Below are 178,008 nucleotides of genomic sequence, written 5' to 3'. Positions count from 1 at the left end.
AAACCCGCACATTCCCGCGCTGGACTGGCAAGTAGGGCTGGATCAGCGCGTATTGATTTTCTGTTATCTCATTCATAACAGATACTTAGCATCAAACAGCACTACGTAATAGTGTTAACAGGCCCTAGCTGGAATGGGCACGACTATCTGGATGCCGTACGTGATCCTGGTATCTGGAGCAAAACTACGACTGCAGTCAAAGAAACGGGTGGCAGCGCCGCATTGGAGATTGTGAAAGCTTTGGCAGTCGGTTTCGCCAAAAAGAAACTGAAAGATCATACGGGCGTTGACCTTTAATCCAGCCGAAGGATGCGTGCTCGCATGTACCATCGGTCAACATTAAACATTCTCATTGGCACTACGCCCGGCACCGCCGGGCAGCGCCCGACCGCCCCCATGGGCGGGCGCTTTGCACCCACCCGCGGTCGGGCGTTGCCCTCAATCTCGTGCGTATGGCTTTCAAATGACTGTAGGTGTGACCTCACTCGCCCTACATATCCTCTCAAAAAATCCAACCAACCTGCGCCACTCTGCCGCCAACGTACCGAGTAAAAGGAGCCGTCCAATGAGTACCAAAACCACCATCCTTATGGTGGCTGCCGTTGCAAGCGCAGGAGCGCTTTTTGCCACCAAGCCGGGCCCGGCTGCGATTGAGGAGAAGATTGCGGAGATGATCGTGGGCGATATCCAGACCACGGGTAGTTCCGATCTGGCCTCGGGCATCCTGTTGATGACCTGCAAGGCCAATATCAACGACTGCGCGAAACTGCTCCGCACCACGATGGATGTGCAATCCGAGGATAAAATCCTGTGGCAGAAAGTGACGATCTCGCAAGGAGAGAAATCACTAAGCTGTTTGGGTATCCTGAATCAACTTCGCTGCAATTAGATAGGCCACTGAATGCCGGTGCGTTCTGACACCCTTGTGACGTGACATTCCGGTTCCGCGCGGTACATTTCCGATAAGCGAAAGTTGAAAGGAATGTAATGCGGGTTGTCTTGGGTTTGTTGTTGATCGCTTGGGCCAACGCGGCGCTGGCGGTTGGAGCGCAGGACTCCGGTTGCCACGCTGAAATTTCCTGTCAGCTGGGCGATCGCTCTTATCACGTCAAGGAACCCGATGATTGGGATGGCGTGACCCCCTTGCCGGTGCTGCTGCATTTTCACGGCTGGATGCGGCAGGGCACGCTGATTGTCAAACATAGCCGTATCTCGGGCGCGACGCGCAGGCGGGGTGTGCTGCTCTTGGCGCCGAATGGGCGCGGCAAGACGTGGGATTTCTGGGATCATGATACCGATGACGTGGCCTTCGCGGCCAAGGTGATCGAGGACGCCGCCAAACGTTATCCCATCGACCGTAGCCGCATCTATGTCTCGGGGTATTCCTATGGCTCGGCCATGGCGTGGCGCTATGTCTGCGAGCATGGCAACGGGGTGGCGGCCTTGCTGGCGGTCTCGGGCACGCTGCGCCAGTCCGAGGATTGCCCTGAGGCCCCGCAAGAGGTGCGCCATGTGCACGGCACCCGCGATAACGTGATGGATTTCCCCTTTGGTCCCGGCGGCGATACGACATATCCCGTGGCGCTGTGGCGCGAGAAATTCGGCTGTGGCGACGGGAAAAACATGGGCGAATGGCGGATCACCCGGGAAGACCTGTTTGACCGTACCGAATGGGAGGATTGCGATTCAGGCCGTGTGGTGCTGGACGTGCACGCGCGCGGGCATTTTATCCCCCGGGGCTGGATTGCACGGCAGTTGGATCAGCTGCTGGGGCGCGACCCCAGCTACCCCTGAAGCTGGCGTAAACCTGCCTTTCCATGTCGCACTTTTGCGGCTGTTTTCCTCATGTTTCTGACAGGTTCAACCCGACCCGTTCAAAGGAAATGCGCCGATGAGTACCCTGCTGATCGTCGAAGGAAGCCCGCCCGAGATTATGGCCGCCGGCCATTTCGAGGCGGATGCTTTTCTTGCCACGATTAAAATCCTGGCGCCAGGCACGGCCTGTCGCCCTGTTGCCCCTGAAGACGTGGTTCCGGGGGAAATTTTCACAGGCGTCGACGGTGTGATCTTTACCGGGTCGGGCGGCCCATGGCCAGCAGATGCGCCCGAGGTGGCCCCCTGGCGTGATGCCATGAAAGTGGCGATGGATACCGGTTTGCCGATCTGGGGATCGTGCAATGGCATGCAACTGGCCGCGTTGGTGCTGGGCGGTGCTGTTGGGCCCTCGCCCAACGGGATCGAAATTGGCGTCACCCGCGGGATGAAGATTACCGAAGCCGGCCAGACCCATCCTTTGATGGCGGGCCGCAGCGATGGCTACGCGGTGGCTTGCATGCACCGCGATGAGGTGCAGCGCCTGCCCGAAGGCGCGATCTTGATCGCTTCGAATGCGCATTGCCCGATTCAGGCGTTTGTCTATGAAAAGGACGGGGTTGATTTCTGGGGTGCGCAATATCACCCTGAACTGGAACCCAAAGGCGTGGCCGGGCATATCCGCCGCGCCAGCATTTATTCAAGCTTTGCCGATCTGGCGGCGGATCTTGAACAGGGTGACACTGCTGCCGCCGCAGCAGCCCGCCTTGGCACCACGCCGCAGGCATTTGCTCCGCAGAACCGTGCACGCGAGTTGGTTAACTGGCTGGCACATGTCGCCGCCCGCAAGGCGGAACGTGTCACGGTCGCTTGACTTGAGCTTGAATCGCGGTGACGGTTGACGCCGATCAGAATAAAGGGGCCAGCCATGAACGACCAATCCACCGGGTTTTCCCTGCGCGTGCGGCGCGGCGGTGGCGGTACGCCGACCCTCAACAACTGGGGCGCCAATTCGGATTACGGCACGCTGCGGTCCGTCCTTCTGGGACCGATCGAGAATTACCGCTGGCTGCAGACCAGCTCGGTGTCGAAAAAGACCCTGCGCCGGGGCGTGCCGTTTAGTCTGGATGTGGCCCGCGCCCAGCATGCCGAGATGGTGGATGCTTATCAAAGCGCGGGTGTCGAGGTGCATGAACATATTGCTGATCCCGAACTGCCCTATCAGGTCTATGCGCGCGACAGCAGTGTCATGACGCCTTTTGGCGCCATCATCACCCATATGTCCCAATGGTGGCGGCGTGGCGAAAACTTTCGCGCGATTGAAACCTACCAGAAGCTGGGCATCCCGATTTACGACTATGTCACTGCCGGCACCTTTGAGGGCGGGGATTTCAACGTGATCGAGCCAGGCTGCGTTCTGATAGGCTGGGAGGGTGACGAGGGCCGCACACAGGAGCAGGGGGCGAAACAGGTGGCCCGCTGGATGGAAGCCGAAGGCTGGGAGGTAAAGCTGGCCGATCTTGACCCGTTTTATGTGCATATTGACCTTATGGTGGTGATGCTGGCCCCCAAGCTGGCAGCGGTCTGTCTGGATTGTACCGACCCCGAAATTGTGTACTGGCTGAAGGCAAAGGGTATTGAGATTGTTTCGGTCCCGTTCTCCGAGACGGTGGCGCTTGGCTGTAACGTAGTGGCTTTGGGCGACGACCGGGTATTGCTGCCCGCAGGCTCGAAAACCCTTAAAGAAAAGCTCAAGGCACTGGGGTTCACCATTTATGACCCCGACCTTTCCATGATCACTCAGGGCGGAGGCGGCGTGCACTGCATGTGTCAAAGCCTGATCCGTGATCCGGTTTAGAGGCTTTATGCCTCCGCGCGAAAAATTCGGTCTGGCGGCCCTACGGTTTTGCAGATTGTGCAGCCATATGCCCTTGCAGCACGTTGATTGTGTTTATACCCACCTCGTCCACCGCATAACCGCCTTCCATCACATAAACCGTTGGCAGGCCCATATTACCCAGCAGTTGACCATAATCTGTAAAATCATCCGAGGTCAGTTTGAAAAAGCTGATCGGATCGTTCTGAAAGGTATCAACACCCAAAGATATAATAAGAAGGTCAGGTTTATAGGCGTGAATTCTGGCAATAGCGTCCTCCAACGCAGCTTTCCAGGCGGCATATCCGGTGCCGGGGCGCATCGGATAATTAGCGGTCAGCCCCGCGCCTGCACCAATGCCCGTTTCTTCGGCATGGCCCAAAAAATGTGGAAACGCATCCATCGGGTCGCCGTGCAGTGAGAGAAAGAACACATCATCGCGCGTATAGAAGATATTCTGGGTACCATTACCGTGGTGGAAATCAACATCCAGCAGCGCAACTTTTGAAAGTCCCTGGTCTAAAGCGTTTTGCGCAGCGATCGCGGCATTATTCAGAAAACAATACCCGCCAAACTGATCAATCGCTGCGTGATGCCCCGGTGGACGGCAAAGTGCAAAGGCGGCACCCTTGGTTTTCAGAACGTGATCGGTAGCGGTAAGGGCCACGTCTTTGGACGCAAGGGCGGCCTCCCAGGTGCCGCCCGAAATCGCGGTTTCGGCGGCCAGTGCATAATATCCCAGCTTGCCCTCGATATCGCGTGGTATCTGTGGCGCATTCATTGTCCGTGTGGGCCAACAAAGGGCGATCGCTTCACCGCCGAACCCCTTGGCTTTCCATTCTGAATAACAAGTTTCCAGAAAGCTGACATAGCCTGCATCATGCACGGCCAGAACCGGATCAAGGCCATAGTCATTTGGCGAAATGATCGGCCCCAGCTTCTGTGTCTTCACACGCTCAAGGATAATCTCGGCTCTTCTTGGGCATTCAAATGGTGGCACCAATTCGCCGCCAAAAATTTCAGCCTTGGAATCGCGCAGTTTGTGTTTCTCTGAATACACAGTCAGCATGAAATGTCCCCTTTAGAATGTAGAAGCTGTCGGCACATTTGCCGGGAACGCAAAGTTTTTCCAATCAAATCGACATCCACAACTGTCAGAGGCTTAGAAATGCGGGCTTTTATTCCCTGCGTTGGCTTGCAGGCTTCCCCCTCTCCGCCATATCCGCTAAAGCGCGTATGACCCATTTTTTACCGGCGGAATGACGCAATGAAGTTCACACTTTCCTGGCTGAAAGATCACCTTGAAACCAATGCCTCGGTTGATGAGATCGCCGAGGCCCTGACCGACCTCGGGCTTGAGGTCGAAGAGATTTCAAATCCGGCGGAACGGTTGGGCGATTTTACCATCGGCAAGGTCATCAAAGCCGAAAAACATCCTGAGGCTGACCGCCTGCGCGTTTGTCAGGTCATGACTGACGCAGGCGAAACCCAGATTATCTGCGGCGCGCCCAACGCCCGGGAAGGAATCACCGTGGTTATCGCCAAGCCGGGCATTTATGTGCCCGGCATCGACACCACCATCGGCGTCGGCAAGATTCGCGGCATCGAAAGCTACGGCATGATGTGTTCCGAACGCGAGATGGAACTCAGCGAAGAACACGACGGCATCATTGAATTGCCATCAGGTGAGGTTGGACAGAAATTCACCGACTGGCTGGCCGAAAATGATCCGGCCAAGGTGGACCCTGTGATCGACATTGCCATCACCCCGAACCGCCCCGATGCACTGGGCGTGCGAGGCATTGCACTGGATCTGGCAGCGCGCGGTCTGGGTACGATGAAACCGGCCTCCGAGGCGCATGTCGAGGGGCAGTTCACCTGCCCGATTACCGTGACCATCGACGAGGATACCCGCGAAAATGGCTGTGAGGTCTTCGCCGGCCGCCTGATCCGTGGTGTCACCAACGGGCCTAGCCCCGAATGGCTGCAAGACCGGTTGCGCGCCATCGGTCTGCGCCCGATTTCGGCACTTGTGGATATCACCAATTTTTTCACCTTTGACCGTAATCGTCCATTGCATGTGTTTGATGCTGACAAGGTGCAGGGCAACCTGCGCATTCACCGCGCAAAGGGCGGCGAAACTCTGGTCGGTCTGGATGAAAAAGAATACACGTTCAGCGCCGGGCAGGTGGTGATCTCGGATGACAACGGGATTGAATCCATCGGCGGTATCATGGGCGGGCTGGCTACCGGCTGTACGCCCGAGACCACCAATGTGTTTCTTGAGGCTGCGGTGTGGGATCACGTGCAGATCGCCAGCACGGGCCGCGCTTTGAAAATCAACTCCGATGCGCGTTATCGCAACGAACGCGGCATTGATCCGGCCTTTAACATGCCTGCGATTGATCTGGCCACGCAGATGATACTTGATCTCTGCGGTGGCGAACCATCGAACCGTGTCACTGCCGGCGAAGTGCCCAATGTGGCCCGCGCTTACAAGCTGGATACGGCGCGGGTGCAGTCACTGGTGGGCATGGATATCCCTGAATCCGAGCAACGCCAGACGCTCACGGCCCTTGGGTTCCGGCTGGAAGGCAACATGGCTCATGTGCCCAGCTGGCGCCCCGACGTTATGGGCGAGGCCGATCTGGTGGAAGAGGTGGCGCGCATCGCCTCGCTGACCAAACTTGTCGGCAAGCCCTTGCCGCGTGCCCATACCGGTATTCCTGCACCGATCCTCAGTCCGATGCAGCAGCGCGAACAGATTGCGCGGCGCACCACCGCGGCTTTGGGATATAACGAGTGCGTCACCTACAGCTTCATTGATCAGGCTAGTGCCGCGCTCTTTGGTGGCGGCAAGGACGCCACCATGCTGGCCAATCCGATCAGCAGCGAGATGAGCCATATGCGCCCCGATCTGCTGCCTGGTCTGTTGCAGGCCGCCGCACGCAATCAGGCACGCGGTCTGATGGATGTGGCGCTTTTCGAAGTGGGCCATGCCTTTGACGGCGGCGAGCCCGAGCAACAACATGTGCAGGTGGCGGGCCTTCTGGTGGGGCGCACCGGCCCCAAGGATGTGCATGGCGCCTCGCGCAGTGTGGATGTCTATGACACCAAGGCGGACGCCGAGGCGGTTTTGTCCGCCATCGGCGCACCGGCAAAGGTGCAGATCCTGCGCGGCGGGGCTGGGTGGTGGCATCCGGGCCGCCATGGCCGCATCTGCCTGGGCCCGAAAAAAGTGCTGGGCGTCTTTGGTGAGCTGCACCCCCGTGTGCTAAGCGCTATGGATGTCAAAGGCCCCGCCGTGGCCTTTACGCTTTTCCCTCAGGAAATCCCGCTGCCGCGCAACTCCGGTGCCAACCGAGGCGCGCTGGAACTGCGCGACCTGCAGGCGGTCGAGCGTGACTTTGCCTTTGTTGTCGATGCCGATGTCGAGGCGCTGACACTGGTCAATGCCGCTGCCGGGGTCGACAAGGCTTTGATCGAAGACGTGCGCGTGTTTGATGAATTTATCGGCGGCAGCCTTGGTGAAGGTAAGAAATCTCTGGCCATCACTGTGCGCCTGCAACCTACCAAGGCAACCCTCAAAGAGGCCGATATCGAGGCTGTATCGGCCAAGATTGTCGAAAAAGTTGCCAAGGCCACCGGCGGCACGCTGCGCGGGTAAATTCAGCCGGATTGCCCCAACCAAATGATGTGACTAAGCTTTCCCCTGTCTGAAGTGGCAGGGGAATTAGGATGTACAGGGACAGAACCGAGGCAGGGCAGACTCTGGCGGATAGGTTGCAGGAACTGGATCTGACCCGCCCGGTCGTTCTGGCCCTGCCGCGTGGCGGGTTGCCTGTGGCCGTGCCCGTGGCGCAAGCACTTGATGCGCCACTTGATCTTGTTCTTGTGCGCAAGATCGGCCTGCCCGGGCAGCCTGAACTGGCTGCGGGGGCCATCGTTGACGGGCCGCCGGAACATATCTTTTTTAACGATCATATCCTCGCCATGGCGGGGCTGACCCCTGATGATCTGGAGGGGACGATCAGCACCAAACGCACCGAACTGGCAGCGCGGCGCAAGATGTATCTGGCAGACCGCGCGCCTGTTGATGTAACCGGCTGCACGGCGATCCTAGTGGATGACGGTATTGCGACCGGTGCGACGGTGCACGCGGCCTTGCTGGCGCTGCGCGAACGTGGCCCGGCGCAGGTCATTCTGGCGGTGCCGGTCGCCGCACGTGACACGCTAGACGCGCTGAGGCCATTGGTTGACCGGGTTGTCTGTCCGCTTGTGCCGCGTTACTTCCGGGCGGTAGGCCTGCACTATCAGATCTTCAATCAGGTCGCGGACGAGACAGTGGCCGAGATCATGAAAGAAGCTGCGACTGGCCCGGCCCGTAAAGACTGACAGGAGAGAACACCCATGACCCTTAAAATCTACCTTTCCGGCGAAATCCACACCGATTGGCGCGAACAGATCACCCAAGGGGCCGAGGGGCTGGATGTCACCTTTGACAGTCCCGTAACCGATCACGCAGCCAGCGACGATTGCGGCGTGATCATTCTGGGCGCCGAGGACAACAAATACTGGCACGACCACAAGGGCGCGATGGTGAATGCCATCCGTACCCGCAAAGGGATTGCCGATGCCGATGTGGTGGTGGTGCGGTTTGGTGAGAAATACAAGCAATGGAACGCGGCCTTTGATGCTGGCTATGCTGCCGCCCTTGGCAAGTCGCTGATCATCCTGCAACAGCCCGAGCATGACCATGCCCTGAAAGAAGTGGATGCTGCCGCCCTTGCGGTGGCGCGCGATCCGGCTCAGGTGGTTGATATCCTGCGCTATGTGCTTGAAGGCACACTTCCGGCGTGAACCAGAGTATCAGCCTGTGGCATACGAATTGCGCATCGCACGGAACCACGACAGCCCGGCGCTGATTGCGGTCATTGATGCGGAATATGCCAGATACCGCGAAGCTGGCATTGCTCTGCCTCCGGTTTCGGAAGGAATCCCCGATGACATCCGGAACAACTGGGTTTGCGTGGCCTGCGACGGCGATGACCTGATTGGAGGGGTCATCGTATCATTGGCCGGTGAAAAGCCCTGGCTGATGAACCTTGCTGTGCACCCAAGGCGCGCTGGTCGCGGTGTCGGCAAAGCGCTGATCCATGCCGCCATTGGCACGGCACGGCAGGCAGGCCACCATGAATTGCGGCTTTCCACCCATGTCGACATGCCCGAAAACGTGGCCCTTTATCGCCATCTTGGTTGGGTTTTTACCGGGCTGGATCGCAACAAGGTAACGATGGCGTTTGACCTTACAAATATTGATCCTCATGGTTCGACACCTTAGCAGGGTCGCGTTTCCCTAGGGTTGTGCTATACTGTGGTTGTGTGGCTAACCATGGGTACGTGTTATGCCGGAAAATCAATTTGTTGAAATTACGTATGGCGACCTTGTTTTAACCGCCCCCGCCGAACCCCGGAAAAACCGTCGGCAGCAGTTTGTCGATTGGCTTGTTTTTCTAAGGTCAACCATCATAAATTCGGTTGTAATCGGGTCGATCGTTGCCGTGCTTGCTGTGACGGCAATCGAACTGCTGCGACGCCCGGTGATCATCGAGGAAATCGGTCTGCCCAGAAAGCTGTCGGACATGGGCTATTCCGGGTCAGTTGCGGCGCATCGGCTATGGGATGCGGTCCAGACCATACAGGACAATTCAGGCACACTAAAACCCCAGACCTCACTCATGACAGCATCACGACAACTGGATGTGGTCGAGCCGGGCACAGGAATTTCCCTGCAGGGCCTGACCCAGATGCTACGCGAACTTCTGGGCCTCAAGCAGACCCGAATCGCTGGCGAAATTATCTGCCTTGATTCCGATTGCGCGTCGCGCTCACTGGCATTGCGTTTGCGTGTCATCACCGATCAGGGGATGCAGATCGTAAGTGCGGGTGAAATTGGCGGCCAGAGTGTTGATGAATATTTTATAGCTTCCGCACTGAAACTACTTGAAAAAATCGACCCCTATGTTGTGGCGGCTTATTACTATGACAATCCCGCCGATCGCGAAAAATCGCTACAAATTGCGCGGCAGCTGGTTGACATCGACCACAAGCATGCGGCCTGGGGTGCGAACATGATTGCCAATATGGAGTATCGCAACGGCAACATAGACGCCTCGGTCAGATGGTATGAAACGTCCACCGCACTGGCCAATTCCCACGGGATGCATGGGTTCGCCCTGCCGTGGTACGGCTGGGGGGTTAGCCTGGGGCGGCTCGAACGCCACAAAGAGGCAATCGAGAAATTCGAACGGGCAGCAACTGAAAATCCCGAACTTGCCTCGGTTTGGCTGGGCTGGGGGGCAAGCCTTGCCAAACTTGGGCAGCACGAGCAGGCCATTGGAAAATACGAAAAAGCAACGCAGCTGGATTCGGGCCTTGCTTCGGCCTGGTTGGGGTGGGGGGTCAGCCTTGCACGTCTGGGTCAGTTGGAAGATGCAAAAGGCAAGTACCAGCATTGGACAGAGATTGTTAGCGGCGGCAACATTCCCAGCAAGACAGAAGGGTTGGAACTGGGGCGCAAAATGCTGTTCCGCGATATTCTTTGATCAGAACACCAGCCCCGGCAGCCATGTTGCCAGCCCCGGCACCAGCCAGATCACCGCAATGCACAGCACCTGCAACACGATGAATGGCGCCACGCCTGCATAGATTTGCCCGGTGGAAATCTCGGGTGGGGCGGCCCCGCGAAGATAAAACAACGAAAAGCCGAAAGGCGGGGTCAGAAACGAGGTTTGCAGGTTGATTGCAATCAGAATGGCCAGCCAGACCGGATCATGTCCCATAAGGATCAGCACGGGCGCCACCAGTGGTAGCAGGATCACCGTGATCTCGACGAAATCGAGGAAAAACCCCAGCACGAATATCAGCACCATGGCAAAGATCAGCGCCCCCGTGGCGCCCCCTGGCATGGCCTGTAAAATCTGCTCTACCCGGGCGTCGCCGCCAAGGCCGACAAAGACCAGCGAAAACACCGATGCCATCAGGATGGTGGCAAAGATCATGGCGGTCACGGTCATCGTCGTTGTTACGGCACCTGGCAGCACATCGCGTTGCGCCAGCTTGCGCAGCGACGCCAGCACCGCCGCCATGCCCAGCAGGGCCAGCACACCGTAAACCGCGCCAAGGGTCCATGCGCCCATTCCCGCATCGCTACGCTGCAACCTGACCGGCGCAACGCCTGCAGCCACCGCCAGTATCAGCAGCGCCGCAACGCCTGCCAGGATCAGCCGTCGGCTGACCCCCTGACGCGCCCCGGCCATCAGAATGGCGCCGACAGCCCCAACTGATGCTGCTTCGGTAGGCGTCGCAATCCCGCTTAGGATTGCACCCAGAACGGCGATTATCAGCACCACCGGCGGTGCCACGGCGCCTGCCAGCTCGGTCAGGCCGGGCCGCCCTTCGGGTGTGGGGGCAGGCGGCATATCTTGCGGGCGGATCACGCCCAGAACCAACAGGTAAAGGATGTAGATCGCCACCAACGTCAGCCCCGGTATCAGCGCCCCGGCAAATATCTGGCCGACCGAGATTGTCTCGACCGAAAACTTGCCCTGCTCGTATTGCGCCTGCTGATAGGCGCTCGACATCACGTCGCTCAGGATGATCAGCAGGGTCGAGGGCGGAATGATCTGCCCCAGCGTACCGGCGGTGCAGACCAACCCCGAGGCAAGCCTTGGGTCATACCCGGTGCGCAGCATCGTCGGCAGGGCGATCATGCCCATGGCAATTACCGTGGCCCCCACAATGCCGGTCGAGGCCGCCAGCAGCGCACCGACCAGAACCACCGAAATGCCAAGGCCCCCACGCAACTGCCCAAACAGCCGCCCCATCGTATCCAGTAGATCCTCGGCGATATGCGACCGTTCAAGGATCACCCCCATGGTCACAAACAGTGGGATGGCAATCAGCACGTCATTGGTGATCACCCCGAACACCCGTTGGCCCAGGGCACCCAGCAGGCTTAGGTTCATCACGCCTGCGGCATAACCCAGATAGGCAAAGCCGATGGCGACACCGGCGATGGCGAATGAAACCGGAAAGCCCAGCAGGATCGCGCCCATCAGCGCGGCAAACATCAAAAGATCCAGATATTCGGTGATCATGCTCTGCCACCGGCAAGCACGGCCAACTTGCTTAGCAAACAGGCCAGCGACTGGATCAGCAGTAGCACGCAAAACGCCGGGATCAGGGATTTCAGCAGAAACACCGCCGGGATGCCGCCCACAGATAACGGCCCTTCATAAATTGCCCATGCATTACGGACCGACGGCCACGACCAGTACAGCAGCGCCAGCATCGACGGGAACAGCAGCACGATGTGGCCAAAAACATCAATCCGCGCCTTGCCTCGGTCCGATGCCTTGGCCTGAAAAATATCCACGCGCACATGGTCATCAACCAGCAGGGTATACCCTGCCCCCAGCATGAACAGGGCGCTATGCATATATAGCACACTTTCATTCAGTGCGATCGAGCTGAAGCCGTAGACATAGCGCAGCAGCACCACGACAAACTGCACCAGCACCATGATCAGCGCCAGCCAGCGCACCAAACGGCCCACTGAGTGATTGATCAGGTTCAGTCTGCCCGCCAGTCGTTCCATGCCCCGCCCCAATTAGAAAACGCAGCCCCTGCGCCGGGGCTGCGCAATTGCTTTCTAGTAGCCCAGCACCATCGCGCGGGCGTTCATCTGACCGTTGTCGGCATAGGTCATGTAAGAGCCAACCGAGTCGCGGTAGGCAAGGAAGCTTTCGGTGATACGTACCACAAGTTCATCCTCGTCGGCGCGCAACCCTTCCATGACTTTGCCAGCGGCCTTGCCCATTTCCATCACAACTGAATCCGGCAGCTTGCGGGGAATAACACCCTCGGTCTCGACCAGCTTTTTAAGCGCCCGTGCGTGCTTGGTCTCATACTCGGTCCAGACATCGTTATAGAGACTGGCACACGCGGTCGCGACAACGCCCTTCAGATCATCCGGCAGCGCATCATAGGCCGCCTGATTGACCCCGCATTCCTCGGCCGAGGACGGCTCGCCGATGCCGGGCCAATAGTAATTTTTTGCTACCTGATGATAGCCAAGCGCGCTGTCGGTCCAGGGGCCGATGAACTCACCCGCGTCCAGCGCCCCCGATTGCAGCGCCTGGAACATCGCCGGGCCAGACATGGCCTGCACCGCCATGCCGATCTCGGCGCACATTTCGGATGCCAGACCGGTGGTGCGGTATTTCACGCCCTTCAGGTCGTCGACCGAATTGATCTCGTTGCGGAACCAGCCAAACCATTGCGGGCCTGAATTTCCACACAGGAACGGTTTGATACCGAAACGACCGTACATCTCGTCATACAGCGCCTGGCCGCCACCATGCACCATCCAGCCCACCTGTTCATCGGCGCGCAGGCCAAAGGGTTGCGAGCCAAACAGCAGGATGCCCTTGGATTTCGAGCCCCAATAGGCGGGCACTGCGTGATACAGTTGCGCCGTGCCCTCGGCCACGGCATCAAACACGCCGCGACCGGGCACAATTTCGCCGGCGGCATGCAATGTCACTTCCAGGCGCCCGCCCGACAGGGTGGTGATCCGGTCCGCCAGCGTTTGCGCCGCCACACCCGGCCCGGGCAGGTTTTTCGGCCACGCGGTGACCATGCTCCATTGTGTGACACCCTGCGCTACGGCAGGGGCTGCCAGTGTCGTTGCCGCCGCGCCAAGTGCACCGGTGGTCAGAAATTCACGTCGTTTCATCTTGAAGTCCTCCTTGTTGATAAGTTTTATGCTTTGCCTTCCAGGCCGTCTTCCGCGACCCCCGAGGCATTTGGAATGCGCATTTCAAATACGTCGCGCACGCAGGTGTAATCATAATATCCCATGCGCGCGATCGGCTCGATCTTGGCGATATCCAGTCTGCCATCGGGCCGGATAACGCTGTCGTCCACATGGATCTGCTCAACCCGGCCAAAAACCACATCAACCCAGCCGACATTGCTGTCACCGGGCAGGCGGTGCGTGCTCAGATAACGGCATTCAAAATGGCAGGGGCTTTCGGCCACCCTTGCGCCTGGTGCCTGCAGGCAGGCTGCTTTGGTCACGCCAGCGGTGTCAAACTCATCTTCTTCCGGGCCCACCGCCATGGCCGATAGATTGACCGCCTCGCGCAAGGCATAGGTCGCCATGTTCCACACGAACCAACCCGTCGTTTCGGCATTTATCACCGTGTCCTTGCGCCGCCCGTCGGGGTATTGATTGGCGGCAAACATCACCATCGGCGGATCGAATGTCAGGTTCTGCCACTGGCTGTAGGGCGCCAGATTATGCAGACCATCCGCGCTGACCGTCGACAACCAGCCGATGGGCCGCGGCACGGTGCAGGATTTGAATGGCGAATAGGGCAGGGGACAGGCCTCGTGCCCCGGGGCATAGTGCATGGCTCAGCTCTTTCCCAGAATTTTCAGCGTCTGCGGACAGGGCTGGTTGAGGTAAAATTTAGATAGTATCTGGCCAAAAATCTCGCCCCCGCCAGCCGCTTGAAACAGCGTCGCACAGGACTGCAGTTTCAGCGCATCAATACTGCCCAGAACGTTTACGGCAGTCTTGCCATCCACCGACATCATCGCCTCGCATACCTCGATCAATCGCGGTCCCAGAACCGGATGCGCCAGATAAGCCTGCGCCTCATCCAGATCCGCAATCGCGTATGTCATGGCAAATTTCGTGCGGCCCAGCCCCGCGATCTGCGGAAAGACATACCACATCCAGTGGCCCAGTTTCCGGCCGTTGCGCAACTCTAGAACGGGCGAGGGCCAATCCTGATCCTGTGCTTCAACAAAACGATCCAGGCTCATTGCATATTCCTTTTTTCATATGGGTTTCACTTCAATATTCCTGGCAAGTTCAATCCATGCTCGCGGGCGCAGTCAATGGCGATGTCGTATCCTGCATCGGCATGGCGCATCACGCCGGTGGCCGGATCGTTCCACAACACGTTGGCCAGCCGCCGGTCGGCATCGTCGGTGCCATCACAACATACCACCATTCCAGAATGCTGGCTGAATCCCATGCCAACCCCGCCGCCGTGGTGCAGGCTGACCCAGGTCGCCCCGCTGGCACAGTTCAAGAGCGCATTGAGCAGCGGCCAGTCCGATACTGCGTCCGAGCCATCTTTCATTGCCTCGGTTTCGCGGTTGGGTGAAGCAACCGAGCCTGAATCCAGGTGATCCCGCCCGATCACGACTGGCGCCTTCAACTCGCCCGTGCGAACCATTTCGTTGAACGCCAGCCCCGCCTTGTGACGATCTCCCAGACCAATCCAGCAGATCCGCGCTGGCAGCCCCTGAAACGCAATACGTTCACGCGCCATGTCCAGCCATTGATGCAGATGGGTGTTGTCGGGGAACAGCTCTTTCATCTTGGCATCGGTTTTGTAAATGTCCTCGGGGTCACCGGACAGGGCACACCAGCGGAACGGGCCGATACCCTTACAGAATAAAGGACGGATATAGGCCGGCACAAAACCGGGGAAGGCAAAGGCGTTTTCCAGCCCCTCATCCAACGCCACCTGCCGGATGTTGTTGCCGTAATCCAGCGTCGGCACGCCCGCATTCCAGAAATCCACCATCGCCTGAACGTGCACGCGCATGCTGGCGCGCGCGGCTTTCTCAACTGCTTTGGGGTCGCTTTCCTGTTTGGCGCGCCATTCGCCCACACTCCAGCCCTGTGGCAGGTAGCCATGCACCGGGTCATGCGCACTGGTCTGGTCGGTCACGATATCCGGGCGCACGCCGCGTTTGACCAATTCGGGGAATACATCCGCAGCGTTGCCAATCAGCGCGACAGATTTCGCCTCGCCCGCCTTGGTCCAACGGTCGATCATAGACAGCGCATCATCCAGAGAATGGGTAATCTCATCGACATAACGGGTGCGCTTGCGGAATTCGGCGCGGGTTTCGTCGCACTCCACAGCCAGACAGCAGGCCCCGGCAAAGACGGCTGCCAGCGGCTGCGCCCCGCCCATGCCACCAAGGCCCCCGGTCAGAATCCACCGACCTTTCAGATTGCCGTCGTAATGCTGCCGCCCGGCTTCGGCAAAGGTCTCATAGGTGCCCTGCACAATCCCCTGTGTACCAATGTAAATCCATGATCCGGCAGTCATCTGCCCGTACATCATAAGGCCCTTTTTATCGAGCTCACTAAAGTGGTCCCAGGTGGCCCAGTGCGGTACAAGGTTGCTGTTGGCGATCAACACACGCGGCGCATCCTTGTGGGTGCGGAACACACCCACCGGCTTGCCGGACTGCACCAGTAGGGTTTCGTCCTGTTCCAGAGTCTTCAGCTCGGCTACGATCCTGTCAAAATCTTCCCATGTGCGCGCCGCCCGGCCAATGCCGCCATAGACCACCAACTCGTGCGGGTTTTCGGCGACATCGGGATGCAGGTTGTTCATCAGCATTCGCATCGGCGCTTCGGTCAGCCAGCTTTTGGCGCTTATCTCGGTGCCGGTGTCGGGATAGATATCGCGTGTGTTGTGGCGTGGGTTGGTCATTGTCATGCTCCTTCAGGCCAGCAGATGGCCGGCGATGATATTGCGTTGAATTTCGGATGAACCTTCGTAAATGCGCATGATCCGCAGGTCGCGGGTGATACGCTCGATCGGGAAATCGCGGGTATAGCCATAGCCACCGTGGATTTGCAGCGCGGTATCAGCCACCTTATCGGCGACTTCCGATGCCTTGAGTTTTGCCATGGCGGCAGCCTCGGAAAACCGTTTCCCCGCCTGGCGTTGTCGTGCCGCCTCCAACGCCATCAGCCGCGCGGCGCGCAATTCCAGCGCCGCATCGGCCAGCATCCATCGAATGCCCTGTTTGGCGCTTAATGCCTCGCCACCAATCACGCGGTCCTTTGCATAGGCCTTTGCTGCATCCAGCGCCGCCTGCGCCATGCCAAGGCATTGCGCGGCCACTTCCACCCGACCATTATCTAGCACCTGCATCGCGGTCTTGAACCCTTGGCCCTCGGCCTCGCCCAGCAGGGCATCCTCGGGAAGGTGACAATCAAGGTTCAGCGTAAACACATGCCCGCCTTTCAGACCCATGGTTTTTTCAGGCTTGCCAGCCTCAAACCCCGGCGTGCCTTTGGGCAGGATAAATGCCGAAACCCCCCGGTGCCGCGCCGCCGGATCGGTGACCGCATAGACCACCACAAAATCCGCCACGCCGCCGTTCGAGATGAAACACTTGGTGCCCTTCAGGTACCAGCCCTCCCCGGACCTTACAGCTCGTGTCCGCATATCCGCCGGGTCGCTGCCAGCGGTGGGCTCGGTCAGGGCAAAGGCGCCCAGCCTTTCGCCGGTTGCCGCCTCGGGCAACAAATCGGCTTTCTGTGCCTCGGTCCCGCCAATCAAAATCGAATCCGTTGCCAGATAATGCGCCGTCAGCGCCGATGCGGTCGAGCCACAGCCCCCTGCCACAATCTCGACCGCGCGCAACAGCGCCTGCGCCGAGATATCCGCGCCGCCATGAACTTCGGGCAGGTTCGCCCCCAACATCCCGGCCCCGGACAGAACCTTTAGCTGATCATGCACAAAGGCGGATGTCTCGTCGGTTCGCTGAGCAAGCGGCGCAATCCGTTCATCCACGACCCGCTCCAGCAGATCGCAGAACAGCCGCTCGTCGTCACTCAGCATGTGCCACAGATCGCTCATGCCACCACCCCGGCCTTTTTCAGGTCTTCAAACCGTGCCGCATCGACGCTGCAGAATGCCTGCAAGATCTCTGCTGCATCTGCGCCAAGTCCGGGCGCCGGGCTGTATGTCATCAGTTTCACGCCGTCAAACTGCACCGGCTGCGGAACCACCGGCGCCTGCCCCAGAACGCCATGCGGCAACATCTGCACCAGCCCACGCGCCCTGGCGTGCGCGCTGTCGCTGGCCTGCGCAATGCCCCAGATCGGGGCGCTTGGCAGTTGCGCCTCGGCCAGGGCAACCATGGCCGCCTCGGTGTTCAATCCCTTGCTCCAGTCTTCAATCAGACTGCGCAACTCGGGTTCGTTTTCCGTGCGTGCCTCATCGGTGGCAAAACGCGTTTCGTCGGGCAGGCCTGGTTGACCGATAAGCGTGGATAAACGGGCAAATTGCGCCGGTGTCAGAACCGCAATCACCACCTGCCCGTCAGCGGTTTCAAAGCAGCCAAAAGGTGTCGACAGCGGATGCCGGTTTCCCACCCGTTCGGGCGTCTTATCCGCGTAGAAGTGCAAGGCATGGCTGGTGGTCAGCATCGAATAAAGTGCGTCATACATCGCCACGTCCAGAGTCGCCCCTTGCCCGGTGCGCGCCTTTTGAACCAGCGCTGCCATGATCGCCCAGGACCCGAAAAGCCCACCCACCAGATCCGCCACCGACTCGCCGGTTTTCAGCGGCGCGCCACCGGCCTCGCCCGTCGCGGCCATCAGCCCCGACATCGCCTGCACCACAAGATCATAGGCCGGCAGGTCGCGAAACGGCCCGGTCTGGCCAAAGCCCGAAACGCTGCAATAGATCAGCCCTGGTTTGGCTTTGCGCAACACATCCGCGCCCAGCCCGATCTTTTCAGCCACTCCGGGGCGGAAGTTTTCAACCACCACATCACATCCGGCGGCAATCTCTTGCGCCAACGCCAGCCCTTCGGGTGATTTCAGGTTCAGGGAAATGCTTTTCTTGCCGCGATTGTTCAGTGTGAACAATGCACTTTCACCCTGCTGAAAAGGCCCGATATGGCGGTAATCATCACCCCTGGGTGGCTCCAGCTTGATCACGTCGGCCCCCAGATCGGCCAGCAGCGCCGTGCAATACGGCCCAGCCAGAACGCGGGTCAGGTCCAGCACCTTGATGCCTGCAAGTGGCGTCATCCCAACACTCCTTCGCGCGCCAGTCGGTCGATCCGACCCAGCAAATCGGCCAGAGGCACGCGGGTTTCATCGGCGCGCTCGTGCAGATAAGGCCAGGGCGCGCTTTCCTGCATATAGGTGGATTGCGCCAGTTCCATCTGGATGGCGTGAAAGCCTTTTTCGGGTATTCCATAGTGCCGCGTGGTCCAGCCGCCCTTGAAACGGCCATTGCTGATAGAGGTATAGCCCCTGGCTGCGCCACACACGTCCTCAACCGTCTGTGCAATCACCGGCGCACAGGTCGTGCCTTCATTTGTCCCGATATTGAAATCGGGCAGGGTGCCGTCAAACAGAAACGGAATACGCGACCGTATGGAGTGGCAGTCATAAAGAACGACCACCCCGTGCAATGCGTGCACGCGTTCCAGCTCGGCCTTTAGCGCGGCGTGATAGGGCGCATGCCATGTTTCGCGCCGGTGCTCGATTTCCACGCCCGAGGGCGGTTGATCCCAGATGTCATTGCCATCAAAATCGGTCAACGGTACAAGGCCGGTGGTGTTCTGCCCGGGGTACAGGCTGGCCCCTGACGGGTCGCGGTTGGCGTCGATCACATAGCGATGAAATTTGGCGCGCACCACCGTGGCACCGGGCAACAGCCCATCATACAGCTTGTGAATGTTCCAGTCAGTATCGTCCAGCCCACGCCCGCGCTCGTTCAATTTCGCGCGAACATCCTGTGGAACATACGTTCCCGTATGCGGCATACCCAATACGACGGGGCCACCGCCCTTGATCACTTCGACCGCGTCCATCATGCCTCTCCCAGTATCATGTTCAGCCCGGTGGCACTTACAAGCGCCCCGTCACGGATCAACTCTGTTGCTGCCTGAAGATCCGGTGCCAGATACCGGTCGGCTTCCAGCGCCGATACCGCCTGACGCAACCGCTCCACGGCCGCTTGCAACGCCGCGCTGGTCTGTAGCGGAGCGCGAAAGCCGATGCCCTGTGCGCCGCAAATCGCCTCGACCCCCAGAATGGAATTCAGGTTGGCATTCATCCGCGCCAGCCGCCGGGCCGCGTGGGCGGCCATGCTCACGTGGTCCTCCTGGTTGGCACTGGTCGGGGTGGAATCCGTGGAGCAGGGATTGGCCAGATGCTTGTTTTCGCTCATCAGCGCGGCTGTGGTCACCTCGGCAATCATCAGGCCCGAATTCAACCCCGGTTCGGGCGTCAGAAAAGGCGGCAGATCAAAGCTCAGCGTTGGGTCTACCATCAGCGCCACGCGTCGTTGGGCAATCGCGCCCAATTCAGCAATTGCTATTGCAATCTGATCCGCGGCAAAACCCACCGGTTCGGCATGGAAATTGCCGCCCGACACGATCCTGCCCCCGGAAGGGTCGTCCTTGTCTACCAGAACCAAAGGGTTGTCCGTGACCGCATTCGCCTCGACCTGCAACACCTCACCGGCGCGGCGCAGCAGATCAATCGCAGCGCCTGAAACCTGCGCCTGGCAGCGGATGCAATAGGGGTCCTGAACGCGGGTATCGCCGTCGCGATGGCTTTCGCGGATCTCAGAGCCGTCCATAAGGGCGCGCTGTGCGCGGGCGGCCTCGATCTGGCCGCGATGGCCGCGCAACGTATGAATTTCATCGATCAAGGGGGCGGTTGATCCCATGATCGCATCTGTTGAAAGTGAAGAGGTCACGATGCAGCTTTGTGCATTGCGCCACGCGCCCCACAGACCCACCAGCGCGCAGGCGGTGGAAAACTGTGTGCCGTTAATCAGCGCCAGCCCTTCTTTTGGGCCGAGAACGATTGGCTTCAGCCCGGCCTGGCTTAGGGCCTGACTGCCCGACAGGCGCTGACCGCTAAAAATCGCCTCGCCTTCACCTAGCATCACGGCGGCCATATGGGCCAGCGGCGCCAGATCGCCCGAGGCACCGACCGACCCCTGATCCGGGACCACCGGTGTCACACCTTTCGCCAACATACGTTCGATCAGGTCAATCGTGGCCCATTTCACACCCGAGGCCCCGCGCCCCAGCGACATCAGTTTCAGCACCATCATCAACCGGGTGGTAGCCACATCCATAGGCTCGCCCACACCGCAGCAATGCGACAGGATCAGGTTGCGCTGTAATGTCTCGGTCTGCTCGGCGGGGATCTTGACGCTGGCCAGTTTGCCAAAGCCGGTATTGACGCCATACACCGCCACGTCACCTTCTGCCGCACGGCGCACCAGCGCCTCGGCATCCTCAACCGCTGGTCGGACCGAGGGGTCCAGAGACACGGACAGACCCTGCCGCCAGATCGTCTCTAGCTCGGTCAGCGTCACCGCACCGGGTGTCAGTACCTTACTCATCCCTCACCTCCGAAAATCCGTCGATACAGCGGGTTAAACCCAATGCGATAGGCCAGTTCGGCAGGCCGCCCCACATCCCACACCGCCAGGTCGGCGCGCTTGCCGGGGGCGATAACGCCCGTGTCATCCAGCCCCAACGCCTGTGCCGCATGGCGCGTCACCCCGGCCAGCGCCTCTTCCGGTGTAAGGCGAAACAGGGTGCAGCCCATGTTCATCACCAGCAAAAGCGACGCCAGCGGTGACGAACCCGGATTGCAGTCGGTCGCCAGCGCCATCGGCACGCCGTGTTTGCGGAAGGCCGCCACCGGCGGCACCTGCGTTTCGTGCAGAGTGTAAAACGCTCCGGGCAGCAGAACCGCCACGCTGCCGGATTTTGCCAGCGCCATGGCATCGGACTCATCGGCATATTCAACGTGATCCGCCGACAAAGCACCAAATTCCGCGGCCAGCTGTGTGCCGCCGATATTGCTTAGCTGCTCGGCATGCAGCTTCACCGGAAGGCCTAGGGTGTGCGCCTTTTCAAACACTGGCCGCATTTCTTCGACCGAAAATGCAATCCCTTCACAAAACCCGTCAACCGCGTCGACCAGCCCCTCGGCGTTGGCCTGCTCCAACGCGGGCAGGCAGACCTGGGCGATATAATCCGCCGCGCGGCCCTGATACTCGACCGGCAGTGCATGGGCGCCAAGAAACGAGGTTTTTACCCGCACTCTGCGCTGCCCTTCAATCGCCCGCGCCACCCGCAGCATCTTCAGCTCGGTTTCAACCTCCAGCCCATAACCTGACTTAACCTCGATCACCGAAACGCCTTCGGCCAGCAACGCATCGACAAATCGCAGCGCCCCTGACAGCAACTCAGCCTCGGATGTTTCGCGCGTTGCGCGCACGGTCGAAACAATCCCGCCACCGGCGCGCGCAACTTCTTCATAGCTTGCCCCGTTCAGTCGCATCTCAAATTCACCGGCACGGTTGCCGCCGTGCACAATATGAGTGTGGCAATCAATCAGTGCGGGCGTAATCAGTCGGCCCGCCATATCTTCGCCGGGTATATCATGGTCTGTGGGCAGATCGGTTTCGGGTCCCACCCAGCAGACAACTCCGCCCTCAACTGCAACAGCGGCGTTCTCGATCAACCCGTAAGCCGGGCCGTTCGTCATTGTGGCAACTGTCGCATTTCTCAGCAGCATAGCAAGGAACCGTCTTGATTTGGAAAGTTGTTGGCGATATTATGTATAGACATAATAATCTGTCAAGACGGGAAAATGGGCATGACAACACTTTGGGCTTCACAGGCTTTGCTGCCGTCGGGCTGGAAGCACGACGTGGCGGTAGACATTGACGCGACGGGCCATATCGCCAGCGTTACGCCCAATCAGCCCGCCTGCGGATACCGCACCGGCATCCTGTTGCCCGCGCCCGTCAATGCCCATTCCCATGCGTTCCAGCGCGCCATGGCCGGCCTGACCGAGGGCCGCGGCCCCGACCCAAGCGACAGCTTCTGGACGTGGCGCAAACTGATGTACCGCTTCCTTGACCTGCTCACCCCTGATCAGGTGCAGGCCATCGCTGCCTTGGTTCAGATGGAAATGCTTGAAGCCGGGTATGCCACCAACGTCGAATTCCACTACCTGCACCATCAGCCCGGCGGGGTGCCCTATGCCGACCTGTCGGAAATGGCTCAACGCATCATCGCCGCCTCAGATCAGACAGGCATCGGCCTGACCTTGCTGCCGGTGCAGTACCAGTATGGCGGCGTCGACAAGCGTGACCTGACCAGCGGTCAGATCCGTTTTGGCAACGATCCTGATCGCTTTGCCAAACTTGTACAGGATTGCCGCGGGGCGCTGAAATCCCTGCCTGGCGACGCCCGTCTAGGTGTGGCCCCGCACAGCTTGCGCGCCGTCGCACCCGAGGCCGTAAGACTTGCCCCGCAACTGGCCGCCGGTGGTCCGGTGCATATGCATCTGGCAGAACAGGTGGCCGAGGTCGATGAAATCATTGCCGCATATGGCCAGCGCCCGGTTGAATGGCTGCTGGAAAATGCCCCGGTTAACAACCAGTGGTGCCTGATCCATTGCACCCAGATGCAACCGCATGAAACTATCGCTCTCGCGCAGACCGGCGCAGTTGCAGGCCTGTGTCCTATCACCGAAAGCAGCCTGGGCGACGGCATTTTTGACGGTGTCCGCTGGCTGGAGGCGGGCGGGCGCATTGCCCTTGGATCAGATTCCAACATCCGCATCGCCCTGTCGGAAGAGATGCGCACACTGGATTATTCGCAGCGCCTGCGCGACCGTTCTCGTGCCGCCCTGGCCACGCCAAATCACACAACAGGCCGCCGTATCTTCAGCGCAATCTGCGCCGGTGGTGCGCAGGCGGCGGGGCGCAATTCGGGTCAGATCGCAGCCGGTCAACTTGCCGATCTCACAGCACTGGATGACCGCCATATCGACCTGACGGGCCAGACCGGTGACAAGTTGCTGGATTGCTGGTGCTTTGCCGGGGACGACCGGATGGTACGCGATGTCTGGGCCGCCGGGCGGCACATGGTCGAAAACGGCCGCCACAAGGTGCGCGATGAAATCACCGCCGCCTATACCCGCGCCATGGAACCCCTCAGGGGCGCGATATGAGCCAGCCGCGATTTCGCAACTGGCAGGCCATTCAGGACGAGGTTTTGCGCCGCATCCACGCCCGCGACTGGCCCCCTGGCCATGTCATCCCCAATGAAGTCGATCTTGCGGCTGAATTCGGCTGTGCTCGCGCCACCGTCAACCGCGCGCTGCGGGCCCTGGCCGAGGCCGGAATGCTTGAACGCCGACGCAAGGCAGGCACGCGCGTGGCGCTGCACCCGGTCAGCCGCGCCACAGTTGATATTCCCGTGATCCGGCAAGAAATTGAGGACCGCGGCCAAAGTTATACCTACCGCATGTTCAGCCGTAAAATTGCCCGCCCTCCGGTTTCGATACAGGCCAGGCTTTGCCCCGATTCCCCGGTCGATTGCCTGCATGTCACCGCCCTGCATCTCGCGTCTGGTGTGGCCTATGTGTTCGAGGATCGCTGGATCAACCTTGCTACCGTACCCGCCGCCGCGAACCAAAACTTTGATACCATCAGTGCCAACGAATGGTTGCTGGCCACGGTGCCCTACACCCACGGGGATATCAGCTTTACCGCCGAGGCCGCCGCCGGGGCCGAGGCCGATCTGCTGGGCACCGCACGCGGCGCACCGGTTTTCGTGATTGACCGCACCACATGGGACCATGACCGCGCCATCACCACGGTACGCCTGTCCTACGCACCGGGTTACCGGATTCGCACCTCTGTCGGCACACCCGTCTCTGTCTGAAATGCAGGATGGGCTTAACCCACGATACGGTACTTTTCAAAGTCAGCATGAAGCCGGTAATCTTCGCGTTTGTTACAAAGCGTGCAAATCTCAGTCATCGTTGGCCAATAGCGCCTGCAAGCCCGCGCGATAATCGGGATAGATCAGAGTTACACCGAGTTCATCCTTGATCCGCGCATTGCTGACCCGTTTAGACTCGGCATAGAAACTGCGCGCCATCGGGGTCATCTCTGCGTCCTCAAAGGATATTTCGGGCGGTATTGGCAGGCCCAGCAACTCTGCGGCATAGCCAATCACATCCTGCGGCGGGGCAGGGTCATTATCACACAGGTTATAGGCCTGCCCTGGATTCGGTCGTCTGATCGACGCCTCAAGCACCTGCGCGATATCTTCAACGTGAATCCTGCTAAAAACCTGATTTTCTTTTATAATCCGTCGCGCCGTGCCCTGCCGCACCTTTTCAAACGGCCCGCGACCGGGGCCGTAAATGCCGGCCAGCCGAAAAATATGCAGGGGAAGTGAAGCTATTGATTTCCATTGATTTTCTGCATCCACCCGCATCTGTCCGCGCCGGGTTGAGGGTGCCAGTGGCGTATCTTCATTGACCCACCCCCCCTGATGGTCGCCATAAACCCCGGTCGTCGAAAGGTACCCAGCCCATTCCAGATTTGGTGCTATAGATTTGATTTCACTAGAGTATTTGTTCAAGATTGGATCGCCTTCGGCATCCGGCCCCGCAGAAATCAGCAGATGTGTTGCAGTATCAAAGGCCTTGCCCAAATCCCCGTCGGGCCAAATCACCGGGATAACGCCCTCATCCTCCAAAGCACTGGATTTGCCGGGGTTTCTGGTTGTGCCATAGATCGTCCAGCCCTGAAGCACCAACCGTTTCGCCAGTGCCCGCGCCGAATACCCGTGCCCGAATGAAAGAAGTGTTTTGCTCATGGCCCCTTAATGTAATGGCCGTGACGATTTGACAAGGGCAGCTTCAACAGATTGAAAACAAGTCAGAAAATCAGGAATACATCCGCTTTTTCCGCGCGCGCGTTTCGGAGGTTCCTTCGTCTGATCCATCATGGAACGTCCCGAACCAACGGTCCCAGGGCATCTCTTGATTGCCGTAATTACACTCGTAATACCTGTGATGCAGCTGGTGATAAAACGTCCCCAAGGCCAGCCTGCGTTTGTCGCGGATCAGCAGATCTTCGTATCCCGTATGGGTCATCGCCGCCCCCGGCCCCTGATAAAGAACGTGAAAAATCAAATGGATGGGATGACTGGCCACAACCCAATGAATGCACAGGGTGGTCAGATAGATCAGATGCTCGACCGGATGCATCGAAAAGCCTGACCATGGCCCGATATTGACATTGCGATGATGCAGCGAGTGCACGTGCTTATAAAGAACCGGCACATGCAGCAACCGGTGCACCCAATAGAAGTGAAACGCACTCCAGATCGGGATCAGCACCAATGCCAGAACGAACCATACCGGGTTCGAGCTAAAGCTGATAACCGGTGCAAAACCGTTCGCCATCAACCACATGGTCACCACCTGAAACGCCGTCAGCTGTGCCACACCCGACCCCAGCGACCAGAAAACGTTATCATGCACCTGGTTCGAAAAATTCCATAAACGGTTGCCTTTGGCCTGATCGCGTTTGTCGAACTTCAGGGTTTTGCCCTGGCCCCTGCGCATATAAAAATACCAGTGTAGCCCGCCTGCGATGACAACCATTAGCCCCATGTTCACGGCCCAGGTCTGGAATATCCACCCGAAAGCAAAGGTTTGCGCGGCCTCAAGCGACGGGTACAACAGCCACCAACTCAGCACTGCCAGAATGACCAGCATCACGCGCTCGCTCAGTGTCAGCCAGTTGCGGACAAACCAACGGGCGACAAAGCCCGGGTTAGGTGGCCACTTGAAAATCGACGGATCTGCGAGCGGCAGGTCGGGGTGATAGTTCCACTCGCGCGATTGGTTGCCTGTGTTGTCAGACATTTTTTAGCTCCAAGATCAAGGCATTGAACTGAACTAGCTTGCGTAGTTCGAGCCTTCCTCGTCCAGAATTGCCTTGAGTTCCGACAAATGCTTCTCGGCTTGGCCAGGGTAATTTTCAATATCAACTGCCGTCTGCTCGGCAATCTCATCTGACAACAGCCGCAGGGGCTGCCCTGTCCAAAGCGCCTTGATATAGGTCTCGCAGGCGCGTTCAAAATAATACATCCGGTTAAAGGTTTCAGCCACCGTCTGTCCGATCACCATGATGCCGTGATTACCCATCACCAACACGGTTTGTTTCGGATCTTGCAGGTTGGAACAGCACCGTTCGGCCTCTTCTTCAAACGCTAACCCGCCGAAATGGTCATCCACAGCGACACGGTTAAAAAAGGTCGCTGTATTCTGATCGATCGGCGGCAGGGTGCTATCCGCCAGTGACGCCAACACAGTGGCATAGATTGAGTGCACATGCAGCGCGCAGCGGGCATGCGGGCACATCCGGTGCAGCGCCCCGTGCAGACCCCAAGCCGTGGGGTCAGGCGCGTTGGGCCCTTCCAGCGTTTCAGGGTCATTGGCATCCAGCAGCAACAGGTCGCTGGCCTTGATCCGGCTGAAATGCATCTGATTGGGGTTCATCAGGAACTGCGTGCCGTCGTCATTCACCGCAAGTGAAAAATGGTTTGCCACGGCTTCGTGCAGGTTCAGCCGTTCGGTCCAGCGAAAGGCGGCAGCCAGATCGACGCGCGCTGGCCAATGGTCAAGGTTGGGGCGAAGTTCGGTAACGGACATGGTTAAGTGCTCCTTGAAAGGTTGGCTGAAATCGTGCCTCTGAACGCGCCACTTTACCAACGAAAAAAACGCAGGCATGCTATAAGTCTGACTAATGGATGGATTATGCCAGTGCGCCAAACCCTGCCTCCGCTGAATTGGCTACGTGCGTTCGAGGCCTCCGCGCGCCATCTGTCTTTTACCGCCGCGGCGGGCGAATTGAACATGACCCAAAGCGCCGTCAGCCAGCAAATCAAAGCCCTTGAAGGGCACATGGGCCGAGCCCTGTTCCATCGCCGCCCCCGCGCCCTGGAACTGACCGAAACCGGGTCAAGCTATCTTCCTATCGTGAGGGATGCCTTTCGCACCCTGTCGCGTGGCACTCTGGCCGTGACCGGCGGGCGCGAAACCGTGGTGCAGGTGCATACCAACATGAGCTTTGGCACCTTCTGGCTGGCCCCACGATTGGGCCGGTTTTACGCCCGTCACCCCGACGTACGCTTGAACATTATCGCCGAACTGTGGGAACAGGCCGAGGGTATCGCACCCGGCGCAGATGTGGAAATCCGCTATTCCGTGCGCCCCTCCGAAGGGGTTGCAGCACAAAAGCTGGTGCAGGATTTCTCTTATCCCGTAGCCGCGCCTGGCTGGTCAGGCACGTTGCAGGACATACCCAACACAACACTGTTTGACTGCGCCAACCTTATGGCCACATGGGCGGCTTGGGGTGAAGAACAGGGGCTGGACTGGTCCGAGTTAAAAGTGACCTATGCCACCACCTATGCCATTGCCCTGTCGGCCGCTGTGTCCGGCGCAGGGCTGTGCATGGCGCATGACACCATCGCCGGGCACCTGATTGAAACCGGGCGGTTAGTGCGGCTTTTCGATCACCGGGCAAAGATGCAGGAGGCCTATTATTTGATCACCGCACCACACATGGCCGACATCCCCGGCGCACAGGCTTTTGTAAGTTGGCTGACCGATGAGATGGCGCAGGATCAAAGAGATCGCAATGCCGAACCTACATAACACGGACAAAGTTGCCGTTGAATGCTAGACCATGCCGGACCGCAGGTGGCCTTGATTCCGGGCTATGGGGCCAAGTCTGAAAAGGCTTCAAAGCGGCCGTGAGGCCACCCAAGCATACCCGTTGTCGCACAGTATGTATGTCTCGCGCAGGCCGTGGGGTTTGTCTGTGGGGGCTTGCAGGATATGTGCACCATGCGCTGTGGCTCGTTTGGCGGCCTCGTCGGGATCGGTTTGATACAGTCGGAATTCGGCACCTGCCCCGCGTGCACCGGCCTCGGGCAGCAGCCCTAAAAGCGGATTGGTTGAATAGGTGGGATCGGCATGCAGCTGCATCACCTGACCATGATAGGTCATGATCGCGAAATCGCGGGTCACCCGGTGGCCCTGCATGTCAAACACCGCTTCAAGAAACGCAACCTCGGCCGGGACATCGCGCACCAGAATATTCAATCCGACCCCTGTCAGGGAGGCCCCGAAATCCTCGGGACTGACGGTTTCATAGTCCATGCCGACCTCCTGTATCATCAAGCCGACAGGTAGCTTGAACACCCCCTCTGCCCGTGTCAACCTGTGGCACGTGAACAGAACCCCCAGAGGAATGACATGACGTTGATCGACCAGACCACCGGGGTGAAAACGCCCAAGGTTCCCGGAGCTGAAAACTTTACACAGGCTGGGGCCGCGGTGGACCGGTTGATCGAGCTTTATGACACAGCATCAAAGTTTCTCTGTGCCGAGTTTGCCGGGGTCATGCAGGGCACTGTTCCGCTTCAGCGTATCCGTGCTTTTTATCCTGAAATCCGCATCACCACGACAAGCTTTGCCAAGATCGACAGTCGGCTCAGTTTTGGCCATGTGCCCGAACCGGGCACGCATGCCACAACAGTCACCCGGCCTGACCTGTTTCGAAAATATCTGGAGCAGCAGATTGATTTGCTGCTGTGCAATCATGGTGTACCGGTCTGCATTCGCGTGTCGGACACGCCTATGCCAGTACATTTTGCGGTGGCCAATGATACCTCGATTTCCGTTCCGCAAGAAGGCGCTGCCGATTTTATCCTCCGGGACGTGTTCGACGTGCCGGACCTCAGCACCACCAATGATGAAATCGTCAACGGAACCAACAAACCCGCCACCGACGGTGCGGAGCCGCTGGCGCCTTTTACCGCGCAACGTGTAGATTATTCACTGGCGCGCCTGTCGCATTACACAGACACGGACCCCAAACATTTTCAGAACCACGTTCTGTTCACCAACTACCAGTTCTATGTCTCCGAGTTTGAGGGCTATGCCCGCAAGATGCTGGCCGATCCCGAGAGCGGCTATACCGCTTTTGTCAGCACCGGAAACACCGTAATCACCACGCCAGATGGTCATCTGGAAACGCCCGACAAGCTGCCGCAGATGCCATCCTATCATCTGAAGCGGTCCGATGGGTCTGGCATTACGCTGGTCAACATCGGGGTTGGGCCGTCGAATGCCAAAACCGCGACCGACCATATCGCCGTGCTGCGCCCTCATGCCTGGATCATGGTTGGCCATTGCGCGGGTCTGCGCAATTCTCAGTCGCTTGGAGACTTTGTTCTGGCCCATGCCTACCTGCGCGAAGACCGCGTGCTTGATGCCGATCTGCCGGCCTGGGTTCCCATCCCGGCGTTGGCTGAAATCCAGATCGCGCTTGAACAGGCAGTGGCGGCCGAGACCAAACTGGAAGGGTATGACCTGAAACGCATCATGCGAACAGGAACCGTGGCCAGCCTGGACAACCGGAACTGGGAATTGCGTGATCAGTCCGGCCCGGTACAGCGCCTCAGCCAAAGCCGCGCCATCGCTCTGGATATGGAAAGTGCCACAATTGCCGCCAACGGGTTCAGGTTTCGGGTTCCCTATGGCACGCTTTTATGTGTCAGCGACAAGCCCCTGCATGGCGAATTGAAACTACCAGGAATGGCCAGCGATTTCTATAATAAGCAGGTTTCGCGCCATCTTATGATCGGGATTCGCGCCATGGAAACCCTCAGCAAAATGCCGCTGGAACGTATCCATAGCCGAAAGTTACGCAGTTTTAGTGAAACGGCCTTCCTCTGACCTGGCGTAAATCGGCACAAAATGCACGAATTTCCCTTGCTTTTGCCCACTATTCATTGTGTTTGTTCGCTACATACAGTTAAATCACGCGCATGAGGCCCATATACAGGGCAGTTGAAGGAGACTATAAAATGGCAAAACCAATGACCAAAACACAACTTGTTGCCGCCCTGGCCGAAGAAATGGGCAGCGATAAGAAATCTGCAGGCAATGCACTGGATTCAGTAATCGCAATTATCACCCGCGAAGTTTCGGGTGGCGGTGCGGTAACCCTGCCGGGCGTTGGCAAAATTTATTGCCGCGAACGCCCCGAGCGTATGGTGCGCAACCCTGCCACCGGCGAGCAGATCAAGAAAGAAGCAGACAAGGTCGTCAAGATGACCATCGCCAAAGCGCTCAAAGACAGCGTCAACGGCTAAGCCTGCATCTTGCTGAGTTTTGGAAAAGGGTCGCCCGATGGGGCGGCCTTTTTCTGTTTGGTCAGTATTAACCGTTTCGTAAAACGCACAAAGTATCCGTATTTCGCCCGAAATTTCGACGTATCCCTGATAAAGAAAGCAACCGCGGCTTTCTGGTTCGAAGCGCGTTGCGTGGTCCGGGCGGCGGCAGAGCAAGAGGTAAAATACTGATCCAGAGCAATCTGGATGCGGGCCCCTGCAAAAACCTATGGACTGGCGGCGGGGACATCATCCCGCCTCGCCCCTTCCAGAACAGTATCGTGTGCAACGCCAAAGGCTGTTCTGAAATCACGATGCTTACGCAGCGCCTGATCAAAAATCGGCCTGACCCGCCTTCTGAATTGTGAAACCAGCCTACCTTTTCTTTCCCCTTTCCCTGTGGCAAGGCTGTCGCGAGCAGCATCAGAGGCAACTGGCAGCATGGACATTCGTGCAATCATCATGGGGCTGGCCTTTGCGGTCATGTGGTCCAGCGCTTTCACGTCGGCCCGCATCATCGTGGCTGCCGCGCCGCCCCTGACCGCCCTTTGCCTGCGTTTTCTGATCTCGGGCCTGCTGGGCGTTCTGATTGCCAGAATGCTGGGCCAAACCTGGAAACTCACACGTAATCAATGGCGCGCGACAATCGTTTTCGGCATCTGCCAGAACGCTCTGTACCTCGGCCTGAATTTCGTTGCGATGCAATCGATCGAGGCGTCCCTGGCGGCCATTATCGCGTCGACCATGCCCTTGCTGGTGGGGTTGGCAGGTTGGTTGATCTTTGGGGAACGCATCGGGTTCCTGGGAATTCTGGGCCTTCTTGCAGGGGTTGTGGGCGTTGCAATCATCATGGGATCACGCCTTGAAGGTGGCGTTGACATGTATGGGCTCACACTCTGCGTTCTTGGGGTGATCGCGCTTACCTTTGCAACGCTGCTGGTGCGAGGTGCCACTTCGGGCGGCAATTTCCTGATGGTTGTCGGGCTGCAAATGCTGGTGGGCAGTGCAGTGTTGGGGGCCGTGGCCGTGACTACAGAAACCATCGAAATCAACTGGAGCTGGCAGCTGATCGCCGCGTTTGCCTATACCACCCTTGTCCCTGGGCTTGCAGCCACGCTGGTTTGGTTCCTACTGGTCAACAGAATTGGTGCGGTCAGGGCCGCAACCTTCCACTTTCTCAACCCGTTTCTGGGGGTGGCGATCGCCGCGCTGATCCTCAGCGAGCAGCTGGGCACGCGTGACATCATCGGCGTGGCGGTTATCGCTGCGGGCATTCTGGCGGTTCAGCTGTCAAAGCAGCGGCGCCTGACAAACTAAAGCGTCACGCCGTTAGTCCGAAATAGCAAAAAAGGCGAGGCGCTTTGGGCTATGTGTTCTGCCGGTAAAAAAACCCCGCCATGAAGGCGGGGCATAGGTGTAGTGCCTTACGTCAGGCCGCAGGCACCGGCGGTATTTTATTGGATGACAGATCAGTTCGGCCGATCGGCCATTTCGGCGCGGATTTGCTGCCTTAACAGATCAATCGGCACCGTCTTGCCGTCGCGTTTGAAGCACCAGTAGGTCCAGCCATTGCAGCTTGGCGCACCTTCCAGATGGGCCCCGACCTGATGGATGCTGCCCTTGATCGCGTCGCCAATCAGCGTGCCATCGGCGCGCACCTTTGCCTTGTGTCGCTTGTTCATCGAGTACAGCTCTTCGCCGGGGCGTAGCATGCCACGCTCAACCAGTTGGCCAAAAGGCACACGTGGCTCGGCTCGTTTGCTGACCGATACCTGCAGCGCTTCGCGGTCCAGCTTGCGGGTGTTTGCCAGCCGTTTCTCGGCCACCTTGCGATAAGCCTCTTCGCGTTCGATGCCGATGTAATCGCGGCCCAGCATCTTGGCGACAGCACCCGTCGTGCCCGTGCCAAAGAACGGGTCCAGCACCACATCGCCCGGATTGGTCGATCCCACCAGCACCCGGTGCAGCAGGCTTTGGGGTTTTTGCGTCGGGTGGGCCTTGTCACCCTCCTCGTTTTTCAGGCGCTCATGCCCGGTGCACAGCGGCAGCACCCAGTCGCTGCGCATCTGCACGCCTTCATTCAGCGATTTAAGTGCCTCATAGTTGAAGGTGTATTTGCCGCCTTCTTCCTTGCTGGCCCAGATCATCGTTTCATGCGCATTGGTAAACCGTTTGCCGCGAAAATTCGGCATTGGGTTCGATTTGCGCCAGATCACATCATTCAGGATCCAGAAGCCTTCGTTCTGCAACGCCGCTCCTACCCGAAAGATGTTGTGATAAGAGCCGATCACCCAAATAGCCCCATCGGGTTTGAGCAATCGGCGCGCCGCCTTGAGCCAGTCTTGGGTGAATCTGTCATAGGCGGCGAATGAGGAAAATTGATCCCAGGCGTCGTCAACCGCGTCCACCTGGCTATTGTCGGGGCGATGCAGGTCGCCTTTCAATTGAAGATTATAGGGCGGATCTGCAAAAATAAGGTCAATCGACGCTTCGGGCAGACTGTTCATCACCTCGAGGCAATCGCCACTGAGAATCGTATTAAGAGGAAGCGCAGATGCGCCCTTTGTTTTGGTCATAGTCTTCATTTCTGCCTCTGGTCCCGGCGCGTTACTGCGCTCTGGTTGTTGAGGTCAAAGATGAGTCAAAGCTGATTCGCCGTCAATTTCTTTTTTGAATCAAATGCTTAGTTATTTTTCTTGATACAAGATGTTGTGGACTGGCTTGAATGAACGTCTATGGTGTGGGGTCACCCCAAGATTTTGCAACGCCTCTCTGTGGCTTTTTGACGGGTATCCGGCATTAGTTTCCCATCCGTAGCCGGGAAACTGTTGCGCCAAAGCCCACATGATCCGGTCGCGCGTGATTTTTGCCACAATCGAAGCTGCCGAAATCGACAACGATGCAGCATCCCCCTTGATGATCGCACGCGCCGGTACGCTCAGGCCCTTCGGGATCATGTTGCCGTCAATCAGCGCCAGATCGGGCCTTTGGCGCAGCCCGGCCACGGCGCGTTCCATTGCCAGATGCGAGGCGCGCAGAATATTCAGCGCGTCGATTTCCTCAACCGATGCATGGGCAATCGACACATCGGCACGGGCCATCAGCAGGTCATGCAATGCCTCTCGCCGCTTTGGCGACAGCTTTTTGGAATCGTTCAGCCCCTGAGGGATGTCGGCAGGATCCAGAATGACGGCTGCCGCCGTCACCGGCCCGGCCAACGGCCCGCGCCCCACTTCGTCCACCCCGGCCACGCAGCGCGCGCCTTGGGCAAAGGCAGTCTCTTCGTAGGAAAAATCAGGTCCGGTCATGCCGCCAGAAAACACAGATGGCCCCGCAATGCAAAAAGGAAGGGTATCTACCCCTCCCTTTATCTGCTCAAACAGGTTCCGGCCTTTAGCGGCGACCGGGAAAAGTTTGCATTCCGTTACGGCTCAGACAACGCTGACTGTAAAAGGTTTGCCCGTTGCTACCCTGCCGCAAACACTTGGCTGGCAAGGCGCGGCGCTCGGCCCGGCGCTGGCCGTTGTGCCCAAAGACCTGACCGTTCCGACGGCCATTGTTCTGGCCCCAGACATCATGGTGGTGTCCCTTTCTATGACGCTGGTCACGGTGATGTTTTTTATGGTGATGGTCATGGTCGTTGTAGCGATGCGCTTTTCGGCTCCGGTCGTACCGGTACTGCTCGTGCGAGTAGTAATTATTGTTGCGTGCAGCGGCATCTCTGTCCCGCCTGCGTTTATCTTTTTTGTTGTCGGCAATGGCCGCCCCGATAATGGCCAGGGCCGCAACGCCGGCGATGATCTTTGTCGTGTCGTTAATTTCGGCGCGTGCGGGGGCTGCTGTCAGTCCGGTCACGGCCACCGAAGCCGCCACTACAATGCTGATGAACTTGCGATACATGGTCAGGTTTCCTTTCAGGTATCTTGGCAGAGTCTCCATGGTGCCAGACCTTGCATGGCCGGGCTTGATGACCTGAGAATGGGGTCTGCCTGCTCAGACAGACAATAACGGCCCGATGTTATCAGATAGCAGGAAATATCAGGGTCATTTCCTGTCACAGGTTATTGAATAGCTGTGTGGTTCTGCGCATCTTGTCCGCATGAAACACATCGTATGCACATTCACTCTCATATTTGGCGTCGCCGCCGCAGCTACTACGGCCCAAGCGGGCTGTACGGCTGAGTATAAAGCCAAGCGCGACAATCCTCTGGAACTTTTCTACGATGTCGCCACGATAGACGGCCCCTGCACGGTGGCCAATGCCACTGCTCAGTTGAAGGCGCAGTTGGCAGGCCGGGGCCTGAAATTGCTAAAGGTTATGTCAGTGCGCGAACAATAGAAACTTTTTGAAAAGGGGATGCCCTTGCGGGGATTAACCAGCACGGCCGCAGACGCACGCCGCTCGGGTAACCGGGTGGTACATCTTGGTATTATTGCCATTGTTCTGATCCTGACGCTTGCAGCGATTTTCCTGTTTCTCAGCCTGCCGGATGCCAACGCCTTTAATGCGCGGGTTGAACGGATATTTGTCGAAAACGATGCGCTGACTGCCAAGGGTGATATCAAGCTTCTGGAAATCCTGGCGCTGTCGGGCACAGCGTTTGCTGAAACGCTGACCAGCTACCGCATGGTTATATTTGTGCTGCTGGTTTTTGCCACGGCCCTTTTGGTGGCGGCGCTGGTCTTTCTGGTCATGCTGATCACCCTGAACCGCCGCATCGCCCAGATTGAACGCTCGGGTATTCAGGTCAGTTCCCTTCTGATCAGTCGCGAAGAGAAAACCGTCTACCTCAACAACATGGGTTTCAAACTGACCGATGCTGCAATGGAGACGCTATCAGTTCTGGCCGAGGCACGCATGGATGACGATGTGATGTCCGGCGCCGAGATCGAGGCGGTCATCTCGGGCCGCAGTGCCATAGATTGCGAAGAGGCCGCCGGCGCTACCCGCATCAAACGCCTGCGCGATACACTGGGCAACCAACTGGTCAGTGAATTGCTGGTCAAGAACATCGCAAGGCGTGGCTACATGTTGGCTATCGACAAGGACGTCATCAAGGTGATCTGAGTAGGAGCCCACCCACCTCCCTCTTCGACTGGCCTGCGGCCAGCCTGTGACCAAAGGCAGGCGCGGCTGACGCCGCGCTGGACAGTCTGCGGCGCCTGGTACTTACGAAATCCGCGTACAAGCGTAACAGACCTTACATAGGTCAGCTTTAGATGGATTGGTGACCCCGGCAGGATTCGAACCTGCAACCTGCCCCTTAGGAGGGGGCTGCTCTATCCAGTTGAGCCACGGGGCCACGCGGCCTTCCATACCCGGACAAAAACTGTTTGTCATCGCCCGATTTGACGGTTTTTCATCGCTCTGGTTCGGTCTAGGCGCTTGATCCCGCTTTACTGTTCGCGGTAACACTTGGGAAACCCTTTCAGGACGATGCCCTTGACACGCCATGACAAACGCCCCCTGACGCTTCGTGATGTATCTGAGGCATCCGGCGTTTCCGAAATGACCGTCAGCCGTGTCTTGCGCAGCAAAGGGGATGTGTCGGATGCCACCCGCAAACGGGTTCTTGAGGCCGCCAAGCAGCTTGGCTATGTTCCCAACAAGATTGCTGGTGCCCTGGCCAGCCAGCGGGTTAACCTTGTGGCGGTGATCATTCCGTCAATGTCCAACCTGGTTTTCCCCGAGGTGATGACCGGTATTACTCAGGTTCTGGAAGAAACGGGGCTTCAGCCGGTTGTGGGCTTGACCGGATATTTGCCTGAAAAAGAAGAGAAAGTTCTATATGAGATGCTCTCGTGGCGTCCATCTGGCGTTATTATTGCTGGACTCGAGCATTCCGACGCCAGCCGCGCCATGCTGCGGGCGTCCGGCATCCCGGTGGTCGAGATCATGGATGTGGACGGTACGCCGGTCGACTCGGTTGTGGGTATTTCGCATCGTCGCGCGGGACAGAAGATGGCGCAGGCGATCCTCAAGGCCGGGTACGAACATATAGGTTTTCTGGGTACCAAAATGCCACTGGATCACCGCGCCCGTAAACGCTTTGAAGGTTTTACCGAAGCGTTGGCCAAAGCTGGTGTGGAAATCGCCGATCAGGAGTTTTATTCAGGCGGATCAGCGCTTGCCAAGGGCCGCGAGATGACTGCGGCCATGCTCAAACGTACGCCAGAACTGGATTTCCTTTATTACTCAAACGACATGATAGGGGCCGGCGGGTTGTTGTACCTGTTGGAGCAGGGCGTCGAAATCCCCGGGCAAATCGGACTGGCCGGGTTTAATGGCGTGGATCTGTTGCAGGGCCTGCCACGGCAACTGGCCACAATGGACGCCTGCCGTCTTGAGATTGGCAGGAAAGCCGCTGAAATCATTGCTACCCGTGCCGAGGGAAACGACGACGGTGACCCTGTCCGCATCGCATTGGAACCGAAAATCAGTTACGGGGATACGCTTCGCCGTCGCTGAACCGTTTACGCAGCCAATCGGTAAAAGCTGAAATCTCAGGCCTGGGCGGCCCATGGTCGGCTTTTTCAACCAGGTAATGTGACTGCCCGAACGGCACTGGCTGCCCCACCTTTGCGATGGGTCTTCCTGCCGCGATTGCCGCATCCGCATAGCGTGTCATTATCGCAGCAATGCCATTTCCGGCGGCAACCATTTCAAGCGCGGCAATCGTGGTGTCGACGCACACCTCGAACTGCTGCGGAGGGGCAATCCCATGCTGATCGAAATAGCGGCTCCAGGTGTCTTCCAGCCCCAGAATGTGAATAAGCGACTGATCCGGCAGGTCGGCAGGCCCGGTGATTGCCTTGGCCCGATCTGCGCTGCACACCGGTGTGATACTTTCCTCTGACAGTTTCTCCACCTTCAGCCCGGGCCAATTGCCGTGTCCACTACGAATATCGACATCTACATCGTCATCAGCAATCGAGTCGGCCCAGATAGTTGATACCAGCCGCACTGCCACTCCGGGGTGCAATGCCTGAAATACGCCCAGTTGCGGTGCCAGCCACAAAACAGCGGTTGAAATTGGTACCCGTACGGTGATCGCCCGGGTCATTTCCGGACCGAACAGGCCCAATGTTGAAAGACTGAGATCCTCCAGCGCCTTGCGTACGGGAGGCAGATAGGCGTTACCCAGCTCGGTCAGTTTCAGGTTGCGGGGCCGTCGTACAAACAGATCGCAGCCCAGTTTTGTTTCGAGCGCCTTGATATGAAGGCTGACCGCAGTCTGCGTCAGGCCCAGCTCGTGCCCCGCCGCGGTAAAGTTCAACAGCCTTGCCGCAGCCTCGAATGTGCGTAGCCAGCTAAGGTTCGGTACTTGGGTGCCCATTTTTTTCCATAAATATTTTATGGCAATAGCCCATTAAATACTCATTTTTCTTTTCCAAAACAATCACCAAAACTATCCCTCAAGCAACACCCCCAAAGGGGAAACAACATGGGAGAACGGCAATGAAGATCGGATTCATCGGACTTGGGAACGTGGGCGGTAAACTTGCAGGTTCAATCCTGCGCAACGGGTTTGACCTGACAGTCCGCGACCTCAACGAAGACCTTGTTCAGGGGTTTGTGGCGCGTGGGGCAAAGCGTGCCGATAGCCCAAAAGAACTTGCCGAAATCTGTGATGTGGTCATTACCTGCCTGCCGTCGCCGGCTGCCTGTTCAGCAGTGATGGAGGCTGAAGATGGGATTCTGGCTGGCATCAGTAAAGGTAAGATCTGGGCCGAGATGTCGACCACGGATGAATCCGAGGTCAAACGTATCGCCGATCTGGTTCGTGCCAAAGGGGCCTCGCCCATCGAATGCCCGGTCTCGGGCGGTTGTCACCGGGCGGCCACCGGAAATATCTCGATCTTTGCAGGCTGTGATCGCGAAACCTTTGACCGTATGCTGCCCATGCTGACAACCCTTGGCCGGCGCGTGCTGCACACAGGCGATATCGGCAGCGCGTCAGTGCTGAAGGTCATGACCAACTATCTGGCGACCGCCAATCTTTTGACGCTTTGCGAAGCGCTTGTAACCATGAAGGCTGCGGGCATGGATCTGGCCACCACTTACGAGGCGATCACGATATCATCCGGTACGTCTTTTGTGGCTGAAACCGAAGGGCAGGTCATCTTGAATGGAAGTCGCGACATTTCGTTTACGATGGATCTTGTACTTAAGGATATCGGACTTTTCCACAAACTGGCGGAACAGCATGATGTTCCTTTGGAAATCAGCCCGCTGATGATCGATATCTTCAAAGATGGGCAAAAACGCTATGGTGAACGCGCCCAATCCGACGACATTATTCGCCGTTTGGAGGATGCGACGGGCCTGTCGATCCTTGCCGACGGTTTCCCTGCGGAAATGCTGGATGTTGAACCGGAAGAACCGGGGTACGAAGTTATACCCCGGGGGGCGCGGCACGCGGCCGAGTAAGCACAGGCGAAAATAGCGCCAGCATCAAGACAGGCTGTGACAGAGACCGCCCGCCTCTTGGGCGGTCTTATCTTTGTGTAAACCTTCTACAAGTATTTGGTTTGACCTGAAGGGGGCAGCCATGGCTGACTCTGCCCGGGTATTTTTGGATAGTTGTTATGTTTCTGCTAGCGGGTCTTTTAGGGGTGATGGCAGTCGGCGCATCTGCCTTCATCGGGCTGGATATGATGCCCGGAGACGATGACGATCAGGAAGAAAATCAAGATACTGCCACTAAAGGCGCTGGCGTTCATACTATGCCGGTTACTGATCTTCTGAACGATGCCTCTGAAGATCCGGGTGAAAGCGATGAAACCCCACATGAAACAGCCGGTTCCGACGACAACCCCGTTATGGGGCAGATTTCCAGTGGCGGTGCCGGGAACGATCTTATCGAAGGGACTTCAGGCATCGACATGCTGAACGGATATGCCGGTGACGACACGGTTTTGGGGTCCGAGGGCGATGATCATATCTATGGCGATGTCGGAAATGACGTGCTGGACGGCGATGCGGGTGATGACAATCTGCATGGTGGCGATGGCAACGACACTCTGATCGGGGGTGACGGTGCTGATACTCTGTATGGCCACAACGATGACGATAGCCTCTCAGGGGGAACGGGCGACGACAGCCTTGTTGGGAGCGCAGGCAATGATCTGCTTCTGGGCGGCGACGGCGATGATGCCCTGCATGGCGATCTGGGCGACGACACGCTTCATGGCGGGCAGGGGTCTGACACGCTTTTCGGCGGGTGGGGCAATGACGTTATCGACGGAAGGTCAGACGAACCGTCAGATTCGGTGACCAGCGACACCGACACCCACGATTTTCTTAACGGTGGTGGCGGTGACGATTTTATCATTGCGGGTCAGGGTGATGTCGTCACCGGTGGCCGCGGTTCGGACACAATAGCCCTGTCCGATTGGCTGGACCAGCCTCATCAGGCTGAAATCTTGGATTTCAACGTGGATGAGGATGGCTTGATGGTGATTTATGATCATGAAACGGATCCCGACCCCGAGGTTTCTTTGGAGAGGGACGAAATCGATGAAAGCCGTCAGCATCTGCTCTTGAACGGTGTTCGTATTGCCACGATCGCCAATGCGCAGAACCTGGGGCTTGAACACATCACCCTGATGACAGAAAATGATCTGAAAGCGTCAACGTTAACCTGACGCATTTGGCGATTTCTTCTTTTCTTCCGCTCGGATTTCCCCTATACGCGCTCATCTCCCGGGCTTTCGTCTGGGGGCATATCTCCACGGACCCTGCTGGACGACATCCCGGCTTGCGCCCTGAACCCTTAAATATAAGGAGACCCCGATGTCGATCACGACTGAAGAAAAAGACCGCGTCATGAAGGAATTCGCAACCAAAGAAGGCGACACCGGCTCGCCTGAAGTACAGGTTGCCATTCTCACCTCGCGCATCACAACGCTGACCGAGCATTTCAAAACCCATAAAAAAGACAACCATGGTCGTCGTGGACTTTTGAAAATGGTTGCTCAGCGCCGTAAGCTTCTGGACTACCTCAAAGGCAAGGAAGAGCAACGTTACCTCGACCTTATCAAGCGCCTCGGTATCCGCCGCTGAAGATTTCGATCCACAAGGATCAGGAAACGCCCGCTCTTATCCGAGCGGGCGTTTTTCGTTTCTGGCTGGAATTCAGAATGCAGCTTTCCACTGCTCGGTATCGATAAACCAACGCTCTTCCAGCACTTTTGCATCCTTCAGCCTGAACAATACCGCCAGCTGACTGCCGCCCGGCACCTTGTCGCTTTTCCACTCGATAATCGAGACAACTTCGCCCAACTCACCAATGTGACGGATCGAGGTGATTTCGAACCCCACCGGTAATGCGGTCCCAAGATTGTTCAGTGCGTTCCGAAAAGAAGCCTTGCCTTCCAGCACGTCATCCTGACCCGGCATTACAAAGATCATATCTTCGCAGTAATCCGAAATCAGTGTGTCCCAATCCCCACGTGCCACGGCATCCCATCCGCGCGCAACGATTTCAGCATCGCTTATGTTTTCTTTTTGAACGGTTTCAGCCTTTGTCAGGGTCATATCACACCTCCATTTTTTTGTGTGCTGCCAGCCTAGGAGGGTCGTGCTTTTAAAGATACCATCCGCATGCTGTATTTTACCTACAGTAGATGTAGTATTTGGCTTAAAGCACTTGCACGGTTGCCGGGAAACGTCGGCAAAACCAGATCGAAACTGGGGAAAGATTTGAATAAATCCGCATCAGGAAAAACCAAGCTCAGCGATAGGGAACGCGAGATCGCAGAGGCCTATGCGGACGGTGCAAGCTATCATCAAATTGCTGAAAGGCTTTGCATTGCCCCTTCCACCGTACGGACACATCTGTCGACAGTTTTTCGAAAACTAAATGTCTCATCAAAACTAGATCTGCACAAGCTTCTGGAAAATGCTCAGCGCAACAGCGACGACTATCATCAGATCCAAACGGCTTTACCGGAGAAGCCCTCAATTGCGGTCCTGGCATTCGAAAACATGTCGGGCGACCCCGAGCAGGAGTACTTTTCTGATGGAATATCCGAAGATATCATTACGGCATTGTCTCGGTCGCCGTGGCTTTTCATTATCGCTCGCAATACGACCTTCACCTATAAAGGTGAAAAGTTGGATGTACGTCATATCGCTGAAGAGTTGGGCGTCAAATATGTGCTCGAAGGAAGCGTGCGGCGTGCAGGTAACCGGATACGTGTCACAGCACAATTGATAGACGGCACGACGGGTGGGCACATCTGGTCAGAGCGTTACGACGGGCAGCTTGAGGATGTTTTCGACCTGCAGGATGAAATCACCAGAAGCGTTGTGGCCTCAATCCAGACCCGGGTGCACCTGACCGCAAGCGGCCCGGTTGAACGCAGCTCCCGTCCCGATCTGACGGTCTGGGAGCTTACCATGCGGGCATGGCACCTTTTGTATGATTTTACCCCGGAAAGCTTTGCTACGGCCACCACTCTGTTGCAGCGTGCGCTGGAGCATGATCCTGAAAGCGCCGAAGCAACTTTGGTCATGTCTCTCATTCACCATCACAGCGCATTGATGGGTTATGCAGAGGATTTCACAGAAACGATGACGCTTGCCCATGAACTGGGCCGTCGCGCGACGCGACTGGATGATCGCAATGAATATGCCCATTGGGCATATGGCATCAGTGGTTGGGGCATTCATAAGCACGAGGCTTCAATTGCGGCATTGGAGCGCGCGGTCGAACTGAACCCCAACTGTTCTTTGGCCTATGGCAGCCTTGGTACCGCCCTTGCGTTGGTAGGTCGCCTGGATGAAGCGATTGCAAATCAGGAAATCGCAATCCGATCCAATCCGCGCGATCCCAGTATCTTTTTCCGGTTCAGCGGAATTGCCTTTGCAAAATACCTTGGCGGCGATTTCGATGCGGCGGTGGAATGGTCGACCCGGGCAATTCACCGCATGCCGCAATGGTATTTTGCGCATCTGATTCATGCTGCCAGCCATGTACGTGCAGACAGAATTGCCGAGGCGAGGGCTGCGGTTGAAAGCTGTTACGAGGTTTTGCCCGGCACAAGAGTCGCCGATGCTAATCGCGTCCCTCTAAGGGATTTAGCAGAAATGCAACGATTCCGCGACTGTCTGCGTCAGGCAGGTTTAAAAGACTGACGATCATCTGAAACGTCGGCAACTCATTACTTTCCAAATGCTGCAAACTCCTGTATGGCCCCGTCCATCTGAGACGTGATGCCTTTGACCCCGGGCGCATGAATAAGATTGGGGTCGGCGGCAATGGGGCCGCCATTGAAACGGAAGACCCGGGATGGGCCTGGGAGTGCTTCCTTACAGGATATGAAAATGTTCAACGTAACAACTAAATCGATCGAGTGGGGCGAAGAGACCCTCACACTGGAAACGGGCAAGGTTGCCCGTCAGGCAGATGGCTCTGTCATCGCCACCCTTGGTGAAACCAGCGTAATGGCGAACGTGACTTTCGCCAAAGCCCCCAAGCCGGGCATGGATTTCTTCCCGCTGACTGTTCACTATCAGGAAAAATACTATGCTGCTGGCAAAGTGCCTGGCGGCTTTTTTAAACGCGAGGCACGTCCGTCTGAAAAGGAAACACTGACCGCGCGCCTGATTGACCGTCCGATCCGCCCGCTGTTTGTGCCTGGTTTCAAGAACGAAACACTGGTCATGTGCACAGTACTCAGCCACGATTTGGTGAATGATCCCGACATGGTAGCAATGATTGCCGCCTCGGCCGCGCTGACCATTTCGGGCGCGCCGTTCATGGGTCCGATTGCAGGCTGCCGCGTTGGTTTTGAGGATGGTGAATATATCCTGAATCCTACCGTCGACGACATGCATGATCTGCGCAACAATCCCGATCAACGTCTTGATCTGGTTGTCGCCGGCACCAAAGACGCCGTGATGATGGTTGAATCCGAAGCGTACGAGCTGTCCGAAGAAGAGATGCTGGGCGCGGTCAACTTCGCGCACGAGCAAATCCAGCCCGTTATCGACCTGATCATCGATCTGGCCGAGGCTACCGCCAAAGAACCGTTCGACTTCCAGCCGCCGGAATATGGCGATCTTTATGATGCGGTGAAAAAAGCCGGTGAAAAACAAATGCGCGCTGCATTTGCCATCACGGATAAGCAAGAGCGCACTACTGCGGTGTCAGCCGCACGTGATGCAATCAAAGAAGCGTTGACCGAAGAGCAGTTGGAAGATGCCAACCTTGGCTCGGCGATGAAAAAGCTTGAAGCCAGCATTCTGCGCGGCGACGTGGTGAAAACCGGCAAACGTATTGATGGCCGTGCGCTTGATACCGTACGTCCGATCGTTTCTGAAACCGGCCTGCTGCCGCGGACCCATGGCTCGGCCCTGTTCACCCGTGGGGAAACCCAGGGGCTGGTCGTGACGACTCTGGGCACCGGCGACGATGAACAATTCATCGACGCGCTTTACGGCAATTTCAAATCCAACTTCCTGCTGCATTACAACTTCCCTCCTTATTCGGTGGGTGAAGCAGGGCGCGTTGGCCCTCCGGGTCGTCGCGAAATCGGCCACGGTAAACTGGCATGGCGTGCGTTGCAGGCGGTTCTGCCGGCGGCAACCGACTTCCCGTATACCATTCGCGTCGTCAGCGAGATCACTGAATCCAACGGCTCATCTTCGATGGCGTCGGTTTGTGGTGGCTCCTTGTCGATGATGGACGCAGGTGTGCCCCTCAAGGCGCCGGTTGCCGGTGTCGCCATGGGTCTTATTCTGGAAGACGATGGCAAGTATGCTGTCCTGACCGACATTCTGGGCGACGAGGATCATCTCGGCGACATGGATTTCAAGGTGGCAGGGACCGAAAAAGGCATCACCTCACTACAGATGGACATCAAGGTTGCGGGCATCACGCCCGAGATCATGAAAACCGCCCTGGCCCAGGCCAAGGAAGGCCGTCTGCATATCCTGGGTGAGATGGCCAAGGCCCTGACCGAAGCCAGCGAGTTCAGCGTTCACGCTCCTCGTATCGAGACCATGCAGATCCCCACCGACAAGATTCGCGAAGTGATCGGGTCTGGTGGTAAGGTCATCCGCGAAATCGTTGAAGTGTCGGGCGCCAAGGTCGACATCAATGACGAAGGTATCATCAAGATCGCCTCGCCCAACGGCGATTCGATCAAGAAAGCCTATGACATGATCTATTCGATCGTGGCCGAGCCGGAAGAAGGTCAGATCTATGACGGCAAGGTTGTCAAGATTGTCGACTTCGGTGCTTTCGTGAACTTCTTTGGTAAACGCGATGGTCTGGTGCATGTGTCCCAGATCGAAAACCGCCGCCTGAACCATCCATCGGATGTGCTTAAGGAAGGTCAGGACGTAAAGGTCAAACTGCTTGGGTTTGACGATCGCGGAAAGGTACGCCTGTCGATGAAAGTTGTCGATCAGGAGACCGGTGAAGAAATCGCTCCCGAGGCAAAAGAAAAAGACAACGCATAAGCGCCTCGTCTGATCAAGTGACTGGGCCCCGGTGGAAACGCCGGGGCCTTTTCATCTTCTGTTGACCCTACGTCAGTCAAAAAGCGACGTTGGGTAATCCTTTCCTGGTGCAAAAAGTTACCGCAACAAATGAATCAATCAATTCAAAGTTGCAAAACTAAAAGCTCATGGGAGGAAATATGAAGAATATTGTCATCGCCGCAGTCTTATTTTTAGGTGCTGCGGGTGCCGCACCGGCCGCTACAATTGCAGATGCCTACAGCAGTTTCTACGCATTCGGCGACAGTCTGAGTGACGATGGAAAATTCGGCACCCTTGATCCACCCAGCCTTGACGGAAGGTTTTCGAACGGTCCGGTCTGGGTTGAACATATTGCCCAGTTGTTCAAATCTGCCGGACGTGACACCGGCAATCTTGCTTTGGGCGGTGCAACTGCAGGCAATGTAAATTTAAATCCGGCCGGGCCATTGTCTACATTCGGAGGTCAGATCGCGACCTTCGCAGGCTCGCTCGCGGCGGGGGTCGGTTTGCCCACCAAAATTCTGCCGACTGTCGAGTTTTCTCTCAATCCGCCGTCGCCGGGCGCGAACCCTCTGGTTTCCATACTTTTTGGGCCTAATGATATCTTTCAGGGCTTCAACCCCGTTGCCGCGGCCAATTCCGTTGCAAACGGTATTCGGGCCATTGCTTCCATCGGGGCAAACTTCGATGATTTTCTTGTCATGAGTCTGCCTGACATAGGCGCGACACCGGCCTTTGCTGGTGCGGGTTCGGCCGGGGCGACTGCTGCCAGTAACGCGTTCAATGCCCAGTTGGCACTGAATGTTGCTGGTTTGCGATCTGAAGGGCTCAACATCATCGAGTTCGATACTGAATCGGTGTTTCAGGAAATCCTGGCCGACATCAATAGCGGTACGTTTAAATTTGGTATCTTTGATGCAAGAACACCTTGTACCGCCAGTATCGGCGCGCCTCTTGATCCAACTTTCAGCAATCCGGGCAGTTGTCTTGATCTGGGCATTAATCCCAACACGTTGCTGTTTGTGGATGGGGTGCACCCCAACGGGGTTGTACATGGTCTGGTAGCTGATCGCGCGATTGCCGCAGTCGAAAACCACCTGGCCGCCGTACCGCTACCAGCGACGCTGCCAATGTTGATTCTGGCCGTTGGTGGTATCGGTTTTATCGCGCGCCGCCGTCAGACGGCCTGATCAAACCTGCTTTCCAAAATGAAAGGCCCTGGTGGAAACGCCGGGGCCTTTCGCATGTGGCCGATTCGTGACGTAACGTCATAGGGTTTTGGCCCCAAAAGGTAAGGTTTTCCTTACGGGACTTCTTCGAGTTTTTTCCCCATGAACTGCGAGGGCAGGGCGTGCATATTCTTCTTCAGAATGCTTCGCTTAGCCAGTTCGATTTAGTCACAAGTTACCAGGGTGCGCCATCACTCACGAAACAGCGTACCGGCAGGCCCCGGTGGAAACACCGGGGCTTTGTTTTTTGCAGTCCCCAAAAAATCAGGATTCAGCGCGCATCTTCAAGGATCATATCTGCGGCCTTTTCCGCAATCATGATCGTCGGCGAATTGGTATTGCCGCTTGTGATGGTCGGCATCACGCTGGCATCCACCACCCGCAGCCCGCCAACCCCCCTTAATCGCAGACGCGGATCCAGTGGTGCGGTATCTTCGGCACCCATATGGACCGTGCCCACAGGATGAAAGATTGTTGTTCCAATATCGCCTGCCGCAAGGGCCAGTTCAGCGTCGCTTTGCGCGTCCTGCCCCGGTTTGATCTCTTCCGGGTGATACCGTTGCAAGGGGGCTTGCGCCATGATCTGACGGGTCAGGCGGATTGCAGAGGCGGCCACCTGACGGTCCCCATGGGTGGAAAGGTAGTTTGGTGCAATCACCGGTGCGTCATGCGGATTGCGCGACGCGATTGCCACCTTTCCGCGGCTTTCCGGCCGTAGGTTGCAAACGCTGGCCGTCATGCCGGGAAAATCGTGCAAACCGCCGCCGAATGCCTCAAGGGATAAAGGTTGCACATGGAATTCAAGATCAGGTGTGGTCAGGCCAGGCCGGGATTTTGCAAACGCCCCCAGTTGGCTGGGCGCCATGGACATCGGCCCGCTACGCTTCAGCAGGTATTCCATTGCGATGGCCATCTTGCCGCGCAGTGAATTTGCCATGGTGTTCAGGGTCATGGCGCCAGTTAACCGCCAGGCACAGCGCAATTGCAGATGGTCCTGCAAATTGCCACCGATGCCGGGTACCTCAAGCTGCACAACAATCCCATGTTCGCGTAACAACCGACCGGGTCCTATTCCCGACAATTGCAGGATCTGCGGGCTGCCAATGGCACCGGCGCTCAGTATCACCTCGCCAGCGGCGCGGGCGGTATGAACCTTGCCGTGCTGTTCATATTCCACGCCAACCGCGCGGCCCCCCTCTAGCAGAATGCAACGGGTATGGGCGCGCGTCTCAACTTTCAGGTTTGGCCCGCTACCTGCGCGCAGAAACGCCTTTGCGGTATTCAGCCGCCAGCCGTTTCGCTGGTTCACTTTGAAATAACCGACACCCTCATTATCGCCGGTATTGAAATCATAGCTCTCGGGCAGGCCCGCCGCGATTGCCGCATCACGCCAGTGGTCCAGAATATCCCAGTGCAGCCGCTGGTTATCGACCCGCCATTCACCGCCTTCACCATGCAGGTCTGACGCCCCGTCGACGTAATCTTCGGACCGTTTGAAATAGGGCAGCACATCGTCCCAAGCCCAACCGGTATTGCCCATCTGCCGCCAGCCATCATAGTCGGCCGCTTGCCCCCGCAAATACAGCATACCGTTGATCGAACTGCACCCACCCAGAACCTTGCCACGCGGATAAAGCAGTGACCGTCCGTTCAGCCCGGCCTCTTCAACGGTATTGAAGCACCAGTCGGTACGCGGGTTACCGATGCAGTAAAGATACCCCATTGGAATATGTACCCAATGGTAGTTGTCGCGCCCGCCAGCCTCAAGCAACAGTACTTTCTGTCCTTGCTGGCTTAGCCGGTTCGCAAGCACGCAGCCGGCACTGCCTGCGCCAACAATTATGAAATCCCATGCCATTTCGGTCTCACTTTTTTGTTGCAGACTGGGCTGCGGCTGGACGCTTGGCAAGCGCCACGATGTCTCAGACGGGCAGGGCGGTTGTCTTGAACACCGTGCGCAAGGCAAAGCTGGATTGCATCTTGGCCACGCCGGGCAGACGTGTCAGGTATTGCCGGTGGATGCGGGCAAAATCCTCGGTATCCTCGGCCACGATTTTCAGGATGTAATCTGCCGATCCCGCGGTCAGATGACATTCCAGAACATCCGGTATTCGGGCGACCGCTTTTTCAAACGCGTCCAGCACGTCATCAGCTTGCGTTGACAACGTGATTTCGACAAAAATCGTCGCGGGCACACCCATCTTTCGCGCATCCAGCAGCGCCACATAACCCTTGATATATCCCTCTACTTCCAATCGGTGCACCCGCCGATGGCAGGCGCTGGCCGACAGGTTGACCTCGTCTGCCAGATCGGCGTTCGATATCCGTCCGCGTTTCTGCAAAACGCCCAGAAGACGGCGATCAATCGGATCAATGGACAATTGCGCAAGACCTTTCGAAGGAAAGAGGTGTTTGGTGAAGAATATTCACAAAAACTTCCCGAGTGCGAGTGAAATTTCAAGCCAATTGCGTGTGAGTTGCGACACTCTTCCTTTAACTCAGGAGGAGAGTCTCAATGAAAATCGGATGCCCAACAGAAATCAAACCCCAGGAATTTCGTGTCGGCATGACGCCGAACGCCGCGATGGAGGCGGTGGCCCACGGCCATGACGTAATCATTCAGTCGGGTGCCGGCAAAGGTGCGGGCTTTGAAGATGCTGATTACGTCGCCGCAGGCGCTGCGATCATCGGCACCGCAGAAGAAATCTTTGCCACCGCCGACATGATCGTGAAGGTCAAAGAACCTCAGGCGGGCGAGCGCAAGATGCTTCGCGAAGGTCAGTTGCTCTTTACCTACCTTCACCTGGCACCCGATCCCGCCCAGACCAAGGACCTGCTGGCAAGCGGCTGTACTGCGATTGCCTATGAAACAGTGACCGATGAACGTGGTGGCTTGCCCCTGTTGGCGCCGATGTCCGAAGTTGCTGGTCGTCTGGCCCCGCAGGTCGGCGCCTGGACACTGCAAAAGGCCAATGGCGGGCGCGGTGTTCTGATGGGGGGCGTGCCCGGTGTTGGCCCGGCCAAAGTGCTGGTTTTGGGCGGAGGTGTCGTTGGTGCCCATGCGGCCAAGATTGCCGCCGGCATGGGCGCTGATGTGACTGTGCTGGATCGGTCGTTGCCGCGCCTGCGCTATCTCGATGATGTTTTTGGCGGGCAATTCCGCAATGGCTATTCTTCTGCTGGTCTGTTGGCTGAGCACCTGACCCAGGCTGACATGGTAATCGGTGCGGTTCTGATCCCCGGTGCCGAAGCGCCCAAACTGGTGCGCCGCGAGCATTTTGCCAGCATGAAACCGGGTTCTGTACTGGTGGATGTGGCGATTGACCAAGGTGGGTGTTTTGAGACATCCCACGCCACCACCCACGCCGATCCGATCTATGATGTAGATGGCATCATGCATTATTGTGTCGCCAACATGCCCGGCGCCGTTGCGCGCACCTCGACCATCGCGCTTGGCAACGCTACCATGCCGTTCATGCTGGCACTGGCTGACAAGGGTTGGAAACAGGCCTGTGCCGACGATCCGCACCTTCTGAACGGTCTGAACGTGCACGCTGGCCAACTAACCTATTACGCGGTGGGTGAAGCCCTTGGGATCGACGTGATATCACCGCAGATGGTGATCAAGGGCTAACGCTCGATATCCGCACCCCCCTCCCGGGTGCGGCGGGCGATGAAATCATCAATCGCCTCCAGCCGGGCCGCCTCCATCGGGGGCGGTTCGTGCGCATCTGCAGTCTCGCGGAATATCCGGCCGGCCCGGGTTGTGGCGTCTACCGATCCCCGCTCGGTCCAGTTCTCAAAGTTGCTCCAGTCAGACAATAGCGGCGAATAAAACGCTGTTTCAAACCGGTCCAGCGTGTGTTGCGTCCCAAAAAAATGTCCGCCATGGCCGACATCGGCAATTGCGTCCAACCCCAACGTGGCTTCATTCACTTCCAGCGGTTTGAACAGTTCGGCAAACATCTGCAAGACTTCCACGTCGATGATAAATTTCTCGGCCGAAACCGTCAGCCCACCCTCCAGCCATCCGGCGCCATGCAACACAATGTTCGCACCGCCCATTAGCGCGCCCCATAGCGACATCTGCGTTTCATATGCTGCCTGCGCGTCCGGCGCATTCGACGCCGTTGGCGCAGATGATCTGAGCGGTAACCCATAGCGCCGTGCCAGTTGCCCCGAAGCAAAGGCCGCCTTGACATATTCAGGCGTGCCAAAGGCTGGCGCGCCGGTTTTCATGTCAACGTTGCTGGTGAAACTGCCATAGCACACCGGCGCCCCGGCGCGTACGATCTGGCTAAGCGCCAGGCCCGCCAGCGCTTCGGCATTCTGCATCGCCAATGCCCCGGCCAGCGTCACTGGTGCCATTGCCCCGGCCAGCGTGAACGGTGTCAGGATCATCATCTGTCCGGCGCGCGCGGAATCGATGATGCCGCGGCACATCAATTCGTCCAGTTGCAACGGAGAGTTTGAGTTGGCAACCGAATAGCTGACTGGTGTCCTGATCAGCTCGTCCTGTGTCAACCCATGCGCCAGTCGCAGAATTTCGTGGCTGTCCGCCACTGCCTGCCGCCCGCGAAAGTATACAAATGGTACCTTTTCGGTCAGCGTCAGAACGGAACGTGCCATCCCGAAGTGTCGCAGATTTGGCGCCACATCCTGCGGCTCAACCACCGGGCCCAACAGGTGGATCACATCAAAGGCCTGCGCCACCTTGCAGTAGTCATCAAAGTCCGCCTGCCTTCCGGGCCGTCGCCCGCGCACCAAATCTGAACAATTGGGCGACCCGGCTGAGGTGGATATTCCCACGTTCCGCCCGCCAACCACCACATCACGGCCCGGTGCGCGGCTGTGCAGGGTGACAATGGACGGGGCCTTGGTAATCAGATCCATCAGCAGATCGGGGTCGAACCGGATAACCTGATCGTCAGCTTGTCGCATGCCCGCGCCCAGGTAAAGCTCGCGCGCCTCACTGCTCAGGACTTTGATGCCAATATCGCGCAACACGGTAATCGAGGCGTCATGGATTGCCTCAATCTCATCCGTGCTGAATTGCTCGATCGGTGGGTAAGGGTTACGCCAATGGCGCCAGGCCGCATCGAAATGTTTGACTGCCGCGCTTTGCCGTTTGGCGGCCCGGCCGCGCCTTCCTGTGGTGCGCGGCTCAGTCATCGTGCCTGTCCCCAAGGTTGGCTTCGCGGTAGGCGCGGGCAACAGCGGGGGCCATATCACGCCCGGTGAAACTGCGAAAATAGGCCTCAAGATAGCCCAGCCTGTCAGCCATCGCCTCGTCTGCTTCGATGTTCAGAGCGTAATAACTGATCTGCGTAAAATAGATCACTCGGGCACGGATGAAGGCCTCGGGCTGCTCATATCCGTGGCGTTGAAAGAATTCTGATATCACCGCGACCCGCGCGTTGTCTTCAGCTTTGACCTGCGAGCGCAAGCTGTCGTCATGGCGCGCCCAGTCGCGGATTGCCTGATCCAGTCTCGCATCAAACCTGCGGTGATCCACCCAGACGGAAAACAGGGCCAGAATGCCATCTTCCAGTGTTTCGGTTTCTGCCACGGCCTCGACCATCACACCGGTATTGCGCGCCCGCCATTCGGCGATCATCGCCGTCAGCAGCGCCTCGCGGCTGTCGAAATGCCAGTAGAAACTACCCCTCGTTACGTTCAATCGCTGCGCCAGAACCGTGACCTGAACTGCATCAATACCCCTTTCGAGCAACGCTTCCAGCCCGGCGCTGATCCAGTCTGTTGCGCTCAGGCGGGGTTGGCGGGCGGTCTGGGCTGAAGCCGAATAAAGGCGCATGAGAAGTTTCTCCATACAGGGTTGCATGGATCAGTACATGTATGTATGTTTCTGGTCAATGTTTGTCTGCCAAAAGGCCCTGCCATGCCCGAAGAAATCCCGCCGTACGTGCCTTGCCTTCGGGCGCGGTTCTTGTGCGGATAATCCAATGAAGATCAACCGCCTTCCACGGGATGATAAAACCAACGGCTGGTCTGCGATCCTCCCTGCCCGCACCCCGCATGCTGCATTGCAAGATGAAGTCACTGCCGACTGGCTGGTGTTGGGGGGCGGTTATGCCGGTCTGGCTGCTGCCCGCAGGCTGGCCGAAAACTGCCCGGACCAGAAAATCGTTCTGATCGAGGCGGGACAGGCTGGCGAAAACGCTTCGGGCCGCAATTCGGGCTTTGGCATCGACCTGCCGCACAATGTGGGCTCGTCACTGGACGAGTTGGATGGTTCGCACCGGTTCATGCGACTGGCGCGTATGGCGCTGGACCATCTGCAAGAAGTCGTCCGGACACACGACATCAAATGCGACTGGCGGCGCGCGGGCAAATACCATACCGCCGTGTCACCGCGTGGCACCAGAAATGTGCTTCAGCCCTTTTCAAAAGAGCTGGAGGCCCTGGGCGAACCCTATGAATGGGTCGAAGGTGGGGCTCTGCGAGAAAAGCTTGGATCAGATCACTTTACCGCCGCCGTCTATACGCCTGGCTGTGTGCTGATGAACCCCGCCGCGTTGACCCGCGGTCTGGCCGACTCCCTGCCGGAAAACGTCACTTACTATGAAAATTCACCAGTCACCGAAGCAAATTTTAAAAACGGCGCCCATTTGAAAACAGCGCATGGGTCAGTCCGCGCACAGCGCATGATAATGGCGGCGAATGGGTTTTCCGAACAGTTTGGTTTTCACCCTCGTCGTTTTCTGCACCTTGTCGCCCATGCCAGCCTGTCACGACCTTTGACCAAAGCGGAACGCGCAACTTATGGTGTGGCCAGGCCATGGGGCCTGACCCCTGTGAATGCCTTTGCAGGTATTACCATGCGTTATGCCGATGATCACCGCATCCTGATCCGTCAGGGGCTGAACTATCGGCCTTCGCAACGGGTGAACGTTGCCGAACAGGCCGTCGTGAAACGCCAGCATAAATGCCTATTCGATCAACGTTTCCCCATGCTGCCAGAGGTGGAAATGGAACACACCTGGAGCGGTTTTGTCTGTCTCTCGCGCAACGGCGCGCCTGCCTTTGGCCAGATCGCCCCAAATATCTGGTCGGCCGTCTGCCAGAATGCCGTGGGTGTCACCAAAGGCACGTTCAGCGGCATCCTTGCCGCCGATATGGCAACGGGCCTCGACAATCCCTTGATCGCCGACATGCAGTCGCTGGGGCAGCCAGATCTTCTGCCGCCGCGTCCGTTTCTGGATATGGGCGTGCGCGTCCGTTTTCAGTGGGAGCTATGGGCGAACCGGCACGAGGCGTGACGCCATACGCTTGACGGCGCCGGAAACAAGATGCCATCTGGAGGCTGAAATGCAGGTTCGGACAATACCGACCCGCTGACTGCCCAAATCACAGGTTCGCATAATGACCCATCCTCTGATCACACAATCAGATATCGATCGCTTTCAGCAGGATGGCGTTGTTTTGATCAAAGGGCTTTTTGCCGATCACATTGACACGCTGCGCGCCGGGATCGAGCGCAATATGGCCCACCCCGGCCCTTATGCCGCCGAAAATCTCCATCAGGGCGAGTCAGGCCGGTTTTTTGATGACTACTGTAACTGGCAACGCATCCCCGAGTTCCTTTCGGTGATCGAAACCTCGCCTGCGGCTCAGGTGGCGGCCGAACTGATGCAATCTGAAACTGCACAGGTTTTCCACGATCATGTGCTTGTCAAAGAACCGGGCACGTCAAAGCCCACCCCATGGCACCAGGACGCTCCCTATTATTTCGTCGACGGCAAACAGACGATCAGCTTTTGGTGCCCGGTTGATCCGGTAACCGATGCCTCGCTGCGCTGTGTGGCAGGATCGCACCTTTGGGAAAAACCAGTGCTGCCCACCCGATGGCTGAGCGAGGAAAATTTCTATCCTGACCCCAAGGCCTATATGCCTGTGCCCGACCCCGATGCGGATGGGATGAAAGTTCTGGAATGGCCGATGGAACCCGGTGATGCGGTGGCCTTTAACTATGGCATCCTGCACGGCGCCCGCGGCAACGAAACAAACGTGCGGCGCCGGGCGTTTTCCCTGCGGCTGGTAGGGGATGATGCCCGCTATGTCGCGCGCCCCGGACCTACCTCGCCGCCATTTCCGGGCCACGGCATGCAACCGGGTGATCGGCTGCGCGGGGACTGGTTTCCGCAGGTCTGGCCCCGTCAGGTTGGTCTTTAAGTAAGGAGCGCGGCCAGAAGGCCGCGCGCAGGCTTATCTCGTCAACGGCCCCTAGCCGTCGCCTCGGTGATTTTGACCAATGCGACGGTTCCCTCGGGTGGGCCGCGATTTTGCCGGGCTTATTGCCCTGCAATTATCTCGGCCTGTTTCACAATCACTTCGGCCTGTTTGATCGAGGCGATGTCGACAAGGCGACCTTTATAGGTTGTTGCGCCTTCGCCACGCGCTTTGGCTTCTTCCATCGCCGCCAGAATTTCACGGGCTTCGTTCACCGCCTCGTCCGAAGGCGTGAAGACCTCGTTGGCCAATGCAATCTGCTTGGGGTGAATGGCCCATTTGCCAACCATACCCAGCGTGGCCGAGCGCAACGCCTGAGCACGGAACCCTTCATCATCCGAGAAATCGCCAAACGGGCCGTCAACCGGCAGCAATCCGTGCGTACGGCAGGCCGCAACAATAGCCGCCTGCGCCCAATGCCACGGATCCGACCAGTATTTCTGGCCTTCACGGTGCATGTAGTAATTTTCCTGCGTCCCGCCGATTCCGGTGGTTGCCATCCCCATTGAGGCTGCAAAATCAGCGGCTCCAAGGCTCATCGCCTGCAACCGCGGCGAGGCGGCTGCGATCTCTTCCACATGGGCGATACCCGCCGCAGATTCGATGATCACCTCGAAACTGATTGGTTTGGTGCGGCCCTTGGCGCGTTCAATTGCTGTTACCAGCGCATCAACAGCGTAGATATCTCCGGCACAACCAACTTTTGGAATCATGATTTGATCCAGCCGGTCACCGGCCTGTTCCAGCAGGTCCACCACGTCGCGATACCACCATCCGGTATCCAGCCCGTTGATCCGCACACTGAGGTATTTGTTTCCCCAATCGACGCTATTGATCGCCTCAATCGTATTGGAGCGGGCGCTGTCCTTGTCGGTGGGGGCTACTGAATCCTCAAGGTCGATGTTGATCACGTCCGCAGCACTGGCCGCCATCTTTTCAAACAATTTGGTGTTCGATCCGGGGCCAAACAACTGACAACGGTTGGGGCGGGCAGGGGCGGGGGGTTGCAGACGGAAGCTCATGTCGGCGCAGCCTTTCGGTAAGGAAATTACGAATTTATCGGCTCAATCGGTATTAAATTGCGCGGGCCTCTGCAAGGTGATTTTGCACCTGCAGCATGGGCCGGTAACGACGTCCCTGTCGCAAACAAGGGCGATCCGGGCCTTCAGTGCGGGCAGGTTGCACCAAACCACCCTTGCTGCAGAGGCAGAATGAAACGCGCGTTGATTGATAACTGGGCCCTGTTTCTGGGCATGCTGATGCTGATGGTGGCAAACGGGCTGTTGGTGACATTGCTGACGATCCGGGGCAGCTCACTGGGATTCTCCACACTGTCGATTTCGATCATGCAGGCCTGTTATCCCCTGGGGGCGCTTGCGGGCACGATGCTTACCCCAAGACTGATCGAAAAGGTCGGGCATATCCGGGTATTTTCGGCATTAGCCTCGTTGGTATCGGTTGCCGCAATCGCGCACTTGCTGACCAGCGATCCGGTCAGTTGGAGCCTGATGCGCCTGCTGGCGGGGTTCTGTTTCCCGGGGCTGTATGTGATTACAGAAAGCTGGCTGAATGCCAAATCCGAAAACCGCATCCGGGCGCAGGTCTTGTCAGTCTATTTCATCATCCAGACAGCAGGCCCTGCACTTGGCACCGCGATGGTCGGCTTGCCGGACCCCACGGGCAACATGTTGTTTGGTCTCGCCTCGATCCTGTTGTCGGTGGGAATCGTGCCCCTTTTGTTGTCGGACAATCGTGCGCCGGACTTCAGCGCGCCCGAACGGATGCCTGTCAGCCGGTTGTATCGTGTGTCGCCTATGGCGGTTCTGGGCATCGTCATAATGGCCGCAGGCGTCGTGGCCTGGTATATCAGCCTGCCGCTATATGCCCTGCGCGCCGGTTTTTCCCAGGCCCAGGCGTCGGGCGCGCTCGTGGTGGCGATGATCGCGGCAGCGGTCGCGCAATATCCGGTAGGCTGGATTTCTGACCATACCGACCGGCGATATGTTGTAATCGGCCTGTCACTCATCTCGGTCATCGCGGCGTTGTGGATGGCGCTGGATACCGCGCCGTCGCGCATAATGATCGGTTTTTCAATCATTGCCGCGACAACTTTGCCGATATATTCGATCCTGGCCGCCCACGCCAACGATCAACTGAGCCCCTCACAGGTGGTGCCTGCGAGCGGCACAATGGCCTTTCTGATGCAGCTTGGTCAGTTGTTCGGGATGCTGATCGGCCCGAACATGATCGGGCTGGCCGATGGGCGGGGTCTTCAGATCATGCTGATTCTGGTTGGTCTGGTGGTCACGGGTATCGCAATCACCCGCCGGGTGCAGGCCGATGCACCCGAAGAAACGGGCGAGTTTCAGGCGATGGGTGTTATTGGTCAGGCACAGCCGGGTGTTTTTCAGGCCGAAGTACTGGCGACCGAGGAAGATGCCTGAAGGGAGTTTGGGAAAATCTTCGAAGTTTATGGGTAAATTGCGAAGATAATTGCGCATAAGTTTAAAATAGCCGCCAATTCAATAGGATTTCGCGCATTAACCATCGGAAACTGCCCTGAAAATGATTCCTCTGGGGAAGGACCTTTGCCATGATCGAAACTCCATATCTTTTGTTTCTGGGTGATGCGCCCGACATGCTGGCTGCGAAAGTGGCCATTGGCATTCGCGACTGGCGCCCGGAAAATGCTATTGGCCAGATTCGTCTGCCGGGCTGCGGCGCTGATCTTGGCCTGACAGAAATGACACTGGCCGAGGCACAGGCGGCTGGCGCCAAAACCCTGGTGATTGGCGTGGCCAACCGTGGTGGTGTCATTTCTGCCGCATGGAAAGAGGTGCTGATACAGGCGCTGGAAATGGGCTATGATCTGGCCAGCGGGCTGCACAATCTTTTGCGCGACGAGGGCGATCTGGTGGCGGCGGCGCAAACCTATGGCGGTACGCTGCACGATGTGCGCGTACCAACCGATGGATATCCAATTGCCAATGGCGTCAAACGCAGCGGCAAGCGTTGTCTGGCTGTTGGTACTGATTGTTCTGTCGGCAAGATGTATACCGCCATGGCAATGGAAGCTGAAATGGTCAAACGCGGAATGAAAGCGACCTTCCGCGCAACCGGCCAGACGGGTATCCTGATCACCGGTCATGGCGTGCCGCTGGATGCCGTGATTGCCGATTTTATGGCGGGTTCGGTTGAGTATCTGACACCTGACAATGACGATGATCACTGGGACATGATCGAGGGGCAGGGTAGCCTTTTTCACGTTTCGTATTCTGGTGTCACCATGGCCTTGATACATGGCGGTCAGCCCGATGCGCTAATTCTGTGCCACGAGCCGACCCGCGAACATATGCGCGGCCTGCCCGGGTACAAACTGCCCTCGCTGGAGCAATTGCGTGATACCGCCCTGCCTTTGGCGCAGGTGTCGAACCCCGCCTGTATGGTCGTGGGCGTGTCTGTAAACACCCAACATTTATCCGAAGATGAGGCCCGTACCTATCTGGCAGAGGTTGAAGCCCGCATGGGTCTGCCCGCTTCTGACCCTTACCGTTTCGGCTCGGACAAACTGGTAGACGCGCTGGCAGCGATCTGAGGCGTCGGTTATGTCTGCCGTTCTCGCCAGATGCCTTCGGCAAGAGTATTTAAGGAAAAATGAAAGGGCAATCTGGTGGAGATTTCCGTAACACGCGATGTGTTCAAGCTGGCGCAGGTATTTACCATCAGCCGCGGATCACGGACTGAGGCCAAGGTGCTGACCGCGCGACTGCTTGATGGCGCGCAACAGGGCTGGGGCGAATGCGTGCCCTATGCGCGATATGGTGAGACGCTGGACGGTGTCACGGACGAGATCGAAAGCCTTCCTGCAGATATCAGTCGTACAGCGCTTTATGATTTGCTACCTGCCGGGGCCGCGCGCAACGCCGTGGATTGTGCCTTGTGGGATCTGGAAGCCAAGAAAACGGGCAAACGGGTGTGGGAACTGGCCAACCTGCCCGCGCCGGGACCCGAGATCACGGCCTATACCCTGTCGCTGGACACGCCCGAGAACATGCAGGCGCAGGCGGCCAAAAACGCGTTTCGCCCGCTACTGAAGATCAAACTGGGTACGCCCGACGACATGCCCCGGCTAGAAGCCGTGCGCGCGGGCGCACCCAGATCAACAATCATCGTCGATGCCAATGAAGGCTGGTCCGCCGCCGTTTATACCGATCTGGCCCCACATCTGGTGCGCCTTGGCGTGGCTCTGGTGGAACAACCCCTGCCCGCAGGCGAGGATGACGCTCTGCTTGGCATGGACCGCCCTGTTCCCGTTTGTGCGGACGAATCCTGTCATGACCGCGCCAGCCTGCCTGCGCTGAAGGGAAAATATGACGTGGTCAACATAAAGCTGGATAAAACCGGCGGTCTGACCGAGGCGCTCAAACTGCGCGAGGCCGCCCTGGCGCAGGGCTACAAGGTAATGGTCGGCTGCATGGTCGGCAGTTCTTTGGCCATGGCCCCCGCGACACTGGTGGCGCAAGGCGCATTGGTAACAGACCTTGACGGCCCGCTTCTATTGGCCGAAGACCGGGATCACGCTTTGACATTTGATGACGCCGGGGTGCACCCGCCCCTGCCAGAACTTTGGGGATAACCTTATGCGTACTGTCTATGTGAACGGCCAATACCTGCCCGAAACCGAGGCGACCGTCTCGATCTTTGACCGCGGCTTTCTGATGGCCGATGGCGTGTACGAGGTGACCAGCGTGTTGCAGGGCAAGCTGATCGACTTTGACGGCCACCTGGCCCGGCTTGAACGGTCACTGACCGAGCTGGACATGCAAAAGCCTGACGCGTTTGATGACCTTGTTGAGATTCACCGTGAACTGGTCCGCGTCAACCAGATTGACGAAGGGCTGGTCTATCTGCAAGTCACCCGCGGCAGCGACGGCGACCGCGATTTCGTCTTTCCCGACCCCGAAACCACCAAGCCGACGCTGGTGTTGTTCACCCAGTCAAAACCTGGCATGGCCGACAGCCCGGCGGCAAAAAAGGGCAATAAGATCATTTCGATCGATGATATCCGATGGGGCCGTCGTGATATCAAGACGGTGCAGCTGCTCTATCCGTCGATGGGCAAGATGATGGCGAAGGCCGCGGGTTGCGACGATGCCTGGCTGGTCGAAGACGGCCATGTGACCGAGGGCACGTCGAACAATGCCTATATCGTCAAGGGCAACAAAATCATTACCCGGGGCCTCAGCAACGACATTCTGCACGGCATTACCCGCGCCGCTGTTCTGCGTTTTGCCCGCGAGGCACAGATGGAGGTCGAAGAACGCCTTTTTACTATAGACGAGGCCAAACAGGCGGACGAGGCTTTTACCACCTCAGCCAGTGCTTTTGTCATGCCGGTCGTGGAAATAGATGGGGTTGTGCTGGGGGATGGAACGCCAGGTAAAGTGGCCAGGCGCCTGCGCGAAATCTATCTGGAAGAAAGTCTGAAATCGGCGATTTAGCATGTGCATTTTCGCACGAAATGTGGGCGAAAAGCAGGAATTGAGCGCTGAGCCGTAGATGGCTACATTGCGGCCAACAAGCGAAAGGCCCCTGCAATGAAACCTGTTCACCCCCAAACCAGGATTGGCCACGTTCATCTGAAGGTGGCCGACCTTGACCGCGCAATTGCTTTTTACTCGGGCGTATTGGGTTTTGAAGTTCAGCAGAGATACGGCACGCAGGCTGTGTTCCTCTCGGCGGGTGGCTATCACCACCATCTGGGTTTGAACACATGGGAATCGCGTGGCGGCACGCCCGCTCCCAAAGGGCATACCGGGCTGTATCACACTGCGTTTCTATATCCGGACCGCGCGCAACTGGCCGATGCCCTGCGCCGGGTGATCGAGGCAGGCATCCCGATTGAAGGCGCCGCCGATCATGGCGTGAGTGAAGCGATCTATGTCTCTGATCCTGACGGCAACGGGGTGGAACTTTATGTCGATCGTCCCAAAGCAGAATGGCCGCGTGACGCCGATGGAAATCTGACCATGGTGAACGATCCCGTCGATCTGGATGCCCTTCTGGCAGAAGCCCCGGCTTCCGTGCAATAAAGGGATACAGAGCTTTTATGGGGGGATGCCGGCTTGAAACGGCCCACCACGATCAATGATATGCGCGAACGGTCAAGTCGGTTTGCGACTCAGCAAGGGTTGAAACGTGGTCTTTCCTATCTTCCCGCTCCGACAGATGTCTTCATCTCTCCTTATGCAAAATGCGGTACCACATGGATGCAGCAAATCGTCCACGGGCTACGCACCGGCGGCTCAATGGAGTTTGCCGAAATCTCCGAGGTTGTTCCGTGGCTCGAACTGGCGCATGACATGGGCCTGGATGCCCATGCCCCGCAAGTTGCCCGCCCCCGGGCGTTCAAAAGCCACCTCGGTTGGCACGATATTCCAAAAGGCGGACGCTACATCGTGGTTTTTCGCGATCCGATTGACGCCATGTTGTCTCTATACCGTTTTCTTGAGGGCTGGTGGTTCGAGACCGGGTCGATCCCGGTTTCTGACTTCGCGGCCTACTACCTGGATCGGGAAGAACGCGATACCTACTGGGCGCATGCCGCGTCATGGTGGGGTGAACGGGGTCGCGACGATGTGCTGTGCCTGACGTTTGAAGACATGAAGAATAACCTGTCCGAAGCTGTCCGCCGGGTTGCTGACTTTATCGGGATCACGGATGTTGCCCACATCAAAATCGCAACTCGGCAAGCCGGATTTGAATTCATGAAAGCGCATGGCGCGCAATTCGACGATCATCTCGTGCGCAGGGCACGTGATCCTGCCTGTGGAATTCCACCCGGGGGTGTCGCTTCAAAGGTCAATCGCGGCAGAGTAGGAGCGGAATCCGCGCTCGTGACGCCGGAAATCCAAAACGCCTTTGCTGTCCGGTGGAGCGAAACGATGGCAAAGCCATTTGGCCTTTCCTCTTACACCGACCTGCGTCGCGCATTATCGCAACACAGCGATTTCACGTCTTAGGTCAGACGAAGCGCAACCGGGGCGCTAACGCGTCATATCAGTAGATTGAACTATCATGACTCTGAAAAGAAGGGAAATAGGCCTGTAGTTGTCTCAGGCCGATATAGCTCCAGACAACGATCAGCGGACATAGCGCAACAAAAGGCAGGCCACGCAGGGCATAAGCAAGAAATGTCACGGCAATCAGCAACAGGCTGATCCACATGATCAGGGACAAAACACGCCACATAATCCACACCCCTTTAAAAGGCCCCCACGGGAGTCATAGAGATTTTGATCGCAATCGACAAAGAAAAAACCATTTTAGGCTGTAATTTACGTAACGTCATATTACCTGATGTTTGTAATTTACGCTGAATCTTATGCCCAGCATGATCTGTCAGGCCGCGCTGTGCTGGACCCGCCCTTGTGTCCGGCATAACCTGCGCGCTGAAAAAAAGGAATCAGTGAAATGGCGACAGGCACAAATATCCACACCTGGTTCAACGGTGCATGGCACAAGGGTGATCTTGCGGTCATGAAAGCCGCCGATCATGGGATATGGTTGGGTAGCAACGTCTTTGACGGTGCACGTTTCGCCAACGGCCTGACGCCCGATCTCGACAAGCACTGCGCCCGCGTCAATGCCTCTGCGCGGGCGTTGATGGTCACCCCCAATGTCACGACTGAGGATATGGTTGCGATCATCCATGACGGACTCAGGGCCTACTCAAAAGACACCGCCGTCTATATCCGCCCGATGTATTGGGCGCTTGACGGCGGCATGTCGGCGATTGTCCCCAAAGAGGATGGCGAAACCGGTTTTGCCATCAGCCTCGAGGCGATCCCCATGGCCCCGGTTGAGGCTTCGACAACCCTCACCCGGACCCGCTTTCGCCGCCCGGTGATGGAAGATGCCGTGGTCAACGCCAAGGCCGCCTGCCTGTACCCAAACAACGCCCGCATGCTGGCCGAGGCGCGCGCCAAGGGCTTTGGCAATGCCCTTGTGGCCGACGCGCTTGGGAACGTGGCCGAAACCGCCACCGCCAATGTCTTTGCGGTCAAGGATGGTGAGGTGTTCACGCCTGTACCCAACGGTACCTTTCTGGCAGGCATTACCCGTGCACGCCACATTGAGAACCTGCGCGCCGACGGGATCAGGGTGCATGAAACGGTGATGAACTTTGATCAGTTCCACGATGCAGACGAGATTTTCCTGTCAGGCAATATGATGAAAGTCACCCCGGTTACCGCCTTTGATGATACCAATTACCAGATCGGTCCGATCACCAAACGGGTCCGCGATTTGTATTGGGACTGGGCCGCATCATCCGCCTGAGGGGTGTTCTGAAATTGGCGGCAAGATCGCTTTCGGGCCTGATCTGAAGGAGCGCCTGCGGCGCGCTTTTTTGTCTCGTCACCGCCCCCTTGGGCGTCTCCTCGAAACCTGGAACGCGGTGACGAGCAATGGCGAGGGGGCTTTGCCGCCGCAAACCCATTTAAGTTTTGAAAACGACTGCGGATCGACCCACAAAGACCTGCCAGAAGATCGTTGTGCGCTTCACCGCGAAGAAAATAACGTCTTCAATTCAAAACTTTACCCTATCCGATCTTGCCCAACGGTCTGTTGCCCACCTGCCCGCGATGCAGCATCAGATGGTCCAGAATCACACAGGCCATCATTGCCTCGCCGACGGGCACGGCGCGGATGCCGACGCAGGGGTCGTGTCGGCCTTTTGTAACCACTTCAACAGCACTGCCATCCATGCGGATCGACTGGCGTGGTGTCAGGATTGAGGATGTGGGTTTGACCGCAAAGCGTACCACAATATCCTGCCCGGTCGAAATGCCACCAAGTATGCCGCCAGCGTGATTGCTGGAGTATTCTGGCCCATCCGGCCCCATGAAAATCTCGTCCGCATTCTGGGTGCCAAGCAGCATCGCCGCTGACATACCCTCGCCGATCTCAACGCCTTTGACAGCGTTTATCGACATCATCGCAGCCGCCAGATCGGTGTCCAGCTTACCATAAATCGGCGCGCCCAAACCCGCAGGCGCGCCACGGGTCACCACCTCGATAATCGCCCCGACCGAATTGTGGTCTTTGCGCAGTTTCTGCAGATACGCCTCCCATTCAGGCGCGGCGGCCGCATCCGGGATCCAGAAATCGTTGGTATCAATTGCGCCCCAGTCAAACCGCGAACGATCAATTTCCATCGCGCCCATGCGGGTCATATAACCCTTGATCTCGATCCCCGGCACCAACGTGTTCAGCGCCGCCCGCGCGATACCTCCGGCTGCCACTCGTGCGGCGGTTTCGCGGGCGGAACTGCGCCCGCCGCCGCGATAGTCACGCAGCCCGTATTTCTGGTGGTAGGTGATATCGGCATGGCCGGGGCGGAACGTGTTGGCGATGTCGCCATAGTCCTTCGAGCGCTGATCCGTATTTTCGATCATCAGTTGAATCGGCGTGCCGGTGGTTTGCCCCTCGAATACACCCGAAAGAATGCGCACGGCGTCGGGTTCGTTTCTTTGGGTCATATTCTTGTTTTGGCCGGGGCGGCGCTTATCCAGCCATTGCTGCAGAAACGCCTCGTCCACCGCAATGCCTGGCGGGCAACCGTCTACAGTAGCGCCCAATGCAGGCCCATGGCTTTCACCCCATGTGGTAACGCGAAACAGGTGGCCGAATGTATTGAGGCTCATGATCAGGCTCCTTTCCAAATTGATATAAAGCGTTTCGCGATAAACCTGAACCACCGGTTTGTCGCGAAACGCGCGTAACCTGCTGATGGTGCGGGCGTTTCGAAATCAACTTGTGCCTTAAGGTCATTTCGAAACGCTTTAGCCGGGCAGGGCAGTGGTCTCAAGCCCTTTCAGATTTGTGCAAGCGCCCTCACAATCCAAAAAATCCAGCGGGAACATCCCGCCGGGTTCATTCATTTTTAGTGTTCGGCCAATCAGGCGTTGGGGAGGATCACAATCTCGACGCGGCGATTCTGTGCCCTGCCCTCTTCGGTCAGGTTGGATGCAACCGGCTGATCCTCACCGCGGCCAAAGGCCTGGATACGGCTAAAGGCCACGCCACCATTCATCAGCACATCCGCCACCGCATTTGCGCGGCGTTCTGACAGGTCCTGATTGTATGACGCAGCGCCGGTGTTGTCTGTATGGCCGATCACCTGAACGGATGTGTCGGGATAATCATTCAGATTACGGGCCACCGTCAGCAGATCACCGCGGATATCCGAGTAGACGGTCGAGCTGTCCACATCAAACAGGATTCCCTGCGGCATGGTCACGATCAGACGGTCGCCTGTGTTGACGATCCGCACATCGTTATTGTCCAGATTCTGGCGCAGTTCGGCTTCCTGCCGGTCCAGGGCGCTTCCGATGGCGGCACCACCCGCAGCGCCGATGACGCCGCCAATAATTGCGCCTTTGCCCTTTTTATCACTGGCGATCGCGCCCACACCTGCGCCCAGAAGGCCACCCAGAAGCGCGCCTTGCTTGGCTTTCTGGTTCGGATCGGTGCCGCTGACAACACCCGGGTCTGTACAGGCCGTGGCCGTAAGCAAAGAAGCGCCAGCCACAAAAAGAATGGTTTTTTTAACTCGGATCATAGATTTGCCTCATGTTTGAACCGCCGTTCAAGTCGGCGCTAAGGCAATGATATGCAATAACACGCCTAGTCCCAAGTCAAATAAGGGGGGAAACCGGCAGCATTCCGCGCAAATTTATGTGCATTCACGCTTCGGCGCGGGCGCTTTCCCAGGCCAGGATGGCGCGCTTGACCGGCAAGCCCCAGTGATATCCGCCAAGTCCGCCCGATTTGCGCAGGGCCCGGTGGCATGGGATCAAAAAGCTGACCGGGTTACGCCCCACGGCTGTGCCCACGGCACGCACCGCGCGCGGTTTGCCGATGGCCTGCGCGATTTCGGAATAGGTGGTCACCTGACCTGAAGGGATCTGCAACAGCGCCTCCCACACCTTGATTTGAAACGGCGCGCCGATCAGGTAAAGCGGTGCGGCCTCGTGCTGTTGATCCGGCGCACCATAAGCCGCCAGCACCCAGGGCCGCAGCATCATGGGGTCCTCGACGAATTCCGCCTTTGGCCAACGCGACACCAGATCTTCCATCGTGGCCTCTTCGCTGGTCTCGCTGGCAAAGCCTATACCGCAGATGCCTTTTTCAGTGGCCATCACCAGGGACAGGCCAAAGGGGCTGTCAAACCACCCCCAATAGATATTCAGCCCCTCACCTTTGCGGGCAAATTCACCGGGCGTCATCGCCTCCCACCGCAGAAACAGATCATGCAGGCGCCCGCCACCGGACAGACCTGCTGCATCTGCCGTTTGCAATGTGGTGAACTGATCGGCCAGCAGCGCCTTGGCATGTCCCAGTGTCAGATATTGCTGGTAACGCTTGGGTGACACGCCCACCCAGGCCGAGAAAAGCCGTTGGAAATGCGCCGGGCTCATCCCCATTTCGCCTGCCAGCTTGTCCAGCGACAATTGAGCGTCGTCTTGATCAATCAGGTCAATTGCGCGACGCATGACATGGTAGTGATAGCTTTGGTTCGGCTCTGCATTCATAGGTCTGGTCCTGTTTGTCTCAACTAATTTAAACCCGCAGACCTGCCCATGCGACCCGAATGTTGCGCATAGCCATTTTTATCGGCATATGGGCGGGCATGGCCAAACAGCTTGACTACCATACGATCCGCGAGATCTTTAGCCGCTTTCAAAAAGCTGACCCTGAACCCAAGGGTGAGTTGGAGCATGTGAATGCCTATACGCTGGTTGTCGCCGTGGCTTTATCGGCGCAGGCCACTGATGTTGGTGTCAATAAGGCCACGCGCGCGTTGTTCAAAATCGCCGACACGCCACAAAAGATGCTTGACCTGGGCGAAGAAGGCCTGAGCGAACATATCAAGACAATCGGCCTTTTCCGCCAGAAGGCCAAGAATGTGATCAAACTCAGCCGCATTCTGGTTGACGAATATAATGGCGAGGTGCCCAATTCGCGCGCCGCCCTGCAATCATTGCCGGGGGTGGGACGCAAGACCGCCAATGTTGTACTGAACATGTGGTGGCATTACCCGGCGCAGGCCGTGGATACCCATATATTTCGAGTCGGCAACCGTACCGGCATCTGCCCCGGCAAGAACGTAGATGCGGTCGAACGCGCCATCGAGGACAACGTGCCGGTGGATTTCCAACACCATGCACATCACTGGCTGATCCTGCATGGCCGCTATACCTGCAAGGCGCGCAAGCCGCTGTGCGCGACCTGCATTATCCGTGACCTTTGCGAATTTGAGGACAAGAATCTATGACCAAATATCAGGCCGTCGGCGTCGGAAATGCCATCGTGGATGTGATCAGCCAGAGCGATGATGGCTTTCTGTCACGCATGGGGATCGACAAGGGTGTCATGCAGCTGATTGAAGGAGATCGGGCGGAATATCTTTATGAAGAGATGGAAAACCGCACGCAGATGCCCGGCGGCTCGGTCGCCAACACAATTGCGGGTCTTGGTGCGATGGGGCTGAAAACGGCGCTGATCGGCCGGGTCCGTGACGACGAACTGGGCCAGTATTACGCGCAAAGCCTGTTCGCGGCAGGTACCGATTTTGTGAATGCCCCTGTGGCGGGGGGCGAATTGCCGACCTCGCGCTCGATGATCTTTGTCTCACCAGATGGCGAACGCTCGATGAACACCTATCTGGGCATCTCAACCGAGCTGGGCCCCGAGGATGTACCCGACGACGTGGCGGGCAATGCGGGCCTGCTGTTTCTTGAAGGCTACCTTTTCGACAAGCCCAAAGGCAAAGAGGCGTTCCTCGCCGCCGCACGGGCCTGCCGCGCTGGCGGCGGCAAGGCGGGGATATCGCTGTCTGATCCGTTTTGCGTCGACCGGCACCGTGACGATTTCCGCAAAATGGTCACCGAACTGGATTATGTCTTTGGCAATGAACACGAATGGAAATCGCTCTATCAGACCGAAGATCTGGGTGCAGCACTGGAACAGGCCGCCACCGGTAACCGGCTGATCGTTTGCACCCGCTCGGGCCATGACGTGGTGGTGGTACAGGGCGATGAAACCGTGTCCGTGCCTGTCCAAGAGGTGACCCCAGTGGATGCCACCGGCGCCGGCGATCAGTTCGCTGCCGGGTTCCTATATGGCATTGCCACCGGACGATCTCTTGAGGTGTCGGGCCGCATGGGATGTATCGCAGCGGCCGAGGTGATCGGCCACTACGGCGCCCGCCCCGAAGCGGACGTGAAGGCGATGTTCAGGGCTGAAGGGCTGATCTGAAAGACTGAAACTGCAGGCCGCAGCATGTGCGGTGACTGCAGGATTAGGTATTTTTGCCAAGAAAAAACAAATGGGTGCGCGCTCTGATTGCTGGTGTCGTTCGGACATGCGCCGATGCAAACCAGCGCACAGAGCGCGGCTTTTCCTTGGACGGTCATCGGCTCCTCAGCCTGTACCGCAGCCCCACATTAAACAAATCAGGATTAAGAAATCGTTGCGCTTTTTCTTGGGGTAAATACCTCTGGGTGAATTGGCCGCAGGCCAAGAGGGGCAGCGCCCCTTGCGATTAGCATTCATTCACCCAGCTTGGCATGAACCTCGTGCAAATCGATCTCGCCAATGGGCATCTTGTTTGACGGGTCGTCGAAATCGTATTTGAACAGCGCAAAATCACGGTGATAGATTTCCTTGATCAAATGCATCGACAGATCGTCGAAATAGTCCTCGACAGGATGTGCGCGCCTGGGGCCGTGACCTTCGGATTCGTTAAAGCGCGGAATGGTCTTCAGGTCCAATTGGTGCGGCGTCTCAACCGCATCCAGCACCTGTTCCATCCCGTCGTTGAAACTTTCGGTCCAGAAAATCTTGTCATAAGTGCCACCATTGGCGATGAAGGTCGCCACATGACCCGCTTGCGCCGACCAGTGAATGTCAGGGTCCATTGGCCGGTGCCAGCGGATCGTGTCGCGGGCAAACAGAAGGAATCTCCGGAAGCTTTTGATCTGGTCAAATTCCTGCTTGCCGTCATCGCCACCCACGTCGATCCCGTATTTCTGAATCAACAGCGGCACCAGCTTGCCGCGATAGCGCTTACCGTTGCGCTGAATGCCGCAGATCTTGTCGAAAAAACTTGAAAGTATCCGCGTGTAAGGGTTGCGTACGCAAGTGAAAGCATAAGATTTGTGGGCGGTAACGTTGGCCTGAATCAGGGGCTGACTGTCTTCGCGGGCCCATTTGTGTAGCCCATCGACAGCATCATGAATGTCACCGTCGAAAAAAGCGCCATGATCCGAATAATACATGATCTGTCCGATCGTCGAACAGGCGCATTTGGGCACCACACGATAGACCACGCTTTCGGTTTCGGTCATCCAGGTGCCGGGAAACCCCATCGCAGCTGCCTCCAAGCTCGTTCTGCCCGCATTCTTTCGGGTCTAAATGTTTCTAACCCGTTAAAAAAACCAAAGAAAGCCTGTTTATTCAAGCTGAGTTCACGACTATCAATGTCACCAAGCACTGCAATTTCGGGAACATTGCGTCGGACATGGCCAAAATCGCCTACATTCTTTTGTGCCACAAGGATCCCGAGGCGATTATCCGCCAGGCCGAGATGCTTACGGCGGCGGGTGACTATATGGCAATCCATTTTGATGCCCGTGCCAAACCCGAATATTTCCGCCAGATTCACAGCGCGTTGGCGGACAATCCCAATATCACCTTTGCCCGAAAGCGCATCAGGTGCGGCTGGGGTGAGTGGAGCCTGGTTCAGGCCACCCTTAACGCTGTAGAAGCCGCGGTCGAGACCTTCCCCCGTGCCACACATTTTTACATGCTGTCGGGCGATTGCGCCGCGATCAAGTCAGCCACCTACGCGCATGATTTTCTGGACCGGCATGATGTGGATTTCGTGGAAAGCTTTGATTTCTTCGAAAGTGACTGGATCAAGACCGGCCTCAGGGAAGAACGACTGATTTACCGGCATGTGTTCAATGAACGCCGGCAGAAAATGCGCTTTTATTTGGCTCTCAACCTGCAGAAGAAGCTGAGGCTGACCCGTGAAATCCCGCATGACATTCAGGTCCAGATCGGCAGCCAGTGGTGGTGCCTGCGCCGGCGCACCATCGAATGGATCCTCGAATTTATCCGCCAGCGCCGGGATGTAATGCGATTCTTCCGCACCACCTGGATTCCGGATGAAACATTTTTCCAGACCCTCGTGCGTCACCTTGTTCCAGCTCAGGAAATTGAAACCCGCACGCTGACTTTTCTGATGTTCACAGACTACGGAATGCCGGTGACCTTCTATAATGATCATTACAATCTTTTGCTCAGTCAGGATTATCTGTTCGCCCGCAAGATAAGCCCCGAGGCACAGGAGCTGAAAAAGAGACTTGGGGCGCTCTATGCCGACGAAGAGGCGCAGTTTCAGATCTCGAACGAGGGCCGCAGCCTGTTCAAGTTCCTTACCGGTCGCGGTCGCATCGGGCGGCGCTTTGCCAGCCGGTTCTGGGAAACCGAAAGCACTCTGGGTCGCGAGCGAGAGCTGCTGATCGTTATCTGCAAGAAATGGCATGTGGCCAAACGTCTGCTGGAACGGATCAGGCTGGTTACAAATGTGCCTGCAATCGAATACCTTTTTAATGAAGAAGAGACAGAGCTGCCGGATCTGGGGGGCATTCAGGCCACCCTTGGTAAACGGGCCCGCCATCGGCGGTCGCTGCTTCGCATGCTGTTTGATTACTACGAAACGGATCGTCTGATCGTTTGTATCGACCCGGGCAATCTGGACCTGCTTCAGGATTTCTGCGGCGACCGGTCGGTCACCAAACTGCTTGAGGTACAGTGCAATTTTTCCGATGAGTATCTGATTGGCCACGCCAAACGTGTAGGCTTGGCCGGAGAACAGACCCCCCAGGACACGCTGGAACGGCTTTTGCCGACAATCCGGGGCGACATAACCTTCGAAAGTGACCGTATTCGGGATTCCGATTTTGAGAACCACCTGATCATGCGCCAGTCCGCCGGGGTCGGGCAGAATGCTGATCTGATCGCACGCTTTCTCGGGATACAACCGGAAAAGGCACGGGAAATTGCACAGGCGGATCACCTTTTTGCCGATTAAACCGTTTTGGTGGCCTTCAGAACTGGCATAGGATTGAAACCCAGTTGTTCGGACAATACCCTGCGCATTCATGTGCTTGACCCGCAGTCAGCAAGCCACCCCAGATACCCAGAGGATACCGATGCCCTATACCTATGATGACCAGAATATCTTTGCCAAAATTCTGCGCGGGGAAATTCCCAACAACACCGTTCTTGAAACAGACCACTGCCTGGCCTTCAATGATATTCAACCACAGGCGCCGGTGCATGTGCTGGTGATCCCCAAAGGGCCTTATGTCAATTATGACCATTTTGCCGCCGCTGCCAGCGACGCCGAAGTTGCCGATTTCACCCGCACCGTGGGCGAGGTATGCCGGATCACCGGCGTGCAGCCCGGCGATGGCGGGGGTGGTTACCGTTTGATTTCAAATACCGGACGGGACGGTGTGCAGGAGGTGCCACATCTGCATGTGCATATTCTGGGTGGTCGGGTGATGGGCCGAATGGTTTCGAAAACCGGATAATTCTGACTTGTGATGGTCGGGGCGCAAGCCCATATGGAGACCATTGCAAAACAGGAAAAAACATGACTCTCCGTTCCCAAGTTGGTGCCCTTTTTGATCAGCCACGCATTCAGAATTTTATTCTTGCTGTCATCCTGTTCAACTCGGTCATTCTGGGGCTGGAAACGTCGGCCGCTGCAATGGAGCGTTTTGGCCCGCTGATCATATTTTTAGACACGCTCTGTCTCAGCATTTTCGTGATCGAGATTGCGGCCAAGCTTTTTGCCCACGGCCCGGCGTTTTTTCGTAAAGGCTGGAATGTTTTCGATTTCGTGATTGTGGCTATTTCCCTGCTACCGGCGGTTCAGGGGCTGTCGGTTCTGCGGGCGCTGCGCATTTTACGATTGCTGCGGGTGTTGTCCGTGGCGCCGTCGCTGCGCCGTGTTGTCGAAGGTCTGGTGAATGCGCTTCCTGGCATGGGCTCGGTTTTTGTGCTGATGGGGCTGATTTTCTATATTGCAGCAGTGATGGCGACCAAACTTTTCGGTTCCAGCTTTCCTGACTGGTTCGGGACGTTGGGCCGATCGGGGTACTCGCTCTTCCAGATCATGACGCTTGAATCATGGTCGATGGGTATCGTTCGCCCGGTCATGCAGGTCTATCCGTATGCTTGGGCGTTCTTCGTACCCTTTATTCTGATCTCGACTTTCGCGGTGGTAAACCTGTTGGTCGGTCTGATCGTCAATTCGATGCAGGACGCCCACCACGCCGAGGATACCGAACGCACAGATGTCTATCGCGATGAAGTTCTGCTGCGCCTGGCCGAGATTGAGGCCGCTTTAAAAGAACAAGGCAACAAGGGCGCAGGGCCTGAACAAGGCTGACGGACCAATTTAACGGCTGCGCGTCAGTTCCAGAAACACATCCTGCAGATCGGCCTGTTCGGTTTTGACATCACGGATGCGAATACCGGCATCACGCACCGCAGCAAGTACCGCCTCGGCCGAGGTGCGACCCGACTGATAGCTGATCGCCAATGCGCCATCGGGTCGTTGAACAACCTCCAGCCCGTCGGCCTTGGGCAGGGCCATAGCCGGCGTTTCGGGGTGGATGATCATTGTCTTGCCATCCAGCCGGCCCAGCAGGTTTTTGGTGCTGTCGCGGGCGACCAGACTGCCCTGGTTGATGATCGCGATCTCGTCGCACATCTCTTCGGCTTCTTCCAGATAATGGGTGGTCAGAATAATTGTCATGCCGTCAGCATTCAGGCGGCGGATATTTTCCCACAGCATCTGGCGCAGTTCGATGTCTACCCCTGCCGTCGGCTCGTCCAGCACCAGAACAGCCGGGTGGTGTACCAGTGCCTTGCCCAGCAAAAGCCGCCGCCGCATGCCGCCTGAAAGCGTACGGGCATAGGCATGCGCCTTGTCCTCCAGCCCGATCAGGTGCAAAATCTCGTCGCTGCGGCGTTGCGATTTTGGGACACCATATAGCCCTGCCTGCACTTCAAGTGCGCCGCGTGGCGTGAAAAACGGATCCAGATTCAGCTCTTGTGGCATCACCCCGATCGAAGCGCGGCTCTGACGCGGGTTCACATCCTGATCAAAACCCCAGATCGTGACCTGGCCCGCAGTTTTAATCACCAGACCGGCCAGAATATTGATCAGCGTCGATTTGCCCGCCCCGTTGGGCCCCAGCAACCCAAACACCGACCCTTTGGGAATTTCCAGGTCAATGCCCTTGAGTGCCTGCTTTTCCGGGCTGCCCCGGCTGCTGCCATAGGTTTTCACCAGCCCCCGGATTTCGATGGCATTCTCACCCATGGTCCTCTTGCCCCTTACCTCAGGATCGCTCATAGTCGCACCTAGTTCAAAGCTAGGCAAAAGGAAATGCCCCGATGGTGACGAAGGCCCCAGAAACCAAGATCGTTGACAGCTACCGCGTGTCCTGCGACGGCGGCGAAGGCGCACTGGGCCACCCGCGCGTCTGGCTTCAGATCCCCAACGAACATGGCTGGGTCGAATGCCCGTATTGCGACTGCAAGCTGGTCCACAAGGATTTTGAGGGCAAGGTCTAGCCCCCCTGTCAAAAGCTTTGTCCACCCGCCGTCGAATAATCCGTCTGGCCGGATTTGCCGCCCTGGTTGGTGCGGCCTATGGCAGTACCGGTCTGCTGCGGCGATTGTCGGAACCTGAGCTGGAATTTGAACCCCTGACAGGCATGCCCGGCTTTCGCCGTGTCACCGGGGGGCCGGTCTCGGGTGGGGCAACCGCACTGATCGGATTGGAGACAGGACAAGCAAAACCTACAATCAGCAACGGCGCCCTTTGTGATGCCCTGTTCGGGGGCTCGCGCGACGGGGCCAGCGTTCAGATCGCCTATTTCAGCGACTACCGCTGCCTGTACTGCCGTAAAGTTAGCCCGATGCTGGCCCGGCTTGAAGCCAAAGGCAAGGTGCAGATCACCTGGCATGAGCTGCCGCTTCTGGGCCCGATCTCGCAGCGCGCGGCCCGTGCGGCACTGGCGGCCCGCGCGCAGGGCGCCTACGCCATGTTTCATGAAAGGCTGATGGGCACGCCCGTCCTGCCGACCCCGCCCTATCTGCGGCAAGTGGCCGGGGACGCGGGCATTGATGCGGACCAGCTGATGCAGGACATGACCTCGGCCAAAACCGAAAGTCAGCTGGCCGTCACCGCCGCCTTGGCACGCCGCTTCGGTTTTATCGGAACACCTGCGCTTGTGATCGGACGCACCAGCGTTCTGGGGGGTATCGACCGGCGCATGGTCGACCGGTTGGTCGCAGCCGAGCGCACTGCGCCTTTACCCGGCCCCTGCGCCTGAAATCTTGCCGCTGAAACCTGCGATTGGCGAACATTCGTTCATTAAGCTGTTACGCCGGAGTTCGCCAAAGAGTGAACGCAGGTTCACGAGTTTTCACAACCCCACGACAAGGTCTGGTCCATCCCTGCGACCGGCCCCATGTCAAAGGGTGCGCATTTTATGCAATGCGCCAAGCGAAACAAACCGGAGGTTCCTGAAATGGCTATCTTTGCGTTTATCCTCGGCACACTCTGCGGATTGGGTGCAGCCCTCGTCGGCATGCTCTTTTTTGACCTTGGTTTGTGGTGGGCTGTCTTGCTGTTCTATATCACCACATATGCCGTCGGCTTTTTCCCGCTTTTGCGCAGCCCAGCCTATCCTGCGCGGCGTTTCAGTCGTCAGCATCTGGGGCGGCATAGATTGAAACGCGCGCAAACAAGCTAAAGCACGAACCCACTGGCACCTCGTGCTGCTTCATGGCAATACCTGTGGCATGGAAATCAACTGCGGCGGGGGCACGACATGACCACTCAATTCGGCAAGGGGTGCCATCTTCATCTGATTGACGGCTCGGCCTTTATTTTCCGCGCCTACCACGCTCTGCCGCCCCTCACGCGCAAATCCGATGGCTTGCCAATTGGCGCTGTCAGCGGCTTTTGCAACATGTTGCAACGCTATATTGACGACCACGCCGGCCCGGACGCGCCTACCCATGTGGCGGTAATCTTTGACAAGGGCAGCCACACGTTCCGCAACGATCTCTACCCCGAATACAAAGCCAACCGCGAGGCGATGCCCGAAGACCTGCGCCCGCAAATGCCCCTCACGCGAGAGGCGACAAAGGCCTTCAATATCGCCTGCAAGGAAATCGAAGGGTTCGAGGCCGACGATATCATTGCCACGCTTGCCTGTCAGGCGCGCGACGCTGGCGGGCGCGTCACCATCATCAGCAGCGACAAGGACCTGATGCAGCTGGTCGGCGGCGGCGTTGAAATGCTGGATGCAATGAAGAACAAACGCATCGACGTCGAAGGCGTTGAGGAAAAATTCGGCGTCGGCCCTGACCGCGTGGTTGATGTTCAGGCGCTGGCCGGTGACAGCGTGGATAACGTGCCGGGCGCGCCGGGCATCGGGATCAAAACCGCAGCCTTGCTGATCAACGAATTCGGCGATCTGGAAACCCTGCTGGACCGTGCGCCTGAGATCACGCAACCCAAACGTCGCGAAACCCTGATCGAAAAACGTGCCCAGATCGAACTGTCAAAGAAACTGGTCACTCTGGACTGCAACACGCCGCTGGATTTCACACTGGATGATCTTGAGGTCAAAGACCCCGAGCCTGAAACGCTGCTGGGCTTTTTGGCTGAGATGGAGTTTCGAACCCTCAGCAAGCGCATCGCAGATGCTTTGGGCGCCGAGCCGCCGGTTATCCCCGACACCAGCCCGGCGGGCGCCAACCCGCCCGAAGCAGACGCGCCAAAGTGGCCCTCCATCGACCCTGAAAAATATGAACGCGTTTCGGATATGGCTGCGCTTCAGGTCTGGATCGACCGGATCAACGCCCGCGGTTATGTGGCCGTTGATACTGAAACCACCTCGCTTGATGAAATGCAGGCCGAACTGGTGGGTATCTCCTTGGCGGTTGAACCTGGGCAAGCCTGCTATATCCCTTTGACCCACAAAGAAGGCGAAGGCGCAGGCGACCTTTTTGCCACCGATACGCTGGCAGCAGCTCAGCTGGGCACAGACGAGGTTCTGGATGCCCTCAAACCCGTTTTCGCTGATGCTTCTGTGCTCAAAATCGGCCAGAACATGAAATACGACGCCAAGATTTTTGCCCGCCACGGCGTTGAAGTCACCCCGATCGACGACACCATGCTGATGTCCTACGCACTTAACGCGGGCATCCACAACCACGGCATGGACGCGCTGTCGGAACGCTACCTCAGTCATGACCCGATCCCGATCAAATCGCTTTTGGGAAGTGGCAAATCTGCCATCACCTTTGATCGTGTGCCGATTGACGAGGCGGTGAAGTACGCCGCTGAAGATGCCGATATTACCCTGCGTCTGTGGCATATCTTCAAGCCCCAGCTGCACCGGGAAAAAGTCACGACTGTTTATGAAACGCTTGAACGCCCGCTGGTGCCCGTGCTGGCGCAGATGGAAATGAACGGCGTCAAGGTGGATCGCGAAACCCTAAGCCGCATGTCCAATGCCTTTGCCCAGAAAATGGCCGGGCTCGAGGCGGAAATTCATGAGCTGGCCGGGCGCACATTCAACGTTGGCAGCCCCAAACAGCTGGGCGAGATTCTGTTTGACGAAATGGGTCTGGAAGGCGGCAAAAAAGGCAAGACCGGTGCCTATGCCACTGGCGCAGACGTGCTTGAGGATTTGGCCACGGAACACGAACTGCCTGCCCGCGTTCTGGACTGGCGACAGTTGAGCAAGCTCAAATCCACCTACACCGACGCTCTGCAGGACCATATCAATCCCGAAACGGGGCGTGTGCATACCTCGTATATGCAGGCGGGCGCAAGTACCGGGCGTTTGGCCTCGACCGATCCCAACCTGCAGAACATTCCCGTACGCTCCGAAGAAGGTCGCCGCATCCGCGAGGCCTTTGTCGCTGAACCGGGCAATGTGCTGGTCAGCCTGGACTATAGCCAGATTGAGCTGCGCATTCTGGCCCATGTTGCCGGGATAGACGCGCTAAAACAGGCCTTTCGCGAAGGGCAGGACATCCACGCCATGACGGCATCCGAAATGTTCGATGTCCCGCTTGACGAAATGACACCCGAAGTGCGTCGCAAGGCAAAGGCGATCAATTTCGGGGTAATTTACGGCATCTCGGGCTTCGGTCTGGCCCGCAATCTGCGCATTCCACGCGGCGAGGCGCAGGGCTTTATCGACCGTTATTTCGAACGCTTCCCGGGCATCAAGACCTACATGGACGACACGGTGAGTTTCGCCAAAGAGCATGGCTTTGTCCAAACCCTTTTTGGCCGTAAAATCCACACGCCCGAGATAGCCGCCAAAGGCCCCCGCGCGGGATTTGCCAAACGCGCTGCCATCAACGCGCCCATACAAGGTACTGCTGCCGATGTCATCCGCCGCGCCATGATCCGCATGCCGGATGCAATCAAGGGGCAGCCCTGCCGGATGTTGCTACAGGTTCACGACGAACTGATATTCGAGGTGCAGGAAGGCGCGCAGGACAAACTCATCGCCACTGCCCGCGACATCATGCAAGGGGCTGCCGACCCGGCGGTGCATCTTGACGTGCCGCTGATTGTGGATGCAGGCCAGGGGGCAAACTGGGCCGAGGCGCATTGATAGCGGCCGCTTTCTCTGATGAGTTTCGGGAAACCGGGCGCGTTTGGAGCCGGGATGCGCTTGACGATAAGACCCTGCAACAGCTTGATCTTGCTGCTGACCATGGCACGCGTCCGGGGGCGCGGTTGACCACTGGTCAATCCACCCGCATTCTGGCCACTGACGGGCCCGTAACCCAAATGATCCGGCGCTTTTACCCGCTTGCCTTTCCGGTCCGGCTTGTGGCTTTCAACAAATCTGATGCGGGAAATTGGTCAGTGCCGTGGCATCAGGACCGGGTAATTGCTGTGCAAGAACGGCATGATTTGCCGGGATTTTCGAATTGGTCGAATAAAGCAGGGCTTTGGCATTGCGAGCCGCCTGCTGCAATCTTGGCTGATATGCTGTTTGTGCGGGTTCATCTTGACGATGCGGGCGCGCAGGATGGGGCCATGGAAATTGCGCTTGGCAGCCATCGACTGGGCGTCGTGCGTGCTTCAGATGCTTCCTCTGCCGCCACTACCTGCAAGACTGAAATGTGCTCTGCCCGACGAGGCGACATTTTGATCATGAACATGCTGCTTCTGCACCGCTCGAAACCTTCTCAAACCGCTAATCGTCGCCGGGTTCTGCGGATTGACTACGCCGTGAAGAACCTGCCGCAGCCATTGCAATGGGTCGCAGTCTGATACGCTGCGGCCAGAAGATTACCCTTGCGAAGCCAACTGTCAGGCCGGACGAGTGGCAGTTGCCATTTGTTGACCCGTTCGGTTTACAGGGCTTGTTCCGCTCCCTACCTTCATCCCTGAAAGGCAGGGCACATGGGCGGACACCACCATAACCACCACACCCAGATAGAGGGCGACCGACGGGTGGCTTGGGCGGTTGCTGCCAATCTGCTGCTGACGCTGGTGCAGATCGTGGCCGGGGTGTTGTCGGGATCACTGGCGCTGATTGCCGACGCGATTCACAATCTCAGCGATGCGCTGTCGCTGGTCATCGCCTTTTTCGCCCGTCGTATTGGACGCCGCCCTGCCGATGCCAACATGACCTTTGGCTATGGCCGGGCCGAAGTGGTGGCGGCATTGATCAACTACACCACCCTTATCGTCATCGCATTCTATCTGTTGGCCGAAGGGGTAGGGCGATTGCTGAACCCGGTCGAGGTGGCCGGCTGGCCCGTGGTGATTGTCGCCACAGCTGCACTGGTGGTGGATGTGGCAACCGCGCTGCTGATCCATTCGATGTCGCGCGACAGCATGAACATCCGCGCCGCTTTCCTGCATAATCTGGCCGATGCCATGGGCTCGGTTGCGGTCATCGTCACGGGGATCCTGATCCTGCTCTATGACTGGAGACTGGCCGATCCGATCGCTACCTTCCTGATCGCAGGCTACATCCTGTGGCATGCAGGGCAGGGGATACGCCCGGTTTTGCAGGTGCTAATGCTGGGCAGCCCTGACCGCCCGCCCCTGGAGGATGTGATCGGCGCGCTGCGGGGATTGCCTGGCGTGTCAGACGTCCATGCAGTGCACTTGTGGCGGATGCAGGAACATGAGACCGCGTTTCAGGCGCATGTGGTGATGGAGCCCGGCTCTGACGCCTTGTCATTGCGCGCTGCGATAAAGGCGCTTTTGGCTGATCGGTTCAACATCCACCACACCACAGTCGAGATGGAGCCTTTGGCCGAAACCTGCCCGACACCCAACCTTATCGGCGTCTCGCAGGGGGAATGAAATCCATGCCAATCCCGTTCAGAACGACTCGACCCACGGTCGCAAGGTTATCTCGTCTGTCCATGCCGACCGGTCCTGCCGGATCAGGTTGAGATAGGCTCCGGCAATCGCGTCTGGATCCAGCATGCTGTCCGGCCGGTCTGCCGGTTCCACCCGCCCCGGATTGCGGATCATGCCGTCTATATTGATCCATGCCACGTGGATGCCCTTTGGATGCAGCTCTCGTGCCATCGACTGCGCCAGACCGCGTTGCGCAAACTTGCCCATCGCAAAGCTGGCCGATTGCGCAAATCCCTTTACCCCTGCCGACGCGCCGGTAAACAGAATCGTGCCACGCACATCCGCTTTGGTCTCCAGCATCCGCCGCGCCGCCGCCTGACCCATCAGAAACGCACCATAGGCCGTTACCTCCAGCGCCCGGCGCACCTCGTCTGCGTCCACCTCGGCAATCGGGCCTCGCACGCGGGCCGAAGGATTATAGATCGCCACGTCCGGTGCAGTCTCCAAACCATCAAACAACGCCGCCATCGCCGATGGGTCGGTGGCCTCCATCGCCACGATACTGGCGCCCGTCTCATCGGCCAAAGCGCTCAGCTTGTCAGTATCCCGTGCCGCCAGCACCAGCACATACCCTTCATCGCTTAGCCGCCGGGCCAAAGACGCCGACAGACCCGAGCCGACCCCCACAATTACCGCAATCGGTTTTCCCATGACCTCAGCCCTCCGGTAATTCATCTGACGGAATCACGCCAAAAAACGCGCCCCCCGACCAAAGCCCGAACCAGCCGTCATGATGCGTGCCGATATCGACAAGACGGTAAAAACTTTTGCGATCAATCAGGGCCTCAAGATTGGCGCGCACCAGTACATAAGGCGACGGTTCACCGGTCTCGGGGTCGCGCACCACCCGGATAGGGTTGTCCGGCCCGGCCATCACATGATCGCCCACGTTGGTCTCAAACACCAACTTCTGTGCCTCACCGTCGCCTTTCACCTCAAAATCCACCGCCACAAACGGCGCATCATCCACAGTGATTCCCACCTTTTCAACCGGTGTGACCAGAAAATAATCATCCCCGTCGCGCCGCAGAATGGTGGAGAATAACCGCACCAGTTCGGGCCTCCCGATCGGTGTGCCCAGGTAAAACCACGTGCCATCCCGTGCGATCCGCATATCCAGATCGCCACAAAACGGCGGGTTCCACAGATGAACCGGCGGCAGGCCCTTGCCCTTGGCCGCCCGGGCCGAGGCCGCAATCCCTTCGGCTGACGGTGTCGTGATGGATTCTTTGCTCATTGCTTTTGCCATTTCCGCTGCACGCTATACACTCTACTCTAACGATATAGTTTCAACAGGAGTTTTGCCATGACCGATGATGCCGACCTGCTTGCGGGGATCGACGCGCTTGAGGATAAACTGGCACAGGCCCGCGCCTCGATCACCCGTCGCTTCATCGGGCAGGAGCGGGTTGTGGATCTGGCGCTGTCGGCGCTTTTGTGCGGCGGCCACGGTTTGCTGATCGGCCTGCCGGGGCTGGGAAAAACCCGGCTGGTTGAAACGCTTTCGACCGTGATGGGGCTCAACGGCAATCGCATTCAGTTCACGCCTGATTTGATGCCAGCAGATATTCTGGGCTCAGAAGTGCTGGAAACCGGTGCCGACGGCACCCGCGCATTCAAATTCATTCCCGGCCCGATTTTTTGTCAGCTTCTGATGGCCGACGAGATCAACCGCGCCAGCCCGCGCACCCAGTCGGCGCTGTTGCAAGCCATGCAGGAACGTCAGGTGACCGTCGCCGGACAGGACCGCCCGCTTGACGCGCCGTTTCACGTGCTGGCCACACAAAATCCGATCGAACAGGAAGGCACCTATCCCTTGCCCGAGGCACAGCTTGACCGGTTTCTTGTGCAAATCGACGTGCCGTACCCAGACCGCGACACCGAGCGTGACATCCTGATCGCCACTACTGGCGCCACCGAAGAAACCTCACATCAGGTCTTTACCGCGGCCGAACTGATCGAGGCGCAAAACCTGTTGCGTCGCATGCCCGTGGGCGAACAGGTCATGGAAACCATCCTTGATCTGGTGCGTGCCTTCCGCCCCGAGGATACGTCAGCCAGTGAGAGGGTGCGTGAAACCGTTGCCTGGGGACCGGGGCCGCGCGCGGCTCAGGCGCTGATGCTGACGGTGCGGGCACGGGCCATGCTGCAAGGGAGGTTGGTGCCCGATTTGGATGATGTGGCCGTTATGGCGCAGCCGGTCTTGATTCACCGCATGGCACTGAATTTTGCTGCGCGGGCACGCGGCGACAGTCTGAGCGACCTGATTGATGAAACCGTTCGCACCATTACACGGATCGAGGTTGCCGCGTGACACTCCCCATCGCCCCCCTTCGTTCCCGGGCCGAGGCCGAAGCTGCGCGTTTGCCGCCGCTTCTGGCACGCGCGGAACATTTGGCCGGGGCGGTTCTGCTGGGGGAACACGGGCGCAGGCGTTCGGGTCTGGGCGATGATTTCTGGCAATATCGCCCGGTACAGCCGGGGGATTCGCGGCGTCATATCGACTGGCGTCGTTCGGCACGCAGTGACATGCAATATGTCCGTCAACGCGAATGGCAGATCGCGCAAAGCGTGATGCTCTGGGTCGACAATTCCGCATCGATGAATTTTTCATCCGACGACAACCTGCCCCAAAAATCTGACCGCGCCCGCCTGCTGGCTTTGGCTGTTGCCGTGCTGCTGAACCGCGCCGGAGAACGTGTGGGCATAACGGGCACGCTGCCGCCCCGGCGCGGCAACGCCCAGATCACCCGGCTGGCCGAGGTGCTTGTCAGGGAAAGCGATGCAGATTACGGCAGCCCTGACATGCGCGGGATGCAATCCCATGGTCGAGCCCTGTTTGTCTCGGATTTCATGGGCAACGTCGATCCGGTGCGGACCGCGCTAACCTCGTCTGCCGATCGCGGGGTGCAAGGCGTTCTGATGCAAGTCCTTGATCCGGCGGAAGAGGCCTTTCCCTACCGTGGCCGCACGATATTCGAAAGCGTCGCCGGAACGCTTGCGCACGAAACCCTCAAGGCCAACGCCCTGCGCGACCGTTATCTTGAACGTCTGGCCGAGCGTAAGGCCGAACTGCGCGCGATCTGCGCGGCCACGGGTTGGCAATACGGGTTGCATCACACCAGCGACAGCCCGCAATCCGCGCTACTTTGGCTCTACCGTGCCTTTGACCGGAGCATGGGACGATGATGATTGGCCCCATAGGATTTGCCACGCCCTGGCTGCTGGCCGCCCTTGCCGCGCTGCCGATCCTGTGGATCATTCTGCGCGCGGTGCCGCCTGCGCCGCTTCGGCGGCGGTTCCCCGGAGTGGCGCTTTTGCTTGGTCTCAAGGATGATGACAGCGTCACCGACCGCACACCGTGGTGGCTTTTGCTGCTCAGGATGCTGGCCGTGGCCGCCGTGATCATCGGGCTGGCCGGGCCGGTACTGAACCCGCAGGATGACGGGGCCGAAGCCTCGCGCGGGCCGTTGCTCATTCTGCTTGATGCCAGTTGGGCCAGCGCCCGTGACTGGCCGACGCAGCGTGACCTTCTGGATGGCATGCTGGCCGAAGCGGGCCGTCAGGGACGCCCGGTAGCGCTATTGCGCCTGTCCGAACCCGAAGAGCCTGTTTTTCAGTCTGCCGAGGCCTGGCGCAGCCGCCTGTCGGGCGTCGCGCCTCGTCCATGGGCTGCCACCCCCGGCATGATGGCCCGCGTTGCGGCAACCCTTGGGTCCGACGATTTTGAAACCCGCTGGTTTTCTGATGGTTTATCCCATCTAGGCCGCGAACAGCTGCTCTCGGCCCTCGAGGCGCGCGGCCCGGTCAGCGTATACCAAAGCCCTCGTCCGGTGTTGGCGATGGCCCCGGTCGAATTGGTCGACGGCGCCCTGCGCGTGACTGCGCATCGCGTTCAGCCGGGCGCGTCCCGCGATATCACCATCGAGGCCCATGGCCGTGATCCCGCCGGTGTACAGCGCCTTCTGGCCACCTTGCCGCTTAGCTTTGACACAGATGCCAGGCAGACGTCTGGCGATCTGTCCCTTCCCGCCGAACTGCGCGCGCGTGTCTCGCGGTTTGAAATCGCCGGGCAATCTCATGCCGGGGCGATCACCCTGACTGATGACAGCCTCAAGCGTCGTGAAGTCGCGTTGATTGCGGGCCGTGACGACCGCGAAGGGCTCGAATTGCTTTCGCCGCTGCACTATCTGGAACAGGCACTGATACCCACTGCCGATCTGCTGGATGGCGCGTTGATGGATATCCTGCCCGCCAATCCTGATGTGATCGTTCTGGCCGATGTTGCGACCCTGTCAGGGGGCGAACAAACCGCGCTTCTGGACTGGACAGCCAAGGGCGGCATGCTGTTGCGTTTTGCCGGGCCGCGCCTTGCCGCCAGCGATGTATCACGCACCGACGAGGCCCCGCTTATGCCCGTCCGCCTGCGCGTCGGAGGTCGTATGGTCGGCGGCGCCATGAGCTGGGGAGAGCCGAAAGCACTGGCGCCCTTTGCTGAGGACAGCCCGTTTCACGGGCTTGCTATTCCGGATGATGTCACCGTCAGCGCACAGGTCATGGCCCAGCCCGACCCGACGCTGGCCGACCGCGTCATCGCCCAGCTTTCTGATGGCACCCCGCTGGTCACACGCAAACGCGTGGGCGATGGTCAGGTCGTGCTTTTTCATGTCACCGCCAATGCCGAATGGTCGTCGCTGCCACTATCGGGCCTTTTTGTACAAATGCTGGAAAGGCTTGCGGTTTCGTCGGCCGTGGCGCAACCCAAAGCGCAGGATCTGGCAGGCACTACATGGCAACCTGTTCGGGTGTTGGATGGATTTGGCAAGCTCATTGATGCCGGCAACCTGCCGGGTGTGGCCGGGGATCGTCTGGTGTCTGACGATATCGGCCCCGACCTGCACCCGGGGCTTTATGATGGCCCTGACCGCCGCATTGCCCGCAATGTACTGGGCCCGGATGCGGTGCTCGAGCCCGCCGCCTGGCCCGCCCGCATCCCCGTGACTGGCCTGACCCGGCCCGCCGAAGCCCCGCTTGGCGGCTGGCTTCTGGCACTGGCGCTGGTGCTGCTGATGGGGGATATTCTGGCCTCGCTAGCGCTGTCGGGCCGCCTGTTGCCCGCGCGTGCGGCGCTGATAATTCTGACTGCGCTGATGCTGCCCGACCCTGGACAGGCGCAGGATGACAAGGCCATCCTTGCCACATCAGAGGTGGTGCTGGCCCATGTGCTCACCGGTAATGCCCAGATCGACAATACGGTCCGCTCCGGGTTGGCAGGGTTAGGGCGTACCTTGTTCTTCCGAACCTCGGTTGAACCGGCAGAGCCTATCGGCATTGACCTTGAAACCGACGAACTGGCCTTCTATCCGCTGCTCTACTGGCCGATTACACCGGATCAGCCAACCCCCTCGGCCGAGGCCTATGCCAAACTGAACGCCTACCTGCGCACCGGAGGCATGATCCTGTTTGACACGCGCGACGCCGATATCGCGGGTTTTGGCGCGGCCTCGCCCAATGGCGCCAAACTGCAACGTCTGGCCGCGCCACTGGACATTCCCCCGCTTGAGCCCCTGCCCGAGGATCACGTCCTGACCCGCACCTTTTACCTTTTGCAGGATTTCCCGGGTCGCCACACCGGTCGCCGCGTCTGGGTGGAAGCGGCCCCGCCCGATGCTGAAAAGATCGAAGGTATGCCGTTTCGAAACCTCAATGATGGTGTCACACCTGTAGTGATCGGTGGCAATGACTGGGCTTCGGCCTGGGCCATTGATTCAAGTGGCAACCCGATGTTCCCCGTGGGCCGCGGGTATGCAGGCGAGCGGCAGCGCGAACTGGCTTATCGCTTTGGTGTAAATCTGGTGATGCATGTACTGACGGGCAATTACAAATCCGATCAGGTACATGTACCCGCCCTTCTCGACAGGTTGGGACAATGACCACAAGCATCGTCTTTGACCCGCTTCTGCCCTGGTGGTTGATTGCCGTTTTGTCGGGCATGACCCTTTCGGGGATCGCGCTGGCGCTGTGGCGCGGCCTGTCGGGCTGGGCCTTGCGTGCGTTGGCAGCGATGGTGATACTGGCGGCCCTGACAGACCCTGTCTTTCAGCAGGAAGACCGCGAACCGCTGACTGATATCGTCCTGCTGGTCGAAGACGAAAGCGCCAGCCAGAAACTGGCTGATCGCGCTGCCATGACCGTATCCGCGGCTGACGCGCTGGCGGCCAGAATCGCCGCCCGCGACAACACCGAAGTTCGCCGCATCACCGTACCCGACGGTGCCGACAATGCCGGTACCCAGGCTATGACGGCCCTCTCCGAGGCTTTGGCAGAAGAACCACGCGCACGCATTGCCGGAACAATCCTTTTGTCCGATGGTCGCGTGCACGATCTTGAAAACGCGCCTGATCTGCCTGCCCCGCTGCACTTGCTACATACCGGGCGCAAAGGCGATTGGGACCGGCGGCTGAGAATCGACAATGCCCCGGCATTTGCCATTCTTGGTGAAGAGATCACCATGACCCTGCGGATTGATGATGAAGGCGCCGCCCCCCGGGGGACCGTCAACGTACCGCTCGACATCTCGGTTGATGGGGAACCTGCACAACGGTTCAGTGTTCCTTTGGGCCAAACCATCGAACTACCCGTCAGCCTGCCCCATGGTGGGCGCAACGTGCTCCAGTTCACCACGCCCAACGCCGAAGGCGAACTGACTGACCGCAACAACACCGCGTTGGTCCAGATCAATGGCGTGCGCGACCGGCTGCGGGTCTTGTTGGTCTCGGGCGAGCCGCATCCGGGCGGGAGAACCTGGCGCAACCTGCTGAAATCCGACAGCTCGGTCGATCTGGTGCATTTCACGATTCTCAGACCGCCCGAGAAACAGGATGGCGTGCCGGTGCGCGAACTGTCTCTCATCGCCTTCCCGACCCGCGAACTGTTCCTTGAAAAGATCGACGATTTTGATCTGATTATCTTTGACCGTTACAAACGGCGCGGCATCCTGCCGTCGATCTATCTCGATAACGTCCGCCAGTACGTTGAAAAGGGCGGCGCGGTTCTGATTGCCGCTGGCCCCGATTTCGCCAGCGCTGACAGTCTCTATCGTACACCGATTTCATCCATCATGCCCGCCCGCCCCACCGCCCGGGTGCTGGAAGAAAGCTATCGCCCCAAGGTCACGGATCTGGGTCAGCGCCATCCCGTCACCGCCGGTTTGCAGACCGAAGATGAAGGCGGCTGGGGTCGCTGGCTGCGCCAGATTGAGCTGGAACAGGAAAGCGGCCAGATGGTTATGACCGGCGCAGATGATCGCCCTCTGCTGGTGCTTGACCGTGTAGGCGAAGGGCGTGTGGCGCTGCTTGCGTCAGATCACGCATGGTTATGGAGCCGCGGCTACGAAGGCGGCGGTCCGCAGTTGGAACTGCTGCGTCGGCTGGCCCATTGGATGATGAAAGAACCAGAGCTTGAGGAAGAGGCGCTTTGGGCCGAAGCCACTGGTCAGCAGATGCGCATCATTCGTCGGTCTTTGTCACCGGACGTTGGATCGGTAACCGTCACAACGCCGTCGGGCGAAGAGGTTGAGGTGGAGTTGACCGAAGAATCTCCGGGCCAGTTCGAGGCGCTTTATGATGGGCCCGAGATTGGTCTTTACAGGCTTGCCAGCGGTGACCAGTCTGCGGTGATTGGTCTAGGCCCGGCGGCGCCGGTCGAATTTGAACAGACAATCGCCAGCGCTGACGCCCTGATGCCGCTGATTGATCAGACTGGTGGCGGGGTGATGGCCCTGGCCGATGGCCTGCCGCGCATTCGCGCGGTTCGTGCCGGGCGCCCGGCTTCTGGGCGCGGGTGGATCGGCATCACGCCGCGCGGTGCTTATGAAACGCGCAGTGTCACCCAGTTACCGCTTTTACCGGTATGGCTGGTACTCGCGCTGGTCGCGGCGCTGACGATCGGGGGATGGTTGCGAGAAGGGCGGCGCTGAGCCTGCTTTTTTCGTGCCATACGATCAGACGTATGCCGGGGTCGTAAACGGGAAAAAATTTCGTACGAAATCCACGTACAAAACGTACGAAACGTACAAAATATTGGTCAGGGTGACAGGGCCACGCGGATCATCTCATCGGACCATTCGTCGACCGAGCATCGCGCCTTGATAAAAATCTCGCGCGTGCCATCGGGCACGATCAGATCATTCAACGATCTTGTAAATGGCTGTTCATGGACATGCGGGTGCAGAAGCTTGCGGAAACCCAGCTGATTCCCATCGGAATCCAGCACTTCCCAGCCATCTGCATAATGGTCCCATCCCGTGTCATCGTGTTTGAGTGTAACCGATACCTGCCAAACCATGCCCGATTTTGATACTTTAACATCAACTACTTGTGGCTCTGATGCCCAGACCTGTGAACCGAAGCAAAGTCCGGCTATTGCAAGGATAAAGTGTCTCATGCGGCGCACTATACAGGTCTTGGCAGGAATCTGGAGTCACGTCTGTGTGTGGCTGTTGTCATATTCCGGCCTCATCAAAACGTGACGTGACCGTGACGCAAACTCGCGTCTCAGCAGCACCAGACAGGTGATCAGGGTCGTCCCGATAAGCGCCTCAGGTCCAAGCAGCCAAGCCGCTGTTGCCAAACCAAAATAAACCGATCTCAAACCCCGGTTAAAGCCCCGCGCAGCGGTGATATTGATCTCGCCAGCCTTTTCCGCCCGGATAAGTGCAAGCGGGTTTTTAGGGTCATTGGGGACCGCTGCAATCAACACCCCGCAATATCCGAACAACCGGTTTGACCAGACGAACTTTAGAAAGGCGTTCGTAAGAAAAACAAGAATTACCAGTACCTTGACCTCCCAGACAATGGCTGGATCCTGCTCTTGCGTAAGTTCGGTCGCTATACCGATCAGCCGTTCAAGATTGCCCAAAAGTGCCAGGCACCCGCCAATAGCTATCATCGTCGCCGATGCAAAAAACGAGGTGCCCTGCCTTAGAGTAGCCAATATCTGCGCATCAAATATACGTGGATCCCGCGACACCATTTCGATCATCCAGTCCCGCCGGTACTGAGCCATTAAAACCGACACCGATGGGCGGTTTTCCGGCGCATTATCAATGAGAAAACCGATCACTGCCCAACTGCCGAATAACAAGACAAGAGATGCAAAATCAATCAGAGTGAAGTATGAAAAACGGGTGAGCCAATCCATGCAGGTACGTTATCGCCTGAAGGTTTATCTTGCCAGATGCAAAAATTGGTTATATTTATTTACCAATATTGAGGGGTGCCGATATGGAAATGCCACAGCCCAATCCTGCTATACTGTCCCGTAAGGCTGAATTAGTATCGCGATTGCAAGAAGTTATGCCGCATGACGCTGTTATTTCAGACCCATCCGAGACGCGTGTCTATGAATGCGATGCGCTGACGGCTTACAGATGCGCGCCTCTTGCGGCAGTATTGCCCTCCAGTACTCAGGAAGTGTCGGACGTTTTACGCATTTGCCACGAGATGGGCGTTCCTGTCGTGCCCCGCGGCTCGGGCACATCGCTGGCCGGTGGCGCTCTGCCCACAGCCGACAGTGTAATCATTGGCGTGGCCCGACTGAACGAAGTCATTGAAACAGATTACGAAAATAGGTTTATCAGGGTTCAGACCGGGCGTACCAACCTTTCTGTTACCGGCGCTGTCGAAGAACAGGGGTTCTTCTACGCGCCTGATCCATCCAGTCAGCTGGCCTGTGCTATTGCAGGTAACATCGCAATGAATTCCGGTGGTGCGCATTGTCTAAAATATGGTGTGACCACCAATAATCTGATGGGTGTGACCATGGTGTTGATGGACGGCACCATCACCGAAATAGGTGGCGCATATCTGGATGCTGAAGGCCTTGACCTGCTTGGCCTGATCTGTGGCTCTGAGGGGCAGCTTGGTGTCGTGACCGAAGCAACCCTGCGCATCCTGCGTAAACCAGAAGGGGCGCGGCCGGTTCTGATCGGGTTTGACAGCAACGAAGTTGCGGGCGCTTGTGTGTCTGACATTATCAAGGCCGGTGTATTGCCGGTGGCCATTGAATTCATGGACCGCCCCTGCATCCGCGCGACTGAGGCTTTTGCCCACGCGGGTTATCCGGATTGCGAAGCGCTTTTGATCGTCGAGGTTGAGGGCAGCGAGGCCGAGATCGATGAACAGCTTGAAATTATTCTTGAAATCGCCCGCCGCCATGACCCGGTCGAATTACGCGAAAGCAAATCAGCTGATGAAAGTGCCAAAATCTGGCTGGGCCGTAAATCGGCTTTTGGTGCCATGGGGCAGATCAATGACTACATGTGCCTAGATGGCACGATACCGGTGAGCCAGTTGCCTCATGTACTGAAACGAATTGGTGAGATGAGCAAAGAGTACGGGCTGGGCGTGGGCAACGTGTTTCATGCAGGGGATGGCAATATGCATCCGCTGATCCTGTTTGATGCAAACAAACCCGGAGATCTGGAACTGTGCGAGGCCTTTGGCGCAGATATCCTGAAATTATGTGTCGAGGTAGGGGGGTGTCTGACCGGCGAACACGGTGTGGGCATCGAAAAACGCGATTTGATGGTGCACCAGTACGCGCCAGATGATCTGGATATTCAGATGGCAGTCAAAGATGTGTTTGATCCAAAATGGTTGCTGAACCCGGCCAAGGTATTTCCGTTGCAGGCTTCGGACACACGCCGAGAGCAAGCGGCCTGATCTGTCCAGAGGATACGCCCCATGTTGACCCCTAAAAACGAGGCTGAACTGGCCAAGATCATCGCAAAGGCCGATACGCCTTTACGTATTCAGGGTGGCGGAACACGCCCGATTGGCGCGCCGTTAAACTGCCCATGCCTCACAACAACCGGTATCTCGGGTATAGAGCTTTACGAGCCGGGCGCCCTGACACTGGTGGCCAAGGCGGGCACGCCGCTGGCCGAAATTGAAACCGCTCTGGATGCCGAAGGCCAGCGATTGGCATTCGAGCCGATGGATCACCGCGGTCTTCTGAATACAAAAGGGACGCCCACCATCGGCGGTGTTGTGGCCGCGAATGTATCCGGTCCGCGTCGTATCCAGGCGGGTGCTTGCCGTGATTTCCTGTTGGGTGTCCGCTTTGTCGATGGACAGGGGCGTATCATCAAGAATGGCGGGCGGGTGATGAAAAATGTTACCGGCTACGATCTTGTCAAACTGATGGCGGGCAGTTTTGGTACGCTTGGTGTGCTGACCGAAGTGTCGCTGAAGGTGCTGCCCAAATCGCGCTCAACCGGCGTCCTTCTTCTTGAAGGTTTGTCTGACGAACAGGCGGTCAAGGCATTGAGCCGTGCCCTGGGCTCACCCTATGAAATCACGGGTGCGGCGCACCTGCAAAAGGGGGTGGATGGTGATCCGGTCACCATGATCCGGCTTGAAGGTTTTGAAAATTCAGTCGCGTACAGAGCGGCCAAGTTGCAAGAGGTTTTGTCTGAATTCGGTAAGTTCACAGTCGAGAATGACCAAAACCGCACCACGGCCGGATGGCAATGGGTGCGCGATGTGGTGCCCTTCCACAATCGTGATGGCGACGTGTGGCGATTGTCGGTCAAGCCAAGCGACGCCCCGGAAATTGTGAATAACTTTTCCGGGGTTGAGGCCATTTATGATTGGGGCGGCGGTCTGATCTGGCTGCTTGTGCCCGGCAATTCCGAACTGGCTGCATCTGAAATTCGTCAGGCAGTCGCCACAAAAGGCGGGCATGCAACGCTGGTCCGCGGCGGGTATTCTGTGGGGGCATTCACCCCATTGGCCCCTGCGGTTGCCGGGTTGCACCGTGGACTAAGGCAGCAATTTGATCCCAAAGGCCTTTTTAACCCGGGATTGATGGGGCAGGTGGCATGAAACTCTTTTTGCGGCCACAGTTCTTTAGCATGAGTGCTATTACATCAACGATGCCCCGTTTCAGGAAATTTCAGGCGCGAATGGTGACACACGGATGAAGACAGAATTTTCGCCTGACCAACTGAAGAACCCAGGCATAGCCCGCTCGAACGAGATTCTGCGTGCCTGTGTACACTGCGGTTTTTGTACTGCGACCTGTCCGACCTACCAGGTGCTAGGTGACGAGTTGGACAGCCCCCGTGGCCGCATCTATCTGATCAAGGACATGCTGGAAAATGATCGTGACCCGGATGCGAAAACGGTCAAGCACATAGATCGGTGCCTCAGTTGTCTGGCCTGCATGACAACTTGCCCCTCGGGCGTGCACTACATGCATCTGGTAGACCACGCTCGAGAATATATAGAACAACGTTATCAGCGGCCTTTGAGTGATCGCATGTTACGCTGGGTTTTGTCGAAAATCCTGCCCTATCCAACGCGGTTCCGGTTGGCGTTGCTGGGGGCAAAAATCGGTCGGCCCTTCGCGCGTTTGATGCCCGACGCTCGCCTGCGTGCCATGCTGGAAATGGCGCCGAAGCAGGTGCCGCCCGTTAGTCGTAATGATGACCCACAAAGCTTTGCGCCGCAGGGCGAATGTCGAAAAAGGGTGGCGTTGATGACAGGCTGTGCGCAAAAGGCGCTAAATACCGATATCAACGATGCCACCATCCGCCTGTTGACCCGATTGGGTTGCGAAGTGGTTGTGGCCGAAGGTGCTGGATGTTGCGGGGCGTTGACACACCACATGGGCAAATCCGGTGAAAGCCACCGGACAGCGGCCAAGAACATCAAAGCCTGGACGCGCGAAATGGATGGCGCGGGTCTGGATGCCATCGTGATCAACACCAGCGGCTGCGGCACGACGGTCAAGGATTATGGTCACATGTTCCGAAACGATCAGCTTGCCGGGGATGCCGCAAGGGTGTCAGCGATTTCCATGGATGTCTCAGAGCTTCTGATGCAGCTGAATCTACCGGAAAGCGCAGACAAAAAACTGACCGTGGCCTATCATGCGGCCTGTTCGTTGCAGCATGGCCAACAGATCAAGACCTTTCCCAAGGATTTGTTGAAGCGCGCCGGTTTCACCGTGGTAGAGCCAGCAGACAGCCATTTGTGCTGCGGTAGCGCGGGCACCTATAACCTGATGCAACCTGAAATTTCGAAACAGTTAAAGGTGCGCAAGGTGAAAACGCTGGAAGCAAAATTGCCAGAAGTGATTGCTGCAGGAAACATCGGTTGCATGATGCAGATTGGTGGTGCCACCAAAGTACCAATAGTCCATACGGTTGAGTTGTTGGATTGGGCAACAGGCGGTCCTGTACCCCCAGCCATGACCAGGGCTGCACCAGAGGTTCCAATCCTGCGCTAACCGCCCTATTTTCGCCTAATACCGCTGATACTCAGACGGTGAATTTCAGCGGAGTAGCAATGGTACGTTTTTTTTGTCTGTCAGTTTCGTTGATCCTGGCCTGCAGCTTTGCCTGGGCCGAAAATACCGGTTTGAAACGACTTGATACCGGTGACGACGGAAAGAAATGGGAGGCAGTGGGCCGGCTTGATATAAATGGTCGTGGATTTTGCACCGGCGCTCTTGTCGCGCCCAATCTTGTTCTGACGGCGGCGCATTGCTTGTTTGACAAAACCACCGGAAAACGCGTTAACCCCGAAAAAATAGAGTTTCTGGCCGGCTGGCGCAATGGCCGCGCGTCGGCCTATCGTTGGGTGCGCCGGGCGGTGAAGCACCCTGATTACGACTATAATGCTGATGTCACATCGGACAGGGTGCGCAATGACGTTGCGTTGCTGGAGCTGCATCATCCGATCAACAATACCAGTGTTATACCCTTCAAGACAGATCACCGGCCGCGCAAGGGCCAGCGTATCGGCGTGGTCAGCTATGCCCGTGATCGCTCTGAGGCGCCATCGTTGCAAGAGGTCTGCGATGTCCTCGCCCGTCAAAACGGTGTTCTGGTTATGTCGTGCGATGTTGACTACGGATCGTCTGGAGCCCCTATTTTTTCCTTTGAAGGCGGTGAAGCCCGGGTGGTTTCTGTTGTTTCAGCCATGGCCGAGGTTGACGGTCGAAAGGTGTCTCTAGGCACCCAACTTGAAAAACCTATGGAAATACTGCAGGCGGCACTGGATGCCGGTGAAGGCGTATTTCAGGATGCGGCACCCAAGATGTTTTCCAGCGGAGAGCGTCGCAATACGGGCGCCAAATTTTCCAAGCCATGAGCTTTTATAACAAAACAACTGCGGCCCTCGTGGCAAGCGCGGCTTTTTTTTGCACTGCTTTAACGGCACAGGCAGATGGCAGCGGCTTGATCCGTTTGACCGACAGGGATGATCTGTTCGGATGGGAGGCTGTGGGTCGGATAGAAATCGGCGATGATGCCTATTGCACGGGCGTGCTGATTGCGCCTGATCTGGTACTGACCGCGGCACATTGTGTTTACGGTCCCGGTGGTTCGCAGGTGTCTGCCGCTGAGGTGAAGTTTCGTGCAGGCTTGCGTGATGGCGTCGCAATTGCCGAGCGTGAAGTCTCGAATGTCGCCGCACATCAATCTTATAATCCTGCATTGGGTTTCAGCGCTGAGACCATTCGATTTGACGCAGCACTTTTGAAGTTATCTCAACCAATTTCGTCATCAGAGGCCGCGCCATTTGCACTGCGCCGTGAGGTAAATAAAGGGCAGCGGGTCAGTGTCGTTTCATATGGGCGTGGTCGCGATAACGCGCTTTCCTGGCAACGCGATTGTGGCCTGCTAGGCCGGGGAAAGGGATTGATGGCCTTTGATTGCAATATCACCTTTGGGTCGTCTGGCGCCCCTGTTTTTGTGCGTGAAGGGGGCCGTGCACGGATATTGTCGCTTATCAGCGGCGGCAATGTGGGTGGTGGATCGCCAAGGGCATACGGAATGGACCTGGCCCCGCTTGTCGATCGGCTTAAGCGTGACTTGCGGGCGCAGCCCAAAGCGCCACTGAAACAAGCAAAATCACAGCGGATAGGTGTACCACGCGACTGATCCACATTGGGTGCAAAATTCGCCAGGCCGCCTAAACCAAATGAGAGTTGAAAGCAGTGCGCTGCACCTTGAAACCTGCCCGACGGCTTTCTAAATAACTTTTGTCCGGCGCTACATCGTGGGCCGGGCGACGTTGGCCTGTCCCCAAAGGGAAGGCATGTAAACAGGTATCGCTCAGATGGAGGATGACCCATGCGAAACTTTGATCTTGCCCCGCTTTACCGGGCAACTGTTGGTTTTGACCAGATTGCGGACATGATGGACCGTGTCCTGTCCAGCGACGTCTCCCAACCAACCTACCCCCCGTATAATATTGAAAAAATCTCGGATGATGCCTATCGCATCTCAATTGCCGTGGCCGGGTTTTCCGACACCGATCTGGCAGTTGAAGTGAAAGAAGGCGCGCTCGTCGTGTCGGCCCGCAAGGCCGACGAAGATGGCGATAAAACCTATCTGCACCGCGGTATTGCCACCCGCGCATTCGAGCGTCGTTTCCAGCTGGCCGACCATGTGCGCGTGACAAGTGCAAGCCATGCCGATGGCATGCTGCATATCGATCTTGTGCGTGAAGTGCCCGAGGCGCTTAAACCCCGCCGGATCGATATTCTGACCGGCGATACCGTCGAAAAAGACTTGGTCGAGGCCAAAGCCGTCAACTGATCCGTGTTGTAAGGTTTGTACAGACCTTACATGGCTTTTGCACAAAACAGTGGCCCCGCAAAGACATGCCTTTGCGGGGCATTTTGCATCCACATTCGATGGCTGGCGGGTTGCCGGTTTCCGTAGCTGCCAGATTGCGGTAAGGGGCGCCATAACCATCAGTAAGATTGGCGCTGATGTAACGACTTGGCAGGAGGACCCATGCCTGATCTGATCCCCGCCTGGGATGGCGAAATGCTGGTGCCGGTTGAAAAGCTGGATGTGCACCGTCGCGGACTTCGACACAAAGCGGTTTCGGTTTTCGCTATTGCTGGCGACCAGACCCTGTTGCAAAGACGCGCGCTTGGAAAATATCACACACCTGGTTTGTGGGCGAATACCTGCTGTACGCATCCCAACTGGAATGAAAGCCCCTTTGATTGCGCTGTTCGCCGGTTAGAGCAGGAACTGAACATCAAGGATGCCGCACCGCAACATCGCGGTCATGTAAGTTACCGCGCGGATGTAGGTGGCGGCATGATCGAGCACGAAGAGGTTGATATCTTTGTCCTGAAAGTGCCCGCACCGTTTGAGGTGACACCAAACTCCGATGAGGTGATGGATACCCGCTGGACCACATTTTCTGCATTGGCAGATGACATTCAGGCCGCGCCCCTGATTTTTACGCCCTGGATTCGGATTTATCTGGATCAGCACAAGGCAATGATCCTAGCGTGACAGCCTATGTTTTCTGTGTGTCGTAACGTTCAATCGCCGACAGGTCGAAGACCCAGTTTTGGGCCGATTTGCACCACACCTGAAGGCTGGGTTGCAACTGTTCACGTTGCTCGATTGTCCCCACCCGCAGACCAAAAAAAGCAGTCGGGTCGCCCTTGGTTCTGGCATGAATGCGAGTGCCACATTCGGGGCAGAAACTTAATTTTCTGACACGCCCGCTTTCGGCGGTCTTTTCGTATTCTTTGAGCTTTCCGGTAAGCAAACGAAAATTTCCACCAATGACACCGGCAACGACGCCATAGGCGGAACCAGAATTCACCTGACAATCACGACAGTGGCAAATCGCGACCAGACCAGGATCAATCTCGGCTTCGTATGTAGCAAGACCGCACAAACAGCCGCCATTCACTTTCATCTTGTTCCCATATGGTTTGTTTCCTGCCAATAAACCTTGATGTGGGGCCTTCTGATTGGCAACAAAAATGATTTAGCCACAAAAAAACCAGGGCCATGGCGGCCCCGGTTTGTATTCGTTCCGCTGGCTATTTCAGACCGACATGCAGATGTATTTCATCTCAAGGTAATCTTCGATGCCGTGATGGCTGCCTTCGCGGCCAAGGCCGGATTGCTTGACGCCACCAAACGGAGCGACCTCGGTTGAGATAATGCCGGTGTTGACGCCGACGATGCCATATTCCAGCGCCTCAGCCACTTTGTAGACGCGCGAAAGGTCCTTGGCATAGAAATATGACGCCAGACCAAAGATCGTGTCATTGGCCATGGCGATCACGTCATCCTCGTTCTCGAATTTGAAGAGTGGTGCCATCGGGCCAAAGGTTTCATCGGTTGCGACTTGCATGTCTTGCGTGCAGCCCGTGACGATGGTGGGCGGAAGGAAATATCCTTCGCCCTGAACAGGCTCGCCACCGCCCAGTATGACCTTGCCGCCTTTTGCTTTGGCATCGGCAACATGTTCTTGCACCTTGACGATAGCATCAGAGTTTATGAGCGGACCGAGCAAGGTGCCCTCGTCCAAACCATCGCCGATTTTCATCTTGGAGACAGCAGCCGACAGCTTTTCGGCAAAGGCGTCGTAAACACCTGCCTGAACATAAATCCGGTTGGCGCAAACACAGGTCTGGCCGTTGTTGCGGAACTTGCACATGATTGCACCTTCCACGGCGGCATCCAGATCGGCATCATCAAATACGATGAAAGGTGCGTTGCCGCCCAGTTCCATCGAGCATTTCATCACCTGATCGGCGGCCTGTTTCAGCAGGATGCGACCCACTTCGGTGGACCCTGTAAACGTCAGCTTGCGCACGGCAGGATTTTCGCAGAATTCCTTGCCCACCTCGGACGAACGCGACGAGGTCACGATGTTGAACACCCCCTTGGGGATGCCCGCACGTTCGGCCAGAACGCCCATGACCGTTGCTGACAGCGGGGTTTCGGCGGCTGGGCGGCCAACAAAGGCGCAGCCGGCGGCAAGCGCAGGCGCGGCTTTGCGGGTGATCATTGCGTTGGGAAAATTCCATGGCGTGATCGAGGCAGCGACACCGATGGGCTGCTTGATCACGGTAATGCGCTTGTCGCGCTGGTGGCCGGGTATGGTTTCGCCGTAGATCCGCTTGGCCTCTTCTGCAAAGAACTCGATAAAGGAGGCACCATAGCCGATTTCACCCTTGGCCTCGGCCAGAGGTTTGCCCTGTTCGGCGGTCAGGATGGTTGCCAGATCATCAGCATTTTCCATCATCAAGTTGAACCAGTTGCGCAACACGGCCGCGCGTTCCTTGCCGGTCCATTTGGCCCATTCTTTTTGCGCGGCCTCGGCGGCGGCGATGGTTTGGCCGACCTGCGTGCGCGACATATCCGCCACTTTGGCAATCACGTCGCCGCGGGCGGGATTGGTCACGTCAAATGTACCATGTTCGCCATCAATGAACTGCCCGTCCGAATAGGCCTGTTCTGCCAGCAGGCTTGGGTCTTTCAACAGTGACTTCAGATTGGTCGCAGTCATGGTATTCTCCCCTCAAATTTGGTCTCGCACAGCCAAAGCATCTTGCGTTAGGCTTGTCCAGTACCAGCAGGGAGATTGACGCATGGATTGGGACGATGCCTATGCCAATGCACCTTATATACCGGGGGCCGACGCCTATCCCGAGCGTTGGACCGCCGAAGCGGCTAAGTTTCGCGATCAGATGTCAGCGGCAGGCCAAGCAAGGCTGGATGTGAGCTATGGCCCTACGGCACGGCAGGCCTATGACCTTTTCCTGCCGGAAGGCACACCGCAGGGCCTGTGCGTGTTTGTGCATGGCGGATACTGGCTGAAGTTTCATCGCACATTCTGGTCGCATTTTGCCACAGGACCACTGGCGCGGGGCTGGGCAGTGGCGATGCCGTCGTATGATCTTTGTCCGGAAGTGACGATTGGGGATATCACCCGTCAGATTGCAACCGCCGTTACGGCAGTGGCTGATGTGATTGACGGGCCGGTGATTCTGGCGGGCCACTCTGCGGGTGGGCATCTGGTGGCGCGGATGTGCGTGGCGGGGGTTTTGCCCGAAACTGTGGCCGCCCGCGTACAACACGCAATGCCGATTTCGCCGGTCTCGGATCTGCGGCCTCTGCTGAACACGTCGATGAATGCCGATTTCCGGCTGGATATGGCCGCGGCCACAGCAGAAAGCCCGGCGCTGATGCAACCAATAGACATCCCGGTAACGGTCTGGGTAGGTGCCGATGAGAGGCCGGTCTTCCTGGATCAGGCCCGATGGCTGGCAAAGGCGTGGAATGCGGACCATGTGACAGAAGCGAGCCGCCATCATTTTGATGTGATTGACGCGCTGAAGGATTCCGACAGTGAAATGGTCAGAACCTTGATTTGATGATTGAAAATACCAGGCCAACACCCTGCGCAGCAGGCAATGTTTATCGAGTATCTGAAGTAAAGTGGAATCAAGAATGGCGCACCGACCAGCACGGCAGGGTATCAGTGTCTGCTGGGGCCGCATGAAAGATCGCTCGGGCGATGGCGCGGGACATGCATGTTGCTGCGGCGTGGCCCAGCATTAGCGTGTCGGCAACCGGGCTTCGCAAGGCAATCTCCCCTGTGCTGGCTGCAAAGATCAGATCGCCATCCATCGGGGTGTGTGACGGCACCAGCGCACGGGCAAATCCGTCATGCGCGGCGGTGGCAAGGCGTGTGCACTGGGACTGCGTCAGCATGGCATCGGTCGCGATGATGCCAATCGTTGTATTGGCATGCTGGTCAAGCTTGGTAGGGGGCAATTGCATGTCGGGATAGTTTGACGCCGGGCCAAGGCCGCCGAATTCGTCGTCAATTTCAAACGGGGCAGCCCAGAAATGCGGACCATCACCGACGGTTGCAGACCCTAATGCATTAACCGCCACAAGCGCGCCCACGGTCTGCCCGGAAGGCAGCACCAGCGAGGCCGAGCCGAGCCCCCCTTTGAAGTTTGAAGTCGTCGCGCCAAACCCCGCGCCAATAGTCCCGAGCGCAAAGCGAGAACCGGCCTGCGCCAGCGCGTCAGCACCAAGTGTTTTGTAAGGATTTTCCACCCAGTTCTTGTCACCGCCATTCTGCAGATCAAAAAGGATCGCGCCGGGTACGATCGGCACGCGCTGATCCCCCACGGCAAAACCACGGCCCTGTGCACGCAGTGCATCCGCCACGCCGGACGCCGCATCAAGGCCAAAAGCCGAGCCACCTGAGAGAACCAAAGCATCCACTTGCTCGACCGTTTTGTCAGGCGCCAGCAGATCCGTTTCGCGGGATCCGGGGGCGCCGCCCATCACATGCACCCCGGTGGTGAACGGCGCATCGCCCAGCAGAACCGTCACACCTGTCTTGACGATATCATTTGTAGCATTGCCCACCCGCAGGCCGGTTACATCAGTGATCAGGTTCAAGGCCCCAGTTTTTGCGCGCATGGTTTGAAAACGTCCCAAATGTGTCGTGAAACATCTTGCCAGATTGCGCGGGATGGGCAAGAAAGCATTCAGGCTAGGGCGATGGCGTCGCCCGCCCTGATTAAGGGTCAAGGCCGACCATATCCCACTCAGTCCTGAACGCCGGGACCTTTCTTTAACTAGGAGGGTCACTAAATGACTGCACATCCTGAATCCAAAAACTTTGCGGGTGCCGCGCGCCCGGAATTCTACCGTTTCCACAACGGTGAAAAATCCGTTCTGCAATTTGCCGTCTCGGAATATGAAGCGCGCCTTGCGGGCCTGCGGAAAATCCTTGCGCAAACCGGCGTTGACGCCATCGTCTGCTCGTCGATGCACAACGTTTCGTATTACTCCGGCTTTACCTATTGCGCCTTTGGCCGGCCATACGCCCTGGTTGTCACTCAAAAGGAATGCGTAACAATTTCGGCAGGCATTGATGCCGGGCAGCCCTGGCGGCGGTGTTTTTGCGATAACATCACCTATACCGACTGGCAGCGGGACAATTACTGGCGCGCGATCCGGTCGGTGACTGGAGAGGGCAAAGTCGTTGGCTATGAGAGCGATCATCTGAGCCTGATGCAGAAGGCTAAGCTGGATGCGTTCCTGGCCCCGTCAAAAACCGTGGACCTGTATGAAGCCACCATGCGCCAGCGCATGCATAAATCAGCCGCCGAGATTGCGCTGATCCGCAAATGCACAGCAGTTGCAGATGTTGGTGGATATGCAATCCGCGATGCCGTCAAGGAAGGCACCCGCGAGATTGATGTGGCAATGGCGGGCCGCGACGCGATGGAGCTGGAAATCGCCCGCGTCTTTCCGGACGCAGAATACCGTGACACCTGGGTCTGGTTCCAGTCAGGCATCAACACCGACGGGGCGCACAACCCGGTAACCGCGCGCAAGCTGCAGCGTGGAGATATCCTGAGCCTGAACACCTTCCCGATGATTTCAGCCTACTACGTGGCGCTGGAACGGACCATGTTCGTGGGTGAAGTGGACCCCGCCAGCCTGAAGATCTGGGAAGCCAACGTAGCCGCGCATGAATACGGCATGAGCCTGCTAAAGCCTGGCGTCAGCTGTGCGGAAGTAACTCACAAGATCAACGATTTCTTTGCCGAGCGTGATCTGCTTCAATACCGGACCTTTGGTTATGGACACTCTTTCGGGGTTCTCAGCCACTATTATGGGCGCGAGGCGGGTCTTGAACTGCGCGAGGACATCGACACGGTTCTCGAACCCGGCATGGTCATTTCGATGGAGCCGATGCTGACTATTGCCGACGGTCAACCAGGCGCCGGAGGCTACCGCGAACATGACGTTCTCGTGATCACTGCAGACGGAAATGAGAACATCACCGGCTATCCCTACGGCCCCGAATTCAACGTGGTCGGGTAGGTCACCAAATCTATCTGTTTCGCTTTGGTGTTCTGTAAATTCAGAATGTATATGGCAAAAGAAATGGGCGGCTCAGAACGGGCCGCCCATTGATATTCGGCAAGTGTGCAGCCCGATTTATCTGAGGTCTTTCTTATCGTCCGGATAGTTGTCGCCGACGTAATCCTCGAGCAGCTTTTCATTCTTCGCCTCTTCGATGCGGTTAATGCGATCAATGCGCGCCTGGTTGTCGAAGCGGTATTTGACGAAGTTCACTAGGCTGAGCGTCAGCATAAGGATGCCCATCCCCCAGAATCCCTTGGTCGAAAGTGGCACGTCAGGCGACATGTAGAGCGATAAGGTAAGGAGCCCATAGGCAGCCGCAACTCCGGCCAGGTTGAACATCATGATGACCGTGTTGTCGGGTTTGTCGTTGTTATACATTTTAAAATTCCTTTCTGTTGGCAGGGGGTGGGGGTCAGTCTTTTTCCAGACGGGCCAAAACATCATTGGCGGTGACTTTGGTGGCGGGACCATAACCTTGCGCCGCCATTCGTTCGTCCAGCTTATCATGGGAAAGATCGGCATTGATTTCGGCCAGAATCCGGGACTGCTCGAACGGGTCATCGCGGCCGATAACTTTAGCAATCAAATCTTCTGCTTCGTCCGCGCTGGAGGTGCTGTCTATGGTCGAATTCAGGCGTTTTTGCATTTGCTGTTCGCGGCGAATAGCTCTGGCGGTGATGGCCCCCTGTTTGAGGTCGATTATCCGGCGATGGGCCGCCCCGACCGAGTCGCGCAGACGGCTGGCTTGGGTCTCAAGCCGGTCGATGGTGTCCTGACGAAGATGGGTCTCGTTTTCCATCATCGCGATGGCCTCGGCGGCACGATTGGCCATGTCGGTGTTATTATCGTCCAAAGCTTTTTGTGCACGGTGTGTCATGGTTTCTATGCGACCGGTCAGCGCGTCATGCATGCAGACCTCGCTGCGCTGACGTTGAACCAGCGTGGCCAACGTGGCCTTGGCTGCTTTGAGTTGTGCCTCGGTTTCGCGAATTTTCTGGTCGATTAGATCAAGGGCGAAAACATCGCGGACCTGTTCTTCGGCTCGGGCGCTGGCAGCGGTAAAGAGAGTTCGGAGTGTGTTAAGCATTGCGGCTTTCCTTTTTTGAACGATGTTCATGAATTGGATATGGGAAAGCTTGAGCGACGTTCAATGAAAAACTTGAACGTTGTTCAGGAAATTATTTGTTTCCAGTTGCGTTCACGAGCAGCATGGCGATCATATGCCTGAGATGATCAGGCGGCACGGCTGAGATGCGTTTTTCCAATCCCAGCAGAACAATTCCATGCACCGATGAAAAAAGCGCGCGGGTCATCAGCGCCACATCAGCAGCCGACATTTCGGGGAAACACCGGCTGACCGGCCCGGCGATAAATCCAAACAGGCGCTCAAGCTCGTCCAGATACCATTGGGGAACGACCATTTCGGTTGACATCTGCACGTCGAATAGAGTGCGCCAGCGGTTTGGGTTGGCCGCAGCGAATTCGAGATAGGCGTAAGACATTGTAATCAGTTGGTCGGTGGGGCTTTCAGCCTCTTTACCAACAAGGCTGTCGGCCACAGCCTGACCCAGACGTTGAAACGTGCGGCCGTTCACCGCGATCACGATATCATGCAGATCGTCAAAGACGTTGTAGATGGCGCCGACAGCGCAGTTGGCCTCTTTCGCCAAAGCCCGGGCCTTCACGGCACCGATTCCGTCTGAGGCGATATGCGCCTCTGCGAGATCAATCAGTTTCTTGCGCAGCGCTTTGCGTCGTTCCTGGGCTTTTCCGGCCATGGGTCTTGCCTTTATTGAACTCGGTTCACGGATATAACCGGGATACGAGGTAAACCCAAGGCCGGAGTCGATAGATCAGACCATCGCGAAGATGCGTGCAGGTCCGCCGGATCCGCCGCGATGTTTCGGAGCGCCGACAACAAAGGTCGCACCCGCTGCCGGCACCTTATCAAGGTTGGCTATGTTTTCGATGCCGAAACGGCCTGTGGGCAGCCACGCATAGTGGGTTGCAAAATCGGCAGATGGACCGTGATCAAGCGATAGCGTATCGCTGGCAATCGACTGCGCGCTAGTTTCCAGCAGCATTTGCGCCGCTTCGACGTGGAAACCGGGGAAGTGCATTTTCTCGCCATCAAAGCCGCGGAACGCATCTGTACCGGTTTTTGTGCCCCAGCCCGAGTGCAGCGCAACACAGGCGTTATCGGGAATGTCGCCATGGCTGGCGATCCAGGCCTTGATGTCGTCGGGTGTCACCTGAGCGTCCGCATTTTCAGCAGCTTTGGCTGCGATATCGACAACACAAAGCGGTGCGACAAGGCTGGAAACCGGAATCTCGTCTACAGAATTGCCATCAGCCGAGAAATGCAGCGGCGCGTCAACATGGGTTCCTGTATGTTCGTTAACATCCATTGTGAACAGGTTGAAACCATTCTCTGCAAAGTTGAATTGTTGCGTCATGGCGATGCCCGGCTTGCCGAAATAAGTGGGAAAGTCATCGCCATAAGTATGGGTCAGATCCTCGATTGTTGAGGCGCCCGCTGCCATGGCAGGAGGGGCGGAAACGGCGCCAAGGGTCGCCGCTGCCCCGGCAGTTGCTGCGGCGGTAAAAAAGGACCGGCGCGACAGCATTCTTTCTTTGACCGCGTTCATGATACATGCGTCACACATTGTTTTCTACTGTTGGTTATGGTTGTAGGTTAAGGCTAGCATAACATGGAGTGCCTGGCTTGGGGCTAAATTCAAAAGCCGGGGATATACATACTGCGCCACCACAGGAGGAAAGCGGATGCTGGCACTATTAAGGCTGTTGGTTTTCGGTTTCCTGATCCTGTCTGTACTGTATGTGGGGATTTCCCTCTGGTCCCGTTCGGTCCGGTCGCGGAAACTGGCGCAGGAATGGGAAAACGAGGGTAGGCAGGGCGACAAGGATGCATATATGCAGGAAGGCATGGTGCAATACGAACGCTCGCTCAGGCGCAAGCTGATCTTGCTGGTCTATATCGTACCGGTGACGGTGGTCACAGTGATCATCTATTTGACGAACTTCAGGTAGGGGGCCCTTGATGGTCTATGTAAAGTGGGTGTTCCGGGTTTTGGTCTGGGTGGTTGTGGCAGGTTTTCTGCATTATACGCTGCCGCAACACGATGTTGCTCGGATCACCGATACCTATGAAAAGCGGGTAGATTTTGGCGAAAATAGCATTTTCTGGGCCAATCAGGGTACGGGTGAAGCGGAAAATACCGTGAACCGTGATGTTTTCTTTATTCAGTCTTTTCGAACAAACGGCAAGCCGATGATCTACCGCAATGAAGATACCGGCTGGGGCTGGCCGCCTTATTTCAAGTTCGATACCAGCAACCTTCAGGCCGAGGCGGCTGATCTGATATCAAAGAAAAACGATGCCAAACCGCAATGGGTCGTGGTCAAGCATTATGGCTGGCGGAACGAATTTTTGTCGATATATCCCAATGCGGTAAGTATCTGGGCCGTGGACGGGCCGGATGTACGTATTATTCCGTGGTTCAATATCGGGCTTTTGACCACGCTTTTCGCAATCTTCTGGGCGATCCGGGTGCGTTGGAAACGGTTCCGGGCCAACCGTATTGATCCTGTTGTCGACGAATGGACTGACGGCTGGGGCTAAGCAAACCCTTGCCGAAACGTGTCGAAGGGGCCGTTTCAGCGCTTGCCGTAGTACAGGCCCACCACATGTTCAGCTTCGGCAAAGAACAGCCAGCGCGAGGCGGCAATCCCGGCCAGATGGCAGATCACGGCAACGGCGGCCAGCGCATGGGCGAACGGGATGAGGATCAGCAGCACCGGCAGAATATACCCCAGCATCAATGCCATCGCGCGTAGTTTCAGCGCATGTTTGCGCCCGACCTGATAGACCAGTTCGCGCAGCAGGTAGTTGGTGCCGGTATGGGGCGGCTCGAACGCGCGCACGGTGCCGATGTCGCCCAGCCCGGTCGCACTGGCCATGTTGGTGCCGCTTTGCAGCAATGCCCCATCTCCGCGTACCCACCACAACACCTGCAACACACCTGCGATGGGTAAGAGTATCTGCGCATAGGTAATTTGTCCGGCCAACAATGCGCCGCCTGCGAGGGCAATGGCCAGCAACAACGCCGGGGTTAGCGGGGTTTTCCAGCGCGGAATTGTGGAAAGCTGGGCGTATATCATGGATGTGGCATAAACGGTGACCAGCGACAGAACTGCGCCGATCCAGCCAAGCAACGTTACTTTTATATCAAAGAAAATCAGCAACGCGGCATAGGCCCCCATGACCAGAAGGGCGGCGACAGCCGCCACGCCTTCACGCGAGAGCCAGCTTGAACGCCATTGGCTGAACGCCTTGATTGCGCGCTCGGGATGGCCCAGATGGAAGGTCGACGCCAAAAGCCCGCCGATGGCCAGGCCAAAGCCTATGGCGAAAAACACGAAAGCCACCCAGCCGCTGACGGCGGGCAAGCCAAGGCCCAGCCAGAACAGCAGGCCAAACCCAAGGCCCGAGAGGGTTGTAAAGACGATGACGGAAGGGGCGGGATGCATATCAGATCTTCTCCAGAGCTTTGTCGAGCCAGCCAAGGAAGCCTTTCGGCTCGTCCATTACAGGCGCAAGGAAGGGGGCCAGAACATCGATCTGGTCCATCTGGTCTTTGGGGCGGGGCGGCAGATATTTGTTGACGGGTTTGGTGCCCTGTTCAGGCATCAGATCCATGCCGCCGCGCTCGGCGGTCAGTTTGCTGACGTTGCTGTCAGGGTCGGCGAAATCGCCGAAATGGCGCGCGCCGGCGGGGCAGGTGCGCACACAAGCGGGAACGCGGTCAACTTCGGGCAGGTTCTCGTTATAGATGCGATCCACACAAAGCGTGCACTTCTTCATCACGCCTTCGGCCGCATCCAGTTCACGCGCGCCGTAGGGGCAGGCCCAGGCACAGAGGCCGCAACCGATACAGTCGCTTTCATTGACCAGAACGATGCCATCCTCGACCCGTTTGTAGCTGGCGCCGGTTGGGCAGACGGTGACGCAGGGAGCATCCTCGCAATGCAGGCAGGATTTGGGGAAATGGACCAGTTGCGCCGCTGGGTGGGGCATCGCGCTGGTGGCCAGCGGCTGCACCTCGTAGCTGTGCACGCGGTTCAGGAAGGTACCTGAAGGGTGGCCGCCATAGGGTTCCTGATCGGATAGGGGCGCGCCATAGTTTTCCGTGTTCCAACCCTTGCAGGAAATCACGCAGGCATGACAGCCGACGCAGGTATCCAGATCTATGACAAGGCCAAGCTTGCGGTCGGTTTTTTCGGGCAGCTGGGTCATTGTGCGGCTTTCCGGTTGGGTGAGCAAAAGTTTTCAAAAAACTTTTTTGAAAAATTTTGGGTCATCGTCATTTGCCCACCTTCCATTCCAGATGATCGGGGCCTTGGCCTACGGGTGATTTGACAGAGTCAAATGCTGGCAAGCTTTCCGACGGCGCCGAAACTTTTTCGATCTTTACCCGCAGGTCGAACCAGGCTGCCTGACCAGTGATCGGGTCCGAGTTGGACCAGCGCAGCCCGTCGCCCTTGGGCGGCTGCAATTCGTGGATCAGGTGATTGAGCAGGAACCCTTTGGTGGCCTCGGGGGCATCCTCGGACAGGGCCCAAGCGCCTTTGCGCTTGCCGATGGCATTCCACGTCCAGATCGTGTTTTCATTGAGCGCGGCCATATGCGCCACGGGCACGGTGATGGTTCCGTGAACCGAAGTGACCTGAGCCCAGTCACCTTCGGCAAATCTGTTGGCCTCCCATATCTTGGTAGGAACATAGAGCGGATTGAGGCCGTGAATCTGGCGTAACCAGGCGTTTTGAGTGCCCCATGAATGGTACATCGCCATCGGGCGCTGCGTCAGTGCATGAACCGGGTATTCCACCGGGTCGACATTACCATCCTCGAACGGTGCATACCAGATTGGCAGCGGATCCATCGTGGCCTTGATCCGCTCGCGCAGATTGTCAGGTGGTTGGCGGTCGCCGTGACCTTCGGCAGCCAGTTGAAACTTGCGCATGGTTTCAACATAGAGATCGAACACATAAGGCTGAGGGCTGTCGTAGATGCCCATCTCAACTGCCCAGTCCTGATAGGCGGTATTCCAGGGTTTGTAGTAGTTCGACCCCTCGGGGATGTGTTTCGCGAAGAAACCACCATTGGCGATATAGCTGTTCAACTGCGCCTCATTCGGGGCGCCCCGGCCATGGGTCAGGCCCTTTTTGCCCAGACGCCAGCCCGCCAGCGGGCCTATGCCCGGGCGACGTTCGTGATTGGTGATGTAGTCGGCATAATCTTTATATTTGGCGCTGCCGTCTTCGTTGGTGAAGCCCGGCAGTTTCAGTCGCGCACCCAGATCACACAGAACGGACTGGAAGCCGCGTACATCGCGGTCAGGTTCAATGACCGGCCAGCGGATGGCGTCTGCGGCGGCGTCGGCCTCGCAGATCGGGCGGTCCAGAAGCGAAATACAGTCATGCCTTTCCAGATAGGTGGTGTCGGGCAGAATGAGGTCGGCATAGGCCACCATTTCCGAGGAATAGGCATCGGAGTAAATGATGCGCGGGATCACGTAATTGCCGTTTTCATCCTTGTCGGTCAGCATCTCCATAACGCCACCGGTGTTCATCGACGAATTCCACGACATATTGGCCATGTACATGAAAAGTGTGTCGATCTTGTACGGATCGCCAGCGTGGGCGTTGGAAATAACCATATGCATCAGCCCGTGGCTGGACATCGGGTTTTCCCAGGTGAAGGCCTTGTCGATACGCGCGGCAGAGCCGTCTTCTTTCAGCGCCAGATCCTCGGGGCCCTGAACGAAGCCCAGATGCGGGCCGTTCAGTGGTGCGCCCGGATTGACACCGCAATGGGGTTTGGGGTGGGCGCTGACCGGTTTGGGATAGGGTGGCTTGAAGCGAAAGCCGCCGGGCACTTCGACCGTTCCAAGTATGATTTGCAGAACATGCAGCGCACGGCAGGTCTGGAACCCGTTCGAGTGAGCGCTGACGCCACGCATCGAATGGAAACTGACTGGCCGACCAGTCATGGTTTTGTGTTTTTCGCCGCGGAAATCTGTCCATTCGTGTTCCAGTTCGAACGCCTCGTCAAACGCGACGCGGGCCAGTTCGGCGGCGATGGTGCGGATCTTTTCCGCCTTGATGCCGCAACGCTCGGCAACCGCTTCGGGCGCATACTGCTTGTCGAGGTACCGTTCGGCCATCAGGTGCATCACGGGGCGGTGGGTAATACCGGCGGCCCGGTGGGTAGCGTGCAGATCGGGGCGCACGCCCGGTTTGTCAAAGGCAGTCAGCTTGCCGGTTTTACGATCAATCACCAGCGGCTTGCCGTCGTCATCGCGCAGGAACAGGCCAAATTCGGGGGATTTCGGATCGCCGTTCACCAGAACCGGCGCGTTGGTGTAGCGCGCCAGATAATCAAGGTCGATCTTGCCGGCCTTCATCAACTCGTGAATGAGCGACAGGATAAACAACCCGTCGGTGCCCGGGGTGATACCAACCCAGTCGTCGGCCACAGCGTTATAGCCCGAGCGGATCGGGTTGACGCCGATCACCCGCGCGCCACGCGCCTTGATCTTGCCGATGCCCATCTTGATTGGGTTGCTGTCGTGATCCTCGGCCACGCCGAACAGCATGAACAGCTTGGTATAATCCCAGTCAGGCTGGCCAAACTCCCAGAACGCGCCGCCCATTGTGTAGATGCCAGCCGCCGCCATGTTGACCGAACAGAATCCGCCGTGGGCCGCATAGTTGGGCGTGCCGAAATTTTGCGCCCAGAAGCTGGTGAAAGATTGCGACTGGTCTCGGCCAGTGAAGAAAGCCAGTTTTTCAGGGTTTTCCTTGCGAACGGGCTCAAGCCAGTCAGTGGCGATGGTTAGTGCCTCTTCCCAGCTGATTTCCTCAAACTCGCCCGAGCCACGGGGGCCCACGCGTTTCAAAGGTGCACGCAGACGCGAGGGTGCGTTGACCTGCATGATACCCGCCGAACCCTTGGCGCACAGAACCCCCTTGTTGACGGGGTGGTCGCGGTTGCCTTCGATATAGGCCACTTTGCCGTCTTTGAGGTGCACGTTGATGCCGCAGCGGCAGGCGCACATGTAGCAGGTTGTCTTGCGAATCTCGTCCGACACTTTTGGCGAGGTATCTATTTTCGGCTGATGATGGGTCATCACGAAATCCCTGTTCTTGCGGCGCTCACGTTAGGGCAGAATTGGAATGCCTGCGACCGTTTTCTTGTTTGTTTGGCTTTCCCGAAATTTTGTCCCGGAAAACCCGAAAAATAGCATTCGATTGTTCCGCTATGTGGGATTGGCCATTGCCTGAAGTACCGTCACGGCAATCATCTGGGTTACGTCACTGGCAGTACAGCCGCGCGACAGATCATTGGCAGGTTTGGCCAACCCCTGCAGGATCGGGCCAATGGCGGTATATCCCCCTAGTCGCTGGGTGATTTTATAGCCGATGTTGCCTGCATCAAGGTTGGGGAAGATCATAACATTGGCCTGTCCCGCAACATCAGATCCGGGTGCCTTGCTGGTGCCGACCGAAGGTACAAAGGCAGCATCAAACTGAAGCTCGCCATCAGCCTGAAGTTCAGGGTGATCCAATTTCAATTTCGCCAGCGCATTGGTGACCTTCGTCACTTTGTCATGCCGGGCGCTGCCCTTGGTCGAGAATGACAACATGGCAATTTTCGGTTCCTGCCGCAAAAGCGCACGGCAGGACGTGGCCGAGGCTGCGGCAATAGCGGCCAGCTCGTCGGCGTCTGGATCAATCACCAGTCCGCTGTCGGAATAAAGCATTGCACGGGCGTTGGGGGTGGCGCGTTCCGGCGGGTACATCAGGAAAAAGCTGGACACCATGGCGGCGCCGGGGGCGGGCCCGATCACCTGAATAGCGGTGCGCACAACATCCGAGGTCGTCGCAACAGCACCACCAACCGTGCCGGTGGCATGCCCCTGGCGCACCAGCATGGCCGCGTAAACTAGTGGGGTTTCAACCGCTTTGCGCGCTGTAGCTTCATCCACCCCTTTGTGGCGGCGAAGGTCATGATAGGCGGTAGAAAATTCAGTGGTCAGCGGCGAAGTGGCCGGGTCGTGTATGCTTATGCCGTGACCTGCTGCACTACCCTGCGCGTGCAATTCTGCAGCCACGGCATCGGCAGCGCCTACAAGGATCACATCAGCGATCCCGGCTTTTCTGGCGGCAAGCGCCCCCGCGACAACGCGGGGATCACTGCCTTCACTTAAAGAAACGGTCGGTCGCGCTGCCGGTGCCTCTGACAGCAAAAGTTCAATTGGTGTGCGTGTCATTGGCGCCGGCCTGTTCCTTGCTCAGACCTGCTGCGGGCGCATGTCCGCTGGGTCAATACCAGCAACTTCAACTGGTGTTTTCATAGCGTCGCGGCGGAAGGGATCGCCCAGTTCCTGGTTGATCATCGCCTCGATCAGGGTGGTTTTGCCAGCCTTTTGATCTTTTATCGCCTGGTCCAGCGCTGCGGTCAGCTCTTCCTGGGTGCGGGCAACGACGCCCTGAAGGCCACAGGCCTTGGCTATTCCGGCATACGAGACCTGCTCATCCAGCTCGGTGCCGACGAAGTTGTCGGCATACCACAGGGTCGAATTGCGTTTTTCGGCACCCCACTGATAGTTGCGGAACACGATCTGCGTAACGGCGGGCCATTCTTCGCGGCCAATGGCGGTAAGCTCGGTCACGGCAATACCAAAGGCACCATCACCCGAGAAACCGACAACGGGCGTGTCGGGGCAACCGATCTTTGCGCCGATCACCGAAGGCAAACCATAACCGCAGGGTCCAAACAGGCCAGGTGCCAGGTATTTGCGGCCTTCTTCAAACGACGGATAGGCGTTCCCGATGGCGCAGTTGTTGCCGATGTCCGAGCTGATGATCGCCTCTTTGGGCAGGGCAGCCTGAATTGCACGCCATGCCATACGCGGGCTCATCCATTCCGGCTTGGCGGCGCGGGCGCGTTCGTTCCAGGTGGTGCCGGGATCGTCGTTTTCGTGGTCCAACGAGGTAAGTTCCTGCGCCCACGCCGATTTGGTTGTCGCAATGAGGGCCTTACGCTCTTCTCGGCCCGCATCGCCAGCGTTGTCGGTAAGATTTGCGAGGATAGATTTCGCAACTTTCTTGGCGTCGCCCACAATGCCGACAGTGACCTTTTTGGTCAGGCCGATACGGTCGGCATTGATGTCTACCTGAATGATTTTCGCATCCAGCGGCCAGTAGTTGATGCCATAACCAGGCAGTGTCGAGAATGGGTTCAGGCGGGTGCCCAGTGCCAGCACGACGTCAGCCTTTGAAATCAGTTCCATGCCAGCTTTTGAACCATTGTAGCCCAACGGACCGGCGAACAGCGGGTGCGAGCCCGGGAAGGCATCGTTATGCTGATAGCCAACGCAGACGGGCGCATCCAGACGCTCTGCCAATTTGACCGAGTCACCGATGGCGCCGCCCAAAACTACGCCAGCACCGTTCAGGATGACCGGAAATTTGGCATTCGACAACAGCTCGGCCGCTTGTGCTAAAGCCTCTTCGCCGCCACCGGGGCGCTCGAATTCAACGATCTGTGGCAGTTCGATGTCTATTACCTGTGTCCAGAAATCACGCGGAACGTTGATCTGCGCAGGCGCCGAGGCGCGTTTGGCTTTCAAGATCACGCGGTTCAGAACTTCGGCCATGCGAGTGGGGTCGCGCACCTCTTCCTGATAGGCAACGCAATCAGCGAACATGTTCATCTGTTCGACTTCCTGAAAACCGCCCTGACCCATGGTTTTGTTGGCACCCTGAGGCGTGACAAGCAAAAGCGGAGTGTGGTTCCAGTAAGCGGTTTTTACGGCTGTGACGAAGTTGGCGATGCCGGGGCCGTTCTGGGCGATCATCATCGACATCTTGCCAGTGGCGCGGGTGTAGCCATCGGCCATCATCCCGCCCGAGCCTTCGTGGGCGCAATCCCAGAAGGAAATACCGGCTTTGCCGAAAATGTCAGAGATCGGCATCATCGCCGACCCGATAATGCCAAAGGCATGTTCGATGCCGTGCAGTTGCAGCGTTTTGACGAACGCCTCTTCGGTGGTCATTTTCATGGATGTTTCCTCGACTCAGTGCGCTATGGCGGCGTTAATGGGGAATCTGGGGTGAACCTACCTGTGTGCGGACGGGGGTTCTAGGGCCAGATGTGGTTCGCGGATATAGCCAGAGTATTTTTCAAATGAGATTTTTTGTCTCAATAATTCGCAGTTTGCTTTTTTGGAAATTTAAGTGACTACTCTAAGAGGCTATATTTTATTGAGTTTTTAGCCATTCTACAGCAAGAGTTTTGATTTTTATCCCTGTTTCAGTAATTGTCCCAATTCCGCTGCAAGAATTTTGACGCCGGGAAGGATGCGTTCGGATGGAATCGACGAATAGGCCAGCCGGTAATAATTGCGTCGCGGTTCGGGGCCGTGGAAGAATGGGTGCCCGGCCTCAATCAGAACGCCCTTTGCACGCAGATTGAATTCCAGTTGTGCAGTATCCACGCCTTTTGGCGCGCGCATCCAGATCGACGATCCGCCAAAAACACCGCGCCCGGCAACGCCCAGGCCGTGCTGGCTCAGGGCATCTTCCATGACGTTTCGGCGCTCGGCAAAGACCTGCCCCATGCGTCTTATGAGGCTGTCGTAGTGGCCAAGCGACAGGAAATAAGCTGCTGTTCGCTGGATATGCCCGGGGGGATGCCGGAGAACAGAGGCGCGCAGGGCACGCACCTCGCGAATAAAAGGTTTAGAGCCAACAAGATAGCCAAGGCGCAGGCCGGGGAAAATCGATTTGGAGAAAGAGCCGACATAGATCACCCGACCGTCGGTATCCAATGATTTCAGTGCCGGAAGTGGCGCGCGCAGGAACGAGATTTCAAATTCATAGTCGTCCTCGACAATCAGCGCATCCATGTCGGCGGCTTTGGTCAGCAGTGCCTTGCGCCGTTCCAGAGGCATGGTCGCGTTAGTCGGTGACTGGTGACTGGGTGTGGTAAAGATCACATCGGCCCGGTCCGGCAATTTGTCCGGGGGCAGCCCGTCTTGATCCACCTGGACTGGTGTCAGATGACAGCGCGATTGGGTCAGGATATCGCGCAGCGCATGGTAACAAGGATCTTCGATTACACCGGTGCGGCGTTGGGTCAAAAGCACCTGTGCGGTCAGCCACAAAGCGTTCTGGGCGCCCATTGTGACAAGGATTTCATCGGGTTGGGCAAGGATGCCGCGGCGTGGCAGAGTGTGCCGGGCGATGAATTCGATCAGTTGTGGATCGTCTTGGTCGTAGTAATCGGTCGTCATCGCGCGAAAATCTTTTTGCCCCAGAGCCTGCAGAGCGCAGTGGCGCCAGTTGGCGTGATCAAACAGAGACGGATCGGCCTGACCATAGATGAACGGGTAGCGGTAGCTGGACCAGTCCTGTGGCTTCTTGGGTGTGTCACCGCCGGTAAAGCGACGCCCTATGGCGCGCGACCAGTCGATGGTGTCGTGTCGCGGCTGGTGGGCGGTAAACCCGGGTGGTTCTGGTGCGTTTTCAGAAACATAATAGCCCGACCGGTCGCGCGCCGCGAGATAGTCATTGGCCTGCAATTCGGTATAGGCCAGCGTCACCGTTATGCGGCTGACACCCAGATGTTCGGCCAGCTTGCGTGAGGACGGTAGTTTCTCGCCCTTGCGGAACCGGCCCGAAAGGATGCCCTGTGCAATCATCTGTTGGATACGCGCCTGAAGTGTACCTTGGGCGTCGGGATCAAGAAAGAATGTTTCGACTGAGATTGCCATGGCGTAGCTTAGACTGGCCTTATGATGCGCGCAATCTGGTCTGGTGAAGTTTTGTACGTTTTGGTTCAGGCGGGCGGAAAGGCTTGGTCAAAGGCTTTTTTTCCCCGGGGCGGTGAAGCGGATAACCCGACTCTCAGGAATACGTTGCGCCCAACCGGTGGATTCGAAATGGGCCAGCAGCCCACGGCCAAGGCGACCGGCCAGATGAGAACGGCGTTCGGACCAATCCAGACAATCGCGACACATCGGCGATCGCGAGGCCGGAAAAGCGTCAAGATCAATCCCCAGGCCAGTGAAAAAGTCCCGGCCAGAGAGGGTCAGGTTTAGCGCTTTGTCGGAATGAAGGATTAACCCTCGGGCAATCAGGCTGTCGTACATCTGTGTACCCATGTCGCCCGCAAGGTGGTTGTAGCAGACCCGCGCGTGGCGCAGTTCCGGGTCGCGCGGTCCGGGACGGTGGCGCAGATGGCCTGAACCGGCTGCAAGGCCCATCAAAGCCTCAAGAACATGGGCCACGTCCTCGGACGCCAGGGTGAAATATTTGTGCCGACCTTCCTTGCGGGGGCGGATCAACCCGCCTTCGTCCAGTTTGGCCAGATGCGCCGACGTGGTTTGAAGGGTCACACCCGCCTCGTGCGCCAGTTCGGTGGCGGTGAGTGCCTTGCCGCTCATCAACGCCGTCAGGATGTTGGCGCGGGCTGGATCACCGATGAGTGAGGCGACACGTGAGATATCGGGTGAGTCCTTCATAGTTCGACCGTAAACGAAGCATATTAGCCATGCAACGGTTTAAGGTGGGGCAGAATTCAACCCGGAAGGAGACCTCAGATGCTGACCTGCGTCATCCGTTACCAAATCGACCCGACGAAGAAAGAACAGTTTATCCAATATTCCCGCAATTGGGGGCAGGCGATCCCACGCTGTGGTGCGGATCTGATCGGATATTATGCACCACACGAGGGCAGCAGCACACTAGCCTATGGCATCTACAACATTCCGTCGCTGGCAGAGTATGAGGCGTATCGCGAAAGGCTGGCGGCTGATCCGTTGGGGTGTGAAAACTATGCCTTTGCGCAATCCGAGAAGTTTTTATTGCGCGAGGATCGCACATTCCTGAAGCTGGTCAGCATACCACATGGAGAGACGCGATGATTGCCATCATTTTCGAGGTCATCCCTGCAGAAGGCCATAAGGAGCAGTATCTGGACATTGCCGCAGCGATGCGGCCGCTGGTCGAGCAGGTCGAGGGGTTTATCAGCGTCGAGAGGTTTCAGAGCCTGACAGACCCGTCAAAACTGCTGTCACTGTCGTTCTGGGAGGACGAGGCGGCAGTGGAACGCTGGCGGCAATTGGAGGCACATCGCGGCGCGCAGGCCAAAGGGCGAAATGGAGTATTCAGCGATTACCGTCTGCGGGTCGCGCATGTGATAAGGGATTACGGGATGTTTGCGAGGGATGAGGCGCCACAGGACAGCCGCGAGGCGCACGGGGGGCTGAGACTCGCCAAGCTGTGATTTGCCTGCAACGTGGTGTGACAGTACCTGTGGGGCAAATTTGAACAACTTTAGGGTATCAGGGTAGTGGAAAAGAAGATCATTCTTTCACCGCAGGACAAGCTGGACGGGCTGGCGCTGCTGATTTTGCGGCTTGGGCTGGCTTATTTCATCTTTTTATGGGCGGCACACAAGATCATCACGCCGGGGCAGTATCAGTTTCTGGCAAAGCATTTTGACAATGTCGATATGAGCGTGATGCAGGTGTATCTGGTGGGCGGGGCGCAGATTGCCCTTTGTGCCTGCGTGGCATTAGGGGTTTTACGGATTTTTTCGTATTCGGCGCTGGGGGTCATGCACTTTTTCACGATCCTGCGTCGGTGGGAGCAGTTTCTCGACCCATTTGCAGTGAACGCCAAGGGTTTTCCGATCAATCGTAACCCGGTAATTGATCTGGCGGTGATGGGGGCATTCATCGCGCTGGTTCTGCTGATCCGGCGGGATCATTTCAGCTTTGGGGCCTGGATCGGGCGGCATAGCAGGCCGCGGTGGTGGCTTTAGTCAGTCGCGTGGTTTCGCCAGTTGCCATTCCAGATTGGCGCAGACGGCGGGCCATTCATGGGGCAGAATCGAATAAACTGCGGTGTCGCGCATCGAGCCGTTTTCCATGATCATGTGATTGCGCAAAATGCCATCCAGCTTTGCGCCCAACCGTTCAATTGCGCGGCGTGACTGGTGGTTGAGGAAGTGTGTGCGAAATTCGACCGCAACACAATCCAGCACCTCAAACGCGTGCGACAGTAGCAGCAGCTTGCATTCTGTGTTCACCGGGCCGCGCTGGGCGGATCTGCCCAGCCAGGTTGACCCGATTTCGACGCGGCGGTTGCCCGCGTCAACGTTCATGTAGGTGGTCATCCCAACAGCAGCGCCCTTGGCATCGAGAATGGCAAAAGGAAGCATGGTGCCGGTGGTCTGCAGGCCAAGGCGGCGGTCGATTTCGGCTTGCACAGCATCTGGCGTGGGGATGGACGTATACCACAGCCCCTGCACGCCCTTGGCGGCGGAGGCCAGATCGGCGGCATGGGTTTGGGCCAGCGGCTCAAGCGAGGCATGTTTGCCTGTCAGGGTGATGGGAGAGGGCCACATTGGGAGAAATTCCAGTTGCGTGCCGGAGCTAATCCCGCCCCGCGATACTTGCAGGGCGGGATTGAAGGATCAACCGAAGATTTTTGTCAGAGCCTTGTCAGTGGCCGATACGATCTGGTCGATATCGTCTTTTGTAGCAATCAGCGCGGGCGAGTAACACAGCGTGTTGTTGAAGCCCGGGATCGACCGGTTGGTCACGCCAATGATTACGCCCTGGGCGTTACAGTCGCCGACAACGGCCTGCGCCAGCTTTTCATCCACGGGTTCCTTGGTTGTGCGATCTGCAACCAGTTCGGCCCCCAGGAACAGGCCCTTGCCGCGCACCTGGCCGATGACGGCATGCTTGTCTTGCAGGGCGCGCAGCTGGTCCAGCATGTAGTCGCCCATGGCCACGGTGTTGCCCAGCAGATCTTCTTCTTCGATGATCGCCATGTTTTCCAGCGCTGCAGCCGGGCCGGCGGTGCAGCCGCCGAAGGTCGAGATGTCGCGGAAATAGTTCATTGAATCGCTGGTGTCGTCTTTGAACAGATCGAATACGCGTTCGGAGGTTACACAGCAGGCGATGGCGGCATAGCCCGAGGCGACACCCTTGGCCATGGTAACGAAATCGGGTTCGATCCCGTAATGCTGATAACCGAACCAGGTGCCGGTACGGCCAAGTCCACAGACAACCTCGTCGATATGCAGCAGGACATCGTATTTGCGGCAGATTTCCTGAACGCGGGGCCAGTAGCCTTCGGGGGGCGTGATGACGCCACCGCCAGCGGTCACCGGCTCGAGGCAGATGGCGCCGACGGTATCGGGGCCTTCAGCCAGAATGACCTCTTCAATCGCATTGGCAGCGGCAATGCCGTATTCTTCGCCCGAAAGATCCCACTGTGCGCGGTATTCAAGGCAGTGCGGAACCCGCACGAAACCGGGGGTATAGGGCCCGTACTGTGCGCCGCGTTCATCCTGACCGCCAGCCGAGAGGCAGGCGATTGTGGTGCCGTGATAATCGCGATCCCGGTAGAGGATCTTGTGCTTTTTGCCGCCGTAGCGCTTGTGCGCGATCTGGCGGACCATTTTAAAGGCTTTCTCGTTCGCCTCGGAACCCGAGTTTGTATAGTAGACGCGGGTCAGGCCCGGCATTTTCGAGATCAGTTTTTCCGAGAACAAAGCGCCGGGGATCGAGCCGGTAGAGCCCGCAAAATACGGCAGTTTGATCAGTTGGTTGCGCACTGCGTTGGCGATACGTTCACGGCCGTAACCGACGTTGACCGTCCAGACGCCGCCCGAGACCGCATCAAGATGCTCTTTGCCCTTCTGATCCCAGACGCGCATACCGCGGCCTTCTACGATGATCCGGGGATCAGCCTTTGGGTCGGCGCCGGTCCAGGGGGCGTGTTGGATCAGGTGATGCCAGACGTGGGCGCGATCCGCCTCCACGACATGAGAGATGTCATTATCCATAAGCTTGCCGTCCATGGCGATGCTCCATCAGGTTATGGCCCGGTTTTGCGGTCGGGCAGAATGAGGTCAGGTGACAGTTTAACTATAGCACATATCAGCCCCTGAAATCGCTTATCTGATAGGGCCAGATCTTCAATTATTTAACTCCAGATCTGAAAGGAGTTTCTGGGATTTTAAGCTAATGATATGTAACTGCTATATATTTCAAATTGCGATCCTAAGTGCCGACGACGGGTAGTTCGAAAATAACGCAGGAAATACAGGCGGAGTCGACAAAAAATGTACCAACGCCACTCATTGTCAGGTCTCCCGCTGGCTGAATGGGGGCTGGTGCGATGGGCGCTGACACGCCGGGGGAATCACCCGAAAAACACACGCCCGACGCAACAATTACCCAAGTGAAAATGGTAATTTTTTCACGAAGAGGTGGCGCAACTGCATGACATATTCCTATATGGCAATACGAAGCACGTATATGGCGTACAATGATGCAATGCCTGCAAGAAATGGAAAGCCGGACAGATGGAAACTGCATTCACCCCCCTGCAATCTTTGGGCGGCGGCGCGCTGATTGGCGTGGCGTCGGTTTTGCTGATGCTGACACTTGGGCGGATCATGGGGTCGACCGGCATTCTGACCGGGTTCTTCTTTCCCAGTTCTGCGGCAGACTGGCGTTGGCGCGCTGCGGTGCTGGCGGGTATGGTCAGCGGCCCATTGGTGATTTTGGTATTTGCGGGACATATGCCCGCGGTTGATGTCACAGTATCCACGCCGATGCTGCTGATCGGCGGGTTCATCGTGGGGATAGGCGTGACTTTTGGCTCGGGCTGTACGTCGGGGCATGGGGTGTGTGGGATGGCACGGTTGTCTCCCCGGTCAATTGCGGCGACGGCGACGTTTATGGTGAGCACCTTCATTACGGTGTACGTCGTGCGCCACGTTTTGGGGATGTAGGGCCATGCGCATTTTAACGGCTTATGTCATCGGGGTTATTTTCGGGATCGGTATTTCGATCTCGGGCATGGCGAATCCTGCCAAGGTTCTGAACTTTTTCGATGTGGCGGGCACCTGGGACCCAAGCCTGATTTTTGTCATGGGGGGCGCGCTGCTGGTGACATTTTTCGGTTATCGGCTTGTGTTGCCGCGCCCCGCGCCCGTGTTTGATTCCGCGTTTCAGCTGCCGACCGGCAAGCTGCTGGATGGCAAGCTGATCGGTGGCTCTATCGTGTTCGGCATCGGCTGGGGTATCGCCGGATTTTGCCCCGGTGGTGCCTTGCCCGCTCTTGGGACAGGTGTCCCCGAGGTGTTCATGTTTGTTGCAGCAGTCATTGCGGGCATTTTTACGGCAAGGGTGGTTTCGAAACGCCTTTCATAAGGCAATTGTAATTCATTGCAGGAGAAAGAACATGAGTCAGTATCCCGTGAATATGGCCATTACCCCCGATGTTTCGGGTCATTTTGACGAGGCGACGAATACGATCAGCTATATCGTCAAGGACCCTGCCAGCGCACATTGCGCCATTGTCGACAGCGTTATGGACATCAACTATGCCGCAGGCCGGATCACTTACGATCATGCCGACGCGCTGATTGCCGAGATCAAAGACAAAGGTCTGATGCTGGACTGGATCATCGAGACCCATGTCCATGCCGATCACCTGTCAGCCGCGCCCTATATTCAGCAGGAATTAGGCGGCAAAATCGGCGTCGGCGAAAAGATCATGGTTGTGCAGGAAACCTTTGGCAAAGTCTTTAATGAGGGGACTGAATTTCAGCGGGACGGAAGCCAGTTTGATGCGCTGTTCAGGGATGGCGATACCTACATGATCGGCCAGATGCCCTGTTTTGCGATGTCCACGCCCGGGCACACACCGGCCTGCATGGTGCACGTGATGGGCAATGCCGCCTTTGTCGGCGATACGCTGTTCATGCCCGATGGCGGCTCGGCCCGGGCGGATTTTCCAGGTGGTGACGCGGGTGAGTTGTATGACAGCATCCAGAAGGTGCTGGCCCTGCCCGACGACATGCGGTTGTTCATGTGTCACGATTACGGTCCCGGCGGTCGCGATATTAAGTGGGAAACCACGGTGGCCGAGGAGAAGGCCCACAACATCCATGTGGGTGGCGGCAAGACGCGTGAAGAATTTATCAAGTTCCGCACCGAACGCGACGCGCAACTGGACATGCCCAAACTGATCATCCCGTCATTGCAGGTGAATATGCGCGCCGGGGTGGTGCCAAAAGACAAAGACGGCAATCCGATGCTGAAAGTGCCGGTGAACGGGCTGTAATCTCAGGCGCGCTGATCTTTGGGGGAACCCATGACCACGTAGGATGTGATGGCATGCACCTGCGGCAGTGTGCCCAGAACATCAGTATGAAACGACTTGTAAGAGGTCAGGTCTGCGGCTTCGACCCGTAGCAGGTATTCGACTGCGCCGGTGATGTTGTGACATTCTACCACCTCGGGGGCGCGGGCCATGGCGGCCTCGAACGCCTCTTGGCTGGCCTTCGTGTGGGAATTGAGCCCGACAGTGACATAAGCGGTAAAACCCACGCCCAGTTTGGTGCGATCCAGCACGGCGCGATAACCTGCGATAATGCCGCGACGCTCAAGCTCCTGCACACGGCGTAGGCAGGCAGAGGGCGACAGGCCGACCTTGTCGGCCAGATCCAGATTGCTGATGCGGCCATCACGAGAAAGTTCACGCAATATATGATCGTTAATTCGGTCCATTTGTGTGATTTATTGCACAAATTTTTACATGGCGCAAACAAACGCAATCCAAATGCGTCAATGATCGATTAAGGTTGCTGGCATGACACTGGATATATTCACCGCTTTGGTCGCCTTCGCCTTGGTCACGGTTATCACACCGGGGCCCAACAACCTGATGCTGATGGCGTCAGGTGCCAATTTTGGATTTCGGCGGACCGTGCCGCATATGTTCGGGATTGGGCTTGGATTTCCCGGCATGGTGTTTCTGGTGGGTATCGGCGTGATGCAGCTGTTTGACCTGTGGCCGCTAAGCTACACGATCCTGAAGGTTTTAAGTGTTATCTACCTGCTGTATCTGGCATGGAAAATCGCCCACGCAGCTGCCCCGAAAGAGGCCATGACCGAAGGCAAGCCGCTGACATTTTTGCAGGCGGCGGCCTTTCAATGGGTCAATCCCAAGGCCTGGAGTATGGCCATGTCGGCGATCACGCTTTATGCCGCCAGCCGGGATATACCGGCAGTGCTGTGGGTGGCGGGCACCTATGTGTGCATGTCGCTGATCAGCACAACCGCCTGGACAGTGATGGGCAAGCAGTTGCGACTTTTGTTGAAAAGCCCGGCACGTCTGCGGATGTTCAACTGGGCCATGGCGGTGCTACTGGTGGCGACCCTGATTCCTGTGCTATGGCCGGCACAGAGTTAGCAGCCCGAAGTCCGATCCATGACCCTGACGTTATTGCATACGGCGCAAGTTCACTGTGCCACGTTTGACGCGCTGCGCGACCGTATCGCGCCCGGGGTTGAACTGACCCATCTGGTGCGGGAAAACTGGCTTGCACAGGCGCAGAATGGCATATCCCCCTCTCTTGAAAACAAGATTTCGCAGGTGGTGGCAAATGCGGCGGGCAAGGTGATCTGCACCTGTACCACCCTTGGTCCGGCGGCGGAAAAGGCGGGGGCAGTTAGGGTCGACTGGCCGATGATGCAGCAGGCGGCACGTTTGGGCGGGCCGATTCTGATGGCCTATTGTCTGGACAGCACGTGGGAGCCCAGCCTTGCGCTGCTGGAGCGTGCATTGGAAGAGGCGAAGACCCCGGCCAAGGTGCATCCATTGCGGTTGGCACAATACTGGCCGTTGTTCGAGGCCGCTGAGATGGATGGCTTTGCCGCGGTGATCGCCGGGGAAATCCGGCAAATTGTCACGCAGTTGCCCGATGTGGCCTGTGTTGTACTGGCGCAGGCGTCGATGGCGAAGGTGGCCCCGCTGCTGGCTGATCTTGAGGTGCCGGTGCTGGCCTCCCCCGAGTTGGCGTTGCGGGCCGGATTAAGCCAGATATGATTGCAAATCCCCCGCAAGGCCGCCATATATCGCAGCGGGATATGTGGAGAGCCTGATGACCAATTACCTCGACTTCGAAAAACCCCTGGCCGAGATTGAAGGCAAGGCGGAAGAACTGCGCGCACTGGCGCGGGCGAATGAAGAGATGGATGTTGAGGACGAGGCCGGTGCGCTGGATCGCAAGGCGGCGGATCTGCTGCGCGATCTGTATAAAGATCTCAGCCCCTGGCGGAAATGCCAGGTGGCGCGTCATCCCGAGCGGCCGCATTGCTGTGATTACATTGAGGCGCTGTTCAAGGAATATACGCCGCTGGCCGGCGACCGGAACTTTGCCGACGATCATTCAGTAATGGGTGGCCTGGCGCGGTTGGGCGACCGGCCCGTGATGGTGATCGGGCACGAAAAGGGCAATGACACCAAAAGCCGTATCGAGCGAAACTTTGGCATGGCGCGGCCCGAGGGCTATCGCAAGGCGATCCGGCTGATGGAAATGGCCCACAAATTTGGCCTGCCTGTTGTGACACTGGTGGACACACCTGGCGCCTATCCAGGAAAAGGCGCCGAGGAACGCGGGCAGTCCGAAGCCATCGCGCGCGCAACCGAGAAATGCCTGCAGATCGGCGTGCCGCTGGTGAGTGTTATCATAGGCGAAGGAGGATCGGGCGGGGCTGTGGCCTTTGCCAGCGCCAATCGTGTCGCGATGCTGGAAAACTCGATCTATTCGGTGATCAGCCCCGAAGGTTGCGCCTCGATCCTGTGGAAGGACGCGGAAAAGATGCGCGAAGCCGCCGAGGCGCTGCGGCTGACGGCGCAGGACCTTACCAAGCTGGGAGTGGCCGATCGGATCATCAATGAGCCGATGGGCGGGGCGCATCGTGACCCGGCCAAAACCATCGAGGCGGTAGGCAAAGCGATAGAGGCGATGATATCCGAGTTGGATGCAAAAACGCCTGAGGCGCTGATCAAGGACCGGCGCGACAAGTTCCTGAATATCGGCGCCAAGGGGCTCGCGGCCTGAAGCGGGCACACGTTCAGCACTGAACCCAGGGCGAAATCTGCTTGAGGTGTGGGCGATTCGGCATCTCGCCGCGACACAATAAAATGCCAGACGCGCTGGTTATTTTTGGTGCAGGGCTTGTTCGGCGCGCTTGGTGGCTTTCTTGTCTGTCTTTTCGATCAGGTCCTGGGCCGAAACTTTTCGTACAGCATAGATCGTGGCCAGCGGTCCGATCAGTTCGAACAGGACAGTGGTGCCTATGGTCAGGCTGAGGATAAAGTCAGCCGCATCAGGGAATATCTGACCCGCGACAAGGGCCATACCGACAGCCACCCCTGCCTGCGGCAAAAGCGCGACTCCATACCACGCGCGATGTGCAACCGGGGCCCCGGCCAGAGTGCCGCCAACCCAGCCTCCGATCAGTCGCGCGACAATGCGCAGCAAAATGAAGGTCGCGCCGATCAGTCCGGTCTGAAGCAGTGTGTCCACCTGAAGCGAGGCGCCCGCCAGAATGAAAAACAGGATCATAAAGGGCCACTGGATATTCTCGATCTCGTGAAAGGCGCGATCGTGGTGGCGGGCAAAATTGGCGATGACAGCCCCGGTCATCATCCCCGCCAGCAAATATGATACCCCGGCCCAGATCGCCAGCCCAGCGGCGAGAAAGACAATGCCCAGAGCCTCGGACTGGAGCGGTTCACCCTTGGCAAGGCGACCGGTCAGATAAGCGCCGGGCACGCCGATCAGCAGGCCAAGCCCGATGGCGCCACCGATTTCCCAAGTGGCGTGACCAAGCAAGGCGAATTCGACCTCGCCTGCAAGGCCTAGGGCGAATACGACTGCGATGGAAAACGCCATGAGGCCCCAGGCGTCGTCGATGGCGACAATACCGCGGATCCGTTTGGAAAAGGCGCCCCGCGCACCCGACTGGCGGATCGCATCCTGTGTCGCGGCGGGGTCAGTGGCGGTGGCAATGGCCCCCAAAAGCAAAGCGATCGGGGCCGGCACGCCGATCAACCACAGGCCAACCGTCACCAGTGCAATGGATATCAGGACGATCATGGCCGACACCCACATGATTGTCTGGCCGTGCTTTTTAAGATTTTCACCTGTCAGCGAACTGCCCAGCAGGAAAGCGACCATGGTTAGCGCCGTGGTCGACAGAAACCCATAAAAATCCTGTGCCTCGGGCGGGATCAGGTTGAACCCGGATTCCCCTACAATGATGCCGCAGCCCAAAAGCAGGGTAACGCGCGGTAGTTTGGTCCGCCTCCCGACCTGATCGGCCAGAAGGCCTGCGAGGAAAAGTGCGCCAAGGGTAATGAAAAGAAGATCCAGGCTCATGATGCTATGCCGTCAGCATCCGCAACCCCTGTGTCACATCCGAGCGGACGGCAAGGCGAAGGCCGGGTTCATCCCCGGCCTTGAGTGCGCTGATGATCAGGCGATGGTATTGCGGCGTGTCCTTGCGTTGCATGCGGCCATAGAGGGCGCGCATCGTCGGCCCAAGTTGCAACCAGACGGTTTCGGCCATGGCCAGCATCGCAGGCGCCTGCGCGCGCAGGTAAAGCGTGCGGTGAAATTCAAGATTGCGCCGGATATAGCCCACGGCATCCTGCCGGGCGATATCGTCCGCAATTCGGGTGTTGATGCTATGCAGCCGGTCGATCAATGCGATGTGCGCGCGGGGAAGGGCGCGGCTGGCCAGCTCTACCTCGATCAACGAGCGCAGGGCGGCCAGTTCCTCGATCCGTTCGTTGTTGAGTTCCGGAGTTGTAACGCGGCCCGAACTAGAAATTGTCAGCGCGCCTTCGGCCGACAAGCGGCGCACAGACTCGCGCGCGGGGGTCATGGACACGTCGAACTCGGCGCCGATGCCACGCAGGGTCAGGGCCGTGCCGGGGGCAATTTCGCCGTGCATGATACGGCTGCGCAAGCCGCGATAAACACGGTCGTGGGCCGAAGATGGGGCCGGATCTGGGCGGGCGTTGATCAGCATGCTCTAATTGTGATCACAAAGATTGCCAGGGTCAATCACCGAAGCGATAGCGGTGCAGCCCCGCGCCATTTTCACGCAGCCAACTGCGCGGCGCGATGTATCCAGGCATCAGGCGTTCCACAACCGCCCAGAAGGCAGGGGAATGATTCATTTCGGCCAGATGCGCCACCTCGTGTGCGGCGACATACTCTAGCACATCGCGTGGCGCCATGATGAGCCGCCAGGAATACATCAGCCCGCCGGAGGTCGAGCACGACCCCCAGCGTGACCGTGTGTCACGAAGGCTGATCCGGGTATAGGAGCGGCCAAGAGTGGCAGCGTAATGATCCGAGGCGGCGGCAAGCCTGTCGCGCGCGCGGGTTTTCAGCCAGGCCTGAACCCGGGTCGCCGCAACCTCGGGCGGGCCGGGCACAAGCAGTGTGCTTTCCTGTGCCTGCACCCGTCGACCGATCTGAGAGGCGATTCGTAATAATTGGCCCTCGACCGGAATTTCAACGCCCGGGAAAACCGCCACATGATCAGGCCGCGCCTGAAGCTGGGCGCGCAGCCAATCCCCTTTCTGATGCGCGAAATCCAGCGCCTCGCACTCGGCTACACCACGTGGCAGGGTAAGGGTGACGCGCCCGTCAAGGCCTGACACACGCAGCGAAATCCGCCGTGCGCGGGCCGAACGGCGTAACGTCAGTTCGACAGGGGGGTTGCCCGGAAGGACGTGATGGCCCATATGGCCTCCTGGTCAGCTACATGTCAGGGTGTTTAAAGCCTTTGACACCTGTCTTCTGTTATGGCAGTTGGCGCGGACCGTCGACAAGACATAAAGATTTCAAAGGGGATCACCAATGCCCAAAGAAGAATGGGGTGTTAAGCGCATTTGTCCGACAACCGGCAAGCGTTTTTACGACCTGAACAAAAACCCGATCGTCAGCCCCTATTCCGGGGAAGTCGTCGAATTGAATACCGGTAAAAGCCGCACCATTACCGCAGATGCCGAAGATGCCGAAACCAAGAAGCTGAACGAACCCGAAGCGGAAGTGGTTGATGATGTGCTTGAAGATGACATCGATGTCGATCTGGGCGATGACGTTCTGGAAGACGATGATGATGACGACGACGTTTCGCTGGACGACATTGCCGACGTTGCGTCAGACGACGACGACTAATCATCGGTGACAAGGCGGGATTTTCCACTTGATCCCGCCCGCCGCTTTGCCTAGATAGCGGCGAACGGGCCTAAGGGTCTGTTGGTATGGGGCCTTAGCTCAGCTGGGAGAGCGCTTGCATGGCATGCAAGAGGTCAGGGGTTCGATCCCCCTAGGCTCCACCAAATCTTATTAAATCAATGCCTTAGTTATTGTTTGCGCCCGTTGCGACAGACGGGTGAGATGTTGTGCAATCAATTGCCCTCATCTTTGTGCCTGTCCAGACACGGTATCTGGTACCTCGCGGGCCAATCCCAAAGTATCTGCTCCCCGCTGCAAAACTGCCTGACGACGGAAAACCTTTAAATTTGTTTCTGCTGTAGGCGATACCAGTTGAGGGTAGTTGGCGGTCAAACGAGAAAATTTATGCCAACGCTCGTCCGGTCTGGTGAATATTTCAACGTACCAGGGTTCAAGCGGGGCACAAAGGAAGCGGTGGTCGGCTTTTCCGGGCAGGTGTCATTCACATGTGAGAAAAGTCACGTTCCCGGGTTCGACAATCGCCGCTGTCAGGCGGCCAGTTCTATAGGCCCCGGTATCGATGCTGATCCGTCCTTGTTCGGCGCAAGGGGCATCAACGATGAAATGACCGTGCACAATCCACAATCCATCCTTCCGCGGTGTTTTCAGAAAATCCGGATGGCCCCACAACAAACCATGGCCCCGTCTTGGTTCAATCGGGCATTTCGGGTCGGCGCCTGCGTGGGTCGCAGCGACATTACCGCTTTGCCAAACCAGTGGCCGGGATCGTAGCCACGCGATCATCTGCGTGCCCATCGTTTCCACCAATTGGTCGCGCATCAAGCGGGCCGCTTTGGGGGAAGCGCTGTCATCGGGCACAGATACGCCAAAGCTTTCAAGTGTGGCAACGCCGCCGTTGCGCAGCCATTGGCGAGCCATGCTTTCGGGGTGATCCAGAAAATCCAGCAGTATCGTTTCATGATTGCCCATCAGACAGGTTATGCTTTTCAACGGGCTTTCTGACAGGGCCATCAACCGGGCCAGGACCTTTGCGCTGTCAGGGCCGCGGTCCACATAGTCACCGGCAAAAACCAACGGAAGGTTGGGCACCTGTTCTTCCAGTTGTTTCAGCAAATTTCCCAGCAAGTCATCGCGACCATGAATGTCACCGATGGCGACAAAGGGATGTTCCGGCGCGATTTCAGCCTGAAACTCGGGCTTTATCGCTCCCATGCGACGCAGAAGGTTGCGGAATCCTGTCATGCCGAAATGCTTGGATCACGAGCCTATCGAAGGCAAGCGCCGGAGCGGTATGAGGCTGCAATTACGATACATTCCCGGAAATATTTCAGAAATTGTTTCCATTTTGCTACCAAATAGTATCCTTAGAAACCAAAAGAGCAGCAGGAGCCATCCGACCGCCATGAAACCGCAAGTCCGTCCAGGATTCCCGGAACTCCACGCTGCGCGCCGCCGTGGCACTAAACTTTTTGTCTGGGCGTTTATTTTTTCAGTGTTTGTTAATTTGCTGATGCTGACCGGTCCGCTTTATATGCTGCAGGTCTATGACCGGGTACTGTCTTCGCGGTCGATTGAAACACTGGTTGCCCTGTCGATTTTGGTTGCCGCTCTTTACGTCTTGATGGGTGTGCTGGATTTTGCCCGTGGCCGGGTGATGGCCAGGGTCGGCGCGCGGTTCCAGACTGCACTGGACGGGCGGCTGTTTGATGCCACTTTGTATCGCTCGGCCGATCCAAAGGATCATGCCGCCTCGCGTGCGGCGCTGCGTGATCTGGATTCGGTTCAGTCCTTGTTTGTGTCTCCTGTGCTTCTGGCCCTGTTTGATATGCCGTGGACTCCGTTTTTCATTGCCGCAATTTTCCTGTTCCACCCGATGCTGGGCTGGCTTGCGGTGGCCGGTGGGTTGATGATTGTGGCAATTGCCCTGGCCAACCAGTTGCTTACCTCTATGCAAGTGCGCATGGCACAGGGGGCGGCGCAACGTGCCCATACTTTTGCCGATCAGGCGCGCTCGGGCGGGGAAGTTGTTCTAAGTCAGGGTTTGGCACCCAACATGCGGCTTCGATACATCCAACTGCGTAATGCGGCCCTTGGGAAGACGGTAAGCGCCAATGACTGGACTGGCAGCTTTACGTCTGTCACCAAATCTTTCCGGCTTTTCCTGCAGTCGGCAATGTTGGGGGCGGGGGCCTATTATGTGATCAAGGGAGAGATGTCGGCAGGCTCGATGATTGCCGGGTCGATCCTTTTGGGTCGCGCGCTTTCCCCGATTGAGCAGTCGATGGGAAGCTGGCCTGTTCTGCAGCGGGCGAAAGCCGGGTGGAGATCCCTGGGGCAATACCTGGCTTCGGTGCCGCCCCTGCCAAAGATGACGGAGTTGCCCGTGCCCGATGCGCATCTGAGCGCCAAGAACCTGACGGTTATTCCACCGGGTGAGCGTGCCCCCACCTTACGCAACATCAATTTTGAATTGCGCCCCGGCGAAGCGCTTGGCGTGATCGGGCGAAGCGGGTCTGGAAAATCGACTCTGGCGCGGACATTATCGGGTTACTGGCCGATTGCGGCGGGTGAGGCAAGATTGGGAGGCGCGACACTGGATCAGTATATTCCCGATCGTCTGGGCGCCCATATCGGGTATTTGCCGCAAGCGATTTCGCTGTTCCCTGGAACCGTGGCCGAGAATATCGCGCGCATGGCGATTGACCCGGATTCAAAGATGGTGGTCAAGGCGGCGCAGCAGGCGAATGCGCATGACATGATCACCCAGCTTCCCAAGGGCTATGATACGTTCCTGGATGGCAACGAAAACCAGTTGTCGGGCGGCCAGAGACAGCGGATTGCGCTGGCGCGCGCGCTGTTCGGTGATCCTGTGCTGCTTATTCTGGATGAACCGAACTCGATGCTGGATGCCGAAGGGTCTGATGCGTTGAACCGGACGGTAAAAACTTTCAAGTTAACAGGACGGTCGGTTATTTTGATGACTCATCGCCCGGCGGCAATTGCCGAATGTGATCTTTTGATGGTGATTGATAAAGGCATGGCTACGGCTTTTGGACCGCGCGATGAGGTGATGGAAAAAAAGCTCAAGAATGTCGAACCGCTGCGTAAATCGATCAGCGCCAAGGTCTCGTTTTGAGCGGGCAGGTAGATCAAACGCCCAAATGGGAGGGCAAGGTACCGCTGACGGCCGGGATCATCGCGTTGGTCGTACTGGTTGGCGGGCTGGGTCTTTGGAGTGTGGTCGCGCGCATCTCGGGGGCGGTTGTGACCTCGGGCATGGTCGAAGTTGAGTCCAAACGCCAGGTGGTCCAGCACCCCGATGGCGGAGTTGTCGGCGAAGTTCTGGTCGAAGAAAGCGATACTGTCGAGAAAGGCGATGTGCTGATCCGTCTGGACGGCCGGCAGTTGCAATCAGAGCTTTCGATCGTCGATGGCCAGCTTCGCGAAATTGCTGCGCGCAAGGCGCGTCTGATGGCAGAACGCGACAAAGCTGAACGTGTGGAATTTTCTGAAAATCTTCTGGAACTGGCCAAGGTTAACCCCGAGGTCGAGCGGATGTTGATCGGTGAGCAGGCCCTGTTTTCGGCCCGTCGTGAAGCCTTGCAGCAAGAGGCGGGATTGCTGCGAGAGCAGAACAAACAGATTGAAAAGCGTATTGAGGGGATTACCGCACAGCTGAATGCGCAGAAATCACAGGCGGATTTGCTGGGCATTGAACTGAAGGATCAGAAAAACCTGCTGCAAAGTCAGCTGACCCAAGCCTCGAGGGTGAATGAGCTTTTACGCGAAGAGGCCAATCTGCTGGGGCAGATCGGTCGATTTGAGGCTGAAATGGCTGAATTGCGAGGTCAGGCGGCCAGCAATGAAATTGCGTTGTTGCAACTTGAAACCCGGCGTCGCGAAGAGGCCGTGACGACATTGCGCGATCTGCAATTTCGCGAAATTGAACTTACTGAAAGGCAAATTGATCTTTCGGGAACGCTGTCCAGGCTGGATATCCGCGCGCCGGTAAGTGGGCTGGTCTATGATCAGTCGGTTTTTGCGGTACAGTCCGTGGTAAGACCTGCTGAAACATTGATGTATATTATCCCACAAGATCAGCAGCTTATAGTATCTGCACGGATCGAAACTATCAATATCAACGATGTTTTCGTTGGGCAGGAAGCGACCCTGCAGTTTTCGGCGTTCGATCAGCGGGAAACGCCACAGTTGCGGGGCCAGGTTACCCGGGTTTCCGCGGATGTGGTACGGGACGAGGCCACGGGGGTGCCGTATTATGCCGCTGAAATCACCCCCTACGAAAGCGAGATTCCGAAGCTGGGCAAGGGCAAGCTGTTGCCCGGCATGCCGGTTGAGGCGTTTATACAGACGGGCGATCGGTCCGCGCTGGCCTACCTGGCCGAGCCGATGCTGGGCTTTTTCGGCCGGGCCTTTCGCGAATAGCGGCGTGGCCGTGGTGCCGCAGGAAAGCAACAATTTTCTCTGGAATCGGGGAAAATCGCAAATTATTGCGAAACTGCAAATGATTGTGCTACTGTTCGTTTGAAAGGTCCCGCTTAATTGCCGCCGTCAGATGCGGCAAGGTTGGTCCACGAGGCAGACAGAGCAATGCTCAGACAAAGATTTTTGATTATGTTCCCGCTAGGGATCTTGTTGGCAGGCTGTGCCGACATGGGGGCTGTGTTTCGCACGCCGGAAATTGAGCTGCCGGATCGCTATTCGCTGGTGGCACCGGTGCAGGCGCCAAGCCGTGACGAAGTGAACTGGTGGCGCAATTTTGACGATCCGGTTCTGGATCAGTTGGTGGCGCAGGGGATGGCAGGAAATCTGACCGTCGCCGAGGCTCAGGCGCGACTGCGCGAAGCTGAGGCTGATGCCCGCCGCGAAGGCGTGGCTCTGAGCGGCAATGGTCGTGTGGATGCCACAACGGCCACGCGATCAGATGACCGCTTTGATGTCGGGCTGGACGCGCAGATCAATCTGGCGGGTGAAGCGCGCCACCGGTCACGCGCGGCACAGGCCCGGTTTGAGGCAGCACAACTGAACGAGGTTGAAGCACGACGTACGATTTTATCCGAGATGGCGCAGGCCTATACAAATATGCGCTTTCTTCAGAGCACACGGGTCACACGAGAGCAGGATTTGCGGTCGCGGCGGCGCACGATGCGCGATATCCAGAAGCAGTTGGACCTAGGCGAGGCAACGCGGCTTGATCTGCTGCGGGCGCAATCTTTGATGGCCGAAACCCGCGCCGAAATCCCGCGAATAGAATCGGACATAATTCAGCAACGGAATCGTATCTCGACCCTTTTGGGAGTGCCGGTGGGCGCTCTGACCCTTGATCTGGGATACAAGGGGCAGCAACCTTTGCCGAAACGTGTTGCCGATATTGGCGTGCCTGCCGATCTGCTGCGGGCAAGGCCGGATATTCGCCGGGCCGAACGCCTTTATGCGGCGGCAGTCTCGGATGTAAGTGCAGCCCATGCTGCGCGGTACCCATCGCTAAGGCTGTCCGGTCTTATTACGACGCCCTTCGGCAGCGGTGCTTCGTCAGAGTCGCTTTTGGCAGGGCTGGTGGTTCCAGTATTTTCCCAACCCGCCCTGGCAGCCAACGAAGATGCGACCGTGGCACGGGTAGAGCAGGCCTATTTGCAATGGCGTGTGGCCGTGCTGGAGGCTGTGGAAGAGGTGGAAAATGCGCAGGTTTTGCTGCAATCCGCGCTAGCGGCAACCAAGGCATCGCGCGAGGCTGTTGAACTGAACCGGCAATCCTTGGCGCTATCGCGCGAATTGGTGGTCAGTGGTGGCAATATCACCGTGTTGGATGTGCTTGACCGGGAACGGGCGTTGTCGGCGTCCAGAACCTCGCTGGCACAAAACCAACGCGATGTGGCGGCGGGCTATATCGCCTTGCGCGTGGCTCTTGGGCGGGGTCATCCTCTGGTGCAGGATGAACCAGAGCCTGACACGGAAGTGGCCGGAGAGACCGTGACGCAAGCCATCATCACGACAGAGTAAGAGGCCGGGTTTAATCCGCTGGTTCACCTTGGGCGGGCCGCCTGTCGAATAGCGGCGCGATCAATGCACCGGTCAGCGTACCGCCAAGGTGGGTTGCCCAGGCCACATTGCCGTCGGCGGCCCAGTACATCATGAGATTAAGAAAGCTGAGGACGACGATTGGCCAAAGGATGGCGTAGGCAAGCGTTGAAAGGCCAGGACGTTCGCGCAGGGTGCCGGACAGATCCCAAAAGGCCCAGGCCCCGAATAGCCCGAAAAGCGCGCCTGAGGCGCCAACCATTGACTGCTGGCCCTGAGCCAGCAGCGCGTAGCCAACACCGCCGCCGAGAACCGACATCAGATAGACAATTAAAAAACGCCAACTGCCCACCCGGTCTATTTCCAGTCGGCCCACATAGCCCAGGACGATCATGTTCGGGATCATATGGGCGAGACCGGTATGCAGAAATGCATAGCTGCAGAACATCAAAAAGGGCTGCGCGGGGTAGTTAGGTGTCCAGCCTTGCAAAATTCCGGGCCAGAAAGCGCCATATGCATAGGAAAGCGGACGCCAGGCAGATGTCCCCCAAAAACCGTAATCAGCGCCTTGCAAGGCAAGTTCAGGCAAAACACAGGACAAAATCAAAAGCACCAGAATGACCGGTTGATCCAGTAATATGCGCCACAAATGTTTCATGAACAGCGCAAAAGCAGTTTCAGGGGCACTTGGCAAGACATGGCATGGGGTGGCGGACTGGGGATCAGAAAGAAAGATCGGCGCAGGCCAACGAAGACCGGGGTTGAATTTGCGATTCCAACCGGTTTCTCATCGCGGATCCGGTGGCTTATGCCGGTTTGAAGGTTCCAGTCTTCGGTGATTACAAGACGATAGGTTACGCTTTCGACCCGGTTTGCCGATGCGGAACCTTCTGTCAGGCCGAAGTTGAAATTAAGGCCAATACCCGGCGGGTTATTGATTTCGTGATTATAATCAAAGTTGATACTGGTCGCGATACGCTCTTCGTCGTTGCCTGTATGCCGCCCCGTTCTGGGCCAGCAGTGACAGTGACAAGAACACAGTCGGATCGTTTGCAAGTTAGTTGCCAGTTCGCAGGTGACGGTTGATTTGACTTGGCTGAGCGTGCGCCCACCGGCCAAAAACGTTCCGACAAGCGGCGCAGAAATACATCCGTCCGGAAGGACGAGCGTACCACGGTTGATGCTTGCGTCTTCCAGTACCTACAAACGCAGTACGTCGCCGGGTTTGATCCGATAGGTTTCCTGCGCATTCGCCAGAGTCGCCATGGCTGGCAAAACGACAAGAGCTGAAAACAGTGCGATAATGTGTTTCTTACTGAACTCAGTTCCGGCTTATGTCCTTGTTGCCCTGCGTGCAGAATAATCCCCATTGGGCCACTGCTAAAAAAATTAACCCAAAAGGAGGGTAGGCTTTGGGTGTTCAGTCCGTCGTACCTTTTATGCGACAGGGCAAGGCCCCGGCGTTGCTGTATTTTCCAGGTTTACGGAGTGGAATTTTCGTAAAAATATTCGCTTGAAATTGGTATTAAGGGAAAATTACAACCCTACGCTTTATTTTCGCCACATTCGCATGCACGAATGCGAAGGCAGGAAAGGTTTTGGTGTTCTGACCGGGTTCAAGCAGAGCTGAGACAAGTAAAAAAGGAGCTTGTTTTGATTATCGGCATTTTGATTCTGGCAATTGCTTCAGGCAGTTTGGCAGGCGGGGTGATGTTGTATCTTGGAGCGTCATTCTGGATGGTTCTGGCCGTGTATTCCCTTGCCGGAACAGCCCTGATATTGGGCGCAGTCGCGATGTCAGCCTTGTGCGATCAAATAAGGCAAAACGATTCGAGCGAAACCAATGCGGAGCTGAACCTTGTTCAACTCTCCAAGGGGCGGTGAATAAACGTAAACTTTTCAATACGTAAGAAGATATTTAATATTTCTTCACGTTTCTCTAGTCGGCCAACTGGCAAAAGAGCCATTCGACACGGAGAAATCTGCATTTTTTGAGTTACTGTTCTCATCTCTCATCCCCTCAAGGATTACGATGAACTGAAAACTCTTGCTTGGCAAAACAACACGGTTTGTCACAAAGCCGTGACGGGTTACAGGGTGAAGACACGCTAAAGATCTTGCGTGAAATCGACGTGCATCTGCATGGTGGTTTGGATGTTGTGAGCGCCTGTTGTAAGGCCGGGATTTCGGACCAGGCGTATTATTGGCGCGGGAAGTCTGGTGGCAGTCCCAGCATGGTGGGTGGTCAGCGTGGACCTCGATTTCGCGCGAAATTTCCAGCAGGTTGGTCCGGGTCAGTGACCGTTTTTGGATGACCTGTAGGAGTTCGGTCGTTCTTGTGCGAACGGTAGATCCGGGGATCTAGGCAGATTCTACCAGCAACTGCGCCTCTGCGTCGTAGACCGGCGGCAAGGTGTGTGCCACATTCAGGCCAAACGCTGCCACCGCTATCGCAGCCACCAGAAAGTAGTGGAGGCGACGAAGGAAAAGAGACAGATAGAACTTAAGAGCACCCAGTATCAGATTTTACTGCTCTCGGTATCGAATGCGCCGGCACCGAAGAATGCGCCGTCATCCAGCACCAGCTGGACAGTGCGCAATGTTATGATTTTCTGATTGTTAGTGAATGCATATACCATTGAAAGATCACATAGCTGATTTACCAGCCGCGGAACGCCGCCGGTATTTTCGTGAATCAGTTCACAGGCAGAGCGATTGAACAGGTTCCTTGAGGCACCCGCAGCAAGAAGTCTGTGGCCGATATAGGCACAGACCGTGGCTGAATCCATGGTATCGAGGTGAAAATTGGCTGCAACCCGCTGTGCAAATTGCCGTAGGTCCGGGCGCCGGACGATGTCTCGCAGCTCGGGTTGGCCGACCAGGACAAGTTGCAACAGTTCATCTTTGTTGGCGTTGATATTTGTGAACATCCGAAGTTCTTCCAGAGATTCACGGGTCAGGTTCTGCGCTTCGTCGAAGATGATGACAACGCGGTTGCCCTGTGCGTATTCGGCGATCAGGTATTTCTGGAATGATTCAAAGAGATCGACATAGGTGGCATCGGGGCTGCAGGGCTGATCCAGAGACATCAGAACCCAACGCAGCAGTTCTCCCCGCGCCCCCTGAGCGTTTGACACCAGACCAACCTTGATTCCGGTATCGAGGTTTTTCAGAAGGTGGTGCAACAACGTGGTTTTACCCGATCCAACCTCGCCGGTGATCAGGGTGATCGGGGCACAGGTAAGTATGCCGTATTCCAGCATCGTGTACGCGCGCCGATGAGCAGGCGACCAGAACAGGAATTCAGGGTCAGGAACAAGCGAGAAGGGCCGGGCGCTCAAACCGAAATGATTGGTGTAAATTTCGAGAGTGTGATTCATGCATCTGCCAGGCAAGGGATATTTTTCGGCTGTCATGGCCTCGGTCTGATTTCCAACATAGTCACCAATTACGCGCTCAGAAGGAGCAATTTTTGCCAGTTTACAGGGCTCTGGGTTTAGGGGCCTAATTCGGGCGCCCCGAAATCCCTGGTTGGAACGCCTGCTTTTGAAATATACCCCCTGGTCTGAATCGACCATGGCAGAAGCCACAAAAGGCTGCTTTTGTTTCTTTTTGGCCAAAATCCGGGAAACGCGCACGCGCACCGCATTTTGCTGCTCGGTAGTCCGGCTGTCGGATGCCCATTGCTTCATCTGTCAGTTCTCACAAATTATTCTGATTGGGAAATCTACAACGAAGAGCCCCGAAAATACTGAAGGACCTGCGTCTTGCTGATTACCAGCCCAGACAATTGTTGTCACCATGTGCGGTTGGCGATAACAAGACAAACCTCAGGCGATGATGTGACTTGCCCCAATTAAGGACATTCGCAGATAGAGGATCTTTGATTCGGCACGCGTTATTGCCACATTCCCGGCTGAAAGAGCGCAGGACTTTGGAAACAAAAACCAAATTAGTTTTTCTTTTTAGGTGAGTTTGAAACAAAAGGGGCGCTCCTGGTTCGGGATGGTTGTATATGTTCGCGCCCAGGTTGTTAATGCTTTATTAACTATTGTTGTAGCTCCCAAGCAAAGATATGATTGCAGCTACAGGCGTAGCGGAAAGTACTGGTAAACTTAAAAAAAGAAGGAACTTTGGACCCATTTTTGGGAACAAGGAAACCCCCCAAAAATTAAGAGCAGACGAATATAACTCGTTCCTGACGGCATAATCCGTCATGGCTGTTTAGTGTAAGAATGGAGAAGGTTTGAAATGACCGCTCAAAATGAAAACTTTTTAAGCAGTGATAATACCCCGATTAATTTAATTATGAATCGTATCCCAGTTTACGGTAGCGTTGGTTTCTATCGCAACGTTGCTAAGCGTGTGTTCGACGTATTTCTGGTTCTGGTTTCGGCCCCTATTGTTGTTCCGGTTGTTCTAATTCTTGCAGCATTTGTGGCAAGTGACGGTTGCAATCCGTTCTATCGCCAGAAGCGTGTAGGAAAAAATGGCCGCATCTTTACGATGTGGAAGCTGCGGACGATGGTGCCTAATGCCAAAGACCAACTGGATAAACATCTTGAGAAAGACAGCGCTGCCCGGTTGGAGTGGGAAGAAAAGCAAAAACTGACAGACGATCCTCGGATTACCCGGCTTGGGGGAATCATTCGCAAAACATCAATGGATGAGCTGCCGCAGCTGTGGAATGTTCTGATCGGTGATATGAGCCTTGTAGGGCCGCGTCCGATGATGCCGGAACAACGTTGCATGTATCCTGGGGTTTCTTATTACGCGCTGCGGCCTGGTGTTTCGGGTTTCTGGCAGATTTCGGATCGGCATAACAGCTCTTTTGCGGCACGCGCCGAATTTGACGATCTGTATAATGAAACGGTTTCATTCCGTACCGACCTGCGTGTAATAGCGTGTACGATGCTGGTGGTGCTACGCGGCACCGGTTGCTGAATGAACCAAAGCTATCATCGTTGATAGTAACAGCCGCTTGCACGTTCAGACGTGCTGGCGGTTTCGCTGTTGTCATGCTTTAATTGCCCAAAACATGGATTATGTTGACTCTTGAAAAGAGCGACCAAAGGAACAATGATGATACCTCCCCGGAAATTTGTACGTTTGTCCGCTGTCCTGCTATCCGCGATGCTGGTTCTGACAGCCTGTGAAAGCTCGGAAGAGCGTGCGCAGAAGCATTTCGAGTCAGGAATGGAACTGTTGCAGCAAGGGGATGTATCCCGGGCACTTGTCGAATTCCGAAATGTCTTCAAGCTAAACCCACAGCACAAGGAAGCGCGGCTGGTATTTGCCCGCACCCAGTTGGAAAATGGCGCGCGCGCTGGTGCCTATGCGCAGTATTTGCGATTGGTTGAACAGTATCCCGATACGATTGAGGCACGAATTGAACTGGCCGAAATGGCTGTGGAAGCACAAAATTGGGAAGAGGCCGAACGCCATGGTCGTGCTGCACAGGAATTGGACCCAGACAATCCCCGGGTCAAGGTGATCGGGCTTGCCCTGGACTATGCAAAAGCGGTTCGCGACAAGAACCTGCCTGAGATCGAAAAGCAGGCGGAAAAAGCCGAAACTGTTCTGGAAGAGCAACCTGAAAGTTTGATTGCGCGCCGCATTGTACTGGATGCAGACCTGCGAAAGCAAAACTTTGCAGCGGCCCTTTCGACAATCAATGCAGGGCTGGCGTTTCATCCGGAAAACTATTCTCTGAACTCGACCAAGCTACAAATTCAGTTGCGGCAAAAGGATATGGACGGTGTTGGAGTGACATTGAAGTCCATGGTCGATCTGTACCCTGAAAATGATGAAATCCGGAAGTTGATGATTGCCTGGTTTCTCGACCGCAAGGATTTGAAAGGTGCCGAGGTTTTCCTGCGCGACTTGGCGTCGGCCCCGGATGCCGACGAGACGGCAAAGATGACGGTTGTGCGCTTTCTTCTGGAGACCAGTGGCCCCGATGCGGCGCGCGCCGAACTGGAAAACCTGATCGCATCTGAAGAAAATGCAATTTCCTACCGGGCACTTCTGGCTTCGTTGGATTTTGAGTCCGGCAACAAGGACAAGGCGGTTGCCGCGCTTGAAACGCTGGTCGGCGAAGGAGAGCCAAGCGAAGACAGAACCCAGGCCAAAGTTGTGCTGGCGCGTATGTTGGCGCAGATGGGCAACAAGGTGGGTGCCCGCTCGCGTGTCGAGGAAGCGATTGAAGAAGATTCCTCTAATGTGGATGCCCTCAAGATGCGGGCGGCCTGGCTGATCGAGGAAGATAAGCCCGACCAGGCGGTTCTGGATTTGCGCACAGCATTGACGCAAAACCCCCGCGATGCGGCGATCATGACACTGATGGGACTTGCACATGAACGTGCTGGCGACCGCGCCCTGGCGGGTGAACGCTATGCTCTGGCTGTCGAGGTATCTTTGCAGGCGCCGGCAGAGTCGCTTCGCTACGCGGAATTTCTGGTTACGGATGGTCGTATTGAAGCTGCGAAAGCTGTACTTAGCGAAGCACTTGAAAAGGCCCCTGCAAACCTGGATTTGCTGCAAAGCATCGCGGCATTGCATCTGCGCACCGAAGATTGGAGTGAGGCCACTCGTGTTGTTTGGAAACTGCGCGCGATGGAAGATGATCGGGCAAACGCTATTGCCAACGGTATCGAAGCCGACCTGTTGTTGCGTCAGGATAGAGTCGACGAGACAGTTTCTTTTCTCGAGGGATTGGTGAACGAAGGTTCAGACCAAAGTCTTGCTGCATTGTCGGCCCTGATTCAGACACATGTGCGTTCGGGTCAGATCGATAAAGCTGTGGACCTTGTCGAAAAAAGCCTGGCCGAAAACCCAAGTGACCTTGCGATGCGCTATACCCGCGCGGGTCTTCACATGATCCAGAATGAACGCGCCGAGGCCGAAAAAATATACCGAGAGCTGATTGCTTTAGCACCAGGAAACCGTCGTGTGTTGCTTGTGTTGAATTCGCTTCTTGTGGCTGATGGCCGCGCCGACGAAGCCGCTGCATTGGTCGACGAGCAGATTGAAAAAGCACCTGATGCGACAACCGCGTTGCAGATAAAGGCAGAACGGCTGGAGAAGGAACGGGATTACGACGGTGCAATCGCGATTTACGAGAAGTTATATGAACGCGACAGCAATAATGTGGCTGTTGCCAATAACCTCGCCAGCATGATCACCACCTACCGTGACGATCCGGAAAGTCTGGATCGGGCCTTTGCCGTCGCACGGCGGCTGAAGTCTTCCAACATTCCTGCACTGCAGGATACCTATGGCTGGATCGAATATCGTCGTGGCAATTTCAAAGAGGCACTGACGTATCTTGAGCCAGCTGGAAAGGGTATGCCGGAGCATCCTCTGGTTCAGTATCACTTGGGGATGGCCTATAAAGCGCTCAGCCGGAATGATGACGCCAAGAAGGTTTTGACGCGCGCGCTTGAGCTGGCGAAGGACGATCCGCTACCACAGTATGAGAAGGCGCGAGAGGCGCTGAAAGAACTGGAAACACAGTAATCTCAGAAAGCATCGCGTGTTGCATATGGCCCGAGCGCAGTGTTGGGGCTGTCGCGCTCAAGCGAGCGCTATCAGGCGAAGCCTGGTAGTGATGATGTGTTGCGCTTGGCGAAGATCCGATGGGCCAAAATACGGCAGATATGGCGCCCTGAAGGTAACAGCGCTGCTGCGCATGTAAGGCTGGAACGTCAATTGCAAGAGGTTGAGCGTTTGTGGGCAAAGAAGGCCTGCAACTGCCTCATCGACAAAAGAAACGCAGGCTGCTTCGTCATACGCGCGCGCCAACGCATCCAAACCACATCTGGGCATAGACTTTGTTCATGACAAGTTAGGCAATGGGCGCAGCTATAAATGCTAACAGTGATGCCTTTTATGCGTTTTGTGGGCCTCTTGAAAAACCTTTGGCCCTGCCGGATGATATTGTTAAAGTACCTGACCTGCATGACGTCATTCAGATTTTGATCCAAACCGGCATGTCGCACGCAAAGAAAAAAGCGTATAGCGAAACAGAACTAGGATAGTGACCTCCTTTGAAACTGATCATGAAAGCGCCACAAGATCCGGGTTTGTTGCCTGCGCTGAACAGGGCAATTCACACCAAATACCAAGAACAATAAACACGAACCAATAGGTCCCCAAGTACACACGGGGAGACAGAGGATAGCAGATTGCCATGTGCCCAGCACCAATTTCAGAGAATGCCGATCGAGGATACATCATCCCGATCGGCGGGGGGGAAGACCGGGTTAAGGAAATGCAGATTCACCGCAAGTTCGTGGAGCTTTCGGGCAGCGAAGATGCAGATATCATTGTTATTCCCACGGCGTCCATGCTGGAAGAAACCGGCCCAGATTATAACCGGATTTTTTCTGAGCTGGGGGCCGGAAGGGTCGAATTTTTGCCGATCTCCACCCGCGCGGATTGTAACAACCCCAGATTTGTTGAAATGCTGGACCGGGCGACGGGCATCTTTATGACCGGCGGCAATCAATTGCGTCTGTCGGCCATTCTGGGCGGCACATTGGTTGCGCAAAAGATTCGCCGCCGCAATGCCGCGGGTGTTCCCGTTGCAGGTACCTCAGCCGGTGCATCTGTCATGTCCGAGCACATGGTTGCCGGAGGCAGCAGCAATTCTGCCCCAGCTGAAGGCAATATCACTTTGGCGCCGGGTATGGGGCTGACCAATGCCGTGATCATCGATCAGCATTTCACCCAGCGAAACCGGCTTGGACGTCTGCTAACGGCTTCTTCTTACAATCCTTTTCTGATTGGGCTTGGAATTGACGAAGATACAGCGGCTTTCATCGGGCCCGACAATGTGCTGGAAGTTGTGGGCAGCGGAACTGTCACAGTTGTGGACGCCAGCCACCTCACGCATTCGTCAATGTGGGACGCGCGTGAAGGCGAAGCCCTGAGTCTGTTAGGCCTTCGGCTTGACGTTTTGGGGGAAGGGTGCCGTTATGATCTGACGGAACGTGTTGCTTATCCACCGGATGAACACATGGCGTTCTGCACACTCGTTGCGCCGAATGATACAAGTCTTGGGTGATCCGGGGGCACTATCAGTTTTTTTGAGCGGGAAAACAAATGAAGATTATCTCAACCAATGTTTTTGTCGGCCCTAATGTTTGGGCAAGCTTTCCAGTCATACGTCACGTTATTGACCTGGGGTTTCTCGAAAACTGGCCCTCGGCAAAAATCGGAACTGACTATATTGATGCCCTTGTAGATGCGTTGCCCGGGCTTGAAGAACATGGCTGTTCTTACCGCGAGCCAGGCGGATTTATCCGCCGTTTACGCGAAGACGAGGGGACTTGGCTGGGCCATGTTCTGGAACATTGTGCATTGGAGATTCAGGGCGTTGCCGGTACTGACGTAACGTTTGGGCGTACAAGGTCCACAGGAGAACCGGGCCAGTACAACATGGTTTACCAATACCGCCAACGCGATGTCGGGCTGGCTGCAGGTGAACTGGCGCTGCGCCTGTTGATGCATCTGCTGCCGCAATCTCTGAAAGATCAGTCTGACTACGAATTTGATCCGGATTTCGACTGGGAAGACGAAATGCGCGCTTTCGTACTGCGGGCGCAACGCAAGGAATTTGGCCCTTCGACCGGTTCGCTGGTCAAAGCGGCCGAAGAACGTGACATACCCTGGATTCGCCTGAACCAGCATTCGCTGGTTCAATTCGGACATGGTAAATATCAAAAGCGGATTCAGGCCACGATCACCTCGGAAACCAAACATATTGCAGTCGAGATTTCCTGCGACAAGGAAGACACGCATAATCTGTTGAATGACCTTGGCTTGCCGGTGCCGCAGCAACACATGGTTTATAGTTCCCGCGAAGCAGCGCGGGCGGCACGGCGCATTGGCTACCCGGTTGTGGTAAAACCTCTGGATGCCAATCATGGGCGCGGCGTGTCAATCAACCTGAATACCGACGAAGAAGTTGAGGCCGGCTTTGACGAAGCCAAGCAACATTCCAAAAGTCGCGCCATTCTGGTTGAAAGCTTTGTCACCGGATTTGATCACAGGATGCTGGTCGTGAACAACAAGCTTGAGGCGGTGGCCAAGCGGGTGCCCGGCCATGTTGTCGGTGATGGCGAACACACCATTGCGCAGTTGATCGAAATCGTGAACCAGGACCCTCGCCGCGGGATCGGCCACGAAAAAGTGCTGACAATGCTGGAGCTGGACAGCCAAGCCAATCGCCTGCTGGCCGAAGCTGGTCATGACTCCGAGACGGTTTTGCCCAAAGGAGAGGTCTTTTACCTGCGTTCAACAGCCAATCTGTCGACAGGGGGCACGGCGATTGACATGACCGACATCGTCCACCCCGACAACCGCGACATGGCCGAGCGCGCGATCATGGCTGTCGGGCTGGATGTTGGTGGTGTGGATTTTCTGATTGATGACATCACCAAATCCTACAAAGAAATCGGTGGAGCAATTGTTGAAGTCAATGCTGCCCCTGGATTTCGCATGCATGTTGCGCCCTCGGAAGGGCAACCGCGCGATGTGTCAGGCAAGGTGATCGACATGCTGTTTCCGGCGGGCGAGGAAGCCCGCATTCCGATTGCCGCAATCACCGGGACCAATGGCAAGACCACCACGTCGCGAATGCTGGGCCACATCATGAAGGGCAGCGGCAGGACCGTTGGCATGACGTCGACCGACGGAGTTTATGTGGATGGCAAGCTGAGCGTCAAAGGCGACATGACCGGGCCTAAATCGGCGCAGATCGTATTGCGCGATCCGAAAGTCGATTTCGCGGTGATGGAAACCGCACGCGGCGGGCTGGTACGGTCTGGGCTTGGGTATCAGAGATCAAACGTGGCCGCCTGTCTGAATGTGTCCGCTGACCACCTGGGTCTGGGCGGCATTAACACTGTGGAAGAACTGGCCGTGGTCAAACGCGTGGTTGTGGAAAGTGCCACGGATACGGCCGTGCTCAATGCCGACGATATCAACTGCCTGAAGATGGCAGATTATACAGATGTCGATACGATCTTTTATGTGACCACTAATCCCGGACACCCCCTGGTAAAGGAACACATTAAATCCGGCGGCAAGGCGATTGTGCTGGAAAGCGGCATGAATGGCGACATGCTGACGATATATGACAACGGGCTTCACATGCCTGTACTGTGGTCACATCTGATCCCAGCATCACTGGAAGGCAAGGCTATCTTCAACGTTCAGAACGCGATGTTTGCGGCAGCCATGGCCTATAGTTTCGGGGTGGATCTGGATAATATCCGCCACGGGCTGCGCACCTTTGACACCAGTTATTTCCAGGCGCCGGGTCGTATGAATGTGTATGATGAACTGCCGTTCAAGGTGATTCTGGATTACGCTCATAACCCGGCTGCGATTGGTGCCATGACAGGGCTTTCTGACCGGCTTGATGTAAAGGGCCGTCGCATTGTCGTAACTGCAATGCCGGGAGACCGCCGCGACGAGGACATCTTGGAAAGCGCCCGGATTATTGCCGGACATTTTGATCATTACATCTGCAAGGCCGATGATCGCCGTCGCGGGCGCGGGCAGGATGAAGTGCCACAGATGATCAAGGCCGAACTGATCCGGCAAGGTGTCGAAGAAAAAGCAATCACCGTAATCCCCGATGAGGTCGAAGCGGTAAATGCCGGGTTGGAAATGGCCGAGGCTGGAGATCTTCTTGTGATACTGGGCGACGACAGTGCGCGCTGTTGGAAGCAAATCATTTATTTTAACGCCAGCGAAGAAGAGACCCAAGCCGAGGCTGCGACTCCCAATCCCACACAGACGGTTGAATTCGAAGAAATGCTCGACGCTGACCAAACCCTGATCCGGGATGAACGCGGCGTGCGGCTTGCGCGCGAAAGCAGTGAAGATGCGGATTGAACGGGGTAATGCCGATGGACCGGATCGAAGCCCTTGAAGCCGCATTGTCAATTGAAAGCGCGCAAGCTGATAATATCCGCGTTGATGATGTCCGTCGCCTGACAGGGCCAGGCTTGATGTGGGACCTGCCCGGCGCGGTGATTGATGTTTTCTTTGATGATGTCGATGCCGATCAGGTCGTGGAACTGTGGAACAAGCATGCACGCCGGGTGTTGGATGCGCTTGGCTGGCAGGATGAAAGCCTCGCATCGCGTCAGTTTCAGGGCGGTGTGAATCTGGCGCTCTCGGCGCCGATGGATCAACTTTACTCAAGTGTTTTTGCGGCGCAGACGGCCTGGCATTTCTGTGCCGCGGCGCTGTTGGATCAGGAACCGGATGACTTTGACAGCATGATTGCGGACGTCAAAGGCGTCATGGCGCAAGAGGCTAACCCGGCGCTGATCACGCTGATTACGGCGGCGCACGAACATGGCGTGGATATCCTGTGTGATGACGACGAGATTTCGGTCGGTCATGGCAATGGCAGCAAAGTCTGGCCAGTGGATGCTTTGCCTGCACCAGATCAGGTTGACTGGGCCACGCTTCATGATGTGCCTATTGCCTTTATCACCGGCACCAATGGCAAAACCACAACCACCCGGCTTTGCACTGCCATTGCCAAAGCTGCGGGCAAGGTCGCCGGGTTGACCTCGACCGATTTTGTACGTGTCGGCGATAAAATTCTGGATAGGGGAGATTACTCTGGCCCGGGTGGCGCGCGTATGCTGCTACGCAATCCGCGTCTGGAGGTCGCCTGTCTTGAAGTGGCCAGAGGCGGCATTCTGCGCCGCGGGTTGCCGACACGGCGGGCCCGTGTTGCGGTTGTGACCAATGTCGCCAACGACCATCTGGGACAATACGGTGTTAACACTGTGCCTGAACTGGCCCAGGCCAAATTTGCTGTTCACCGAACTCTGGCCGAGGATGGGGTGCTGGTATTGAATGCGGACGACGCGTTTGTCGTAGCTGAAGCGGCGCATACGGATGCAACAATCTGGTGGGTGTCGTTGAATCCAAATGCCCCCCAGGTGCAAAGCGCCCGTGCAAAGGGCATTCCCTGCGCATTTCTGCGGGAAAAAACACTGGTTTTCTTTGACGGGCAGGCAGAGCAGTCGATGATTTCCCTGTCTGATGTGCCGATCACCATGCATGGGGCGGCGAAATACAACATCTCTAACGTGTTGGAAGCGCTCTGTGTAGGAAAGGCCATGGACTTTCCTGATACTGCGATTTGCGCCGGATTGTCATCGTTCAGGCCGGACGCCAAAGACAATCCCGGTCGTTGCAATGAATTTTCGTATGGTGGTGCTCGGGTGTTTGTGGACTTTGCCCATAATCCTCATTCGATAGCTGCGGTCTGCGACGCCATGTCAGAACTGCCTGCCAAGCGCCGATTCATCATGTTGAGTCACGCTGGGGACAGATCGGATCAGGATATCCATGACGTCACCCTGACTGCGTTGAAGTTCGATCCCGACATCGTGGTTGCCACCGAATTGGAGGGCTATCTGCGCGGCCGGAACCTGGGGGAAGTACCAGTTTTGATCGAAAAGGCAGCGATCGGTGCAGGGTTGAGCCCTGACCAGATGCAGTTCGCCGACTCTCCAAAGCATGCAGCGCAGATGATCTTGAAGCAATTGCAACCCGGAGATCTGGCCTTGCTGCTTGTATTGGCCGAGCGCGACGAGGTTTTCCAGCTTTTGGGTGAATGAATTCTTGGATCGGGTGACCTGAGTTTGCGCAAGCCAATCGTGAAGGATGGTGCCGTCAGGCCGAGTTTGCTGAAAAGAGGATGTTGGAGTGCGTTAAGCGGATGGTCGGGACAAAGAACCAGGCTATCATCAAAGTTGATGAATCTAAGATGGAAACGCTGCTGTGGCGTGTTTCCTACTTGCTGAAAAGTCAGAAAAGCCGCTGTCAAATGTGAGTAGGCCCCTAGACGATACGGAGCCTGCCCTTTGTTTCCTCTCAGGTGCCTGGGAAATATAGAAAAATGAAAGCTACGCAGTGTCCTGTCTGCAGTTCAGGCTGGCGTTTTTGAAGCCGCTGACGTGCAGGCCCGAAGATATGCGGGGGGTAGGATACATCTTAGCTCACAAGACGTTCGGCAATTCTTGCTGGGATAAGTGTGATATGGTGCTGCTGGGGAGGATTGAACTCCCGACCTCGTCATTACCAATGACGCGCTCTACCACTGAGCTACAGCAGCACATCGTGGCGGGCTGATTAGCCCCTTATGGCGGGTGGTGCAAGCGTTATCTGGACCCTTTTTAATGCCTGCTGTAGAGAGGGGCCATGGATAAGCAAGAGTCCAAGAAAAAGACTGGAAAAGAGCCGCAGTCGCGTGAAGACCGGTTAAAGGCGGCATTGAAGGCCAACCTGAGCCGGCGTAAGTCGCAACTGCGCGCGCGCGAGGGTGTTAAGACCGCTAAAGAAAAAGGTTAGAGCAGATGGATTCGATTATCGTGACAGGAAATGGCCCGTTGAATGGGCAGATCCCTATTGCAGGGGCCAAGAACGCCTGTCTGACGCTGATGCCTGCTACGTTGCTGAGTGATGAGCCGCTGACACTGACCAATGCGCCGCGCCTGTCGGATATCAAGACCATGACAGAGTTGCTCAGATCGCTTGGTGCAGAAGTGACACAACTGCAGGACGGGCAAGTTCTGGTGATGTCCAGCCATGCGCTGAACAACCACGTGGCCGATTATGACATTGTGCGTAAAATGCGGGCTTCGATTCTTGTACTGGGTCCCATGCTGGCCCGCGACGGCCACGCGGTGGTGTCTTTGCCGGGGGGCTGTGCCATTGGCGCACGCCCTGTTGATCTGCATCTCAAGGCGCTAGAGGCGATGGGGGCCGAACTGGAGCTGAAAGAAGGCTATGTGCACGCAAAAGCGCCCGGCGGCCTGAAAGGTGGCAACGTCGATTTTCCGCTTGTATCGGTCGGAGCCACGGAAAATGCCCTGATGGCGGCGACATTGGCCAAGGGAACCACGGTACTGAACAACGCGGCACGCGAGCCCGAGATTGTTGATCTGGCAGATTGCCTGCGCCGCATGGGGGCGCAGATCGATGGGGATGGCACAAGCACTATCACGATCCAAGGTGTTGACCGGTTGAATGGGGCGACCCATCCGGTGGTCACTGACCGTATCGAACTGGGCACTTATATGCTGGCACCGGCCATATGTGGTGGTGAGTTGGAATGCCTGGGTGGCCGGATCGACCTGGTCGGCGCATTTTGTGAAAAGCTGGACGCGGCGGGGATCAGTGTGGAAGAAACGAAAACCGGTCTGAAAGTTGCCCGCAAGAATGGACACGTCCGCGCCGTTGATGTGACAACCGAGCCGTTTCCGGGCTTTCCGACCGACCTGCAGGCGCAGATGATGGCGCTGATGTGTACCGCCCAGGGTACCAGCGTGCTGGAGGAAAAGATTTTCGAGAACCGGTTTATGCACGCGCCTGAACTTATCCGAATGGGCGCCAAAATTGATGTGCATGGCGGCACCGCTACTGTGACCGGAGTTGAGCGCCTGAAAGGCGCGCCGGTGATGGCAACCGATCTGCGGGCCTCTGTTTCGCTTATACTGGCTGGTCTGGCTGCTGAAGGCGAGACAATTGTCAGTCGGGTTTATCACCTTGATCGGGGATACGAACACGTGGTGCGCAAACTGGAAAGTGTCGGCGCCCGTATAGAACGGATTTCGGGTCAATGAACAACGACGCCACATTTGAAGATGGCCGCGAGGCGCCGCTGAATTTAGGCGCTTTCGACCCGGAAGACCTGCAGGTGATTTCGTCCTTGCTGCAGGACGCGATATTTCCGATCACTGAAATGACATGGCGCTCCGGGCAGCGGTGTTTTGCTTTGCTGCTCAACCGGTTCCGATGGGAGGATCCCGGCCGTGGGCGTCATGCGCCCGAGCGTGTGCAGTCGCTTTTAGTAATTGATAATGTGCTGGGGGTGGCCAGTCAGGGGATTGACCGGCAGGACCGCGAGATGATCCTGTCTTTGCTGGCAGTCACCTTTGAACCGGGTGAGGAAGGCGCAGGTCATGTCCTGCTGACGCTGGCAGGCGATGGTGCGATCCGGCTTGAGATTGAGGCGCTGGAAGTAACGTTGAAAGACGTCACACGCCCCTATATCGCGCCTTCTGGAAAAATTCCTGATCACAATCTCTAAAACCTGTGGGCATGCGTCCTGGTTTATTCAAAATTTCCGCGGCCAATGTCGGCGCGTGAATCCTTGCGCCCCAATTTTAAATCTTTGGTTTGGCGCAAGGATATGGGATTTGAGTGGCGGACCTATTTCTGAATTGATTCCAGATAGTAGGCCAGCGACAAAATACGACCGCGCACGATGATCTCGGAGCCGTAGGGGCCTGCATTTTCAATCTCCTTGGTGAAACGTTTGCCCCACGTCGGCATTGGATAGCCATGCCCCTTGATCCCTTGCCGACCATCAATTGTCTGGATCACCGCAAGCATCGGGAACACACCATCATTTGCGGCGCTGAGATTTGTCAGGGCTGGCACAGGAACAGTCATAAGTTCAGCAAGAGGACCGTCGCCTGCAGCAGTTTCCCCATGGCAGGCCACGCAACTTTCCATGTATTCCGCCTTGCCTGTGTCCTCGGCAAGGGCTGCACCTGACAGGGCAGTTACAAAGGCAGTCGCGAGTGCGGTTGTTTTTTTGTTCGGTTTTTGCATCAAAAATCCTCCTTTTTTGTGCATCAGCGCGATGTCGGGGCGTATTCACCCCACTTGAAGCCTAATCACCTTGGCAACTTGCGCATTGATGCGGATCAAGCCGTTATTGGTGTGGCTTGAGCCTTGGCGCTGATGGCTTTAAGGGTCGGGGAACCAAGGAGGCTGCCCGATGCCGGTTTTTCTGAACGCCCACGATGCTGATTTTGAAAACGCCTTTGCCGCCCTTTTGGGCGCCAAGCGTGAGGACAGCCCTGATGTGGATCACATTGTGGCGGGGATCATTGCGGACGTTCGCAAGCGAGGCGATACAGCACTGATCGAGCTGACTGAAAAATTTGACCGGCTGGCACTGACGCCTGAAACTCTGCGGTTTTCGACGGAAGAAATTGCAACCCTTGTGGCGCAGGTACCTGATAACGAGCGTGCCGCGCTTGAACTGTCTGCGGCGCGCATCCAAGACTATCACGCGCGCCAGATGCCTTCTGATGAGACATGGACAGACGACACAGGCGCGATGCTGGGCTGGCGCTGGTCGCCGGTAAGTGCGGCGGGTTTGTATGTGCCGGGGGGGCTGGCCTCGTATCCGTCCTCGGTCTTGATGAATGCCATTCCGGCCAAGGTTGCGGGGGTCGAACGATTGGCCATTGCCGTACCGACACCGGACGGGCAGGCCAACCCGCTGGTGTTGCTGGCGGCGCAACTTTCAGGCGTGGACGAAGTATACCGCATTGGCGGTGCGCAAGCGATTGCGGCACTGGCCTATGGCACCGAAACGATTGCGCCAGTGGACAAGATCACCGGGCCCGGCAACGCCTTTGTCGCGGCGGCCAAGCGGCGGGTGTTCGGCAAGGTCGGAATTGACATGATTGCGGGGCCGTCGGAAATTCTGGTGATTGCCGATGCCAGTCAAAACCCCGACTGGATTGCGCTGGATATGCTCAGCCAGGCTGAACATGACGAAAGCGCGCAATCCATCCTGATTACGAATGACGCCGGTATGGCCCATGCTGTCAGCGCCGCAATCGATAAGCATCTGCAAACGCTGGAACGACGCAAGATTGCAGGAGCCAGTTGGCGAAATTTTGGCGCCGTGATTATAGTGCCCGATCTGGATCGTGCGGCGGAGCTTAGCAATCGCATCGCGCCCGAGCACCTTGAGTTGTGCGTGGAAGACCCTGATGCGCTTTCGCAAAAGATTACCCATGCCGGTGCGATATTCCTTGGCGCCTGGACGCCCGAGGCAATTGGCGATTACGTTGGCGGGCCAAACCACGTGCTGCCCACCGCCCGTTCGGCACGGTTCAGCAGCGGGTTGAGTGTGATGGATTTTGTCAAACGCACCACGCTGGCCAAAATGACGCCCGAGGCCCTGCGCACTATTGGCCCTACGGCTGAAACGCTGGCGATCAGCGAAAGCCTTGAGGCGCACGGCCTGTCGGTGCGTGCGCGACTGGACCATCTGAACGACTAAAGCCTTTTGCACTTTCCCTGTTGCAGGCAGAATGGAAAAGGCCCGCGCCCTCCCTGCGCTTAACTGTGTCGGGCTAGGGATATCCGCCACAGCCCGCCAGAAAGATTTTCAGATGCCGGACAGCGCCAACCTGTCACTGAATGCCAGCTAAATTGCGGGAATAAAGCAAGAATTCCGTTGTTTTTTCCCAATGCCCAAATTGCGTAACGCGACGGGTGTTTAGGGTACGGAGATCCTTACCTTATGCCGTGCCTCTGCATGCATCAACGTGAAGTTGTGGGCTTTTCTGGAAGTCAGGTTAAATATGAAGTTTGCTCTCAACCTTACCGTCGCTGCTGCCTTAAGCGTGACTGGTACTCAATATGCCTATTCCGGCGGGGAAGAGAAATCCGTTTGGGATGATTGCCGCGCCACCAATCGCTGCACACTCGAATATGATTATCTGGCCAATCAGGAAACTGACCCGTTTCTATTTAATGGGAGAGAAATAAACGAAAAACATCCTCGGTGGCACCAATTTCAGGAGGCGGTGGAAGAATACACTCATACGCGCCAATGTTTGGTTCCAACCGAGCAAGGCAAAGACAAACCAAATTTGTTACTTCTCGATGAGCACGCTATCGGAACAGGCCGAGGTGCAGAAGTCTGTATTTACCGAATTATGCGAAGTTTAAACGACGTCAACCGCATAGAGGCTTGGTTGACATATCATGATTTTAAGTTCGGAGAGAAACGGTGGGTTGTGGATGAAAACTATATCCCGCGCTTTAAAACCAAAGCCGTTTCAAAAATCACCGCTTGGTGGACGATCGAACGATATCGTGAGGTCAATCCCTCTTGGCTCGCGCAGCTTACAGGAATTGATCTCATTTTGAATTACCAAGTCGTGGTCGGATTTTCACGTGAAGATAAAGTTAGAGGCGTCAGAGTTGTAACGCCATCAAAATAATATAGGGGAACGACATGGGCGCTTTGAAGCTTGCAGTAAACCACATCTTCGGCCCGTGGGCGTATTTGCAGATTGTTTATGAGGGGCCAGAAATAGAAGTACAGGTCCTGATCGGCAATTTCTATGACGAAAATCTTCGATTTGACTTTCCATAGGTTCGTGCTTCTTATTTCTTACGATGCTACAGAACATGGGTTTGTGGTGCCCCATATGTGCAAAGATAAATTTCCATTAGTGTGACAGGTGTGATCGGATTATTGAAGGGGCCCTTGGTGCCCCTCTCTTTCTTTATCTGCTGCATTGCCCCTAGGAGCGGGCTGCGATAGTCAATTGTGAACGCGCAGTGCAAGAGATTTACCCATGAGCCATATCAGCCATATCGAACTGGACGACGCCAACCTACCCCCGCCGACGCCGGAAATCGAGCAGGAGCGCAAGGTTGCGATGTTTGACCTGATCGAAGAAAACACCTTTGATCTGCCAAAACGCGATGGCCGCGACGTACCGGATGGCCCATACCGCGTTGGCCTGTCAATTCGCGAAAAACGTCTGGTGTTCGATATCCGCACCGAAGTCGATGAGCTTGCGGCCGAATTCCACCTGTCACTGTCGCCATTCCGGCAAGTGGTCAAGGATTACTGGGCTATTTGTGAAAGCTATTTCGATGCGGTCAAGAACATGCCGCCCAGTCAGATAGAAACCATCGATATGGCCCGTCGTGGCATCCATAACGAGGGCGCCCGCATTCTGGAAGAACGCCTGGAAGGTAAGGCGAATATCGACAATGTTACTGCCCGCCGCCTGTTCACGCTGATCTGCGTGTTGCATTTCGGAGGGTGATACGGATGGCGGAGGAACTGCCTCAATCTGTATTGTTTTGCTGCGATCATAACGCAGTCAGGTCGCCCATGGCTGAAGGCATCATGAAGAAGTTCTATGGGACAGACACTTATGTGCAGTCTGCCGGCGTTAAAAGTGATATGGAAATTGATGGCTTCAGTATCGCGGTCTGCAAGGAAATCGGGGTAGAGCTGGACCGGCACCGTACCCGCAGCTTTGACGAGATGGAGCAATGGGGCGATGATTTGTCTTCGTTTGATCTGGTGGTCTCCCTCAGTCCCGCAAGCCAGCGCCGTGCGCTGGAACTGACAGGCGTGTTTCACCTGGATGTGGTCTATTGGCCGATTATGGATCCGACGGGTTTGGCCGAAACCCGCGAAGCCAAGATGGATGCCTATCGTCAGACCCGTGACCAGATCATCTCGCATCTGATCGAACGTTGGGGTAATCCAAAGGACGAAGAATGACCGAAACCATCCGCCAATATTTCGACGCTTTCAACAACGGTGATTTGCCCGGCATGCTGGCATGCCTGTCCGAGGACGTGGCCCACCATGTAAATGAAGGGCAGGTGCGCCGTGGCAAGGATATGTTCCGCAGTTTTTGCGAGCACATGAATCGCTGCTACCGCGAGGAACTGACTGACTTAGTGATTTTCGAAGCCGAGGCGGGCACCCGGGCCGCAGCAGAGTTTGTCGTCAACGGCACCTATCTGGAAACGGATGATGGCTTGCCTAAGGCCGAGGGACAAACCTACTGCCTGCCTGCCGGATCGTTTTTTTCGTTGAAAGACGGGATGATCACGCGGGTTGTGACCTATTACAATCTGGCGGACTGGATCCGGCAGGTTTCATGATCCGGGTTCAGCGGCTGACAGGTGAAGGTCTGGCTGCGGCGCTCGAGGATGTAGCGCAGCTAAGGATCGAAGTTTTCCGGGCGTGGCCCTATCTGTATGACGGCGACGTTGCCTATGAACGGAACTATCTGCAGACCTACCGCAAAAGCAATAATGCCATCCTTGTCGGGGCGTTTGACGCGGGGCGGTTGGTGGGCGCCTCAACAGGGACGCCTATGAAGGATCACGCGGATGATTTCGGTGCAGCCTTTGCCGGGCAGAAAATCGACCTGCAGGATATCTTCTATTGCGCCGAAAGCGTGCTCTTGCCTGAATATCGCGGACACGGCATTGGCCATCAGTTTTTTGATGCCCGCGAAGCGCACGCCCGTGATCTGGGGCACAGCCATGTCGCCTTTTGTGGGGTGCTTCGTTCGGCAGAGCATCCCTTGCGACCTGAGGGATATCAAGCGCTTGACCCTTTCTGGCGCAAACGCGGTTACGCCCCGGTAAACGGGGCCATAGCGCGGTTTCGCTGGAAAGATATCGATCAGCCTAAAGAGACCGAGCATTCATTGCAGTTCTGGATGCGCACGCTTTAGTGATCCCGAAGCAGACAGCCCAGCCCCGGCAGGCGATCATGGACACCCGCCAGCCGCAGGCAGTCCCAAAGCATGGCCTGATTGCTGCAGATTACTGGTTTGCCTAATGATTGTTCAATCTGGTCCACCACATCAATGCTGCGCAATGCGCCGCAACTGAGCAGCACCGCGTCAGCATCAGGCTCGTCGATGGCATGGGCAAACTCGATCAGATAGTCAGGGGCAACCCGGATCATTTCGGTATCATAGTTCAGACCCATGCCGTGGGCGTTTAACACCGTGAACCCGGCACTTTCCAGATACTGCACGACGTTATCATTCAGTTCGGGAATGTAGGGTGAACCCAAAACGATCTTCCGGGCTCCTACCGCAGTCAACGCCTTGCGCACGGCTCCGGCGAGGGTCGATGTTTTGGACCCTGGCGCCCCTTTGACGAGTTCCGCGCATGAGGCTTCTTCCCCGACGGCGACGGTGCCTGACGTGCAGGCAAAAGCAATCACGTCCAGCCCGTCGTCCGGCAGGATGCGCGCCGCGGTGTCGGCCAGCGAGCCGCGCAGTTGTGCTAGACTGTCGGTTGAAATCTCGCGTGGCATGGTGGCTCGGCAGAAGTAGGCCCCAACCCCGGCGGGCAGGTGGCGTATCATGTCATCTTCGATCGTTTGCTCGTTGGGGATAAGGACAAAGCCGATTTTGGCCCGCGCATTGCGCCCTACGTCAAAGCGCACATTGTCCAGAACGGCCTGTCTTTGGCTGTTGGTCATCTGCAGCGGCTTGTCCATGCGATAGTGCCTTTCACGGTGCCCTTGAAGTCGTAAATGGAATATGTATCTGAAGCAACAAAATGGTTACCAGTCAACGATCCCCTCCCAGGAAGACCGAACATGACCACTCGTGCGGTCAAAGTGGCAGATATGTTCGACTGAGGCCGATAGCGTCCATCCCGCAAGCGCTGCGTTTTCAACCTTGGATCATCCCGGCCGCCTTTGAGTGTCTCACCATTGCCTGAAACTTGAATCTGACCCGCATAACCACCCTGATTTTGCGCGGTGACGGCTAGCTCGTCCAAAGCGGCAGGATGGGCGTATGCAGCTGACTGAGCTTTGTAGCGTTTTCCGCTGTTGACTCCGCCCAAAGCCCCTGTATAAGCGCGCTTTCATTGGTGTTGGTGGCCCCTGCAAGGGGATGCCTGTCGGGCCTAGGCCAGAGGACAACGCCCTTCATACTCGAACGAAGGAGATCAGCCGTGACCAAACGCACGTCTGCCAAGTACAAAATTGACCGCCGGATGGGTGAAAACATCTGGGGTCGTCCGAAATCCCCCGTGAATCGCCGTGAATACGGCCCCGGTCAGCACGGCCAACGTCGCAAGGGCAAGCTTTCTGACTTTGGTCTGCAGCTGCGCGCCAAGCAGAAGCTGAAGGGCTACTACGGCGATCTGACCGAGAAGCAGTTCAAGCGTATCTATGCCGAGGCTGAGCGTGTCAGAGGCGATACCGGCGAAAACCTGATTGGCCTGCTCGAGCGACGTCTGGACGCGGTTGTGTACCGTGCCAAGTTTGTTGCGACCATGTTTGCCGCACGTCAGTTCGTGAACCACGGCCATGTTCGTGTGAATGGCAAGAAAGTGAATATCCCCTCGTACCGTGTGAAAGAGGGTGACGTAATTGAGGTCCGTGACCGGTCTAAACAGATGGGTGTTCTGCTGGAAGCCGTTCAACTGGCCGAGCGCGATGTGCCTGATTACATTGATGCCGATCATTCGAAAATGGTTGCGACTTTTGTCCGCACACCGGGGCTGGGCGATGTGCCTTATCCGGTCATGATGGAACCGAACCTCGTTATCGAATTCTACGCGCAGAACTAAGCCTGCGTAGCGCCGAAATTAAGGGGCCGCGCTGGTAAGGCGCGGCCCTTTTTTGTATTCTGACCTTTTGCGCGAGGAACATGATGTCCAAGAACTATCCCGTATATGGGCGCATTGACGGCCCTGTTGTCATCATTGGTTTTGGCTCGATCGGGCGGGGCACATTGCCGCTGATCGAACGCCATTTTGAATTTGACGCCGAACAGATGGTGGTAATTGACCCTGATCCGGGTGTTCATAATTTTCTGGCACAACGCGGCATTCGCCATGTGCAACTGGCGCTGAAGCCCGAAAATTACCGCCGGGTACTGGGCGAGATTTTTGGTGATGGGCCGGGGTTTTGCGTGAACCTGAGCGTGGACACATCATCGCTGGACATCATGAAGTTCTGCCGCGAGAGCAACGTTCTTTACATCGACACGGTGGTCGAGCCTTGGGCGGGGTATTATTTCGGCACCACTGACAATGCCGAACGGACCAACTATGCGTTACGCCAGAAGGTGCGCGACGAAAAGGCGGCCAATCCAGGCGGGACAACGGCTGTATCGTGTTGCGGGGCCAATCCCGGCATGGTCAGTTGGTTCGCGAAGGAGGCGCTGCTGACCTTGTCCGAGGATATCGGCCACAAGGTCGAAGCTCCGAAAAACCGCGAGGGCTGGGCTACGCTGATGCAGAGCCTAGGCGTCAAGGGCGTGCATATTGCCGAGCGTGATACACAGGCCCGCCGCCAGCCGCGTCCACGCAATGTGTTTGTGAATACCTGGTCGGTCGAGGGGTTCATCTCCGAGGGGTTTCAGCCTGCTGAACTGGGCTGGGGTACGCATGAAACTTGGTTTCCTGAAAATGGCCATAGCCACGAAACCGGCTGTCGGGCAGGTATCTGGCTGGAGCGGCCTGGGGCGATCACGCGGGTACATACCTGGTGCCCAACCCCGGGGCCTCAATTCGGCTTTCTGGTGACCCATAACGAGGCTATTTCGATTTCGGATTATTACACCGTCGGTGATCCGGCGGCCCCGGCGTTCCGCCCGACCTGCCACTATGCATATCACCCCTGTGACGATGCGGTTCTGTCGCTGCACGAAATGTTCGGGTCCGGGCGCCAGCAGACCAAGCATGAAATACTGGAAGCGGATGAAATCGTAGAAGGCATTGACGAGTTGGGCGTGCTGCTGTTCGGGCATGAGAAAAACGCGCTCTGGTATGGGTCGCGCCTGTCGAATGACGAGGCGAAACATCTGGCACCCTATCAGAATGCTACCGGGCTTCAGGTGACCAGCGCTGTTTTGGCCGGGATGGTCTGGGCGCTGGAAAATCCCAAGGCGGGCATTGTTGAAACCGACGAGATGGACCATGCCAGATGCCTGGAGGTGCAACGGCCCTATCTCGGCCCAGTTGAGGCGCATTATACCGACTGGACCCCGCTGGTAGACCGGTGGGAGCATTTCCCCGAGGATATCGATGAGAGTGACCCCTGGCAGTTCAGGAATGTTCTGGCCAGTTGATCGGTGCGTAGCCGGGGGCGATTCTTGCTTCCCCTGATCCCGCTGCGCCGCTAAGACAGGCCGATGGAGGACCAGATGAACAAGATTACGCCCCAACCTGGCATCATGGATATCGACCTTTATCAGGGCGGCGCGTCCCATGTTGAGGGTCTGTCGAATGTCGTCAAGCTAAGCTCGAACGAAAATCCGTTCGGCCCCTCAGAGGCGGCGAAAGAGGCGTTTCGCAAGACAGCATTTGACCTGCACCGCTATCCGTCGACCGATCACGCCAGCCTGCGGATGGCAATTGGCGAGATTCACGGGGTGGATGCCTCGCGCGTGGTTTGTGGTGTCGGAAGTGACGAAATCATCGGCTTCCTGTGCCAAGGCTTTGCCGGTCCGGGAGATGAGGTGATCTATACCGAACACGGCTTTGCCATGTACAAGATTTACGCAAAGGCCAACGGGGCCACACCGGTTGAAGTGCGTGAACGGGAACGGGTCGTCGATGTCGATGCCATTTTGAAGGCATGCACAGATCGTACGCGGCTGGTTTTTATTGCCAACCCTAACAATCCGACCGGCACGATGATTGGTGAGGCCGATATGATCCGCCTTGCCAATGGTCTGCCGGATCAGGCGTTGTTGGTCATCGATGGTGCCTATGCAGAATATGTCGAAGGTTATGACGGTGGTATAAAGCTGGTCGATACGCGCGACAACGTTGTTATGACGCGCACCTTTTCCAAGCTTTATGGGCTTGGCGGGTTGCGCGTGGGCTGGGGCTATGGCCCACAGTTGGTGGCGGATGTACTCAATCGATTGCGGGGTCCCTTTAACCTTAGCCACGCGGCATTGGTCACGGCCGAGGCCGCCGTACGTGATACCGAATGGGCCGAGAAATGCCGGGCTGACAACACCCGCTTGCGCGCCTGGTTGGCCGAGGCATTGGCGGGACATGGGGTTGCCTCTGATACTTCGACCGCAAATTTCATTCTGGCCCGTTTTGCGGACCAAGCCGAAGCCGAGGCTTGTGACGATTACCTGAAATCCGAAGGGCTGATTGTGCGGCGCGTGGCAGGATATAATTTACCGCATTGTCTGCGCATCACCGTAGGGGACGAGCCAAGCTGCCGCCGGGTGGCCCATGCCGTTGGGCAGTTTATGGCAGGTGCGCGATGAGTGTGATTTATGATCGTGTCGCCCTGATTGGGCTGGGTCTGATTGCGTCATCTATGTTCTGGGCGATGAAACGCGCAGGGTTGGCAGGCGAGGTGACGGGCTATGCCCGTTCGGCAGAAACCCGCGATGTGGCGCGTGAAATTGGCCTGTGCGACAGGGTGTGTGACAGTGCTGCTGAGGCCTGCAAAGGCGCTGATCTGGTCGTTCTTTGTGTGCCGGTGGGTGCGATGGAACAAGTCGCGTGTGACATCGCCCCGGTGCTGAAACCCGGTGCCACGGTCAGCGATGTCGGGTCGGTCAAGAAGGCAGTTATCGACGCGGTCGGGCCGCATCTGCCCGCAGGCGTACATTTTGTCCCGGCCCACCCATTGGCCGGAACCGAGCATTCCGGCCCGCGTTCAGGCTTTGCCGAGCTTTTTGACAACCGCTGGACTCTGATTGTGCCTCAGGACGGGAGCGCCCGTGAGGCGGTGGCCAAGGTTGAGGCATTGTGGCAGGGCATGGGCGCCCATACTGAAGAGATGGATGCCGAGCATCACGATCTGGTGTTGGCTGTCACCAGCCATGCCCCGCACCTGATTGCCTACACGATGGTGGGCGTGGCCGACGATTTGCGCCGTGTGACCGATAGCGAAGTTATCAAGTATTCCGCCGCCGGTTTCCGGGACTTCACCCGGATTGCCGCCAGCGATCCGACCATGTGGCGCGATGTGTTTCTGAATAACAAAGACGCCACGCTGGAGATCCTGGGCCGGTTTACCGAAGAGCTTTTTGCCCTGCAACGGGCCATTCGGACAGGTGACGGTGAGCATCTTCATGCCTATTTCACCCGTACCCGGGCCATCCGCCGTAGCATTATCGAGGCAGGACAGGATACAGATGCTCCTGACTTTGGCCGTGGTAAGAGGGACGGATGAAACGGATTGTTTTACTGGCTATGGTTATTTTGACCGGGTGCTCTTTTGGCGGCGGCAGGAATGATAAAGAAGTCGTTTCCACGCGCGGCTCGGTCTGCGGCATGTCCGAAATCAAGGGTGAGGCAATCGGCCGGGTATCCGGACGTATTCCAGCTTGTGGAATTGGCGAGGCCGTCAGGATCACGTCGATCAACGGCGTGGAGTTAAGCCAGCAAGCCACCATGGAGTGCGGAACGGCGCGCACCCTGAAGAAATGGATGGAACGCAGTATGACCCCGGCAATTGGCCGAACCGGTGGTGGCGTGGCCGGGCTGCGGGTGGCATCGCATTATGCGTGCCGGACGCGCAACAGTCAAAGTGGTGCCCGGATATCCGAGCACGCCAAAGGACGCGCGATTGATATTGCTGCGTTCAAACTTCGGGATGGTTCGGAAATTTCGGTGCTTGAGGATTGGGGTAGCGGTAAGAAGGGCAGGATTTTAAAGAAACTGCACAAATCGGCTTGCGGCCCGTTTGGTACGGTTTTGGGCCCGAATTCTGATCGGCACCACCGCGACCATTTCCATTTTGATACCGCCAGCTATCGCAACGGTGCCTACTGCCGTTAAGACGCGTTAGCGTAGCTTGAGAACAGGCGCGGGCCCGATGGGCAGTGGCCCCAGCATTATGCGTCCGTTTCGGAATCCAAGCGGAATGTCCAGTGTTTTGGGGTTGCCCGCCAATTGGGACATCATCGACAATCCGCTTTCCAGCGTTTCAACCAAGACGTCGGGCATGGCACCGGACGACCCAGCCAGTTTTAGAATATCGCGCCAGTTTTTCGCTTTGATGGTAATTTCACCTGTCGGAAGGCCAGATTTATCTACAGATACTTCTCCCGCAGCCTGTAGTTCCAATTGTCCCCAACGCGCTTCGGCAATTTTGATGCGGATCAGACGGATTTGCGGGCGGGACACTTCGATAGCGCTGCGATCCCAGGGCTTGTCGAATTGAACCGTCAGGTCGGCGCGAAGCGCATCCAGTGCCTGTGGCAGCGTCCCTGTGGGGTCTACATGCATGCGCCAGGACTCAGAGGGCATCAGCCCATCGGTGGAAATGCCTAGTCTGTAAATGGCGTCGCCCTTGTCGGCCATATGTTCGGCGGCAAGGGTAAGGGCCGAAATCCTGGTCAAATTGTCAGAGTTGGCAGGGGAAACCTGAAAGTTTTTGGCCGTCAGTGTAGAGCGTTCCAATTCCAGACTGGTCGTTGCTGCGAGGACAAGACTGGCGCGCATGTCATCGCTTTGAATGTCATACTTTTCCAATGGTGTTGCGATCAGTTGTTTATGCGGCCAGACAGCAATCACGTGGCTAGGCCGATAACTGAGTGCCAGAATCTGAAAGAATGGCGCCTCCCAAGCAATACCAGTTTCAGGGTCGGCCAGCGACAAATCAATAAGATTTGTGTCAAACCTGTTTGGGAAACCCTGAATGCTTAAATCTGAATAGTCGGTTGCCCAGCCTTCGGCGCGACGGGCTTCGAACCACGATTCGAACCCCGTTTTCAACCCGATGGACCCAACAAACCAGTACCCTGCCCAGAGCCCGGACGCGGCCAAAATGATGGTCAGCAGAAATCTCATGCAAAAGCGCCTCTTTAATGCCCCGTCAGCATGGTGTTTATAGGGTGCAAATTGCGAGGAACAGCAAAATGACGATGTGGGTTTTCGGGTACGGATCGCTGGTCTGGAACCCTGGCTTTGAGGTGCAGGAGCGCGTGATTGCCAGCCTGTCAGGTTATCATCGCAGTTTTTGCATGAGAAGCATTCACCATCGCGGCACCGACGAGAACCCTGGCCTTGTCCTGGCACTGGACGAGGCCAAAGATATCGTTTGTCGCGGCGTTGGCCTGTCCGTCGCTACAGAAAAACAAGACGAAGTACTGGCCTATCTGCGTGAGCGCGAGCTGATTTCGTCGGCGTATCTGGAAAAATTCCTTGATATCGAACTGAGCGATGGTCGCCGGGTTGAGGCGGTGACTTATGTGGTGGACCCATACCATGTGCAATACTGCGGTGGACTGGCACTGGAAGAACAGGCGCGGATCATCGCGCAGGCTGTCGGCGGACGTGGCCCCAATACCGAATATCTGTTCAATACCACGGCCCATCTGAACGAATTGGGGATCATGGATGAAGACCTGGAATGGTTGGTCGACCGGGTTCGCAATCTGAACGGTTAACTCTTGGCTTGAACGCGTCAGGCGCGTAGGGTTACCCCAACAAGAACCAGTGTCGGGAGCGTCCAGATGGACCAGCCGGACCGCGAGGTCGAGCCGCATTTTTCACACCCCGTTCGCCAGATCATCCTTATGCTGATGGTTCTGGGGCTGACAGGTGCGGGGGCGTTTGTCGCGCTGCCGCGGGTGTTGCCACTGTTTCAGGCCAACCCCTGGCTAAACGGGTTCATCGTTTTTGTGTTCGTTATTGGTGTGCTCGCTTGTTTCTGGCAGGTTTTTCAGTTGATCGGCTCGGTGCGCTGGATCGAAGGCTTCGCTGCGCAACACCCGGGCCATGAAATGACCAAGGCGCCGCAATTGCTTGCGCCTTTGGCGTCGTTGCTACGGCAACGGGGCAAACGGATGCAGATTGCCGCAACTTCAGCACGGTCCATTCTGGATTCAGTGGCGCAACGTATCGACGAGGTGCGTGACATCACGCGATACATAGTCAACCTTTTGATTTTCCTTGGCCTTTTGGGGACGTTTTATGGTCTTGCGACGACCGTTCCCGCGGTAGTCGATACCATCCGCAGCCTTGCACCACAGGATGGCGAAGGTGGAGTCGAGGTCTTTAACAGGTTGATGACCGGGCTTGAGGCGCAGCTTGGCGGTATGGGCGTGGCGTTTTCCTCATCGCTGCTGGGGCTGGCGGGGTCTTTGGTGGTTGGCTTGTTGGAGCTGTTTGCCGGGCACGGACAAAACCGTTTCTACCGCGAACTTGAGGAATGGGTGTCGACCATCACACGGGTCGGATTTTCTGCGGGCGACGGCGAGGGAAGTGTCGAGCAGAACTTGGTGGCTGGCGTGCTTGACCAAATGGCTGAACAGATGGACTCGCTGCAAATGTTACTGACGCAATCCGATATCAGCCGGTCCATCGTTGATGAAAAGCTGGGTGTGCTGGCAGACTCGGTCGAGCGTTTGACGCACAGAATGAGCGAGGCAAATCCGGTCAACACGGCCCTGATGCGGGTCGCGGAGGGGCAGGAGCGCCTGATTGACAAATTAGATGCCCGTGACAGCGGTGCCCACGAGGGGCTGGACGCGGAAAGCCGGATGCGCCTGCGTTCGATCGACGTGCAGATGCTGCGAATTCTCGAAGAGATCAGCGCGGGACGGCAGGAAACCATGACTGAAATCCGCACCGATCTTGCGGCGCTCAGCAAGGTCATGGTGCAGATGCGCACACAGCAACGCAGCACACCGCCTGACCTCCCCGGCAAACAGGAGAGCTAGGCCATGGCTCTGTCGCGCCGAACTGGGGCTCGTTTTCAATCCTCGATCTGGCCAGGTTTCGTGGATGCCATGACCGGCCTTTTGCTGGTGCTGATGTTTGTGCTGACCATTTTCATGGTCGTGCAATTTGTGCTGCGCGAAACAATCAGCGGGCAGGCGACCAAGTTGGATGCCCTGTCGGCCGAGGTGGCGGCGCTGGCCAGTGCCCTGGGCCTGGAGCAGGATCGCAGTGCGACATTGACCAGTCAGGTGGGCGAATTGACAGCGACGCTTGGCGATGCGCGTCAGGCGCAGGAGCGCCAACTGGCCCTGATTTCATCGTTGCGGGCCGAAAGGGCAGTGCAGGATCAAGCCCTTTCGCAGGCGCAGTCACGGATCGCCAGTTTCGAAGAACAGGTTGCGGGGCTCTTGTCTGAACGCGATCAGGCACTTGGCCAGGTTGTTGATCTGGAAGGTCAGCGTGCCAAGCTGATTTCAGAGCAAGAGGCGTTGCAACTGGCATTGGCAGGTTTGCGCAGCGAGGTTGACGCACAGGCCGAAGTTGCCAGGCTGGCCGCCGCCCGGCGCGAAGCGCTAGATGCCCTGGTGGCAGATCTGCGCCAGAAGAATGCCGAGTCCGAAGATGCCAGGACAGAACTGAGCACTCAGGTTTCGGAGTTAGAGGCGCAACTGACCGAAGAACAAAAGACACGACTGGCCGAAGCCGCCGCTGCGCAGGCCTTGCGTGATAAGTTGCAAAATGCCGATGCCGAATTAACCGCGATGACACTGGCACTTGAAGAACAGCGCCGCAAAGCCGAGGAAACCCTGACGATGCTGGCCGCTGCCGAAGCGGCAAGCGAGGAACTGGATGTTCGGTTGGCCGCAACCTTGCTGGCAAAAACCGAGGTTGAACAATCTCTTGGGTCAACGCAGGTCACGGTTGATGATCAAGCAGCGGAAATCACCAGTTTGCAATCTCGTATTGGGGTGCTGGATACCCGGCTTGCCGAAAGCGAAAAAGCCCTGGCCGAGGCGTTGGCAGCCAAATCGATGGCTGAAAACGTTGCTTTGGATGCCGATGAAATTCGCAAACAACTGGCCGCAGCCCTTGCTGCGAAATTGGCAGCCGAACAGACTGTTGAAAGCCAACTCACCCGGGCTGAGGAACGCGCCGCGTTGCTGGCAACAGCGCAGGACCAGTTGCAAAAGCAGACCGAACTGGCCAGCGAGGCGCAAAAACAGCAGGCGCTTCTGAACCGGCAGGTAGCGGCGTTGCGGACGCAATTGTCAGGTTTGCAGGCGCTCCTGGATGATGCCAGGGCGCGCGAAGCATCAAGTGATGTTCAACTGCAGTCCTTGGGAAATGAGTTGAACACAGCACTTGCCAGGGTGGCCGCAGAAGAACGCCGGCGTCGACAGCTGGAAGAAGAAAAGCGGTTGCTGCTTGAAGCGGAAAAGGCAGATCTCGAAAAATACCGGTCCGAGTTTTTTGGGCGGTTGCGGGATGTTCTGGGAACAAAGGAAGGTGTACGGATCGTTGGCGACCGCTTTGTTTTCTCCTCTGAAGTTTTGTTCGCACCGGGTGAGGCGCGCTTGTCGCCCGATGGCGAAGGTGAAATTGCCAAAATTGCCAATATTTTGCTGAATGTTACGGATGAGATTCCCGAAGGGATTGATTGGGTGATCCAAGTTGATGGCCACACTGACGATGTCCCGCTGGTCGCAGGCGCCCAGTTCAGGGATAACTGGGAGCTAAGCCAGGCGCGGGCCCTATCGGTGGTGCGGTATATGATCGACGCATTGGGTCTGCCGCCTGATCGGCTTTCAGCCAACGGGTTTGGTCAGTATCAACCGATCAATCCCGCCGACACACCCGAAGCGCGTGCGCAGAATCGACGGATCGAACTTAAGTTTACCGAAAAATGATGATGTTGCGAATGCGGGGCTTGTATTGCAGCGCATTCAAAATGAAACGGGCCCGGCGTTGATCCTGTCAACACCGGGCCCGCATCTCACGCTAGCACTGTAATCAATCAGCGGTCAGGAGTGGCGGCTTCTTTTTGCCGGAAATACGCTGCCGAACAGGGCCTTCGACCTGCAGGTCGATTTTGTCGTCCTTGATGCCAACCTTGACAATGCCGCCTTTGGCAAGCTTGCCGAACAACAGTTCCTCGGCCAGCGGTTTCTTGATGTGTTCCTGAATAACACGGCCTAGGGGACGGGCGCCCATTTTGTCGTCATACCCCTTGTCTGCAAGCCATTCAGCTGCAGGCTGGGTCAGTTCAATCGTTACGTCACGATCAAGCAACTGGGCTTCAAGCTGGAGCACGAATTTTTCGACGACTTTCAGGATCACCTCTTTGGGTAGCGGAGCGAAGGAAATCACGGCATCAAGTCGGTTGCGGAACTCGGGCGTGAATGTGCGCTCGATTGCGGCAGTATCCTCGCCTTCACGGCGGTCGCGGCCAAAGCCGATGGCTGATTTCGCCTGTTCGATAGCACCTGCGTTCGACGTCATGATCAGAACCACGTTGCGGAAATCGACGGTACGACCGTTATGATCGGTCAGCGTGCCGTGATCCATGACCTGAAGCAGGATGTTGAAGACATCCGGATGTGCCTTTTCGATCTCATCCAGCAGCAAAACGCAATGCGGGTGCTGGTCAACGCCATCGGTCAACAAGCCACCCTGATCAAAGCCAACGTAACCCGGGGGCGCGCCGATCAGGCGCGAAACAGCGTGCTTCTCCATGTACTCGGACATGTCGAACCGCAAAAGTTCCACGCCAAGCGTATCGGCCAGTTGCTTGGCCACTTCGGTCTTGCCCACACCGGTGGGACCGGCAAACAGGTAATTTCCGATGGGCTTTTCAGGTTCCCGCAGCCCGGCGCGGGCCAGCTTGATGGCCGACGAAAGCGCCTCGATCGCGGTATCCTGACCAAACACAACCCGTTTAAGCGACTTTTCAAGGTCTTTGAGAACCTCAGCATCGTTTTTGCTGACGTTCTTGGGAGGGATGCGGGCGATTTTGGCTACAACGTCTTCGATTTCTTTTACGCCAATGCTTTTGCGGCGTTTCGAGGCGACAACCAGATGCTGCGCAGCTCCGGCCTCGTCGATCACGTCAATTGCCTTGTCAGGCAGTTTGCGGTCATTGATATAGCGCGCCGAAAGGTCCACTGCGGATCTGATTGCATCGTTGGTATATTTTACGCTGTGGTGATCCTCGAAATAGGGTTTCAGGCCCTTAAGGATTTTAACGGTATCCTCAATCGTGGGTTCTGCGACGTCAATTTTCTGGAACCGGCGGCTAAGGGCGCGGTCCTTTTCAAAATGCTGTCGGAATTCCTTGAATGTGGTCGAGCCCATGCACCGCAATTTGCCGCCCTGAAGCGCCGGTTTCAGCAGGTTCGAGGCATCCATCGCCCCGCCCGAAGTGGCGCCGGCGCCGATCACTGTATGAATTTCGTCGATAAACAATACCGCGTCAGGATGGTCTTCAAGTTCGGTCATGACGGCTTTTAGACGTTCTTCGAAATCGCCACGATACCGCGTACCTGCAAGCAGAGCGCCCATATCAAGGGAAAAGATTGTTGTCCGGGCAAGCACTTCAGGGGTTTCCCCTTTGACGATACGGTGTGCCAGACCTTCTGCAATGGCGGTTTTGCCAACTCCGGGGTCCCCGACAAGAAGAGGATTGTTCTTACGGCGGCGACACAGGACCTGAATGCAACGGTCAACCTCTGAGTCGCGACCGATCAGCGGGTCGATATCGCCGCGCCGTGATTTTTCGTTGAGGTCGACGCAGTACTTGGCAAGGGCCGATTCCCCCGCTTCCACGGCATCGGAATCAGAGGCTGTGGAGCTGCTTTCGTCATCCATATCACTGGCACCCGTGATCGGGCGCGATTCCCCAAAGGCCGGGTCCTTGGCCACACCGTGGGCAATGAAATTGACAGCGTCATAGCGGGTCATATCCTGTTCTTGCAGGAAATAAGCCGCGTTTGACTCACGTTCCGCAAATATAGCCACAAGCACATTGGCGCCGGTCACCTCGGTGCGGCCAGACGATTGCACATGGATCGCGGCACGTTGGATGACACGCTGAAATGCGGCGGTTGGTACCGCCTCGGATCCGTCGATGTCGGTCACAAGATTTGACAGGTCATCGTCAATGAACTCGACCAAAGTCTTGCGCAGATCTTCGGTATCGACGCTGCAGGCTTTCATGACCCGCGAAGCATCGGGTTCATCGACCAGTGCCAGCAAAAGATGTTCCAGTGTAGCAAATTCGTGCTGTCGTGCGTTGGCCAGGGCCAGCGCTGCATGGATTGCCTGTTCCAGCGTGTTCGAGAATGAAGGCACGGTGGTGCTCCTTCTGATCTTGGTCGGGGCGTTATGCCTCCGACCTTGGCCTCATAGTCTTAAAGTTTGGTCGATATGGCCAAGGCTTCAAGGTTTTTCTGGTCAAACCGGGTCACTTTTCGTCACAACGGTTCTTATTTTCATCACGTTACCCACTAAAAACGGTCTTTTCGTGCCCGGATTTCGGCAAAAACCGCTGCAGGGTGCGCGCCGGTCATTCCAAGATGCGCCTGAATCGCCGGGTTATCGGCCCGCAAAAAGGGATTGGTGGCCAGTTCTTCGGCCAGGGTTGAGGGGACAGTGGGTTGATTTCGGGACCGGGCGGCAATGACTGCCTCTGCTCGGGATATAAGTGCCGGATTGTCCGGATCAACAGTCAGCGCGAATTTAGCGTTACTTTGAGTGTATTCGTGTCCCGAGCACACAGTCGTGTCGGGGGGGAGGGCCGCAAGTTTGCACAGGCTTTCATACATCTGCGGCATAGTGCCTTCAAAAACGCGGCCGCATCCAAGGGCCATCAGGCTGTCTGCGGTAAAAACCGTCTGACTTTCAGGGAAGTAATACGCGATGTGTCCGACCGTGTGGCCTGAAACGTCAATGACTTGTCCGGTTTCGTTGCCAATTTCGACAGTGTCACCTTCGGCCAAAGCGATGTCCAGTGGAGGAAGGCGATGGGCGTCGGCAGCGGCACCAATCACCTTGGCGGGATGTTTGGCCAACAGGTCCGGCAGGCCATCAATATGGTCCCAGTGGTGATGGGTTAAAAGGACATGACTGAGCGTCCAGCCCTTGTTCTCAAGCGCCTCAATGATCGGTCCGGCTTCGGGAACATCGATCGCGGCAGTCTGTCCGGTGTCCGGATCATGGGCCAGATAAGCGTAATTGTCGGACAGGCAGGGAATGGTAAGGATTTGCAATGTCATGGTATTTCCCCATGTGCCAGTTACTGTTAACGTTAGAGTGACTGATCCGGGGCCGGGCTGCAATGCATCTTGATGTACAGGACCTTCGTAATTTCTATTACCGCAGCGCGCTTGGGCGGGCGGCGCAAAAGGCTGTGCGCGAAGAGATGCTGGCGCTCTGGCCCGAGGCGCTGGGGCAGACGGTGGTGGGTTTTGGATTTGCGGTGCCTTTCCTGCGTCCCTACCTTTCGGATGCGCGCCGGGTAATCGGATTAATGCCGGGACCTCAAGGGGTTATCGGGTGGCCTCAGGGAATGCCGAATGTTTCGGTGTTGTGTGAAGAAACCCTTTGGCCGATTGAAACCGGGCATGTGGACAAGCTGTTGGTAGTGCATGGGCTGGAACCAAGTGAGCAGCCATCGGCCTTGCTGGATGAATGTTGGCGGGTGTTGGGGCCAGGGGGATCGGCGCTGTTTGTGGTGCCAAACCGGGCTGGATTATGGTCGCGCAGCGATCAGACGCCGTTCGGGCATGGCCGCCCCTATTCCCAGGGCCAGCTTGAGAGCCAGCTGAAATTACACAATTTTCTGCCGGAACGCCACCGCACAACCCTGTACCAGCCACCGTCAGAACGGCGGTTCTGGCGCAAGACAGCGGGCATGTGGGAACGTTTTGGGGTCAAGCTGTCGATGTTTGCCGCAGGGGGTGTTCTGATGGTGGAGGCCACCAAGCGAGTGCAGGCGCCCACCGGGCCCGGCCTGCGGGAAAAGGTGCGCAAGCCGCTGCAGGTGCTAAAGCCAAAACCCGAGGTGAAACCGGTCTGAGCTTTGTATGATTCGTACTTGGATTTCCTTCGCTTCAGGACCGGTTTTCAGTACGCAGCGTAAGGAATGTACAAAACGAAGCGCTCAGGCGGGGCGCAGACGGGTGCGGACCAGGCCGGGCAGCAGGCCGGTGATCGCCCCGGCGGCATCAGCAGCCAGATCAAGCCATTCCGCCGAGCGCGTGAAGAAGGGCTGTATTACCTCAATCGCGCCACCATAGAAAATGGCCAGAGGGACCAGCCAGATTGCATGCCGCAGGTGCACCCACGTGACCGGCAAGGTCAGCAATGCGAAGGCCAGAAAATGGATTTGCTTGTCGTTCAGCGGTAAGGGCGGGCCGGGCGGACCCGGCGGCGACAGCGTGCCCCAGCCGATGAGGGCGGCGATGATGAGGGTGAGGAACAGTGCGAGTTTCATTTGGGCCAGTGATTGGGGATGCCGGGCCTTTGTGAGAAACCATGTTTCGGGGAAGGAGGCAACCAGGGGTTTGGTTTTGCCAACCTCAGGTGATTGCTGCTGAATTTTCCAAGCAGCAATTCTGCCAGAGTTTATCGTCAGCATCATAATTTCCGACGTTCAAAACAAAATCGGCCGCAATATGGGTCCCCGATATCGCAACGCAGCTAGCATTTGATATCTAAGGTTAAAGGCGTGGCGCTATAGTGGATTTCTTACGGTCCGGTTTGGCCCTGTGTCAGGGCAAACTGCCCAGCCACATCCAGACGGTCAGGATCGAAACTGCGGTCCCGATCAGCACGCCTGACGCCGCCACGCGGCGCGCGTGGCCATACATATTGGCAAAAATATAGGTGTTGATCCCCGGTGCCATCGCTGCCGTCAGTACCGCCGAGCGCAGGGCCGGATCAGACAGATCTAGCGCCCCCCCAAGGCTGCGTGTGATCAAGGGATGGGCGACCAGAGCCACGGCACAAACATAGAGGATGATCCGAAAATCCCCCTCGGGCCGGTAACGCACCAGGACTCCGCCAAGGCCGAAAAGGGCCGCAGGAAGGGCCGCACGCACCATCAGATCCAACCCGTCATTCAAGGGTCCCGGCAGGGCGATACCCGTCAAATTGACGACAAACCCTGCCGCGATTCCCATGATCAACGCGTTCGAAAACATCGCCTTGAGCACTTTTAACGCCAACGCCGGCCCCGCGGTGCCGCGCGCCTTTGTGATCTCCATCACGGTTATGCCAACGCCGTAGCAAAACGGTGAATGCAGGGCGATGATGGCATAGTTTGCGGTCAGCGCACCGGTGCCATAGGCGCGTTCGGTGATCGGCAGACCCAGCAAGACTGAGTTGGAAAACAGGCAGCAAAACCCGATGGCAACCGAATCTTCCCAGGGCCGCCCGAACAGGAAACGCGCGCCAAAAAGCCCCAGCATAAAACCCGAAAGGGCCCCGGTGTAAAAGCTGATCAAAAGCCGCCAGTCAAAGCTTTGCCCCAGATCCAGCCGCGAAATAGCGGTGAACAACAGGCAGGGGATAGCGAATTTCTGGGTGAAATTCATCAACCCATCGACGCCCGCGTCAGAAAACCAGCCACGCCAGACGGCAAGATAGCCAAATCCGATCACCACAAAGACCGGCAGAATAACCTCTAGCAGGGCCTGCACGCCTCTAGACCTGATAGGTGATGGTCATGCCATCAAAGGCAGGAGTGATGTGATCGGGGGTCTCATCGACAAGGGTCTGATAGTCCATGTCGATATGCATATTGGTCAGAACACCGCGGCGGGGTGCGGCACGTTCAATCCATTCCAATGAGCGTTCCAGATGCGCATGGGTCGGATGCGGAGTGCGGCGCAATGCATCAAGCACAAAGCAATCAAGGCCCTGCAGAACCGGCCAGACATCTTCGGGAATTTGCGCCACATCCGGCAAATAGGCCAAGCTGCCCACCTTGAACCCAAGTGCGTCAATCGCGCCGTGATTAACCTGAAACGGTGTCAGCGTGATCGCGCCCCCGGTGCCTTGAATCACGACATCGCCGGTGATCGTGTGCATGTCAAGAATCGGCGGATAGGGCGAATCTTCGGGTTGGATAAAGGCATAGCCAAACCGGTTATACAGCGCGTTCTGCGTATCGCCGTCGGCCCAGACAGGCAGCCGTCGTTTCATGTTGAAAACGATCATCCGCAGATCATCCAGCCCGTGCACATGATCCGCATGGGCATGTGTGAAAGCGACGGCATCCAGCTCTCCTACGCCCGCATCCAGAAGCTGGGCGCGCAGATCAGGCGAGGCGTCGATCAGGACCCGGGTTATGCCCTGATCGGTTTTGCGCTCGATCAGCATCGAGCAACGGCGACGGCGGTTTCTGGGGTTTTCGGGGTCACAATCACCCCAATGCCCACCCAACCGGGGTACCCCGCCGGAAGAGCCGCAGCCCAGAATGGTAAAGCGCAGTTCGCCCATCACGCAGCCGCCTTCCAGAAAAGGCGATCAAAATTCGCCTGGGTCTGTGCGGCGAATTCGGACCACTCCATGCCAAAAACCTCGGCACCTACCTTGGCAGTGTGCACGGTATACGAAGGCTCGTTCCGTTTGCCGCGAAAGGGCGGCGGCGCAAGATAAGGCGCGTCGGTTTCCACCAGGATCCGTTCCACCGGGGCTGCAGCAAAAATGTCGCGTATTTCCTGGCTTTTGGGAAATGCTGCAATGCCCGACATCGACAGGTAAAAGCCCAGATCGACCGCTGTTTTCGCCAGTGCGGATCCGGATGAAAAGCAGTGCATGACACATGTATAGGCGCCTTTGGCATGTTCTTCACACAGGATGCGAGCAATATCCTCATCGGCTGCGCGGGCGTGGATGATCAGCGGCAGCTTGGTCTGGCGCGCGGCCTCGATATGAATCCGCAGGCTTTGTTGCTGAACCTCAGCGCTTTCGCCGGTATAGTGGTAGTCGAGACCTGTTTCGCCGATGCCCACAAATTTGGGGTGTTCGGCCAGCTGGACCAATTCATCCACCGTTGCCATCGGTTCATCTGCGGCGGACATCGGATGTGTGCCTGCAGCATAGAAAACCGGCGCGTAGCGCTCGGCGATCGACCTGACCTGAGGTTCCAGCCGCAGCTTGGTGCAGATCGTGACCATGCGGGTGACGCCTGCCTGCAATGCTCTTTCGATCACTTGATCGCGCTCTTCGTCGAAATCGGAAAAGTCCAGGTGGCAATGGCTGTCGGTGATCTGAATTGCGTCTGTCATGGTCTTCCTGGTGCGGGGATCACCCCGCAGCGGTTTGCTGGATCTTGAACACCGTATCCAGCACCAGCACGGCAGGGTCAAGGTTGACCGACCGCCCATGGCGCGCGCGCGCGCCGATCTCTTGTGCGCAATCGGCCCAGGCCCGGCCTTTTTCAGGTGTAGGCGCCAGCCGGGTTAGCATCTGCGCCTCGCCCGGAGCGGCTTCGGTCACAGGTGCAGAGCCAATCGCGCCCGCCCGTGCCAGCCGCGCCAGCAACAGATCATTGAGACCCAGCAGCAGATCCAGCTTTTCTTCAGCTCCGCGTGTCGCGGCTGCTTCGGCCAGCTTGAGCGCGCGAGGCCGGTCAAGCCGCGGCAGTGTATCGTAAAGGCCCACCAGCTCGGCGTACATCCTGAGCCCGCCAAGATTGATCAGCCGCACCGCCTCGCCCACCGAACCGCCTGACAGTTCGGCCAGCGCTGCGGTATCCTGTCCCGGATCAATCCCTGCTTGTGTCAGAGCCTGCGCCATGTCCCGGGCCCCCAAAGGCGGCAGCCGCAACTCGCGGCAGCGCGAGCGAATGGTCGGCAACAGGCGCGAGGGCTGATGGCTGACCAGCAGCAGGAACGTTCGCGCGGGCGGCTCTTCTAGCATTTTCAACAGCGCGTTCGCGGCCTGAGTGTTCATTTCATCGGCACTGTCGATAATCACTACACGCCGTCCGCCATCCGTCGCGCTGAAATGCAGGAAGTGATTCAGGTTGCGCACATCTTCGGCCACAATTTTATCGCGCAGGCGGCTGGTTTTCTCGTTCACGGAACGGGTGATGTGAAAAAGCCCCGGATCCGAACCCGCCAGCAGGCGCCGCGACACCGGGTGATCGGGGCCGATATCAAGTGATGCAGGCAGCGGCGCATCGCCAAAAAGCCCGCCTTCATTGGTCTCGGGCGTGGCCAGCAGGAACCGGGCAATGCGCCATGCCAGCGTCGCCTTGCCCACCCCAAGGGGGCCGGCAATCAACCAGCCATGGTGCATCCGGCCGGCGTTGTAGACCTCAAGAAAAGCTGCTTCGGCTGTACCTTGCCCCATCAGTTGCGGTGTTTCGCGCGGGTGCGGTGCGCCGTCTACGCAGTCGGGCCTTGGGGCGTCGTCAGCGCTCATGGAAAACGCTCCGCCACGATCTGTTGCACGGCGCTTGCAACGACATCAATCTCGCGGTTCCCGTCGATTGTAGTGAACCGTTCGTTAAATTCGGCAGCCAGATCAAGAAACCCCTGCCGCATTTTTTGCTGCAGGCTTTCGCCAAAGGATTCAAACCGCTCTTCGCCAGTGCCCCGCGACAACGCCCGGCTAAGGCCGGTTCCGGGGTCCATGTCGATCAGAATAGTCAGGTCTGGTTCCTGTTTGATCATCAGCGCGTGCAGTTTATCAACAACTGCCCTTAAATCGCCCCTGCTGAGGCCCTGATACATCCGGGTACTGTCGGCAAACCGGTCGCAGATCACGGTTTTTCCAGCTTCTAGCGCGGGGGTGATCGTTCGTTCCAGATGATCGCGGCGCGCTGCGGTAAAAAGCAGTATTTCGGTTTCAGCTGACCAGCGGTTGGGATCGCCCTCAAGGACCAGCCGTCGGATTTCCTCGGCCCCGGGGCTGCCGCCCGGTTCGCGCGTCAGGACAATCTGATGCCCCAGACCGCGCAAATGTTCCGCCAGCAGACGCGCCTGCGTTGATTTGCCTGACCCGTCGATTCCTTCAAAACTGATGAACACACCCTGCGCCGTCAAAGCGCACCCTCGGGCCCCTGCTGCAGCCGTGTCAGCAGCAGTCCCGACACTGTTCGCAGGCGGGCCAGGAAGCCACCTTTGGCCACATCTTCGGCTGCAACCAGCGGTACACGGGATTCCGGCAGGCCTTCGGGGGCAAAGACCAGTTCAGCCAGTTGATCCCCTCTTGCGATTGGTGCGCGAAGAGGGCCGCTATAGACCACTTCCGCCTTTACCTGATCACCACCCAGAACCGGCACCAATGTGGTGATGTCCTTGGCCGGGGTCAGACCGACACTGTTCACACTGCCCATCCAGACATCGGCGCGGGCCACTTCGGTACCCGCAGTCACAATGGATTTTTCGACAAACTGGCGAAAGGCCCAACTGACAATCGCCTCGGCCTCTTCAGCACGGGCCTGCCCAGAATCAAGACCGGAAAGAACAAACACAATCCGACGATCCGCCTGCTTGGCCGACCCTACAAGACCATAGCCCGCTTTCGTCGTATGCCCGGTCTTTAGCCCGTCCGCCCCAATCCCCAGTTTCAGCAGGGGATTGCGATTTTGCGTATTCTGCGGCGCACGCCCGTCAAATGCAAACTCGGTTTCGCCGAACATCGGATAAAACTCGGGGAAATCCTCGATCAGATGGCGGGCCAGCAGGGCCAGATCTCGCATGCTCATCATATGGCCCGCGGCAGGCCAGCCGTTTGAATTGGCAAAGGTTGAGTTGGTCATCCCCATTTGCTGGGCCCGCTGCGTCATGAACCGGGCGAAACCTGCCTCGGTTCCATCCGGGCTTAGCGCTTCGGCGATCACTGCACAGGCATCGTTACCCGACAAAACGATGATCCCACGCAACAAATCCTCGACCCGTATCCTGTCGGTCGTGTCCAGGAACATCGTCGAGCCGCCATAGCTCATGGCGTGGCTTGATACCGGAAGGCGCTCTTCCAGTGACAAACGCCCGTCGCGAATTGCCTCGAATGCAACATACAGCGTCATCAGCTTGGACATTGATGCAGGTGGCAGCGGGGTATCCGCGTTTTTGTTCAACAGCACGGTTCCGGTCGTGATGTCCATGACAAAGGCGGCCTTGGCCCTTGTGTCAAAGGCACTGGCAGGTGCTGCCAGCAGAGTCAGCAGCAAAACCGAAGGCAGAAAACGAAAAATCCGTATCATGGCGTCTGGCCTAGTTTGTTACAGGATAGGCATCATCAAATCCGACGCCTTTTATCTTTTTCAGCAGTATCGTGCGCTCTGAAACATCGGCCGCTGGCCCAACAATCACCCGCCAGAATTTCTTTCCCTGCGAGCTTTGTTCCTTGACCGTCGGCACCATACCCGCCTGACGCATGGCAGTGGCGGTGTTTTCAGCGTTCTGCTCGACACTGAAAATTCCGATCTGAATAAAGGGTTTCTCCAGCGACGAAGGCTGTGGTTGGACAGCAGGTTTGGGCTTGGGTGCCGCTTGCGGGGCAGCCGCGGTTGCGGTTGCGGTTTCAATTTCAGCGGCCTCAATGGCAGCTGCCGCCCCGGCTATCGGGTCAAGGGGTGTGGCTTCTATTTCGGTCGGTTCGGCAAGTTCCTCGGTTGTTGCAGTGGCTGCCTCTGGCAATGCTTCGGGCTCCACCGCGATCTCTTCACGGCGCAGCGCCACCACGCTCAGACGGGCAGGTGAACCGGCGAGCATCCCAAGCGCTTCGGCCGCGTCGGATGACACCTGCATGATCGGCCCAGGGTTTTCACGTTCGCGGCGGAACAGCGCGCCGATGACGGATTGAGAGTTTTCGGTGTTGCGGATGATCACGCGTTCGGGGTCTTTTACGTCAGGATGAGCCACCCAGACACCACCAAGCGAAGGCCGTCCGTCCCACAATCCCATATCAGTTACGTTGAAAACGTTTGGCGCCTCGACATCCCGTTCAACCTGTCTGCCATTCGCGCGCGCCGCGTTTCCACTTGCTTCGGTCTCGGCCACGGATGATTTAGGCGCGGCCTTGAACGGGTTGCTGATTTGGCCGGTCTCGTCACATCCACTCAAAACCATCATACCGGCACTGAAAAAGACGACATTGCGCCATCCCCATCGCTTGCCTGTCAGTTGGATTTTCATACCTGGCCCCTCGCCTGTCTGCGCGACATTCCGCGCGGTCTGCCGGTTACTCCGGACGTTGTGCTCGTACATGCGGCATGGCCACACGGGCGCAGTCTAGCGCCATGTCTGCAGCAAGAAAAGTCTGCACGTGGCGATTAAGCGGAATTCCCCAGAAAACAACGTCTTCCAGAATCGAAAAAGACCTTATAGGGAAGTCACGTCGGAGGAGTGGCAGAGTGGTCGAATGCACCGGTCTTGAAAACCGACGAGGGTGAAAGTCCTCCGTGGGTTCGAATCCCACCTCCTCCGCCACCACTTAACCTATTGATTTTAAACGATTTTGCGTAGCGCGCATTGGCGCGTGATTTCCGTGGCTTGCAGACCACGTCGACCCCTAGAGACTTGAAAATGCAGGCCAAATAGTCGCCCAGAATGGCGCGAGTCTCTGTTTGGCATTTGGCGCGATACGGTTTTCATGTGGGACAGCGGGCGCTGGACTTGACTTTGGGTCAATTCGAAGCTGGCGCGGGCCTCTTTGCGTCGCCTCGTCCGACAACATGGCGGATGCGTTCTCGAAGGAATTCAGCGAGCTCTGCAGCATCGGTAGCATTTGCCGCATCGAGGATGTCCGCATACTCCTCGTAGTCGACAAAGGCGATTAGATCCCGAAAGTCCGGAAGGAGTATGTCTCTCCGAAAGGCTGCGACCTGCTCAGCGAGTACTGACGCATACTTGCGCGGGCCAATCGCCAGAACGCCGAAACGCGATTTCTTGTCTCGCTCTGCGATGGAAGCGGCAAACAGGAAATTTCTCATCAGCTGGTAGTTGGCCCCACGAAGTGCGCAGACGTCCGACGCGGTCTGGCGATTGAAAATCTCGGGCCGAAACCATCGCTTTCCCAAGCTCCAGTAGGCTCGAGGCGACCGGTGACCCTCCCAGTTTTCGAGGCGGCACCACGCGTCAGTCTGCTTGGCGATATCGGATCCTGGGCCACGGAAACCGGCGCAGGCCTTGGGAAACTGACTGCACCCTCCAAAGCCGTGTTCGGCGTCGGTTGCGAACTTGGATTCTATGCAAACGACCTCGTCCGACGACAGGCAAAGAGCATCGATGCTGGTCGCTTGCTGAGCACCCAACTCGGATAGGAGCTCAGGGCTTTCGGCCTCTGGCAGGATCGACCAGCGCCGCGGACGACGTCGTGGTGGAAATCCGGGAAGGGCGTGACGAAAGAGAGCTTCAAGGACCCGGTCCCTGGCGCTCACCGAACGAAGCGTTCCAAAGGCACTCAGGCAGAAGGCCTGTGAGGATCTGGGGGATCCAGCATAGCTGTGCCATTTGAACCCAGGGGCACGTTCTCGTTCGGTAAGAGCCCGAGGATGCAGTGTCGGGTTGTCGAGCGGATCAGCCATCACGGTTCTCCGGCCAGTTGTCCTTGGGAGCACCGTGCGGAACAAGACCTATCCGGATACTGGTTTTCTTCGAGACCTCTTCCAGCGTCGCCATGAGACGATTGAGCTCTGACAGTGTCGACGTCATTTCCGGTCCATAGCGAGAAATGAGATACTCTCTGGTTTCTGTCATCTTCCGGAGGTGCTCAGCAGTACGCTTTCGCAGGATCAATCCACTGTCGATCGCCTTTTCCGCCCGTGCGGCAAGGTTGTGGAAATGGGATCTGACCTGCTCCGGAGGCGTTCCGTCCACCAGTAGAAAGGCGTTGAGGTAAAGCTCAATTGCGAGGATTGCGCAGAGCCGTCCAGGGGCACGAGAAAGCGGCTCATCACGCCGCACGACCGACAATATCCATCAACTTCGCGTAATCGGTGACGACCTCGTATTTCACCTTGTCTTGCGAAATCTTCTGACTGATTTCTTCAAAGAACTTTCTGGCGCACTCGATCTTGGTCTTCTCAATCTCGCGCAGTTTCATCGTCGACATTGAACCTTTGGTTTCAGCCACGAAATAGATATGTTTCACGCCTCCATCCTTGAAAGAGATCGCCCAATCTGGGTTATAATCTCCAACTGGCGTTGGGATGAGAAAGCCGCGAGGAAGCTTCGCGTATACGACCACTTCTGTGCTTGTATCCAAGTCTGCTACGAACCGCTTCTCTACATCTGAGTCGGTCACAACATAATTGTAGACGTGGTTCTTCAGCTTTGCGCTTGCGCGCGAGAAATCTTGACCGGTCTGATTGGCGGTAAAGATATCGACGTCGTAGCGGTCAGCGACCTCGTCATAGTCCAGACGCTCGATTATCATCGTCGCCTTCTGCTCGGCAATAATTCGCGATGAAGCTGTCAGACTAATTCGAACCAGTCTCAGTTTACCGCGGAACGCGTGAACTTATGCGGAACAAAGCTGCCGCCACTCGGCAAGAGCGGCGGCTCGGTTCAATTTGAAATTTGCTCGTGAGTAAA

175 protein-coding genes and 4 tRNA genes are annotated in these 178,008 nt (G+C 57.2%); 102 read left to right on the top strand and 77 right to left on the bottom strand.

The features are described from left to right. Positions 1-111: 111 nt before the first annotated feature. The 5 genes from PEL8287_RS20560 (at position 112) to PEL8287_RS15495 (ending at position 3,670) form a co-directional block, all read left to right on the top strand. Entirely contained in the window at positions 112-297 is a 186-nt protein-coding gene (locus PEL8287_RS20560; protein WP_085893338.1) for a DUF2513 domain-containing protein, read from the top strand. A gap of 268 nt (positions 298-565) precedes the next feature. Continuing rightward, positions 566-889, top strand: a complete 324-nt coding sequence (locus PEL8287_RS15510; RefSeq protein ID WP_085893337.1) for a hypothetical protein — start codon at positions 566-568, stop codon at positions 887-889. A 98-nt stretch (positions 890-987) separates the two neighbouring features. After that, positions 988-1,794: a CE1 family esterase gene (locus PEL8287_RS15505; RefSeq protein WP_085893336.1), complete on the top strand. Its 807-nt coding sequence runs from the start codon at positions 988-990 to the stop codon at positions 1,792-1,794. 97 nt (positions 1,795-1,891) lie between these two features. Then, a complete protein-coding gene (locus tag PEL8287_RS15500; protein WP_085893335.1) occupies positions 1,892-2,686 on the top strand; it encodes a type 1 glutamine amidotransferase in 795 nt (264 codons plus the stop codon). A 54-nt stretch (positions 2,687-2,740) separates the two neighbouring features. Beyond that, positions 2,741-3,670, top strand: coding sequence for a dimethylarginine dimethylaminohydrolase family protein (locus tag PEL8287_RS15495; protein ID WP_085893334.1), 930 nt, complete (start codon positions 2,741-2,743; stop codon positions 3,668-3,670). 40 nt (positions 3,671-3,710) lie between these two features. Here the strand turns inward: PEL8287_RS15495 and PEL8287_RS15490 are convergent, their stop codons facing one another. Then, complete coding sequence (locus tag PEL8287_RS15490) at positions 3,711-4,757, bottom strand: histone deacetylase family protein (RefSeq protein WP_085893333.1); 1,047 nt, start codon at positions 4,755-4,757, stop codon at positions 3,711-3,713. A gap of 198 nt (positions 4,758-4,955) precedes the next feature. Here PEL8287_RS15490 and pheT point away from each other — a divergent pair, with 198 nt between their 5' ends. The 5 genes from pheT to PEL8287_RS15465 all read left to right on the top strand — a co-directional run bounded on the left by pheT (position 4,956) and on the right by PEL8287_RS15465 (position 10,293). After that, positions 4,956-7,355, top strand: coding sequence for a phenylalanine--tRNA ligase subunit beta (gene pheT / locus PEL8287_RS15485; protein ID WP_085893332.1), 2,400 nt, complete (start codon positions 4,956-4,958; stop codon positions 7,353-7,355). A gap of 71 nt (positions 7,356-7,426) precedes the next feature. Continuing rightward, positions 7,427-8,083 carry a phosphoribosyltransferase gene (locus PEL8287_RS15480; protein ID WP_085893331.1) on the top strand — a complete coding sequence of 219 codons (657 nt, stop codon included), beginning with the start codon at positions 7,427-7,429 and terminating at the stop codon, positions 8,081-8,083. Between the two features lie 15 nt (positions 8,084-8,098). Continuing rightward, the gene (locus tag PEL8287_RS15475) at positions 8,099-8,548 is read left to right on the top strand and encodes a YtoQ family protein (protein WP_085893330.1); all 450 of its coding nucleotides are present in this window, start codon (positions 8,099-8,101) and stop codon (positions 8,546-8,548) included. A gap of 16 nt (positions 8,549-8,564) precedes the next feature. Further along, positions 8,565-9,029 carry a GNAT family N-acetyltransferase gene (locus PEL8287_RS15470; RefSeq protein WP_176228667.1) on the top strand — a complete coding sequence of 155 codons (465 nt, stop codon included), beginning with the start codon at positions 8,565-8,567 and terminating at the stop codon, positions 9,027-9,029. A gap of 64 nt (positions 9,030-9,093) precedes the next feature. Next, positions 9,094-10,293 carry a tetratricopeptide repeat protein gene (locus PEL8287_RS15465; protein WP_085893328.1) on the top strand — a complete coding sequence of 400 codons (1,200 nt, stop codon included), beginning with the start codon at positions 9,094-9,096 and terminating at the stop codon, positions 10,291-10,293. Here the strand turns inward: PEL8287_RS15465 and PEL8287_RS15460 are convergent, their stop codons facing one another. From PEL8287_RS15460 to hutI, 11 genes are read right to left on the bottom strand one after another with little or no spacing between them, the layout of a single operon-like run. Further along, positions 10,294-11,844: a TRAP transporter large permease gene (locus PEL8287_RS15460; RefSeq protein WP_176228668.1), complete on the bottom strand. Its 1,551-nt coding sequence runs from the start codon at positions 11,842-11,844 to the stop codon at positions 10,294-10,296. After that, entirely contained in the window at positions 11,844-12,347 is a 504-nt protein-coding gene (locus tag PEL8287_RS15455; RefSeq protein WP_085893326.1) for a TRAP transporter small permease subunit, read from the bottom strand. Before PEL8287_RS15455 ends, PEL8287_RS15460 begins: the two co-directional genes overlap by 1 nt. A 54-nt stretch (positions 12,348-12,401) precedes the next feature. Further along, on the bottom strand, positions 12,402-13,487 hold the full coding sequence (locus PEL8287_RS15450) for a TRAP transporter substrate-binding protein (RefSeq protein ID WP_085893325.1): 1,086 nt from the start codon (positions 13,485-13,487) through the stop codon (positions 12,402-12,404). A 26-nt stretch (positions 13,488-13,513) separates the two neighbouring features. Next, positions 13,514-14,167 (bottom strand): flavin reductase family protein, encoded by a 654-nt coding sequence (locus PEL8287_RS15445; protein WP_085893324.1) that lies wholly within the window; start codon positions 14,165-14,167, stop codon positions 13,514-13,516. Between the two features lie 3 nt (positions 14,168-14,170). Then, positions 14,171-14,584: a DUF1810 domain-containing protein gene (locus PEL8287_RS15440; RefSeq protein ID WP_085893323.1), complete on the bottom strand. Its 414-nt coding sequence runs from the start codon at positions 14,582-14,584 to the stop codon at positions 14,171-14,173. Positions 14,585-14,610: 26 nt separating this feature from the next. After that, on the bottom strand, positions 14,611-16,281 hold the full coding sequence (gene hutU / locus PEL8287_RS15435) for a urocanate hydratase (RefSeq protein WP_085893354.1): 1,671 nt from the start codon (positions 16,279-16,281) through the stop codon (positions 14,611-14,613). A 12-nt stretch (positions 16,282-16,293) separates the two neighbouring features. Next, the gene (locus tag PEL8287_RS15430) at positions 16,294-17,439 is read right to left on the bottom strand and encodes an acyl-CoA dehydrogenase family protein (RefSeq protein ID WP_085893322.1); all 1,146 of its coding nucleotides are present in this window, start codon (positions 17,437-17,439) and stop codon (positions 16,294-16,296) included. After that, entirely contained in the window at positions 17,436-18,620 is a 1,185-nt protein-coding gene (locus PEL8287_RS15425) for a CaiB/BaiF CoA transferase family protein (protein ID WP_085893321.1), read from the bottom strand. Before PEL8287_RS15425 ends, PEL8287_RS15430 begins: the two co-directional genes overlap by 4 nt. Beyond that, the gene (gene hutG / locus PEL8287_RS15420) at positions 18,617-19,411 is read right to left on the bottom strand and encodes an N-formylglutamate deformylase (protein WP_085893320.1); all 795 of its coding nucleotides are present in this window, start codon (positions 19,409-19,411) and stop codon (positions 18,617-18,619) included. Before hutG ends, PEL8287_RS15425 begins: the two co-directional genes overlap by 4 nt. Next, positions 19,411-20,961 carry a histidine ammonia-lyase gene (gene hutH, locus PEL8287_RS15415; protein WP_085893319.1) on the bottom strand — a complete coding sequence of 517 codons (1,551 nt, stop codon included), beginning with the start codon at positions 20,959-20,961 and terminating at the stop codon, positions 19,411-19,413. Before hutH ends, hutG begins: the two co-directional genes overlap by 1 nt. Further along, positions 20,958-22,148, bottom strand: a complete 1,191-nt coding sequence (hutI, locus tag PEL8287_RS15410; RefSeq protein ID WP_085893318.1) for an imidazolonepropionase — start codon at positions 22,146-22,148, stop codon at positions 20,958-20,960. The genes hutH and hutI overlap by 4 nt, the downstream gene beginning before the upstream one ends. Before the next feature lie 81 nt (positions 22,149-22,229). Here hutI and PEL8287_RS15405 point away from each other — a divergent pair, with 81 nt between their 5' ends. Next, entirely contained in the window at positions 22,230-23,594 is a 1,365-nt protein-coding gene (locus tag PEL8287_RS15405; protein ID WP_085893317.1) for a formimidoylglutamate deiminase, read from the top strand. Next, positions 23,591-24,310 carry a histidine utilization transcriptional repressor HutC gene (hutC, locus tag PEL8287_RS15400; RefSeq protein ID WP_085893316.1) on the top strand — a complete coding sequence of 240 codons (720 nt, stop codon included), beginning with the start codon at positions 23,591-23,593 and terminating at the stop codon, positions 24,308-24,310. Before PEL8287_RS15405 ends, hutC begins: the two co-directional genes overlap by 4 nt. Positions 24,311-24,400: 90 nt before the next feature. Here hutC and PEL8287_RS15395 read toward each other — a convergent pair whose 3' ends face one another. From PEL8287_RS15395 to PEL8287_RS15385, 3 genes are all read right to left on the bottom strand, one after another. After that, the gene (locus PEL8287_RS15395) at positions 24,401-25,255 is read right to left on the bottom strand and encodes an SDR family oxidoreductase (RefSeq protein ID WP_085893315.1); all 855 of its coding nucleotides are present in this window, start codon (positions 25,253-25,255) and stop codon (positions 24,401-24,403) included. A gap of 70 nt (positions 25,256-25,325) precedes the next feature. Further along, positions 25,326-26,312, bottom strand: a complete 987-nt coding sequence (locus tag PEL8287_RS15390) for a sterol desaturase family protein (RefSeq protein WP_085893314.1) — start codon at positions 26,310-26,312, stop codon at positions 25,326-25,328. Positions 26,313-26,345: 33 nt separating this feature from the next. Then, positions 26,346-27,101, bottom strand: coding sequence for a class II aldolase and adducin N-terminal domain-containing protein (locus PEL8287_RS15385; RefSeq protein ID WP_085893353.1), 756 nt, complete (start codon positions 27,099-27,101; stop codon positions 26,346-26,348). A gap of 105 nt (positions 27,102-27,206) precedes the next feature. On the opposite strand from PEL8287_RS15385, the gene PEL8287_RS15380 reads away from it, so the two are divergent. Beyond that, a complete protein-coding gene (locus PEL8287_RS15380; RefSeq protein ID WP_306372189.1) occupies positions 27,207-28,109 on the top strand; it encodes a LysR family transcriptional regulator in 903 nt (300 codons plus the stop codon). An 87-nt stretch (positions 28,110-28,196) separates the two neighbouring features. Here PEL8287_RS15380 and PEL8287_RS15375 read toward each other — a convergent pair whose 3' ends face one another. Beyond that, complete coding sequence (locus PEL8287_RS15375; RefSeq protein ID WP_085893351.1) at positions 28,197-28,616, bottom strand: VOC family protein; 420 nt, start codon at positions 28,614-28,616, stop codon at positions 28,197-28,199. 96 nt (positions 28,617-28,712) lie between these two features. Here PEL8287_RS15375 and PEL8287_RS15370 point away from each other — a divergent pair, with 96 nt between their 5' ends. The 3 genes from PEL8287_RS15370 to PEL8287_RS15350 all read left to right on the top strand — a co-directional run bounded on the left by PEL8287_RS15370 (position 28,713) and on the right by PEL8287_RS15350 (position 31,951). Then, the gene (locus PEL8287_RS15370; RefSeq protein WP_085893313.1) at positions 28,713-30,197 is read left to right on the top strand and encodes an AMP nucleosidase; all 1,485 of its coding nucleotides are present in this window, start codon (positions 28,713-28,715) and stop codon (positions 30,195-30,197) included. Between the two features lie 131 nt (positions 30,198-30,328). Then, positions 30,329-30,616 (top strand): HU family DNA-binding protein, encoded by a 288-nt coding sequence (locus tag PEL8287_RS15365; protein WP_085893312.1) that lies wholly within the window; start codon positions 30,329-30,331, stop codon positions 30,614-30,616. Positions 30,617-31,075: 459 nt separating this feature from the next. Beyond that, a complete protein-coding gene (locus PEL8287_RS15350; protein WP_085893309.1) occupies positions 31,076-31,951 on the top strand; it encodes a DMT family transporter in 876 nt (291 codons plus the stop codon). A 152-nt stretch (positions 31,952-32,103) separates the two neighbouring features. Here the strand turns inward: PEL8287_RS15350 and PEL8287_RS15345 are convergent, their stop codons facing one another. From PEL8287_RS15345 to PEL8287_RS15335, 3 genes are all read right to left on the bottom strand, one after another. Next, positions 32,104-33,219 carry a site-specific DNA-methyltransferase gene (locus PEL8287_RS15345; RefSeq protein ID WP_085893308.1) on the bottom strand — a complete coding sequence of 372 codons (1,116 nt, stop codon included), beginning with the start codon at positions 33,217-33,219 and terminating at the stop codon, positions 32,104-32,106. 102 nt (positions 33,220-33,321) lie between these two features. Beyond that, entirely contained in the window at positions 33,322-33,942 is a 621-nt protein-coding gene (rnhB, locus tag PEL8287_RS15340) for a ribonuclease HII (protein WP_085893307.1), read from the bottom strand. 85 nt (positions 33,943-34,027) lie between these two features. Continuing rightward, positions 34,028-34,534, bottom strand: a complete 507-nt coding sequence (locus PEL8287_RS15335; protein ID WP_085893306.1) for a hypothetical protein — start codon at positions 34,532-34,534, stop codon at positions 34,028-34,030. 199 nt (positions 34,535-34,733) lie between these two features. Between PEL8287_RS15335 and PEL8287_RS15330 the strand changes: the two genes are divergently transcribed. Both PEL8287_RS15330 and PEL8287_RS15325 read left to right on the top strand, forming a co-directional pair. Then, a complete protein-coding gene (locus tag PEL8287_RS15330; RefSeq protein ID WP_085893305.1) occupies positions 34,734-34,973 on the top strand; it encodes a hypothetical protein in 240 nt (79 codons plus the stop codon). A 24-nt stretch (positions 34,974-34,997) separates the two neighbouring features. Further along, positions 34,998-35,702 (top strand): winged helix-turn-helix domain-containing protein, encoded by a 705-nt coding sequence (locus tag PEL8287_RS15325; RefSeq protein ID WP_085893350.1) that lies wholly within the window; start codon positions 34,998-35,000, stop codon positions 35,700-35,702. Positions 35,703-35,860: 158 nt separating this feature from the next. Here the strand turns inward: PEL8287_RS15325 and PEL8287_RS15320 are convergent. Further along, positions 35,861-35,937 (bottom strand) — tRNA-Arg (locus PEL8287_RS15320). A gap of 140 nt (positions 35,938-36,077) precedes the next feature. Here PEL8287_RS15320 and PEL8287_RS15315 point away from each other — a divergent pair. Beyond that, a complete protein-coding gene (locus tag PEL8287_RS15315; protein ID WP_085893349.1) occupies positions 36,078-37,103 on the top strand; it encodes a LacI family DNA-binding transcriptional regulator in 1,026 nt (341 codons plus the stop codon). Here PEL8287_RS15315 and PEL8287_RS15310 read toward each other — a convergent pair. Beyond that, positions 37,072-37,971 carry a LysR substrate-binding domain-containing protein gene (locus PEL8287_RS15310; protein WP_085893304.1) on the bottom strand — a complete coding sequence of 300 codons (900 nt, stop codon included), beginning with the start codon at positions 37,969-37,971 and terminating at the stop codon, positions 37,072-37,074. The genes PEL8287_RS15315 and PEL8287_RS15310 overlap by 32 nt on opposite strands. A 122-nt stretch (positions 37,972-38,093) precedes the next feature. On the opposite strand from PEL8287_RS15310, the gene PEL8287_RS15305 reads away from it, so the two are divergent. From PEL8287_RS15305 to rpsO, 3 genes are all read left to right on the top strand, one after another. Continuing rightward, positions 38,094-39,065, top strand: a complete 972-nt coding sequence (locus tag PEL8287_RS15305; protein ID WP_085893303.1) for an NAD(P)-dependent oxidoreductase — start codon at positions 38,094-38,096, stop codon at positions 39,063-39,065. Positions 39,066-39,223: 158 nt separating this feature from the next. Beyond that, positions 39,224-40,282, top strand: coding sequence for a calcium-binding protein (locus PEL8287_RS15300; RefSeq protein WP_085893302.1), 1,059 nt, complete (start codon positions 39,224-39,226; stop codon positions 40,280-40,282). A gap of 148 nt (positions 40,283-40,430) precedes the next feature. Further along, entirely contained in the window at positions 40,431-40,700 is a 270-nt protein-coding gene (gene rpsO, locus PEL8287_RS15295) for a 30S ribosomal protein S15 (RefSeq protein ID WP_085893301.1), read from the top strand. A 72-nt stretch (positions 40,701-40,772) separates the two neighbouring features. On the opposite strand, the gene PEL8287_RS15290 is transcribed toward rpsO, so the two are convergent. Next, positions 40,773-41,174, bottom strand: a complete 402-nt coding sequence (locus tag PEL8287_RS15290; RefSeq protein ID WP_085893300.1) for a nuclear transport factor 2 family protein — start codon at positions 41,172-41,174, stop codon at positions 40,773-40,775. A 165-nt stretch (positions 41,175-41,339) separates the two neighbouring features. Between PEL8287_RS15290 and PEL8287_RS15285 the strand changes: the two genes are divergently transcribed. From PEL8287_RS15285 to PEL8287_RS15275, 3 genes are all read left to right on the top strand, one after another. Then, complete coding sequence (locus tag PEL8287_RS15285) at positions 41,340-42,776, top strand: LuxR C-terminal-related transcriptional regulator (protein ID WP_235862317.1); 1,437 nt, start codon at positions 41,340-41,342, stop codon at positions 42,774-42,776. A gap of 189 nt (positions 42,777-42,965) precedes the next feature. Then, positions 42,966-45,107, top strand: coding sequence for a polyribonucleotide nucleotidyltransferase (gene pnp, locus PEL8287_RS15280; protein ID WP_085893298.1), 2,142 nt, complete (start codon positions 42,966-42,968; stop codon positions 45,105-45,107). A gap of 179 nt (positions 45,108-45,286) precedes the next feature. Beyond that, on the top strand, positions 45,287-46,318 hold the full coding sequence (locus tag PEL8287_RS15275) for an SGNH/GDSL hydrolase family protein (protein ID WP_085893297.1): 1,032 nt from the start codon (positions 45,287-45,289) through the stop codon (positions 46,316-46,318). A 310-nt stretch (positions 46,319-46,628) separates the two neighbouring features. Here the strand turns inward: PEL8287_RS15275 and PEL8287_RS15270 are convergent, their stop codons facing one another. Both PEL8287_RS15270 and PEL8287_RS15265 read right to left on the bottom strand, forming a co-directional pair. Next, positions 46,629-48,215, bottom strand: coding sequence for a GMC family oxidoreductase (locus PEL8287_RS15270; RefSeq protein WP_085893296.1), 1,587 nt, complete (start codon positions 48,213-48,215; stop codon positions 46,629-46,631). Between the two features lie 64 nt (positions 48,216-48,279). Beyond that, a complete protein-coding gene (locus tag PEL8287_RS15265) occupies positions 48,280-48,738 on the bottom strand; it encodes an Lrp/AsnC family transcriptional regulator (RefSeq protein ID WP_085893295.1) in 459 nt (152 codons plus the stop codon). Between the two features lie 134 nt (positions 48,739-48,872). Between PEL8287_RS15265 and ald the strand changes: the two genes are divergently transcribed. Continuing rightward, entirely contained in the window at positions 48,873-49,991 is a 1,119-nt protein-coding gene (gene ald / locus PEL8287_RS15260; RefSeq protein ID WP_085893294.1) for an alanine dehydrogenase, read from the top strand. Here ald and PEL8287_RS15255 read toward each other — a convergent pair. Together PEL8287_RS15255 and PEL8287_RS15250 are read right to left on the bottom strand one after the other, a co-directional pair. Beyond that, positions 49,988-51,529 (bottom strand): trimethylamine methyltransferase family protein, encoded by a 1,542-nt coding sequence (locus tag PEL8287_RS15255; protein WP_085893293.1) that lies wholly within the window; start codon positions 51,527-51,529, stop codon positions 49,988-49,990. The genes ald and PEL8287_RS15255 overlap by 4 nt on opposite strands. Next, entirely contained in the window at positions 51,522-52,172 is a 651-nt protein-coding gene (locus tag PEL8287_RS15250; RefSeq protein WP_176228666.1) for a TetR/AcrR family transcriptional regulator, read from the bottom strand. The genes PEL8287_RS15255 and PEL8287_RS15250 overlap by 8 nt, the downstream gene beginning before the upstream one ends. A gap of 148 nt (positions 52,173-52,320) precedes the next feature. Here PEL8287_RS15250 and PEL8287_RS15245 point away from each other — a divergent pair, with 148 nt between their 5' ends. Next, the gene (locus tag PEL8287_RS15245; protein ID WP_085893291.1) at positions 52,321-53,637 is read left to right on the top strand and encodes an NAD(P)/FAD-dependent oxidoreductase; all 1,317 of its coding nucleotides are present in this window, start codon (positions 52,321-52,323) and stop codon (positions 53,635-53,637) included. A 103-nt stretch (positions 53,638-53,740) separates the two neighbouring features. Beyond that, positions 53,741-54,550, top strand: a complete 810-nt coding sequence (locus tag PEL8287_RS15240; RefSeq protein WP_085893290.1) for a phytanoyl-CoA dioxygenase family protein — start codon at positions 53,741-53,743, stop codon at positions 54,548-54,550. A 119-nt stretch (positions 54,551-54,669) separates the two neighbouring features. Here PEL8287_RS15240 and PEL8287_RS15235 read toward each other — a convergent pair whose 3' ends face one another. Beyond that, positions 54,670-55,629, bottom strand: coding sequence for an L-malyl-CoA/beta-methylmalyl-CoA lyase (locus tag PEL8287_RS15235; RefSeq protein ID WP_085893289.1), 960 nt, complete (start codon positions 55,627-55,629; stop codon positions 54,670-54,672). 189 nt (positions 55,630-55,818) lie between these two features. Here PEL8287_RS15235 and PEL8287_RS15225 point away from each other — a divergent pair, with 189 nt between their 5' ends. The 6 genes from PEL8287_RS15225 (at position 55,819) to PEL8287_RS15200 (ending at position 61,629) form a co-directional block, all read left to right on the top strand. Beyond that, complete coding sequence (locus tag PEL8287_RS15225) at positions 55,819-57,051, top strand: MFS transporter (RefSeq protein ID WP_085893287.1); 1,233 nt, start codon at positions 55,819-55,821, stop codon at positions 57,049-57,051. Positions 57,052-57,200: 149 nt separating this feature from the next. Then, on the top strand, positions 57,201-58,202 hold the full coding sequence (dgcN, locus tag PEL8287_RS15220) for an N-acetyltransferase DgcN (RefSeq protein ID WP_085893286.1): 1,002 nt from the start codon (positions 57,201-57,203) through the stop codon (positions 58,200-58,202). A 75-nt stretch (positions 58,203-58,277) separates the two neighbouring features. Continuing rightward, the gene (gene dgcA, locus PEL8287_RS15215) at positions 58,278-59,243 is read left to right on the top strand and encodes an N-acetyl-D-Glu racemase DgcA (protein ID WP_085893285.1); all 966 of its coding nucleotides are present in this window, start codon (positions 58,278-58,280) and stop codon (positions 59,241-59,243) included. A 4-nt stretch (positions 59,244-59,247) separates the two neighbouring features. Beyond that, a complete protein-coding gene (locus tag PEL8287_RS15210) occupies positions 59,248-60,108 on the top strand; it encodes a D-amino-acid transaminase (RefSeq protein ID WP_085893284.1) in 861 nt (286 codons plus the stop codon). A 96-nt stretch (positions 60,109-60,204) separates the two neighbouring features. Beyond that, positions 60,205-60,699, top strand: a complete 495-nt coding sequence (locus PEL8287_RS15205; protein ID WP_085893283.1) for a VOC family protein — start codon at positions 60,205-60,207, stop codon at positions 60,697-60,699. A 33-nt stretch (positions 60,700-60,732) separates the two neighbouring features. Next, positions 60,733-61,629 (top strand): sulfotransferase domain-containing protein, encoded by an 897-nt coding sequence (locus tag PEL8287_RS15200; protein WP_217807689.1) that lies wholly within the window; start codon positions 60,733-60,735, stop codon positions 61,627-61,629. Between the two features lie 37 nt (positions 61,630-61,666). On the opposite strand, the gene PEL8287_RS15195 is transcribed toward PEL8287_RS15200, so the two are convergent. Next, positions 61,667-61,858 carry a hypothetical protein gene (locus PEL8287_RS15195; RefSeq protein ID WP_139837827.1) on the bottom strand — a complete coding sequence of 64 codons (192 nt, stop codon included), beginning with the start codon at positions 61,856-61,858 and terminating at the stop codon, positions 61,667-61,669. A 222-nt stretch (positions 61,859-62,080) separates the two neighbouring features. On the opposite strand from PEL8287_RS15195, the gene PEL8287_RS15190 reads away from it, so the two are divergent. Continuing rightward, the gene (locus PEL8287_RS15190; protein ID WP_085893280.1) at positions 62,081-62,947 is read left to right on the top strand and encodes a branched-chain amino acid aminotransferase; all 867 of its coding nucleotides are present in this window, start codon (positions 62,081-62,083) and stop codon (positions 62,945-62,947) included. 263 nt (positions 62,948-63,210) lie between these two features. Here PEL8287_RS15190 and aroC read toward each other — a convergent pair whose 3' ends face one another. The 3 genes from aroC to PEL8287_RS15175 form a co-directional block, all read right to left on the bottom strand. Continuing rightward, a complete protein-coding gene (gene aroC, locus PEL8287_RS15185) occupies positions 63,211-64,314 on the bottom strand; it encodes a chorismate synthase (protein ID WP_085893348.1) in 1,104 nt (367 codons plus the stop codon). Positions 64,315-64,568: 254 nt separating this feature from the next. Next, a complete protein-coding gene (locus tag PEL8287_RS15180) occupies positions 64,569-65,231 on the bottom strand; it encodes a YiaD family glycine zipper/OmpA-like lipoprotein (protein ID WP_139837826.1) in 663 nt (220 codons plus the stop codon). Positions 65,232-65,355: 124 nt separating this feature from the next. Continuing rightward, entirely contained in the window at positions 65,356-66,204 is an 849-nt protein-coding gene (locus PEL8287_RS15175) for a methylated-DNA--[protein]-cysteine S-methyltransferase (protein WP_085893279.1), read from the bottom strand. A 98-nt stretch (positions 66,205-66,302) separates the two neighbouring features. Between PEL8287_RS15175 and nth the strand changes: the two genes are divergently transcribed. Both nth and PEL8287_RS15165 read left to right on the top strand, forming a co-directional pair. Next, the gene (gene nth, locus PEL8287_RS15170; RefSeq protein ID WP_085893346.1) at positions 66,303-66,947 is read left to right on the top strand and encodes an endonuclease III; all 645 of its coding nucleotides are present in this window, start codon (positions 66,303-66,305) and stop codon (positions 66,945-66,947) included. Next, complete coding sequence (locus PEL8287_RS15165) at positions 66,944-67,930, top strand: adenosine kinase (protein WP_085893278.1); 987 nt, start codon at positions 66,944-66,946, stop codon at positions 67,928-67,930. Before nth ends, PEL8287_RS15165 begins: the two co-directional genes overlap by 4 nt. Positions 67,931-68,223: 293 nt before the next feature. Here PEL8287_RS15165 and PEL8287_RS15160 read toward each other — a convergent pair whose 3' ends face one another. Then, entirely contained in the window at positions 68,224-69,042 is an 819-nt protein-coding gene (locus PEL8287_RS15160; protein WP_085893277.1) for a sulfotransferase family protein, read from the bottom strand. A 152-nt stretch (positions 69,043-69,194) separates the two neighbouring features. On the opposite strand from PEL8287_RS15160, the gene PEL8287_RS15155 reads away from it, so the two are divergent. From PEL8287_RS15155 to PEL8287_RS15145, 3 genes are all read left to right on the top strand, one after another. Continuing rightward, positions 69,195-70,772 carry a DUF5928 domain-containing protein gene (locus PEL8287_RS15155; protein ID WP_085893276.1) on the top strand — a complete coding sequence of 526 codons (1,578 nt, stop codon included), beginning with the start codon at positions 69,195-69,197 and terminating at the stop codon, positions 70,770-70,772. A gap of 121 nt (positions 70,773-70,893) precedes the next feature. Beyond that, positions 70,894-71,277, top strand: a complete 384-nt coding sequence (locus PEL8287_RS15150; protein ID WP_085893275.1) for an HIT domain-containing protein — start codon at positions 70,894-70,896, stop codon at positions 71,275-71,277. A gap of 62 nt (positions 71,278-71,339) precedes the next feature. Further along, entirely contained in the window at positions 71,340-72,140 is an 801-nt protein-coding gene (locus tag PEL8287_RS15145) for an ion transporter (protein WP_085893274.1), read from the top strand. A 9-nt stretch (positions 72,141-72,149) separates the two neighbouring features. Here PEL8287_RS15145 and PEL8287_RS15140 read toward each other — a convergent pair whose 3' ends face one another. Next, positions 72,150-73,079 carry an ABC transporter ATP-binding protein gene (locus PEL8287_RS15140; protein WP_085893273.1) on the bottom strand — a complete coding sequence of 310 codons (930 nt, stop codon included), beginning with the start codon at positions 73,077-73,079 and terminating at the stop codon, positions 72,150-72,152. Positions 73,080-73,153: 74 nt separating this feature from the next. Between PEL8287_RS15140 and PEL8287_RS15135 the strand changes: the two genes are divergently transcribed. The 6 genes from PEL8287_RS15135 (at position 73,154) to PEL8287_RS15110 (ending at position 79,127) form a co-directional block, all read left to right on the top strand. After that, positions 73,154-73,333 carry a zinc-finger domain-containing protein gene (locus tag PEL8287_RS15135; protein WP_085893272.1) on the top strand — a complete coding sequence of 60 codons (180 nt, stop codon included), beginning with the start codon at positions 73,154-73,156 and terminating at the stop codon, positions 73,331-73,333. A 17-nt stretch (positions 73,334-73,350) separates the two neighbouring features. After that, the gene (locus PEL8287_RS15130) at positions 73,351-74,097 is read left to right on the top strand and encodes a DsbA family protein (RefSeq protein ID WP_085893271.1); all 747 of its coding nucleotides are present in this window, start codon (positions 73,351-73,353) and stop codon (positions 74,095-74,097) included. Positions 74,098-74,295: 198 nt separating this feature from the next. Then, the gene (locus PEL8287_RS15125; protein WP_139837825.1) at positions 74,296-74,520 is read left to right on the top strand and encodes a hypothetical protein; all 225 of its coding nucleotides are present in this window, start codon (positions 74,296-74,298) and stop codon (positions 74,518-74,520) included. A 78-nt stretch (positions 74,521-74,598) separates the two neighbouring features. Then, positions 74,599-77,412 carry a DNA polymerase I gene (gene polA / locus PEL8287_RS15120; RefSeq protein ID WP_085893269.1) on the top strand — a complete coding sequence of 938 codons (2,814 nt, stop codon included), beginning with the start codon at positions 74,599-74,601 and terminating at the stop codon, positions 77,410-77,412. Then, positions 77,409-78,080, top strand: a complete 672-nt coding sequence (locus PEL8287_RS15115; RefSeq protein ID WP_085893268.1) for a phytanoyl-CoA dioxygenase family protein — start codon at positions 77,409-77,411, stop codon at positions 78,078-78,080. Before polA ends, PEL8287_RS15115 begins: the two co-directional genes overlap by 4 nt. Before the next feature lie 132 nt (positions 78,081-78,212). Beyond that, the gene (locus PEL8287_RS15110; RefSeq protein ID WP_085893267.1) at positions 78,213-79,127 is read left to right on the top strand and encodes a cation diffusion facilitator family transporter; all 915 of its coding nucleotides are present in this window, start codon (positions 78,213-78,215) and stop codon (positions 79,125-79,127) included. 18 nt (positions 79,128-79,145) lie between these two features. Here PEL8287_RS15110 and PEL8287_RS15105 read toward each other — a convergent pair whose 3' ends face one another. Beyond that, a complete protein-coding gene (locus PEL8287_RS15105) occupies positions 79,146-79,838 on the bottom strand; it encodes an SDR family NAD(P)-dependent oxidoreductase (protein ID WP_085893266.1) in 693 nt (230 codons plus the stop codon). Between the two features lie 4 nt (positions 79,839-79,842). Beyond that, a complete protein-coding gene (locus PEL8287_RS15100) occupies positions 79,843-80,424 on the bottom strand; it encodes a DUF1285 domain-containing protein (RefSeq protein WP_085893265.1) in 582 nt (193 codons plus the stop codon). A 69-nt stretch (positions 80,425-80,493) separates the two neighbouring features. Here PEL8287_RS15100 and PEL8287_RS15095 point away from each other — a divergent pair, with 69 nt between their 5' ends. From PEL8287_RS15095 to PEL8287_RS15080, 4 genes are read left to right on the top strand one after another with little or no spacing between them, the layout of a single operon-like run. After that, on the top strand, positions 80,494-81,501 hold the full coding sequence (locus PEL8287_RS15095) for an AAA family ATPase (protein WP_085893264.1): 1,008 nt from the start codon (positions 80,494-80,496) through the stop codon (positions 81,499-81,501). After that, the gene (locus PEL8287_RS15090; protein ID WP_139837824.1) at positions 81,498-82,376 is read left to right on the top strand and encodes a DUF58 domain-containing protein; all 879 of its coding nucleotides are present in this window, start codon (positions 81,498-81,500) and stop codon (positions 82,374-82,376) included. The genes PEL8287_RS15095 and PEL8287_RS15090 overlap by 4 nt, the downstream gene beginning before the upstream one ends. Then, entirely contained in the window at positions 82,373-85,120 is a 2,748-nt protein-coding gene (locus PEL8287_RS15085) for a DUF4159 domain-containing protein (protein WP_085893263.1), read from the top strand. Before PEL8287_RS15090 ends, PEL8287_RS15085 begins: the two co-directional genes overlap by 4 nt. Further along, a complete protein-coding gene (locus PEL8287_RS15080) occupies positions 85,117-87,165 on the top strand; it encodes a hypothetical protein (RefSeq protein ID WP_085893262.1) in 2,049 nt (682 codons plus the stop codon). The genes PEL8287_RS15085 and PEL8287_RS15080 overlap by 4 nt, the downstream gene beginning before the upstream one ends. 107 nt (positions 87,166-87,272) lie before the next feature. On the opposite strand, the gene PEL8287_RS15075 is transcribed toward PEL8287_RS15080, so the two are convergent. Both PEL8287_RS15075 and PEL8287_RS15070 read right to left on the bottom strand, forming a co-directional pair. After that, on the bottom strand, positions 87,273-87,533 hold the full coding sequence (locus tag PEL8287_RS15075) for a hypothetical protein (protein ID WP_235862316.1): 261 nt from the start codon (positions 87,531-87,533) through the stop codon (positions 87,273-87,275). Between the two features lie 135 nt (positions 87,534-87,668). Continuing rightward, positions 87,669-88,388 carry a DUF599 domain-containing protein gene (locus PEL8287_RS15070; RefSeq protein WP_085893260.1) on the bottom strand — a complete coding sequence of 240 codons (720 nt, stop codon included), beginning with the start codon at positions 88,386-88,388 and terminating at the stop codon, positions 87,669-87,671. Positions 88,389-88,471: 83 nt separating this feature from the next. Here PEL8287_RS15070 and PEL8287_RS15065 point away from each other — a divergent pair, with 83 nt between their 5' ends. The 7 genes from PEL8287_RS15065 to PEL8287_RS15035 all read left to right on the top strand — a co-directional run bounded on the left by PEL8287_RS15065 (position 88,472) and on the right by PEL8287_RS15035 (position 95,517). Next, entirely contained in the window at positions 88,472-89,911 is a 1,440-nt protein-coding gene (locus PEL8287_RS15065; RefSeq protein WP_085893259.1) for an FAD-linked oxidase C-terminal domain-containing protein, read from the top strand. 24 nt (positions 89,912-89,935) lie between these two features. Next, positions 89,936-91,075 (top strand): glycolate oxidase subunit GlcE, encoded by a 1,140-nt coding sequence (gene glcE, locus PEL8287_RS15060; RefSeq protein WP_085893344.1) that lies wholly within the window; start codon positions 89,936-89,938, stop codon positions 91,073-91,075. A 94-nt stretch (positions 91,076-91,169) separates the two neighbouring features. Then, positions 91,170-92,483 (top strand): glycolate oxidase subunit GlcF, encoded by a 1,314-nt coding sequence (gene glcF, locus PEL8287_RS15055; protein ID WP_085893258.1) that lies wholly within the window; start codon positions 91,170-91,172, stop codon positions 92,481-92,483. Between the two features lie 59 nt (positions 92,484-92,542). Beyond that, positions 92,543-93,349, top strand: coding sequence for a trypsin-like serine peptidase (locus PEL8287_RS15050; protein ID WP_085893257.1), 807 nt, complete (start codon positions 92,543-92,545; stop codon positions 93,347-93,349). A gap of 86 nt (positions 93,350-93,435) precedes the next feature. Then, entirely contained in the window at positions 93,436-94,140 is a 705-nt protein-coding gene (locus PEL8287_RS15045) for a trypsin-like serine peptidase (protein WP_235862315.1), read from the top strand. 192 nt (positions 94,141-94,332) lie between these two features. Then, entirely contained in the window at positions 94,333-94,800 is a 468-nt protein-coding gene (locus tag PEL8287_RS15040; protein ID WP_085893255.1) for an Hsp20 family protein, read from the top strand. Positions 94,801-95,001: 201 nt separating this feature from the next. Continuing rightward, positions 95,002-95,517 carry an isopentenyl-diphosphate Delta-isomerase gene (locus PEL8287_RS15035; RefSeq protein ID WP_085893254.1) on the top strand — a complete coding sequence of 172 codons (516 nt, stop codon included), beginning with the start codon at positions 95,002-95,004 and terminating at the stop codon, positions 95,515-95,517. 4 nt (positions 95,518-95,521) lie between these two features. Here PEL8287_RS15035 and PEL8287_RS15030 read toward each other — a convergent pair whose 3' ends face one another. Together PEL8287_RS15030 and PEL8287_RS15025 are read right to left on the bottom strand one after the other, a co-directional pair. Then, entirely contained in the window at positions 95,522-95,932 is a 411-nt protein-coding gene (locus tag PEL8287_RS15030; RefSeq protein WP_085893253.1) for a GFA family protein, read from the bottom strand. A gap of 132 nt (positions 95,933-96,064) precedes the next feature. Continuing rightward, positions 96,065-97,537: an NAD-dependent succinate-semialdehyde dehydrogenase gene (locus tag PEL8287_RS15025; protein WP_085893252.1), complete on the bottom strand. Its 1,473-nt coding sequence runs from the start codon at positions 97,535-97,537 to the stop codon at positions 96,065-96,067. An 82-nt stretch (positions 97,538-97,619) separates the two neighbouring features. Between PEL8287_RS15025 and PEL8287_RS15020 the strand changes: the two genes are divergently transcribed. Continuing rightward, a complete protein-coding gene (locus tag PEL8287_RS15020; RefSeq protein WP_085893251.1) occupies positions 97,620-98,405 on the top strand; it encodes a hormone-sensitive lipase in 786 nt (261 codons plus the stop codon). 70 nt (positions 98,406-98,475) lie between these two features. On the opposite strand, the gene PEL8287_RS15015 is transcribed toward PEL8287_RS15020, so the two are convergent. After that, positions 98,476-99,471: a P1 family peptidase gene (locus PEL8287_RS15015; RefSeq protein ID WP_085893250.1), complete on the bottom strand. Its 996-nt coding sequence runs from the start codon at positions 99,469-99,471 to the stop codon at positions 98,476-98,478. Between the two features lie 174 nt (positions 99,472-99,645). On the opposite strand from PEL8287_RS15015, the gene PEL8287_RS15010 reads away from it, so the two are divergent. Further along, entirely contained in the window at positions 99,646-100,887 is a 1,242-nt protein-coding gene (locus PEL8287_RS15010; protein ID WP_085893249.1) for an aminopeptidase P family protein, read from the top strand. 117 nt (positions 100,888-101,004) lie between these two features. Here PEL8287_RS15010 and PEL8287_RS15005 read toward each other — a convergent pair whose 3' ends face one another. From PEL8287_RS15005 to PEL8287_RS14990, 4 genes are all read right to left on the bottom strand, one after another. Beyond that, positions 101,005-101,310: a YiaA/YiaB family inner membrane protein gene (locus PEL8287_RS15005; RefSeq protein ID WP_085893248.1), complete on the bottom strand. Its 306-nt coding sequence runs from the start codon at positions 101,308-101,310 to the stop codon at positions 101,005-101,007. Positions 101,311-101,344: 34 nt separating this feature from the next. Beyond that, positions 101,345-102,019, bottom strand: coding sequence for a PspA/IM30 family protein (locus PEL8287_RS15000; RefSeq protein ID WP_085893247.1), 675 nt, complete (start codon positions 102,017-102,019; stop codon positions 101,345-101,347). Positions 102,020-102,110: 91 nt separating this feature from the next. After that, a complete protein-coding gene (locus PEL8287_RS14995; RefSeq protein WP_085893246.1) occupies positions 102,111-102,710 on the bottom strand; it encodes a TetR/AcrR family transcriptional regulator in 600 nt (199 codons plus the stop codon). A gap of 75 nt (positions 102,711-102,785) precedes the next feature. Further along, on the bottom strand, positions 102,786-103,598 hold the full coding sequence (locus PEL8287_RS14990) for a cyclase family protein (RefSeq protein ID WP_085893245.1): 813 nt from the start codon (positions 103,596-103,598) through the stop codon (positions 102,786-102,788). Positions 103,599-103,716: 118 nt separating this feature from the next. On the opposite strand from PEL8287_RS14990, the gene PEL8287_RS14985 reads away from it, so the two are divergent. Together PEL8287_RS14985 and PEL8287_RS14980 are read left to right on the top strand one after the other, a co-directional pair. Beyond that, positions 103,717-103,983, top strand: coding sequence for a hypothetical protein (locus PEL8287_RS14985; RefSeq protein ID WP_085893244.1), 267 nt, complete (start codon positions 103,717-103,719; stop codon positions 103,981-103,983). A 10-nt stretch (positions 103,984-103,993) separates the two neighbouring features. Beyond that, the gene (locus PEL8287_RS14980; RefSeq protein ID WP_085893243.1) at positions 103,994-104,575 is read left to right on the top strand and encodes a DUF1523 family protein; all 582 of its coding nucleotides are present in this window, start codon (positions 103,994-103,996) and stop codon (positions 104,573-104,575) included. Positions 104,576-104,610: 35 nt separating this feature from the next. Here PEL8287_RS14980 and PEL8287_RS14975 read toward each other — a convergent pair whose 3' ends face one another. The 7 genes from PEL8287_RS14975 to PEL8287_RS14945 form a co-directional block, all read right to left on the bottom strand. After that, positions 104,611-105,483, bottom strand: a complete 873-nt coding sequence (locus PEL8287_RS14975; protein ID WP_085893242.1) for a dimethyl sulfoxide reductase anchor subunit family protein — start codon at positions 105,481-105,483, stop codon at positions 104,611-104,613. Between the two features lies 1 nt (position 105,484). Continuing rightward, the gene (locus PEL8287_RS14970; protein WP_085893241.1) at positions 105,485-106,249 is read right to left on the bottom strand and encodes a 4Fe-4S dicluster domain-containing protein; all 765 of its coding nucleotides are present in this window, start codon (positions 106,247-106,249) and stop codon (positions 105,485-105,487) included. A 67-nt stretch (positions 106,250-106,316) separates the two neighbouring features. Continuing rightward, a complete protein-coding gene (locus tag PEL8287_RS14965; protein WP_085893240.1) occupies positions 106,317-109,145 on the bottom strand; it encodes a molybdopterin oxidoreductase family protein in 2,829 nt (942 codons plus the stop codon). Between the two features lie 129 nt (positions 109,146-109,274). Beyond that, complete coding sequence (gene pta / locus PEL8287_RS14960) at positions 109,275-110,288, bottom strand: phosphate acetyltransferase (RefSeq protein WP_085893239.1); 1,014 nt, start codon at positions 110,286-110,288, stop codon at positions 109,275-109,277. A gap of 21 nt (positions 110,289-110,309) precedes the next feature. After that, positions 110,310-112,082 carry a sulfoacetaldehyde acetyltransferase gene (xsc, locus tag PEL8287_RS14955; protein WP_085893238.1) on the bottom strand — a complete coding sequence of 591 codons (1,773 nt, stop codon included), beginning with the start codon at positions 112,080-112,082 and terminating at the stop codon, positions 110,310-110,312. 240 nt (positions 112,083-112,322) lie between these two features. Continuing rightward, complete coding sequence (pdxR, locus tag PEL8287_RS14950; protein WP_085893237.1) at positions 112,323-113,795, bottom strand: MocR-like pyridoxine biosynthesis transcription factor PdxR; 1,473 nt, start codon at positions 113,793-113,795, stop codon at positions 112,323-112,325. A gap of 87 nt (positions 113,796-113,882) precedes the next feature. Beyond that, entirely contained in the window at positions 113,883-114,545 is a 663-nt protein-coding gene (locus PEL8287_RS14945) for an ArsR/SmtB family transcription factor (protein WP_085893236.1), read from the bottom strand. Positions 114,546-114,623: 78 nt separating this feature from the next. Here PEL8287_RS14945 and PEL8287_RS14940 point away from each other — a divergent pair, with 78 nt between their 5' ends. The 3 genes from PEL8287_RS14940 to PEL8287_RS14930 all read left to right on the top strand — a co-directional run bounded on the left by PEL8287_RS14940 (position 114,624) and on the right by PEL8287_RS14930 (position 115,849). Continuing rightward, on the top strand, positions 114,624-114,947 hold the full coding sequence (locus tag PEL8287_RS14940) for an NIPSNAP family protein (protein WP_085893235.1): 324 nt from the start codon (positions 114,624-114,626) through the stop codon (positions 114,945-114,947). Next, positions 114,944-115,309 carry an antibiotic biosynthesis monooxygenase family protein gene (locus PEL8287_RS14935; protein ID WP_085893234.1) on the top strand — a complete coding sequence of 122 codons (366 nt, stop codon included), beginning with the start codon at positions 114,944-114,946 and terminating at the stop codon, positions 115,307-115,309. The genes PEL8287_RS14940 and PEL8287_RS14935 overlap by 4 nt, the downstream gene beginning before the upstream one ends. 66 nt (positions 115,310-115,375) lie before the next feature. After that, positions 115,376-115,849, top strand: coding sequence for a hypothetical protein (locus PEL8287_RS14930; RefSeq protein ID WP_085893233.1), 474 nt, complete (start codon positions 115,376-115,378; stop codon positions 115,847-115,849). On the opposite strand, the gene PEL8287_RS14925 is transcribed toward PEL8287_RS14930, so the two are convergent. Both PEL8287_RS14925 and PEL8287_RS14920 read right to left on the bottom strand, forming a co-directional pair. After that, positions 115,850-116,434 (bottom strand): GNAT family N-acetyltransferase, encoded by a 585-nt coding sequence (locus tag PEL8287_RS14925; protein ID WP_085893232.1) that lies wholly within the window; start codon positions 116,432-116,434, stop codon positions 115,850-115,852. Between the two features lie 69 nt (positions 116,435-116,503). Then, positions 116,504-117,901, bottom strand: coding sequence for an aminotransferase family protein (locus tag PEL8287_RS14920; protein WP_085893231.1), 1,398 nt, complete (start codon positions 117,899-117,901; stop codon positions 116,504-116,506). 507 nt (positions 117,902-118,408) lie between these two features. Here PEL8287_RS14920 and PEL8287_RS14915 point away from each other — a divergent pair. Genes PEL8287_RS14915 through PEL8287_RS14905 form a run of 3 tightly spaced genes read left to right on the top strand, consistent with a single transcriptional unit; the run spans position 118,409 to position 120,177 of the window. Continuing rightward, on the top strand, positions 118,409-118,840 hold the full coding sequence (locus PEL8287_RS14915) for a YeeE/YedE family protein (protein WP_085893230.1): 432 nt from the start codon (positions 118,409-118,411) through the stop codon (positions 118,838-118,840). Positions 118,841-118,844: 4 nt separating this feature from the next. Continuing rightward, positions 118,845-119,261: a DUF6691 family protein gene (locus PEL8287_RS14910; RefSeq protein WP_085893229.1), complete on the top strand. Its 417-nt coding sequence runs from the start codon at positions 118,845-118,847 to the stop codon at positions 119,259-119,261. A gap of 31 nt (positions 119,262-119,292) precedes the next feature. After that, the gene (locus PEL8287_RS14905) at positions 119,293-120,177 is read left to right on the top strand and encodes an MBL fold metallo-hydrolase (protein WP_085893228.1); all 885 of its coding nucleotides are present in this window, start codon (positions 119,293-119,295) and stop codon (positions 120,175-120,177) included. A 2-nt stretch (positions 120,178-120,179) separates the two neighbouring features. Here PEL8287_RS14905 and PEL8287_RS14900 read toward each other — a convergent pair whose 3' ends face one another. Continuing rightward, positions 120,180-120,623: an Lrp/AsnC family transcriptional regulator gene (locus PEL8287_RS14900; protein ID WP_176228665.1), complete on the bottom strand. Its 444-nt coding sequence runs from the start codon at positions 120,621-120,623 to the stop codon at positions 120,180-120,182. An 82-nt stretch (positions 120,624-120,705) separates the two neighbouring features. On the opposite strand from PEL8287_RS14900, the gene PEL8287_RS14895 reads away from it, so the two are divergent. From PEL8287_RS14895 to PEL8287_RS14885, 3 genes are read left to right on the top strand one after another with little or no spacing between them, the layout of a single operon-like run. Then, positions 120,706-121,308 carry a LysE family translocator gene (locus PEL8287_RS14895; RefSeq protein ID WP_085893226.1) on the top strand — a complete coding sequence of 201 codons (603 nt, stop codon included), beginning with the start codon at positions 120,706-120,708 and terminating at the stop codon, positions 121,306-121,308. Between the two features lie 18 nt (positions 121,309-121,326). Continuing rightward, complete coding sequence (locus PEL8287_RS14890; RefSeq protein WP_085893225.1) at positions 121,327-121,944, top strand: hypothetical protein; 618 nt, start codon at positions 121,327-121,329, stop codon at positions 121,942-121,944. Positions 121,945-121,999: 55 nt separating this feature from the next. Beyond that, positions 122,000-122,962 carry an acetyl-CoA carboxylase carboxyltransferase subunit alpha gene (locus PEL8287_RS14885; protein WP_085893224.1) on the top strand — a complete coding sequence of 321 codons (963 nt, stop codon included), beginning with the start codon at positions 122,000-122,002 and terminating at the stop codon, positions 122,960-122,962. 99 nt (positions 122,963-123,061) lie between these two features. Here the strand turns inward: PEL8287_RS14885 and PEL8287_RS14880 are convergent, their stop codons facing one another. Genes PEL8287_RS14880 through PEL8287_RS14870 form a run of 3 tightly spaced genes read right to left on the bottom strand, consistent with a single transcriptional unit; the run spans position 123,062 to position 125,664 of the window. Then, complete coding sequence (locus PEL8287_RS14880) at positions 123,062-124,285, bottom strand: cation:proton antiporter (RefSeq protein ID WP_085893223.1); 1,224 nt, start codon at positions 124,283-124,285, stop codon at positions 123,062-123,064. A gap of 4 nt (positions 124,286-124,289) precedes the next feature. Then, positions 124,290-124,940, bottom strand: a complete 651-nt coding sequence (locus PEL8287_RS14875) for a GntR family transcriptional regulator (RefSeq protein WP_085893222.1) — start codon at positions 124,938-124,940, stop codon at positions 124,290-124,292. 31 nt (positions 124,941-124,971) lie between these two features. Next, positions 124,972-125,664, bottom strand: coding sequence for a M48 family metallopeptidase (locus PEL8287_RS14870; protein WP_085893221.1), 693 nt, complete (start codon positions 125,662-125,664; stop codon positions 124,972-124,974). A gap of 115 nt (positions 125,665-125,779) precedes the next feature. Here PEL8287_RS14870 and PEL8287_RS14865 point away from each other — a divergent pair, with 115 nt between their 5' ends. Together PEL8287_RS14865 and PEL8287_RS14860 are read left to right on the top strand one after the other, a co-directional pair. Continuing rightward, positions 125,780-126,100: a TIGR02300 family protein gene (locus PEL8287_RS14865; protein ID WP_085893220.1), complete on the top strand. Its 321-nt coding sequence runs from the start codon at positions 125,780-125,782 to the stop codon at positions 126,098-126,100. Positions 126,101-126,188: 88 nt separating this feature from the next. Further along, positions 126,189-126,264: transfer RNA gene (locus PEL8287_RS14860), tRNA-Ala, on the top strand. 334 nt (positions 126,265-126,598) lie between these two features. Here PEL8287_RS14860 and PEL8287_RS14855 read toward each other — a convergent pair. Then, a complete protein-coding gene (locus PEL8287_RS14855) occupies positions 126,599-127,363 on the bottom strand; it encodes a metallophosphoesterase family protein (protein WP_235862314.1) in 765 nt (254 codons plus the stop codon). Positions 127,364-127,523: 160 nt separating this feature from the next. Between PEL8287_RS14855 and PEL8287_RS14850 the strand changes: the two genes are divergently transcribed. The 3 genes from PEL8287_RS14850 (at position 127,524) to PEL8287_RS14840 (ending at position 132,139) form a co-directional block, all read left to right on the top strand. After that, positions 127,524-129,257 carry a type I secretion system permease/ATPase gene (locus PEL8287_RS14850; protein ID WP_085893219.1) on the top strand — a complete coding sequence of 578 codons (1,734 nt, stop codon included), beginning with the start codon at positions 127,524-127,526 and terminating at the stop codon, positions 129,255-129,257. Further along, positions 129,254-130,564: an HlyD family type I secretion periplasmic adaptor subunit gene (locus PEL8287_RS14845; protein ID WP_085893218.1), complete on the top strand. Its 1,311-nt coding sequence runs from the start codon at positions 129,254-129,256 to the stop codon at positions 130,562-130,564. The genes PEL8287_RS14850 and PEL8287_RS14845 overlap by 4 nt, the downstream gene beginning before the upstream one ends. 189 nt (positions 130,565-130,753) lie before the next feature. Further along, positions 130,754-132,139, top strand: coding sequence for a TolC family protein (locus tag PEL8287_RS14840; RefSeq protein WP_176228664.1), 1,386 nt, complete (start codon positions 130,754-130,756; stop codon positions 132,137-132,139). Positions 132,140-132,149: 10 nt separating this feature from the next. On the opposite strand, the gene PEL8287_RS14835 is transcribed toward PEL8287_RS14840, so the two are convergent. Continuing rightward, positions 132,150-132,815 carry a rhomboid family intramembrane serine protease gene (locus tag PEL8287_RS14835; protein ID WP_085893216.1) on the bottom strand — a complete coding sequence of 222 codons (666 nt, stop codon included), beginning with the start codon at positions 132,813-132,815 and terminating at the stop codon, positions 132,150-132,152. Positions 132,816-133,810: 995 nt separating this feature from the next. On the opposite strand from PEL8287_RS14835, the gene PEL8287_RS14825 reads away from it, so the two are divergent. Continuing rightward, a complete protein-coding gene (locus tag PEL8287_RS14825) occupies positions 133,811-134,041 on the top strand; it encodes a hypothetical protein (RefSeq protein WP_085893214.1) in 231 nt (76 codons plus the stop codon). 635 nt (positions 134,042-134,676) lie between these two features. On the opposite strand, the gene PEL8287_RS14815 is transcribed toward PEL8287_RS14825, so the two are convergent. Continuing rightward, complete coding sequence (locus tag PEL8287_RS14815) at positions 134,677-135,537, bottom strand: ExeA family protein (protein ID WP_085893342.1); 861 nt, start codon at positions 135,535-135,537, stop codon at positions 134,677-134,679. A gap of 871 nt (positions 135,538-136,408) precedes the next feature. Between PEL8287_RS14815 and PEL8287_RS14810 the strand changes: the two genes are divergently transcribed. From PEL8287_RS14810 to PEL8287_RS14780, 6 genes are all read left to right on the top strand, one after another. Then, a complete protein-coding gene (locus PEL8287_RS14810) occupies positions 136,409-137,101 on the top strand; it encodes a sugar transferase (protein WP_085893212.1) in 693 nt (230 codons plus the stop codon). 138 nt (positions 137,102-137,239) lie between these two features. Beyond that, a complete protein-coding gene (locus PEL8287_RS14805) occupies positions 137,240-139,675 on the top strand; it encodes a tetratricopeptide repeat protein (RefSeq protein ID WP_176228663.1) in 2,436 nt (811 codons plus the stop codon). A 335-nt stretch (positions 139,676-140,010) separates the two neighbouring features. Beyond that, positions 140,011-140,196: a hypothetical protein gene (locus tag PEL8287_RS14795; RefSeq protein WP_085893209.1), complete on the top strand. Its 186-nt coding sequence runs from the start codon at positions 140,011-140,013 to the stop codon at positions 140,194-140,196. A 152-nt stretch (positions 140,197-140,348) separates the two neighbouring features. Next, positions 140,349-141,224, top strand: coding sequence for a cyanophycinase (locus PEL8287_RS14790; RefSeq protein ID WP_085893208.1), 876 nt, complete (start codon positions 140,349-140,351; stop codon positions 141,222-141,224). Positions 141,225-141,262: 38 nt separating this feature from the next. Continuing rightward, the gene (gene cphA / locus PEL8287_RS14785) at positions 141,263-144,064 is read left to right on the top strand and encodes a cyanophycin synthetase (protein WP_085893207.1); all 2,802 of its coding nucleotides are present in this window, start codon (positions 141,263-141,265) and stop codon (positions 144,062-144,064) included. Next, positions 144,061-145,815, top strand: a complete 1,755-nt coding sequence (locus tag PEL8287_RS14780; protein WP_139837823.1) for a Mur ligase family protein — start codon at positions 144,061-144,063, stop codon at positions 145,813-145,815. The genes cphA and PEL8287_RS14780 overlap by 4 nt, the downstream gene beginning before the upstream one ends. A 422-nt stretch (positions 145,816-146,237) precedes the next feature. On the opposite strand, the gene PEL8287_RS14775 is transcribed toward PEL8287_RS14780, so the two are convergent. Next, positions 146,238-146,312 (bottom strand) — tRNA-Thr (locus PEL8287_RS14775). A gap of 86 nt (positions 146,313-146,398) precedes the next feature. Between PEL8287_RS14775 and PEL8287_RS20080 the strand changes: the two genes are divergently transcribed. The 3 genes from PEL8287_RS20080 to PEL8287_RS14765 are packed head-to-tail and all read left to right on the top strand — an operon-like array spanning position 146,399 to position 148,289. Next, positions 146,399-146,548: a hypothetical protein gene (locus PEL8287_RS20080; RefSeq protein WP_176228662.1), complete on the top strand. Its 150-nt coding sequence runs from the start codon at positions 146,399-146,401 to the stop codon at positions 146,546-146,548. A 5-nt stretch (positions 146,549-146,553) separates the two neighbouring features. Continuing rightward, complete coding sequence (murA, locus tag PEL8287_RS14770; protein WP_085893205.1) at positions 146,554-147,822, top strand: UDP-N-acetylglucosamine 1-carboxyvinyltransferase; 1,269 nt, start codon at positions 146,554-146,556, stop codon at positions 147,820-147,822. Beyond that, positions 147,819-148,289, top strand: coding sequence for a DUF2948 family protein (locus tag PEL8287_RS14765; RefSeq protein WP_085893204.1), 471 nt, complete (start codon positions 147,819-147,821; stop codon positions 148,287-148,289). The genes murA and PEL8287_RS14765 overlap by 4 nt, the downstream gene beginning before the upstream one ends. A 122-nt stretch (positions 148,290-148,411) precedes the next feature. Here the strand turns inward: PEL8287_RS14765 and PEL8287_RS14760 are convergent, their stop codons facing one another. Then, entirely contained in the window at positions 148,412-148,816 is a 405-nt protein-coding gene (locus PEL8287_RS14760) for a c-type cytochrome (RefSeq protein WP_085893341.1), read from the bottom strand. Positions 148,817-148,985: 169 nt separating this feature from the next. Between PEL8287_RS14760 and hisD the strand changes: the two genes are divergently transcribed. The 7 genes from hisD (at position 148,986) to PEL8287_RS14730 (ending at position 153,513) form a co-directional block, all read left to right on the top strand. Further along, positions 148,986-150,287 carry a histidinol dehydrogenase gene (gene hisD, locus PEL8287_RS14755; RefSeq protein ID WP_085893203.1) on the top strand — a complete coding sequence of 434 codons (1,302 nt, stop codon included), beginning with the start codon at positions 148,986-148,988 and terminating at the stop codon, positions 150,285-150,287. Between the two features lie 304 nt (positions 150,288-150,591). Continuing rightward, positions 150,592-151,236: a hypothetical protein gene (locus PEL8287_RS14750; protein ID WP_085893202.1), complete on the top strand. Its 645-nt coding sequence runs from the start codon at positions 150,592-150,594 to the stop codon at positions 151,234-151,236. Between the two features lie 14 nt (positions 151,237-151,250). After that, entirely contained in the window at positions 151,251-151,391 is a 141-nt protein-coding gene (locus tag PEL8287_RS20075) for a hypothetical protein (protein WP_176228661.1), read from the top strand. Positions 151,392-151,596: 205 nt separating this feature from the next. Continuing rightward, positions 151,597-152,076 (top strand): UPF0262 family protein, encoded by a 480-nt coding sequence (locus PEL8287_RS14745; RefSeq protein ID WP_085893201.1) that lies wholly within the window; start codon positions 151,597-151,599, stop codon positions 152,074-152,076. Between the two features lie 5 nt (positions 152,077-152,081). Beyond that, on the top strand, positions 152,082-152,543 hold the full coding sequence (locus PEL8287_RS14740; protein WP_085893200.1) for an arsenate-mycothiol transferase ArsC: 462 nt from the start codon (positions 152,082-152,084) through the stop codon (positions 152,541-152,543). After that, entirely contained in the window at positions 152,540-152,932 is a 393-nt protein-coding gene (locus tag PEL8287_RS14735) for a ketosteroid isomerase-related protein (protein WP_085893199.1), read from the top strand. Before PEL8287_RS14740 ends, PEL8287_RS14735 begins: the two co-directional genes overlap by 4 nt. After that, positions 152,929-153,513: a GNAT family N-acetyltransferase gene (locus PEL8287_RS14730; RefSeq protein ID WP_085893198.1), complete on the top strand. Its 585-nt coding sequence runs from the start codon at positions 152,929-152,931 to the stop codon at positions 153,511-153,513. The genes PEL8287_RS14735 and PEL8287_RS14730 overlap by 4 nt, the downstream gene beginning before the upstream one ends. On the opposite strand, the gene PEL8287_RS14725 is transcribed toward PEL8287_RS14730, so the two are convergent. Beyond that, the gene (locus PEL8287_RS14725; RefSeq protein WP_235862313.1) at positions 153,510-154,292 is read right to left on the bottom strand and encodes a maleate cis-trans isomerase family protein; all 783 of its coding nucleotides are present in this window, start codon (positions 154,290-154,292) and stop codon (positions 153,510-153,512) included. The two genes, PEL8287_RS14730 and PEL8287_RS14725, sit on opposite strands and share 4 nt — an antisense overlap. A 464-nt stretch (positions 154,293-154,756) precedes the next feature. Here PEL8287_RS14725 and rpsD point away from each other — a divergent pair, with 464 nt between their 5' ends. The 5 genes from rpsD (at position 154,757) to PEL8287_RS14700 (ending at position 159,568) form a co-directional block, all read left to right on the top strand. Next, the gene (rpsD, locus tag PEL8287_RS14720; RefSeq protein WP_085893197.1) at positions 154,757-155,377 is read left to right on the top strand and encodes a 30S ribosomal protein S4; all 621 of its coding nucleotides are present in this window, start codon (positions 154,757-154,759) and stop codon (positions 155,375-155,377) included. Between the two features lie 83 nt (positions 155,378-155,460). Then, positions 155,461-156,882 (top strand): homospermidine synthase, encoded by a 1,422-nt coding sequence (locus PEL8287_RS14715; protein ID WP_085893196.1) that lies wholly within the window; start codon positions 155,461-155,463, stop codon positions 156,880-156,882. Positions 156,883-156,957: 75 nt separating this feature from the next. Then, entirely contained in the window at positions 156,958-158,043 is a 1,086-nt protein-coding gene (gene hisC / locus PEL8287_RS14710) for a histidinol-phosphate transaminase (protein WP_085893195.1), read from the top strand. Next, on the top strand, positions 158,040-158,960 hold the full coding sequence (locus PEL8287_RS14705) for a prephenate/arogenate dehydrogenase family protein (protein ID WP_085893194.1): 921 nt from the start codon (positions 158,040-158,042) through the stop codon (positions 158,958-158,960). The genes hisC and PEL8287_RS14705 overlap by 4 nt, the downstream gene beginning before the upstream one ends. Further along, entirely contained in the window at positions 158,957-159,568 is a 612-nt protein-coding gene (locus PEL8287_RS14700; protein ID WP_085893193.1) for an extensin-like domain-containing protein, read from the top strand. The genes PEL8287_RS14705 and PEL8287_RS14700 overlap by 4 nt, the downstream gene beginning before the upstream one ends. 6 nt (positions 159,569-159,574) lie before the next feature. Here the strand turns inward: PEL8287_RS14700 and PEL8287_RS14695 are convergent, their stop codons facing one another. Then, a complete protein-coding gene (locus tag PEL8287_RS14695) occupies positions 159,575-160,582 on the bottom strand; it encodes a DUF2125 domain-containing protein (RefSeq protein WP_085893192.1) in 1,008 nt (335 codons plus the stop codon). A gap of 68 nt (positions 160,583-160,650) precedes the next feature. Here PEL8287_RS14695 and PEL8287_RS14690 point away from each other — a divergent pair, with 68 nt between their 5' ends. From PEL8287_RS14690 to PEL8287_RS14680, 3 genes are all read left to right on the top strand, one after another. Continuing rightward, positions 160,651-161,181, top strand: coding sequence for a gamma-glutamylcyclotransferase (locus PEL8287_RS14690; protein WP_085893191.1), 531 nt, complete (start codon positions 160,651-160,653; stop codon positions 161,179-161,181). 66 nt (positions 161,182-161,247) lie between these two features. Beyond that, a complete protein-coding gene (locus PEL8287_RS14685; protein ID WP_085893190.1) occupies positions 161,248-162,456 on the top strand; it encodes a biopolymer transporter ExbB in 1,209 nt (402 codons plus the stop codon). A 3-nt stretch (positions 162,457-162,459) separates the two neighbouring features. Next, entirely contained in the window at positions 162,460-164,364 is a 1,905-nt protein-coding gene (locus tag PEL8287_RS14680; RefSeq protein ID WP_085893189.1) for a peptidoglycan -binding protein, read from the top strand. Between the two features lie 103 nt (positions 164,365-164,467). Here PEL8287_RS14680 and clpA read toward each other — a convergent pair whose 3' ends face one another. Both clpA and gloB read right to left on the bottom strand, forming a co-directional pair. Beyond that, positions 164,468-166,804, bottom strand: a complete 2,337-nt coding sequence (gene clpA / locus PEL8287_RS14675; RefSeq protein ID WP_085893188.1) for an ATP-dependent Clp protease ATP-binding subunit ClpA — start codon at positions 166,802-166,804, stop codon at positions 164,468-164,470. A 155-nt stretch (positions 166,805-166,959) separates the two neighbouring features. Further along, the gene (gloB, locus tag PEL8287_RS14670; RefSeq protein ID WP_085893187.1) at positions 166,960-167,727 is read right to left on the bottom strand and encodes a hydroxyacylglutathione hydrolase; all 768 of its coding nucleotides are present in this window, start codon (positions 167,725-167,727) and stop codon (positions 166,960-166,962) included. Positions 167,728-167,789: 62 nt separating this feature from the next. Here gloB and PEL8287_RS14665 point away from each other — a divergent pair, with 62 nt between their 5' ends. Then, a complete protein-coding gene (locus tag PEL8287_RS14665) occupies positions 167,790-168,530 on the top strand; it encodes a class I SAM-dependent methyltransferase (RefSeq protein ID WP_085893186.1) in 741 nt (246 codons plus the stop codon). Between the two features lie 84 nt (positions 168,531-168,614). On the opposite strand, the gene PEL8287_RS14660 is transcribed toward PEL8287_RS14665, so the two are convergent. The 8 genes from PEL8287_RS14660 to PEL8287_RS14625 form a co-directional block, all read right to left on the bottom strand. Continuing rightward, positions 168,615-168,947, bottom strand: a complete 333-nt coding sequence (locus tag PEL8287_RS14660) for a VanZ family protein (protein WP_085893339.1) — start codon at positions 168,945-168,947, stop codon at positions 168,615-168,617. A gap of 277 nt (positions 168,948-169,224) precedes the next feature. Further along, positions 169,225-170,154 carry an AEC family transporter gene (locus PEL8287_RS14655; protein WP_085893185.1) on the bottom strand — a complete coding sequence of 310 codons (930 nt, stop codon included), beginning with the start codon at positions 170,152-170,154 and terminating at the stop codon, positions 169,225-169,227. Positions 170,155-170,158: 4 nt separating this feature from the next. Next, positions 170,159-170,956 carry an MBL fold metallo-hydrolase gene (locus tag PEL8287_RS14650; RefSeq protein WP_085893184.1) on the bottom strand — a complete coding sequence of 266 codons (798 nt, stop codon included), beginning with the start codon at positions 170,954-170,956 and terminating at the stop codon, positions 170,159-170,161. Further along, positions 170,956-171,747 (bottom strand): TatD family hydrolase, encoded by a 792-nt coding sequence (locus PEL8287_RS14645; protein WP_085893183.1) that lies wholly within the window; start codon positions 171,745-171,747, stop codon positions 170,956-170,958. Before PEL8287_RS14645 ends, PEL8287_RS14650 begins: the two co-directional genes overlap by 1 nt. Positions 171,748-171,766: 19 nt before the next feature. Then, complete coding sequence (locus tag PEL8287_RS14640; RefSeq protein WP_085893182.1) at positions 171,767-172,888, bottom strand: DNA polymerase III subunit delta'; 1,122 nt, start codon at positions 172,886-172,888, stop codon at positions 171,767-171,769. Beyond that, a complete protein-coding gene (gene tmk / locus PEL8287_RS14635; protein WP_085893181.1) occupies positions 172,885-173,511 on the bottom strand; it encodes a dTMP kinase in 627 nt (208 codons plus the stop codon). The genes PEL8287_RS14640 and tmk overlap by 4 nt, the downstream gene beginning before the upstream one ends. Then, complete coding sequence (locus tag PEL8287_RS14630; RefSeq protein ID WP_085893180.1) at positions 173,508-174,674, bottom strand: D-alanyl-D-alanine carboxypeptidase family protein; 1,167 nt, start codon at positions 174,672-174,674, stop codon at positions 173,508-173,510. Before PEL8287_RS14630 ends, tmk begins: the two co-directional genes overlap by 4 nt. A 10-nt stretch (positions 174,675-174,684) precedes the next feature. Beyond that, positions 174,685-175,608 (bottom strand): SPOR domain-containing protein, encoded by a 924-nt coding sequence (locus PEL8287_RS14625; protein ID WP_085893179.1) that lies wholly within the window; start codon positions 175,606-175,608, stop codon positions 174,685-174,687. 204 nt (positions 175,609-175,812) lie between these two features. Between PEL8287_RS14625 and PEL8287_RS14620 the strand changes: the two genes are divergently transcribed. Continuing rightward, a tRNA-Ser gene (locus tag PEL8287_RS14620) sits at positions 175,813-175,902 on the top strand. Positions 175,903-176,099: 197 nt separating this feature from the next. Here the strand turns inward: PEL8287_RS14620 and PEL8287_RS14615 are convergent. From PEL8287_RS14615 to PEL8287_RS14605, 3 genes are read right to left on the bottom strand one after another with little or no spacing between them, the layout of a single operon-like run. Next, complete coding sequence (locus tag PEL8287_RS14615) at positions 176,100-176,999, bottom strand: PGN_0703 family putative restriction endonuclease (protein ID WP_085893178.1); 900 nt, start codon at positions 176,997-176,999, stop codon at positions 176,100-176,102. Beyond that, complete coding sequence (locus PEL8287_RS14610; RefSeq protein ID WP_085893177.1) at positions 176,992-177,378, bottom strand: hypothetical protein; 387 nt, start codon at positions 177,376-177,378, stop codon at positions 176,992-176,994. Before PEL8287_RS14610 ends, PEL8287_RS14615 begins: the two co-directional genes overlap by 8 nt. Then, on the bottom strand, positions 177,368-177,850 hold the full coding sequence (locus tag PEL8287_RS14605; RefSeq protein WP_217807688.1) for a restriction endonuclease: 483 nt from the start codon (positions 177,848-177,850) through the stop codon (positions 177,368-177,370). The genes PEL8287_RS14610 and PEL8287_RS14605 overlap by 11 nt, the downstream gene beginning before the upstream one ends. Positions 177,851-178,008 lie beyond the last annotated feature (158 nt).

Source organism: Roseovarius litorisediminis, assembly GCF_900172295.1.
GTDB classification, from domain to species: Bacteria; Pseudomonadota; Alphaproteobacteria; order Rhodobacterales; family Rhodobacteraceae; genus Roseovarius; species Roseovarius litorisediminis.
Note: the sequence above shows the minus strand (reverse complement) of the source record. Positions and strands in the feature narration are given on the sequence as shown.

Bases quoted from the DNA above. Each gene is read 5' to 3' on its own strand.
- PEL8287_RS15510 (WP_085893337.1), top strand. From the start codon at position 566: ATGAGTACCAAAACCACCATCCTTATGGTGGCTGCCGTTGCAAGCGCA.
- PEL8287_RS15505 (WP_085893336.1), top strand. From the start codon at position 988: ATGCGGGTTGTCTTGGGTTTGTTGTTGATCGCTTGGGCCAACGCGGCG.
- PEL8287_RS15500 (WP_085893335.1), top strand. From the start codon at position 1,892: ATGAGTACCCTGCTGATCGTCGAAGGAAGCCCGCCCGAGATTATGGCC.
- PEL8287_RS15495 (WP_085893334.1), top strand. From the start codon at position 2,741: ATGAACGACCAATCCACCGGGTTTTCCCTGCGCGTGCGGCGCGGCGGT.
- PEL8287_RS15490 (WP_085893333.1), bottom strand. From the start codon at position 4,757: ATGCTGACTGTGTATTCAGAGAAACACAAACTGCGCGATTCCAAGGCT.
- pheT (WP_085893332.1), top strand. From the start codon at position 4,956: ATGAAGTTCACACTTTCCTGGCTGAAAGATCACCTTGAAACCAATGCC.
- PEL8287_RS15480 (WP_085893331.1), top strand. From the start codon at position 7,427: ATGTACAGGGACAGAACCGAGGCAGGGCAGACTCTGGCGGATAGGTTG.
- PEL8287_RS15475 (WP_085893330.1), top strand. From the start codon at position 8,099: ATGACCCTTAAAATCTACCTTTCCGGCGAAATCCACACCGATTGGCGC.
- PEL8287_RS15465 (WP_085893328.1), top strand. From the start codon at position 9,094: ATGCCGGAAAATCAATTTGTTGAAATTACGTATGGCGACCTTGTTTTA.
- PEL8287_RS15455 (WP_085893326.1), bottom strand. From the start codon at position 12,347: ATGGAACGACTGGCGGGCAGACTGAACCTGATCAATCACTCAGTGGGC.
- PEL8287_RS15450 (WP_085893325.1), bottom strand. From the start codon at position 13,487: ATGAAACGACGTGAATTTCTGACCACCGGTGCACTTGGCGCGGCGGCA.
- PEL8287_RS15445 (WP_085893324.1), bottom strand. From the start codon at position 14,167: ATGCACTATGCCCCGGGGCACGAGGCCTGTCCCCTGCCCTATTCGCCA.
- PEL8287_RS15440 (WP_085893323.1), bottom strand. From the start codon at position 14,584: ATGAGCCTGGATCGTTTTGTTGAAGCACAGGATCAGGATTGGCCCTCG.
- hutU (WP_085893354.1), bottom strand. From the start codon at position 16,281: ATGACCAACCCACGCCACAACACACGCGATATCTATCCCGACACCGGC.
- PEL8287_RS15430 (WP_085893322.1), bottom strand. From the start codon at position 17,439: ATGAGCGATCTGTGGCACATGCTGAGTGACGACGAGCGGCTGTTCTGC.
- PEL8287_RS15425 (WP_085893321.1), bottom strand. From the start codon at position 18,620: ATGACGCCACTTGCAGGCATCAAGGTGCTGGACCTGACCCGCGTTCTG.
- hutG (WP_085893320.1), bottom strand. From the start codon at position 19,411: ATGGACGCGGTCGAAGTGATCAAGGGCGGTGGCCCCGTCGTATTGGGT.
- hutH (WP_085893319.1), bottom strand. From the start codon at position 20,961: ATGAGTAAGGTACTGACACCCGGTGCGGTGACGCTGACCGAGCTAGAG.
- hutI (WP_085893318.1), bottom strand. From the start codon at position 22,148: ATGCTGCTGAGAAATGCGACAGTTGCCACAATGACGAACGGCCCGGCT.
- PEL8287_RS15405 (WP_085893317.1), top strand. From the start codon at position 22,230: ATGACAACACTTTGGGCTTCACAGGCTTTGCTGCCGTCGGGCTGGAAG.
- hutC (WP_085893316.1), top strand. From the start codon at position 23,591: ATGAGCCAGCCGCGATTTCGCAACTGGCAGGCCATTCAGGACGAGGTT.
- PEL8287_RS15395 (WP_085893315.1), bottom strand. From the start codon at position 25,255: ATGAGCAAAACACTTCTTTCATTCGGGCACGGGTATTCGGCGCGGGCA.
- PEL8287_RS15390 (WP_085893314.1), bottom strand. From the start codon at position 26,312: ATGTCTGACAACACAGGCAACCAATCGCGCGAGTGGAACTATCACCCC.
- PEL8287_RS15385 (WP_085893353.1), bottom strand. From the start codon at position 27,101: ATGTCCGTTACCGAACTTCGCCCCAACCTTGACCATTGGCCAGCGCGC.
- PEL8287_RS15380 (WP_306372189.1), top strand. From the start codon at position 27,207: ATGCCAGTGCGCCAAACCCTGCCTCCGCTGAATTGGCTACGTGCGTTC.
- PEL8287_RS15375 (WP_085893351.1), bottom strand. From the start codon at position 28,616: ATGGACTATGAAACCGTCAGTCCCGAGGATTTCGGGGCCTCCCTGACA.
- PEL8287_RS15370 (WP_085893313.1), top strand. From the start codon at position 28,713: ATGACGTTGATCGACCAGACCACCGGGGTGAAAACGCCCAAGGTTCCC.
- PEL8287_RS15365 (WP_085893312.1), top strand. From the start codon at position 30,329: ATGGCAAAACCAATGACCAAAACACAACTTGTTGCCGCCCTGGCCGAA.
- PEL8287_RS15350 (WP_085893309.1), top strand. From the start codon at position 31,076: ATGGACATTCGTGCAATCATCATGGGGCTGGCCTTTGCGGTCATGTGG.
- PEL8287_RS15345 (WP_085893308.1), bottom strand. From the start codon at position 33,219: ATGAAGACTATGACCAAAACAAAGGGCGCATCTGCGCTTCCTCTTAAT.
- rnhB (WP_085893307.1), bottom strand. From the start codon at position 33,942: ATGACCGGACCTGATTTTTCCTACGAAGAGACTGCCTTTGCCCAAGGC.
- PEL8287_RS15335 (WP_085893306.1), bottom strand. From the start codon at position 34,534: ATGTATCGCAAGTTCATCAGCATTGTAGTGGCGGCTTCGGTGGCCGTG.
- PEL8287_RS15330 (WP_085893305.1), top strand. From the start codon at position 34,734: ATGAAACACATCGTATGCACATTCACTCTCATATTTGGCGTCGCCGCC.
- PEL8287_RS15310 (WP_085893304.1), bottom strand. From the start codon at position 37,971: ATGGGCACCCAAGTACCGAACCTTAGCTGGCTACGCACATTCGAGGCT.
- PEL8287_RS15305 (WP_085893303.1), top strand. From the start codon at position 38,094: ATGAAGATCGGATTCATCGGACTTGGGAACGTGGGCGGTAAACTTGCA.
- PEL8287_RS15300 (WP_085893302.1), top strand. From the start codon at position 39,224: ATGTTTCTGCTAGCGGGTCTTTTAGGGGTGATGGCAGTCGGCGCATCT.
- rpsO (WP_085893301.1), top strand. From the start codon at position 40,431: ATGTCGATCACGACTGAAGAAAAAGACCGCGTCATGAAGGAATTCGCA.
- PEL8287_RS15290 (WP_085893300.1), bottom strand. From the start codon at position 41,174: ATGACCCTGACAAAGGCTGAAACCGTTCAAAAAGAAAACATAAGCGAT.
- pnp (WP_085893298.1), top strand. From the start codon at position 42,966: ATGTTCAACGTAACAACTAAATCGATCGAGTGGGGCGAAGAGACCCTC.
- PEL8287_RS15275 (WP_085893297.1), top strand. From the start codon at position 45,287: ATGAAGAATATTGTCATCGCCGCAGTCTTATTTTTAGGTGCTGCGGGT.
- PEL8287_RS15270 (WP_085893296.1), bottom strand. From the start codon at position 48,215: ATGGCATGGGATTTCATAATTGTTGGCGCAGGCAGTGCCGGCTGCGTG.
- ald (WP_085893294.1), top strand. From the start codon at position 48,873: ATGAAAATCGGATGCCCAACAGAAATCAAACCCCAGGAATTTCGTGTC.
- PEL8287_RS15255 (WP_085893293.1), bottom strand. From the start codon at position 51,529: ATGACTGAGCCGCGCACCACAGGAAGGCGCGGCCGGGCCGCCAAACGG.
- PEL8287_RS15250 (WP_176228666.1), bottom strand. From the start codon at position 52,172: ATGCGCCTTTATTCGGCTTCAGCCCAGACCGCCCGCCAACCCCGCCTG.
- PEL8287_RS15245 (WP_085893291.1), top strand. From the start codon at position 52,321: ATGAAGATCAACCGCCTTCCACGGGATGATAAAACCAACGGCTGGTCT.
- PEL8287_RS15240 (WP_085893290.1), top strand. From the start codon at position 53,741: ATGACCCATCCTCTGATCACACAATCAGATATCGATCGCTTTCAGCAG.
- PEL8287_RS15235 (WP_085893289.1), bottom strand. From the start codon at position 55,629: ATGAGCTTCCGTCTGCAACCCCCCGCCCCTGCCCGCCCCAACCGTTGT.
- PEL8287_RS15225 (WP_085893287.1), top strand. From the start codon at position 55,819: ATGAAACGCGCGTTGATTGATAACTGGGCCCTGTTTCTGGGCATGCTG.
- dgcN (WP_085893286.1), top strand. From the start codon at position 57,201: ATGATCGAAACTCCATATCTTTTGTTTCTGGGTGATGCGCCCGACATG.
- PEL8287_RS15210 (WP_085893284.1), top strand. From the start codon at position 59,248: ATGCGTACTGTCTATGTGAACGGCCAATACCTGCCCGAAACCGAGGCG.
- PEL8287_RS15205 (WP_085893283.1), top strand. From the start codon at position 60,205: ATGAAACCTGTTCACCCCCAAACCAGGATTGGCCACGTTCATCTGAAG.
- PEL8287_RS15195 (WP_139837827.1), bottom strand. From the start codon at position 61,858: ATGTGGCGTGTTTTGTCCCTGATCATGTGGATCAGCCTGTTGCTGATT.
- PEL8287_RS15190 (WP_085893280.1), top strand. From the start codon at position 62,081: ATGGCGACAGGCACAAATATCCACACCTGGTTCAACGGTGCATGGCAC.
- aroC (WP_085893348.1), bottom strand. From the start codon at position 64,314: ATGAGCCTCAATACATTCGGCCACCTGTTTCGCGTTACCACATGGGGT.
- PEL8287_RS15180 (WP_139837826.1), bottom strand. From the start codon at position 65,231: ATGATCCGAGTTAAAAAAACCATTCTTTTTGTGGCTGGCGCTTCTTTG.
- PEL8287_RS15175 (WP_085893279.1), bottom strand. From the start codon at position 66,204: ATGAATGCAGAGCCGAACCAAAGCTATCACTACCATGTCATGCGTCGC.
- nth (WP_085893346.1), top strand. From the start codon at position 66,303: ATGGCCAAACAGCTTGACTACCATACGATCCGCGAGATCTTTAGCCGC.
- PEL8287_RS15165 (WP_085893278.1), top strand. From the start codon at position 66,944: ATGACCAAATATCAGGCCGTCGGCGTCGGAAATGCCATCGTGGATGTG.
- PEL8287_RS15160 (WP_085893277.1), bottom strand. From the start codon at position 69,042: ATGGGGTTTCCCGGCACCTGGATGACCGAAACCGAAAGCGTGGTCTAT.
- PEL8287_RS15155 (WP_085893276.1), top strand. From the start codon at position 69,195: ATGGCCAAAATCGCCTACATTCTTTTGTGCCACAAGGATCCCGAGGCG.
- PEL8287_RS15150 (WP_085893275.1), top strand. From the start codon at position 70,894: ATGCCCTATACCTATGATGACCAGAATATCTTTGCCAAAATTCTGCGC.
- PEL8287_RS15145 (WP_085893274.1), top strand. From the start codon at position 71,340: ATGACTCTCCGTTCCCAAGTTGGTGCCCTTTTTGATCAGCCACGCATT.
- PEL8287_RS15140 (WP_085893273.1), bottom strand. From the start codon at position 73,079: ATGGGTGAGAATGCCATCGAAATCCGGGGGCTGGTGAAAACCTATGGC.
- PEL8287_RS15135 (WP_085893272.1), top strand. From the start codon at position 73,154: ATGGTGACGAAGGCCCCAGAAACCAAGATCGTTGACAGCTACCGCGTG.
- PEL8287_RS15125 (WP_139837825.1), top strand. From the start codon at position 74,296: ATGGCTATCTTTGCGTTTATCCTCGGCACACTCTGCGGATTGGGTGCA.
- polA (WP_085893269.1), top strand. From the start codon at position 74,599: ATGACCACTCAATTCGGCAAGGGGTGCCATCTTCATCTGATTGACGGC.
- PEL8287_RS15110 (WP_085893267.1), top strand. From the start codon at position 78,213: ATGGGCGGACACCACCATAACCACCACACCCAGATAGAGGGCGACCGA.
- PEL8287_RS15105 (WP_085893266.1), bottom strand. From the start codon at position 79,838: ATGGGAAAACCGATTGCGGTAATTGTGGGGGTCGGCTCGGGTCTGTCG.
- PEL8287_RS15100 (WP_085893265.1), bottom strand. From the start codon at position 80,424: ATGAGCAAAGAATCCATCACGACACCGTCAGCCGAAGGGATTGCGGCC.
- PEL8287_RS15095 (WP_085893264.1), top strand. From the start codon at position 80,494: ATGACCGATGATGCCGACCTGCTTGCGGGGATCGACGCGCTTGAGGAT.
- PEL8287_RS15085 (WP_085893263.1), top strand. From the start codon at position 82,373: ATGATGATTGGCCCCATAGGATTTGCCACGCCCTGGCTGCTGGCCGCC.
- PEL8287_RS15080 (WP_085893262.1), top strand. From the start codon at position 85,117: ATGACCACAAGCATCGTCTTTGACCCGCTTCTGCCCTGGTGGTTGATT.
- PEL8287_RS15075 (WP_235862316.1), bottom strand. From the start codon at position 87,533: ATGGTTTGGCAGGTATCGGTTACACTCAAACACGATGACACGGGATGG.
- PEL8287_RS15070 (WP_085893260.1), bottom strand. From the start codon at position 88,388: ATGGATTGGCTCACCCGTTTTTCATACTTCACTCTGATTGATTTTGCA.
- PEL8287_RS15065 (WP_085893259.1), top strand. From the start codon at position 88,472: ATGGAAATGCCACAGCCCAATCCTGCTATACTGTCCCGTAAGGCTGAA.
- glcF (WP_085893258.1), top strand. From the start codon at position 91,170: ATGAAGACAGAATTTTCGCCTGACCAACTGAAGAACCCAGGCATAGCC.
- PEL8287_RS15050 (WP_085893257.1), top strand. From the start codon at position 92,543: ATGGTACGTTTTTTTTGTCTGTCAGTTTCGTTGATCCTGGCCTGCAGC.
- PEL8287_RS15040 (WP_085893255.1), top strand. From the start codon at position 94,333: ATGCGAAACTTTGATCTTGCCCCGCTTTACCGGGCAACTGTTGGTTTT.
- PEL8287_RS15035 (WP_085893254.1), top strand. From the start codon at position 95,002: ATGCCTGATCTGATCCCCGCCTGGGATGGCGAAATGCTGGTGCCGGTT.
- PEL8287_RS15030 (WP_085893253.1), bottom strand. From the start codon at position 95,932: ATGAAAGTGAATGGCGGCTGTTTGTGCGGTCTTGCTACATACGAAGCC.
- PEL8287_RS15025 (WP_085893252.1), bottom strand. From the start codon at position 97,537: ATGACTGCGACCAATCTGAAGTCACTGTTGAAAGACCCAAGCCTGCTG.
- PEL8287_RS15020 (WP_085893251.1), top strand. From the start codon at position 97,620: ATGGATTGGGACGATGCCTATGCCAATGCACCTTATATACCGGGGGCC.
- PEL8287_RS15015 (WP_085893250.1), bottom strand. From the start codon at position 99,471: ATGCGCGCAAAAACTGGGGCCTTGAACCTGATCACTGATGTAACCGGC.
- PEL8287_RS15010 (WP_085893249.1), top strand. From the start codon at position 99,646: ATGACTGCACATCCTGAATCCAAAAACTTTGCGGGTGCCGCGCGCCCG.
- PEL8287_RS15005 (WP_085893248.1), bottom strand. From the start codon at position 101,310: ATGTATAACAACGACAAACCCGACAACACGGTCATCATGATGTTCAAC.
- PEL8287_RS15000 (WP_085893247.1), bottom strand. From the start codon at position 102,019: ATGCTTAACACACTCCGAACTCTCTTTACCGCTGCCAGCGCCCGAGCC.
- PEL8287_RS14995 (WP_085893246.1), bottom strand. From the start codon at position 102,710: ATGGCCGGAAAAGCCCAGGAACGACGCAAAGCGCTGCGCAAGAAACTG.
- PEL8287_RS14990 (WP_085893245.1), bottom strand. From the start codon at position 103,598: ATGTGTGACGCATGTATCATGAACGCGGTCAAAGAAAGAATGCTGTCG.
- PEL8287_RS14985 (WP_085893244.1), top strand. From the start codon at position 103,717: ATGCTGGCACTATTAAGGCTGTTGGTTTTCGGTTTCCTGATCCTGTCT.
- PEL8287_RS14980 (WP_085893243.1), top strand. From the start codon at position 103,994: ATGGTCTATGTAAAGTGGGTGTTCCGGGTTTTGGTCTGGGTGGTTGTG.
- PEL8287_RS14975 (WP_085893242.1), bottom strand. From the start codon at position 105,483: ATGCATCCCGCCCCTTCCGTCATCGTCTTTACAACCCTCTCGGGCCTT.
- PEL8287_RS14970 (WP_085893241.1), bottom strand. From the start codon at position 106,249: ATGACCCAGCTGCCCGAAAAAACCGACCGCAAGCTTGGCCTTGTCATA.
- PEL8287_RS14965 (WP_085893240.1), bottom strand. From the start codon at position 109,145: ATGACCCATCATCAGCCGAAAATAGATACCTCGCCAAAAGTGTCGGAC.
- pta (WP_085893239.1), bottom strand. From the start codon at position 110,288: ATGACACGCACACCAATTGAACTTTTGCTGTCAGAGGCACCGGCAGCG.
- xsc (WP_085893238.1), bottom strand. From the start codon at position 112,082: ATGAAAATGACCACCGAAGAGGCGTTCGTCAAAACGCTGCAACTGCAC.
- pdxR (WP_085893237.1), bottom strand. From the start codon at position 113,795: ATGGCAATCTCAGTCGAAACATTCTTTCTTGATCCCGACGCCCAAGGT.
- PEL8287_RS14945 (WP_085893236.1), bottom strand. From the start codon at position 114,545: ATGAAGGACTCACCCGATATCTCACGTGTCGCCTCACTCATCGGTGAT.
- PEL8287_RS14940 (WP_085893235.1), top strand. From the start codon at position 114,624: ATGCTGACCTGCGTCATCCGTTACCAAATCGACCCGACGAAGAAAGAA.
- PEL8287_RS14935 (WP_085893234.1), top strand. From the start codon at position 114,944: ATGATTGCCATCATTTTCGAGGTCATCCCTGCAGAAGGCCATAAGGAG.
- PEL8287_RS14925 (WP_085893232.1), bottom strand. From the start codon at position 116,434: ATGTGGCCCTCTCCCATCACCCTGACAGGCAAACATGCCTCGCTTGAG.
- PEL8287_RS14920 (WP_085893231.1), bottom strand. From the start codon at position 117,901: ATGGACGGCAAGCTTATGGATAATGACATCTCTCATGTCGTGGAGGCG.
- PEL8287_RS14915 (WP_085893230.1), top strand. From the start codon at position 118,409: ATGGAAACTGCATTCACCCCCCTGCAATCTTTGGGCGGCGGCGCGCTG.
- PEL8287_RS14910 (WP_085893229.1), top strand. From the start codon at position 118,845: ATGCGCATTTTAACGGCTTATGTCATCGGGGTTATTTTCGGGATCGGT.
- PEL8287_RS14905 (WP_085893228.1), top strand. From the start codon at position 119,293: ATGAGTCAGTATCCCGTGAATATGGCCATTACCCCCGATGTTTCGGGT.
- PEL8287_RS14900 (WP_176228665.1), bottom strand. From the start codon at position 120,623: ATGGACCGAATTAACGATCATATATTGCGTGAACTTTCTCGTGATGGC.
- PEL8287_RS14895 (WP_085893226.1), top strand. From the start codon at position 120,706: ATGACACTGGATATATTCACCGCTTTGGTCGCCTTCGCCTTGGTCACG.
- PEL8287_RS14890 (WP_085893225.1), top strand. From the start codon at position 121,327: ATGACCCTGACGTTATTGCATACGGCGCAAGTTCACTGTGCCACGTTT.
- PEL8287_RS14885 (WP_085893224.1), top strand. From the start codon at position 122,000: ATGACCAATTACCTCGACTTCGAAAAACCCCTGGCCGAGATTGAAGGC.
- PEL8287_RS14880 (WP_085893223.1), bottom strand. From the start codon at position 124,285: ATGAGCCTGGATCTTCTTTTCATTACCCTTGGCGCACTTTTCCTCGCA.
- PEL8287_RS14875 (WP_085893222.1), bottom strand. From the start codon at position 124,940: ATGCTGATCAACGCCCGCCCAGATCCGGCCCCATCTTCGGCCCACGAC.
- PEL8287_RS14870 (WP_085893221.1), bottom strand. From the start codon at position 125,664: ATGGGCCATCACGTCCTTCCGGGCAACCCCCCTGTCGAACTGACGTTA.
- PEL8287_RS14865 (WP_085893220.1), top strand. From the start codon at position 125,780: ATGCCCAAAGAAGAATGGGGTGTTAAGCGCATTTGTCCGACAACCGGC.
- PEL8287_RS14855 (WP_235862314.1), bottom strand. From the start codon at position 127,363: ATGACAGGATTCCGCAACCTTCTGCGTCGCATGGGAGCGATAAAGCCC.
- PEL8287_RS14850 (WP_085893219.1), top strand. From the start codon at position 127,524: ATGAAACCGCAAGTCCGTCCAGGATTCCCGGAACTCCACGCTGCGCGC.
- PEL8287_RS14840 (WP_176228664.1), top strand. From the start codon at position 130,754: ATGTTCCCGCTAGGGATCTTGTTGGCAGGCTGTGCCGACATGGGGGCT.
- PEL8287_RS14835 (WP_085893216.1), bottom strand. From the start codon at position 132,815: ATGAAACATTTGTGGCGCATATTACTGGATCAACCGGTCATTCTGGTG.
- PEL8287_RS14815 (WP_085893342.1), bottom strand. From the start codon at position 135,537: ATGAATCACACTCTCGAAATTTACACCAATCATTTCGGTTTGAGCGCC.
- PEL8287_RS14810 (WP_085893212.1), top strand. From the start codon at position 136,409: ATGACCGCTCAAAATGAAAACTTTTTAAGCAGTGATAATACCCCGATT.
- PEL8287_RS14805 (WP_176228663.1), top strand. From the start codon at position 137,240: ATGATACCTCCCCGGAAATTTGTACGTTTGTCCGCTGTCCTGCTATCC.
- PEL8287_RS14795 (WP_085893209.1), top strand. From the start codon at position 140,011: ATGGGCGCAGCTATAAATGCTAACAGTGATGCCTTTTATGCGTTTTGT.
- PEL8287_RS14790 (WP_085893208.1), top strand. From the start codon at position 140,349: ATGTGCCCAGCACCAATTTCAGAGAATGCCGATCGAGGATACATCATC.
- cphA (WP_085893207.1), top strand. From the start codon at position 141,263: ATGAAGATTATCTCAACCAATGTTTTTGTCGGCCCTAATGTTTGGGCA.
- PEL8287_RS20080 (WP_176228662.1), top strand. From the start codon at position 146,399: ATGGATAAGCAAGAGTCCAAGAAAAAGACTGGAAAAGAGCCGCAGTCG.
- murA (WP_085893205.1), top strand. From the start codon at position 146,554: ATGGATTCGATTATCGTGACAGGAAATGGCCCGTTGAATGGGCAGATC.
- PEL8287_RS14765 (WP_085893204.1), top strand. From the start codon at position 147,819: ATGAACAACGACGCCACATTTGAAGATGGCCGCGAGGCGCCGCTGAAT.
- PEL8287_RS14760 (WP_085893341.1), bottom strand. From the start codon at position 148,816: ATGCAAAAACCGAACAAAAAAACAACCGCACTCGCGACTGCCTTTGTA.
- hisD (WP_085893203.1), top strand. From the start codon at position 148,986: ATGCCGGTTTTTCTGAACGCCCACGATGCTGATTTTGAAAACGCCTTT.
- PEL8287_RS14750 (WP_085893202.1), top strand. From the start codon at position 150,592: ATGAAGTTTGCTCTCAACCTTACCGTCGCTGCTGCCTTAAGCGTGACT.
- PEL8287_RS20075 (WP_176228661.1), top strand. From the start codon at position 151,251: ATGGGCGCTTTGAAGCTTGCAGTAAACCACATCTTCGGCCCGTGGGCG.
- PEL8287_RS14745 (WP_085893201.1), top strand. From the start codon at position 151,597: ATGAGCCATATCAGCCATATCGAACTGGACGACGCCAACCTACCCCCG.
- PEL8287_RS14740 (WP_085893200.1), top strand. From the start codon at position 152,082: ATGGCGGAGGAACTGCCTCAATCTGTATTGTTTTGCTGCGATCATAAC.
- PEL8287_RS14735 (WP_085893199.1), top strand. From the start codon at position 152,540: ATGACCGAAACCATCCGCCAATATTTCGACGCTTTCAACAACGGTGAT.
- PEL8287_RS14730 (WP_085893198.1), top strand. From the start codon at position 152,929: ATGATCCGGGTTCAGCGGCTGACAGGTGAAGGTCTGGCTGCGGCGCTC.
- PEL8287_RS14725 (WP_235862313.1), bottom strand. From the start codon at position 154,292: ATGGACAAGCCGCTGCAGATGACCAACAGCCAAAGACAGGCCGTTCTG.
- PEL8287_RS14715 (WP_085893196.1), top strand. From the start codon at position 155,461: ATGTCCAAGAACTATCCCGTATATGGGCGCATTGACGGCCCTGTTGTC.
- hisC (WP_085893195.1), top strand. From the start codon at position 156,958: ATGAACAAGATTACGCCCCAACCTGGCATCATGGATATCGACCTTTAT.
- PEL8287_RS14705 (WP_085893194.1), top strand. From the start codon at position 158,040: ATGAGTGTGATTTATGATCGTGTCGCCCTGATTGGGCTGGGTCTGATT.
- PEL8287_RS14700 (WP_085893193.1), top strand. From the start codon at position 158,957: ATGAAACGGATTGTTTTACTGGCTATGGTTATTTTGACCGGGTGCTCT.
- PEL8287_RS14695 (WP_085893192.1), bottom strand. From the start codon at position 160,582: ATGAGATTTCTGCTGACCATCATTTTGGCCGCGTCCGGGCTCTGGGCA.
- PEL8287_RS14690 (WP_085893191.1), top strand. From the start codon at position 160,651: ATGACGATGTGGGTTTTCGGGTACGGATCGCTGGTCTGGAACCCTGGC.
- PEL8287_RS14685 (WP_085893190.1), top strand. From the start codon at position 161,248: ATGGACCAGCCGGACCGCGAGGTCGAGCCGCATTTTTCACACCCCGTT.
- PEL8287_RS14680 (WP_085893189.1), top strand. From the start codon at position 162,460: ATGGCTCTGTCGCGCCGAACTGGGGCTCGTTTTCAATCCTCGATCTGG.
- gloB (WP_085893187.1), bottom strand. From the start codon at position 167,727: ATGACATTGCAAATCCTTACCATTCCCTGCCTGTCCGACAATTACGCT.
- PEL8287_RS14665 (WP_085893186.1), top strand. From the start codon at position 167,790: ATGCATCTTGATGTACAGGACCTTCGTAATTTCTATTACCGCAGCGCG.
- PEL8287_RS14660 (WP_085893339.1), bottom strand. From the start codon at position 168,947: ATGAAACTCGCACTGTTCCTCACCCTCATCATCGCCGCCCTCATCGGC.
- PEL8287_RS14650 (WP_085893184.1), bottom strand. From the start codon at position 170,956: ATGGGCGAACTGCGCTTTACCATTCTGGGCTGCGGCTCTTCCGGCGGG.
- PEL8287_RS14645 (WP_085893183.1), bottom strand. From the start codon at position 171,747: ATGACAGACGCAATTCAGATCACCGACAGCCATTGCCACCTGGACTTT.
- PEL8287_RS14640 (WP_085893182.1), bottom strand. From the start codon at position 172,888: ATGAGCGCTGACGACGCCCCAAGGCCCGACTGCGTAGACGGCGCACCG.
- PEL8287_RS14630 (WP_085893180.1), bottom strand. From the start codon at position 174,674: ATGATACGGATTTTTCGTTTTCTGCCTTCGGTTTTGCTGCTGACTCTG.
- PEL8287_RS14625 (WP_085893179.1), bottom strand. From the start codon at position 175,608: ATGAAAATCCAACTGACAGGCAAGCGATGGGGATGGCGCAATGTCGTC.
- PEL8287_RS14615 (WP_085893178.1), bottom strand. From the start codon at position 176,999: ATGGCTGATCCGCTCGACAACCCGACACTGCATCCTCGGGCTCTTACC.
- PEL8287_RS14605 (WP_217807688.1), bottom strand. From the start codon at position 177,850: ATGATAATCGAGCGTCTGGACTATGACGAGGTCGCTGACCGCTACGAC.